This window comes from Micropruina sp. (assembly GCF_047602085.1).
GTDB lineage: Bacteria > Actinomycetota > Actinomycetes > Propionibacteriales > Propionibacteriaceae > Micropruina.
The window spans coordinates 229,500-460,185 of record NZ_JASGID010000002.1 but is presented as its reverse complement, the minus strand read 5'-3'; the positions used below and the strand labels follow the sequence as shown (position 1 = coordinate 460,185).

Below are 230,686 nucleotides of genomic sequence, written 5' to 3'. Positions count from 1 at the left end.
CCTGCACTTTCTGGACGCCATGGCGTTGGTGCTGGCCGAGACCAGGGCCGACCCCGAGGCCGATTTGCTGCTGCCCAAGGCGGTGGACGCCACCTGCGCCCTGATCAACTTTCACGTCACCAAGCGCGCCCAACTATCGCTCGATCTGCAGCAACGCCTGGTGGAACGCTCGATCGAGACCCTGGACGCCATGCCTCAAGACGTGCTCGAACATGTGCTGAGCCAGGGCTCGCCCCGGCGGCGCAGCCTGCTGACCCGCATGCGGCGCAACCCGGCAGCGCTCGCCACGGTGGCCTGATCGCCGGTCGAGCTTGTCGAAACCCCTAGTGAGAGCACTCAATCCGAGGTCTCGACATGCTCGGCCAGCGAAAAATCAGCACGTCCCCAACGGGTTATCCGGTGACCAACAGCACGTGCAGCGTGCGGGGCCCGTGCACGCCCTCGACCCGGGAGAGCTCGATGTCGCTGGTGGCGGACGGCCCGCTGATCCAGGTCAGCGGCAGCCGCTGGTCGATGGACGCCTGCAGCCGCACGACCGCCTCGGGCACGTCTGAGACGACCTGGTCGGCGGTGATCACGCAGACGTGCAGGTCGGGCACCAGCGAGAGCGCACGCCGGCCCTGGTCGGCGGCGTGGTCGAGCACGATCGTGCCGGTCTCGGCGATGCCCACCCGCGAGGCGGTGACCACCGCGCCGGTGGCGTCGAGTTCAGCGTGGCTGAGCACCGGATCGTCGGCGACCACTGTGATTCCGGCCGCCGCCACCGCCCGGCGCCAGTCCTGCGGCACACCCGCGGGCAGCACCGCCGAGGTGACTTGGCTCCCGGTCAGGGCAGCGGCGATGCGGTCGGCAACGTCACCGGCGGCAACCCGCTCGACCACGGCCCGGTAGTCCTCGACCCTTTCGACGAACAGGCCGAGCACATCGTCCGCCGCCCCCGGGGGACGTTGCCCGTAGACCCAGTCCACCGCCACGTCCTCGGCCGGCGCCATCGGCGTGACGTCGGCCAGGCCGGCGCGAATGCGGCCCAGAATCGCCTCCCTGCTGCTCATGATTGCGGCTCCTGATGCTCTTTGACCCACCAGTCGCGGAAGGTCTGCCGGGGTGGTTTGGGCAGGTCGCGGGCATCGGTCCAGCCGGCGGCGGGGCCCGGAATGGGGATCGGGCCGATCACTTGGCCGGGCAGCAGCCGTCCGGCCAGCTTCGAGCCATGCTGCACCAGGGCCAGGTTGCGGCCCTTGGCCATCACCCAACTGCCACCCTTCATCACCATGCCCTCGGCTGTGACCCCGTGCGATTCGACCACCTTGTTGCGCAGATGCACCAGCACCTCGGGAATGTTGATCCGCACCGGGCACACCTCGAAGCAGGCGCCGCACAGCGACGACGCGTACGGCAGGGACTGGTCGACCTCGGAGCCGATGCCCCGCAACTGCGGGGTGAGGATCGCGCCGATCGGCCCCGGGTACACCGACCCGTAGGCGTGGCCACCGACCCGCTCGTAGACGGGGCAGATGTTCAGGCAGGCCGAGCAGCGAATGCAGCGCAGCGCCTGGCGGCCCACCTCGTCGGCGAGCACGTTGGTGCGGCCGTTGTCGACCAGCACCACATGCACCTCTTGCGGCCCGTCGCCGGCGCGCACCCCCGACCACATCGACGTGTACGGGTTCATCCGCTCGGCGGTGGACGACCGCGGCAGCAACTGCAGAAACACCTCGAGATCGGCGAACGTGGGCAAGGTCTTCTCGATGCCGACGATCGAGATCAGGGTCTCGGGCAGGGTCAGGCACATGCGTCCGTTGCCTTCGGATTCGACCACCACCAGGGTGCCGGTCTCGGCGATGGCGAAATTCGCTCCGCTGACCGCCACCTTGGCGCGCAGGAATTTGTCCCGCAGGTGCACCCGGGCCGCACCGGCCAGCATCGCCGGGTCGTCGGTCAGCCCGTCGGGTGGCGGGGTGCCGTAGCGGCCCATCTCTTCGAGAAAGATCTCGCGCACCTCGGAGCGGTTGCGGTGAATCGCCGGCACCAGAATGTGGCTCGGACGATCGTGGCCCAGCTGCACGATCAATTCGGCCAGGTCGGTCTCCCAGGCGGCGATGCCGGCCTCTTCGAGGGCCTCGTTGAGGTCGATCTCTTGGGTAGCCATCGACTTGACCTTGACCACCTCGTCGGCACCCTTGGCCCGGGTGATGTCGATCACGATCTGGTTGGCCTCGGCCGCGTCGCTGGCCCAGTGCACGATCGCACCGTTGCGGGTGAGCGACTCTTCCAACTGCAGCAGGTAGCTGTCGAGATGGCGCAGGGTACGGTTCTTGATCGCCTCGCCGGCCAGCCGCAACTGCTCCCAGTGCGGCAGTTCCTCGACCACGCGGGCCCGCTTATCGCGGATCGTGGTGGTGGCGTGCCGCAGATTGTTGCGCAACTGCTCGTTACCCAACTCTTTCTTGGCGTTCTTGGGGAACTTCGGCATGCCAATCAGCGTGACCGGCGGCGGCGCGGGGGTGCGGCGCTGGTGCGTGGCGGGTGCGGTGCGCTCGGCGGTCATCGGGCCACCACGGCTTCACCCACCGAGCCGGCGTAATCGGCCTCGGTGCGGGCGAGAATCTCGGCTAGATGGATCGGTCTGACCCCCGCCTTCTCACGGCTGAGCACGCCGCCGATGTTCATCAGGCAGGAGTTGTCGCCGGTGACGACGTATTCCGCGCCGGTGTCGAGCACGTTGCGCACCTTGTCGGTGACCATCGCCACCGAGGTGTCGGAGTTTTTCACCGAGAAGGTGCCGCCGAAGCCGCAGCACTGATTCGCGTTCGGCAACTCGATCAGGGTGAGCCCCCGCACCGCCTTCAGCAACTGGTAGGGCCGGTCGCCCACCTTCGTCACCCGTAGCGAATGGCAGGTCGGGTGATAGGTGACGGTATGCGGAAAGTACGCCCCGACGTCGGTCACGCCCAGCACGTCGACCAGAAACTCGCTCAGGTCGTAGGTCTTGGCCACGATCGCGTCCACCCGCCGCTGCAGCGCATGATCGCCGAGGCGGTCGGCCAGCATCGGGTGCTGGTCGCGCACCGAGCCGATGCACGAGCCGGACGGCCCCACCACGTAGTCGTAGCCTTCGAAGGTGTCGACGAAGTTCCGCACCGAGGGCATGGCCTCGCGAAAGTAGCCGGTGTTGGTGAACATCTGGCCGCAGCAGGTCTGCTGCAACGGAAAGTCGACCCGGCAACCGAGCCGTTCCAGCAGCCGCACCACGGCCTTGGGGGTCTCAGGAAACAGCGTGTCGTTGATACACGTGGCGAACAGGGCCACCGTCCCGGTCGGGGCGCTCATCGGTGTGCTCCTCTGCGATCGAACTGCGGCCCGGTCGGGGCGCAGGGTCTTGAGGCCCAGTCTGCCCCTCAACGGCGGGGCTCGTAGCAAATCGGGGTAAACGCCCGCGCGATGACCTATCTGATCTCGGTCAGCGACACGATCCGGCCGCGTGCCGTTCTCGTCGGCATGCGCCTCCAGTGACGCCGACTGATCAGCGTGCCGCCCACTGTGCCCGCATGGCTGAGGCCCGCGACCGGTTCAGCGCCCGTAACTGGTAGCCGCTGAAGAGCACCGCGACCGCGATCGAAACGACCGCCCACCACCAGCTTGTCGACATCGCCTCCCCACCGGGCGCTTTCAGTTGCGACAGGCTCACCGAGCCGGTCAGCAGCATCGCGCCGGTGACCGTCAGGTTCGCCCCCGCCAGACTGGTCAACACGATCAACAGCACGGCCGGCAGATCGCCGATCAGCCCGATCAGCACCAGCACGGCGGCTGCCAGTGCGCCGATCAGCCAGGTCAGCCAGCCGCCCCGAAAGCCCAGTGCGAGCATCAGACCGCTGCCGATGGCGAACCCGAACGACGCCAGGCCGAGCAACACGGCCACCCGGTAGAACGCATAGGCCAGCCAGCCGAACAGCGCGGCGCCGGCCAACCCGCCGATCCAGGTCAGCACGCCGCCGGCCAGGCCGTCCAGCGGTACCGCAAGGGCCAGCTCCGCGCCGATGCCGAACCCCGCCAGCGCTCCCAGCAGGGTGATGACCAGCCGCAGCGCCCGATAGCCCGCCGCCCCGACCACACAGCCACCCGCGACAACCAGCAACCCGACCACCACATCGTCCATGTCACCCAGCGTAGGTGGAGCCACCCACGGCGACGTCCACGACGTTGCGCGCCTTATGGCTCATTGCGCAGGGTGCACCCTGCGCAATGAGGCACACCCTGCGCAACGTCAGCGCTCCCAGCCAAGCCGAGACTTGGTGGCGGGGCGGTGGCGGGGCGCGGCGACCACTGGCAGGCTGAGCCCTGCACCGTCTCGTTCAAAGGAGAACCCATGACCGACCTGCCCTACCGCAACCCGGCGTTGCCGGTGGCCGAACGCGTCGAAGACCTACTGTCTCGGCTGAGTTTGGCCGAGAAGGCGGGTCAGGTCACCCAGTATTTCTACTTCGGCGGCAGCGACGACGAACTCGACGCCGCCGATGCGCCGCCCACGGTCGATCAGATCGTGGCGGCGGGTGGTGCCGGGTCGCTGCTGTTCGTCAGGGAGGTGGCCACGACCAACGAATTGCAGCGCCTGGCGGTGCAGAGCAGCCGGCACGGCATTCCGCTGATCTTCGGGTTCGACGTGATTCACGGTTTCCGCACCATCTTTCCGGTACCGATCGCCCAGGCCGCCTCGTGGGATCCGGCACTGATCGAGGCCGGTGAACGGGTCGCCGCCCGCGAGGCCCGGGCCGTGGGAATCCACTGGTCATTCGCCCCGATGATCGACATCAGCCGCGACCCGCGCTGGGGCCGGATCATCGAGTCTGCGGGCGAGGACCCCACCCTGGCCATGGCGGTCGCGGCCGCGCACGTCCGCGGCTTTCAAGGCGACCTGGGCCCCGAGAACGTTCTCGCCGGGCCCAAGCACCTGGCCGGCTATGGGGCGGCTCGCGGCGGTCGCGACTACGAAGACTCCGAGATCAGCGACTCCGAGTTGTGGAACGTCTACCTGCCGCCGTTCCGCGCGGCGGTCGAGGCCGGCGCGGCCAACATCATGAGTGCCTACATGGATCTGAACGGCGTTCCGGCCAGCGGCAACAAGTGGCTGCTCACCGATGTGCTGCGCGACACCTTCGGCTTCACCGGGTTCGTGGTCAGCGACGCCAACGCCGTCCGCTCCCTGCACACCCAGCATTTCGCCCGCGATCTCACCGACGCCGCCGCGCGGGCGATGAACGCCGGGCTCGACCTGGAGATGGTCATGCGCGACCCCGCCTACGCCCACCTGCCCGAGGCGGTGGAGCTGGGACTGGTCAGCGAGGCCACCGTCGACGAGGCCGTCCGCCGGGTGCTGACCGCCAAATTCGCTTTGGGCATCTTCGACAATCCCTACGCCGACGAGGCTGCGGTCGACGCGGTGCTGAACGATCCCGCACACCGCGACCAGGCCCGGGTGGCGGCCGAGCGCACGGCCGTGCTGCTCAAGAACGACGGCGGTGCGCTGCCACTGCCGGCCGACGCCACCCGGATCGCCGTGATCGGCCAGTTGGCGGCCTCGCAGCGCGACACGCTGGGCCCCTGGGTGTTCGACTACGACGTGTCCGAGACGGTGACGATTCTGGACGGCATCCGCGCCCGCGCCGGCGCGGGCGCGCAGGTGAGCTACGCCGCGGGCGTCGGCATTCCCGAGCGGCGGTACCAGTCGATGTTCGACACGATGGACTCCGTCGTCGAACGTACCGCGCCCGATCATGACGACGAGGCCGCCCTGGCCGCCGCCGTCGAGGCCGCCAGCAACGCCGACGTGGCCGTGGTGGTGATCGGCCAGCGGCAGAACCAGATCGGCGAGAAGGCGTCCAGTGACACCCTCGATCTGCCCGGGCGGCAACTGGAGCAACTGCAGGCCGTGGTCGCCACCGGCACCCCGACCGTCGCGGTGCTGATGTCGGGACGCCCGCTCGACCTGCGCTGGGCGGACGAGAACGTGCCGGCGATTCTGCAGGTGTGGTACCCCGGCACCCGGGGCGGCGACGCGGTGGCGGCGCTGTTGTTCGGTGACGTCTCGCCGGGCGGCAAGCTGCCGGTCACCTGGCCGCGCCATGTGGGCCAGGTGCCGGTGATCCACGCGCACTACCGCACCTTTCAGCCGGCCGAAGCCGGGCAGCGCTACTGGGCCGAGCCGTCCACGCCGTTGTACCCGTTCGGCCACGGGCTGTCGTACGCCAGCTTCTCCTACGACAACCTGCGGCTGTCGGCCGATTCGGTGGCCCTCGGCGGCACCGTGCAGGTGTCGGTGGAGGTCACCAACACCTCCGGCGTCGACGCCGACGAGGTGGCGCAGCTCTACATTCACCAGCGCTGGGGGCTGTCGAGCCGTCCGTTGCGTGAGTTGAAGGGTTTCGAGCGGGTGACCATCGCCGCCGGTGCAACCACCACGATCAGCTTCGACCTCGGCCCCGACCAACTGCGCTACTGGAGCGCGGTGAACCGCGACTGGGTGCAGGACGCCACCGAGATCGAGATCTACGTGGGCGGTGACTCGACCGCCGAGTTGAGCACCGTGCTGACCGTCGGCTGAGCCCGGTCGCCGGGTCGCTTTCCGTCAGGCCTTGGCCACCTCGAAGCTCAGGCCGAGCTCGTCGTCGGTGGCCCAGCTGGGACCCGGCTCACCCTCGGTGACCGACACCGCCAGCACCTCCGACGCGATCAGTTCGGCCTGGGCCCGGATGGCCTGGGCCAACTCGCCCTGCGCCGCCCAGGCCAGCGTGATGCGGTCCGACACCTGCAGCCCGGAGTTCTTGCGCCGCTCCTGCACCAGCCGGACCACCTCGCGGGCCAGCCCCGCCTGCACCAGCTCGGGGGTGAGCTCCAGGTCGAGCGCGACGGTCTCACCCTGCTCGTTGACCACCGACCAGCCCTGGCGCGGACGCTCCGAGACGATCACCTCCTCGGCGCTCACCTCGACGCCGGCCACCTTCGCCTTGCCGGACGCAGCCAACTCGGCGGCCAGCGCCGCCGCGTCGGCGGCAGCGATGGCGGCGGCCACCTTCGGGGTGTCCTTGCCGAACCGCTTGCCCAGCGCGCGGAAATTGCCCTTGGCCACGTAGTCGACCAGGTCACCGGCCGAGGCGAACGATTCCACCCGCTGCACGTTGAGCTCGGCGGCGATCTCGGTGAGCAGCTCGTCGATCAGCTTCGCGAACGAGCCGGACGGCACCAGCACCCGCGACAACGCCTGCCGGGTCTTCACCTTGGCCTCGGCGCGTGCGGAGCGTCCGAGTTCGACCAGTCGCCGGGTCAGCCGCATGGCCTCGTCGAGCCGTTGGTCGGCGAGCGCCTCGTCGGCCACCGGCCACGCCGCCAGGTGCACCGAGGCCGGGGCGGACGGATCGGTGGCCACCACCAGGTCTTGCCAGACCCGTTCGGTGATGAACGGCGCCAGCGGCGCCATCAGCCGGGTGACCACGTTCAGAGTGTCGTGCAGGGTCTGCAGCGCGCCCGGGTCGCCGTCCCAGAACCGGCGCCGGGAGCGCCGCACGTACCAGTTCGACAGATCGTCGACGAAGTCTGCGATCAGGGCTCCGTAGCGCTGGGTATCGAAGTTCTCCAGCGCCGCGGTCACCTCGCGCACCAGCGTGGTGCGGGCCGACACCAGCCAACGGTCCAGCACGTGGGCCCGAGGGGCTTCGCCGCGCTCGTCCGACAAGGCATCGGCTCGTGGCGACCAGCCGTTGCTGCGCGCGTACAGCGCTTGAAAGGCAACCGAGTTCCAGTACGTCAGCAGCACCTTGCGCACCGTCTCGGTGATGGTGGTGTGCCCCACCCGGCGCGACGCCCAGGGCGAGCCGCCGGCGGCCATGAACCAGCGGACGGCGTCGGCCCCATGCTGATCCATCAGCGGGATCGGCTTGAGAATGTTGCCCAGGTGCTTGCTCATCTTGCGGCCGTCCTCGGCCAGAATGTGGCCCAGGCACAACACGTTGCGGTAACTGGACGCGTCGAACACCAGCGTGCCGACCGCCATCAGCGAGTAGAACCAGCCGCGGGTCTGGTCGATCGCCTCGCAGATGAAGTCGGCCGGGTAGGCCCGATCGAACGCCTCCTGCGACCCCGGAGCCCATGGGTAGCCCCACTGTGCGAACGGCATCGACCCCGAGTCGAACCAGGCGTCGATCACCTCGGGCACCCGGTGGCTGGTCTCGCCACAGGTCGGGCAGGCGAACGTGACGTCGTCGACGAATGGACGGTGCGGGTCGAGGGCTGACTGATCGTGGTGGCTGAGTTCGGACAATTCGGCCCGCGAGCCCACACAGTGCAGGTGACCGTTGCCGCAGCGCCAGATCGGCAGTGGCGTGCCCCAGTAGCGCGAGCGGGACAGCGCCCAGTCGATGTTGTTGTTCAGCCAGTCGCCGTAGCGGCCCCATTTGATCGTCTCGGGAAACCAGTTCGTGCCCGCGTTCTCGCGCAGCAGGGCGTCCTTGAGCTGGGTGGTGCGGATGTACCACGACGGCTGCGCGTAGTAGAGCAGCACGGTGTGGCAGCGCCAGCAGTGCGGGTAGCTGTGCTCGTAGTCCAGCACCTGGTACAGCAGCCCGCGTTCGGCCAGGTCGGCCACCAGGGCTTTGTCGGCGGTCTTGAAGAACACCCCGCCGACCAGGTCGATGCCGGGTTCGAAGGTGCCGTCGGCACGCACCGGGTTGACCATCGGCAAGCCGTAGCCACGGCAGACCGCCATGTCTTCCTCGCCGAAGGCCGGCGCCTGATGCACCAGGCCCGAGCCGTCCTCGGTGGTGACGTAGTCGGCCAGCACCACGTAGTGCGTACCACCCACCACGTCGGGGAACTCCACCAGGTCGAAGGGGCGCTGGTAGGTGACGAATTCCAAGTCTTTGCCCGGCATGGTGGCTTCGATCTGCCAGCCATCACCGAGCACCTTCTCAACCAGCGGTTCGGCGACGATCAGCGTCTCGGGGGCGTCGGCGTCGATCTTCGAGGCGACCACGTAGGTGACGTCGGGGTGCACCGCGACAGCGGTGTTGCTGACCAGCGTCCAGGGCGTGGTGGTCCACACCAGCAGCGACGCCTTGCCGGCCCAGGCTCCCGAGGTGACCGGAAAGCGGACGTAGACCGACGGGTCGACCACGTCTTCGTAGCCCTGGGCGAGCTCGTGATCAGACAGCGTGGTGCCGCAGCGCGGGCAGTACGGCGCGACCCGGTAGTCCTCGACCAGCAGCCCGGCGTCGAAGATCTGCTTCAGCGCCCACCAGACCGACTCGACGAAGCTGGCGTCCATCGTCCAGTAGGCATCGTCGAGGTTGACCCAGTAGCCCATCCGGTGGGTGAGCTCGGTGAACTCGTCGACGTGCCGGCTGACCGACTCGCGGCATTTGGCGTTGAACGCCTCGATGCCGTACTGCTCGATGTCGGGCTTGCCGTTGAAGCCGAGTTCGGCCTCGACCGCGAGTTCGACCGGCAGGCCGTGGCAGTCCCAGCCGGCCTTGCGGTCGACATGGAAGCCCTGCATGGTCTTGAACCGCGGGAAGACGTCTTTGAACACCCGGGCCTCGATGTGGTGAGTGCCGGGGGTGCCGTTGGCGGTGGGCGGCCCTTCGTAGAAGGTCCAGGCCGGGCCGCCCTTGGTGGCCTCGAGGGTCTTGGCGAATGTGCCCTGGGCCTGCCAGAGGTCGAGGATCTCGTGCTCCATCGCGGGCAGGTTCACCTGCGGCGGCACGGGGCGATACTCGTTCATCGGGGTCTTCCTTCGTCTGTGCTGTGCCGCACGTGTGCGGCAACCGGACGAAGGGACGAGGCGCACCCCGCGGTACCACCCTTCTTGGCCGTCTCGACCGACGGCCCGCTCTGGCTCGCCGCGGCCGGTTCTAGTGAGCGCTTCGCCCAGAAGCGCCGTTCTTCCGGCAGCTCCGGGGTGATGGCCCCATCAATGCCTTGCGACAGTCGTCCATGGTAGCGGGTCGCTCATCCGATGCCGATTCCGGCGCCGGTCGCGACGGTGAACCCGGCGAACACCAGCCGTGCCGCCAGGCCGGCCCAGGGCACGGGTTTCACCAGCAGCAGCTCTTCGAGCTCGGCGACCTGGCGAACGGAATCGACAGCGGGGCGAACAGGGTCAGCGCCGCCGGGGTGCGCCATGGCGTGTACGTAGCACGAGCACCGCGGCGCTCAGCGTCGGCAGGGGCTCTGCGTCGGCAGGGGTTCAGCCGCGGGCAGCGGCGGGATCGCCCAGCCGGCGCCGGCCCTGAAAGGCCCGGCCGAGCGTGACTTCGTCGGCGTACTCCAGGTCGCCGCCCACCGGCAACCCGGACGCCAGCCGCGACACCGTCACCCCCATCGGCACGATCAACCGCGACAGGTAGGCGGCGGTCGCCTCGCCCTCAAGGTTGGGGTCGGTGGCCAGAATCACCTCCTGCACCACGCCGTCAGCGAGCCGCATGACGAGTTCGCGAATGTGCAGGTCGGCCGGCCCGACGTTGTCGATCGGCGAGATGGCGCCGCCGAGCACGTGGTAGAGCCCACGGAACTCGTTGGTGCGTTCGATCGCCATCACGTCCTTCGACTCCTCCACCACGCAGATGGCGGTCTGGTCGCGGCGCGGGTCGCGGCAGATGCGGCAGTTCTCGGCCTCGGAGATGTTGAAGCACCGGTCGCAGAAACGCACCTTCTCGGCCACGTGACGCAGCGAGTCGGCAAGACGTTCGACGTCGGCCTTCTCGGCGGTGAGAATGTGAAAGGCGATGCGTTGCGCACCCTTGGGCCCGATGCCGGGCAGCCTGGCCAGTTCGTCGATCAGATCTTGGATCGCTCCCTCGAACACCGCTGTCTCGGCTTACTGGCCGGCGAGGCCGCCGAGGTCCGGCAGCTGGGGCATCGTGGTTTCGGCGAGAATCGCCAGCTTTTTGTTGGCGTCGCGGACGGCGGCCACGATCAGGTCGCCGAGAGTGGACGGGTCGTCCTCGTCCCACGCCTCGGGTTTGATGGCGACTGCGAGCAACTCACCGTCGCCGCCCACGGTGACCTCGACCAGGCCACCACCGGCCGAGCCGAGCACCCTCTTGGCGGCCAGCTCTTCTTGAGCCCGCGCCAACTGCGACTGCATGGCCTGGGCCTGCGCCAGCAGCGCGTTCATGTCGAATCCCTGGTCGCCGAACATCAGTTCTCCAATCGATGGGGCATCGACCTAGCCTAACGGGTCGGCTCAATCCTCCTCGGCGATCAGTTCGGCACCCAGATGCTTGGCCAGCAGTTCGTCGTGGTTCACCGACTCGTCTTCGATCGAGACGTCGTCGCGGCTGGGCTCTTCTTCGGGTGCTGCCGATTCGGCCTTGGTGCTGGTGGGCCTGATGTTTTGCCGGGCCTGGGCGGCAGGCGCGCTGCCGGTCGACCCTCCCCCGCTGGTCGACCCACCCCCGCCGGTCGGCCCTCCCGCGCCGGTCGAGCCTCCCCCGCCGGTCGGCCCTCCCCCGCTGGTCGAGCTTGTCGAGACCCCATCGGCACTCGGCGAACCACCGGAGTCGATCACCACCTGAACCTTCACCGACGTGGCCATCACCTGCAGGATCGCCTCGCGCAGCACCTCTTCACTGCCACCACGTCCGAAGCTGTCGCGGGCACCGGGGTTCGACATGCCGAGGCTCAGCACACCGTCCACCACATCGACAACGTGGGCGTTCTGGCTGAGCAGAATCCAGGTGAACCGGCGCCGGTTCTTCACCTCGGTGAGAATGTCGGGCCAGAGCCGGCGAAAATCGACCGTGCTGAGCTGACCACCACCCGGTGCCGGGACGGACGGCTCAGGCCGCTGGGGTGGCGTGGCCGCCTCAGGTTCGGCGGGCGGGGCCGCGACGGCGGCAGGCTGGGCTGCGGCGGGCGCGGGGGCGGCGGGCGCGGAAGTCGCAGTCTGGGGCCGACCAACCTTCTGACGGTGCGCCGCAGCGTTGGACGGCTCGATCCCAGCCGACGCGGACGCCGTCCGCTCGGGCTCGGGCGCCCGGGACCGCTCGCGGGCCGGGCTGGGCGTGCCCTCGGCATCGGCCGCGGTGACGTCACCGGCAGCCCGTGCCGCCGGCGCTCCCTGGGCCTCGGGCGCCGTCATCTGCAACCGGCGCTCCAGCCGGTCGAGCCGAGCATGCACCCCGCGCTGGTCGGCGTCGGCGGCCGGCAGCAACACCCGGGCACACATCAACTCCAGGTGCAGCCGGGGTGCGGTGGTGCCGCGCATCTCGGTGAGCCCGACGGCCAGCACCTCGGCGGCCCGGGTGAGCTCGCCCGGGCCGAGCGCCGTGGCCTGCCCTCGCAGCCGTTCGGCCTGGTCGGCGGCCACATCGACCAAACCGCTGGTCAGGGCGTCCGGCACCGCGGCGACGATGATCAGGTCGCGCAGCCGGCGCAGCAGGTCTTCGGCGAAGCGACGGGGGTCTTGGCCCACCTCGATCACCTTGTCGATGCAGGCGAAAACGCCGTGCGCGTCACCGGCGGCGAACGCGTCGACGATCTCGTCGAGCAGCGCGTCGGGGGTGTAGCCGAGCAGCGCGGCGGCCTGGGGATAGGTCACCCCCTGGTCGCCGGCGCCGCCGAGCAACTGGTCGAGCACCGACAGCGAGTCACGCACCGACCCGGCACCGGCGCGCACCACCAGCGGCAAGGCGGCGGCGTCGACCTCCACCCCCTCGGCCTCACACAGCGACCCCAGGTAGGCCGACAGGGTTTTGGGCGGCACCAGCCGGAACGGGTAGTGGTGGGTGCGCGACCGAATGGTGCCGATCACCTTTTCGGGCTCGGTGGTGGCAAAGATGAACTTGACGTGCGGCGGCGGCTCTTCGACCACCTTGAGCAGGGCGTTGAACCCCGCCGTGGTGACCATGTGCGCCTCGTCGACGATGTAGATCTTGTAGCGGCTGCTGACCGGGGCGAAGAAGGCCCGCTCGCGCAGGTCGCGGGCATCATCGACGCCGCCGTGGCTGGCGGCGTCGATCTCGATCACGTCGATCGAGCCAGGCCCCCCGCGGGCCAGGTCGCGGCACGACCGGCATTCGCCGCAGGGCACCGGCGACGGGCCGTTGGCACAGTTGAGCGCGCGGGCCAGAATGCGGGCCGAGGTGGTCTTGCCGCAGCCGCGCGGCCCCGAGAACAGGTAGGCGTGGTTGACCCGGTTGTTGGCCAGGGCCCGTTGCAGTGGCTCGGTGACGTGCTCTTGGCCGATCACGTCGGCGAAGGTGTCGGGGCGGTAGCGGCGGTACAGCGCCAGCGGCGCCTCGGGACGCCGCATCGCGACCGGGTCGGCCGCGGGCTCACGGATCGCCTGGAGCACCTCGAAGGGGGACTCGCCGGGTTCGTCAGCGGCTGCTGGTGGGCCGGGTGGCTGGTCGCCGAGGGTCGCGAAGACTGAGGGCTCGTCGGCGGTTGTGGCGGCAGCGATCTGGGGCCCGGTGGACTCGTCCGCGGCCATACCGAACAGGTCGGGACCGTCCTGCTCGAACAGTTCCGGCTCGTCGAAGAGGCCCGACTCCTCAATCAGGTCGTCCTCGCGCTCGTCGTCCACGGGTGAACCTTACGTGTTGGGCCGGACACTTTTCGACCGCCCCCCGCCCGTCGCGACCCGGACGCGCAGGGGCCCCCGCGCACCCGGAAGAGCTCACTTACCCTTGCTGACTTTCGACCCTGGGGGAGTTGGGCGAGGTACCGCCGCGCGGGGACCTTGGCCACCAGTGTAGAGGACGCCGCCCCCCGCCGCCGCCCCGGCCCGCCCCGGCCCGCCGCCCGCCGCCCGCCGCCCGCCGCCGCGGGCGCGGGCGCGGGCGCGGGCGCCCTTGCGGGCGCCCCCGCCGGCCCATAGGACGACGTTGCGTAGGTAAAGGCTCATTGCGCGTGTTGCACCCTGCGCAATGAGGCACAACCTGCGCAACGTCAGCGATGCCGGGTGGGGAGGCGGGGCAGGGCATGCGGCGGGTTGGCAACCTATCGGGGGTTGGTTTCGTAGGACAGGGTGAGGAACGGTACGGAAAGGATGCGAATGTTCGGACTGCCTATGCGTGAGCGGGACGCCGAGTTCACCCGGTTCGCCCGTGACTCGGCGGCAACGCTGAAACGGACGGCTTACTTACTCACCAGCGATCGCGACCTGGCGGACGACCTGGTGCAGGAGGCCCTGCTGCGCACCTACCTGGCCTGGCGGCGGGTGCGCGCCGGCGAAGCCACCGCGTATGCCCGGCGCACCCTGGTGAACCTCAACATCGACCGTTGGCGCAAACGCCCCGCCGTGCCGGCCGAGGTGGTCGAACGACCCGACTCGCGCAACGAGCACGCCCGGGTCGACGACCACGACCAGGTGCTGCGCATGCTGGCGTCGCTGCCGGCCCAGCAACGCCGGGTGATTGTGCTGCGCTACTACAACGACCTGTCCGAGGCAGACACCGCCGCCGCGTTGGGCATCAGCACCGGCGCGGTGAAGTCGGCGGCGTCCCGCGGCTTGGCGGCGCTGCGGGCCGCTCAAAGCCCTGCTAGCGAAGGGAGCAACTCGTGAAGACCGAACTCGAGAACCGGCTGCGGGCCGAACTGACGCTGCTGGCGTCCGAGGTGGACGGAGACCTCGATCTGAACGCCCTGATCGACCGCGGGCACCGCGCCTACCGCGAGCGCACCCGCCGCCGCACGCTGGGTGCCGTCGCGGCTGCAGCCGCGATCGCGGTCGCGGCCTGGGCGGGGCTTCTGCCCCGTACTCAGAACGGGGTGCCGGAGCCGATGCAGAGCCCGTCCGTTTCTGCGGTGGAGGAGGCGAAGGCCACCATCGAGCTGGCCAGCCTGAACCAGGAGTTCCCGGCGTTGTACCGAACGATCCAGGTGAGCCTCGTAGGCGGCGTCGCGACGTTCACGGGTCACGGTCGCACCGCGAGCACCGCCTCGACGGCCAGCACCCCGTCACCGGCGCAACTGGCGACCCTGCGCCTGGACGGCTCAAGCGTCATGGTTCAACGCATCGACGCCCATCTGTCGGTGGGGCTGGTGGCCGATCGGGTGGAGTGGCTCAGCGCCGACCCGGGCGAAGACCTCGGCGGCTGGTCGACCCCGTTCGAGCTGATTCCCGGCACGAACCTGACGGCGTTCGGGCTGGTCACCGAAAAGCCCGCCGACGAGAAAGCCGCTCCACTGGCGAACCTGATCTGGCGCTCGCTCGACGGGAGCATGCACGCCTTGGGCAACCAGCAGGTGTCGACGGCCACGCTGAAGCTGAGCGACGACGACTACACCGTCTTCTACGCGCCAGCCACCAAGCACATCGGCTTCTTCACCACGCTGGGCGGGCTCGGGCCGTTCAGCAACAACCTGGTCGACGATTCCCAGGTGGTGAAGGCCGACGGCAGCATCTCGAAGGGCGGCGGCTACCAGAACACCGCCCTCGGCATGCTGCCCAAGGGCGCCTCCGACCCGAAGGTGACCACGACGGTCCAAGGCGCCGAGGTCATGATCGGCACCTTGCAACCCGACGGCCGCCTGGTGTTCGTCGCTCGGTTCGACAGCAAGAAGCAACTCGCCGACGGGCTGGTGGCTAGCGTCACCTACACCGGCGCGGACGGGCGTCGGGTGACCTATCGGAACAAGTAGGTTCGGCAGGCAGGGCCCGGACGCCTTCTGCCCGTCATCGGTCGGTTGGAGTTGGTTGCGGTCGAGCCGGTAACCTAGGCCGCGGAGGATTCGCCTAGAGGCCTATGGCGCTCGCTTGGAAAGCGGGTTGGGTTCACACCCTCACGAGTTCGAATCTCGTATCCTCCGCCACTGCGGTTCCCGCTCCGACTAGGGCGGGAATCGCTGCTCCCGCCGTGAGCATCGGGGCTGCTTGCGTGTCTGTGCGCTAAATGTGCGCTATCTTCTCGGGGCTCATCCACCCGGAGCTCAGCGAGGCCGGCGATACTAGGACGAGGTCAGCTCAGGGTCGGAGATGTCCTGGCTGCTCTGGGTATAGGACATGGGCGCGTCCATGATCTCGAGGACACGCGGCGCAACCCAGAACTCCCTGCCCCCCCTGCCGCGCGTGCCGATGCTCTGGAGCCATCCCCGGGCCTCAGCTGCGTGGATGAGCGTTCGGGCGCCTTGGTTGGTCAGGCCGGTCGCGGCTTGGACGGACTTCACCGCGACCACTGGCGTCCGAGTGATCAGCTCCACTAAGGCCGGCAGGCTTGAGCGCGTCTGAATGGCCTCAGAGAGGTAGGACTCGCGGATGGCGACCAGAGCGCGTGAGCGTTCGACTGCATCGTTGGCCTGCGACTTCACAGCTTCGAGGAAGAACAGGAACCAACCTTCGATGTCGCCTGCTTCGCGGACGGCCTGTAGACGGTCGTAGTACGTCTGGCGATAGCTCTCGAAGTAGCTGGACAGATACAGCAGTGGCATGGGGAGCCGGCCGCGCGCCATGAGGAGCAGATTGATCAGGAGCCTCCCGATGCGTCCGTTGCCGTCCAGGAAGGGATGGATGGTCTCGAACTGGTAGTGCATCAGCGCGGCCTGGATGAGCGCAGGGAGGTGCTTGCCGTCCTCGTTGACGAAGTACTCCCAGTCGCGCATCAGGTCGGGCAGGTGTTCAGGGAGGGGCGGAACGAATGCTGCACTCTCCGGTGTCGCGCCGGCGCGTCCGACCCATACCGGGCTGGTTCGCATCTCGCCGGGGTTCTTCTCCTCGCCTCGGACGCCCCGCAAGAGAACCTCGTGCACCTGCAGTACGAGCCGTTGGGTGATGGGAAGCGACTTGGCCAGCTCATAGGCGAGTCCGGTCGCCTCCAGGTATCGACGGACCTCCTCGGTGTCGTCATCTCCGGTGGTCGAGTCAACCTCGGACTGGAAGACCGCCGACAGCGATGCCTGGGTGCCCTCGATGCGGGAGCTGGCCAGTGCCTCGCGGCGGAGGTAAGGACCGATGAGCAGGCTCGGATCAGTGATGACCATGCCGAGGCCTTGGAGGTGACCCAATGCCGCGTCGGCGTCGGACATCGCCGCGACGACCTCGGCGCTCAGCGGAAGTTGGCGTGGGATGGGCTTCGGGAGGTAGTACGTGAAGGCCCACCTCTTGCCGGGCTCTCGCATCGCGTGGCCGAAGGCGCTGTCGACGAACCTGCTGGCGTCCATCCCTGAACCCTACAACTGAACCACCCACCAACTTGGAAGTTGAGCGATAACTTCCAAGTCTTCAGGGTGTTCAGTTGGAAGTTCGATCGGTGTGTCCAAGTGCACTTGCAACGTCGGTTCCAGCTTCCAGGAACCACGTCGCCAGGTTCGGAAGCGATGCGCATGACCCATCGTCTAGCGGAATCAGGCCCGGCGACGCCGCGTGAACGCGTTGCCGATCGGGATGGCACGGAACAGGCGCTCGGCGTCCGCCCTGCGCACCTGGGCGCTTGCGCCAAAGACCACGAACTATGCGGGCTCTTCCCAGATGAGGGTGTAGTCAGCGTCGGGTGACGGTTCGGGTGTGTCGGTGGGCGGGTGTGGGTCGAGGTCACCGACGCGCCGAAAGGCAAGACAACCTCGGGTACACCCTCAACTGGGAAGAGCCACTTTAGCGGCGACGTCCTTGCAGAAACCGTCGGTGACGTGCTGGTAGATCAGCGTCATTGTGCCGGTGGACCAGCCCATGATGTCGATCACCGCGCGCTCGGAGACTCCGAGCAGGAGCAGCGTGGTTGCTGCGGTGTGGCGGGCGTAGTGGAGGCGCGCGTCACGGACACCGGCGGTGGCGATGAGGGCCTTCCAGCGGGACTGGCCAAACCGGCCTGTGCCAGCCGCAGGTCGATCGCTCCACCACTGCTTGCGTCCGATCCGCTGGGCGACAAGGTCGGGATGCTCAGCCACCTTGGTGGCGTAGCTGACCACACCAGGCACGAGGACCATGTCGTCGGGGATGCCGAGATCGCGCCAGACGGCCCATTCGTGCTCGTGGCGGACGTTGCCAGTGCACGGCCCGGACCGGTAGCCGGCTGCGCCCGCTTTCGGCCGTTCCGCGACTTGAAGGGTGCGCTGGCCGTGCGCCTAGGGCCGGTAGCCTTCGGGTCGCGTCCACCGCGACGGCGGACGTTCGAGACACCGGGGATCGGTTCCCGGCTCGAGTAGGGAAACGTGGTGAGATTCCACACTGTGCCGCAACTGTGATGCGCTCGTCGTAGCGATGAGTCAGGCCGCCTGCTGTCTCGGTCATCCTCGAGCAAGGAGCTCTGGCCGATCAGCCGTCACCTGGCGCACCCGGCTGCCGACTGCCCTTGCCCGACCTCGCGAAGGGGCCGCCGTGGCAGCGCTCAATGTCCTTCCCACACCCAACTGCATCTATGTCGGCCAGCTCGCCGCCCCTGCGGACGCGGGTGTCAGCGTCGGTAGCTGGGTATCCCAGATCGTTGCGCTGTGCGAACCCTCGAGGGTGCGGTGGTGTGAGGAGACCTTCACTGCGGACGGCGCCCACGCCTCGGCGCAACCATCCCCACCACCTCGTCTCCGACAGCAAACCCGCTGCGCAGGATCTCCCGCGATGTCGGCGGCGACGGGCCCGACGGGCCGCCTGGAGGTCCAGCCATGAAGCAACAGGGTTCGCGCGCTGGCCAGGAGGCCACTCTGGCCGAGCAGTCGAACGCGGTGTGCCGGATGGGTTCGATGATGCTCACCGCCGGCACCGGCTCGTACCGGGTCAAGGCGGCGATGGGACGCGTTGCCCAGGCGCTGGGGATCGAGCAGCTCGAGGCGCAGGTCAGCCTCAATGAGATCGTCGCGACCACTCGGGTCGACGGCACCTTCCGGACCCAGGTCGTCGAGGTGCCGGTACCGGTCGTCAACGCTGACCGGATCGCAGCACTGATGCGGGTATCGTTGCGCGCAACCACCGGACTGAGCGCAGCGAAGCTGCAGCGCCAACTGGACCAGGTGGAGGCGAAGGCCCAGCACCACCCCCATTGGGTGATCGTCGCCGGCGCCTCAGTGGCCTGCGCGGCCTTCGCATTCCTGAACAACGGACGCTGGCAGGAATGTCTCGCCGCGGGCATCGCTGCCGGTTGCGGGAAGCTCTTCCAGCTACTCCTGAGGCGGTTCCGGCTCAACCAACTCGGAACGGTCGCGATGGCCTCGACCCTCGCCTGCACGATCTACATGGTCTTCGCGCAGGTTCTGCAGTGGGCGCTGCCGCAGGTCGTCCAGCCACTCCACGCGGCTGCGTTCACCTCGGCAATCCTGTTCTTGATTCCCGGCTTCCCGCTGCTCACTGCCGCCCTGGATCTGGCCCGGTTCGACTTCATCTCGGGGATGTCGCGGCTGCTGTACGCGAGCATGATCACCCTCGCGGCAGCGCTCGGCGCCTGGCTCGTCGCGTGGGCTTTCGGGCTGAGCCCGGGGGAGATCCCGGCTCTCGAGTTGCCCGCCGGTGTGCTGCTCGGGTTGCGCGTCCTGGCCAGTCTCGCCGGCGTCTTCGGGTTCGCACTCACCTTCAACACGCCGCTGCGCCCCGCGCTCGCGGCATCCCTGATCGGCGTGGCCGCGAATGTTCCACGGCTTGCCGCGGTGGACGCCGGAGGCAACCCGCTCCTGTGCGCCATGGCCGCGACGACCCTGGTCGGGCTGCTCGCCGGCATCGCCTCCCAGCGCCTGCCGGCGCCGCGGATCATCCTCTCAGTGCCCGCAGTACTGATCATGATCCCCGGAGTGAGCACCTACCGGGCTCTGGTTGCGATGATCAACCGGGATCCGCTGCAAGCGCTCTCCAACGGTTCGGCGGCCCTCGGCATCGTGGTAGCCCTCTCCGCAGGTCTTGCGGTCGCGCGGATGGTCGCCGACCCCGCCTGGATACAGCCCAACCCGAGTTGGACGCAGATGCCCCTCACCCACGCCCAGCAGGTCCTGCGCAGGCGTGCCGCTGGCGTGGACGGCGAGCCCGACGGACCTCCGCCCAACTCGACCGGCGGTGGGGATTCGTCCCAGGGCCGTGCCTGAGGGCGACCGCCTCGCGAACCAGCCTCGACGCCGCCCGGCACCTCAGCCAGTTCGTCCACGGGCTCACACCGGCGTCAGTTCCCGGCATGCCCGCACGGCGGGCATCGACGCGAGGTGACGCTGAACTCGGTTATGCCCAAGGGCAGTCTCGGCGAATGGCGGACATCCGCCACTAGATTTGAGCCCGACATCAGCGATGCGCGGAGGGTCGGGTGCCTGGCTTCATGCTGAACTGGACGTGGTGGACGTCCGCCCTATTCATAGTCGACATGATCGTGCGCATCGCGGCCGTCATCGTGATTCCCCGCAACCGGCTGCCCACCGCGGGCATGGCGTGGCTGCTGGCGGTGTTCTTCGTGCCCGAGATCGGGCTGCCTCTGTTTCTGCTGATCGGCAACCCGAAACTGTCACGCCAACGCCGTCTCAAACAACAAGCGATCAACGGTCAGATCCGCGAACTCAGCCAGGGCGTCGAATTCGGCACCCCACGCGCCGACCCACCGCCCTGGTTCGGCTCGTTGGTCGAGCTCAACCGCACCCTGGGTGCCATGCCGCTGACCGGCGACAACGCCGCGAAGCTGTACCCCGACTACCTCGACAGCATCGCCGCGATGACGCAGGCCGTCCGCGACGCGCAGCGCTACGTGCACGTGGAGTTCTACATTCTGCAGGCCGACGCCACCACCGAGCCATTCTTCGAAGCCCTCGAGGCAGCGATCGCCCGTGGCGTTGCGGTGCGGGTGCTGATGGACCATTGGGCCAATCACAGCAAGCCGTTCTACCGGCAGACCCGCGAACGACTGGACGCCATGGGCGCCAGTTGGCAGGTGATGCTGCCGGTCAAACCGCTGAGCGGCCACTACCAACGCCCCGACCTGCGCAATCATCGCAAGCTGCTGGTGGTCGACGGCGTGGTGGCCTTCACCGGCTCGCAGAACCTCACCGACGACACCTACAACCTACCGGCCAACCTTCGGCGCGGGCTGCACTGGATCGACCTGATGGTGCGGGTCGAGGGCCCGGTGGTCAGCAGCATCAACGCGGTGTTCCTGAGCGACTGGAACAGCGAGACCGATGAGGTGCTGAGCGGCGAGATCGACGTGCTCAGCACCCGAACCGGCCCCGGCGACCTCGACTGCCAGATCGTGCCGTCCGGGCCCGGCTTCGAGTCTCAGAACAACCTGCGGCTGTTCGTCGGTCTGCTGTACGCCGCGCAGGAGCAGATCATCATCGTGTCGCCCTACTTCGTCCCCAACGAGGCGCTGCTGCTCGCCATGACCACCGCCTGCCAACGCGGGTTGCGAGTCGAGCTGTTCGTGTCAGAAGAGGGCGACCAGGCGATGGTCTTTCACGCCCAGCGCAGCTACTACGAAGCGCTGCTGCGGGGCGGGGTGACGATCTGGCTGTACCGCAAGCCGTTCATTCTGCACACCAAGTGCATGACCATCGACGACGAGGTGGCGGTCATCGGTTCGAGCAATATGGACATGCGCTCGTTCGGCCTGAATCTCGAGATCTCGATGCTGGTGCGAGGCGATGAGTTCGTCACGCAGATGCGCGAGGTCGAGGCCCAATACCGAGCCGCCTCACGCGAGCTGACCCTGGACGAGTGGCTGCAGCAGCCGCTGCACTCCACCGTGCTCGACAACCTGGCCCGGCTCACCTCAGCGCTGCAGTGACCGCCTGTTCGGCGAGCTGCGGGCGGTGGAGGTCGACATTCAGGCCGCATCGACCATCGCGCTAGGCTGACAACGCTGCCCGAACGCCTCGCGCCGGGTTGCGAAGATCGTCAATGAAAGGTCCGAACGCATGCGGCGCGCCCACCGTTCCCTTCGGCAACGGCTCCGGCTCCGCGGCATCGCTGTCGGACGACGGCTTCCCCCGCCTGTGCGCAGAACACTGAGACAACTGGCGAACCGCCCGGTAGACCGGCCCCTGCGCGCCGTCCCCGCCGAGACCGTCGAATCTTTCGACGCCTGGGCGGTGCAGGCCGATCTCGCCACCACGATCGCCGATCTTCTCGAGCAGGCCGGGATCGAGTTCGTCCGGTTGACGCAATCCGGTAACCAATGGCTCGTCGTCAGCGCGGACGACCGGACCGACGCCATCCGCGTACTGCGCGATTCGCCCCGCACCCGACGCTGGGTCGCCGAGGGCGGGGGCTACCGTGGGCCACGGCTGCTGGGCTCGTTCAGCCCAGACACAAGGACGCACTCCATGCGCATCTACCGCTACCTGCGCTCGCCGTCAGGCGCCTACGTCGGCTCGAGGGAGAGCAGCACCTGGCTGCAGTTCTGGCAGCCGACGGCTCCGGAGACCGATCGCCCCGACGGTGGGGTGCACGCACCGAACACCCTGCGTGCCGTCTATCGCAACCGGGTCGCGTCCTACCTGGCACCGGCTGACTGGGCCCGGGCCCAGGCGCGCCCCGATCACCGGCTCGCCGCTCAGGACCGGCCCAACTTGCTGGAACTCAACGAACCGGTCGATGCGGTCTACACCTGGGTCGACGACACCGACCCCGACTGGCGCCGGCGGCGGGCCGAGGTCGCCCCGAGCGGCCAGGGGCTCGCCTCTGATGCCCTCGACGCAGCCCGCACCCGCGATCGGGACGAGTTTCGCCACTCGCTTCGCTCGCTGGCGATGTATGCCGGATGGATCCGCCGGATCTGGATAGTCACCGACGGCCAGGTGCCCGCCTGGCTCGATGTGGACCACCCGCGCATCAGCGTGGTGACCCATCGCGAGATCTTCACCGATCCTGGCGCGCTGCCGGTCTTCAACTCTCACGCCATCGAGTCGCAGTTGCACCACATCCCCGGCCTGGCCGAGCACTTCCTCTACCTGAACGACGACTTCTTCTTCGGCCGGCCGGTGCGACCCGAGCTGTTCTTTCACGGCAACGGACTGCCCAAAATGATGACCTCGACGGTCGCGATCGACCTCGATCTCGACACCGAGACCCGCAACGGGGCCATGCTGGCCGCCCGCCAGGGCAGGGCGTGGATCGAGCGCACCTACAACCGCACGATCACCCATCGCGTACAGCACGTGCCCCATGCCCATCGCAAGAGTGTGGTGTCAGAACTCGAGTCATTGATGCCCGACGATTTCAACCGCATCGCGCATTCCCGGTTTCGTCACCGCGACGATTTGTCGATCGCCTCCGAGCTGGCCCACTACTACGGCTACGCGACGCAACGCACGGTGACCGGCGGGCTGCGCTACCAGTACGTGGACGCCCAATCGTCGCTCGCGTCGGAGCAGATGCACGCGCTGCTCACCGAACGCGTCGTCGACTGCTTCTGCATCAACGATGTCGACGCCAGCCCCGGCAGTTGCCAGGACGACCGGGTGCCCCGCTTTCTCGCCGAGCGTTTTCCGCTGGCCAGCCCGTTCGAGCTGGCGTCATGAGCAGGTTTGACCAACGACTCCGCTCATGGGCGAAGACCACGTCCACGCGGGTCCGGCGCGCCCAGCGCCGGAGCAGTCACTGGGTGCGGGATCGCCTTCCCGACCACCTGCGACGCCCCTACGAGATCGTCGACACCTTCGATGCCCACGCCTACCTCGCCGGCCTGGTCGACGACGTGTCCGCCGTTTTGAAACGCCACGGGGTCGAACACCTGATTCTCGACCAGCGCATGCTCCCCCAGCCGCGCGTCGCCATTCGCCGCCACGACGCGGCCGAAGCAATGCGGGCCCTGGCCGCAGACGAGACCACCCGGCGTTGGTGGGCCGCACGCACCGAGCTGGGCATCGTCGGCGTCCCGATACCGCTCGACTGGTGGGCGGTGCCCCGCGTCGGCGTCTCGGCGATCTTGCTGGGCCGCAATCTGGTCACCCCCTCGGGCGCAGCACTGACCGACAGCGAAACCGGGATCTTGCTCGAGCTCTGGGCTTACGAACCCACGCCCACGCCGGCCAGCGGAGGCGGCATTCACGAGGCCGGCACGGTACACGCCCCCGGCCACAACGGTGTACTCGACTACGCGGGGCCCACGCTGTGGGAGCAGGTTCAGCGCAACGGTCACCGCCTGCCGCAGCAGCCGCACCACCTGCTGCAACTCGCCGAACCGGTCGACCTCGTCTACACCTGGGTCGACGGGAACGACCCGGGCTGGTTGCGGCGCAAGGCGGCAGCCCTCGGCACCCACGACCCCACGGGGGTGAGCATCGATGCCGAGATCGCCGCACGATTCGAGAACCGCGACGAACTTCGCTACTCGCTGCGTTCGGTGCAGATGTTCGCCAACTGGGCCCGCCGCATCTGGATCGTGACCGACCAGCAGGTTCCGGCCTGGCTGCGCGCCGACGAGCGCCTGCGAGTCGTCGACCATCGCGAAATCTTCGCCGACCCGTCCGTGCTGCCGGTGTACAACTCGCATGCGATCGAATCGCAGTTGCACCACATTCCCGGGCTCGCCGAGCATTACCTGTACCTCAACGACGACATGCTCTTCGGCGCACGCGTGCAGCCAGAGGATTTTTTTCACGGCAACGGAATCAGCAAATTCTTCACCTCGCCCGCGCTGCTCGACATCGGCGGTCACCACCCGAGCGACCTCGCGGTGGCTGCGGCGGCGAAGAACAACCGCGACCTGATCGAGGCCGAGTTCGGGCGCACGATCGTCCACAAGCTGCGGCACACCCCCCAGCCGCAGGTGCGCTCGGTGATCGAAGGCTTCGAGGCCGCGCACCCCGACCTGTTCGACTCGGTGATGCGCTCGCGCCTGCGGAACGCGTCGAACTACTCGCTGACGAGTTCGCTGAGCCAGTACTACGCCTTCGCAATCAGCCGGGCCGTGCCGGGCCGGATCAACTACGGCTACGTCGACCTCGCGACCGATCGTCCAGAAACAACCCTGGAACGCTGGCTGGCTCGTCGCCGGCTGCTCACCTTCTGCATCAACGACTCCGGCAAGGACGACGACCCGGGCCGCACCCGCAAGCAGGCTGCCCTGCGGGATTTCTTCGAGGAATACTTTCCGCTGCCGAGCCGCTGGGAGATCGAGACCTGATCCGGCCCGTCACGTGCGCTGCGCGGCCGGGACGGTGCCATCGCACTCGACGAATCCGGGCTCCAAGCGGGCAGGATGGGCTCATCGGGTTCATGCCACCCCAGCTAGGAGGACCCTGTGCCGGCTGTCTCGGTCGTCGTCGCGGTACGCAACGGCGAACACCATCTTCGCCATGCACTGAACAGCATCTGTCACCAGACCCTGCCCGACCTAGAGATCATCGTCGTCGACGACGGGTCGAACGATGCCACGCCGGCGATCATCGATGAGTTCGTCACCGGCGATGATCGGGTGCGAACGATCGTGGGGCCGGCAACCGGCAGTGCGGGTTCGGCACGCAATGCGGGGCTGGCGATCGCGACCGGCGACTACCTGGCCTTTCTGGACGCCGACGACTTCTTCGCCCCCACGTTGCTCGCCCGGTTGCATACCCGCGCCGAGGCCGACCGGGCCGATGTCGCCGCCTGCGGATTCCGGGTGTTCGACGACGGTGACGACGAGCCCGTCGAGGTCAACTGGGGATTGCGTACCCGGTTGCTTCCGTCACGCACCCCGTTCGCCCCGCAGGCGCTCGGCGGCGCGCTGTTCTACGCGTTCGGCCCGGTGGCCTGGAACAAGCTGTTCCGGACCCGCTTCGTGCACCGCCACGGCCTGCGCTTTCAGGAGCTTCGCCGCACGAATGACCTGCACTTCACCTTCTCGGCCTTGGCGCTGGCCGAGAAGGTCACCTACGTCGACCGTCCGCTGGTGGACTACCGCACCGGCAATACCGCCAGCCTGCAGGGCAGCACCCACGAGTCGCCGCTGGAGTTCGCCGCAGCGCTGAGCGCACTGCACGAGACCCTGCGCGTTGCGGGGCTGGCAACGCAAATGGAGGCGGCGTTCGTCAACGAGGCCGTCGAGGTCAGCCTGGCCAACCTCACCCGAGCATCCACCTTTGCCGCCTACCAGAAGATCGACACAGCGCTGCGCGACCAACTGCTGCAGCGCTGGGGTGTGCTCGGCCGGGACCCGGAATATTTCGTGACCCCCGATCTAGCCCGGCGGCTGTCGGCCTACCTGACTGCGACCCCGGCCGAGTACCTGTTCGACCGGGCCGTCACAGCATCGGCCCAGGCGCGGTTTGCGCAGCGCGAGGCCCGCTCGGCGGCGCGTCGGCTGGCCGGCGCACCGGTTGCACCGCGCCCACTCCCTATCGATGTCGGGCCGGACCCAGGCAAGCCCGCACGCCCCGGCGACGTCGACGAGCCGGACGTGTCGGTGGTGGTTCCGGTTCACAACAGCGCGCCCTGGCTGCGTGACTGCCTGGCTGGAATCGCCCGGCAAACCGGCGTCCGGCTGCAGGTGATCTGCGTCGACGACGGCTCCACCGACTCATCGCCCGAGATACTCGACCGGGCCGCGGTGAACGACTCCCGCATATGCGTCGTTCACCAGGCCAACGGCGGGCTCTCCGCGGCCCGCAACCGTGGGCTGGCTGAGGCGACGGGGCGCTACGTGTGCTTTCTCGACAGCGACGACTACTGGGGGCTGGACGGGTTGGCTGACATCGTCCGGGCCGCCGACGACACCGCCTGCGACGTGGTGATGTTCGACGCCGACGTCATCGCCGAGCCGGGCATCGACGCCCGCACCCTGGCCGCCTACCCCCACGACTACTACCACCGCACGAGTGGTTACGGCGAGACCGTCGAGGGACCTGTGCTGATGGCGCACCTGAAGCAGGCGGGGGACTATCGGGTACAGGCCTGCCTGTACGTGATCCGCCGGGCCTTTCTTGAGCGACACCATCTCGGCTTCGTTCCCGGGCTGCCCCACGAAGACAATCTGTTCACCTTCGAGTTGCTGCTGCGGGCTCAACGCGCCACCCACCGCCAGGTGCGGCTGTACAACCGGCGGCTGCGCCCGGGCTCGCTGATCACCGCCGGCAGCCGAGCCGCCGCGGCACGCGGCTACTACGTCAGCTTCTACACGATGCTGCGGCTCACCGCGGGTATGCCGTTCGACGAAGAGACCGGGCGTCAGGTCGGCGCGACAGCGTTCAAGGCGTTCAAACAGGCCAAGAAGCATTTCGTCAGCCTCGAACCTGACATCGGCGACCGGCTCGCTGCGATCGACCACCGTCCCGATGCCCAGGCCGTGTTCCACATTCTTCGATTGGCCAGGAACGAGGCCCGTCAGGCCCGCAGGGACGCGCAGCGGCGGGCGGCACCGGCCCGGACGGCCCCGCCACCCCGGACCACCCCGCCACCCCAACCGCCGTCGCTGCTGCGCCGGGCCCGCCGTCTGGCCGGGCGCGGGTATCGCGCACTGCGCCGGCTGGCACTACCCCGTTGACCATGCCGATCGTGCCCCCGCGCCCGCCCGTGCGGTGGGAATGGACCAGGCCCACGCAACGGCATTGCCCGCGGTGGTGGTCGTCGGGCTTGCCGCCCTGGCCGTCGCCCTGGCCGCATTCGCCCTGCGCACCCCAGACGGACGACTGTACCTGCTGCTGCTGGTGACCGCCGTGGGGGTTCTGCTCGTGACGCCCTCGTGGTACCCCAACTACCCCGCATTCGCCGCCGGGCCGCTCGCGCTGTCGTTGGGCGCCGCACTGGGGGTGCTGACCACCAACCGCAGGGCAGGTGTGGCACGTGCGAGCGCCGGGGTGCTCGCCTTGCTGCTCACCGCCGGTACGGCCGGCCAACTGGCCTCAACCGACGGGTTCTCGTTTCCCAGGGCAGACCTGGCCCGGATTCTCTTCGCCCATCAGGGGTGTGTGACCACCGACCACCCCGTCTCGCTCATTGGCACCAACCGGCTGCGGGCCGATCTGCGCGACGGCTGTCGGCTGGTGGTCGACCTGAGCGGCTACATTCACGTGCTTCCCGGCAGTGACCAGCGCCGCGACAACCCGGCATTCCAAGAGCTCATGATGAGCTACGTCAGCAGCGGTCGAACCACCGTAGTGATGAGCGGCATGTGGCCCGACGACTTCAGCGAACCGAACCGCGCGATCGTGCGGGGCTGGCCCGTGGTCGGCTCGGCCGGACGCATCGACGTCCGCGAGCCGACGCCCTAACCGGGCTGGTTCACTGCGCGCGCTCCAGCAGCACCAGGTTCGTGCGGTAGCGGTCTTTCGCTTGTACCTGGTCGACTTGGCGAAAGCCTTCGATGGCGAACGCTGCCACCGCGTCGTCCACTCGCTCGGCCTGTGACCAGACCCACACCCGCTGCACGTCGCCGAGTCGGTCTGCGAGATTCGCCACCGGCACCGAGGGCGGGAACAGTTCGCGCGAACGCCATTGGTCGGTCAATGGTTCGCTCAGGTTCACCAGCCCACCCACCTGGTCGGGAAACGACCAGGCGAGGGCGTTCACGTCGTGGTCGACGATGTAGAGCCCGTCGCGGGGGTGGGCGAGGGCAGCCAGTTGCTCAGCCGCGGGCCAGGCGCTCAGCTTGGAGTCGATGTCGCGGCTGCGCTGGTAGCCGGGCAGGCTCAGCGCCACCACCACCGTCACCACGATCAGCCGGAGCCACAGGCCAGCGAGCCGGTCGACGAGCACGCCCAGAACCAGCGCGAGCGCAGGAATGCAGATCAGCAGGTACCGGCGGTGAAACAGCGGGGCGACCGGAAGCAAGGCCACGATCACGCCGAGCGGGAGGAGCAGCCAGCCCGCCACGTAGGCAAGAGCCGCGCGCCGCCACCCCCGCACCCAGGCATTCGCGATAACCGCCAGCGCCACCAGCAGCACGGCCGACCCGGCGTACTGCGCGGTGGTCATGGTGCCCCAGAAGACCCCCATGGTGAGGTCTGGGGCCGTGACCGGATAGCTGGCTAGCCAGCGGACCTGACTCGACTGGGAGGCCACGAGCGCAACGAAGGGCAGACATGCCAGGGCCGCGGCGGCACTGGCCACCGTTGCCCGCAAGCGGTGCCTGGCCTGCACCCACGGCAGGCACGCGGCGACCGCGGCGAGCACCAGCAGGTTGTAGACGAAGCCGTGAACGGCCAGCACGACCACGGCGCCGTAGCCGACCCAGCGGGCCCGGCTGTTGCCAGCGTGAGCCCACCAGAAGGCCAGTGCCACCGCGCAGCTCAGCGCAGCCGTCCAGGCATACGATCGCGCCTCGGTCGCCGCCCAGGTCAGCGGCGGCAGAACGCCGTAGACCAAGCCGGCCCCGAGCGCCGCGACCGGCCCGAATATGCGCACCGCCACCAGCATCACCAGCGCCACACCCACGGCCACGCCCAGGGCCGAGAACGCACGAAGACTGATCAGCGAGTCAGAAAACAGCGGCACCCAGCCCCGCAAGGCTAGGTAGTACAACCCGTGAACGGCATCGACCGAACCGAGCATCGAGAGCAACTCGGGCACGCTGCGCCGGGTCGACCACCAGGTCGCGGCCTCGTCCCGCCACGGCTGCGGCGTCTCAGCCCCGAACAGGTTCCAGGCGAAGGCGGCGGCGCCCAACACGACGACCAGAAGGTACCAACGCGCGCCCCGGGCCCAGCCCAGGTTTTGGGTGCCGCCTTCCACCTCAGAGCTCCTGCCAGACCCTCACCCAGTCGACGACGAACGACGCCGGCAGCTTCGACTGGTCGAGCCGGTTCGTCTCGTAATCGGAGGTTTGCAGACTCAGCACCAGAAAATGCGGAACCTTCGATGTCGCCTCGGTGGTGCGGAACGTCTCCACCCCGTCGAGCCGGAAGACGTAGCCCGACGAGGACCACTCCACCGACACCGTGTGGAAGTCGTTCCACCAGTCCTCGTCGCTGACCTCGGGAACATTGCTGACCGACGTGCCCTCGTCGAGACGATCCCCGGCCGCGTTCTTGGGGTGCAGCATGTGCTGGATTCCGAGCTTGCTGCCGAACCCGAACGACTCGACAACATCGATCTCGACGTCTTTGCCGTCGGCAGTCTTCAGCCACACCGCCGCGTGCATTCCCCGCTGAACCGGGAATTTCACCCGGGCGGCCACCACCCCATAGGTGAACAGATACCGCTCGTGGGTGCCCACCATGGCGTTGTCGTAGACGCCGTCAGTGCAGGCTTTCGCGACCGACGTGCCATTGGCTCTCGCCGCATTGGCGCGAACCTGCTTCTGCTTGGCCTGCGACGTGACCTGGTCCACTCCGAGGCTGAGCAGACCGTCGGACAGCGACACCATCGAGGGCACCGAGGCCGCACAGTAGCGGGGAGCCCAGTACTCATTGGCGGCCCGCACCGCGAAAGGCGCGCTCAGTGTCGACCCGACGAAGCCGTCGTTGAACACCCGCTTCCACTGGTCCGACGCGCTGGCCTTCGGGGTGCTCACGGCCGTGTGGGTGGTGGAACCCACGGCGAAGTCGAGCGCGACGGCTCGGTAGCTCACCTGCTCGGCGTCGGGGTGAAACTCGGCGCGGCCATTCTTGTTCTCGTTGTTCTGGGCCACCTCCACCCAGCCGGCGTCGGTCTGCTTCTGCAGCGAGACCGGACGTCCAGGCATCGCCTGTGCGAAGGTGGCGACCACGACCGTCTTGCCGTCGTAGGGCACCGGGCCGACAGCGAGGGTCGCATCGGAGCCCGTGGGAACGTCCCCCAGCGGGACGGTGGTCGAACCGGACGCCGTCGCCGCCGCTGACCGCGGTGGTGACGACGCCGCTCCGCCCGCAGCAGCACCGGTACACCCCGTCATCAGGCTCAACACAGCGGCCGCGGTCAGAGCACCGAGCGATGTGCGGTGGCGCAGCTCAGGCAACGGGCTTCCAGGCCTTGACCCCACCCTTGGTCGGCTTGGTCAGTCGGCCGGTCTCCCAATCGGAGCTCAGCATGCTCATCACGATGTAGTAGTCCTCGATCGGGATGCCCGTCGTCGGCTTCTCGGTCTTGGTGACCTTTCCGTCGAGCCGGAAAGTGACGGCCGTGGCATTCCATTCCATGGAGAAGACATGGTACTTCTTCCACCACGACGACTTCTTGACCGTCGACTGTGCCACCCCTTCGGAAACTTGATCCTCGCGGCCACGATGCCGGGCGTTGCCGACGATGCCATGGGGGCATGGGGGCAGCCGACCACGTCCACCCCCGCCGCCTCCTGAAGAGCCTTGGCGTTGGCACTGATGGCAGCCGTCTCGGTCGAGTCGCTGGCGGGAAAGCCTGCGGTGATCGACCCGCCCGCCCGACAAAGGGATCACTGTGCTTGCCAGTGCGATGCCTACCACACGCGTCCTGAATTTCATGGGGTTCTCCAGATCGCCTGCCACAGCGACTGCCCCCAGCCAACGCCCAGCTGCAGGTTCACAAGCAGCGGAACCGGCCCGTATTGCTGCCAGGGCCATGGGTTCCACGTGCCGACATAGGCAATCGCAGCCGCGATCGCGAAGACTGTGAGAAAGAGCGCCATCGGCTTCCACCCGCGCCCGCGTAACAGCGGGTGCAGAAGAAGATCCACAGCGGCAGCAGCGGCACAAACCATCGGATGCTGTATGAGGCTCCACTGAAGTTGTTCGACCACAGTGCGTAGTAGCCGAAAATCAGCATGCTCGCACCGGTGGTGGCAAGCGCCTCCACGGCGAACCGGCGCCGCTTGCTGAACTCACGCAGCAACAGTGGAATGGCGAGCAGTGCCAACGGGTTGTAGAGCAAGAAGCCCCGGCCGCCGAACAACAGGCTGAAGCTGTAGCCGGCCAGGGCGGCTCCGGAGTTCATCTGGGCTCCGGTGAGCTGCTCCGGCGTCCAGGGCGAACCCGGGAACAGAAAGTACCGTGCGACCAACTGCACCGGAACCAGGCCGCCCGAGATCGCGTAGTTGGTCACCAGCCAGGGCGCCAGCGCCAGCGCCAGCCCGGTCGCATAGGCCCACAACCGGCGTCGCAACCACCGGTCGAACGCCAGGGAACAACCGAAGGCCACGGGTAGGGCGAGCGTGGCGATGTCGGCGCCGCCGGCCAACCCGAAGGCCAGCCCGCCCCCGAAGGCGGACGCCGTAGGGCGCGTCCCAGTGCGGGCACGTAGCAAGAACAGCAGGCCGATGGTCACCCACGATGCCGCCCAGGAGTGGCTGTTGAAGGTCGCCGACCAGGTCAGCGCCAACGTGCCGACCCCGAGCGCCGTGGTGAGCAGCAGCCGGCGTGACTGGGTCAGCCCGGTGTAGCCGAGTGCCTTGTAGAAGGCGATCAGCGACAGCCACCACAGCAGCTTCACCGTGAGCAGCGTGATCAGATAGTAGGCCAGGCTCCAGCCGGTGTGCAGCTCGATGCCCGCCGCCCGCAACGGTGCGTACACCATGGCGCCGGCGAGCTGGGGCGTGGCCGGCTTGTCAGAGAAGAACTGCCCGCCGATGGAGACCTTGTCCATCGTATGGAAGTCGGTGCCGTCGATGGCTAGCGTGCCCCGCTCCACGATGGACTGGATGGTGGCCATCCGGCTGGCGTCGTTCCAGCCCCACGCCCGTGGCGAGATGGTGAGCATGCCGACCAGGGCGAGCAGCACGAACACCCTCACAACCGGTGCGCTGCGGGCGCGAGGCCCCCCGACCGGCCCACCACCTAGGCTCGGACCGCTGCTCACCGGCTCATTATGTCGCCGGGGTGGCGACGTAGGCTCGAATCGAGTTGTCGCCTGCTCCGCCGATCGCCATTGTTGATGCGTGACCATTGACCGCCGCGACGTCACCGTGGTGGTTCCCGCCCACAACGTCGAGCGCTACCTGCCCGCGTGCCTCGACTCTCTGCTGGCCCAGTCGGTGTGGCCGGACTGCCGGGTGATCGTCGTCGATGACGGCAGCACCGACGCAACCGGGGCATTCGCCGACGCCTATGCCGCCCGGCATTCTTCGATCACCGTGGTGCACCAACCCAACGCGGGCCCAGGCGCGGGGGCGGCGCGCAACCGTGGCCTCGACCTGGCCGACACTGAGTTCGTCCTGTTCTTGGACGGTGACGACGAGCTGACCGAGCGGGCCGTCGAGCTGCTTCGTACCGGGCTGCTGCACCAGCGGCTGAATCTCGCGGTGGGCGCCACCGAGCAGTTCCCCGAGCCTCGATCGTGGCTGTGGTCGCACTATTTCGTGCCCGGCACCGCGGCGAGGATCCCCATCGAAGGTCTGCCGCTGCTCGCGCACGACGCGCGCACCTGCAACAAGCTGTACCGCACGAGCTGGCTGCGCGCACTCGGCCTGCGGTTCGCCGAAGGGATTCACCACCAAGACACGGTGGTCAACGTGCCGGCAATGCTGCTGACCGAGCGCCTCTTCGTGGTTGGCGATGTGGTGCACCGCTACCGCAAACGCGCCGAGGGCGGGTCGGTGATGGACGGCCACTTTTCGCGGGTCGACAACTACTGGGACCACCTGCAGGTGATCGAGAGCTTGCATGCGATGCGCCCCGGGTTCAGCCCGGCTCGCGAACCACTGATGCAGGCCTTCATCGCACGGAGCTTTCAGGGTTTCAGCTGGCGGGCGCCGTCGGTCGTGCCAGCACACCGGCTGGAGGAGTTCTTCACCCGCGCCTCCGCGGTGATTCGCACGCTGCAACCGGCCATCATCACCACTGCCACCCGGCACCCGGGCGAACGTGTGGCCTACGTCGCGATGCTCGAGGGTGACTATGTGTCATTTGAAAACCTCGGCCGACTGCGCCGAACGATCGTGGCCCACCAGGGCGACCTGCACGTCGGCGTCCCCGCCTCGCCGGCCCACTTGCCCCTGTTGCGCCTGGGTGCGACGCGGGCGCTGGTGACCGAGGTTGGCTCCGATGCCGCCGGGGTGCGGCTCCGCATCCGGCTGCGCATCCGCGGCTTCGCCCGTCCGGGCCCTGCCCTACCCCGCACGACGCTACGGGCGATGGCCGGTGGGGCCGAGGCGTTCGGCGTCGCCGTGGCCTGGACCGCGGAGGACGGCAGGGAGAGCCTCGGCGAGGTCTTCCTCCCGTGGCCGCTGATCGGGGACGGCGGCGCCTACGAGTTGCGACTGCATTTCCGGACCGCGACCGGGGCGGCGGCCCGCTGGCTGCGGCTGCCCGGCGATGGCCCGGCCGAGCGGCTCGGGCCGCGGCGAGGCACCTACGCCGAGCTCGGCCTGACGGATGGCCATGAGGGGCGGGCCGTGCTCACCATCGAGCCGACCCTCCGCCTGAGAGCCCAGCGGCTGCTGGGGCGGGTGCGCCGAGCCGTGCCCCGCCCGGATCGCTGAGCCCGTGATGCCGAAGGGGACCCCCGTGACTTCTGCACCCACCACTTCACCGACCAGCATCCGCCTCGCGGTCTGCGGTCTGCTGCTCGCGCTCTATGCGGGCTCCGTGCTGTTGGCGACGATGTGGCCGACGCCGCTCGACACGGGCTATCAATCGGCGATCGACCGGGTGCTCGTCATTCTGCACCGGCACGGCGTGCCGATCTGGTTCGGGTATTCCAAGCTGGAGTTCACCGCGAACGTGCTGATGTTTTTGCCGCTGGGATTTCTGCTCGCGCTGACGCTGCCCCAACGGGTGTGGTGGCTGGCCCTGCTGCTCGCGCCCGGCTTCTCGGCAATGATCGAATACACCCAGGGCGCGTTCTTGGCTGCACGGTTCGCCTCGGGTTGGGATGTGATCGCCAACACCATCGGCGGCCTGCTGGGTGCGCTCGTCGCATACGCATTGCGGTCGATCATCCACGCCAGGGATCGACTGGTGATCGCCCGGGCGATGGCGGGCGATCGCAGCCGCGGCTGACGGAGCCGGCAGTAACCTGGGCCCGTGTCTGAACCAGTGGAGAGCCCGAGGGGCGACACAGAACCCGAGGCGGGCCCGTCCCACCGTTCTGCCCGTGGGGTTCGCAGCCGCCGCTGGCCCTGGGTGACCCTTGCTGTGCTGATCGTCGCCCTTCTGGGTGCGGGTGCGTGGCTCGGCATGCGGGTGCTGACGGTCAAGTCCGAACTGGAAGCAGCGCAGGCGACGGTGAACTCGGCGAGATCGGGCACCGGCGACACCGAGGCGGCGATCCGCACCATCGCTTCGCACGCCCAGACCGCAGCGAGGGCTACCGACGATCCGGTGTGGTCCGCGTTCGAGATCCTGCCCTTCGTGGGCGACAACCTGCGCGCGGTGAGGCTGGCATCACAGTCGCTGGACGCCCTCGCCAGTGACCTCGCGGTTCCCGCGCTCGACGCGGTGAACGCTGAAGATTCGACACCGGTGCTGACCCGGCTCATGCAGATTCTCCAACGGGCGACACCCCGGGTCGTGACGCTTTCTGACGAGATTGCCCAGGTGCGGCAGTCCGCGGCCCTGGTGGGCCCGGTGCGCACTGGGGTGAGCCAGGTCACCGATGTGCTCGACACCGCGGTTCCCATTCTGCAGCTGGTTCCCGGAATGCTGGGGGCCGACGGCGCCAGGAACTACCTGATGGTCGCGATGAACAACGCCGAAGTGTCGGGGCTGGGGGGCAGCGCGGCGTCGCAGACCCTGCTGCAGGCCAAGAATGGCAAGCTGTCGATCGTCAAGCAGGCCTCCAGCCAGGACTTCGAAGAAGAGCTGCTCCCCAACGACGTGGGCGTCAGCGACGAGATGCTCGAGATTCTCAACGATGTGATGTTCAAGCGGATCAACGCAACCATGAGCCGCCCCGACTTTCCGACCGCCGCCACGCTGCTCAAGGCGTTCTGGCACCGCGACATCGGCAAGCAGCAGATCGACGGCGTGATCGCGATCGACCCGATTGCACTGTCGTACATTCTACAAGCGACCGGCCCGATCACGGTCGACGGCAAACAGGCAACGAGCGACACCATCGTCCGGCTCCTGCTCAAAGACGCGTACACGCTGCCCGACGTGGCCAACACCAGTGACGCCTTCTTCAAGGTCGTGGCACTGACGGTGTTCGACAAGATCGCCAAGGGCGAGTTCGATCTGAAGAAGATGATCTCGGCGATTCAGTCGGGAATCTCGCGCGGCAGTATCTTGCTCTGGAGCGCCGACCCCGAGGTTCAGAGGGTGGTGGCCACGATGCCCGTCGGCGGCGTACTGCCGACCGACAACACCGACCAGACCACGTTCGGAGTGTTCTTTCGAGACGCGTCAGCCGGCTCCAAGATCGACTACTACATGAAGTCGGCCGTCAACGTTGCCGCGTCGTGCTCCACGAGCAGAACCACGGACTTCACCACGACGGTGAACCTTCACCTCGATATTTCACAGGCCCAGGCCAACCAGTTGCCGAGCTACGTGCGGAGCGGCGAATGGGGCTCGACGAAGTTCGCTACAGAGGTCTTCGTCTACGGCCCTCCCGGAACCACCGCCGGCGCGGTCGAGCTCAGCAAAGGGGCCACCGCCCGCAGGGCACGAGAAGACCTCGGCCGGCCCGTGGTGAAGATGACGGTCTACCTGGCGCCGGGTGAGTCCCGCGCGGTGACAGCGCATTTCACCGGCACCGACGCCGGCTACGGGCCACTGGCTGTGCGGACCACGCCGATGGTGAGAGCCACCACGGTCAGTGTCGAAGGGGTCGGGTGCGCTGCTCGGTGAGCGGCGGGCGGGCGCAGGGATTCTGCCTCACGAGGTCCCCGGTTACACACCGAACCGATGGCCGGATTGCCCTGACGCCAGCCCGGCCGATTCGGTCAATTTCTCCCTATTCCCCGGTAGACCCAACCCGCCGATCGCCACGCCTGTCGGTCTAGACAGTTGCGAGCATCGACAATGATGGGCCGCCGCACCAGCGAAGCCGCCCATGTCGGGTCCAGCTCCGTAAAGGTTTTCCACTCGGTGACGAGAACTGTGGCATGAGCACCGTCTAAAGCCGTCGCGACGTTCTCTGTGAACGTCAGCTGAGGGTGCTTGCGCATCGCATGAGAAATGGCCTGCGGATCAACCGCGACCACATCTGCCCCTAAGCCCTTCAATTGGACGGCCACGTCGAGAGCGGGCGAATCTCGAATATCATCCGAGTCCGGCTTGAACGAGAGACCGAGTATCGCCACTCTCTTCTGATAGATCTCGCCCCCCAGTAGCGCGACGACCAAATCGACGACGCGCTGCCGCTGGCGCACGTTGATTGCATCGACGGCCTTGAGAAACGACACAGACTCCCCGCAACCCAACTCTTCGGCGCGGGCCGTGAAGGCTCGGATGTCCTTGGGTAGGCACCCCCCGCCGAACCCAACGCCCGCGTTGAGAAACTTGCGTCCGATTCTACCGTCATGGCCAATAGCATCGGCGAGCTTTGTCACGTCCGCATCCACCACCTCTGCTATTTCCGCCATCGCGTTTATAAAGCTGATCTTGGTTGCCAAGAAGGCATTCGCCGCGACCTTGGAGAGTTCTGCGGTTTGGTAGTCAGTCACGACAACCGGGGTGCCGTCGTCAACGGCTCGGGCATACACGTCATCGAGATAAGCTCTTGCCACCTCTGCATCGCCTCCCGGCGGCAACCCGTAGACGATTCGATCAGGTGAAATCGTGTCTTTTACAGCCGATCCCTCTTTGAGGAACTCCGGGTTCCAGGCCAGCATCACACCCGGGCACTCGGCAGACAGGCGAGCAGCAAGAGCAGCCGCAGTACCCACGGGAACCGTCGATTTTCCCACCACGAGATCGCCCGGGCGAAGATGTGGAATCAAAGCGCCTACAGCCGCGTCAACCGCCGCGAGATCCGCGGCTTGAGAGTTTGGCCGCTGCGGGGTCCCGACAGCCAAGAAATGAACTCTTGAACCCGCGACGGCAGCGATGTCAGTAGAGAAAGCCACACGTCCTCGAGCAAGGGCGAGAGACAATATCTGTGCCACCTGTGGCTCGTAGAACGGGACCCGGCCAGAGTTCAACTCACTGATCCGGTGCGCATCAACATCGACACCCACCACCTGGTGGCCCAACTCGGCCATTGCCACTGCATGAACAGCCCCGAGGTAGCCACAACCAATCACTGAGATCTTCACATCGGCTCCCCCATGGAAATCAAGTCGACGACACGTTACCGGCTCTTCACACGTGATTGAGTCCGCGATACGCCACGGCTCAGTCCTGCGGTGCGATGGCCGCCTGTTCGGCGAACTGGGTGCGGTAGAGATCGGCGTACAACCCGCCTGCTGCCAGCAGTTCGACGTGGGTGCCCCGCTCGACGATGCGTCCGCCGTCGACGACCAGAATCTGGTCGGCACCGCGCACGGTCGACAGCCGGTGCGCGATCACGATGGACGTGCGGTCGGCCAGTGCGGCATCGAGCGCACCCTGGAGGGCGACCTCGCTCTCGCTGTCGAGGTGTGCGGTGGCCTCGTCGAGCACCACCAGGCCGGGGCCTTTCAGCAGCAGTCGGGCGATCGCGAAGCGCTGCTTCTCGCCGCCCGACAGCCGATGCCCGCGATCGCCGACCACGGTGTCGAGCCCCTCGGGCAGGGACTGCACCAGGTGCCACACCTGGGCCGCGCGCAGGGCAGCCTCGACTTCGGGCAGACTCGCCGACGGCTTGGCGTAGAGCAGGTTGGCTCGAATCGTGTCGTGAAACAGGTGGGCCTCTTGGGTGACGACACCGACCCGCTCGTGCAGCGAACTGAGCGTGGCGTCGCGCAGGTCGACGCCGTTCACCCGGATCGCGCCCTGCGTGGGGTCGTAGAGCCGGGCCAGCAGCGCGGTGATGGTGGTCTTGCCCGCGCCGCTCGGGCCGACCAGCGCCAGCATCGAACCCGGCGCCACCTCGAAACTGATCTCGTGCAACACCTCATCGCTGCCCTGCCGGTCGCCACTGGCCGACCCCTCGAGCGAGGCCAGCGAGATCTCGTCCGCCGAAGGGTAGCGAAAGCTCACCTGGTCGACCTCGACGCCCACCGGTTCGTCCGGTAGCTCGATCGCATGGGGCGCCTGCGCGACCAACGGCTCCAGATCGAGCACCTCGAAGACACGCTCGAACGACACCAGTGCGGTCATCACATCGACCCGCACGTTCGACAACGCGGTCAGTGGGGCGTACAGCCGGGCCAGCAGGGCAGCCAGTGCCAGCAGGGTGCCGACGGTCAGCACGCCGTTGACCGCCATCACGCCGCCGAAACCGTAGACCATCGCGGTTGCCAGCGAGGCCACCAGCCCCAGCGCCACGAAGAACACCGACCGGTTGACGGCCAGCTTGACGCCCACCTCACGCCCGCCCGCAGCGCGCCCCGCGTACTCGGCGTCTTCGCGCCGGGGGTCGCCGAACAGCTTGACCAGCAGTGCGCCAGCCACGTTGAACCGTTCGCTCAACTGCGCGCCCATCTCTGCGTTGACGTTCAACTGCTGACGGGTCAGGGCAGCCAGCCGCTTGCCGATGATGCGGGCGGGCACCAGAAATAGGGGCACCAGCAGCAACGCGCCGGCCGTTAGCTGCCAGGACAACGAGGCCATGGCCCCCACGATCACCACCAGGCTGATCGCATTGCCGACCAGGTTCTGCAGCACCGAGGTGAATGCCTGTTGCGCGCCGATCACGTCACTGTTCAGCCGGGTGACCAGGGCCCCGGTCTGGGCGCGGGTGAAGAACGCGATCGGCTGGCGCAGCACATGGTTGAACACCTGCGTGCGCAGGTCGTAGATCAGCCCTTCACCGATGCGCGAGCTGAACCAGCGCTCCGCCAGGGTGAGGCCCGCGTCGGCCAGTGCGATCAGCGCCACCAGCACCGCCAACCGGACGACCAGCGCCGCGTCACCGGGAATGACGCCGTCGTCAATCAGCCGCTGCAGCATCAGCGGCGAGGCCACCACCAGCATCGAGTCGACCACAGTGAGGCCCAGGAACACCGCAATCAGCCCCTGATAGGCCCTTGCGTACGACAGCACCCGCCGGCGGGTGCCGGGCGCGAGGCGATGCTCGCGCACCGACGCGTCGCGGGTCAGCGAGTTCATCACCTGCCAGCCAGTCATGCTCACAGCGCCACTCAACCACGCGGCGACGACAGCGATTCCCCCGCTGAGTCACTTTCCTGCCCCCACCCGTCGACTGGGCCGATCACACGAGCTACTCTAGTCCATCTGGATTAATCACTTCCAACCATTCAGGGCGGGCTATGACGATCGACTGCGCCGACCGGCTCACGCCGCTGAGCGTGCTGGTGCTGGCCGTGCTGCGCGAGGGCGACATGCACCCCTACGAGATGATCCGGCTGATGCGGCAACGCCATGACGACCGGTTGGCCTCGATCACCAACGGCACCGTGTATCACACCGTCGCCCGGCTGCAGAAGCTCGGGTTGCTGGCCGAACTGGGCGTCGATCGCGAAGGCAACCGGCCCGAGCGCACCACCTACACCCTCACCGGCGACGGCCGTGCGATCGTGTCGGAGTGGGTGCGGCGCGAATTGCCGCGAATCGATCGTCCCGACCAGTTTCGGGTGGCCCTGGCCGAGGCCCACAACCTCGACCGCGCCGAGGTTCTCGAACTGCTCCAACGCCGTCGCCTGGCGCTGCGGCAGCAGCACGATTACCACCAGCTAGGACGGCTCAAGGCCGCCGAACGTGCCGTGCCCGAGCAGTACCTGGTCGAGGTCGAGCGCCAAGCGGCCCTGCTGACGGCCGACCTACACTGGCTCGACTCCCTGATCCACCAACTGGCGGCAGACGAGATCGCCTGGGGCCCACGAGAGGCAGCTCACGCATGAGTGACGACCAAGAAGCCCGCAACCCCTGGCCCGCGTTGTGGGCGATGATCATCGGCTTCTTCATGCTGCTGGTCGACACCACGATCGTGTCGGTGGCCAACCCGGCCATCAAGGCCGCCCTCGACCCGCAGACCAACAACCTCGACAACGTGGTGTGGGTGACCAGCGCCTACCTGCTCGCCTACGCCGTGCCGCTGTTGATCGCCGGACGGCTCGGCGACGCCTTCGGCCCCAAGCACATCTACCTGGCCGGGCTGGCCGTCTTCACCCTGGCCTCGCTCGGCTGCGGGCTGGCGACCACGCTCGACATGCTGGTGGCGATGCGCGCCGTGCAGGGGCTCGGCGCGGCCCTGATGACCCCGCAGAGCATGGCGTTGATCGCGCGCACCTTCGCCCCCGGCAACCGGGGTGCCGCCATGGGCCTGTGGGGCGCCACCGCCGGGGTAGCCACGCTGGTCGGCCCGATCGCCGGTGGTCTGCTGGTCGACGCGTTCGGCTGGGAGGCGATCTTCTTCGTCAACCTTCCCGTCGGCGTCGCCGGCTTCGTGCTGGCGGCCCGGCTGGTCCCCGCGCTCGAGACCCAACGGCATCGCTTCGACCTGGTGGGCGTCGGGCTGAGCGCCGTGGGGCTGTTCCTGCTGGTGTTCGGACTGCAAGAGGGCGAGGCGTTCGACTGGGGCACCATCTGGGGCCCGGTGTCGGTCTCGTCGCTGATCGCGTCCGGCGTGGCCGTGCTCGCGATCTTCGTGTGGCAGCAGGCCCGCACGCGCAACGAGCCGCTGGTTCCACTAGGGCTGTTCGCCGACCGGAACTTCTCGGCGGCGAACCTCGCCATCGCCACGGTGGGCATGGCGGTCACCTCGATGTCGCTGCCGATGATGTTCTACCTGCAACTGGCCCGTGGTCTCACCCCCACCGACGCGGCCCTGCTGACCATTCCGACCGCCGTGCTGTCAGGAGTGCTCTCGCCGCTGGCCGGTCGCCTGCTCGACCGCGCCGACCCGCGGTACCTGCTGGTGCCGGGGCTGTTCCTGGTGGGCGGGGGCATCGCCTGGTACGGCTACCTGATGACCCCGAATACCCCGCTGCCGCTGTTCTTGGCGCCCGCCGCGGTGATCGGCATCGGCAGCGCCGGCATGTGGGGCCCGCTGGCCACCACCGCCACCCGCTACCTGCCGCCGCGTCAAGCCGGGGCCGCGTCGGGCATCTACAACACCACCCGCACCATCGGCTCGGTGATCGGCTCGGCCGCCATCGCGGCGCTGATGCAGTCGCGGCTGGAGGCGAACCTGCCCGGCTCAGTCACCGACGCCGGCTTCAGTTCGGCCATGGCCCAATCGATGGCGCTGCCGGTGGCGGCGATGACGCTGGGGGTGATCACCGTGCTGTTCGCGCGGCGCCATGGTGCCCCCGCGCCCGTCGCGGCCCCAGCGGTGACTGTGGCCTAAAGTCAACAGACTGCGGTCGCCTCGATCAACAGCGCGTGATCGGGGCCGACCGCGGCCGGGGCCAGCCCCACCCGGGCCAGTGCCGCACCGGTCAGCTCGACGCCGGTGCCCCACCATGGCGGGGGCGTGAAGCCGAACGGCACCGAGCCGACCCGAACCGGCTGCACCCGGTAGCGACGTTCGGCGGCCAGGCCCGGCAGCCGCCAGCGGGTGGGCATGACAACCGTCGGCCAGCCCACCGTCGCGAACGAATACACCGCCCGGCTGCGGTCGGGTGCCACCACGCCGAACGCGGTGAGCGTCTCGTCGGGCCAGTCGAGCCGATGCAAGTCCCCGGTGTGCAGCAGGGCGCGACTGGCCTTGTGGTAGGCCACCCACTCGGCCAGCTCGCCCAGTTCGGCGCTGGACGCCTGGCGCAGATCCCACTCGATGCCGAGGTGCCCGAAAATCGCCGTGGCGGCGCGAAAATTCAAGTCGTGGGAGCGTCCGGTGGTGTGCGAGGTACCGGACGCGATGTGCGAGCCGCACAACTCCGGCGGAATCACCTGCTGCGTCCAGCGCATCATCGACTGCCGTTCATGGGGGTCGATACAGTCCGACACCCAGACCCGGTCGGTGCGCTGCACAATGCCCAGATCGACCCGGGCACCGCCCGACGAGCACGACTCGATCTCGAGCCCGGGGTGGGCGGCCTTCAACTCGTCGATCAGCCGGTAGGCGGCCAGGGTCTGGTCGTGCACGCCGGGGCGTCCCGACGGCTGGCTGCCGGCGTCGACCAGGTCGCGATTGTGGTCCCATTTGAGGTAGTCGATGCGGTACTCGGCGATCAGCGCCGAGATGGCGTCGCGCACCTGCGCGAAGCAGGCGGCGATGCCCAGGTTCAGCACCTGCTGGTGTCGCGACGGCACCGGCAGTCGCCCGCCGGCCTGCATGATCCAGTCCGGGTGGGCCCGGGCCAGGTCTGAGTCGGGGTTGACCATCTCGGGTTCGAACCACAGGCCGAACTGCATGCCGAGCTCGCGCACCCGGTTCACCAGCGGGTGCAGCCCCTCGGGCCACACCTCGGCCGACACCGTCCAGTCGCCCAACCCGGCGTGGTCGTCGCGGCGTCGCCCGAACCAGCCGTCGTCGAGCACGTAACGCTCCACGCCCACCGCGGCCGCCCGCTCGGCCAACTGCAGCAGCGGTTCGAGGCTGTGGTCGAAGTACACCGCCTCCCACACGTTGATGGTCACCGGACGCACGGTCGAGGGGTGTTGCGCCCGCCCGCGCAGATAGCGGTGAAAGCGCCGGGCGACCTCGTCGAGACCATCGCCGTGGCTGCCGTACAGCCAGGGCGAGGTGTAGCCCCGGCCCGGTTCGAGCACCACCTCGCCGGGCAGCAGCAGCTCGCCGCCCCCCAGCACCTGCTCACCGGACGAGAGCCGTTCGGCGTAGTGGGTGTGGTTTCCGCTCCACCCCAGGTGCACCCCCCACACCTCACCGCCGGCGAACCCGAACCCTGCGGTGCCGGCGTGCAGCACCGTCGCGGCGTCGGCTCCGGTGCGCCCCTTGCGACCCTCGCGCAGGTGGGCGCCCACGGTGAAGGCGCGGCGTTGCGGTACCCGCTCCAAGCCCCAGCGTCCGGCGAAGTCGAGCAGTTCGGAGGCGACCGGCGGCACCGGCAGGGCCAGCACCAGCTCGTCGAGCTGATAGTCGTCGTCACCGGTGTTGACCAGCGCGGCACGGGTGCGCAGCAGGCCGGACGCGGTGAGTTCGACGGTGATCGTGAGGGCCAGACCAGCGACCTGATCGGTGGCGTCGACCTCGATCACCGATGCACCGGCGCTCACGAAGACCTCGCCGGTGGCCACCCCGTCGAGGCGTAGCGCCGTGGTGCGGAACCGTGGCGTCCAGTCCCTGCCCCGGCGCGACCCGCTCAGCCCGGGACGACCGGTCCAGCCGGTGTGCTGCTCGGGCAGCAGGGCGAGCCGCACCGGCTCGTCCACACCGTTGGGCAGCACCGGACGCACCCCGGAGCGAGCCAGCGTGGCCGCGTCGTCGGCACCCAGGTCGCCCAGATCGGCACCCCAGTGCAGCACCGCCGGCAGCAGCCCGTCGGTCAGGTCGAGCAGCAGGGCCACCCCGCCGGAGCGCAGCAGCACCCAAGAGTTCACGGTCATGAGGTCATTGTGTACGTAAGGGTCACCGGCATGAGTCATCGGCAGCATCCGGCCGGCCCGCAGCCACTAGACTCGCGCCCTGACGCCGGAGGAGGTGCAGGTGCAGAGCGGCTCAGATCGTGCCCGCCGCAGTCTGGCCTTTCTGCGGCAGAAGATCAGTTCTGGTGAATGGCCGATCAACTCCAGGATCCCCACCGAGACCGAACTGATGGGCCTGCTCGGCGTCGGCAAGACCACGGTGCGCGAGGCGGTACGGTCGCTGGCCAGCCTGGGCATGCTCGAGCCGCTGCCGGGCATCGGCACCTTCGTGCGATCCCGCATGCCGGTGAGCAGCCTGCTCACCGACTACATCGCCGAGTTCAGCACCGCCGAGATTCTCGGCTACCGCCGGGCACTCGAGATCGAGGCCGCGCAACAGGCGGCCTTGCATCGTTCGCCGGAACATCTGGCGGCGATGCGCCGGGCGCTTGAGCCCCCTTCCGCCGACCAGGTAGCCCTCGGCCCCGACCCGCGCAGCGCTCCGGGCCAGTTTCACTTTCTGGTGCTCGAAGCCAGCGGCAACACTCTGCTGGTCGGGGTGTATGCGGGGGTGGTCAACGCGTTGCGCCGGGCGATCAACGCCGGCACCGTCGTGCACGCCACCGACGCGGCCGTCCGGCGCACCGATCACCTTGCGGTGTTGCAGGCCATCGAAACCGGTGATCCGGCGGCTGCCGCCCACGCGATGGCGCACCACAGCGACCGTGACCTGGTGCCGTCGAACTGAACGGCCCGCCGAAGCCTCGACCCAGGCTCAGTCGGCGGCCGGGATCACCAACGGACGCCCCGTCTCGGGGTCGGCGATCACCCGGCACGGCAGCCCGTACACCCGCTCGATCAGCTCGGCGGTGACGATGCTGGCCGGGTCGCCCTGGGCGACCACCCGGCCCTCGGCCATCACCAGCAGGTGCGTGGCGTAGCGAAAGGCCAACTGCAGATCGTGCATCACCACCAGCACGGTGTAGCCCTCGCGCTGCAGGCTGCGAGTAAGTCGCAACACCTCGACCTGATGGGCCAGGTCGAGGTAGGTGGTCGGCTCGTCAAGCAGCAGAATCGGGGTCTGCTGGGCCAGTGCCATGGCGATCCACACCCGCTGGCGTTGGCCGCCGGACAGTTCCGCAACCGGACGCTCGGCGAGCTCGGTGACGCCGCAGCGGCTCATCGCGGTCTGCACCGCCGCCGCGTCCGCCTCGCTCCACTGCCGGAAGACGCCCTGGTGCGGGTAACGCCCGCGGGCGACCAGGTCGGCCACGACGATGCCGTCGGGCGCCGCCGAGGTCTGCGGCAGCAGCCCCAGCCGACGAGCCACCGCACGGGTCGGGTAGTCACCGATCGGACGCCCGTCGAGTTCGACGGTGCCGGCCCGCAGCGGCAACATGCGGGCCAGGGCGCGCAGCAGCGTGGACTTGCCGCAGCCGTTGGGGCCCACCACCACGGTCAGCTCGCCGGTCGGAATCTCGACGTCGAGGCCGTCCAGCACCAGCCGATCGCCGTACCCGACCGAAAGGGCCCGGCCGCGCAGCCGCGGGGCCCCGGTCATCGGGCCACCTGCCGAGCCTGCCGGGCCAGCAACCAGACCAGATAGGCCCCGCCCAGCGATCCCGTCACCACGCCGACGGCCAGTTGGGTCGGTGCGAAGAGTCGTTGGGCGACCAGGTCGGCAGCCAGCACCAACGCCGCCCCGACCAGCATTGCCGCGCCGATGCCGACGCCGGCGGTGCGGGTCAGCCGGCGCGCGATCTGTGGGGCCGCCAGCGCGACGAAGGCGATCGGACCGGCGGCTGCCGTGGCCACCGCGACCAGAACGACGCCGACCACCACCAGCAGGGTGCGGACCCGTTCGACCCGAACGCCCAGACCGGCCGCCAACTGGTCGCCCAACACCAGCACGCCCAGTGGCCGAGCCAGCAGCCCAGCGGCCGGCAGCAGTGCGGCCAGCGCCGCCACCAGCAGCCACACCTCGGCCCAACCGGTGGCGTTGAACGATCCGGCCAGCCATTGGGCGGCCGACTGCGCCGCGCTCAGCGAAGCCCCGACCACCAGCAGCCCGTTCAGCCCCTGCAGCGCCGCAGCCACACCGATGCCGACCAGCACCAGGCGTCCTCCGGTCAGGCCGCGCCGCCAGGCCAGGGCGTAGACGGCGGCGGCAGTGACCGCCCCACCGGCCAGCGCCCCAGCCGCGGTCTCGACCGGGCCGGCCCCCAGCAGCACGATGGCGATGAGCGCCCCGGTGGCCGAGCCGGTGGTGAAACCGATGATGTCGGGGCTGCCCAGTGGGTTGCCCGACAACGCCTGAAAGATTGCGCCCGAACTGGCCAGGGCGGCTCCGACCAACACCGCGGCCAGCACCCGTGGCAGCCGTTGGCCACGCACGAAGAACGTCGCCAAGGGGTCAGAGCCGGCCCCGCCCAATGCCTGCAGCACCTGCCCCGGGCTGAGCGGGTAGTCACCGATCAGCAGCCCGGCCAGTGCCAGCAGCACGATCGCCACCAGGACGGCCGCTGCGACCAGCAGCGTGCGGCGTTCGATCAGCAGGGTGCGTGAGCCGAACCCGAGAATGCGGTAGCCGCCCCGCGGCGCCAAGGCGGCCCGGCCGCTCACAACGCCTCGATCCGGGGTTGCCGGACGATCAGCACGAACACCGGCCCACCGAGGATCGCGGCCACCACTCCCACCGGAACCTCGGCGGGCGCCACCACCACGCGTGCCAGCACATCGGCACCGAGCAGCACCACCGGCGCCGCGAGCGCCGAACCCGGCAGCACCAGTCGCTGGTCGGGTCCGAGCCCGGCCCGGGCCAGGTAAGGAACCCCCAGCCCGATGAACATCAACGGCCCCACCGCGGCCGTGGCAGCACCGGCCAGCACGGTCACCGCCAGCACGGCCAGCCCCCGCACCAACCCGACCCGAACGCCCAGGGCCCGGCCGGCATCCTCACCCAGGGCCAACGCGTTGAGCGCGGGCGCAAGGGCACAGGCCAGCACCAGGCCCAACCCGATCGGCGGGGTCGCAGCCGCCAGCACCGCGAGTCCCCGGCCCTCCGCCGACCCGGCCGCCCAGAACCGAAACTCGTTGAAGGCGGCCTGATCGGCCAGAATCACGGTTTGCACCAGCGAACTGATGGTCATGCTGATCGCGACCCCGGCCAGGGCGAGCCGCACCGGTGAGGGCGAGGTTCGTCCGGCCAGCAGGTAGACCGCCAGCGCGGCCAGCGCGGCCCCGGCGAATGCGAACCACTGATAAAAGCCGATCGCGGTCACCCCGGTGACCGCGACGGCCAGGACCACGGCCAGCGAGGCGCCGGCGTTGATGCCGAGCAGGCCGGGGTCGGCCAACGGGTTGCGGGTCAGCGACTGCATCAGGGCCCCGGCCACCCCGAGTGCGGCACCGGTCACGATCAAAACCAGGGTGCGGGGCAGTCGTTGCTGCGACACCACCCCGGCCTCGAAGCTGCCGTCCGGGGTCCAGATCGCCTGCCAGACCCGCGCCGCCGGGATCGGGTTCGAACCCACCGTCAGCGACGCGAGCCCGCCCAGCCCCAACAGCAGCAGCGCCAGCCCGAAGACGGCCGTTGCCCGCAGCCGTCCGCCAGACCGGGGCGGCGCAGCGACCCGCTGGGTGGTGAGGGTCATGGTCGAATCAGTCCGACGACGCGGCGCGCGTGGCGGCCCGGCGGCGCAGCAGCACGATCACCAGGCCCGCGCCGACCACGGTTGTCGCGGCAGCCAGTGCCCAGACGCCGATGCCCACCCCGGACGGCTCCGGGGCCGGTGCCGGTGCGGCCGTCGCCGAGGGCGTGCTGGCCGGCGGGGACGCCCCGGTCAGGTTGATCTGGGCCCAGCCGAGCAGGCCAGCGTCGACGTCTTGGACGGTCAGCCGATGCTCACCGGGCGCCAAGGCGTCGGTGGCCACGGTCACCGTGCCGTCCACCGCGACCTGCTGCCAGCCCAGCGGTGTGGGTTGGGAGAACGCGTAGACGAAGGCCCACTCGCCGGCGTAGTCGGCGCCGACGGTGAGCACCACCCGCCCCTCGGCGAGGTGGGCGCTCACCGTTGCGGCCTTGGCGGTGCTGAGCTCGCTGCCGTCTGCCGCCGGGGCGTCCGGTGCGGTTGCGGGCTCGTTCGCCTGCGCCTGCGCCGTGGGGTTCAGCACGCCGGTGCTGCCCGACGACGTCCCCGTGGTGCTGCTCGACGATGAGGTGCCCGTCGTGGTCGTGGAGCTGGCACCCGATGACCTCGACCCGGCCTTGACGGTGAACCGGGGGCTCCTATTGGTGTAGCCCTTGGTGCCCGCGCCGGGGTTGTCGGCGTCGACATAGGCAGAGGCAAGAAAGCGAAGCGTGTGGCTGCCCTTGCTCAGGTTCGCGGGCAGCCGGAACGACCCGTTCACCACCCCCGAGTTGGGGATCTTCTGGGTGTGATAGACGCAGGCGCCGTGAGAGGTGTCGCTGCACAGCTTGCCGTCGTCGATCTTGACGTAGACGGTCTCTCCCTTGGGGAAACCGCCGACGGTGAAGTGGATCAGACCGCCCGCGGCCAGGCTGCGCGGCGACACCCGCGACCAGGTGCCCGGCGTGTTCGGCCCGGCCCCGCCGGGTGGAATGGCCTGGGCGGGCACCGCGGCCGGCAGCAGGGCCGACAGCAGCGCCAGCACCAGCACTCGGACGGCCCACAGCCGGCTCTGCCGTGCCTTCATGACGTGCCTCCCATGGGACGTGTGGCCAGTGTGCGCAGTCCGAACAGCCCGGCACCCAGCACCAGGACGGCCGCTGCGATCAGCCCCGGCTCCAGCGCACCGGCACCCGGCTGGGTGAGGGTGGCGCCGGCCGGAGCGGGGTCAATGCTCGTGGTGGTGCTGTCGATGACGGTCGACACCGACGTGGCCGCGGGCGTGGCCGCCGAGCCCGTGGCGGCGTCCACCCAGCCGATCGTGTCGCCGTCCTGGTCGAGCGCGACGACCCGATGGCGCCCCGAACCCAGCGCCGACAGGTCGATGGTGAACGTCTTCGTGTCGGTGAGCCGCACCCAACCGGCCTTCGCCACCGAGGCGCCGGTGAAGATGTACACGTACACCCATTGGCCGGCGGTGGCCTTCGGCAGCCGCACGGTCACCTTGCCGCCCCGTTGCACCCCCGTGGCCCCACCGGTGCTCACGTCGCTGAGTTGACTGGCCCGGTCGGCGGGGGCCTTCGGCACCGTGGTGGGAGCGGTCGATGCCGTCGAGCTGGTCACCGTGGCGACCGTGCTCACCGCGGCACGAACGATCGTGGTGGTGGTCGTGGCCGTGGCCTTGACCGTGATCGGTGCCCAGCCGATCAGCTCGCCGAAGCGGCCCTGGTTTCCCGACTGCACCGATAATTTGCTGGTGCCGCTGGGCAGCGTGCTGCCGGCCAGCGGGGCCACGACGCGTCCGGACGCGTCGGCCTGAAACCAGGTCTGCCCCCAGGGCTGGCTCGGCGACCCGCCGGAGTACAGGTTGAGGTAGATCCAGTCGCCCGCTTCGGCCGACGGCACCGTGACCGACAGTGCGCTGGACGTCCGGGCGACGGTGACCCCGTGACGGGCCGATGCGGTGAGATCTTCGGTGGCCTCGACCGGGTCGGGAACGCCGGTCGGCCGGTAGGAGCCGACCACGAACTGGGCGGACTGCAGCGTGCGCGAGGTGTCACCGGTCTTCAGCGAGCCGGTCAGCAACCGCAGCGTGTGGGCTCCGGTACCGAACACTGGCGCCGAACCATTGGCACCCGTCCCGGTGCCGTCGGGCAACTGCAGGTCGATGGCGAACGTGCCATCGCTCGCGGACGCCTCGACGATCGCCCAGACGGTGCGATTCGCGTGCAGTGCGGAGTCGAGCCGGCTGTATGCGCCGTCGTCGATCTTGATCGCGATCAGCGACCCGCCGTCGGTGGGGTGACAGAATCCAGCCCCCGTCACATGCAGGGTTCCCCCCAGGTTCGCCGTGGCGTTCTCGATGGTGACCGAGGGCGTCTGGTCCGGCACACAAACGGTGGCCGTCGCCGTGGCCGTTGCTGTGGGGGTGGCCGTCGCTGTGGGGGTCGCCGTCGCGGTGGGGGTGGCCGTTGACTCCGAGACCGTTGTGCTTGCGGCCGTCGTGCGAATCACGTCGCCGCTCAGCATCGACCCGGTCAGCAGCCGAATCGCGTGGGTCTGACCCGCACTCCACGAGGCGTTGCTGTTCGCGGCGCTCGGGTACGGCAGGCGCAGCGTCCAGTCACCGTCGGCGTCGGCCTGCACGGCGGCCCAGACGGTCTTATTGGCCAGGGTCGCACCGGTCACCGGGTGGTGCACCACAGCGGTGGTCGACACGCCGCCATCGTCGAGTTTGACCGCGATCACCGACCCCGCATCGCCGGCGGCATTGCGCCAGTTCTGGCCGCTGATCACCAGGTCGGTATCGACCGGCCAGGTTGCCGGAACCCAGTAGACCGCCCCGTCGGCGGTCTCGTTCCGGACGCCCGCAACCGACGCCTTCGCCGCGGTCCGGGTCTGGCTCGTGGTCGCCTTCGTCGTGGTCGCTTTCGTCGCAATACTGGCTTTCGTCGCCCGACTCGCTTCGGCGATCGGGCTGGGCTCGGCCTCGGCCGTGGCGGCGTCGGTTGCCTGCACCGTCGGCGACGACGTCGGCGACGGCGTCGGCTCACTGTCGTCGGCCAGCGCAACGCCCGCGGGGGCCAGAGCGACCAGCAGCACCGCCAGCGCGGTGGCCGTAACCCTGCGACACCCGGCACTCATCCGTTGCCTGTTCATGGTTCTCCTCCTGCTCAGCCCAGTGCTGCGCGGACGTCGTCGATCAGCCGGTTCATCAGCAGTGGGCCTCCGGTGGAGGTCCAGGCCGATCCGTCGACCAGAATGATGTGATCGGCCCGGTAGGCCGCCAGGCTGGTGAAGCCCGGTACCTGCACCGCCGCATCGAGCGCCTGCCGGGCGCCATCCAGGCCCGACGACCCGCCGGCGTTGGGGTTGCCGACGCTCGAGCCGCCCAGGGTGCCGAAGAAGATGTAGTCGGCGTCGATCTGCTGCAGGTTCTCCAGCGACACCGGTTCGGAGTGCCCGCGGCCGAACGTGTCCTGCGCGGCGGGACGCCGCAGCCCAAGGTCGTTCAGGGCCTGCCCGCCCGGCAATTCCTTGAGGATCAACGCGGGGGCAGTGCCCTGCCAGCGGACGATCGAGAATGTCTTGTCCTGTAGGCCGGCCAGGGCGGCGCGGGTGCTGGCCACGTTCTCGGCGTAGCCGGCGAGCACCTGCCCCCCACGCTGCTCAAGACCTAGCGCGGCGGCCGCCACAGTGAAATTGGTTCGCCACTCGCCCCCGGCATAGCCGGTGTACACCACGGGCGCGATCTGCCGCAGCGCCTCGAGCACCGGCGGGTTATTGTTCACGCTGGTGCCGTCGACCAGAATCAGATCGGGTTTCGCCGCCCCGATGGCCTCGAAATTCGGTTGCCCGATGCCGCCCAGAACCGGGATCGAACCGGCCCGGTCTGCCAGATAGTTGGGCACCCCCGACTGGCCGCGTCCGCTGACCGTGCCGATCGGCGTGACGCCCAGCGCCAGCACCGCATCGAGGGTGGGCTCGCTCAACGCCACCACCCGCCGAGGCTCGGCAGGCACCTGCACCTGGGCGCCGGTGACGTCGGTCACGGTGCGGGTTGCGGACGCCGGCGACGCGGGCTGCTGCGCCGCACCCGCGCAGCCCGACAGCAGGCAGAGCACCAGCGCGAGCACGGCTGACAGCAGCGGACGAGTCCATCGGCAAAGAGCCGGAGCGTGACTCATCGTGACAACATCCTGATTCGTGGTCGGCGAGATCCTCTGCTGATAGCAAGGTAAGGCTTGCCTAAAATAACACGCTCTGAGCCGGGCTCGACGCCGTCCCAAAGCCGAAGTCGCCCACTCCCCTTAACAACTGCTGAAGCTTAGCCTTACCTAATCTCAGCCACCCAACAAGGAGAGATGATGTCCATCACCACAAGCCCGCCCGGCTCGGGGCAACGCCACCGGCGGGGCCTCAGGGCGATCGCCACCGTGGCGGTCGTAGCCCTGCTCGGCGGCGGGTTCAGCACCCTCGCCGCCACCGACGCCGCGGCAGCCCCGGTCGCCGAACGCGGCGAAGGCACCCTGACCGTCACCACCGCCGCCGTCGAACCCGGCGGAACCATCACCGTGGTCGGCACCGGCTTCGACCAGCGACCCGCCGAGGGCGGCACGCTGGCGTTCAAGCTCAACGACGGCGCCATCGAGATTCCGGACGGCCAGAGCGCCGGCACCGTGACATCCGGCACGCTCTACGTCAGCGAGGCCGACCTGCTGCCCGACGCCGAGGGCAATTTCGAGTTCGAGTTGACCATTCCCGACCTTGAGCCGAGCGAGAGCACCGAGACCTATTGGGTCCGGGCGCTGGCCGGCCTCGACGGCGGCACCGCCGCATCGAAGTTCGCCTACTTCACGGTCGCCCAGAGCGATACCGAAGAGCCGAGCACCGCCAAGGCGAGCGTCACCAAGGTCACCACAGCGAGCAGCGGATCGGTCAGCCTGACCATCGCCGGCTCCGGCCACACGGCCGGCAGCACCGTCGCCCTCAGCTACGCCGGCAACTCGGTCAACTGGAGCGGAAACGCCGCAACCCTGACCGTCGCCGACGACGGCAGCTTCGGTGGCACCGCAACCCTGGCCGCCGGCACCGCACTGGCCGGCACGCACACGATCACCGTCGACGGTTCCGAAGACCCGGCCATCGAGGCCGAGTTCACCACCGTCGCCGCCATCTCGATCAGCGGCAACCCCAGCCCGGGCGCGTCCGTCACGGCCACGGCGGTCAACCTGCCCGCGGGCGCGTCGGTCACCAAGCTCGGCGCGGGCTCCAACTGGCTGACCGCCTCGGTCGAGGCCAGCGCCAGCGGCGCGGCGACGCTGAGCGGCGTCACGGTGCCCAGCGACGCCACCGTCGGTACCGCGATCGTGCTCACCTATGCCGTCGGCGACGCCACCGTCGACGTGTCCACCGGCAAGGTCGTCACCCCCGACGACACCGCGCTCAACACCGACCGCTTCACCGTCACCTCGGCGGCCCTGCACAACGGCCTCTACCAGACCGCCGAGAACCCGACCACGGGCAAGCTCTTCGCCACCGCGGCGGTGGGCCGTCCCCCGGTCACCGACTCGCGGCTGCTGAAGCTCGACTCCACCACCCTGGCCGTCGAAATCGAGGCGACCCCTGCCGTGGCCGACGAAGCCACCGGCGGCCTGTTCGCCGTCTACGGCGTCGGCCTCGACAACAAGCTCGGCCAGGTCTGGGTGACCAACACCCGGCAGAACACGGTGGCGGTGTATTCCCAGGACGACCTGTCGCTGCTGAAGCAGTTCCCGGCCGGCACCACCGACCACAGCCGCGACGTGATCGTCGACGAGACGACGCACAAGGCGTACGTCTCGTCGTCCTCCAAGACCTACGTCGACGTCTTCGACGCCCAGACGCTGACCTACCTGGAGCGGATCAGCCTGGGCACTGACGACGAGCCGTTCCAGACGGTGATGAGCCTCGACCTCGACCAGGCCACCGGCAAGCTGTACACGGTCAGCCTGGGCAGCCCACAGGCGGCCGTGATCGACACCCGCAACGGCAACGCGGTGCGCTACTACGACCTGGGCGACAACGTCTCGTCGGCCTCGGGCGTGGCCTTCGACGCCGATCGCAATCGGCTCTACGTGGCCTCGCAGTCGACCAACAACCTGGTCGTGCTCGATCTGGGCACCGGTACCGTGATCGCCGATATTCCCACCGGCGCGGGAGCCCTGAACGCCAGCTACGACCCGGTCAACGACCTGGTCTTCGTGGCCAACCGAACCGGCGGCACTTTCACGGTGATCAACCCCGCCACGCTGAAGAAGACCGCGAATCTGCCCGGTGGCACCAACCCCAACCATGTCGAGACCGGCGCCAACGGCGTGACCTTCGGGGTGAACAAGGCGCCGCTGGTCGACGGCGCGGCGACCAACGCGGTGTTCCGCATCACCGCCAATGCCGAACCGATCTCGATCGCCCGCCCGGCGGTCACCGGCAAGCTGGCGGTGGGTGGCACCCTCAAGGCCACCACGGGCGGTTGGCTGAACGCCACCGGCGGCACCGTCAGCTACGAGTGGCTGCGCAACGGTGCCGAGATCGAGGGTGCCGACGAGTCCAGCTACAAGGTCACCACCGCCGACGCCGGTTACGCACTGCAGGTGCGGGTCACGGTGAAGGCGGGCGGCTACACCGCCACGGTCACTTCGCCCGAGGTGAAGATCGCGAAGATCTCGTCGAAGACGAAGGTGTCGTTCAACGCGACCACCAAGAAGAAGGGCAAGGCCGGCACCGCGACGGTGACCGTCACCGCGTCCGGAATCAGCAAGCCGACCGGCATCGTGAAGGTGTACGACGGCAGCAAGGTGATCGGCACCGCCACGATCACGGCCGCGAACAAGGGCGTCGCAACAGTCACCCTGAAGGCGCTGAAGAAGGGCACGCACACCCTCAAGGCGAGCTTCCTCGGCAGCACCCAACTGGCCGCAAGCACCTCGAGCAAGACCAAGCTCAAGGTGAAGTGAGCCAAACGGCTGTGCCCCCGTCCTGATGGGCGGGGGCACAGCCGTTTCTGCGCACTGCCGTCAATCGCTGCGCCGGCTGAGGGCATCTCACCGGACAGCGCGTTCGGGAACGCGCCGCCCAGCGCCGCGGTGTGGCGAGACTCGCGGGCAAACAATCCTGGGAAAGCTCGCCCGACCGGCTGACAGGGTCGGCGCGTTCCCTGAGACTGGAGCCATGACCTCTGAAGTGACCGCTGCCGCCGTCAACCTGCGCCTCGCCCTGATCGGGCTCGACGTGCCCTTGCCGGCCGAAGAGGCGACGAGCGCGCAATTGGTGGCGCCGATTCTGGCCCGGCAGCGTGAGCTCAGCCGGCGACTGTCCGACCGGCTGTGCGCGGCGGATCAGCGCATTCAGGCGTTTCTCGACGACTACCTCGCCGACGTGTACCCCGGCGACCTGGCCGACGCGCGCCCGGCTCTGCCCCGTCGCACCCTGGTGCTCGACGAGCCCGGCCTGGCCCGCGCCGTCTCGCTGCCGGTGAACGGTGACTCGTTCAGCTCTCCGCTGCTGTCGAGCTATCGGCTCGCCAACGGCGTGCTGCACAACCCCGCCAACGACCGGCGCACCACGGCCGGGGTCTTTCACATCGCCGAGGGCGGACTGCCGATTCCCGACGACAAGATCGCGGTGCCCAAGGCGGTGTTCGGACGGCTGCTGTCGCTCGCCTTTCAGCCTCCCGCGGTCGATTTGGTGCTGCCCTACCTGTCGCACACCGATCACCCGGCGGCATGCTTCGTCTCGCTGCTGCAGCGTCCGCTGGTGTCGCCGGCGGTGCCCGGCTACGCCACCGAGCGCCGCATGGAGACCCGCTTCATCGTGCCCGGCGGCCTGGTCGCCAACCTCGACTTCGTCGAGGGCATCTTCGGCAACGGCGGCGACCCGTACCTGCCCGAGAACGACGCGTCCCTCGACCCGGGCACCTGGACCGGCACCACCGGCTGCGTGATCCTGGCGCCGCACCTCACCCGGGTGGCCAAGAAAGATCTCGGCCTGCCCCACGTCGACAGCGCCACCGACCGGCAGCGGCGCGACGGCATGTGCTGGTCGAAGCCCGACGAGCGATACAACGGCGGCCAGGCGTTCAAGGTGTGTGCCCGCGATGCTCGCGGCGTGATCGTCACGGTGATCGCCGACAACTACTTCGGCTACTGCAAGAAAGAGGTGAAGACCCAGATCAGCTACACGGCGAACCTGTTCGGCAACGTCGAGGAGGAACACGCCGGCGGCGCCCTGGTCTTTCCCTCCTACAACATCGGCGGCGGCTACACCGACGAGTCGGCCGGCGACGACTACCGGCTCGAGGACGTGCTGGCCCGCGACCCGCAGCGCTTCGTGCGACAGCCCGAGGGCCATGCCCTCGATCTGGAGCACCCCGAGCACGTGCTGGTGCCCAGCCGTCCGACCTATTCGTTGCGCGCCATGACCGTGTCGTGGAACACGCCCTCGGGTGAACGCTCGATCAGGCTGCGCGCCGACAAGACCTACTTCGGGCCCAACGGCTACCGGGTGCAGTTGGCCCAGTCGCCCTCAGACGCCACGCACTGGGACCTGAAGGCGATCGTGCCCACGGTGACCTCGTGCCACAAGCCGTGCACGGTCTCGGGCGGCGGCAAGTCCGAGATCAGCAAGGCGATCACCGATGCGTTCATCTTCGGCAATGCCTACACCGCCGACTTCGACCACGACATGGACGCTGTCGAAGCCATTCTCGCCCGCGATCACTCCGACCGGTTCGCCGACCCGGCGCTGCGCGGTCGCGACACTCGTCCGATCCTGTCCAACAGCCGTTCGATCGGCAGCGTGATCAAGCTGCTGACGCCCTCCAAGGCAGATTTCACCCCCGAATACAACGAGTGGCTCGACAGCATTCCACCGCACGTCAAAGAGCTGGTGTTCGTGGTGAAGCGGTTCTTCCGACCCGAATGGGGCGGTGACTGGCGCAGCCATTTCACCGTCGGCATCATGAACGGCCGGCAGGGCAATGCGTTGCGGCTCGACGGTGAACGCATCAACGTGAATATGCTGCGGGTCGGCTTCGACGGCGACGGCTCGTGGCGCCTGTTCGGCCTGCGGCACGACTTCAACCCGGCGGTGAAGGTGCAGACTGAAGACGACATCACCGCCTCGATCGTGGGCCCGGCCCACCTGACCGCGGTGCCGTCGGGGCCGATCGGGCTGTCGCGCAAGTACGTCCAGAACTGCGAGAACCTGCTGTTTCAGCGGCCCGACGACGCCATTCACCGTGGCTACGACAAGCAGACCGAACTCGACATGTCGGGCCGCGATAATTTTCTGTCGAATTTCGAGCCGATCACCCGTTTCGACGCTCGTGAAATGCGAGACGACGCCGTCGCGTTCAGCGCCTTCACCGCCCCGATGCAGCAATTGCTGGCCGGTTTCGCCGACGAACCCGACGATGCCAGCCCGCGCTACGTGGTGTCGTCGGCGAACCCCCGGCTGGTCGGCGGCAAGCCGTCGAAGAACCCGCGCTATCTGCAGCGGCGTCCCGACCTGACCAACACCGCCGCCACCGCCGCGGCCGACCTGGCCATGCACCTGCAGGCCAAATTGCCCAGCCACGCGCCGCTGCCGGTGCCGGTCGACGTGGTGGCGGCCGGACGCCGCAACAACCCGCCCGAAGGCACGGTGCCGCCGCTGTGCTCGTTCAACCCGTTGCACTATCTGGAACTGCCGGAACTGTTCATGGAGTACATCAGCTCGATGACCGGCAAGTCGCCGTCCACCACGGGAGCAGGCTCGGAGGGCGCCCTGACCAAGGGACCGTTCAACGCCATGCCGGCGATCATCGACCTGAACGCGGCGCTGCTCAGCTACGTGCTCACCGGCTACGACGGCTGGGTCTCGTGCGCGGGCTACGTGGGCCCGAACGTGCGGGTCGACCACGACATCTCGATGCTCATTCCCGAGGTGTTCTCACGCATGACCGACGCCGAGCGGTCGGCGGCGAACCTGATCGCCGAGGGCTGTCTCGAACGGGTGCCGGACGTGGAGAGCGGCCAACGGCTGGTGCGCGCCAGCCGACTCGGCTACCGGATGACCCAGAAGTTCGCCCGCAAGTACTTCGGCCGCATCTTCTTGCACCCGCACGTGGTGTTCACCCCCGAGATGCTGCGCCCAGAACTGCAGGACTTCGACATCTACGTCGCCAGCATGGACGTCATCGTCGAGACCCATCGCCGGGTGGCCCAGGCCTACTTCGACGACGGCACCATCGAGCTGGCGATTCCGCCGCTGCGGGCGCTGCTCGAGATCATGGCCACCGGCGCGACCGGCGACGGCGGCGATCTGGCTTCGCCGACGGTGCGCTCGCTGTTCGACCGCGACACCGTGCTCGGCTCGGACTGGTACGCGGCCCGGCTCGACTCCAAGCAGCAACTGGCCGCCGCCCGGGCGCAGGCTGTGGTCGACCGCCTCGAGGCCTTCGCCGCCTACCCCGAGAACGTCGAGGCCTGCGCGCGCCTCGACGTGCCCAGCCGGGTGAGAGCCGCTCGGGCTGAGCTCGACCGGTTCAGCAGCGACGCCTACCGCGCCGCCCTGGTCGGCACCCTGGGCCGGCAGCCGCTGGAGGGCTGAGCGCGTCTGCTGCCCAAAGATCGGCTGAGAACGGGGCGTGCCGCGACCGAATGCCGGCCTCGGCCCTCTAGATTTCGCCTTGTGAGCTACCAACTGGCGTTCTGGGCCTACGCCGACGGCCGGCGCAGCAATCGCGTGGCCGACCGGCGCACCTATCTGAAGCTGATCAAGGGTCGCCGGGTCGCAGACGTGGGCCCGATCGATACCGAGCGGGTGCTCGACGAGCTGGCCATCGTGTACGGCACCTGGCGACGCAGCGACACCTATCACTTCAGCCACCCCACCCACGGCTGGTTCGACGTGTGGATCTCCGGCGGCACCTTCGTGGTGCTGACCTTTCACAACGTGAAAGACCTGACGGTGATGGATCCGGCCATTCAGGCCCTGGACGCCCTGGGCGTCCCGCTGTACGACCCGCAGGTCGACCGCCGCTTTCCGTGGGTCGCCCGCGCGCAGTAGGTGCGCCCCCGCCCCGCGGTGCTGCATGCTCTGTTCACCGAGCCGGCCGTCGTCGGTTGAGTCCGGGCAGCGCTGGACGAATGTGCCGACCGTAACAATCGTTGGCTACGGTATTGGGCATGTCTGAGAGCACTGCGCCCGCATCCGTTCCTTCTCCGCCGCACCCGGCCGACGAGACCCCGGCCACCGGCATTCACATGCGGGGCGTCGAGTTCCCCCAGACCCACCCGATCGCATTGGCCCCGGTGACGCCCCCGCCGCACACCGTGGACGGCTTCGTGAAGGAGTTCCTGCACGAGCTGAACACCGACCAGGGTGTCGCCCTGTCGCGTTCGTCGATCAACGACCAGTACACGGCGCTGGCTCACACGGTGCGCAACTACCTCACCGCCCGCTGGCTCGAAACCGGCCGCAAGCAGCGTGACGGCTACCCCAAGAGCGTGGCCTACCTGTCGGCGGAGTACCTGCTCGGACGGCAGTTGGGCAACAACCTGTTGGCCGCCGACCTCAACGACGTGGCCAAGAAGGCGCTCGCCGCGTGTGGCCTCAACCTCGACACGCTGCGCTCCCAAGAGGTGGAGCCCGGTCTCGGCAATGGCGGCCTGGGCCGACTCGCCGCCTGCTTCATCGATTCGCTGGCCACCATGAATGTGCCCTGCGTCGGCTACGGCATTCGCTACGAGTACGGCATCTTTCGGCAGACCTTCGTCAACGGCGAGCAGGTCGAACAACCCGACTCGTGGCTGGCCCTGGGCAACCCGTGGGAGATTCCGCACCCCGAGGCGGGGGTTACGGTCAACTTCGGCGGCCACGTCGAGACCGTCACCGACGAAGCCGGCGTCGAGACCAGCACCTGGGTGCCGGCCTGGAACGTGCACGGCATTCCCTACAACATCATGGTGCCGGGCTACCTCAACGGACGGGTGAACACCCTGCGGCTGTGGAGCGCCCAAGCCACCCAGGCCTTCGACCTGAACATCTTCAACGCCGGCGACTACGCCCAGGCGGTGCGCGCCCAGACCTTCGCCGAGAACATCTCCAAGGTGCTCTACCCCGAAGACTCCACCCCCCAGGGCAAGGAGCTGCGGCTGCAGCAGCAGTACTTCTTCGTCGCCTGCTCGCTGCGTGACTTCATCGACAACCAGGGCGAGGATTTCGACCTGCGCGACCTGCCCGAGCGGGTGATCTTCCAGCTCAACGACACCCATCCGGTGATCGCGGTGCCCGAGCTGATGCGCATTCTGATCGACGAGCGCGGCTTCGAGTGGAGCGAGGCCTGGGCGATCACGTCGAAGTGCTTCGCCTACACCTGCCACACCCTGCTGCCCGAGGCGCTGGAGGTGTGGTCGGTCGACCTGCTCGGACGGCTGCTGCCGCGGCATCTCGAGATCATCTACCGAATCAACACCGAGTTTCTCGAGACGGTGCGCGAGACCTGGCCCGACGACTACCTGCGGCTCGGCCGCATGTCGATCATCGCCGAGTACCCCGAACGCGGGGTGCGCATGGCCTACCTGGCCACGGTCGCCGGCATCAAGGTCAACGGCGTCGCCGCGCTGCACAGCCAATTACTGCGCGACAAGGTGCTCAACGACTTCGCCGAGCTCTGGCCCGACGAAATTCACCAACGTCACCAACGGGGTCACCCCGCGCCGGTTCATGAAGCTGGCCAACCCGCACCTGTCCGACCTGATCACCGACGCGATCGGCACCGGCTGGGTGACCGACCTGGAGCGGCTGCAGGAGTTGCAGCCGTACGCCGAAGACCCCGAGTTCCGCGAGCAGTTCCGCGCCGCCAAGATGGCCAACAAGATTCGGTTGCGCGACCGGCTGCGGGCGCGCGACGGCATCGAGCTGCCCACCGATCACATGCTCGACGTGATGGTGAAGCGGCTGCACGAGTACAAGCGGCAGACGCTCAAGCTGCTGCACATCGTCTCGTTGTACGAGCAGATCACCTCGGGCAAGATCGCCGCCGCCGACGTCACCCCGCGCACCTTCGTGTTCGGCGCCAAGGCCGCCCCCGGGTACCGCATGGCCAAGCAGATCATTCATTTGATCAACAACGTGGGTTCGGTGGTGAACAGCGACCCGGCGGTCGAGGGCCGGCTCAAGGTGTTCTTCCCCGCCAACTACAACGTCACCCTGGCCGAACGGCTGATCCCGGCCGCCGACCTGTCGGAGCAGATCTCGCTGGCCGGCATGGAGGCGTCCGGCACCGGCAACATGAAGTTCGCCCTGAACGGCGCCCTGACCATCGGCACCGACGACGGGGCGAACGTCGAGATCCGCCAACTGGTCGGCGACGACAACTTCTTCCTGTTCGGCATGGACGAGCCCCAGGTCGCCGAGTTGGGCGCTCAGGGCTACCACCCGGGCGAGTACTACGAGTCGAACCCGCTGCTGAAGGCCACCCTCGACCTGATCGCGTCCGGACGGTTCTCCGACGGCGACCACATGACCTTCGAACCGGTGGTGTCGAACCTCGTGCACAACGACCGGTTCATGGCGCTGGCCGACTTCGGCTCCTACATCGAGGCACAAACCCGGGTGGACGCCTACTACGCCGACACCGAGGCCTGGACCCGCTCGGCGATTCTGAACGTGGCGCGCAGCGGCTTCTTCTCCTCCGACCGGTCGATGAAGGACTACATCAAGCGCATCTGGGGCACCAACCCCGTGCTCTGAAGCACGCGAAGCAGGCATGATTTCGATGTGCACCACTCCCTAGTCGGGGGTACTGCCGAGGGCACCTGACAGCGCCCGGACAGTGCCGTCGCCCGGCTTACGACGCACCAGGAGGCTTCCCCGTGACCGATCCCGCAGCCCCGCCCGGGCTTCTCGATGAGGCCGGCGACGCCCAGTTGAGGCGCGACATCCGCCGGTTGGGAGAACTGCTCGGCGAGACGCTGGCGCGCCAGGAGTCGCCCGAACTGGTCGATCAGATCGAAGACATCCGCAGGCTGGCTCGCCAGGCGCTGGCGGGCGAGCCCACGGCGCAGCGGGCGCTGACCAAGCGGCTCAGCACGGCCGACCTGCCTACCGCGGTGAACCTGATCCGGGCCTTCCGCACCTATTTTCACCTGGCCAACATCGCCGAGCAGGTGGCCCGGATCAGAGCCCTGGACGACCGTGCTGAGGGCACCGGCTGGCTTGCCCAGGCCGTCGAGAAGGTGGCCGACGAGCTCGGTGCCCCGGCCCTGACCACCGCGTTGGCGAGGCTGCAGATCCGTCCGGTGTTCACCGCGCACCCCACCGAGGCGAGCCGCCGCACCACGTTGACCCAACTGCGCCAGATCGGCGACGTGCTGCTGTCGGCACCCGCCGCCCTGACCCCCCGCGCCGAGCGGGCCCGCGACCGTCAGCTGACCACGGTGATCGAGACGCTGTGGCAGACCGACGAGTTGCGGGTCGACCAGCCGACGGTCGAGGACGAGGCCCGCAACGTCATGTTCTACGCCGGAACCCTGATGGCCGGCACCGTGCCCCAACTGCTCGACGACCTGGCCGACGAGGCCGCCCAGCAGGGCGCTTTCCTGCCGCTGACCGTCGCACCGCTGGCGCTGGGCAACTGGATCGGCGGCGATCGCGACGGCAACCCCAACGTGACCGCCGACACCACGCTGGCCGTGCTGTACCGGCAGCATCTGGTGGGCATCGGGGTGCTGCTGAACGCCCTTGACGAAGTGATCGCCGAGGTTGCCACGTCGAGCCGGCTGCGCGGGGTCACCCCCGAACTGCAGCAGAGTCTCACCGACGACCTGGCGAACCTGCCCGAACTCGACCCGCACGTGCAGCGCATCCACGTCGAGGAGCCCTACCGGCTGAAGCTGCACTGCGTGCGCCAGAAGCTGATCAACACCCGCCGGCGGCTCACCGACCAACTGCCGCACCGTGACGGGCACGACTATCGCGGCAGCGGCCACCTGCTGGCCGATCTCGAAGTGGTGCGCAGCTCGCTGATCGCGAACCGGGCCGAATTGCTGGCCGACGGACGGCTGACCACCCTGATTCGCACCGTCAGCGCGTTCGGGCTGGGAGTGGCCACCATGGACGTGCGCGAGCACTCCGAGAAGCACCACCACGCGCTGGCCCAGCTCTTCGACCGGTTGGGCGAGCTGGGGCGGCCGTATGCCGAGCTGGCCCCCGGCGAGCGGTTCGAGGTGCTCAGCGCCGAACTCGGCAGGCGCCGTCCGCTGGCCCCGTCGCCGCCCCCGCTGGACGCCGACGGCACGCGCACCTTCGCCACTTTCGAGGCAATTCGCACCGCCCACGAGCGGTTCGGACCGGCGGTGATCGAGAGCTACATCGTGTCGATGACCCGCGGTGCCGACGACCTGCTGGCGGCGGTGTTGCTGGCCCGGCAGGCCCGGCTGGTCGACGTCACCGAGGGGCTGGCGACGATCGGGTTCGTTCCCCTGCTGGAGACCGTCGACGAGCTGCGCACGGCCGGCCAGATCGTCGACCGGCTGCTGAGCGATGGGCACTATCGCGAGATCGTGCGGCTGCGCGGCGACGTCCAAGAAGTCATGCTCGGCTACTCCGACAGCAACAAGGACGCCGGCATCGCCACCAGCCAGTGGGAGATCCACCGCGCCCAGCGGGTGCTGCGCGACGTGGCCGCGAAGCACGGCATTCAACTGCGGCTGTTCCACGGCCGCGGCGGCACCGTCGGACGCGGCGGCGGCCCCACCCACGAGGCGATCCTGGCCCAGCCGTTCGGGTCGCTGCGCGGGCAGATCAAGGTCACCGAGCAGGGCGAGGTGATCAGCGACAAGTACACGCTGCCGGCGCTGGCCCGGGAGAACCTCGAGCTGACCGTCGCCGCCGTGCTCGAGGCCAGCACCCTGCACCTCACCTCGCGGCAGCCGCCGGAGCAACTGGCCGAATGGGACGCCACCATGCAGACCATCTCGGACTCCGCCTTCGTCGCCTACCGCGGCCTGGTCGACGATCCTGACCTGCCGGCCTACTTCTGGCAGTCCACCCCGGTGGACCAGTTGGGCGCGCTGAAACTGGGCTCACGGCCGTCCAAGCGGCCCGACAGCGGGGCCGGTCTGGGCGGGCTGCGGGCGATTCCGTGGGTGTTCGGCTGGACCCAGTCGCGGCAGATCGTGCCGGGCTGGTTCGGAGTCGGCAGCGGCCTGGAGGCCGCGGTGGCCGCGGGACACCGCGACGATCTCACCGAGATGTATGCCCAGTGGCACTATTTCCGCACATTCATCAGCAATGTCGAGATGACCCTGACCAAGACCCGGCTCGACGTGGCCCGGCACTACGTCGAGTCGCTGGTCGACGCCAACCTGCACCACATATTCGACACCATCGCCGACGAGTACCGGCGCACCGTCGACGCGGTGCTGGCGATCACCGGTGAGAGCGAGCTGCTCGAGTCGCAACCACTGCTGCAGCGCACGCTGAGCGTGCGTGACGCCTACCTCGACCCGGTCAGCTATCTGCAGGTGGCGATGTTGGCGCGGCTGCGCGCGGGCGACCGCGACCCACAACTGGAGCGAGCCCTGCTGCTGGCTGTGAACGGCGTGGCGGCAGGTCTGCGCAACACCGGCTAGCCGGCCTGTTGCGGCGTTGCCGTCACCGTGACCTCGGCGCAACCGGCCGGGGTGACACAATGCCGGGGGGACGACGCGCGTCGTCTCGCCGTCGCTCACCGAAAGCTGGACACTCTCGCCATGACACCCGAGTCGGACACTCGTGTCGCAGCCGGGCATCGCGGGGGCCCCACCGTCGCCGACGACATCGTCCGGCACATCGAGCAGCGAATCGCCACCGGCATCTTTGCCCCCGGCGAACGACTACCCGCCGAACGTGCGCTGGCCGCCGAGCTGGCGGTCTCGCGGGCAGCACTACGCGAGGCACTCAGCCGGCTGGAGACGTCCGGACTGGTGGTGCGGCGGCACGGCAGCGGCACCCGGGTCGCTCGCGAGGTGCCTCGCGGGGCGTCGCTCGCCGCTCGCCTGGAACATGCCGGCGAGGACTTCACCCATTCGGCCGAGTTTCGCGAACTGGTCGAGCCTCAGTTGGCCAGGCTGGCCGCGCAGCGAATCACCGCCGGCGAGCTGGCCGAGTTGCGCGACCTGCTGGCGGCCTCGGCTCGTGACGTCGACGCCGATGAGTCGCTGCGGCTCGACGTCGCCTTTCACACCCTGATCGCGCACGCCTCGCGCAACCCGTTGCTGGCCTCGCTCGGCGAACTCACCGCGAACTGGACGGTCGAGGCCCGGGTGTTCTCGCACCTGGCCGGCGACGGACGCCGCATCTCGCATGCGGGCCACCTTCGGATTCTCGCCGGGCTGGAGTCTTCCGACCCCGACGAAGCGATGCGGGCCATGGCCACGCACCTGTACGAGATCCATTCCGTCATCGACGATTATCGAGGCTCCGCCGGCCTTATGTGACGATTTCGTTACGCCCACGTTGCGATTGACTTCCGACCCCTTCGGAAACTCCTGAAATTTTGGAAAACTGCCTGCACAGGCTGCTCCGAACCTCGAAACTATGCAGTCCGTCACGTTACGTGACCGTCACACAGACGATACAGAGCGATCAAATAAGCGCACTAACGTAATCCTCGACTCAAGTGGTCAGACCAACATGAGCGAGGAGTCCGATGACGATCGAGGAGTTCAACGGCCTGGACGGCGAGGCTGCGGCCAGCCTGCTGGCCACCTGTGCGGAGGTGGAGACCTGGGTCGCCAACGTCGCGGCGGCGCGTCCCTTCGCCTCCCGCGAAGCGCTCCTGGCACATGCCGCCGAGACCGCCCAGGGCTGGACTCGCGACGACGTGAACACCGCCCTGGCCAGCCACCCGCGCATCGGCGAGAAGCCGAAGGCGAGCAGCATCGGCGCCGCCAACGCGGCCCATTCGGCCACTGAGCAGGCGGGCATGAGCACCGCCGAAGACGCTGTTCGTGACGCCATTGCCAGCGGCAATGCCGCTTATGAAGAGCGCTTTGGCCGGGTCTTCCTGATTCGCGCGGCGGGACGCTCGCCGGAGCAGATTCTGGCCGCGCTGACCGCTCGGCTGGGCAACGACGACGCCGCTGAAGATGTGGTGGTGGCCGGCGAACTGCGTGAGATCGCGTTGCTCCGGCTGGAGCAGGCGGTGGCCGCATGAGCTTCGTCACCACCCACGTGCTGAACGGCTCCACCGGAGTTCCGGCGGCCGGCGTCCCGGTCACGATGACCGACGCCGACCACGTCGTGGTCGCCCAGGGCGTCACCAACGACGACGGCCGGGTGCCCGACTTCGGGCCCGACGCGCTGCCCAGCGGCATCTACCACGTCACCTTCGGCACCGGCGAATACTTCGCCGCTCACCAGGTGGCCACCTTCTACCCGAGCGTCACCATCACCGTCGCCATCGACCAGACCGCCGCTCATTACCACGTGCCCCTATTGCTTTCACCGTTCGCCTATTCCACCTACAGAGGGAGTTGAAAGTTTCATGTCTGTCACCGTCAGCCTTGGCGCCAACAAATACGGCAAGGCCGAGAACCGGGTTGTTCGCATCACCCGGGACACCGCCCGTCACGAGATCGAGGATCTCAACGTCACCAGCCAGTTGCGCGGCGCCGCACTCGTCGATTCGTACCTGGTCGGTGACAACGCGCTCGTGGTCGCCACCGACACCCAGAAGAACACCGTGTTCGCCTTCGCCAAGGAGCACGGCATCGGCTCGCCGGAGGAGTTCCTGCTGAAGCTGGGCGATCACTTCGTGTCGTCGTTCGACTGGATCGAAGGCGGCCTGTGGCAGGCCGAGCAGTACGCCTGGGAGCGCATTCAGGTCGACGGCGCCGGCCACGATCACTCGTTCGTGCGCAAGGGCCAGGCCACCCGGCTGGCCGCCGTGCAGAAGATCGGCGGCAAGACCCACGTGACGGCCGGTCTCAAAGACCTGACCGTGCTGAAGTCGACCGGCAGCGAGTTCGCCGGCTTCCCGCGGGACAAGTACACCACTCTGGTCGAGACCAACGACCGGATCATGGCCACCTCGGTGACCGGCCGCTGGCGCTACCTGCCCGAAGCCGTCGAGGCCGGCATCGACTACAACGCGGTCTACGAGGGCGTCTCGGCGGTCTTCATGGCCACCTTCGCCACCGTGCACTCGCTGGCCCTGCAGCAGACCCTGTGGGAGATGGGCAAGGCCGCCATCGAGGCCTACCCCGAGATCGCCGAGGTGAAGTTCGCGATGCCGAATAAGCACCACTTCGTCTACGACCTCAGCCCCTTCGGCCTGGAGAACCCCAACGAGGTGTTCTGGGCCGCCGATCGCCCCTACGGCCTGATCGAGGGAACCATCATCCGCGACGGCGTCACCGCCGAACCGGACGCCTGGGTCGATCTCCCGACCTTCGTCTGACCCACCCGCACGACCGGGCGACAGCCCGGCCCCATGAAGCCGGCCGGCGTCGGGGCCTCACCAGCCCCGACGCACTGCCAGACGTAACGATTCCCACCCAGAGAGGCTTCTGGCCATGATCGACACAGACTCCCCCATCAAAGAAGTTGAACTACCCGACCTGCCGGTCGGAAACCGTCCCGAGGACGAAAAGCTCGGCATCGGCCCGACCATCGGCTACGGCGTCCAGCACATTCTGGCCATGTTCGGCGGCGTCATCGCGGTGCCGCTCATCGTCGGCGGCGCCGCCGGTCTCGACACTGCCGAGAAGGCCCTGCTGGTTGCCTGCGGCTTGTTCGTCAGCGGCGTCTCCACGCTGCTGCAGACGCTGGGTGTTCGCTTCTTCGGCGCCCAGCTCCCGCTCGTGCAGGGCACCTCGTTCGCGGCGGTCTCGACGATCCTGGCGATCATCGGCGACCGCGCCGGCGTTGGCCTGCAGTCGGCCTACGGCGCGGTCATCGCGGCGGCCGCGATCGGCCTGATCATCACGCCGTTCTTCGCCCGGATCGTCCGGTTCTTCCCCGCTGTGGTGACCGGCTCGATCATCACCGTGATCGGCCTGTCGCTGATGCCGGTGGCCGCCGGTTGGATCACCGGCAACGCCACCATCACCGTCAACGGCCAGAGCGTTGCCAACCCGAACTTCGCTTCGCTGCAGAGCGTCGGCCTGGCGCTGTTCACCTTCGCCGTGGTGATCGTGCTCAGCAAGATCGAGGTGCTGTCGCGGATGGCGGTGCTGCTCGGTCTCGCCATCGGCACCATCGTCGCCTTGTTCACCGGCCAGACCAGCCTGGCACCGGTGGCGAGTGCGGCTCCGTTCGCCTTGCCGCAGCCGTTCGCGTTCGGCGGGCCGATCTTCGAGATCGGCGCCATCATCTCGATGTTCATCGTGATCTTGGTGATCATGGTCGAGACCACCGCCGACCTGCTGGCGGTCGGCGAGGTCGTCGGCACCAAGGTCGACTCCCGCCGGGTCGGCGACGGCCTGCGCGCCGACATGGCGTCGTCGATGATCGCGCCGATCTTCAACTCGTTCCCGGCCACCGCATTCGCCCAGAACGTCGGCCTGGTCGCCCTGTCGGGCATCAAGAGCCGCTTCGCGGTGGCCGCCGGCGGTGTCCTGTTGATCGTCCTCGGCCTGTCGCCGATGGCAGCGGCACTGTTCAGCATCATCCCGGGCGCGGTGCTCGGCGGCGCCGGCATCGTGCTGTTCGGCACCGTGGCAGCCTCCGGCATTCGCACCCTGTCGAAGGTGAACTACGCCGGCAACAACAACCTGGTGATCGTGGCCGCGTCGGTGGGCTTCGGTCTGATCCCGGTGGTGTCGTCCAGCTTCTGGCACAGCTTCCCGGACTGGTTCGTGACCATCTTCCACTCCGGCATCAGCTCCGCCGCAATCATGTCGGTGATCTTGAACCTGTTCTTCAACGTGTTCATGCCGGACACCCCCGACGAGCCCCTCGATCTGGCTGCTGCACCGGCTCTGCAGGTGCAGGCGGCCGAGGCCGAGGTGCTGGCCAGCGGCGGAACCCTGGGCCCGGACTCCTACGAGCCCGACACCAAGACCGAGGGAACCCGCGCCAAGACACCCTCCGAATAGCAATCGCAGCAAGCCGCTTTGGCGGCGAACCGGCGGGCCGTCCCATTCGGGGCGGCCCGCCGGCGTTGCGGGGTCAGTCCCGGCCGGCAGCCAGCCCGACGGCGATCATCGCCGTCAGCACCAGTGCCGCGGTGGGTGCCAGCACGGCCCACGGAGCGCGCTCCAGGTAGCCGATGCCCTCGCTGACCACCAGGCCCCATTCCGGGGTGGGCTGGCGGGGGCCCAGGCCGAGGAAGCCCAGGGACGCCAGCGCCAGCGCGATGCCCGGCAGCCGCACCATGGCGTGCCGGAGGACCGGCCACCAGACGGCCGGCAGCAGGTGCTGCCACAGCATCCGGGTGCGCCCGACCCCCAGCACCGGCAGCAGCGCCACGTAGGGCTTGGCCCGCTCCTCCTGCAGCAGCGCCGAGGTGTGCGCGGCAAGCGGCGCCCAGCTCACCGCGGCGACCGCGATCGCCGCGCCGAATACCGACGGCCCCCACACCGCGGCCACCAGCAGCCCCGCGATCACCGGCGGCGCGGCGTTGGTCACCTCGATCGGCCCGATCGAAAGCCGTGGCACCATGCCGATCACCAGGCCGATCACCAGGCAGGCCAGGGTGACCGCGACCGCCGTCCCGACCGTGGTGAGCGCACCGTGGGCCACCCGGGCCAGCAGGTCGCGTCCGCTGGCGTCCGCGCCGAACGGCAGCCAGGGCGACCACGAGGGGGGCTGCAGCCGGTGGTAGGCGGAACCGTACGGGTCGCGCGGCAAGCCGAGTGCGACCACGGTCAGCACCAGCGCCGAGCCGGCGATCGGCACCCACTTCACGGCCCGCGACGTCGCCGTCGGCGCCGCTGCGACACCCATCGCGCCGGCCCGCAGCGAACCGCCGAGCAGCAGCCGCCGGGCGATCTCGACCACGATGCCGGCCAGCACCGCGACCAGCACCAGGGCCAGCACACCGGCTTGCAGCGCGGGCAGGTCCTGCGAACTGGCCGCGCCCAGGGTGGCCCGGCCCAGACCGGGGATGGCGAAGACCTCTTCGACGGCGACCGCTCCCCCGGTCAGCCCGACCAGCACCAGACCGACCTGACCGAGCACCGAAGGCAGCGCCCGCCGGACGATACCGCCGGCCACCCGCACCCGGCTCAGGCCGGCCAGGGTCCAGGTGGTCACCCAGCGTTCGGCAGCAGCGTCGGCGACGGCGTCCGAGACCAGCCGTCCGATCAGGCCGCCGGCCGGCAGGCCGAGGGCGAACGCCGGCAGCACGGCATACAGCGGGCCGTTCCAGCCGTACGGCGGGAACCAGCCCAGCCAGACCGCGCCGGCCAGCAGCAGCAGCGCGGCCAGCACGAACTCGGGCAGCGCGGTGAGCATGGCCGCCACCGCACCCGCGTCCCGGCGCGGCACCCCACCGACGCCGGCCAGCAGCGCCGGCAGGCTGATCAGCGAGGCGATCACCACCGCCACGGCCAGCGCGAACAGCATCAGGGTGAGCGAGACGCCGAGCGCCGACAACACGCCGGGCAGCACCGGCGTGCCGGTGATCCACGAGTCACCGGCGTCGCCGCGCAGCAGCCCGCCCAGCCAGTCGGCGAAGATCACCACCGGCCCGCGGTCAAGCCCGAGTTCGCCGCGCACCATGGCCAGGTTCTCCGCAGTGGCCTCCAGGTCGGCGTAGCGGGCCCGCAGAATCGTGTACTCCGCACCGTTGCCCGACAGCCACGGCAGCAGGCCGAGGAACACCACCAGCGCCAGGATTGCGGCCACCCGCGACAGGGCGACCGCCCCCGGCCCCGCCAGCCACGAACCCAGCGCCCGCGACACCGGTGCGGCGGTGCGGGGCCGGGCGCGAGTCGTGACCTCGCTCACGCGTCGAGGGTGGATTTCGCGGTGATCAGCGCCCGCTCGCGCGGATCGCGCTCGACCCCCGTGACGCCGGCCGCCTCACCCTGGATCACCCGTTCGTGCAACATCGGGACGGCCGCGTCGTTGCCGAGGACCAGCGCCTCGACCGTGGCGATGGCAGCCCGGCGCTCCTGGCCGGCCGGCGCCTGAGCGGCCACCTTCAGCGCGGCGTCCACCTCCTTGTCGCAGAACTGGGCGATGTTGAACGAGCCCTCGCAGGCGAAGTCCGAGTACAGGTAGGCGACCGGGTCGCCCGAGTCGAGCACGGTCGCCCGAGACAGGATGAACGCGTCGAAGTCGCCGTCGAGGGCGTCGGCCTCGATGTACTGGTACTCGCGGACGTCCTGGGTCACCTCGAAGCCGACCGCCTCCAATTGCTGTTCGAGCAGGACGGCGACCTCGGGCAGTTCGGCCCGGTCGGTGAAGGTGCCGAGGGTGATCTTCACCTTGTCGATCGTGGCCGGCTGCTTGCGGTGCTCGTCGCGCAGCGCGGTGTAGGCGGCGTCTCGCTCACCGGCCATCCAGGGCAGTGCCGGCCCGAGCAAACCCTCGGCGATGTCGGCGCGGCCCTCGTAGACGTCCTGCACCAGCCGGGCCCGGTCGATCGCGGCACGGGCGGCGGCACGCACCGCCGGGTCGGCGAACGGCCCCTTCTTGGTGTTCAGGTAGAGGGTGTTGGTGCGCGGCATCGGCACCTCATGGATCAAGTTCGCCTCGATGCTGGCGGCCTGCCCGACCGGGACGGCCTCGACCACCTGCGCGGTTCCGGTGCGCAAGGCCGCGGCGCGGGCGGCGCCGTCGGGGACGAAGCTGACGTCGACGCCCGAGGCGAGAGCCTTGTCGCCCCAGTAGCCGTCGAAACGCTGCAGGGTGGCGCCGCTGGTGCCGTTGACGGCGGTCAGTTCGAACGGCCCGGTGCCGGTGCCGACCGGCGACACCGCCTTGCCCTGGTAGGCCTTGGCTGCCAAGATCACCAACTGCGGGCTGGACAGGCGCTGCGGCACCAGCGGGTCGGGTTCGGCGGTGCCGATGGTCACCGTGGTCGCGTCATGACTGATCGTCAGCGTGACGCCGTCCAGGATGCGTGGCTTGGGGCTGGCCTTGGTGGCAGCGGTCAGCGAGGCCGCCACCCGCTCGGGGGTCAGGTCGGTGCCGTCGTGGAATTTCACGCCCTGGCGAATGGTGAACACCCAGGTTTTCGGCGAGGCCTGCTCCCATTGGGTGGCCAGCCCTGGCTGCGCCTCGCCGTTGGCGTCCAGCATGATCAGGGTTTCGGCGGTCGCCCAGCGGGAGAGCTTGAAGGCGTCGTCGCTGAGCGGGGTCAGGCCGGAGCGCGGCGGCTGCAGCATAGCGAGCGCGATCCGCTGGCCGGTGCCTTGGCTGGCCGGTTGCGCGGGCGCCGCGGCGAAGCAGCCGCCCAAGAGACTCAGGCAGGCCAGGCCGGTGGCCCCGGCCAGCAGCCGGGTCAGCGGGCGCCGTCGGTTGCGGTGGGCAACGGCGGTTCTGTGGTCGGTCATGACGTCCTTTCAGTGGGTGGCAAGGGCGGACGGCTCGCTGAGCCGGCCGTCGGCGAGAAGCAGGGTGCGGTCACAGAGCCGGGCGACCGCCTCCGGATCGTGCGAGACGAACAGGACGCCCAACGCGTCGGCGCCCAGGCTGAGCTCGTGCAGCAGGTCGAGCACCTGGTCGCGCAGTTCGTGATCCAGCCCGCTGACCGGTTCGTCGGCGAGCACCACCGCGGGCCGCAACGCCAGGGCGCGGGCGACGGCGACGCGTTGCGCCTGCCCGCCGGACAGCTCGTGCGGACGGCGGGCCCAGAACCGCTCGTCGAGCCCGACCCGCTCCAGTGCCCAGCGGGCCGTCTCGAGGCGCGGTTCGGGTGCCCGCAGCCGAACCAGCCCCACCAGCACATTGCGTTCGGCGCTGAGCCGCGGCACCAGCGAGGCGGCCGGATCCTGCGGGATCAACTGGACCTGCCGCCGGTAATCGCGCAGCGAGCGCAACGACCCGGGACGGACCGGCTCGCCGTCGAAGCGGACCTCCCCGGCATCCGGCGCGGCCAGACCGAGCAGAATCCGCAACAGGGTGGACTTCCCGCAGCCCGAGCGTCCGACCAGGCCCACCCGCTCACCGCTGCGCACCCGCAGGCTGACCCCGTCGAATACCCGATGCCCGGACGGCGACCCGGGCCGAGGCGGAAAGGCGAAGGACAGATCATCGGCCAGCAGCTCACTCATACGTCGGCCTCCACGGCCTCGTCGACCAACCGGCCCTGGGCCATCCGGATCGCCCGATCGGTGCGGGTCGCGGCCACCCGGCGGTCGTGGGTGATCAGCATCAGCGCGGTGCCGTGCCGCTGCCGAACCCGTTCGATGGCGTCCAGCACCTGCTCCTGGGTGTCCACGTCGAGGGCGGTGGTGGGTTCGTCGGCGATCAGCAGACGGGGCCGGCCGGCCAGTGCGATCGCGAGGCAGACCCGCTGGCGCTGCCCTCCGGAGAGTTCGGCCGGGTAGCGCCGCAGCAGCGTCTCGGGGTCGTCGAAGCCAACGTCCTGCAGCAGCCCGGTGGCCACCGTGGTGGCCACCGCGGCGCGGGTGCCGTGGGCGCGCAGCACCAAGTCGAGTTGATCGCCGATCCGCACCAGTGGGTTGAGCGCCGTGCTCGGATCCTGGTGCACGGCGGCGACGCCCACGCGTGAGCGGGGCAACCGCCCCGGCCGGACGTCGCAGCCGCACACCCTGATCGAACCGCAGGCATTCAGGGTCACCGGGAGCGTGCCCAGCACCGCGGCCGCCGTCAGCGACTTGCCCGACCCGGACGCCCCGACCAGAGCCACCCGTTCGGCCTCGTGGAGCGTGAACGAAATGTCATCGACCAGCCGCGCTCCGGCCGAGGTGTGCACACTCAGGCCGCGGACGTGTACGGCGTGCCCCATGAGTACCCCCTTCAACGCCAGGAATCCTAATGACACTCATTCTTATTCTCAAATTGCGTCGGGTTCGCCTCCTGGTCGAGACCCCTTTGGCGTGCAGACGCACAGGGGCCCGGCGTCCCCTCGAACGCCGGGCCCCTCTCACTCAGCCAGGATTCACTTCCTGCGCGGCTTCACCGTCGCCTTGCCACCGACCTTCAGCACCCTGACGCTGCCGTCGGCTCGCACCTGAACGGTCGCCGACATGGCCGCGGCCAGGTTGAGCCGCTGCCACGAGCCGGGGGCGGTGCCGATCCGGCTGCTGATCGTGGTGTCCAGCGGGTGCCCGGAGGCGATCTCGGTCTGGGCCAGCACCGACCGGCGCTGCTTATTGGTCAGCGTCGGGAACGTGGTTCGCAGCAGCGCCTCGGCACCCTTCGGCACCGACGGCGACAGCCGGGTCGACGACACCGGGTCGAAACCGTAGGAGAGCCGCTCGGTGTACACCTTCAGCGCCGAGGCACGGTCGGTCACTTTCTGCGCGGTGCCGCCGGGGATCTTCGCGCCGCCGTAGGGGTTGTTCGCATACGGGGTGTCCTTGGCAATGCAGGTGGCGAGGCTGGCACCGCAGGCCGACTCGAGGTAGCTGACCAATTCGTTACGGGCGGGCGCCAGCACCTCTTTGCGGAACCTCGCATCAGACCAGCGGGTCGCCAAGGCCACCTGACCCGAGATCCGGCCTCCGACGATGTCGAGTGCATAGTGCACGCCGAGCACGATCCGGTTGTTGCCCGCCTCCGAGGCGCGGGCCAGAATCTGCGGAGCCAGCTCGGGCAGCAGCGTCGCCAAGGTGATGCCGGCCTGGTAGGCCGTCGCGGTGTGCCCGCTCGGGTACGAACCGCCGGTGCACAGCCCGGCCTCGCCGTAGATCGGGTCGAGGGTGACGTCGGTGGTGGCGAACTCGTGCGTTGTGTCGACGGTGGCAGGCACCCGGGTGATCGTCAGGTTGCCGGTGGCATCGGCCCACTTCTTGCCCTTGCGAATCGCTGCCAGTGACGAGCCGTTCACCTTGCTCGGGGCACAGGCGTCGGTGTCGCCCTCCACCTTCGACGCCGTCGGGTCGACGTTGAGGAACGGACGCGGGTAGCTGAAGGCGGCCTTCGCGCTGGAGGTGCTGATGTAAGCGCCGGTGGTGCCGGTCGAGCTGTTGATCAGCGCGCTGACCTTGGGCAGGGCCCCGTCGATCCGGCCCTTCACGTACAGCGCGCCGAGGCTTCGGCCCAGACCGTCCGCAATCGAGACCGACTGGTCGTAGCCGCTGCCGTCCGAGCTCAGGTAGGCGGCGTTCTGCAGCGCCCGGAACTGCTGGCTCTTGGTGGCGTGCTGGTTGATCCAACTGGTCACCCGGTCGTTCCACTGCAATGTCGGGCCGTCCTTGACGGTGCCGTGCAGGTTGTTCACGCCTGAGGTCTGCCACAGCGAACTGTAGTTACTCAGCGCGGGAACCAGGTCGGGTCGGGTGTCGCTGTCAAACGGGTCGGACGCCTGAGCGGGCGTGGCACCGATCGGAGCGAGCAGTGCGACCGACGCACCCACGACGATGGTCGCGGTGAGGAGTCGTCGCGATCGCGGGTTCCGGGGGGAGGTGATGAGGGCCATGAAGCGCCTTCCTGGTCGAGAATGGCGGGCGTATCCGCTCACCGCACAGCAAGCTAAGCGCGTCAGGTTGCCATCGTCGATCCCTTGGTCGATCACTCGGTGAACGGGCGTCGGCAGCACAGTGAACAGCTCACCGCGAGCACCGCCTCCTTGGGCTCAGTACACGTCCCTGAGGTAGCGCTTGTCACGCTTCAGCGAGGCGACATAGTCGGCCGCGTCGTCGTCGCCTTGGCCCCGCTGCGCCGCGATCAACTCGATCAGCGCCCGGTCGACGTCGCGGGCCATCCGGGACGCGTCGCCGCAGACGTAGACGTACCCGCCGTCCTCAAGCCACGCGTAGAACTCGGCCCCCTGCTGGAGCATCCGGGTCTGCACGTAGATCTTCTGCGCCTGATCGCGCGAGAAGGCCAGATCGAGCCGGGTGAGCACCCCGCGGGCCTGATAGTCCTCGATCTCGTCGGCGTAGATGAAGTCGTCGGCCCGGTGCTGGTCACCGAAGAACAGCCAGTTGCGTCCGGACGCCCCGCGCGCGGCCCGCTCCTGCAGAAAGCCGCGGAACGGCGCGATGCCGGTGCCCGGGCCGATCATGATCACCGGTGCAGAGTCGTCTGCGGGCAGCCGGAACGCCGCGTTCGGCTGCGGGAAGATGCCGAACTCGGCGTCCTCAGCCCGATCGGACAGGAACGTGGAGCACACCCCGTGGTGCACCCGCGGCCCGCCGTGCCGGACGGCCGCCACGGTCAGGTGAATCCGGTCCGGGCTGTGCAGCGGGCTGGACGAGATCGAGTAGGCCCGATGCTGCAACGGCCGGAACACCCGGGCCAAGTCGTCAATGTCGAGCTTCACTTCGGGCAACAGATGCAGCAGGTCGAGGGTGTCCTTGCCCCACAGCCACGAGTCCAGCGCGTCACGATCGGCCCGCACCACCAGCTCGCCGAGTTCGCTGCCCGGTGCCCGCTCGGCCAGCAATGCCAGCAGGTCCTTCGACGGCGTGGCGATCTCCCAACCGCTCGCCAGTTGCGCAGCCAGGGTCGACTCACCGACCGCGGTCTCGGGGTCGAGGCCCAGCTTCTGCAGCAGCAGATCGGCCAGCGCGGCGTCGTTGATCGGGACGACGGCCAGCGCGTCGCCGGCGTGGTACTCGATGCCGCTGTCGGCCAGCGCGATCTCGAAGTGCCGGATCTCCTTGGCGCTGCCCGGCCCCGACAGCAGCCGGTTGGCCACCAGATGGGTCGGGAACGGCGATTTACGGTTCCACCGCGAACGCTCGCGGGCGCGTCCGGCGGCGGGCGTTGCCGGCGCAACCGGTGCCGCGCCGGCACCAGCCACCTCGGCGCCCAACAGGTCGAGCACCTGCGCGGTCCAGGCCGCGGCGGGCTCCTCGTAGTCGGTGTCGCAGTCCACCCGGGGCAGCAGCCGGGCGGCGCCGAGCTGTTCGAAGCGCAGGTCGATCAGCTTGCCGGCCTGGCAGAAGTCGTCGTAGGCGGTGTCGCCCAGCGCCAGCACCGCGAACCGGACGTCCTCCAGCCGGGGTGCGGTCTCGGCCGAGAACTCGTCCCAGAACAGGGCGGCGTTATCGGGCATCTCACCGTCGCCATAGGTCGAGGTGATCACCAGCACGCGCTCCATCTGGGTCAGCTCGTCGACCGAGACGTCGTCCAGCGCTCGCACCGTGGGGGCCATGCCGCGGGCCTGCGCGGCACTCACCAGATCCTCGGCGAGTAGTTCGCCGCACCCGGTCTGGCTGCCGTAGAGCACGTCGAAGGTCACGGTGGCGGCCGCGGGCGAACCGCCCTCGTCGCGTTTCACCGCGAGCAGGCCGGCGAAGAAGCCGTCCAGCCAGGCCCGCTGACCGGGGCTGAACGGGGCGTCGAGGGTGAGTTGGGTCATGATGCCGTCCGCTCCAGGCTGCGGACGGCGTCCGTGGCCAGATCGTCCAGGGCCGCCTCGGCCAGCAGCCGGTCGAACCGGGCCCGGTCGGTGCGGGCCTCGTTGCGGGCCTGCTGGTGCAGGATCCAGCCGTAGGTGCCGGGCGCGTCCATGCCGCGCACGTTGCGCAGCTCCAGCGAGCGGGTGTAATCGGTCAGCCGCCGGGCCGAGATCAAGGTGGCCAGCTCACCATCGCTGAGCGGATCGAGCCGCTCGCGCAGGTACTTCATCACCCTCTGCATCACGAAAAAGTCCTCGGTCAGGATCAGCGTGCGGGCCTCGGCCCCACCGCGCTGCTGGGCGATCCGCTGGGCGATCGAGAACACCGTGTACGACGACAGCAGGCCGAACATGTCGTCGGCCTCACCGGCCGGGACGCGTCCGTTCAGCACCGGGCGCCCGTCGCGAAAGTGCCGCTTGAGCGTGCGCACCTGCTCGGTGGCCACCGAGGTGGCCAGCTCGTCCAGCAGGTGCTTGCGAGACGAGCTGGCCAGAATCGCGTCAGCGTCCTGCGTGAGCAGCAGCGCCCGCGGCATGCCGCAGAAGATCTGCCGCCGGGTGTTCTCCCAGTCGTCCAGCAGGCGCGTGGCCAGCGGCGACCCCGTCGCGTCCCGGTGCCAACCGAGCAGCAGCCGCGCCGCCTCGGCGTGAAAGTCGCCGTGCTCGTGGTCGTTGAGGCCGAAGACCAGCAGCGAGTCTTCGCTGACCCGGCTGCGCACCGTGCCGTCCGGGTCGTACTGGTAGAGGAAGCCGCCGCTCATCCCGTTGCCCAGGCCTTTGCCGGCCGAGCCGAGGTTGAGCACCGCGCCGTTGGTCATGTATTCGCAACCGAAGTCACCGATGCCCTCGACCACCGCGGTGGCGCCCGAGTTGCGGACGGCGAACCGGTCCCCGGCCTCGCCCTGCACGAAGGTGCGGCCGCCGGTGGCGCCGAACAGCGCGAAGTTGCCGATCAGCACGTTGCCGCCCGCCTCGGCGCTGCCGCCGCCCGGCGTACAGACCACGATCCGTCCGCCGCACTGGCTCTTGCCGACCCCGTCGTTGGCGGTGCCGGTGTGCACCAGTTCGACGCCGTCGTTGCAGAAGGCTCCGAACGACTGCCCCGCCGACCCGCTGGTGCGAATTCGGACGGCGCCCTCGTCGAGGTAGCTGCGGCCACGCTCGTCGGTGAACACCGACGGCAGGCCGGCCAGCGTCGCCGCGTCCAGTTCGTGGTTGAGCATCCGCTCGATGTCGATCGAGAGCTGCCCGCCCACCGACTTGTCGCTGTTGCCCAGCCGGCCGGCGTCCAGTTCGACGCTCGGCTCGGCGCGATCGATCAATGCGGCTCTGACCAGGTCAATCAGGGCGTCGTCGACCGCGTAGCTCTTCTCCAGGTAGACCGGGTCGTCGACGGTGCGTTGCGGCACCCGGGCCAGCATGGCGCGCACGTCGAGGCGTCCGACGCTGGCCGGATGGTCGAGCAACTGGGCCAGGTCGGAGCGTCCCCGGGCCTCGCGCAGCGAGCGCAGCCCAAGCCGGGCCAGCAACTCCCGGACGTCGTGGGCGACGTTCAGCAGGTACTGGGCCAGGGCCCGCGGGTCACCGTCGAAGACCTCGGGGTTGGTGGTGAGCCCGGCGGGACATTTGATGTTGCAGTTCTTCGCCATCACGCACTTGAGCATCATCAGCGCGGTGGTGCCGAACTCGAAGCTGTCACCACCCAGCAGCGCCGACATCACCACGTCACGCCCGGTCTGATGCGCGCCGGAACAGCGCAGCACGATCTTGTCCCGCAGCCCGTTGGCGACCAGCGCCTGATGCACCTCGGCGACGCCGATCTCGGCGGACCGGCCGGCGTACTTCAGGCTGGTCACCGCCGCCGCGCCGGTGCCGCCGGTGTTGCCGGCGACGTTGATCACGTCGGCGCCCGCTTTGGCGACCCCGACCGCGATGGTGCCGATGCCTTCGGACGACACCAGCTTGACGATCACCCGCACCCGGGCCGCCTTGCAGTCGTGGATCAGCTGCGCCAGGTCCTCGATCGAGTAGGTGTCGTGATGCGGCGGGGGCGAGATCAGCTCGACGCCCGGCGTGCCGCCCCGTGCCGCAGCGATCTCGACGGTCACCTTGGCCGCCGGCAGCTGACCGCCCTCACCCGGCTTGGCGCCCTGGCCGATCTTGATCTCCAGCTCTTCGAGCATCGGGTCGGCCAGGTAGCCGGCCCAGATGCCGAACCGGCCGGACGCGAACTGCTTGATCCGGGAGCCGCGGATGGTGCCGTAGCGGGACAGGTGCTCGCCGCCCTCACCGCAGTTCGACATGCCGCCCACCATGTTGGTGCCGTGCGCGACCGCCTCGTGCGCGGTGGCGACCAGCGCACCGTGGCTCATCGCACCCGAGGCCAGCGTGCGGGTGATCTGGTGGGCCGGCTGGACGTCGTCCAGCGGAATGCTCACCGGTGCCGGGGCGAGCAGGGCCAGGAAGGCGGCCGTCTCGCCGCGCACCTGAACCTCGAGGCCCTCGGCCCCGATCCGGGAGTCGAGCACACCGTCGGGGTCGTTGCGGGTCAGGAACTCGGCGAACGCGGTGTAGCGCTCGGGATCGCCGCCGGTGACGTCGGTGAACCGGATCAGGTAGCGATCCTCCCCCCATGCTTCGGTAGCCAGCCCGCGCACGAAAATGCTGGCGTTGCCGTCGATCGAGAACCGGGCCAGCTCGTGCTCGAGATCGGCCGCCGTGTGCAGCCCGGCGACGTCGGCCGGCAGGGCCAGCACGTCGCGCAGCGCCGAGGGCCGCCGGGCCCGCTCGGCCCGTGTGGCGGCCACGAACTCGCGGTAGCCGGGGGTGATCCGAAAGCTGTCGATCTGTTCGGCGGTGAGTGCGCCCAGCCCGTTGTTGACGTAGGCCTCGTCGCTGATCCCGAAGGCGCCCTCCAACTGGTCGAGGGTCAGCGTGACGACCGCCGGGTCCGGCTCGGCAGCGTCGTCGAATCGCCGCGGCTCCTCGGTCATGCCGGCGAAGCCGCGCACCGCGGTGGTGCCGAAGGAGTGCCCGGCGCCTTCGGAGCGCTCCTTGAACAGGCCGAGCAGCGGCACCTGCGACTCGGCTCCCACCACGCAGCCGCGGGCGTGCCACTCGGCAGCGGCCTGCGCGATCCGGGTGAAGCCGACCCCGCCGACCGGCGCCGCCATGTGCGGAAAGCACCGGGCCAGCACCTCATCGGTGGTGTCGAGATAGTTGGGTTCGAAGAACTCGCCGCCGATGTAGCTCTCGACGGTGCACAGCCCGACCCGGCCCATGGTCTTGCCGAGCGCCTTCTCGGCGGCCTTGCGAAACCGGGCGAAGGCACGGTCGGTCTCGGTCTGCTCGCCGGCCGGTGCCGACGCCGACGGGTACTTCTCCTCAGCCCGCAGCCGGGCACTGAGGCTGTACACCGCGGACGCACCGAAGCCCAGCGCCGAGGCGATGTGGTGCGACGACGGCAATTGCCCGCTCTCGGCGACCAGCGACACCCGCAGTCGCAGGCCCTCATCGATCAGTCGCTGATTGACTGCCGCGATCCCCAGCAGCAGCGGCAGCGCCGCCCGGGTGGTCGAGATCTCCCGGTCGGTGAGCACCGCGATCCCGCCCTGGTCGCGGGCGAACGCCGCGACCGCGTCGCACAGCTCGTCGAGTGCGGCGACCACGGACGCCGCGTTGCGCTCAGCGTCGGCCGGGTGCGGTTCGAAGAGCAGGTCGAAGCGGCGCAGCGGGACGAGCTGCTGCTCCCGCAACTGCACCATGTCGAGGTGGGCGAGAATCGGCGAGGCCAGCACCAGTTGTTTGCGGCGCTGTTCGCCGCCGTCCGGTTTGGCGCCCAGCGCGACCCGCAGGCTCATGCCGTCGGCCTCGCGCAGCGAGTCGAGCGGCGGGTTGGTGACCTGGGCGAAGCGCTGCGAGAAGTACTTCGCCATGCCGCCCTCCTGGTCAGATAGGGCGTTGATGGCGTTGCCGTAGCCCATCGCGGTGATCCGCTCCGAGGCGTCGGCAAGCATCGGGTCCATCATGAACCGGAAGCTCTCCTGGTTGAGCGAATAGGCGACGTAGCGGCCGGCCAGGCTGAGGTCTCCGGTGTAGCCCAGCGTGGTGTTGCCACGGGCGAAGGCCGGCGCCGGCAGCGCGGCCACGTCGACCCGGGCGTCGTCCAGCAGAGCGGCGTAGTCACGCCCGGCGGCGAGCCGCTCGAGAGCCTCCCGGGTGCGGAACGTCCGGCCCAACCGGTGATCGTGGTAGAGCATGCCGCCGGCTTCGATCCGGCCGCGGTGGGTCACCGCCTCGTCGGCGAAGCGCACCTGCCCGGCCTCCGACGACACCACCAGGTAGTCGTCGGTCTCGGCGGTGCGCAACGGACGCAGCCCCAGCCGGTCGAGCCGGGCGCCGATCACGTCGCCGTCGCTGAAGATGAGCGCCGCCGGTCCGTCGTTCTTCTCTTCGTACAGCGAGAAGTACTCGAACATGTCGCGGACCTCACCGCTGAGGGTGGCGTCGTTCTCCCAGGCCGGCGGCATCAGCGACACCACCGCCTCGACCAGGTCGAGACCGTCGTCGAACACCCGGCTCTGCAGGGTCTGGTCGAGCCGGCCCGAGTCGGACTGCCCGGGCGGCCGGACGATCCGGCGCTGCCGGGTGATCGCCAAAGTCTCGTCCGAGATCCGGTTCTTGCGGTCGGTGTTGAGTTCGCCGTTGTGGGCCATCAGCCGGAACGGCTGCGCCATCGTCGGGTGCGGCTCGGTGTTGGTCGAGAACCTGGTGTGAAAATACAGCGACCGCACGGCCTGGGCGGGGTGACGCAAGTCGGCGAAGTAGGCGATCACCTCGCCGGCGTTGAGCCGGCCCTTGAGCACCTGGGTGCGGGCGCTGAGCGACAGCGGGTACAGCCCGGCCAGCGCCGGGTCGGTGTACGCCTCGGCTTCGATGGCCAGCAGTGCCGCGTTCGCGGCCCGGTCGACGCGCTCCCGCTGGTCGCCGTCGCCGGGGTCGGCGAGCCGGAACACCCACTGCACGATCGGCAACTGGTACCGCAGCGCCCGCGGACGCAGCGCGGTGTCGTCGACCGGCACGTCGCGGACGACCAACGTGGCCAGCCCCGCCTCGGCCAGCGCGGCGCCGATCAACTCCCGCGCCCTACCCCACTGCGCCCGGTCGTCGGGCATGAAGAAGTTGCCGACGCCGAAGTGGCCGCGCTCCAGGCGCTGCCCGGCCAGGACGCTGAAGAAGTCGACCGACAGGTCGATGCTCACCCCGGCCCCGTCGCCGACGCCTTCGGCCGACATGCCGCCGCGGTGCGGGATCGCACACAGCGCCTGCTCGCCGAGCGCGATCACCTCGTGGTTCTGGGTGCCGTCCTTGCGCGTGATGAACCCGACCCCGCACGCACTGTGCTCTGTCGCGGGCTGGTAGAGCCCCATGCGGTCGCCCATAGCGCCCCTCCTGTCTGGTCATCCCGGCTGTGCCGGCGAGACACTGCGACAGTGGAGGACTCGCTGGTTCGTGCCACGCAGCTCGCGGCACCCCTCATGGTAAGGCTCGCCTCAGGGTGCCATGAAGGGTCTTCCCCACTGAACAGTCCGGGGCGCAGCGAAGAAGGCGTCCACCCACCGACGGTTGGACGAAGCCCTGACCGCACTGGGCGGCGAGAGCCGCTCAGCGCTTCCGGCCCGTCCCCATCATTCCCCGCGCGATCTGGCCACCCACGGTGATCACCTTGTTCCAGAACGCCGGTGAACTGAGCACCTTCTCGACCCCGCTCTTGGCCGCCGGACGGCTGGGCGCCTGCCGGTCGCGTTCCTTGGCCGCGGCTGCGTCGGCCTTGGCCTGCTCGGCCCGCTGAGCCTCGGCCTCGGCCGCCGCCCGGCCCTGTTCCAGCTTGCGGGTGAGCATTTCGTAGGCCGAGTCGCGGTTGATGTCGTGGCCGTACTTGCTCATCATCGCCGACTGGGCGATGCCGCCGGCCATCATCGAGGCCTCCATCGGGTCCATCGAGGCCTCGGGTGCCCGCATCCGGGTCCACGCCACCGGGGTGGGTGCGCCGTTCGGGTTGAGCACAGTGACGATCGCCTCGCCGATGCCCAGGCTCTGCAACACCTCGGTGAGGTCGTAGGCCGAGTTCGGGTAGGTCGCCACCGTGGCCTTCAGCGCCTTGGCGTCGTTGGGGGTGTGGGCCCGCAACTGGTGCTGCACCCGCGAGCCGAGCTGGGCCAGCACGTCATCGGGCACGTCCTTGGGGGTCTGGGTCACGAAGAAGATGCCCACCCCCTTGCTCCTGATCAGCCGGACGGTCTGCGCGATCGCCTGCAGAAAGGCCTTGGACGCGTCGGCGAACAGCAGGTGCGCCTCGTCGAAGAAGAACACCAGCTTGGGCTTGTCGACATCGCCGACCTCGGGCAGGTCATGAAACAGGTCGGCGAGCAGCCACATCAAGAAGGTCGAGAAGATCGCCGGACGGTCCTGCAGGTTGGGTAGCTCCAGCAGCGAGATCACGCCTTGGCCGTCGGCGGTGGTGCGAATCAGGTCACGGGTGTCGAACTCGGGCTCGCCGAAGAACTCGTCGGCACCCTGGGTCTGCAGCGTGACCAGCGAACGCAGAATCACCCCCGCGGTGGCCGGTGACACCCCGCCCAGTTGCTTCAGGTCACCCTTGCCCTCGGGTGAGGTCAGGTAGGCGAGTACCGAGCGCAGGTCCTCCAGGTCGAGCAGCGGCAGCCCCTGGGTGTCGCAGAAGTGAAACACCAGGCCCAGCGTCGACTCCTGGGTCTCGTTCAACCCGAGAACCTTGCTGAGCAGAATCGGCCCGAACGAGCTGATGCTGGCCCGCAGGGGCACCCCGTGGCCCTGGCCACCGAGCGCGTAGAACTCCACCGGGCAGCCATGCGGCTGCCACTGCTGGCCGATCGCCGAGGTGCGGGCCAGCAGCTTCTCCGACGACTTGCCGGGCAGGGCCAGCCCCGACAGGTCGCCCTTGATGTCGGCGGCGAACACCGAAACGCCGGCCCGGGCGATCTGTTCGGCCATCAATTGCAGGGTCTTGGTCTTGCCGGTGCCGGTGGCGCCGGCCACCAGCCCGTGCCGGTTCAGCATCGATAACGAGATGCCGATCGTGGCCTGAGGCACCGGCTGCCCGTCGTGAATCAGGACCCCCAACTCGATCGACTCGGTGGCGAAGGTGTAGCCCTTGATGATGTCTGCGGTGTCCGGGGAACCCATGGCCCCAGATCATACGGCGAGGGGCCGCACTAGACTGTGGCGGTGATCTTCAAGCGAGTCGGCGAAGAGCGCCCTTACCCCGAGCACGGCTACCTGCAGCGGCAGTGGGCGGCGATCGCTCCGCAGCAGATCCGGCTCGACCAGCTGGTCACCACCAAGCGCATTCTCGATCTGGAGCAGTTGCTCGAAGACGACTCCACGTTCTACGGCGACCTGTTTGCGCACGTCATCTTGTGGAACGGCGACTACTACCTTGAGGACGGCCTGCACCGCGCGTTGCGCGCCGCACTGCAGCAGCGCCAGACCATGCATGCCCGGGTTCTCGAACTCAAGTAGTCTGGTTCGAGGTTCAGGGAGCAGAGGAGCGGTTCGTTGCGGCAGCTAATTCGGGCGTTCAAGACGCCCGTCACGCTCGTGCTGCTGCTGGCGCTGGTCGCCTTCGGCGGCTGGTGGGGGCTGAAGAACGCCACCGCGGCCCTTCCGGCCCGGCCCGCCGAGCCGTGCGTGATGACCGATGTGGGCGGCAAACTGACCCCGAACCAGGTGACCGTCCGCACTTTGAATGCGGGGCTGCGCGGTGGGCTGGCCAAGCGGGTGAGCACCAACCTGCGCTCGGTCGGCTTCTACATCGTCAAGGTCAACAACAGCGACCAGCGCATGGAACGCACCGTCGTCGTGGGCAATGCCAAGGACTCACCCGAGGTGAGGCTGGTGGCCGGTTTCTTCAAGAACGCCAAAACCGAGGGTGACGGACGCGTCGATCACGTCGTCGACGTGCTGCTGGGCGACGACTACCAGGGATTCCTGCCCACTGCCCCGAAGTACGTGACGGTCGACGGCCCGGTGTGCCTGCCCGCGCTGCCCGCCTCGGAAACCACGGCGACGGCCAGCCCGGTGCCGACGCCGACCACGACGAAGTGAGAGATTGGGCACTCACCGGCGATCCTCGCGCCAGCGCGACAGTCGTCCGCCACGGCTGATCTGCTTGAACCGGTTCTCGACCTTGTAGCGGTGCCGCGACGGCACCACCACCAACAACTCGTCGCCGGCCCGGATCACGTCACGAGAACCCGGCGCGAACGGCGTCCCCCCGCGAATGATCAGCGACACCACGGTGCTGGGCGGCAGCCGCAGCTCGAACACGGTGACGCCGTGCAGCTTCGAGCCGTCCGGCACCTTGATCTGCATGAAGTCGGCCTGAATCTTGTCGAGCGGCGCCACCTCGACCTCGATGTCGACCGCGTCATCGCCGGTGGTCACGCCGAGCCCCCGGGCCACCCAGCCCAGGGTGGGTGCCTGCAGCGTGGTGTAGACCACGACGAACACGAACACCAGGTCGAACAGGTCCTTGGCCTGGGGTAGCGCCGAGGCCAGTGGCACGGTGGCCATGATGATCGGCACCGCACCGCGCAGGCCCGCCCACGACAAGAAGGCCTGCTCGCGCCAGGGCACCTTGAACCAGGCCGCACACAGCCACACCGACAGTGGCCGGGCGATCATGGTGAGAAACAGCCCGGCCAGCACGCCGGTAACCACCACGTCGGCCGCGAACCGCTCCGGGTGGGCGAGCAGGCCCAGCATCACGAACAACCCGATCTGGGCCACCCAGCCCACGCCCTCGGCGAACGACTTGGTGGCGTTGCGGTGCGGCAGGTCGCTGTTGCCCAGCACCACCGCGCAGATGTAGACGGCTGCGAACCCCGACACGTGCAGGTAGGCGCCGGCTCCCTCGGCGAGCAGGGCCCAGCCCATGGCGCCCAATGGGTACAGCCCTGAGGCCGGCAGCGCGATGCGAGTGAGCACCCGGGCACCCACCCACCCGATCGCCAGCCCGACGGCCAGGCCGCCGAACAGTTCGACCACCACCATGCCCAGAATCAGCGCCGGCCCCTCGGTGGTCTCGCCCATCGCCCATGCCGTAGCCGCGGTGACCAGCAGCACCACCGGAGCGTCGTTCAGGCCCGACTCGGCCTCGAGAACTGCGCGAATCCGCCCCGGAATCGGCACCCGGCGCAGCACCGAGAACACCGCGGCCGAGTCGGTCGGCGCGGTGATCGCCCCGAGCAACAGCGAGGTGGCCAGGTCGAGGTGCAGCACGAAATGCCCGAAGACGGTCATGGCCGCGATCGAGGCGCAGATGCCGACGGTGGCCAGCAACCCGGCCAGGCTGAGGATCGGACGCATCTCGCGCCACTTGGTGGTGAAACCGCCTTCGGCGAGAATCAGCACCAGGGCAGCGAAGCCCAGATCGTGAGCCATGGAGTAGTCGTCGAACTCGACCCACAGGCCCACGCCCACGCCGAGAAACAGGAACAACAGCAGCGAGGGCAGGCCGAGCGAACTCGACAGCCGAGCCGCACCCAGTGCCGCCAAGAGCACACCTGCCCCAGCAAGCAGCACCATGTCCAGACTCAAGGCTCACCCCCTCGGGGCTACTCTATTGAGTCGGTGTTACGGGTGAATGCAACGTCCGCACCGTCATCGGCGGTCGAGCGTGACTCGTCTCAGTCCGCAAACAACTCTTTCGCCTGGGCGGCCTTCCGCACCGCGGCCAGGTCGCCACCCACCTGCGCGGTCACCGCGGCAGCCACCGCGCCCTCGACCAACGGCCCCGGGCAGAACTGCACCGCCTCGGTGTCGAACAGTTCGAGCACCGCCTCGACCGTCATGTCGGCCGAGCCCAGGTCGGTGAGCACCGCGACGTGGTGCCCCGAGCCGGTGAGCTCGTCGACGGCGGCATAGATCAGGTCGAACGACGTGCCGATGCCGCCGTCGGCGGTGCCGCCGGCCGCGCGGAACTCGACATCGGTGGCCATCTGCCGCGCCAGTTCGACCACGCCCTGGGCGAGCTTGGCCGAGTGCGACACGATCACGAATGCGATGCTCACCGGCCACGGCTCTCAGCGGCCTCGGCGGCGTCCGCCGCGCAGGCCAGCAGGTAGGCGGTGGAGGTCGACCCCGGGTCTTTGTGACCGATCGACCGCTCCCCCAGGTACGAGGCCCGGCCCTTGGTGGCCCGCAGCGGAATCGTCGCCTCGGCCCCCTCAGCGGCGGCTGCGGCGGCGGCGCGCAGGGTCTGCGCGGGGGAGCGGCCCGCGTCCGCCGCGGCCTTGGCCGCCGCGATCGCGGGCGTCCAGGCGTCGACCATGGTCTTCTCGCCGGTGGTCGCCTTGCCCCTGGCCACGATGCCGTCGAGCGCGGCCTCGCACAGGGTGCCGACCCAGGCCGCGTCGAGGTCGCCCTCGGAGGCCTTGGCGGCCCGCATGAACGCCGTGCCGTACAACGGCCCGGCAGCTCCGCCCACCTTCGCCATCAGGGTCTGGGCCACCAGCTTGAACACTCCGGCGACATCGTCGGGCGGGGTCTCGTCGATACGCTGCGCCACCACCGCGAAGCCGCGCGCCATGTTCTCGCCGTGATCGCCGTCGCCGATGGCCCGGTCGAGATCGATCAACTCCATCCGGTGCTCGGTCAGTGTGGCCGACGACCGGCGCATCCAGTCCTTCGCCCATTCGACATCGAGAGTCCTCATTCAGACGCCCCTGGTGAGCGCCACCGTGTGCACCGGGGCGTCCCACAGCGTGGTGAGCTCATCGTCGAGCTTGAGCACCGTGACCGAGCAGCCCTGCATCTCCAGCGACGTGATGTAGTTGCCGACCAGCGACCGGCTGACCGTCAATCCCGCCGCCTCCAGGCGCGCCCGGGCATGCCCGTAGACGATGTACAACTCAGACTCGGGCGTGCCGCCCATGCCGTTGACGAACAACAACACCTCGCCGCCCTCAAGCTTCAGGTCGGCCAGAATCGCGTCCACCAACTGGTCGGTGATCTCGTTGGCCGACACCAGCGGCTGACGCGAGCGACCCGGCTCGCCGTGAATGCCGACGCCCATCTCGATCTCGTCGTCGCCCAGGTCGAACGACGGCTTGCCGGCATGCGGCACCGTGCAGGCGGTCAGCGCCACGCCCATGGAGCGCACCTGACCGATCACCTTCTCGGCCACGGCGACCACCGCGTCGAGGTCGTCGCCCCGCTCGGCGGCGGCTCCGGCGATCTTCTCCACCAGCACGGTGCCCGCGACGCCGCGACGCCCGGCCGTCCAGGTGGAGTCCTCGACCGCGACGTCGTCGTTGACCACGACCGCCTTGACCGTGATGTCTTCCATCTCGGCCAGCTCGGCGGCGGTCTCGAAGTTCAGCACGTCGCCGGTGTAGTTCTTCACGATGTGCAGCACGCCCGCGCCGCCGTCGACGGCCTTGGTGGCCTCCAGAATCGGGTCGGGGGTGGGCGAGGTGAACACCGCGCCCGGCACCGCCGCGTCGAGCATGCCGACGCCCACGAAACCGGCGTGCAACGGCTCATGGCCCGACCCGCCGCCCGACACCAGCCCGACCTTGCCACGAACTGGCGCATCGGCACGCACCACGTAGTCGGGGTCGAAATGGACGGTCACGAGGTCGGCGTGGGCCGCCGCGAAACCCTTCAGGGTCTCGGGCACCACATCAGCCGGATCATTGATGAGCTTCTTCATTGAGCACTCCCTTTGAACATGGGCGCCGCAGTCCCCCGGCCACGGCCGGCGCCGCCATGGCGCAGGGTCCACTCTGCCGAACAATGGGCGCCCGCGAAAGGGTGCACGGGCGCTTGCACACTCGTTCACGAAACGCCGCCTCCGAAGAACGGAGGCGGCGTTTCGCGGCGGGTGACTACTTGCCCCAGATGGCCTTGTAAGCCTCTTGGTAGCCGGTCGGATCCCAGTAATTCGCGTCCGACGCGTTCTCCTTGGTCGACACGTGAATCTGCGGGACGTAGCCGGAGGCCTTCTCGCCGGCAAAGGCCCGGTTCAACTCGTCGACGATCTGCCAGCCCTCGGAACGCAGCGGGGACGGCACGGTCGCGGACTGGAAGTCACCGTTGCGAATCCGGGTCAGCGCCGCGGCGTCGCCGTCACCGGCACCCACGTTGACCGGCGCGGTTGCCGCCGTGCGACCGGACTGCCGGAAGGCCGCAGTGGCGTTCTCGAAGTAGACGTCGTTGATCGCCACCGAGTAGGTCCACTTATCGCCCAGGCTGCTCAGCAGTGCGCTGGTCTCGGTCGGCATCCGGTTGGCGACGTCGGCGATCGGGATGTTGGCGTATTTCAGCACCTCGACCGACGAACAGGTCTGCAGCTCCTTCTGGATCATCTGGCTCTTGCCTTCGGCAAACGGGATCGACGAGTCGGTGAAGATCACCACCCCGGCGTCCCCGTTGGACTGAGCGATCACGAACTGCGCGCTGATCTTGGCGACGTCCTCGACCTTGGTGGTGACGTTGCTGAACAGCTTCGGCTCGTCGCTGGGCCCGGGGGTGGCGAGCGCCTGCCACCCGACCAGCGGGATCTTTGCCGCGTTGGCCTGGCGAACCTGACTGTCGGTGGTCTTCGGGTCGAAGCCCCCGAGGATGATGCCGTCGGGGTTGAGGGTGAGCGCCTGGTTGAAGGCGTTCTGAATGCCCGACGGGGAGCCTTGGCCGTCGATCACCTTCAGCGTCCAGCCGATCGCGGCGCTGGCGTCGGTCAGGCCGGCGGCCACGCCGGCGACGCCCGGGTTCTGCATCGACTGGGCGACGTAGACGATGGTCTTGCCGGTGGTGGCCTTCGGGCCGGTGCTGGGGCCGTCCCAGGGCTGGTCCTTGGCGGTCGCCTTGTCGACCGCGGCACGAGCCGCGGCAACGACGTCCGGGCAGGCCGATGCCGCGGTGTTGGTGGCCTGGGCCGAGGCCCGCAACGCGTCGGAACCTCGCTCGCAGCCGGCCAGGACGAGCGATGCGCCGACAAGCAAAGCGCAGCCGGCGGCCAGCGGTCGGCGGAATGGTGATGCCATGGTGAACCTTTCAGGCAGGTGGCGAGCGATCAGGAAACGGGCTTGTCGGGGTTGGCCGACGGGTCGGGGGCAGGTGCCGCCGGGGTGGTGTCGACGGCCTTATTGGCCGCGATGCCGGCGAGAATCTTGCGGCGGGCGCTCCAGCCGGCCAGGCCGACCGCGATCAGCAGCGTGATGCCGTTGAACAGCGGGTTCACCCAGAAGTTCGCACCCAACTGACCGATGCCGGCCAGGCCGATGGCCAAGGTGACCACCGCGACGATGGTGCCGCCGGCGTTGGGTCGTCCGGGCTTGATCACGGTCGAGCCGAGCAAAGCTGCGACGAACGCGGGCAGCATGTACTCCGAGCCCACCGACGGGTTGCCGATCTGCTGCTGCGAGGCCAGCAGCACTCCGGCCACCCCGACCAGGAACGAGCAGGAGGCGAAGGCGTAGACCGAGTAGCGCTGGCTGGGCAGGCCGATCAGGTCGGCGGCGCGCTGGTTGGAGCCGAGCACGTAGAAGTAGCGGCCCAACGGAAGCCGCTCGAGCACCAGCCACAGGATCACCGCGATCACCGTGACGTACCAGGCCGCGACCGGGATGCCGATGAATTTCGAGTCGTACAGGTCGGTGAAGCCGTAGGGCAGGCCGTCGCCGGTCGGCACCACCCGGGCACCGTTGGTGATGGCGCCGGTGATCGCATAGAGCACCGACCCGGTGCCCAGCGTGGCGACGAAGGAGTCGATCTTGCCGAGCTCGACCAGCAGCCCGTTGACGATGCCGACCACGGTGAGCAGCACCAGCACGATCAGCGCAGCGAGAATCCACTGCACGCCGCTGACGACCATGGTCATCATCAACACGTGCGCCAGGCCGAGGGCATAGCCGATCGAGACGTCGAATTTGCCGGTGGCGATCGGGATCATCGCGCCCAGGGCGAGGATCGCGGGGATCGAGTTGGCACCCAGGATCGCGTTCAGGTTGTTCCGGGTGAGGAACGTGCCGGGCATCATGATCGCGAACACGACGAACAACAAGACGGCCAGGATGAGCAGGCCGTAGGTGCCGATGAACGAGCCTCCGCCGCGGCGGCGTTTGGCCGGGCGAGCGGGCGCGGCTGATGCTGCTGTGGTCATTGCGTGGACTCCCTCGTCACTTGGTGGTCAGCAGGTTGGCGCCGGAACTGGCGGCGGTGAGTTTGCCGACGGTGAGATCCTCGCCGGCCAGTTCTTCGGTCATCCGTCCTTGGACGAAGACCAGCGCGCGGTGCGCGACACTGGCCACCTCCTCGAAATCGGTACTGACCATGACGACGGCCAGACCAGCGTCCAGCGCGTCCTCGAGTAGGCGGTAGATGTCGGCCTTCGCGCCGACGTCCACCCCCGCAGTGGGCTCTTCCAGCACGATCACCCGACGGTTGGCTGACAGCCACCGCCCGACCATGACCTTCTGCTGGTTGCCGCCCGAGAGCGTCGCGATCGGCGCCTCCGGGTTGTTCGGCAGGACGCCGTAGGTGGCGGTGAGCTCCTCGCCGAGTGCGGCATCCTTGCCCGGGCTGTTCCACGACAGCACGGACATGCCGCGCGGCCGCAGGTTGGCCAGGAAATTCTCCCGGACGCTCATCTCGGGCGCCATCCCCTCCTCCATCCGGTTGGAGGTGACGAAGCCGACGCCGCGGTCGACCGCGGCCGCGGGCGAGGCGGGGGCGTAGGGCTGGCCATCGAGGGTCAGCGTCCCGCCGTGCATCGGGTAGGCGCCGCCGATGGCGCGGCCGAGCTGGACGTGGCCCGCACCGGTCAAGCCGACCATGCTGACCACTTCGCCGGCGTGCACCTGGAAGCTCACCGGGCCGGCCGGGCCGGCCAGCACCCGGTCGCCGGCCAGCACCACCGGCCGGTCCTGGGCGTTGAACCGGGACTGGTAGCTCTTCGGCTTGCTGCCGACGATGTCGACGATCAGATCCTGCGGGGTCTTGTCTTTGATGCCACCGGCGTGAATCAGCCGTCCGTCGCGGAACACGGTCACCGAGTCAGAGATGGCGAACACCTCGTCGAGGCGGTGCGAGACGTAGATCATGCCGCAGCCCCGCTCGCGCAGGTTCTTCAGCACCTCGAACAGCCGCTCCGAGTCGGCCGCCGGCAGCGAGGCGGTCGGCTCGTCGAGCACCAGGATCGGCGCCTCGGCAGACAGCGCCCGGGCGATGGCGACCAGCGACCGGTCGGCCCGGGTCAGGTCGGCGATCAGCGTCTCGGGGTCGACGTCGAGCTCGACCAGCGCCAGCGCCGCCTCGGCGCGACGCCGCACCTCGCGCCAGTTGATCAGCCCACCGTTGCGGGCGTAGGTGGTGCCGAGCGCGACGTTCTCGGCGACGCTCATCGCCTCCACCAGGCCGAGGTCCTGGTGAATGAAGGCCATCGCGCGGGTGGCCTCGGGTGAACCGAGCGGGTGACCCTGCACCCGCACGTCACCCGCCGTGGGCGGATACAGGCCGGACAGCACCTTGATCAGCGTCGACTTGCCTGCGCCGTTCTGCCCGAGCAGAGCGTGGATGCTGTGTGATTGCAGGGTGAAATCGACGCCCTTGAGCGCTTGGGTGGCGCCGAATTGCTTGACCAGGCCCTTGATCTCGATCAGGGGAACATCTGCCATTTGGGTTATTCCTCAACTCTGAGTGAAACCAACATGCTGGACTGTAGCCAAGATTCTGAACCACGCGGGCACCTGGCGCAACCCCGTCGCAGGAATCGTCCGGCAGTGCCGCTCAGAAACTGCGCCCGGCCAGCGGATTGCGGAACAGCCCCGCGAGTTGCTGCAGCTCGGCGACGACCTGGTCGACCGACACCTCGCTGGCACGTTGCCGGGTCATGGTCGAGCTGACCGCCAAGGCGGCCACCTGGTCGGGCACGTTGCGCACCGCGACCGAAAAGCAGACCTGGCCGAGGTTGGTCTCTTCGTCGTCGACGGCGTACCCACGGGCCCGCACCTGCTCCAGGTCGCGCAGCAGGTCGGGCAACGAATGAATGCTGCGCTCGGTGTAGCGGGGCAACAGCTTGCCGCGATAGCGGTCCTCCACTGCCTCGGCCGGCAAGGTCGCCAGCATCGCCTTGCCAGTGGCGGTAATGGACGCGGGAAAACGGTCACCGATGGCTCCGGTCACCCGCCGGGGACGCCCGGCCGCCTCGAAGCGGGCCAGGTAGATCACGTCGGTTCCGTCGAGCAGGCCCAGTCGCGCCGCCTCCCGCGAGATGATCGGCAATTGCCGCACCCGGTCGTAGAACTCCTCCAGGTCGTCCACGGTGGCCAGGTAGTCGGCGGCCAACCCGAGAAAGCGCCGACCCAGCCGGTAGCGGCCGTCATGACGACGAGCCATGCCCTCGCGCTCGAGCACCGAGCACAACAACGCCGTGGTCGACTTGGCGATGCCCGTGCGAGTCGCGATGTCGGCAACCGTGAGACCGGACTGCCCCGCGCCGGCCAGCAGGTCGACGATGGTCATGGCCCTCGTGAGGGCCGGCACGGCGCTGCGGTCCATCACTGCCCTTTCTGGCCAATATGCTGGATCACGATCAGAATAATGGTCTACGGTAATGTCGCCAATACCCAATGAAGGGAGCCCTGACGTGAGTGCCGAGAGCGCCACCAACCCGCTTGCACTGCCTGAGGTGCCGGCCGATGAGTTCGACCGAATCTTCGAACAGCTCAAGAGGTGGGGTCACTATAGCGATCCCTCCCGGGGCGCCTGGAGCACGGTCGGGCCCGAACAGGTGCGGGCTGCCGCAGCACTGGTGCAGACCGGACGCACGGCTCAGATGGCGCTGCCCTGGAACACCGTCAGCGGCGTCGACAACCCGCAGCCCGCCCTGCACATGATGGTCGAACTGGGCGACCGTGAGCCGCCCGAACCGACCTGCAACAAAGACTTCATCGGGGTCGCCTTTCACGGCAAGGCCGTCTCGCACCTCGACGCGCTCAGCCACATCGCCTACCAAGGGCAGCTCTTCGACGGCAACGCCTCCACCGACGTGGTGAACGCCACCGGCACCGACTTCGGCGATGTCGCGGCGCTGCGGCACCTGGTGACCAGCGCGGTGCTGCTCGACTTCGCCGCGATCGACGGGGTGGACTGGATCGAGCCGGGCACCGCCTTTCACGCTGACGACATTCTGCGTGCCGAGCAGGCATTGGGGGTGCGCATCGAGCCCGGCGACGCCGTGCTGATTCGCAGCGGGCACTTCGCCCGCAGGGCAGTGGTCGGCGCCTGGGACGCCGATGTCGAGGGCAGCGCCGGCCTGCACGTGGACGCCATGCCGCTGCTGGCGCAGCGCGGCATCAGCCTGCTCGGCGGCGACGGCGACAGCGATGCCCGGCCGGCCCCCACGCCGGGCATCGGCTCACCGATTCACATTCTGGCCATCACCGCCATGGGGGTACCGCTGCTCGACAACCTCGACCTGGAGGAACTGTCGGTGGCCTGTCGCGAGGAGGGTCGCTACAAATTCATGCTCACCGTGGCCCCGCTGAACGTGCCGCGCGGCACCGGCGGCCCGGTCAACCCGATCGCGGTCTTCTGATGGCGACGTTTCGGGTGGGGGTCTCCCGCGATTTTCTCGACGGCGACCGCAATGTGTGGGGTGACATCGGCCTGGCCAGGCTCGATGCGGCCGGGGTGCCCTGGGAGTACCTGCCCACCGACGTGACGGCCTTCTCGCCCGATGACCTGGCCCCCTACGACGGGGTGCTGTTCGCCGGGCCAGCCGTACCGGCCTCCGCGTTCGCCGACGGCGTGCCCCGACCGCTGCTGCTGGCGCGGTTCGGGGTGGGCTATGACGCCGTCGACCTGAACGCCTGCACCGAACGCGGCGTCGCGGTCACCATCACCCCCGACGGTGCCCGCCGGCCGGTCGCAACGGCCGCCCTGACCATGCTGCTGGCCGTGCTGCACAACCTGGTGGCCAAGCACTCCCTGGTGGTCGAGAACAACTGGGCCGAGCGCACCAACCTGATGGGCACCGGCCTGAACGGCCTGACCATCGGCCTGCTGGGGGTCGGCAACACCGGGGGCGAGTTCGTGCGACTGCTCGCGCCGTTCGACGTGACGCTGATCGGCAACGACCCGTTCTGCCCACCCGAGCGCGCGGCCGCGATGGGCGTTCGGCTGGTCGACCGGGCCGAGTTGGCCGCGACCGCCGATGCCGTGGTGGTCATGGCGGCGCTGACGCCCGACACGTTCCATGCGATCGACGCCGGGTTCCTGGCCGCCATGAAGCCCTCGGCGGTGCTGATCAACGTGGCCCGCGGGCCGCTCGTCGACGAAACGGCGCTGATCGCCGCCCTGCGGTCGGGGAGCATTCGGGCGGCCGGTCTCGACGTGTTCGAGAACGAGCCGCAAACCTCGGGCATCGAACAGTTGCCCAACGTGACGCTGGCGCCGCATTCGATCGCCTGGACATCCGAGATGAGCCTGGGCAACGGCAACAGTTGCGTGGACGCGCTACTAGCGGTGGCCAGCGGCCAGGCGCCACGCTTCGTGGTGAACCGCGCGGTGCTCGACGCGCCGGCCTTTGCCGATCGATTGAAGGAGTGGGCATGAAGATCTGCGTGCTGGGGCTGGGCAATATGGGCCTGCCGGTGGCGGTCAACCTGGCCAAGGCCGGGCACGACGTCACCGGTGCCAACATCGTCGCGGTGCCGGCGGCCAGCGCAGCCGGGGTCACAGTGTCCACCGACGCCACGGTCACCCTGGCCGATCGCGAGTTGACCTTCTGCCTGCTGCCCGACCTGCCCTACCTGGAGCCGATGCTGCCCGCACTGATCGCGGGCGGCACCCGCGACTTGGTGGTGATGAGCACCATTTCGCCCACCCGGGTGCGTGAGCTGGCCGAGCGGCTGGCCGGCCAGGTGAACGTCCTCGACGCCTGCATGTCCGGCGGCGTGGCGAAGGCCCAGGACGGCACCATGTCGATCATGTGCGGCGGCGACGCGGCGGTGTTCGAGCGACTGCGTCCGATCATGGACGTGATCGGCGGCACCGTCGAGCTGATGGGTGAGGTCGGCGCGGGTGCGGTGACCAAGGCCTGCAATCAGATGGTGGTGGCCGGCACCCTGGTGGCGCTGGCCGAGGCCACCTTGGTGGCCAAGCAGAACGGGCTGGACGCCCACCACGTGCTGAAGGTGCTGGGCGCCGGCCTGGCGGCCTCGGAGTTGCTGGAGCAGAAGGCCGACAAGCTGGCCGGCGAGGACTTCAGCCCCAGCGGCCCGGCGAAGTTCCTGGTGAAGGACCTCGACTTCGCGGCCGACTCGGCCGACGGCCTGTCGCTGCCGTCGCTGGCGGTGTCGCGGGAGCTGTTCACGGGGCTGACCGACGCTGGCCTGGGCGACCTCGACAACAGCGTGGTGCTGCAGTACCTGCGCGATCGGGGCTGAGAGTTCAGACAACTACGAGGGCCCGTCCGAGCATTCGGACGGGCCCTCGCGGATTTGGCGGTGGCGGTGGGATTTGAACCCACGGTAGGCAGAACCTACACACGCTTTCGAGGCGTGCTCCTTAGGCCGCTCGGACACGCCACCGTCGGCGATTCTATCGGTTGGCCCGCGCCCGCTGCCAAATCCGCGATCCGTCAGCGCACCGGCCGGTAGCCCGTGCCGCGCAGCAGCACCGCATACACCGCCGTCTGCGTCTTCAGCACCGGGTGCTCGCCGAAGCGGTAGAGCCTGGCGGGGCGTAGTTCGTCGGCGCGTTCGGGGTGCCGCAGTCGCCAGTAGCGCTCACCGCGCCGGGCGTGCAGCGGGTCGCTGACGATGCGCACCACGCCACCCGGCGCGATCAGCGCCGCCGCGTTGCCGACGTTCTGCCAGGTGTTGGTGGCTTCGTTCTCACCCGTCACCCGGGCCGGGTCGATGCCGTGGCGCGCGATCAGGTCGGCCGCCATCACGTCGGCCTCGCCGGCACCGGTGATCACGAACCGGGTGGCCACGCCGGCGTTGCGCGCCGCAAGATCGACGCGCCAGCGCTGCCGCGGCGAGGGGCGTCCCTGCTTATCGGACGGGCAGCCGAGGACGAGCAGGGTCTCGGGAGCCGCGGTATCGACGGGCTCGTGGGGCACGACGCGCCGGCGCTCGGCCGCCCCGTGCACAGCCTCGGCCGCAAGCCAGAGCGCGGTAAGGGAGGCGAGGGCAACGACACCGGGGCCTCGACAAGCCCGACCGGTCAGGTTCACCGCTGGGCCTCGAAGAAGTGCTGCAGCAGGTCGGCACAGGCCTCGGCCTCGATACCGCCGACCACCTCGACCCGGTGGTTCAACCGCGGGTCGCGCACCACGTCGAACACCGACGACACCGCCCCGGCCTTCGGGTCCCACGTGCCCAGGACCAGCCGCCGCACCCGGGCCAGCAGCAGAGCCCCGGCGCACATCGTGCAGGGTTCGAGGGTGACCACCAGCGTGTGCTCGTCGAGCCGCCACGAGCCCGCCGCCTCGGCTGCCCGGCGCAGGGTCAGCACCTCGGCGTGCGCCGTCGGATCGCCGGAGAGTTCGCGTTCGTTGTGCCCCCGCGCCACCACCGCACCGGACGGGCCGAGCAGCACCGCCCCGACCGGCACGTCGCCGTGGCTGGGGGCCTGCGCCGCCTCGTCGAGCGCCAGCCGCATGGCCGGCTGCCAACGGTTCACGAGGGGCGCTCAGAGCCCGAAGGAGGCCTGAACCGTCTTGCGGTACTGCACGCCGAACTTCAGCTTCTTGGCGATCCGCTCGACCAGGGTGTCTGAATCCTCGTCCTCGTCGCACAGCGCCTCGATCTCGAAATCGGGCACGCCCACGTCGGCCAGAATGTCGAGGTCGCCGATCGGCCCGGCATCGTCGTCGTCCTCGGGTAGCTCAGAGCCTAGAAACTCGGCCGCATCGCGAGCGATCGGCCAGTCGGCGGCGGCCAGCTCGTCCGACAGCAACACCTGCACATGCTTGCCGCGTACCCGCACCACGACGAAGAACTCCGAGGCGATCGACACCAATCCCACGGCGCCGCCGTCACCCGGCATGCGGCGCAACTGAGCGATCAGTTCGTCCAGATCGTTGGCGAACTCCAGCCCCAGGGCGACTGCCACCGGCTGCCCGTCCTCGCGGTACAGGGCCACCACCAGGTCGATGTCGTCTTCAGTGGCGTCCTCGGGGTAGTCGTCCTCGTCGTCGTCAACGTCGCCGAGCACCAGTTCCACCGCGGGTTCGAGCTCGTCGAGGCCCGGGCGGTCGTCGCCGGGTTCATCGGTGTACCTGCTCATCACCACTCCTTGTCTGGGTCCCCATCGTTTCATGCTCGCCGAGCACCCGCACAACCGGTCGCTATGGTTCGTCTGTGGAACTGCGCGCTCTCGATCATCCGCTGGTCTCGCACAAGGTGACGCTGCTGCGCAGCGTCGAAACCGGCTCGCCGGTCTTTCGGCAACTCGTCGAAGAGCTGGTCACGTTGCTCGCCTACGAGGCGACCCGTGAGGTGCGGGTGGACGACTGCGAGGTCACCACCCCGATCACGGTTACCACGGGCAAGAGATTGTCGCGCCCGCGCCCGCTGGTGGTGCCGATTCTGCGGGCGGGGCTGGGCATGCTCGAAGGCATGATGCGGCTGATGCCTAGCGCCGAGGTGGGTTTCGTCGGCATGGTGCGCGACGAAGCGACCCTGGAGCCGTTCACCTACGCCGAGCGGCTGCCCCAGGATCTGTCCGGACGGCAGTGCTACGTGCTCGACCCGATGCTGGCCACCGGCGGCTCGCTGGCCGGCTGCGTGAAATTCCTGGTCGACCGGGGCGCCGATCACATCACCTGCATCTGCCTGCTGGCCGCTCCCGAGGGCATTGAGCGCATGCGCGAACTGGTCGATCCGGTCGGCGTTCCGACCACCCTGGTGGTGGCCGCGGTCGACGAGCGGCTGAACGAGCACGGCTACATCGTGCCCGGCCTCGGCGACGCCGGAGATCGCTTGTACGGCCTGGCCCAGTAGCCGGCCCGATACGATAAGACATGACCGGTTCGTGGCTCGTTCTGGTCGCCAATTCGGGCGACGGCAGTATCAGTTCGTTCTCGCTGCAGGACGGGCAGTTGCAGCGCCTCGCGGTCACCGGGGGGGTGCCGGGCTGCTCCACCTTCTGCGTCGACGCCAGCCGTGACCTGGTCTACGCGGCGGTGAAGGGCAACGACCCCGGCATCACCACGCTGGCCCTCGACCACACCTCGGGCCGCCTCTCGCCCCTGTCGCACCTGTCGTTGCCGGACGGCGGCATGAATTACCTGACCCTGACCCGCGGCGGAACGGCCCTGCTGGGCGCCTCGTACGGGGGTGGTTACGGCATCAGTAGCGCCGTGCACGACGGTGCGGTGAGCGAGCCCATCGCACGCATCGAGTTCCCCAACCTGCATGCGGTGCGGGCCAGCAGCGACGGACGCTTCGCCTACTTCGTCTCGCTCGGTGCCGACCTGATTGCCCAGTACGCCATCGACGCCTGGCTGAACCTGCGTCCGCTCAGCCCGGCGACGGTGGCCGCCCCAGCCGGCTCGGGCCCGCGGCACCTGGCGCTGAACGCCACCCAGGACGCCCTGTACGTGCTCACCGAGTTCTCCGGCCAGGTGCTGCGCTATCGCCGCGACAAGCACTTCGGCAACCTGAGTCCGGCCGGGGCGGTGACCGCTCACGACACCTCCAGGGGCCTGCGGCACAGCACGTTCGGGGCCGACCCGCTGGCTCACCACTACATCTGGGGCGCCGACCTGCACTTCTCTGACCCGTCCCACTTGTGGTGCTCCGAGCGAACCGAGAGCACCCTCGGCGCGGTCGGCATCGCCCCCGACGGTTCGCTCAGCGCCCCGAAGTCGTTCGTGGTGACCGAGACCCAGCCGCGCGGTTTCGCGGTCTCGCCCGACGGCCGGTACCTGATCTGCGCCGGGGAGCGTTCGACCAGCATCGCGCTGTATCGGGTGCACGGCGCTGAACTCGAACTGCTCACCCGCGCCGAGACCGGCACCAAGGCCAACTGGGTGTGGGTGCTGGGCCGCTAAAGAGATTCCGGGCAGCCGGCGGTCACGGCCCGACCCCGCGCACGTTCACGGCGGCCGGGCGATCGCCGCGGATGGACGCCACCATGTCGACGACGCGCCGGGTGGCGCGCACGTCGTGGGCGCGGAAGCACACCGTGCCCAGCCAGCCAGCCACGGCGGTCGCAGCCAGGGTGCCCTCGAGCCGCTCCTCGACGGGCAGGTCGAGGGTCTCGCCCACGAAGTCTTTGCGCGAGAGGGCCTGCAGCACCGGGTAGCCGAGGCCGGCGAGCTGAGCGGTAGCGCGCAGCACGCGCAGCGAGTGACGAGTGGTCTTGCCGAAGTCCAAGGTGGGGTCGATCATGATCGCTGCGCGCGGTATTCCGGCTTGCCGCGCCCTGTTCGCCCCATGAGTGAGCACGGTCAGCACATCGGCGACGATGTCGTCCGGTTCATCGCGCGGGCGCCCGTCCGGGCCGGACGGGCCGTAGCGCACGCCGTCGGGATCAGTGCGGGGCGCCGCGCCCCCGGTGTGTGTGACCACATAGCCGGCGCCGAGCGCGGCCGCGACGTGCACCAGCTCGGGGTCGGCGCTTTGCCAGGTGTCGTTGACCAGGTCGATGCCGACACCTGCGCAGGCCCTGGCGACCTCGGCGCGCCAGGTGTCGAGACTGAGCAACAGGTCGGGGTGATCAGCCCTGACTCGCTCGAGCAGCGGAAGCACCCGCTCGACCTCTTGACCGGCCTCGACCCAGTCACCCTGCTGCCCGGCCCGGACGCCGCCGATGTCGATCAGATCGGCGCCGTCGGCGACCAGTTGGTCGACCGCGGCCGCGGCGCGGCCCAGGTCGTCGAACCGGCCAGAGGCATAGAAGGAGTCGGGGGTGCGGTTGACGATGCCCATCACGGCAGGGTTGGCGGCGGTGAAGGTGCGGCCACGCAGGGTCAGCGGAGCCGGCGAGACCAGCGAAACATTGTCGACGATGGGCACCTGGCCAGACTGCCATGCGCGAGGTGACCCGACCACAACATCGGACTCTACTCAGCTCTGCCTTCGGTTCTACCCGTTCGCGAAAGAACCTATTTTGCTGTCATCTTCTCCTGCATTCACCCTTTCAAACCACTGGCTCGGCTGCTATAATCGAACACATGATCCCCTCCGCCGCGCCGCTCCAGGGCACGGCCGCGGAACGCCTACGCCAGGCCGCCGACCTTCGTCGGCGAGCCGACGCCGAAGAGTTGCGCGCGTTGGCCGATCTGGCCGCCGAACACTCCTGGAGCACCACCGACGAATACGACGTGATCGGCGGCGAACGAGCCGTCCGCATCGGCGCCGACGGCAGCCGGCTCATCGGCGAGTTCCTTCCCATGGAAGTCGCCGCCATCAAGAAGATCTCGGTGGCCGCAGCCACCTGGCTGATCCGCGACGTGATCAACCTGGAGGCCCGCCACCCGGGGCTGTGGCGTGCCGTCCGCGCCGGCGACCTCGAACCCTACAAAGCCTTCACGATCGCCCGACTCGCCGCCGGCTACGAGCTCAGCCAGGCCCAAACCCTCGCGATCGACGAAAAACTCGCCACGAAGGTCGGCCGGATCGGCTGGCAACGATTCCTGCGTCTCACCCGCGGGCTGATCGGACAAGTCGCCTCCGACGCGATCGAAGCCGCCGCCAAGAAGGCGCGCGAGAGCCGCTTCGTGAGGTCAGCGCCCACCGACGAAGCCGTGGTGAGCGAATTATGGGCGAGGCTCGACACCACCGACGCCCAACAGTTGGAAGCCACCGTCCAGGCACTCGCCAAGAAGCTCGGCGACGCCGGTGACACCGACGAACTCGACCTGCGCCGGGCCAAGGCGCTCGGCATTCTCGCCACCCCGGGCCGCGCCCAGGCGCTGCTGTCCGGTTCCGGCGATCAGCGGTACCTGCCCCGCACCAAGGCGTACCTTCACCTCACCCCGGGCATGCTGACCGGCGAGGCTCCGGTGGCTCGTTCCGAAACTCTCGGGCCGATCACCAAGAACATGCTCGGCGAGCTGTTCGGCACCCACCGCATCACCGTCACCCCCGTGCTGCACCTTGATGGCGAGCACGCCGTCGACAGCTATGAGATTCCCGATCGAATCCGCGAAGCCGTGGTGGTGCGCGACGTGTGCGAGGTGTTCCCGTACTCGTCCCGCACGGCGCGAAACCTCGACCTCGACCACACCCAGCCCTACGTTCCGGGCGCCGGCAGCCAAACCGCACCCGACAACCTCGGGCCACTCACCCGCCGCGTCCACCGCGCCAAGACCGCCGGCCGCTGGCGACTCAAACAACCCCGAGCCGGAACCTTCTGGTGGAAATCACCCAGAGGCAACGAATACCGAGTCAGCCCAAGCGGCACCGATGACCTTTGCCACTGGTCGTCCCTCGAACGCAAGGTGGCCTGGTTGCTCGACAACAGGTAGCAAGGCCGGACGCCCCGGCTCAGATGGTCGGGTCGAGCCGATCCAGCACCAGCGCAAAGTGGGCGTCGTAGTCGGTGACAGCTCGGTGCAGATGACCGAAAAGCTCCAGGCTGATCGCGCCGAGCAGGCCTCCCCAAGCGGTCACACCGCGCAGGATCGCCTCGTCGGAGGGTTCGGCCCCCATCAGCTCGCGAAAGGTGTCGAGTTGCTGGTGGGCGCCGGAGGGCAGGGGGCTGCGCTCCGGCAGCGGACCGTTGGCGTCGAGGTCGTCGATCAGCGCCATCAGCACGCGGGTGACCCGAGCCGAGGGCCCAACGGTCGTCTCCGGTGCGGCGTAGCCCGGCACGGGGGAGCCGTACAGGTAGGCGTACTCGTGCGGGGCGTCGACCGCCCAGTCGCGCAGCGTAGTGCCGAGCATGTGCCAGCGGCCCCGCAGATCCTCGCGCGGGCAGTTGGCATCGGCGGCCTCCAAAAAGTCCGCGAGTTCGCTGTAGATGATCACCAGCAGTTCGGTGAGGAGATCGTCCCGGCTGGGGAAGTAGCGATAGACCGCGGACGACGCCATGCCCAGGTCGCGGGCCACGGCGCGAACGGACAGCGCGGCCGGCCCGATCTCGGCGAGCTGCCGGCGGGCGCTGGTCACGATCGCCTCGGTCAGTTCGCGGCGGGCGATGGCCCGGGCGGTGTGTCAACCTCAGTCGTAACGAGAGCACTGCTCCGTAGTGAGAACAGGGGACACAGAGATGACCGAGTCGTACGTGATCGTCGGAGCCGGACCGGTTGGCCGACAGACTGCCGAGTTGCTGCGAGACCGTGGGGATCAGGTCGCGGTGGTGACGCGATCGGGTCGCGGGGTGATCGACGGGGTGCGGTCAGTGGCCGCCGACGCGACCGACAGCGCCGCCCTCAGCAAAGTCGCCGACGGCGCCGCAGCGCTGTTCAACTGCGCCAACCCGGGCGACTACACCCGCTGGCAGGAGATGTGGCCGCCGCTGGCCGAGAGCCTGCTGGCCACGGCCGAGCGGACCGGCGCCCTGCTGGCGGTGACCTCCAACCTCTACCCGTACGGCCCAACCACCGCGCCGATGGTCGAGGGCCAACCCGACGCCGCAACCGACCACAAGGGTCGGTTGCGCGCGGACATGTGGACCGAGGCGAAGGCGCGTCACGATGCCGGCCGGATCAGGATGGTCGAGGTCCGGGGATCGGACTACGTGGGCGCCGGGGTCGGGGAGAACGGTCACATCACCCGACATGTTCCGGCTGCCAGCCGCGGCAAGGCGGCCTGGGTGATCGGCAAGGCCGATCAGCCGCATACCTGGACCGACGTGGCCGATGTCGCACGGACCCTGGTGGCCGTCGCCGGACGTCCCGATTGCTGGGGTCGGGTCTGGCACGTGCCCAGCAACGAGCCGCGGAGCCAGCGTCAGGCATTGACCGAGGTGCTGGCCGCCGGGGGCTACGAACCGGTCGCTGTCCGGGCGATCCCCATGCCGGCCCTGCGCGGTCTGGCGATGGTCAATCCGCTGATGCGGGAGATCGCCGAACTCTCCTACATGTGGACGCGGCCGTACGTGCTGGATTCCTCACGCACACAGCAGACGCTGAACCTGCGGCCGACCCCATGGGAAGAGGTGTGCCGACGCACCCTGGCTGGCAACTGACAGGTCGGCGCCGGTCAGTTACGCCGACGGGTGCGTCATGTCGCCCGGAACCACCCAGGCGTCGAACTGCTCGCCGGTCAGGTCGCCGGATGCCAGGGCGGCCTCGCGCAAGGTGATGCCCTGCTTATGCGCCTTCTTGGCCATGGCGGCGGCCTTGTCGTAGCCGATGTGTCGGTTCAGCGCGGTGACCACCATCAGGTTCGAGGCGAGGTTGGCGGAGATCCGCTCCCGGTTCGGCTCGATGCCCTCGGCGCAATGTTCGCGGAAGGAGCGGCAGCCGTCCGCGATCAGCCGAATCGACTCCAGCACCGCGTGCGCCATCACCGGCTTGTACACGTTCAACTGGAAATTCCCCTGGCTGCCGGCGAAACCCACCGTGACGTCGTTGCCGAAGACCCGGGTGGCGACCATGGTGATCGCCTCGCACTGGGTCGGGTTCACCTTGCCCGGCATGATCGACGAGCCGGGCTCGTTCTCGGGAATGATCAGCTCACCGATGCCATTGCGCGGGCCGGAGGCATACCAGCGCACGTCGTTGGCGATCTTCATCAACACCCCTGCCAGCACCCGCAGCGCGCCGCTCACCTCGACCAGGGCATCGTGCGCCGACAGTGCCGCGAACAGGTTGCCGGCCTGGGTGAACTCCAAACCGGTCTCGTCCGAGATCCGCTGGGCGGCCAGCGCCCCGAAGTCGGGGTGGGCGTTCAGCCCGGTGCCCACCGCCGTGCCGCCGATCGCGAGCCCCCGCGCCCGGACGTCCGCGGCACGCACGCCGTCCAGGGCAAAATCGAGCTGGGCGACCCAACTGCCGATCACCTGACCGAGCCGGATCGGGGTGGCGTCCTGCAGGTGGGTGCGGCCCACCATGATCACGTCGTCGAACGCGGACGCCTTTGCGGCCAGCGCGTCGCGCAACTGGGTCACCGGGGCGTAGAGCCGCTCGTTGAGCTCACACACCACCGCGATGTGCATCGCGGTCGGGAAGGTGTCGTTCGAGGACTGGCCGCGGTTCACATGATCATTGGGGTGCACCGGCTTCTTGCTGCCCAGTTCGCCGCCGGCCAGCTCGATGGCCCGGTTGCTGATCACCTCGTTGGCGTTCATGTTCGACTGGGTACCCGAGCCGGTCTGGAACACCACGAGCGGAAAGTGCTCGTCGAGGGTGCCCGCGATCACCTCATCGGCGGCCTGCACGATCAGCTCGGCGATGGGAGCGGGCAGTTGGTTCAGTTCGGCGTTCGCCTCGGCGGCGGCTTTCTTCAGCACCCCCAGGGCCCGGATCATCGGGCGTCCCCACACGAAGGTGTCACGGCCGATGTCGAAGTTGCCCAGGCTGCGCTGCGTCTGAGCCCCCCAGTACCGGTCGGACTGCACCTCGATGGTGCCCATGCTGTCTGATTCGTGGCGCGTGCTCATGGTGTCGAGCCTATTGCCGAGCGCTACCCCGCGGGCCGTAAAACCGCGAGGACCAACGAAGCGCCGGGCTTCGTTGGTCCTCGCGATAATCTCAAACCCTCGGCGCTCCCCCCGTCGCGCACAACCCCCCGGGCTTGGCCAGACCCTATCTCCTCCCGTGCCCCCACACTGAGGTTCCCAAAGAGTGGAGCTGCGCATAATTGCGTAATTGCGCACCCGCCGGTCTCAGCGGTTGAGCGCCCGCAACTCCCCGATGGGGAGCTGCGCCGAGTCGGAGTACGACAGCGGGAAGCTGCCCGAGAACCCGTCGACGCTCCAGTTGACCACCCAGTTCGCGGTAGCCGTGACCGTGTACGAACCCTTGGGCAGGGACGGCTTGGCGTAGGTGTGACCGCAGGTGGGGGACGGCGTGCCGGCCTTCACCGAGTCGGTGTACTCGGTCATCGTCGTGCACGTCACGGTCGAACCGTCACCCATGCTGAAGGTGGTCGAGCGCAGGTCGGCGCTGAGGTTGAAGGTGAGGCCCTGCGCGGACGCGCTGGTCGCCTTATGTCGCGGGCCCTCGGTGGTCAGCCACACCGGAAACCCGACGGCCAGCATCTTCCACTCGTTGTTCATCGGGTCGGGGCTGAAGATTGGCGTCGCATCGGGGAGTTGCAGGCGGACGGCGAGAGTGCGTGCCAGTGCGGATACGTCGACCGTCGCGCTTTGCGCCATGGGCGTTTCTGCGGGGCATTTGACCCAGCGGGCTCCGATGATATTGACGCGGAGGCTGTCTTTCTGGGCCTTCGCAACGTCACCTAGCTGGCACAATCGAGCAGGTTCTGAGGAACTCGACGTCTTCCTTGAACCCAATCCGCTACCACGTGCCCCCTTGCTCGTACTATCTCCACGAGCACACCTCCCAGCACTTTCTCGGTAAATTCCGAGCACCCCCCTGCTCTTACCCTTGACCGTGGAGGACACCCAGTGATAGCCAGTCGGGCAGGGTGCCGCTTCAGCCTTCACCGCCTCTCCAAGTCCAGCGATCACAAGTGCCACGAACAGGCACATTGACGCTACCCTTCGCACGATTCACGCTCCTCTGACTCCATTGCGACCATGCGCAATGATTTCCCCACCTCGCCGAAGAAGACCGTTTCATCGCCAATGATGCCTCGTGATACCACCTTCCCCTTCCGAAGAATTTTGCTCCCTGTCGAGTCAATACAGAAACTCATTGCAACCACAGAACCCGACTTGGTAATCGTGGGCTTGCGCGTGGCGCTCTTGATGGTCGCTCCAGCTCCATCGAGCTCGAGCTGACGAGCCTTGAAGTTCACAAGCTGGTCGAGGATGTCTTGCTCGACTTCCTTGCTTCCAATGACCGCTTGGAGCCCCGGCGTCAGCTTGTCCGCTCCACCAGCGCGAATCACCTTCAAGAACTCAGCCTGGTAGGTCCGGTACACCTGCTCGGCTTCGGCGTACAGCGCGTCCTGGGCCTTCATCGTCTGATAGTCCTGCTCCGAGCACGGTGCCTCGGTTCCACCCGCCTCGGGCGTGCACAAGAACGTCGGCGACGGGCTCGGCGCAGGCGTCACGGGTGCCTGCGGCACGCAGCCCGCCAACAGTGCCATGGCCACCGCCGCCGCCGCCCCGCCACCTCGCATCATCGGCCTGCCACCTCCAGGAGATTCCGGTCAGTGTTACACGGCAAAAGAGCCGATCGCCCTCATCTCGGCACTTATCCACAGCACTCGCAGCAATACTCACCGGCATGATGAACCGCATGGCTGACGACGGCATGCAGCAGAGCCGCAGCGCGCGCCTGCTGACCGTGCTGATCGCCTTCGCCGCGAACCTGTTGATAGCCATCGCCAAGACTGTTGCCGCCGTGGTGACCGGCTCGGCCTCCATGGTGGCCGAGGCGTCGCATTCCTGGGCAGACACCGGTAACGAGATCTTTCTGCTGATCGCCGAGAGCCGTGCGGCCCGTCCCAGCGACGCCGCCCACCCCTTCGGCTACGGACGCGAAGCATACGTCTGGTCGATGTTCGCCGCGTTCGGCCTGTTCGCCGTCGGGGCCGGGGTGTCGATCTGGCACGGCGTCCAGCAACTCAGGACCGCGGACGACAGCGGCGACTACCTGATCGGCTACATCGTGCTGGGCATCGCCTTCGTACTGGAAGGCACCTCGTTTCTGCAGGCGTTGCGCCAGACCAAGAGAGAGGCGAAACGGCTGGGGCTGCGTCCCTTGCGCTACATCGAACGCACCTCGAACCCGACCCTGCGCGCGGTCTTCGTCGAAGACTTCGCAGCCCTGATCGGCCTGACCATCGCCGCCCTGGGCATGGCGCTGCACCAACTCACCGGAAACGCCGTCTACGACGCGCTCGGCTCGATCGTCGTCGGTCTGCTGCTGGTGGTGATCGCGCTGTTCCTGATTCGGCGCAACCGGGAGTTCTTGATCGGGCAAGTGGTGCGGCCGTCGATGCGCAACAGCGTGCTGACCAGCTTGCTGGCCTTTCCCGAGGTCGACACGGTGACCTTTCTGCACCTCGAGTTCGTAGGCGCAGACCGGGTGTTCCTGGTGGCGTCGGTCGACCTGGTCGGCAATCCGAACGAACGCGACCTGGCCCGCCAACACCAAGCCATCGAAGACCGGCTGGAAGCCCACCCGATGATCGAACGGGCCCTGCTCACCCTCTCTGCACCCGCCGCGCCGCCACTGCTGCCGGACGCTACGGCGCGAGACCCGCGATGGCCGGCCTGAACCCCAGCCGACGGTTCTCGCAACAGCCCGGCCGGCACACGTCGTACCACGGTCCGGGCATGGTGACCGCGGCCCGCTGAGCAGCCGGACGCCCCTCGACACGCTCGGCGACCAGGTCGGCCAGGGCGTCCACGAACACCGGGTGGACGCCGGGGGTGGGCGTGCGCCGCACCCACAGCCCCGCCTCGGTTGCGGTGTCGACGGCCTCGGTGTCGAGGTCCCACATCACCTCCATGTGGTCGCTGACGAAGCCGAGCGGCACCAGCACCACCCCCCGGCGCTCGCGCAACGCCACGATCGCATCGTTGACGTCCGGCTCGAGCCAGGGCTGCTGCGGCGGGCCCGAACGGCTCTGGTAGACCAGTTGCCAAGCCACCCCCGGCGCCGCCTGGCTCATCACGTATTCGGCGACGGCCCGATGCTGAGCCGCGTAGGCGCCCCCAGCGCCGAGGCCGAGATCGTGCGGGCCCGACAACGCGGCGTCGGCGTTCGGCACCGAGTGGGTGCAGAACAGCACCTCTACTTCTTCGGCCACGATGCCGTCCGACTCGGCCTGCGCGATGGCCGCCAGCACCCCGTCGATGAACGGCTGAACGAACCCCGGGTGGTTGAAGAACGGTCGCACCTTGTCGATCCGCAACTCGGCCTGCAGACCAACGTCCTGCAACGCGTCCGCCCAGTCTTCGCGGTACTGCCGGCACGACGAGTACGACGAATACGCACTCGTGGGAATCGCGATCAGGCTGCGATGACCATCGGCATATGCCCTGGCCACGGCATCGTTGAGGTAAGGAACCCAGTTGCGGTTGCCCCAGTACACCGGCAGCGGCAGCCCCCGCTCAGCGAGCCGTGCCTCGAGTGCGGCGCGCAGGGCGCGGTTGTGCTGATTGATCGGCGAAACCCCGCCGAAGTGCCGGTAGTGGTGGGCCACCTCTTCGAGCCGCTCGTCGGGGATGCCGCGGCCGCGGGTGACATTGCGCAGAAACGGAATCACGTCGTCTTGGCCCTCGGGCCCGCCGAACCCCGACAGCAGCACCGCGTCATAGCGGGTCGGCACCTCGACGTGCTTCGCCCCGGACGCCGCCCCCGCGGTTGCGCTCGCCACCAACGCCCCCTGGTCGTAGTACACCCCGCTCGCCGCCGGCGGCTTGCTGCCCAGCGGGCTCACGCCAGCACCTCCGCGACCTGATCGAGGGCGATCAGCCGTCCGGTGAAGAACGGCACCTCTTCACGTACGTGCAACCGGGCCTTGGTGGCCCGCAGGTCACGCATCATGTCGACCAGATCGGTGAGTTCATCGGACTCCATCGGCAGCAGCCACTCGTAGTCGTTGAGGGCGAACGCCGAGACGGTGTTGGCGATCACGCTGCGAAAGGCGGCGCCCTTGCGGCCGTGTTCGGCCAGCATCGCGCGGCGCTCGTCGTCGGGCAGCACGTACCAGTCGTAGGAGCGCACGAACGGGTAGACGGTCAGCCAGGTGCGGGCCCGCTCGCCACGCAGAAAGCCCGGCACATGCGCCTTGTTGAATTCCGCCGAGCGATGCACCCCCATCGCCGACCAGGTGAGCGCCAGCCCCGACAACTCGGTGCTGCGTCGCAGCCGCCGCACCGCGGCCTGCAACGCCTCGGCGGTGTCGCCGTGCAGCCACAGCATCAGGTCGGCGTCGGCCCGCAGCACGCTGACGTCGTACAGTCCGCGCACCACGACCCCGCCGGCCTCGACTCCGGCGACGGCCTGGGCCAGCGACTCGGTGCCGAGCGACGCGTTCGCGGCGGTCAGCGGATCGCGTCGCAGCACCGTCCAGACGGCGAACCCTGAGGGGCCCTGCTCACTCATCGATCACTCCTTGTTCTCATGCGTCGTTCTCATGCGTCCCCGAACGCTGCAACAACCGGACGGCCTCCGCCCGAGCCTGGGGGACGACCGCGGCCAACCCGACCCCGGCAACGCCGGCCCCGACCAGCCCGAGCCGAGCGGTTCGCCGCTCAGTCAACCACTGCCGCGCAGGGGCCAGGCCGGGCGTTCCAGCGGTCAGGATCGACCACGACGTGCGGTACACCGCGGCCGGCGGCGGCACCGGACGACCCAGCAGGGCGACCGCGTCGCGGTGGGCCAGCCGGGCCAATTCGGCCTGATCGAGCCCGGCCGTCGCCGGCGCCTGGCCGCGCCGTCCGTACGACAGCCGGAGCACGTCTCGACCCTGCGCGGCCGCGCGCAGCCAGGCCCACTTCGCCGTCGAGTGGGTGAGCGCCTTGGCGACCACGCCGGGCACGCCGGCCCCGACCAGCACCCCGGTGCCGCGGGGCTCGTCGCCCCGCAGCGCGGGAGCGTCCAGCATCAGCGTGATCACCTCGACGCGCGTCGTGGACGGGCTGACCGGCGCGCCGAGCAGCCGGGCGGCCACGTCGAGCGGCACTGCGAGCACCAAGGCCGGGGCGCTGAGCTCTCGCCGAGAGGTACGCACCCGCCACGTCGTGCCCTCATCGACGACCGCCAGTGCGGGTTCGTCGCAGGCCAACTCGAATCGTCCGGTCTGTTCGGCGGCGCTCACCAGAAGGTCGCCCAGCACATGCATGCCGCCACGAATGCCATGCACCGCCGCGCCGCCCGCCGACGCCCCCGCCGCGGCCCTTTGGACGGCTTCGCGCAGCGGTACGCCACCCGCGACCTGATCGGCCAGCCCCGGAGCCAGCTCGGCCAGCGTCACCCGCTGCGGGTCGGTGGAGTAGACGCCCCCGACCAACGGCGTCACCAAATCGTCCAGCACCCGCTGGCCGTACTCGGCGCGCACCAGGTCGGCGAAGGAGCCGGCCCGCTCGGGGCGTCGGGCCGGCGGTACGTCACCCACCACGGCACGGACGTCGGCCGCCTCGATGTCGCTCGGCAGGCCGAAGACCAACCCCTTGGGAATCGGGTGCGCGCCGTCGGTGGCATGCAGCCAGGCCCCGAGCGGGTTGGGGTGTTCGATCAGGTCGGACGCCCCCAACTCGGCCAGCAGCGCCGCGACCGCCCCACCGCGCACCGAGTAGCTTTCGGCGCCCACGTCGAGGGCGAGTCCGTGCAGGTCGGCCCGGCCGAGCAGCCCGCCCGGCCTACGCCAGGCGTCCAGCAGGGTGACGCTCCAGCCCGCCCGGGCAAATTGCCAGGCGGCCACCAGCCCCCCGGCTCCGGCCCCCACCACGATCGCGGCACTCATCGGCTGTGCACGTGGTCGACGATCCGGGTGAGCACCTCGGGGTCGGTGTCGGGTGGAACCCCGTGGCCCAGGTTGAAGACATGCCCAGGCGCTGACTGACCGCGCCGCAGCACCTCGTCGATGGCGTCGCGCAGCACCGGCCACGGCGCACCGAGCAGGGCCGGGTCGAGGTTGCCCTGCACGGCCGGTCCGCCGATCCGGCGGGCGGCCTCGTCGAGCGGCGTTCGCCAGTCGACCCCCACGCAGTCGACGTCGAGGTTCAACTCCCCATAAAGTTCGCCGGCCCCGACGGCGAAATGCACCAGCGGCACCCGCCGCCCCTGCTCGTCGACCAGGTCGCGAACCGCATCGAAGGTGGCCCGCGAGGTCGGTGCCACCTGGGCGGCATAGGTGGCGGCCGGCAGCGACCCCGCCCACGAGTCGAATAACTGCACAGCGGACGCTCCGGCCAGCACCTGGGCGCGCAGGAAGCGTCCGGACAGCTCGGCGCACCAGCCCAGCAGCGCGGCCCAGGCCGCCGGATGCCGGTGCATCATGGCCCTGGCCGCCAACTGGTCTTTGCTCGGACGACCCGCCACCAGGTAGGCAGCCAGGGTGAACGGCGCCCCCGCGAAACCGATCAACGGGTCGCGGCCCCCGTGCAGCAGCCGCAAACCCGCCACCGTCCGCGCCACGGCCTCGGTGATCGGCGCCAGCGCCTCACCGAGGGCCTCGGCGGGGTGTTGCGCCACCAGCGCCTCGACGGCCCCGGGCGAGTCGACCGGCGTTGCGAACACCGGGCCCACGCCCGGCTCGATGTCGACCGGCACCCCGGCGAGCTTGAGCGGCACCACGATGTCTGAGAAGAAGATCGCCGCGTCGACGCCGTGCCGGCGCACCGGCTGCAGGGTGATCTCGCTGGCCAGCTCAGGGTCGAGACAGGCATCCAGCATGCGGGTTCCGACCCGCAGGGCGCGGTACTCGGGCAGCGATCGTCCAGCCTGGCGCATGAACCAGACCGGGGTCACCGCAGGCCGCCCGCCCCGGTAGGCGGTGACCAGCCAAGAATCTTGGGTGTCTGAGTTCAACGGATGGGTGGGGGCCAGGTGGACTACGGACACGCCCATCACCCTATGCCCGGGCATCGACCCGCACCGGCCAACCGCGCAATCAACCGCCGGGCGGCCGGGCAGGTCTATGCTGGCGCGGTGCTGTTGTGCCTGACTGCGAGCCACCGCACGCACGACTTCGCTGTTCTCGAACGGCTGAGCGCGTCGTCTGGAACGGTGCTTGCCGAGAAGCTACTCGCCTGCGACGGTGTCGCCGGCGAGATCGTGCTGAGCACCTGCAACCGCTTCGAGATCTACCTCGACGCCGCCGAAGCGGCTGTGCCTTTGGTTGAGCGGCTGCGCGGCGATCTGCGGTTGCTGCGCGGTGAACAGGCAGCCCGGCATCTGTTCGGGGTGACTACGGGCCTGGAATCGGTGGTGATCGGTGAGCCCGAGATCGCCGGGCAGGTGCGCCGGGCACTCAACCACGCCGAGAGTTCCGGCACCGCCAGCCCGATGCTGCAGCGGGTCTTCGCCGATGCCCTGCAGACCCGGCGCAGCGTACGCAGCCGCACCGGGCTGGGCTCGGCCCGTCCGTCACTGATTCGGCTGGCCCTCGACCTGGCCTCGCACCGGATCACCGACTGGACCGTCGTGCGGGTGCTGCTGGTCGGCACCGGACGCTACGCCACCTCGTGCCTCGAGGCGCTGCGCGATCGCGGCGTCGCCGACATCACGGTGTGGTCGCCGTCCGGGCGCGGTGACGAGTTCGCTCGCAGGCACAGGCTCAGCCAGGCCCGCGGCCACGCCGTCGCCGCGACGGCAGCGCGGGTGAACCTGATCGTTTGCTGCACCACCAGCCCCGACATCGTGGTCGGCCCGGCACTGCTGGACGGCTCATGCCCGGTCACCAGCCACGTCGCCGACCAGTGCCCGGTCGGCCAGGCCGAACAGCACACCCGCCGCCGGCTGATCATCGACCTGGGCCTGCCCCGCAATGTCGACCCGCTGGTGGCGGAGTTGCCCGGCGTCGAACTGCTCGACCTCGAGGCGATCAAGCTGCACGCCCCGCTGCAACACCTGGCCGTGACCGACGACGCCCAGGCGCTGGTCCGCGAGGCGGCCGCCGCCCATGCCGAGGACGCCGGCCCGATCGGCCCCGCCGTTGCCGCGCTCCGCGCCCAGGTCGGCGACGCGCTCGAGGCCGAGATCGCCCGGGTGCGGCGCCGCTACGACCCCGAGACGGCCGAACGCACCGAGGCCGCACTGCGGCATTTCGCCGGCGTACTGCTGCACCGTCCGTCGGTGCGTGCCCGAGAACTGGCCAGTTCGGGCCGCCGCGACGAGTTTCTGGACGGCCTGCACGCCGTATTCGGCATCGAACGCCCGGCCTGATCAGCTTTTCAGCCTGACCAGGCTGCACCCTGCGCGGCGGACGCGGCCCGCCGGGGTCCGCCCCACGTCATAGACTCAGCCAAGTGAGCGCTCAAACTCCCGCTTCGACGCAACCGGCCGAAGGCATCCGTATTCTCTACGCCGGTGCCGCCATCGTGGCGTGCCTGGTGGGCGTCTATTTCATTCGCGACGTGGTGGCACCGGTCTTTCTGGCGATCACCCTGGTGTTGACCGCACGTCCGTTGGTGTTGTGGCTCGACAGCCGTCGCGTGCCCAAGCTGGTCAGCACGCTGATCGGCATGGTCGTGGTCTTTCTGGTGCTGCTGGCCATTCTGTTCGCCGTGGTGGTGGCGATGATCCAGTTCGTGCAGGCCATTCCCAACTATGCCGACCGGTTCAACGTCATGTACCAGCAAGCCACCGAACAATTGCTCGCCCTGGGCGTGAGCCAAGACATGATCAACCAGTGGCTGAGCACCTTCGACTACACCCGGCTGCTCGGCTACCTCACCGGCGTGATGAGTTCGGTGCAGTTCTGGGTGACGTTCCTGGGCTCGCTGTTGCTGTTCGTCGCCTTCGTGGCGGTCGACCTGACCGACACCTCCGAGCAGCGTTCCAAGCTGGCGGCGGTGCGGCCCAACCTCGCCGCGGCCCTGCTCGACTTCTCCTGGCGGGTGCGCAAGTACTGGGTGGTCAACACGATCTTCGGCCTGTGCGTGGCCGTCATCAACATGGGCATTCTCACCTGGCTGCAGATTCCGCTGGTGCTCACTTGGGGCATTCTTGCCTTCGTCACCGCCTACATTCCCAACGTCGGCTTCATCATCGGCATGGTGCCGCCCGCGCTGATGGCGCTGCTGGCCCGCGACCTGCAGACCATGGTGATCATGGTGGCCGCATACCTGGTGGTGAACTTCGTCGCATCGATGGTGATTCAACCCAAGGTGACCGGCGACGCGGTGGGGCTGAACATCACCACCACGTTCATCTCGCTGGTGTTCTGGTCGATCATCATCGGCCCGCTGGGCGCCCTGCTCGCGGTGCCGCTCACCCTGTTCTGCAAGGCGGTGCTTTTCGACGCCGACCCCAAGACCCGCTGGCTGTCGATCTTCATGGGCGGCAACCTCGACAGCATCGGGGTCGAGACCGAGGCGGCGCTACCGGCGCGCACCGAAGCCGAGGAGCAGACCGGGGACAACGCCGGCCTGTCCTGACCCTTCGAGGGCGCTGAGCTCAGTACCGATCAACGCAGCCACCGCTGGTTGAGTTTGTAGAAACCCCCTTGTGCCAGTGGCATGTGTGAGGTCTCGACAAGCTCGACCGGCGGAATACGCGAGGTCTCGACAAGCTCGACCGGCGGAATACGCGAGGTCTCGACAAGCTCGACCGGGGGAATGCGCGGGGTCTCGACAAGCTCGACCGGCGGAATGCGCGAGGTCCCGACAAGCTCGACCGGCGTTTCCTCAGAACTCGCGGAGTTGCTCGATGAGTTCGAGCAGCGCCCGATCTTCCTCGCTGTACACCGGCAAGGGCTCCAAGAGCATTTCGACGTTCAGCGCCTTGAGCACCTGCAGCACCTTGCTGAACTCAGCGCCCGGCGTCCGGCCCTTCTCGAGCGAACTGAGCCAGCGCGCCGAGACGGCCGCCATCTCCGCGAGCTGTAGTTGCGTGAGCCCGGCCGACCTTCGGAAGTGCCGGACGGCCCGGCCCAACTCGTCCATGCTGCGGACAGATTCAACGGTCACGAAGGGTGATCGTATGTGTAGATCGCAAAACCTGCACATACGTTCCTATTTTTGCCTGCTCAGTATGTGCCGGGTCGGTGCAACCGCCCAGGCTTGCGGACGGGTTTGAGGTACCAGCGGCAGATCCGAGTGCACTCAAAGCACCCCGCGGCGGTGGGCCGACTACCCTGGCGGCATGCCTCCGCTCAGACTCGCGGCCGTCGGCCTGCTGCTCGTGCTGGTGACAATCAGCCTGGGCGGGTTCACCTTGTCACTCGACCTCCTGGGCTGGCTGATGATCGTGGGCGGTACCCACACGTTGGCCGAGGTGAACACGTGGTTCACCTGGTCGCGCAACCTGGCCGTGGCAGCGTTGGTGCTCGAGGTGGTGCTGTGGATCTCGCCGCTGCAACTGCTCAGCATCCTGGCCGGAACGCTCAGCCGGGTGGCGGTGCTGGCGTTCGCGGTCTGCCTGTGTAGCGCGTTGTTGCAGCGACTGGGCCGCGGCGACAAGGCGTACGCGGTCACCCTGCAGGTCCTGCGGGTGCTGATCCCCGCGGTCACGCTCGCCGGGGCGGCGGTGGCCGTGCTCGATGTTCCGGTCGGGGTGCCGGTGGGCTTGTTCTACCCGGTGCAGGTGGCCGGCACAGTGGTGCTGGCGGTTCTGATGTGGTTGCTGGGGTCGCGGCACTCGTTTACCCACTGAGCCCCCCCAGACCCGGTCCAACAGGTACGGACGCCGGGCCGAAGACCTCACCGGCCGCCAATCCTGTCCGCGCCGCGTGGCATTGTGGTCGGGTCATGGCAGGCGACGTCCTCGATCGGTTCTCCCCGGCCACCGCGAGTTGGTTCCGGGGCAGCTTCTCCGCGCCCACCGCGGCCCAGGCGGGCGCGTGGGAGTCGATCAGTTCAGGCCAGCACACCCTGGTCGTGGCGCCCACCGGTTCGGGCAAGACTTTGTCGGCGTTCCTCTGGGCGCTCGACCGGCTGGCCAGAGAACCAGCTCCTGACAAGCTGAAACGCTGCCGGGTGCTGTACGTGTCACCGTTGAAGGCGCTGGCCGTCGACGTGCAGCGCAATCTACGCTCGCCGCTGGTCGGCATCGGGCACGAGGCCGCCCGGCTGGGGTTGCCGGCGCCGAGCATCACCGTGGCGGTGCGTTCCGGCGACACCCCGGCCGACCAGCGGCGCACGTTCACGCGCGAGCCGTCCGACATTCTGATCACCACCCCCGAGTCGCTTTTTCTACTACTCACCTCGGCCGCTCGGGAGACCCTCACCAACATCCAGACCGTGATCGTCGACGAGATCCACGCCCTGGCCGGCGGCAAACGGGGCGCCCACCTGGCCCTCTCTCTGGAACGCCTGGACGTCCTGCTGGAACGCCCCGCGCAGCGGGTCGGGTTGTCGGCCACGGTGCGTCCGATCGACGAGGTGGCGCGCTTTCTGGCCGGCGGGCGTCCGGTCACCATCGTCAACCCGCCCAGTGAGAAGCGCTGGGACCTGTCCGTCGTGGTCCCGGTGCCCGACCTGGGCGCGCTCGGCGAACTCACCGACGACCTTTCCGGTCCGGCCGCCGGCGACCCGCGGCGCACCTCGATCTGGCCGCACGTCGAAGAGAAGATCGTCGACCTGATCGCCGCACACCGCTCCACCCTGGTGTTCGCCAACTCGCGAAGACTGGCCGAACGGCTCACCGCCCGGCTGAACGAGATCTGGGCCGAGCGATCCGCCGCTCCGTCGGTTGAGCTCGTCGAAACCCAGCTCGTCGAAACCCAGCTCGTCGAAACCCAGCTCGTCGAAACCCAGCTCGTCGAAACCAATCCGGTCGCAACAAGCCAGGGTCTCGACAAGCTCGACCGGCGAGTCCGGACGCCCGCGGAAGTCATGGCCCAGTCCGGCCAATCCCAGGGCGCCCCGCCACTGCTCGCCCGCGCCCACCACGGCTCGGTGAGCAAGGAGCAGCGGGCCCAGACCGAGGACGACCTGAAGGCCGGCCGGCTGCCCGCCGTGGTGGCCACCTCCTCGTTGGAGCTCGGCATCGACATGGGCGCGGTCGATCTGGTCGTCCAGGTCGAGGCGCCGCCGTCGGTGGCGTCCGGGCTGCAACGGGTCGGACGCGCCGGCCACCAGGTGGGCGCGACCTCCCGCGGGGTGCTGTTCCCGAAGTTCCGCGGCGACCTGGTGCAGACCGCGGTGATCACCGAACGGATGCGGACCGGCGCCATCGAGGCGCTGCGGGTGCCGTCCAACCCGCTCGACGTGCTGGCCCAGCAGATCGTCGCCATCTGCGCCCTCGACTCGATCACCGTCGCCGAACTGGAGGCGCTGGTCCGGCGGGCGGCGCCGTTCGCCGGGCTGACCCGTCCGGTGCTCGAATCGGTGCTCGACATGCTGGCCGGGCGGTACCCGTCCGACGCGTTCGCCGAACTGCGGCCCCGGCTGGTCTGGGACCGCAGCGCCGACACCCTGACCGGACGCCGCGGCGCCCAGCGGCTGGCGGTCACCTCCGGCGGCACCATTCCCGACCGCGGCATGTTCGGCGTCTTCGTCGCCGGCGAGGGGGTCGGACGCCGGGTCGGCGAACTCGACGAGGAGATGGTCTACGAGTCGCGGGTGGGCGACGTGATCACCCTCGGCACCTCCACCTGGCGGATCGAGGACATCACCCACGACCAGGTGCTGGTCAGCCCCGCTCCCGGCGAACCCGGCCGGCTGCCGTTCTGGAAGGGCGACACCCTGGGCCGGCCCGCCGAACTGGGCAGGGCGCTGGGCGCCTTCGTCCGCGAGCTCGGCGGACTCACCCCCGAAGCGGCGAAGCAGCGGGCCAGCGCGGCCGGCCTGGACGCCTGGGCGGCAGACAACCTGATCGGCTACCTGAGCGAGCAGCGCGAGGCGATCCCGCAGCTGCCCAGCGACACCACCATCGTGGTGGAACGGTTCCGCGACGAACTGGGCGACTGGCGGGTGGTGATCCATTCGCCGTTCGGCGCCGGGGTGCACGCCCCGTGGGCGCTGGCCATCGCGGCCCGGCTGCGCGAATCGCACGGCGTCGACGTCCAGGCCATGCACGGCGACGACGGCATCGTGCTGCGGCTGCCCGACGTCGGCTGGGCCGAGGAGGGCTCCCCGGTACCCGACCTGATGGACGCCGTGGTGCTCGACCCCGACGAGGTGTCCGGCCTGGTCACCGAGCAGATCGGCTCGTCGGCGCTGTTCGCCAGCCGGTTCCGGGAGTGCGCCGGGCGGGCGCTGCTGCTGCCGCGACGCCGTCCGGACAAGCGGCAGGCGCTGTGGCAGCAACGGCAGCGGGCCTCGCAGCTGCTCGAGGTGGCCGCCCAGTATCCGAGCTTCCCGATCGTGCTGGAGGCGGTGCGGGAGTGCGTCCAGGACGTGTTCGACGTGCCGGCGCTGGTCGAGTTGATGCGATCGATCGCAGCCCGCCAGGTGCGCACCGTCGAGGTGACCACGCCGCGTCCGTCGCCGTTCGCCGGTTCGTTGCTGTTCGGCTACGTCGCCCAGTTCCTCTACGAGGGCGACTCGCCGCTGGCCGAGCGGCGGGCCGCAGCGCTCACCCTCGACCCCGCCCTGCTGGCAGACCTGCTCGGCACCTCCGACGGTTTGGCGCTGGCCGACCTGCTCGATCCCGACTCGCTGACCCGGACGGAATCCGAGCTGCAGCACCTGGCGGAGGGACGCCGGGCCCGCGACAGCGAAGACCTGGCCGACCTGATCCGGATGCTCGGTCCGCTCGACCTGCCCGGACTGCAGGCCCGCAGCAGCGAACCCGACCAGGTGCCGCATTGGCTGGTCGGGTTGACCGAGCAGCGCCGGGTGATCGAGGTGCGCATCGCCGGCGGCACCCGGTGGGCGGCCGTCGAAGACGCCGGACGGCTGATCGACGCGCTGGGCGTCAGCGTTCCGGTCGGCGTCCCCGAGGTGCACCGGGCTCCGGTGCCCGACCCGCTGGGGGATCTGGTGCTGCGTTGGGCCCGCGGCCACGCCCCGTTCCTGGCCGGCGACGTGGCCGGCTGGCTCGGCCTCGGGCCGGCGGTGGTGCACGACGTGCTGCGCCGGCTGGTCGCTGAGGGACGGCTGGTCGAAGGCGACCTGCGACCACCCGGCTGGCTACCGCCGTCCTCGCTGGTCGAGCGTGTCGAGCTCACGTCGGCCGAGCCTGTCGAGACCCTGGTTTCGACACGCTCAACCAGCAACGGCGGTCTCAGCTACTGCGACCCTGGCGTGCTCCGCGTACTCCGGCGCCGTTCGCTGGCAGCGCTGCGCAACGCGGTCGAACCCGTCCCACCCCGCCAGTTCGCCCGCTTCCTCAGTCAATGGCAGGGGCTGCGAACGCCGCTGTCCGGCACCGCGGGGGTGCTGTCAGCGATCGAGCAACTGGCCGGTTACCCGGTACCGGCCAGCTCACTGGAGTCGCTGGTCCTGCCGGCCCGGGTGCGCGACTACCGGCCGGCGATGCTGGACGAACTGCTCGCCGCGGGCGAGGTGGTCTGGCAGGGCGCCGGTGCGCTGGCCGGGACGGACGGCTGGGTCAGCCTGCACCCGGCCGAGCTGGCGCCGCTGACCCTGCGCCCGCCCGGCGAGGTGCCCGGTGAACTGGCCGGGCGGCTTCTCGAAGCGCTGGCCGGTGGCGGCAGCTATCTGTTCCGCACCCTCGGCGAACGTGTCGAGACCACCGACACCGAACTCAGCGAGGCGCTGTGGCAGTTGGTCTGGGCCGGTCACCTCAGCAACGACACCCTGGCACCGCTACGGGCCCTGTTGAGCGGTGGCCGGGCCAGCCTGAAGGCCCGACCGGCGCCCGCCCGCGCTCGGTTCGGACGCCGGCACCTCCCCCGCGGCCCACTACCGCGGCCGTCAGGCCCGCCCGAGGCGTCCGGACGTTGGGCGCTGCTGCCCGACGTCGAGACTGACCCGACGGTGCTGGCCGCCACCCGCGCCGAGGCGCTGCTCGACCGGTACGGCGTGGTCACCCGCGGCAGCGTCGCCAACGAAGAGGTGACCGGCGGGTTCGCCGGCGCCTACCGGGTGTTCAGCGCGCTGGAGGAAACCGGCCAGGTGCGCCGCGGCTACTTCGTGGAGGGCCTGGGTGCCGCCCAGTTCAGCGACCGGCACGCCATCGACCTGCTGCGCGAGACCCCGTCCGCGCCGGGCGCGATGGTGTTGGCCGCCACCGATCCGGCCAACCCGTACGGCGCCGCCCTGCCCTGGCCCGCGCGGGCCGAGGGCACCAAACATCAGCCCGGACGCAAGGCGGGCGCCCTGGTCGTGCTCGCAGACGGCGACCTCACCCTCTACGTCGAGCGGGGCGGCCAGCACGCTGCTCTCGTTCACCGACGACGCCGACTCGCTCTCTGCGTCCGCGCAGGCGCTCGCCGAAGCAGTGCGCGCCGGTGTGCTCGGCAAGCTGACGGTCGCCAAGATCGACGGCGCCGACGTGCTCGGCTCTGATCATGCACTGGCTGAGGCCCTGGCCGCAGCCGGTTTCCGATTGACCCCGCAGGGTCTGCGGCTGCGCCGGTAGGGCAGAACCTCCGATGTGGTCGAATACCCGACATGACCGCATCGTTGTGGGCGACGGTCGGGGTCTCCGTCGTCGGGATCTGCGCCGGGATCGCGATCTGGCTGATCTCCCGGATTCCGCAACCCGAGGACGCCCGGGGTGAGCTTGACCGCGGCCTGGAGCTCATCGAGATCGCCATGATCAGCGGCGGCACGGCGCGCGCGGTCGACGCCCAGGTGGTCGACCTGGTCGAACGCGGGCTGCTGTGCGCCGACGGCGGCCGATTGTCCGTTTCGGGACTGCCTGCTCCCGAGGGGGACTACGTCAACGCCATCACGCTCAACACTGTGGTTGAGGGTGCCGACAGCCTCGATTCGCTGCGCGGCGGGGTGGGCGAGTTCGGCCGTTTCACCACCCTGCTGCGGCTCACCCGGCGCCGGCTGATCGTCTCACCGGACCGGGTGGAGGTGGCGCCGGCCATGCTGTGGGCGCCGACGATGGCCGTGCTGTTCCTGTGCGCCATCGGCGGGATGCTCGCCCAAGGCACCGAGGTGCCCGAGCTTCCGCGCTGGGTGGCCCCTGTCGTCTCGATCGGGGCGTGCGTCGTCGTCCCCTTGGTCCAGTTGTGGCTGTGGTGCCTGCAGCCCGGCTACCGCGGGCCGGATCCGCGATCGCGGCTGGGCCGCGACGTCATCGACGAACTCGCCGCCGGGGTGGGTCCGGAGACCTCCCAAGCACAGCGGGTGGCGATCGGCGGGTTCGCGGCGATGACCGATCCGGCGCTGCGGCAGGCGATCATGGGTTCGGCGTCCGACAGCAAGTGGGACGCCCGGCCGTGGCGCAAGCGAGTGTTCAGGGCGAACGCCGAGAATCGCTACCTATGGACGCCCTGACCCGCTGCGGAGCTGGGAGAACTGTGATCGACGGCGCCTGCAAACACCGGACCCGACTTTCTGCAAACATCGGCCTAGGATTCCTGCACACATCGGCCTAGAACACCTGCAAACATCGGCATTGCGGTACCGTGGCCCAACCCTCACCACCGATGACGGCACCGTCACCTGTCCGTTCAGCGCGCTCGCACCGTAGTCGCGACCGCCGCATAGAGTGAGGCGATGGTGCAGCCCGTCGGCCGTTGCGTACTCACCACCGGACGTGCCCGATTCGGGAACCGCTATGCCCGAGGGTGACACGGTCTGGCGTTCTGCACAGCGCCTCCATCAGGCGTTCGCGGGCGAGCCGCTGACCCGCAGCGACCTGCGCTGGCCAGGGATCTCCGCCCTCGACTTCACCGGTGCCACCACGCTCGAGGTGGTCAGCCGCGGCAAGCACCTGCTGCATCGGGTCGATTCCGGGCCCGCTGGGCGGCGTCGGGTCAGCGCCTCGGCATGCTGGACGTCGTCCGCACCGAGGATGAACACGCCCTGGTCGGCCATCTCGGCCCGGACGTCCTCGGCCCCGACTGGGACGCCGCACTCGCCGCGACCAAGCTGGCGGCCCGCGCAACTCATCGATCAGGGATTCTTGAGCGTCGAGCAACGCGGAAGGCACCCGGCCAACGCGCTGAAATTTCCTGCCTCGATCCACTGGTTGCGAATCGAAGACGTCCTTCGAGGTGCAGCCGCTTCTGGGCAACTCGCCATCTGGCTGCGGCAACCCGGCTATCACGGCCCAGACCCTGAGGTTGACCCCGTAACCCGGACACCGTCTTGGCGGGTTCCCTTGTCGGAGACCGCCGGAGAGGATGTCCTTGATGGGAACTTCGAAGAAGCGGAAGAGTTACACCCCGGAGTATCGGCGTGAGGCTGCGCATCTGGTGATCGACACCGGCCGCACGATCGCGGCGGTCGCGGCCGAGATCAACGTGGGTGCGCAGCTGTTGGGCCGTTGGGTCCAGGCCGAGCGGGACCGGATCGGTGCGCCGCCGGAGGCGCCGTTGGACGTGTCGGAGCGGGCCGAGCTGGAACGGCTGCGGCACGAGAACACCGAACTGCGGATGGACAACGAGTTCCTGGGAAAAGCCGCAGCCTTCTTCGCGGCGAAGAACACTCCCGGCAGGAGTGCTTCGAGGTGATCGACGCGGAGAAGGCGAACTACACGATCAGCCGGATGTGCCGGCTGCTCGGGGTTGACCGGCGCCGCTACTACGAGTGGTGCAAGCGTCGTCGCGGCGGCCCGACTCGCGCCGAGCAGCGGCGGGCCGAGCTGACCGGCAAGATCGTCGAGTTCCACAAGGCTTCCGATCACACGTATGGGGCGCCGAGGATCCGCGCCGACTTGCAGGAGGCTGGGGAGACGGTGTCGCGCAAGACGGTCGCGAAGCTCATGCGGCAAGCCAAGATAGCCGGGATCAGTCCCGGACCTGGCATCCGCCGACCACGGTGCCCGGCCCGAACCCCGACCCGGCACCGGACCTGGTCAAGCGCCACTTCGACAAGGGACACCGCGATGTCGCCTGGTTCTCCGATATCACCTACCTGTCCACTGGCGAGGGCTGGGCCTACCTGTGCGCGGTCCGTGACGGCCACACCCGCCGGGTCCTGGGCCGTGTCATCGCCGACCACCTGCGGGCCGATCTCGTCGAGGACGCGCTGCGTCAGGCCGTCGCTCTGCGCGGTGAGCTGCCCGGGAAGGTGATCTTCCACGCCGATAGGGGCTGTCAGTACACCAGCCAGCAGATCGCCGAGGTGGCCGGCCAGCTCGACCTGCTGCGCTCGATGGGACGCACCGGGGTGTGCTGGGACAACGCGGCAGCCGAGTCGTTCTGGTCGACGCTGAAGAACGAGTACTACCACCGGCACGTGTTCGCCACGATCGTCGAGGCCCGCCGCGGCGTCTATGCCTGGATCGACGGGTTCTACAACGCCCGCCGGCGCCACTCCAAGACCGGCTACCTCAGCCCACTACAGTACGAACACCACCTGGCCCGACAGACCGACCAGCCGGCCCTCCAGGCCGCCTGACCAAACAACCACCTGTCCGGATTTTGGGGTCAACCTCAACCCGCGGTCGCGGGCCTGGAGGTCATCGACGGACTCGCCGCCAGGATCGTCCCCAATACCACCCAGGCACACAGCCGGTCGCGATCGGCGGCTTTGCCACGATGACCGATCCAGAACTCCGTCGCGCGATCATCGGCAGTGCTTCCAGCAGCGCGTGGGACGCCCGGCCGTGGCGAAAACGGACGTTCAAACAGAACGCCGAAAACCGATATGCGTGCAGCGTCCCGGGAACGCTGATTCTTCACTGGTCCAGCTTGTCGAAGCCTCAGAGGGAGTGCTCCCACTAGGGGTTTCGACGTAGCTCAACCAACGCTGGTCGAGCTTGTCGAGACCTCAGACATGCCGCTATGGCAAGGGTTTCGACGTAGCTCAACCAACGCTGGTCGAGCTTGTCGAGACCTCGGATATGCCGCTGTGGCAAGAGTTTCGACAAGCTCAACCAACGCGGAACTACGAAATCTTGAACTTCACCGACACCGAACCCTCGACCACGCCGGGGCCGGTGAAAACCTTGCGCGAGGTGGTGGTGCTGCTCTTGCGCGAGTAGCTGAATGTCTGCGTCACCCGGTCATTGGGTCGTACCGAGGCGAGTTGGTCGATCAGGTCGTCAAAGCTTGAGGCAGCCGGCACATACAGGTCATCGCAGTCCTCTTCCTCAATGTCGCAGCCGGATTCGTCCGAGGGTGACGAGTAGCGCAGCAAGCCCGTCTTGATGGCCTTGCTCGACAGCGTGACCGACCGGGCCGGCCCAGCCACAGTGACCTTGCCCGCCTTGCCGTTGACGGTGAGCCGGTAGAGCGGACGCACTGCGTACGTGCCGCCGTGCTTCAGCGTCTTGCCCGACAGGCTCACCCAGGTGAAGCCCTTGCGATACTGCACCCCACTGGGCTGGTAGCTCAATGCGTCAGCGCTGACCAGCGTCACTTTCATGGTGATGCCGGTGATCTCAAGATCGGTGAAACCGTTGTACAGCAGGGCATACACGTCATTACCCACGTCGTAGGCCGGGTAGGCCGCCACCACGTCGGTCGCCGCGTAGCTCTGCCGCTTCTTCAGGCTGCCGGTGACCCCGTCCGAGGTGCGGTAGTTGATCGTCCAGGAGAACCGCAGCGTGCCTGCGTACAGGTTGTCGAGGTCTTCGATCACGGCATTGCCCACCAGGTTGGCGGCCACGTCCGGGCCGGCATCGGGCAACACCACCGTTGAACTGCGCTGCTGGACCACCTTGCCGCCGGCGTTGTGCACCGTGAGCGAGACGGGGTAGCCGGTCACCGCGCCAGCCGACCCTTTGATACCCGCGAGCCGATCCTGGGTAAACATGCCCAGTGGGCTGCCGATCGTGGTGACCTGCTTGTACGAACCGATGATGCCGGTGGCGTCCGGCACGATCAGCGCGGCACTGGCGTTGGCCATGGCCAGCGTGGTCTTGCCGGCGAAGTCCATCGGGTGCCCGAAGGCCCACACGTCGCTGCCGCAGATGGCGGTCACCGTACCGATGGCACCCATCAGCCCGTCACCGGTGCTGTATACCGCGGCGACGTTGCCGCCGGCCACCAACGGCCGGCCGACCGCGTCGCCGACCCTCTTCTTGACACCGACCGCGTTGAACGCCTTGGTGCGCAGCCGGGCCGCGGCAGGGCTGCTGTTCTTGGGCACCCGGGCGAGCAGCGCGTTGGTCAGCTTGCTGCCTTGGGCCGAACCGACCGCGACGTTGGCCAGACCCACCTGGCGCAGTGCGGTGGCGCTGCCCAGCGCCTCGGTCTGCGCGCTGGTCTTTCGGCCGGACGCCGGCGTTAGGTTCTGCCGGTTCACCCCGACGGTCAGCGGGGCGTCGGCCAGTGTCGATCCGATCTTCTTCATGTACTCGGCGGGCGTCACCCCGGCCACCGGCAGGTTGTCGTAGTTGAGGCTGTACGACACGGCACCGATCAGCGAGCCGTCGGCGGCATAGACCGGCGAACCCGACATTCCGGCCCAGATGCCAGCCGGCTTCAGGCCGGCGGTGCCGTCGATCACCGGGCTGCTCAACTGGAACAACAGCAGGTCTTTGCCGACACCCAGCCCGTCGGCGATGTAGCCGAGGTAGCTTCCGGAGAAACCGGTCGGCGTGGTGCCCTGGGTCACACTGAGGCCGGTCACCGCCGTGCCCGCGGGGTACGCCTCGACCTTGGCGACGGTGGCCATCGGGGTGCTGCCGTCGGCGCAGAAGGCCGCCGTCGCAGCCCTGGCCTGGGTGGACGCCGCGGCGCTGCCGGTGGCGATCAATGCGGCTGTTGCCGCGAAGCAGACGCCCGCTCGTAAGCAGGATCGTAGGGTCGGTAGCTGCATCGGTGCATCGCTTTCTGCTCGTCGGCCTCAGCCGCAACGGCCGGGTCGAGGGTGCGATTGTCGAAAGCGCTTCCCGGACGTCAACCTGTGCACCTACTGTGCCCGCGGAGGTGCTTCAGGCAACGCCGGTGCCGAATCTTCAGTAACTCTTCAGGTCTCGCCAAACTGGCCGACGATGCTCAGCCGGCGGCTTGCGCGAACCGCGCCAGCAACTGCGGCCACGCGGTGAACGTGCCTCTGGCTTGGGCGTTCAGTTCGTTCCAGCCGTCGTGTTCGAAGGTCACATGAGTGCCCGCATCGGACGGCACGAACGTCACCCGCACCACTGAGGGCACCGTCCGGTCTTGGGCCAGGGTGAAGCTGAACGCCACCTTGGCAGGCGGATCCCAGGCGATCACCTCGCCCCAATCGTGCTCGCTGCCGTCGGTGTGCCGCTCGGTGATCTGACCGCGCATGCGCGGGTCGATCGTCACCGTCTCGTAGGTCTCGGGGCTGCCGGTGTAGGCCGGGTTCCACCACTCGCCGATGCGAGCCGTGAAGACGTCGAAGGCGTGGCCGGGGGTGCAACTCAGGCTGAACTCATGCACGATCGGGCTGGTGTCCATGCCCGATCTTCGCATGCGCCGCCCCACAATGGACCAGTGCCGACCGGTGATCTCTGCTGGCGCACCACCGACTCGGGTGCCGAACTCGCCTTCAGCGACGAGGTGGTGATCAAGCGCCACTCGCCCCGAACACGACCCGACGCCCTCGAACGCCGACTCGCTCTCGCCGCGGCCCACCCCGACTTCGTACCCCCCGTCACGGCCGAGGTACGCACTGATCCGGACGGCCGCGCGGTGACCGTCTGGCCCCGGGTGCGGGTGCTCGACCCCGCCGATTCGCACGTGCCGTGGGCCGAGGCCGGACGGCTGTTGGCCCGCCTGCACCGCAGCCCGGCACCGGACGAGCTCCCCACGCACGGCTGGCCCGACCGGCTGGCCCGCGCCCGCGCAGCGGCCCCGCCCGAACTGGCGGCGCTGGCTGAACGGCTCGGCGCCGAGGCGTCCAGACGCCCCGAACCCGCCGTGCTGGTGCACGGCGACTGGCATCTGGGCCAACTCGGTGCGTGGCGCGACGGGTGGCGCCTGATCGACGTCGACGATGTGGGCCTGGGCGACCCGGCGTGGGATCTGGCTCGTCCGGCCGGCTTCTGGGCCGCCAGGTTGCTGGGCGACGCCGACTGGCTGGACTTTCTCGACGCCTATCGGGCCGCGGACGGTCCGGCGGTGCCGCGGGGCGACCCCTGGCCGGTGCTCGACCTGCCGGCCCGGTGCGCCGTGCTGGTGGCAGCGGTGCGCGCACTGCGCTCGTCCGAGGTGCACAGCGATGGCACAGCGCACGCACTGGTTTCGGCTTGTCGCCGAATGGCACAGTGAACCCATGACCTCGAACCCGAACGACCCGCTGCCCCGCTACGAGCCGTATCAGGCCGGGGGCGCCGCACCGGCCGGCTACACCTGCCCCAAGTGCGGCGGCAGCATGCGCACGGTGGACCGCAACGGCATTCACATCGAGCAGTGCCTGAACTGCCGCGGCGTGTTTCTCGACTTCGGCGAGCTCGAGAACATCACCCAGCTCGAAGCCCGGTTCGTCGCCGCCCCGCCGCCGCAGCCGGGTTACGGCTACGGCCCCGACTGGGGGCACCGCGGCGGCAAGCACTACCGCCGGCAGGGCCTGGCGGGTTTGTTCTTCAGCAGTTGACGCCCGGCCAGCCCAAGGTGGCTCTGCCCCGCCGGCGTGCTCTTCGGCTCGACCCTGACCACGTCGGACGACTGAGACCCATCCGCCCCGTGGAAGACCCGGTGGTGCGCCGATCGGGCCGCGCAGCCCCGCTCCGTTTGGTCGGGCCTGCGTGTTACCGTCGAAAGCATGGGGGCACCGAAGACAACGATCGCGTTGCTGCTGTCCGCCCTGCTGGCCGGCTGCAGCCCCGGCGCCCCCGACTCGCAACAGAGCCCCACGCCCTCGCCGGCCGGAACCACCGCGACGGTGCAACAGGCCACCGTCAAGGGCACCGTGCGCACCAACAAGACCACGCCGCTGTCACTGCGTGCGCAGCCCTCGACGGCGAGCAAGCGGCTCACCCGCATACCGCACAAGACCACGATCTCGCTGGCCTGCAAGACCATCGGCGACACCGTCAGCAACGGCGTCAAGGCCTCGAACGTGTGGAACAAGGTGACCTACAAGAAGCGAACCGGGTACGTGGCATCGGTCTTCGTCGACGGCGGCGACTCGGCCGCGCTGAGCCTGTGCCAAGACAGCACGGGCACGCCGAGCCCCTCGGCCACGGTGCGTCCGCCGAATGTGGAGGCGGCCATCGTCAAGGTGGCCCGCAGCCAGCGCGGCGTCACCGAGAAGAAGAACAACTGCAACCCCTACGGCGGCTGCATGCCGTGGTCGTCGCTGTTCGCCACCTGGGCCTGGAACAAGGCCGGCAACGTGGTGCCGCGGTTCTCGTTCTCGGGCGACCTGTTTGCCTGGGGCGAACTGCACAACCGTTCGCATTCGGGCACTGACGGGGTCGGCCCGGGTGACCTGGTGCTGTTCGGCACCAAGCCCGACAACCCGAAGACCTCGACCCGGGTCGACATCGTCACCGAGGTGCTGGCCGACGGGCGGCTGAAGGTGATCGGCGGCGACTACAAGGGCAAGGTGGTCGAGCGCACGGTGGCGCTCAAGGGCATCTACGGCTGGGTCGACGCCTGAGGTCACGCGGCAGGAGTCGTCTGGGTGGATCGGACTAGTGGAGTGTCGCTCCTAATAGTTTGGTAATGGGTGGGATTGGCTTGTCCTGATTGATGCTTGATCGGGAGGAGTCGTATCGTGCCCAGGCTGAAGGATCATGTCGTCGCGTTGACGGCTGAGGATCGTGTGAAGCTGACGAGGGTCGTGTCGCGGGGGACGCATCCGGCGCGGATGATTGCGCGGGCGAGGGTTCTGCTTGAGCTGGATGAGAACGCGAGGGTCGTGCCGGGTCGGCGGGTTGTCGCGGAGCGTGTCGGGGTGTCCGAGCAGACGGTGTATTTGATCGCGAAGCGGTTCGTCGAGTCCGGTGGGGATGCCGATGAGGTGATTCGCCGCCGCAAACGGGTCACGCCGCCGGTGCCACCGAAGGTGACCGGGGATGTCGAGGCGCGGGTGATCGCGCTGGCGTGCACGAGACCGCCGGAGGGGTTCGACCGGTGGTCGTTGCGGCTGCTGGAGAAACACGTGGCCCTTACCGACGGGCTGCCGCCTCTGGATCACTCCACGATTGGGCGGGCCCTGAAAAAGGGGGGCTTCGTCCTCACTTAAAGAAGTGCTGGACGATCCCGCCGAAAGCCAACGCCGAGTTCGTGGCGCGGATGGAGGATGTTCTGGAGGTCTACCACCGGCCCTTCGACCCGGCAGTGCCGGTGGTGTGCATGGACGAGAAGCCGTACCAGCTGCTCGGCCACGCTCGTGACCCGATCCCGGCGCGCCCCGGCCACGATCTCAAAGAGGACTCGGAGTACGTCCGTCACGGCACCTGCTCGATCTTCGTCTGGGTCGAGCCGCTCGCCGGACACCGCCACGTCGACGCGAAGCCGCGGCGGACCCGGATCGACTGGGCCGCGGGCGTGGACCGGCTGCTGACCATGGACTACCCCGACGCCAAACGCGTCGTCCTCGTCATGGACAACCTCAACACCCATACCCTCGGCTCGCTCTACGAGGCGTTCGAGCCCGCGAAGGCCCGCGCTCTCGCCGAACGGCTCGAGATCCACTACACACCCAAGCACGGCTCCTGGCTCAACATCGCCGAGATCGAGCTGTCCGCCCTCAGCCGGCAATGCCTCACCCGCCGCATCGACGACCTCGACGTCCTCAACGCCGAACTCGCCGCCTGGCAGAAAGCGACCAACGACGACCAACGGCAAGTCGACTGGCAGTTCACGACAAACGACGCCCGCATCAAACTCCGACACCTATACCCAAATATTTAGACACGACACACTACTAGACTCCTGCTGCGGCGGCGAAGCCGTGACCTCCAGCCAAGGAGCCTCCATGCGGTTCGACTTCGTGCCCGGCGGCAACTCGACCATCGGCGTCGAGTGGGAACTCGCCCTGGTGGACGCCCAGTCGCTCGAACTCGTGCCCCGTGCCCAGCGCGTGCTCGACGGTGTGGACGACCCCAAGAGCGGCCCGATCCGGCGCGAGTACCTCACCGACATGATCGAGTTGGTCACCGGCGTGCACCACCGGGTCGACGAGGCGATGGACGAGCTGCGCGGCCACCTGCAGCAGGTGAACGCCCTGGCCGGCGACGACACCCGGCTGCTCGGCGCCGGCGCCCACCCCACCTCGCTGGCCGCCGACCAGGAACATTTCGACTTCTGGCGCTACAACGTGGTGGCCGAGCGCAACGCCTACTGGGGCCGGCAGATGGCGATCTTCGGCACCCACATTCACGTCGGCATCAACCATCGTGACAAGGCCCTGCCGATCACCTACGGCCTGGCCCGGTTCTCGCCCTATTTCATCGCGCTCACCGCGTCGTCGCCGTACTGGGAGGGTGCCGATTCGGGCTATGCGTCCCAGCGCACCATGGTGTTTCAGCAACTGCCGACCAACGGCCTGCCCTACCCGATGGACACCTGGGATCAGTTCGAGCACTACGCCACCGAACTCGAAGCGGCAGGCATGATCACCACCCCGAACGAGATTCGCTGGGACGTGCGGCCATCGACCTTCGGAACGATCGAGAACCGGGTGCTCGACTCGGTGCCGACCTTCGCCGAACTGGCCGCGATGACCGCGCTCACCCAGTGCCTGGCCGAATACATGTCGCGTGAACTCGATGACGGCCGAGCCATCGCCCGGCTGCCGATGTGGTTCATGAAAGAGAACAAGTGGCGGGCCGCCCGCTACGGTCTCGACACCGAAGTGGTGACGCCGCGGGTGGGGCAGAAGCTGCGTCCGATGCGCGAGGGCATTCTCGACTGGCTGAACCGGCTCGAGCCGATCGCTGCCGAACTGCACTGCGCCGACGAGCTGGCCTTCGTCAACGACCTGTTGGAGCACGGCCCCAGCTATCTGCGGCAGCGCGCCGCGGGTGGCCCGGCCCAGGCGCTGCGTCAGTTGGTGGACGAAACCGGAGCGGACCGTCCAGCCTGGGGCTAACCTTCTGGCCGTGAAACCGTTCGTGCTGCTGGCCACCCGCGACCACGACAAGGCCGCCCGCGACGAGTACGAGTCGGTGCGCGGGCACGCCGGCCTGGCCCACCACGAACTGGTGCACCTGCGGGTCGAGGCGGGCCCGTTGCCGCGGCTCCACCTTGAGGACTACTCGGGGGTGTTCCTGGGCGGCAGTCCGTTCAACATCTCCGACGCGGTGAAGTCAGACCTGCAGCTTCGGGTCGAAAGCGACATTCGCACCGTGGTCGATCAGATCGTCGACGCCGATTTCCCGTTTCTGGGCATGTGCTACGGCATCGGCACCGTCACCGCGCACCTGGGCGGCACCGTCGACCGCAGCTACGGCGAGGGGCTGGGCGCCATCGAGGTGCGGCTCACCGACGAAGCCATCGGCGACCCCCTGCTGGACGGCATTCCCCCCTCGTTCTACGCGTTCGTTGGCCACAAGGAAGCCTGCAACGGAGTGCCGCCGGGCACCACCCTGCTGGGCACCGGTGCCGCCTGCCCGGTGCAGATGTACCGGCACGGCCGCAACGTGTACGTCACCCAGTTTCACCCCGAACTCGACATCGAAGCACTCAGCCAGCGAATGGCGATCTACCGCAACGCCGGCTACTTTCACCCCGACGACTACGACATTCTGGTCGAGATGGCCCGCACCTCGGGGGTGGCCGAGCACCCGCACCGGCTGCTGCGCAATTTCGTCACCCGGTACGCGACGGACTGATTCTCGTCGGTCGAGCTTGTTTCGTCGGCCGAACTCGTTTCGTCGGTCGAGCTTGTCGAGACGTCGCTACCTCTGCGCCAACGCGTTCCGACCAGCTCAACCAGCGGTTGGTCGCCTTGATCAGCCCCTCCAGAGCGCCCTACGGCACCACGAGGTCGGCGTACTCGGGGTGCCGTTTGACGAAGCCGACCACGAACGGGCAGGTGGCACGAACCCGCCAACGGCCGTCGGCGCGCACCTGGTCGAGGGCGGCCTTGACCAGGCTGCTGCCCAGGCCTCGTCCGTGGTAATCGGGTGAGACTTCGGTGTGGTCGAAAGTGGCCACCCCGTTCGACAGGTCGTAGTGGGCCACCCCGGCCAGCTTGTCGTCGAGGCGTAGCTCGAAGCGCGACTTGCGCTGGTTGTGCTCGATGGTCTCGCTCACGGCGCCCTCTCATGGGCCGGGTGCGGCGGCCCTCGCCCGGTGGGGTGGAGTGCAGCCGACGATACAATCCCGAGACTTGCTCAGGTGCGGGATCTTCCCGCAACACCCTCAAGGTTGGGGGCTCTTGCCGGAAATCCCCCAGCAATGAGGGCACCAGCGACCGGGCCACCTCGACCACGGACTGGTTACGGATTCAGCAACGCGCAGAACGACTCGTAGTGGTCGGCGGTGTAGAACCACACCGTCGGTTCGGCCCCGAGTCTCGCCTGGCCGCCGGTGATCAGCCGCCGCGGGCCGGGAAAGCGCTGCCCGGGCGCCTCGACGGTGTACTCCCGGTAGAAGCCGTTCGGCTGGGTGGGCAGCAGCCCTTCGCGGTTGCCGAAGATCCCGCCGTCGTTGCGCGGACGCAGGTAGGGCCCGTTGTTGCGCACAGCCGCCACGGCCTGCCCCACCTCGGCTGGCACGCTGCCACAGACCGGCAGCCCGGACGCCGAGCGGCTCACGGCCGGGCCGGCCGACGCCCTGGTCTCGACCGAAGCGGTGCCGCCCGACGGTGCCGCGGTGTCGGCCGGCCGGTTCGACACGAGCTGAGCCAGACCCAACAGCGCCAGCAACACCAGCCCCACCACGATCAGGGTGCGCCGGCGGGCAGTGCTCATGTCGGGCACCCGTCGACGAACACCAGGGTCTCGAACAGTCGGTCGTCGGGGTCGGCGCCCGCGCCGCGCCACAGCCGATCGGACCCGTCGGCCAGCACCTCCACCAGCCGGAACCAGCCGTGCTGGTCGTTCAGCACAAGCCCCTCGGGGTGCGTCCAGGCCAAAACGATGCGCGGGGTGTGTGGCCAGTAACGGGCGAGATCGCCCAGGCTGTCGGCCAGGGCGTCCAGGTTGCGGCCGGCGCTGGGCGGCAGCCGCAGGGCGGACGCGACCGCCGCCTGGGCGGCGCGAAAATCGTCCATCGTCTCGGTGTCGACGCCCACCACGGTGTAACCGGCGTCGCGGCACAGCGCCAGCAGCTCGTCGGCCCGGCCGGCGTCGGCGAACAGCATGCGACTGCCCTCCAGGCCGAGCTCGTCGGCCAGGCAGGTCCAGGGCAGCGCGGCGGGGTCGGTCAACGGTCGAGGAAGCGGTCCAGTTGCACCCGGCGGTCGGGCGAGGCCTCGTCGGTACCCTTGCGCACCACCAGCACGTCGCAGGGCGCATGCTCAACCACCTGGTTCGACACCGACCCCATCAGCAGCCCCTTGAACCCGCCGCTGCCGCGGGTGCCCACCACCAGCAACCGCGCGTTGACAGCAGCCTTGAGCAGCTCCCGTCCGGCCGGGCCGTGCGGGGTCTGCAAGGTCACGGACACGTCGGGGTACTCGGCAACCACCGGCTGCACGTCGCCGGCCAGCCGCTCGCGCACCACCGCCTCGAAGTCGTCGGCCGGCGGCACGTAGCCGGGCGACCAGGTCGACGGACGCGGCGCGGTGCTGATCGACCACGCCCTGATCACGCACACCTCGGCCTTGAGCTGCCGGGCCAGCCACAGTGCCTTCTGCAGTGCCAGCCGGGAGAAATCGGAACCGTCGTTGCCGACGACGATGGGCAGTTGGGCGTCCATGCACCGACTCTAGTGGTGTGTGACCGGCGCAGCCGTGTGCTCGGGGGTGCCTGCCGAAGCCCTGGTCAGCCGAGCAGCCTTCTCGGGCGAGCCAGGCCGAGTTCGGAGCGTCCGGACTGGTGGCGCTGGCTATTCCGCTCCAGTACGCTATTGGTCTACGTTTTTTCTCGCTATTTCTTATCTCTGCCGCAGCAATATGCGCTGATTCTTGATCTGACCGGAGGATTACCATGACGGATCGCACGGGTATCAGCCCGGCCCAGCAAGCCGCCATAGCCCAGGCCGAGACCTGGGGAGCGCACAACTACCTACCGCTGCCCGTGGTGATCGAATCGGGCGCGGGCGCCTGGCTCACCGACATGGACGGCAACCGGTACCTCGACTTTCTCTCGGCCTATTCGGCGGTCAACTTCGGCCACGCCAACCCGGTGCTCACCAAGGCCGTCGCCGACCAGTTGACCAAAGTGACGATCACCTCGCGCGCGGTGTTTTCGGCCAGCTACGGCCCGTTCGTGCAGGCGCTGGCCGAGCTCTGCGGCAAAGACATGGTGCTGCCCATGAACACCGGCGTCGAGGCCGTCGAGTCGGGCATCAAGCTGGCCCGCAAATGGGGGTACGAGGCCAAGGGCGTGCAAGAGCGCCACGCCACCATCATCGTGATGGCCAACAACTTTCACGGCCGCACCACCACCGTGATCTCGTTCAGCAACGACGAGGTCGCCCGGCATAATTTCGGCCCGTACACCCCCGGCTTTCGAATCGTGCCATTCGGCGACCTGGCCGCCGTCGCCGACGCCATCGACCACGACACCGTCGCGGTGCTGGTCGAGCCGATTCAGGGCGAGGCGGGCGTGGTCGTGCCCCCGGATGGCTTTCTGCCCGGGCTGCGCCGGCTGTGCACCGAGCACAACGTGCTGATGATCGCCGACGAGATCCAGTCCGGCCTCGGACGCACCGGGCGCACCTTCGCCTGCGATCACTACGGCGTGGTGCCCGACCTGTACCTGCTGGGGAAGGCGCTCGGCGGCGGCATTCTTCCGGTGTCGGCCGTGGTCGGTAACCGCGACATTCTCGGCCTGCTGCACCCGGGCCAGCACGGCTCCACCTTCGGCGGCAACCCGCTGGCCGCCGTCGTCGGGCTGGCCGCGGTCGAACTGCTGCAGACCGGCGAGCCGCAGCGGCGCTCGGCCGAACTGGGCGAACACCTGCACCGCCGCCTGGGCGCGATGATCGGCAACGGGGTCGAGGCCGTCCGCGGCAAGGGGCTGTGGGCCGGGGTCGACATCGACCCCCACCTGGGCACCGCACGCGGCATCTGCTACAAGCTGCTGCGCCGCGACGTGATCGCAAAGGACACCCACGCCAAGACCATCCGGCTGGCACCCCCGCTGGTCATCACCCGCGCCGAACTCGACCAAGCGATCGACGCCCTGGCCGACGCCCTGGCCGAGGCCCTGGCCGAGGCCCACGCCGGCACGTCCTGACGCCGTCCGCCGGGCGGTCAGACCCGATCGGGGCGCCAACCGTTCTTGAGCAACTCGGGGCGCAGCAGGAGGTCGAGCCGCTGCGGGTTCACTGCCTCGGGCCAGGTCCATCGGACGACCGCCCAGCCCTGTCGCCTGAGCAGGGCCTCGCGCCGCTTCTCGCGCATCACCACGTCGGCCGCGGTCTCACCCGGGGCGAGCAGGTCGCCGTACTTCACCTTGCCGTCGAACTCCCCCAGTACCTGCCACAGCGGCCACCCGAAGTCGGCGCGGTAACGGACGCCGTCGATCTCGACCTCGTACTGCAACTCCGGTTTGGGCAGCCCGAGTTGCCACAGGCTCACCCGGCTGACCGACTCACCGGCCGACTCGCTGCCACCGTCCGCCTGTTCGACCACCACCCGAGCCTGCGCCAGGCCCCGACGACGCGGCGCAGCCGTCAGTTGTGCCATGAGCTGCTCGCGGCTGAGACCCTTTCGCAGGGCAGCATCCGCCGCCGCCACGGCCAGCCCGAGCTCAGGGACGGTTCGGGCCAGGTCGAGTACGGTGCGCGCGAGGGTCGTCCGCCTGATTCGGGCCACGGTCTCGACATCACCGGCGCCCAGCGGCGTTCGGTACTGGTGCACGCTCTGCCCCAGCCGACCCCCGCCCTTGCCCGGACTGGTGTAGGTCACCCTGCCGAGCCAGGCATTGCTGACCGGCAGGCCGTGCAACACTGCGGCCGACAGGTGGCTGATCACGGCCCCCGGCCCGAGTTGCGGCGCCGTGGCCGCGATCAGGTTCCGGTGCCGGGCCAGGCCCTGGTCGGGTTCGGTCAGGTAGGCACCGCGCCGCAGCCGGTGCAGTTTCTCGTCACGCAGCATGCGGCGAATCTGACCCTGGCCGATTCCCTTGGCCTTGAGTTCATGGGTGCGCACCATAACCATCACCCGAGTGCAGCAGTTTCCCGCCCACCACGGGCCACTATCCACAGGCCACAGCAACATTCGCCGGGACAATTTTGACGTTGCGCACCCTGTGGCTCATTGCGCCGGCTGCACCATGCGCAATGAGGCACACCCTGCGCAACGTGCGGGCGGCGTCAGGGGCGGCGTCAGGGGCGGCGGGTTAGCCAGGAGAGCAGGGCGGACATGAGGAGCAGTGCCGCCGCGGTGGCGAGCAGTAGGGGTGCGGCGTCGAAGGGCTGCGGAAGGGCGTCCGCGGGCATGGCTGATGGTGTGGCGGACGGCGTGAGTGCGGGGACGGCCTCGGGGGCACGTCCGGCGCCGAGCTTGCTGCGGTCGAGCTCGATCGGCGCCGAGCACAGGGTGGTGGTGAGCGTGTCGTTGTCACCGTGCGCGAACACCAGCACGTGGCCGCTGAGCTGCAGGCCGCAACTGGACTCGCTGGCCGACGAACGCACCACCAGCTTTGCCGGCAGGTTGCCCTTGTACACCCGGGTGATCGCGATCGTGTAGTCGACCGGATCTGCATAGAACCACCCGGTCGGTTCGCCCGAGGGCGACCCTTGGGCAGACGAGAGCACCTCACCCTCGAAGACCGCCGACGCCGCGGAAACCGCCTGGGCTGTGTCGAGGCCGGCGCACGAGCAGGCACACGCCACCGGGACGGGCGCAGCCACACCCAGCGACACAGTCATGACAACGACCATCACCAGACGCAGCACCGTTTGCATCGGTTCATGATGCCGCTTGGCCGGGCCGGATTGAAACCTCGATCCACCGATGGGCGGCGCAGCCGGCGCACCTGGTTGGGGTCGCGCCGTAGCCGTAGGCGCGGATCGGTGAATCGAGGCTACAACAGCGAAGCGGCCCGATTCCTCCCAGTCGGGCCGCTTCGGTGGACGATCTCAGGCCTGCTTGGTGGCCGAGATCTCGATCTCGAGGGTGACCTTCTCGCTCACCAGCACGCCGCCGGTCTCGAGTGCGGCGTTCCAGGTGAGGTTCCAGTCCTTGCGGTTGACCACGGCGGCGCCTTCGAAGCCGATCCGCTCGTTGCCCCAGGGGTCGGTGACGGCGCCCTGGTATTCGAGCGGAATGGTGACGGGGTGCGTCGTGCCCTTGATGGTCAGGTCGCCGGTCACCTCGACCACGTCACCGTCGATCGCGAACCCGGTGCCGGTGAAGGTGATCTCGGGGAACTGCTCGACATCGAAGAAGTCAGCCCCGCGCAGGTGGCCGTCGCGGCCCTCGCTGCGAGTGTCGATGGAGTCAGCCTTGACGGTCACGTTCAGGCTCGAGGCGGACGGGTTGGCCCCGTCGACAGTCGCGCTGCCCGACACGTCGGTGAAGCTGCCGCGCACCTTGGTCACCATCGCATGGCGGGCGACGAAACCGAGCTGGCTGTGGCTGGGGTCGAGCACATAGGTGCCCTTGAGATCGGCGAGAGTGCTGGGCAATGCGGTTGCAGCCATGTGAAGTGCCTCCTGGAATGGTACGGAGAAGTACTGCTTGAAATCTCAACTACACCTGTAGCGTAGCACGGTTGATTGATTTGTCAACCAAACTGCGCCATCGGCCTGCCCCGGACGCGCACCCTGGTCACAGCGCGGGTATCGCGTACGACTACGTGCCGAAGGACCGGCGCTGACACACTGGTGCCCATGGCCCGCTCACCGATCGCCGGCACTCCACGCCCGCGCCGCGGACGTCCCACAGTGCCGACGGTGCGCGTCGAGCATCCGCACGAACCGGTGGCCGACGGCCGTCCGGCGCCCCGGAGCACGGCGGCCGAGCACGCGTTCTTCGTCGAGGAGTTCCGGGGCGTCACGATCGTGATCGCACTACCCCTGCTGACCGACGACGCGGTGGCCGGCCTGGCCCGCTCGATCGCCGGTTTCGTCGGCGGCGACACCCGGTTCGTGCTGGTCACCCGCGACCACGACGCTGCGCAACGGCTGGCAGCGGCGGTCGGCACCGCCACCGTCGTGGACGCCCCGAGCACCTGGTCGTCCGATGAACTGGCCGCGCTCTGGATCGCCACCACCGACGCCCGGGTACTGGTGGTGGTGGCCGCGGCGACGGCCGTGGCGGCGGCCCGCGTGGCCGCGGGGCTGGGTGCGTCCAAACTGGTGCTCACCGACCCCGAGGGGGGCTGGGGCGACCCGCCGCGCAGCTTCGCCGAACTGCGCGTGCACCGCAGAGCGCTGGAGCGGGTGCTGGCCGACCGGCACGACCCGCTGCTGCTCGAAGCCATCGAGACGGCCCTGCGAGGCGGTGCCTTCTCGGTCAACCTGTGCCGGCCCGAAGACGTCGAGCTCGAGCTGTTCACCTTCGATGGTGCCGGCACCCTGATCACCCTGGCCGGCTACCTGCAGGTGACCGACCTACGCGTCGACGACCTGCCGGCCGCCGAAGAACTGGTCAACCGGGGGGTGGAGGCAGGCATTCTCAAGCCGCGCACCCGGCAGCAGATCGCCCAGATGATGGTCGGCGGGCTGGGCGCCCGGGTGATTCGCACCGGTCACCTGGCCGGCCTGGTCGGCCTGGAGGTCGACGCCTACGGGGCGGTGAGCGTGGGTGAGGTGAGTGGGCTGATCACGGTCAGCGAGTTCTCGGGCGCCGGGGCCGGCGGGCTGCTGATCAGCGCCCTGCTCAAGCGGGCTCTCGACCGCGGGCTCGGCTCGGTCTTCGCCGTCACCGTGTCGGACGACGCCGCGGCCTTCTTTCTGCACCGCGGCTTCACCGAGGTGAGCCGCAGCGAGGTGCCACCGGGCAAGTGGACCGGATACCACCCCGAACGGCTGGCCCGAGCCCGCTGCTTCACCTGGTTCCTCTGACCCCCCACACCCCCGCCCCCCGCCCCCCACCGGCGGACGTCCGCTCGACATTGCGCAGGTTGTGGCTCATTGCGCAGGGTTCACCATGCGCAATGAGCCTCAACGTGCGCAACGTCAACACCGCCCCGGCGCCTGTGGCCGAGGTGCTCACCAGCCGCCGCCACCGCCACCGCCGAAACCGCCGCCGCCGCTGAAGCCGGAGCCGCCGCTGGTGGCCGAGGTGGCCGACTGCATCGAGCTCGACATGGTGTCGGCAAGCCGGTCGAGCGACGAGGTGAATCCGCTGTTGAACATCGTGCCGTAGCCGTAACCGACGTACCAGGAATCGTCGGCCGCGTAGCGTCCCTGCGCCGCAAGCTGTTCGAAGATCCTCGCCCAGCGCTCGGCCACCCCGAAGACGATCGCGTAGGGCAGGTAGCGACTGAAGATGTCGACGCCCTCCTCGAATTTGATCTGCTCGGCCTCGGCGGTGGTCAGGTAAAGCTCGAACCCCTTGGCCTGGGCGAGCACGGCAGACCCGTCGGCGGTGCGCGAGCCGAAGCGGTTGCTCAGCATCAGCATCGCCACCCCGCAGGTCACCAGCGCCAGGCCGATCAACCCGAAGCCCAACAGGCCGAGCCCGAAGCCCAGCCCGCCGCCGAGCACGATCAGCCCGATGCCGCCCAGTGCCGCCAGTCCGCGGATGGTTCTCGGATTGCCGCGAAACCAGTGCAGTTCGTTCGTCACCCGCTGGTAGAGCTGCTCCCGGGTGCCCTCGAGCACCCCGGAATAGTCGCTGTCCTTGAGGTCCTTGGTGCTGACGGTGGGCCCGTTCTGAAACAGTTGCGACAACAGGTGGCCCTCGTAGCCGTTGACCTGATCAGGCCCCGGCAGCTTCACGAACCGCCACGTCTTCTTGCCCTCCTGCTCGATGCGCACGTGACCGCGCACAGCCAGGTCGATCATGGTGGCGGTGATGTCGACGTTGTCGGCCGTCGAGTCGGTCAGCACCCCGATCTCACCCGGACGGGCACCACGCGGCGGCGTGAACTGCACGGCCACCGGGGTGTCGTTGCCGCCGCGTCCGACGGTGACCTGCTGACCGGCGGCGGGTGTGACGCCAGGAGTCAGGCCCAGGTAGACCTCGTCGCGAGCGCCGCGGCGGGTGCGGCGCAGCAGGGCGCCGAGACCGACGGCGGTCAGCACGGCGGTGATGCCGCCGGTGACCGGCGTGACCGGGAACATGTTGCCGACCCACAGCCGCTTCTCGAGGTGGGCTTCGGCCCCGACGAACGTGCCGGCCGGGAAGCCGGCCACGATCTGCACCGGTTCGCCCTTGCTGACCGAGCTCTGGGTGAAGGTGGCCGTGTCGCCATCCGCCTGGTGCGAGGTGCACGGGTTGCTGATCAGGTCGCCCCCGGCGAAGCAGGCGGTCTTGGTGACCGTCGCCGGGCCGGTGAGCGTGACCGAGATGTTGCGAATCGGCACCTCCCAGCCGGTGCCGATCACGTTCCAGTTGAACTCGTCCAGCCCCGAGACTGCCTGCTTGGGTGCGATCAGACCGCGGACGGTGTAGGTGATGCGGTAGGTCTGGGTACCCGCCCAGGTGCGGTTCTCGTCGCCCACCTGAATCAGCAGGTTGCCGTCGTCCTGTTTGGTCTGCACCTTCGCACTCGCCCCGGACGGGCTGGTCACCTGACCGACGGTGACGTCGAGCATGCGCCAGTGGTCGGGGTCGTTGGCGATCTCTTGCCGCAGCGGAAGGGTGATGTAGGGGCCGTGGCCCTGGTCGCTGCCGAAGTTGAAATCGAAGTCGAGCGTGACGGTGGTGGTTCCGTTCTGCTCGGCGTCGGCGGTCACCGCGTAGCGGGTGATGTGGTCGTCGCCGGAGTCGGCGAGCGCCCGTGGCGCCGGCAGCAGGCCGACCAGAAAGATGCCGAGACCGGTGAGAACCACGAACGCGCGTCGCATGGCAGCAACGGTAACAAGGCAAGGGTCGGACGGGCCGCTACCGCGGAAGCCGACCTTTTGCGGTTCGCGCGACGGCAGCCAGCGTGAACGCGCCGGCCGGACGTCCGAGCCGCTCGAACAGTGCCCCGCGCAACCGCTCGCGCAGTTCGTCGCTCTGGGCAACCAAGTAGCTGCCGGCCGGGCCGATTCCGTGCTGCAGCCCCTCCCACAGCTCGGCGTAGTCGCGGTAGGTCGACGTGACCGTCAACGTCGTCTCGACGATGTCGGCGAAGCCGCCGCACGCCAGCCAGCCGGCGATCTCGCCGAGCCGCCCGAACCGCAGCACCCGGGCTTCGTCGGGCGCTTCCGGGTCGAGGGTGAGTGCGGCGTCCCAGAAGGCCCGCAGCAACTCCATGCCCTGATCGAAGTCCCAGACGCAGGCAGCCACCCGGCCACCGGGACGCACCACCCGAGCCAGTTCGGCCGCGGCCGCTGAAGGATCGCCGACGAAGTGCAACACCAACTGGGCGAGCGCCGCGTGCACCGAGTCGTCGTCGAAGGGCAGCCGTTCGGCGCTGCCCGCCCGCACGTCGACGCCGACGTTGCGCTGCGCACAATCGGCCACGAATCGCGGCGACGGGTCACAGGCCATCACGTTCGCGGCACCGACCCGGCGCACCAGCTCAGCAGTCAGCGCCCCCGGCCCGCAGCCCACATCGAGCACCCGATCGGCCGCTCCGCAGCCGACGAAGGCGGCGAACTCGACCGCCAGCGGTTTGGAATACCGGCCCATGTAGTTGTCGTAGGCCTCGCCCGCGACGTTGAACGCGCCAGCACCCGAAGGTTGCATCAGAACCTCCCTGCAAATCTCACTGGCGAAGCTAGACCCGCTGCAGGCTCGGGGCGAGTGAGTAGTTGTGCGTAGCGGGACGATCCCGCGAGGGTGACGACTTCGGGTCGGCGGCTCGGTGAGGGCCGGTGATTGCTCGGTCAGAAGTTCGTGAGCTCGTAGCCGTTGGCCTTGCAGCCGTTGCGAATCAGCGTGCGGCTCTCGGCCGGCACCTGGGCCGGGTCGTTCAGGTAGCTGATGGCCACCTCCAGCCACTGCTTGGAGTCGCCCGTCACCTGGCCGCTGTCGCGCAACTTCTCCAGCCCGGCCAACGCCACCTTGCCGGCCACCGAGCCACCGGCGGCCACCGCGTCCAATGCGGGGCAGCCCACCTTGTAGAGGTCGGCAGCGCTCACGCCGGCCTCGGCGCAACCGGTGAGGGCCAGCGTGCCGGCCGCCAGCACGGCGGCAAGGCGTGGTGCGGGGCGCGTCCGGAGCATGGGGCAAGTGTAGGAGCGGCAAACCAGCCGACGGTTTGCTAGCCGCGACGGGCTACGAAGGCAGTCGAGTGAGTGGCCGAGGGCGAGTGTGAGCCGAATCACAGCCATGTAGTTCTCCACAGGCTTGCGCACACCTGTGGACGGCTGGGGTGGGCAAGCGAGCCACCATCAGCGCGAATCGCTCGGCTTGGGTTTGATGGTCGGCATCTTGATGGTCACCTGCCCCGACTCCAGATCGTGCGGCCTCGGCCCCCACGCACCCTTTTCGTAGTCGACGGTGACCGAATTCTCCAGGTCGCGCTGCTGCCGGGCGTGCCGGACGCCCGGGTTGAACAGCTCGAAGAAGTCGCTCATCGCAACAGTCTACGCGCGGCGACTTGGAGCGTCACCCGTGGCTGCCCGGTCAGCCCGGGTCAATCGGAGCGTGGAAGAACGAGCACCGGCAGGGGCGCGTTCCGGACGATCTTGGAGGCGTGCGACCCGAGCAGCAGGCGACTCACGCCTGACGTGCTGGCACCGACGGCGAGCAGTTCGTTCGGGGCCCACTCCAGCGCGGTGATCGCCTGCTCCCAACTGCCACCGACTCCGACCACGATCGGGACGTCGGCCGGGTCGGCGACGGCCTCGACCAAGGCCGGCTCGATGTCGCCGCGGAGCCCGTCGATCCACTCCTGGACCACCAGATCCTCGGTGTCGGCCTCAATGCTCCCCGTGGCGGCGTTCATCGGACGCACCGCGAAGCACGCTACTCGCAGTTGCACACCGGCTTTCGCCGCCTGCACGGCAGCCGAGGTGAGCAGCCCGCTGTCACGGTCACCGCGGCCGAAGCCGACGCTCACCCGGCGCACTCGGGCGTCCGGTGCCGCGTGGTAGTTCGTCGGCGCGATCAGCACCGGCACGTCCAGGCTGTTCAGCAATCGGGAGGCGACGCCGCCGAGGCTGATCAACCCGTCGACACCTTGCGACGACGACCCCAACACCACGACGCTCGCAGCGCAGTCACGGGCGACCTCGACCAGCCCGGAAGCGACCGAGCGACCCGACTCGACGACATACCGCACGTCGAGGTCGTTCCCGATGCTTGCTCCAGCCTGCTGGAGGGCCGCCTCAGCCTGGGCACGCTGGAGGTCGAGGTATTCCCGGTCGGCGCCGAACACCTCGGGCCAGGGCTTTGCGGTGATCGATGCGACCACCAGGTCGTCGTGCAACGAGCGGGCCGCCATCGCGCCGAGCGCGAGCGCCCCCGCGCCGCGCTCGTTCGGGGTGAGGCCGATCAATACGGTCATCGAGAATCCTTCGCGAGATCAGACGGTGGCCGTGGACGACTGCACGATCACGTGAACCAGTGGGATGGTGGGGTTGGCTTCCCGGGCCCGATCGACCACGTCATAACGCAGCCAGACCGACTGATCGACAGGGAGCGTGCAGATCACCAGGCGATCGGGCTTGAAACTCTCCACAGCCTGCGCCAAGGCGCGGAGCGGACGGTAGTCGCCGGTGTCCCCGGCGGCGGTCAAGCCGTTCTCGTTGAGCAACTCCAGCGTCCGGTCGAGTCGTTCTTTGGCAGCCGCAGCGGTCGCCTCCCACAGGTAAACCGCACCCTGATGCATCGCCTGACCGGTGTCGATCGGGTTGGCCGGCACGCAGACGAAGTATTCGGCCTTGCCAGCGGTGTCGATCTGGCGGAGTTCGGCCAGCAGCTCCGGGCCTTCGACCGTCTCGTTGGCGAGTACCAGCACCCGCTGGGCCGGCGTCTCGGGTGCCGGCACCGGCGGCTCCACCGGGCCACGTTCGCGAATCCGCTTGGTCGCGAAGAAGAGCAGCACGACGACCGCCCAGGCCGCCAGGCTCAAGATGAGCTGAATGCGCGTGTCCTCCATCACGCCCATCTGGACCAGCACCGCCACGATGCCCAGCACGACCAGCACCGACAGCCCGGGGAACAGCCACATCTTGACGACCAGCTTGTCGCCGCCGGTCCGGCGCCGCAGCACGATCTGCGACAGCGCGATGAGCAGGTAGACGAACAGGATCACCGCACCCGACGAGTTCAGCAGGAACAGAAAGACCGTGTCTTCAGAGACAGCGGCGGCGATCACGCACAGGAAGCCGATCACCGAGGAGGTCAGGATCGCGGCCCGCGGGACGCCGCCCTTGCCGACGGTCATCAGACCGATCGGCGCCTCACGACGGGCGGCGAGCACGAACAGCATCCGGGACGCCGTGTACAGGCCGGAGTTCAAGCACGACAGCACCGCGGTGAGCACGACCATATTCATGATGTGGTCGGCGTAGGGAATGCCCATCAGCTTGAAGGCGGCCACGTAGGGCGAGGCGGCCAGTTCGGCCGAGTTCCACGGCATCATGACGGCCAGCAGGAAGATCGAGAACACGAAGAAGACCGCGATCCGCATGATGATCGAATTGGTCGCCTTGGCGATCGCCTTGCCCGGATCAGGTGACTCCGCGGCCGCGATGGTGGCGATCTCGGCGCCGACCATGGAGAAGATCACCACCACGATCGCCGCGAAGATCGCGCCCTGGCCGTTGGGGAAGAAGCCGCCGTGCACGACCAGATTGCTGAAGTCCATCGTCCGCCCCGGCCACAAGCCGGTCACGAACAGGGTTCCCAATACGAGGAAGATGACGATCGCGGCGACCTTGATGCCGGCGAACCAGAACTCGAACTCGCCGAACGACGACACCGAGAAGAGGTTGGTGAGCGTCATCAATGTCATCAAGATCAGCGAGAGCAGCCACAGCGGCACGTCCGGAAGCCAGTACTGCATCACCTTCGCGCCCGCGACGGCTTCGAAGCCGACCACGATGACCCAGAAGTACCAGTAGAGCCAGGCGACGGAGAACCCGGCCCAGCCACCCAGCGCATTGCGGGCATAGTCGGCGAACGATCCGGTGGACGGATTGGCTGTTGCCATCTCGCCCAGCATGCGCATGACCATGATGATCAGCAGGCCGGACAGCGCATAGGCGAGAAATGCCCCCGGCCCGGCCTTGCCGATCACGACTCCCGAACCCACGAACAAACCGGCGCCGATGACGCCGCCCATCGCGATCATGGTCAGGTGCCGCTGTTTCAGGCCCTTCTTCAGTTCAGTCGGCGGTGCGCCCATGATGCCCCCTGCTGGTCGGATCGGGCGTTCAAGGCCCGAGGGTAGGTGGGTCGAAGACCGCTCACCGGTTGGCAACAGGCGGTCGGCTGCTGACATTCTTGTCGTGACAGTGCGCCAGGTCGAGCCACATTCGTCACAGCTAATACCCGTGGGTTGTCGACGATTGCACAAGATCGACCCCTGCGAGAGGACGTGCCATGCGGCCCGAGCTGCAAGAGATCGTCGATGAATCCGCCCGCCTGCTGCAGTCGGCCACGGTTTTGGAGGACCGCCACTTCAATCTGCTGGCCTATGCCGAGCAGCCGGCCGAAGTGGACGCCGTTCGGCGAAACTCCATTTTGCAACGCCGCTCCGCACCCGCCGTTCGGGCCTGGTTCGAAAGCTTCGGGATCTCTGACAGCCCGCACCCGCTGCGCATTCCGGCCGACCCGGACTCGGGCCTGCAGGCACGAATCTGTTTTCCGGCGCGTTGGCACGACACCACCTATGGCTACCTGTGGGCGCTCAACAACGACACGCCACTGACGGATCCCGCCGTCACGGATGTTGCCCGGCTGGTCACCGACGCCGCGGTCTATCTGGCTCGGCTCGGCCGTCAGCGCTCTGAGGTCGCACTGGCCGTCGCCGACCTGGTCGGAGCGGACGCCGACAACGCCCAGGCCGCAGCCGAGCGGCTGATCGGCCGCGGGCTGCTCAGCCGCCAGGCGCCCCTGACCGTTATGGTCATCACCGAGTCGGAAGGGACACCGGCGGCGGTAACACCGAGCCTGTGGGCCAAACCTGGCCAGATGCTCGTGGACGTGGGGCCCGGCGGCGCGGTCGTGGTGCTGCCGTTACGCTCCGTGGACTCGCGTGATCAGGTCCGTGACGCCGCTGTGGCCGTGCGCGACCAATACGCCGCCGCGCTACCCGCCGATTGGCAGGGATTCCTGGCGGTCGGCGTCGGACGTCCGCGCGAGTCGGTCACCCTCCTGCATCACTGCTGGCTGGAGGCCAGGACGGCGGCCCGGATCGCAAGCACCGGCCAACGCGATCCGGTCGCTCTGTGGGATGACCTGGGCCCCTATCGGCTGCTGGAGGCGGTGCCGACGGCCCAGTTGTCTGCAATCGTGCTGGACCTGCCGCTGCAGCGGCTGCTGGCCACCGGGGACGCCGAACTGATTCGCACCGTCGAGGTCTTCTTGGACCGGGCCGGCAATGTTGCCGAGACCGCCGCCGCCCTGCACGTGCATCGGCAGACGCTCTACTACCGGCTGGGAAAGGTGGAGACCGTCACCGGGTTGCAGTTCAGCAGCGGGGCCGACCGGCTCAGGCTTCAACTGGGCCTGATGCTGGCGCCCTTTCTGAACGACTGAGCGGTTTGCCCGCTCGGCCTGGCGATTACGGCCTGCCGACCAGCGATCGGAGAAAGAAGACCAGGTTCGCCGGTCGTTCCGCGAGCCTGCGCATGAAGTAGCCGAACCAGTCGTCACCAAATGGCACGTAGGTGCGCAGCCGGAACCCCGCATCGACGAGCCGGGCCTGCTCGGCGTCACGAATGCCGTAGAGCATCTGGAACTCGAACCGGTCGGCCGGTCGGCCGGCCCGATCGGCCAGCCGCTGGGCACCGTCGATCATCGCCGGATCGTGCGAGGCGACCATCGGGTAACCCTCGCCCTGGATCAACACCTCCAGGCAGCGCAAATAGGACGCGTCGACCTCGGCCGGTGTCTGAAAGGCGACCTCTGCGGGCTCCGAGTACGCGCCCTTGCAGAGCCGGATCCGCGAACGCGGCCCGGAAAGCTCCCGGCAGTCCTGCTCGGTGCGGTGCAGGTAGGCCTGCAGCACGGTGGCGACGTCCGGGAACTCCTTGCGGAGCTTGCGGACGATCCGCAGCGTGGAGTCGGTGGTGGTGTGGTCCTCGGCGTCCACGTTCACCCAGCAGCCGACCGCCTCGGCCTCGCGGCAGATGGTCAGCGCGTGCTCCAGGGCGAGCGCCTCACCGCCGCCCGGCAGCGACTGGCCCAGCGCCGACAGCTTGATCGACACCTCGAGCCGGCGGCCGCCCGCCGCGTCCAGCGGCTCGACGCTGAGCGTGCTGAACTCGCTCAGCAGCGCCAGGTAGGCCTCGACGGTGTGCTGTGCCTCGGCCGCCGTCGTGATGCCTTCGCCGAGGTAGTCGACCGAGATCATCCGTCCCTCGGCGAGCAGCCGGCGCACCGTCTCGACCACCGCGACCTGGTCGGTTCCCGGAACGAACCTGGTGACCAACGAACGAGTCAGCGGAAGCCGGGTGACCAAGCGTTCGACCCAGGCGCGACGCCCGGCCGCGAGCAAGATCGGGCGCAATGGGTTGGTCAGGGTGAACCTCGCCATTACGGGATCTCCGGCAACTGATGCGGGTAGCCGTGGTGCCGCGGCGGAACGAAGGTCTCCTTGATGGTGCGAGCCGAGACCCAGCGCAGCAGGTTCAGCGCCGAGCCCGCCTTGTCGTTGGTGCCTGAGGCCCGTCCACCGCCGAACGGCTGCTGCCCGACCACGGCACCGGTCGACTTGTCGTTGATGTAGAAGTTGCCGGCGGCAAAGCGCAGTTCCTCGTCGGCCTCAACGATCGCCTGCCGATCGGTGGCGATGATCGAACCGGTGAGCGCGTAGTCGGAGCCGCCGTCGACGAGCCGCAGCACGTCGGTGAAGGCCCCCGGTGCGCTGTCGTCGTAGACATGGACCGAAAGGATCGGCCCGAAGTACTCGGTGCGGAACGCCTCGTCGGACGGATCGGTGCCGAGCAGCACGGTCGGGTCGATGAAGAAGCCCTCGGTGTCGTCGGTGCCGCCACCGGCGGCGATGGTCAGCGAGTCGACGCCCCGGGCTCGTTCGATGGCGGCCCGGTTGCGGTCAAAGGCCCTCTGGTCGATCACGGCGCCGCCGAAGTTGCTGAAATCGGTGACGTCGCCATAGTGCAGCCGGCTCACCTCGTGCAGGAAGGTGTCGCCCATGGCCGACCAGACCGAGCGGGGAATGAACGCCCGTGAGGTCGCGGAACACTTCTGACCCTGGTAGTCGAACGACCCGCGGATCAGTGCCGTGGTCAGCACCTCGGGGTCGGCGGAGGCATGGGCGACCAGGAAGTCCTTGCCGCCGGTCTCGCCGACCAGCCGCGGGTAGCCGCGGTAATTCGGCAGGTTGTCGGCGACCTGGCGCCACAGCGTCTGGAACAGCGCCGTCGAACCGGTGAAGTGGATGCCGGCCAGATCGGGGGCCTGCAACGCGACGCTCGAGACGGTCGGGCCGTCACCGAAGACCAGGTTGATCACACCCTTCGGCAGCCCGGCTGCTTCCAGCAATTGCATGGTCAGGTAGGCGGCGGCGGCCTGGGTCGCGGACGGCTTCCACAGCACGGTGTTGCCCATCAGGGCGGGCGCCGCAGGAAGGTTGCCGGCGATCGCCGAGAAGTTGAACGGGGTGATCGCGTACACGAACCCCTCCAGCGGACGGTAGTCGCTGCGGTTCCACACGCCGCTTCCCGAGATCGGCTGGTCGGCGAGCAACCGCCGGGCGAAGCCGACGTTGAACCTCCAGAAGTCGACCAGTTCGCAGGGGGTGTCGATCTCGGCCTGATAGGCGGTCTTGGACTGGCCGAGCATGGTGGCCGCGGCCACCCGCTCGCGCCAGGGGCCGGCGAGCAGATCGGCGGCGCGCAGAAACACTGCGGCCCGGTCATCGAAAGACATCGCCCGCCAACCGGGTGCCGCGGCACGTGAGGCGCCGATGGCGTCGGCTATGTCGGCGGGCTGGGCCTCCTGGAAGGTGCCGATCACTGAGGAGTGCCGGTGCGGTTGGACGACGTCGTAACGGGGCCCGGCGGCATTACGGTGCTCACCGCCGATCACGTGGCGGATGTCGAGAGGGTTCGCGCACAGCCGATCGATCTCGGCGCGCAGCCGCGCCCGTTCGGGCGAGCCGGGCGCATACTCGTGCACGGGTTCGTTGATCGGGTTGGGGACGACGGTTATCGCATCCACGGCTGAGCCTCCGGGAAGTGAGCTGAATGGGTCACCTCAGTCAATCGGACGGGTTCGAGGGGGCCTATAGGCGTTTGGCGAAACCCTGGCAGGAGGCGTTGTGCGATCGCCCAATCGAGCGCCGGGTCAGCCGCTGACCGATGATCGCCGCAGGGTGCCGCGGGCGTAGTCTCTTCTGCATGCCTGCACTGCGTTCTCGAACCACCACCCACGGCCGCAACATGGCCGGTGCCCGGGCGCTGTGGCGCGCCACGGGCATGGGCGAATCGGACTTCGGCAAGCCGATCGTCGCGATCGCCAACAGCTTCACCCAGTTCGTTCCCGGGCACGTGCACCTGCGCGATATGGGCAAGTTGGTTGCCGACGCGGTGGCCGAGGCGGGCGGCGTGGGCCGCGAGTTCAACACCATCGCCGTCGACGACGGCATCGCGATGGGCCACCACGGCATGCTCTACTCGCTGCCCAGCCGCGAGATCATCGCCGACTCGGTGGAGTACATGGTGAATGCGCACTGTGCCGACGCGCTGGTCTGCATCAGCAACTGCGACAAGATCACCCCCGGCATGTTGCTGGCCGCGTTGCGGCTGAACATTCCGACGGTGTTCGTGTCGGGCGGGCCGATGGAGGCCGGGCGCATTCCGAACAACCCGCTGGCCGGTGGCGCCCCCGACGAGCACAACGTGGCGCCCCGCCTCGACCTGGTGGACGCGATGGTGAAGGCCGTCGACCCCAGCATCGAAGACGACCACCTGCGCGACATCGAACAGAACGCCTGCCCCACCTGCGGTTCGTGCTCGGGCATGTTCACCGCCAACTCGATGAACTGCCTCACCGAGGCGCTCGGGCTGTCGTTGCCCGGCAACGGCTCCACGTTGGCCACCGCCGCGCAACGCCGCGACCTGTTCGTCGCCGCCGGAAAGCTGGTGGTCGACCTGGCCCGGCGCTGGTACGGCGACGACGACGCCTCGGTGCTGCCGCTGTCGATCGCCACCAAGCAGGCCTTCAACAACGCCATGCGGGTCGACATCGCGATGGGCGGCTCGACCAACACCGTGCTGCACCTGCTGGCCGCCGCGCACGAGGCCGGGGTCGACTTCGACCAGCACGACATCGACGCCCTGTCGCGGGTCACCCCGTGCATCTGCAAGGTGGCGCCCAACTCGACGAAGTACTACATGGAGGACGTCCATCGCGCCGGCGGCATCGCCGCGATCATGGGCGAACTCGACCGCGGGGGGCTGCTCGACCGTGACGTGCACGCCGTCCACGCCCCCGATCTGGACAGTTGGCTGGACGACTGGGACATCAGGGGCGGCAAGGCCAAATCGGAGCACGAGGACCTGTTCTACGCCGCCCCCGGCGGCGTGCGCACCACCCAGGCGTTCTCGTCGACCACCCGCTTCGCGACCCTCGACAAAGACTCCCGAAACGGCTGCATTCGCGCGGTGGCTACGCCGTACACCACCGACGGCGGGTTGGGCGTGTTGTATGGCAACCTGGCCGAGGATGGCTGCATCGTGAAGACCGCCGGCGTTCCCGAAGAGCAATGGGAGTTCAGCGGCCCGGCCGTGGTCGCCGAGTCGCAGGACGAGGCGGTGGAGAAGATCCTGGGTGGCCAGGTGAAGCCCGGCGACGTGGTGGTGGTGCGCTTCGAGGGCCCCAAGGGCGGCCCCGGCATGCAAGAGATGCTGTACCCCACCTCGTACCTCAAGGGCGTCGGCCTGGGCCCCAAATGCGCCCTGATCACCGACGGACGGTTCTCGGGCGGCTCGTCGGGGCTGTCGGTGGGCCACGTGTCGCCGGAGGCCGCCTCGGGCGGCACCATCGCCCTGGTCGAGGACGGCGACATCATTCGGTTCTCGATTCCGAACCGCAGCGTCACCCTCGACGTCGACGACGACGTGCTCGCCCGGCGCCGGGCCGCCGCCGAAGCGCGCGGCTGGAAGCCCCGGGAGCGGGTGCGCACGGTGTCGCCGGCACTGAAGATCTTCGCGCTGCTGGCCCAATCGGCCGACAAGGGCGCCGCGCGCAAGGATCCGGACGAGCTCTGAGCTGAGGAAGCCCTGAGCAAGGCAACCACCGCCGGTTGCGCTTGTCGAAACCCCTTACCAGGGCAGCATGTCCACGGTCTCGACAGGCTCGACCAGCGAAAACTCACCATTTCCTGAGCTGGGGCCGAGTTCAGGCGCTCGGCACTTTCCAGGGCTCGTCGTGCAGGTCCTCGTCCTCGACGGGGGCTCGGGTGGCCAGGTAGGTGCCCAGCGCCATCAGCACCGGCGCGGGCACGAACAGCAGCCCCGACGACAGGGCCAGAAGCAGGCAGATCGCGCTCAGCAGGCCGACGCAGACCCAGCCGACCCTGATCGCGTGGCGGCGGGCCAGCAGCGGGATCACGGTCAACGCCAGCGGCAGCAGCAACGGCAAGAACACCTGCCAGCCGAGCATCCGATAGGGCGACACCCACACCGTGGCGTCGCCGGACCGCACGGCGAGCAGCGGCATGAACGTGAAGAAGATCGAGGCGGCCACGACGTACGCCACGGCCCCCCACTGCCAGAGTTTCGCCTGCCGTGCCACGCTCACCCGCCCAGTATCGGGCACGCGCGGACCCCCGCGACAGCCGCGCGCGGGCACCCGCCACAATGACCCCATGATCGCTTTCACCCTGGCCGAACAGGTGCGCGCGCCCGATCGCGCCTGGGCCGAACTCGTGGCACACCCCGAACTGCTGTTCGGGTACGGCGCGCCCGACCTGGTGGCGGGCCAGCGCTACCGGGCCACCAGCCAGCTCGGCAGCGGCGGTTCAGGCGTCATCGAGTCGGTTGAGCCGGCGCGGGTCGCGTTCACCTGGGGCGGACCGCACTGGCCCCGTCCGGGCCGGTTCGTCGCCTCCGCCGGCACCGAACTGGTCATCGACGCCAGGGACCTGCCCGAGACCGAAGCCAGCGCCGCCCGCGCGCACTGGCAGCACATGGTGAGCGGAGCCGTCCGCTATCTCGACAGCAGCAACCCGGCCTTGACCGGCCCGGTCGAGGCCGTGCTGTTCGATGCCGACGGGGTGCTGCAGCAGCCCCGGCGCGGCTGGCTGGACGACTTCGTGCGGCTGGGCGGCCCCGATTTCGTGCCCGCCGCGTTCGCCGCCGAGGTGCAGTGCCTGACCGGTGCGGGCGACCTGCGCGCGAAGCTGACCAGCTTGCTGCGCCAGGCCGGCACCGGCGCCGAGGTCGATCGGGTGCTGGCCGTCTGGCACGACATCGTGGTCGACCACCAGGCGCTCGCCGTGGTCAACCGGGTGCGCAGGCAGGGTCTGGTGGTGGGGCTGGCCACCAACCAGCAGAGCTACCGCGGCGCCCACATGCGCGACGTGCTGGGCCTCGACCGACACTTCGACCGGACTTTCTACAGCTACGAGGTGGGCCACGCCAAGCCGTCCGTGGCCTACTTCGCGCACATCGCCGAGGCACTGCGGCTGCCGCCTGAGCGGATCGCCTTCGCCGACGACACCGGCCCCAACGTGGTCGGCGCCCGCACGGCTGGGCTGCGATCCGTGCTGCATCGCAGCGTCACCGGCGCGGACGGTCTGGCGGCCGGGCTGCGCTCGCTCGGCGTGCCGATCTGAGCGGGGCCACGCTGGGCCGGGACTGGGCACCGACCAGGGCATTCACTAGGGTGTATCGCGCTGAGAGGAGCATCCATGCAGTTCAGCCACACCGTCTTGGCCAGCACCGACAGCCACGCGTTCGCGTCGGTGCGGGCGACCACCACCACCCGTGAGGAACGGTTCGCGCTGGGCCGCTCGCTGCGCGAGAAGGTGCCGATCTCGGCGCTCGGGGTGTGGAACGCCACCCAGGCCCGCCCCGACCCGATCGCCCTGATCAACGAGTCGCACCAGGGTCGGGTCGACGACCTGGTGCCGATTCGGGTCGGACGCATGGTCAGCTCGCCCTACGGCTTCTACCGCGGCACCGCGGTGGTGATGGCCTCCGACGTCGCGGCCCTGCCGATCACGGGCATCATGCCGGTGATCTGCGGCGACTCACACCTGGGCAATTTCGGCTTCTACCGCTCGCCCGAGGGCGAACAGGTGATCGACCTGAACGACTTCGACGAGGCGCACCCGGGTGCCTGGGAGTGGGACCTGCGCCGGCTGGCCGCCGCGGTGTGGGTGGCCGGACGTGAGAACGGCTACAGCGAGATCGACATCGCCGAAGCGGTGCACGCCTGCGTGATGGCCTACCGCGACGAGGTGGCGCTGCTGGCCTCGATGCCGCTGCTGGCCCGCTCGTACAACCGGCTCGACATCGAGCGGCTGCACGAGACCGCGACCGAGAAGGAGCTGCGCGACGAGATCAAGCGGGCCGGCAAGGTGGCCCGCAAGCGCACCTCCGACCGGGCGCTGCCCAGGTTCACCGACGAAGCCGGCGACGGCAGGCGCCGCATCGTCGAAGACCCGCCGCTGATTCGCTGCGTCACCGGCGAGGAATACGAGCAGTTGGCCGCGGGCCTGGATTCGTATCTCGACACCCTGGCGCCGCACTGGCGCCGCGTGGTGGCCGGCTACACGCTGGTCGACATCGCCCACAAGGTGGTGGGTGTCGGTTCGGTCGGGTTGCGGGCCTACGTGGCGCTGCTGGAGGGCAGCTCGCCCGACGACGTGCTGTTCTTGCAGCTCAAGCAGGCCCGCCGCTCGGTGCTGGCCCGCTACGTGCACGGCGACAATGCCTGGCACGCCCACCAGGGGCAGCGGGTGGTGGAGTATCAGCAAGCGCTGCAGACCGTGTCAGACCCCCTGTTGGGCTGGACCGAGGTGGACGGCCGGCAGTATTACGTGCGCCAATTCCGCAATATGAAGGGCACCATTCCGCTGGACGGGCTGACCGCCACCGCCCTGGCCGACTACGCCGGCATCGTCGGGCACCTGCTGGCCAAGGGCCACGCCCGGACGTCCGGGGCGTCGATGATCGCCGGCTACCTGGGTGGCGGCGAGAAGGCGTGCAAGGCGTTCTCGCGGTTCGCCCGGCTCTACGCCGACCAGACCGAGGCCGACCACGCCGCACTGGTGCAGGCGGCCCGCGACGGACGGGTGCCGATCGCCGACGGCGCGCTGGCCTCGATGGGTTCTGCCTTCCGCCCCGGCGGCTAGCCACACGCGCCCCGAACGAGCGTTCACAGCGAGCGCATAGGGTGGCGGCATGACCGTGACTCAGCCCGCCCCCGCCCCCGACGTCATCGCCCGCGCCGTGGGCCTGACCAAGACCTACGGCACCGGCGACGCTGCCGTGCATGCCCTGGCCGGCGTCGACCTCGAACTGCGCCGCGGGTCGTTCACCGCGATCATGGGGCCGTCGGGCTCGGGCAAGTCGACGCTGATGCACTGCCTGGCCGGGCTGGACGCCTCGACGTCGGGGCAGATCTGGCTGGGCGGCACCGAGATCACCGGGCTGGACGACCGGCGGCTCACCCAACTGCGCCGCGACTCGGTCGGCTTCGTCTTTCAGGCGTTCAACCTGCTGCCGACGCTGACCGCCAAAGAGAACATCCTGCTGCCGCTCGACCTGGCCGGACGCCGGGTCGAGGCGTCCGAGTTCGACGCGATCGTGGCCTCGCTGAAGCTGACCGACCGGCTACGTCACCTGCCCTCCCAGTTGTCCGGCGGCCAGCAGCAGCGGGTAGCGATCGCCCGCGCGCTGATCACCAAACCGCGGGTGCTGTTCGCCGACGAACCGACCGGCGCCCTCGACTCGCGCACCGGCCACGAACTGCTCGACCAGCTACGCTCGGCCAGCCGTGAGCTGGGCCAGACCATCGTGATGGTCACCCACGACCCGAACGCCGCCGCCTACGCCGACCGGGCGGTCATCCTCTCCGACGGCCGGATCGTCGACGACCTGGACGCCCCGAACTCCGACACCGTGCTCGACGCCATGCGGAAGCTGGGTGCCTGATGCTGCGCCAAGTACTGCGGGAGTTGCGATTCCACCCCTCCCGCTTCGTCGCCACGGTGATCGCCATCGCGATCAGCGTGGCCTTCATGGCCGGCTCGTCGATCCTGGTCGCCACCGAGACCAACGGCTTCCAGCGCCTCCAGTCGCTCCCCACCTCGACCGCGGACGTGGTGGTCACCCTCGGCCCGGACGCCGACCGCGGCGCCGTCGCCAAGGCGTTGACCGGCATCGCCGGGGCCGAAGCGGCCGAGCCCAGCCTGAGCCTGACCACCCCACTGCGTAACGGCCGTGCGACGGCATTGACCAACCTGATCGTGTTGCCGTCCGAACCGCTGCGCTGGTCGCGAATCATGGAAGGACGCTGGCCGCAGGCCGCCGGTGAACTGGCGCTGAGCCGGGACGCCGCCAACGGCCTGCAGGCGCGGATCGACGACCGGCTGGAGACCGGCTACGCCGACGTCACCTTCACGGTGGTCGGCCTCACCGACGAGCCGAAGTCGCTGTTCGTGCAGACCGGCTACGTGGCAGCGGCCACCTTCGCCGCCTCCGGGGACGACCCGGCTCAAAGCGCCGAAACCTGGATCGTCAAAGCCTCCCCCGGCACCGATCCCGCCGCGCTGACCCAGAGCGTCCACTCCGCGCTCGGCACGGTCGCCGACGTCACGGTGCAACCGGCCGAGCAGGTGCGCGCCGAGTCGCTGAAGCAGCTGACCGGTGAGTTCGACGCGTTCCGCAACCTGCTCTGGGCGTTCGCCGCGATCGCCGCCGTGGTCGGCATGATCACCATCGCCAATACCTTCACCATTCTGCTGGCGCAGCGCCGCCGGCAGATCGGGCTGCTCCGCGCGGTCGGGGCCAGCGGTGCCCAGATCCGGCGGCGCTACCTGCTCGAAGCCCTCACCCTGGGCGTGATCGGCTCGGCGCTGGGCTTGCTGGCCGGTGCCGCACTGGCGGCGATCGGATCATCGCTGACCGGCTCGCTGTTCTGGGGGCTCGCCCTGCCTGCCGTCGACCTCTCGGTGGCCTTCGGCGTGGGCGTGGCGATCACGGTGCTGGCCGCCGTCCTGCCGGTGCTGCGCGGCACCCGGGTGCGGCCGCTGGAGGCGCTGCAGCCCGAGCCGGCCTCCGACGAGAAGCGCCGGGCGGGCATCGTCCGCGGCGTGATCTGCGGGCTCCTGGTGGTCGGCGGGGTCGTCGCCGGTGTGCTCGGCCTGAGCACCGGCGCCGCGCTGCAGATCGCGATCGCGGGCAGTGCGCTGGTGGCGATCGGCGTCCTGTTCGGTGCCCCGCTGTTCGTGCCGGGTCTGTTGCGGCTGGTCGGCCTGCTCGTGCGCGGTTTCGGGGTTACCCCGCGACTGGCGGCGCAGAACGCCGTCCGGAATCCGCGGCGGGCCTCCACCACGGCCACCGCGCTGATGCTGGCCGTCGGGCTGATCGTCACCCTGCAGGTCGGCACGGCGAGCGCCCGTGCCACCATGCTCGACCAGATCGACCGGCAACGGCCGGTGGACATCTCGGTCAGCAACAACGGGGCCACGGAGTCGCTGCCGGGTGAACTGGTCGGCCAGTTGCGGCGGGTCTCCGGGGTGGACGGCGCCGCCGTCCTGCCGTCCGCGCCCGCCGACCTCAAGGGTGGCGCCGACGTCTACGGCGTGGCCGTGCTCGGCTACGGCCCGGACGCCGCCGCGGTCGCGGCCGACGCCCCGGCCGCGATCGCCGACGACGAGATCTACGTCTCGGACAACTGGGACGAGTTGAAGAACGGCCAGCAGGTCGGCCTGAAGGGTCATGCCGGCAGCCTGCGGCTGACGGTGGTGAAATCGCCGATCGTGCCGCTCGGCCAGGCGATGGTGTCGACGGCGAACCTCAACCGGCTCGGCTCCGTGGTTCCGGACGCCATGGTGTGGCTGTCGGTGCCGAACCGGGCTGACGCCGTGGCGGCCGCCACGGCGGTCTCGGAGCTGACCGCCGGCGGGCAGTACGAGGTGACCGGCGCGATCATCGAGGCGGTCGCGATGGAGTCGGTGCTGAACGTGCTGCTGGCCATCACCACCGCGCTGCTCGGGGTGGCCGTGCTGATCGCCCTGATCGGGGTGAGCAACACCCTCGGGCTGTCGGTTCTGGAACGCACCCGCGAGTCGGCGCTGATTCGAGCACTCGGGCTGCAGGCCCGTTCACTACGGCTGATGTTGCTGATCGAAGCCCTGCTGCTGGCCGTGGCCGGGGTCGCCGTCGGAGTCGTCGCCGGCATCTACTTCGGCTGGCTGGGCGCCACCGCACTGGCCCAGCAGGTCGCCGCCGACGTCCATCTGGTGGTGGACCTGCCGCTCACCCTGGGCATGGTGGCGATCGCCATCGCGGCCGCCGCGCTGGCGTCCGTGCTGCCCGGACGCCGGGCCGCGAAGGCGTCCCCGACCGCAGCGTTGGCCGACATCTGAACCGGCTGGCCGAAATCGACAGTGTGCGGACTCGCTCACCTAGGCATCTGCTGAAGGTTAGGCTTACCTAAGGAGCGCTGATTCGCGGCCCTCAGGCAAGGAGACGACGAGATGACGACCGACACTGTGACCCGGGCCGGCCTCGGCCGATGGGCGACGCGGCTGGTGGCGACCGGGGCGGCCATCGCGCTGCTCGGCGGCGGCCTGCTGCCGCAGCACAGGGCGGTGGCCGCACCCCGGCCCGAAACCGGCAACGGCACCCTGACCATCGCGACGGTCGAGGTGACCCCCGGCGGCACGATCACGCTGATCGGAACCGGCTTCGACCAGCGTCCCTCCGGCGGGTTCCTGGCCTACAAGCTGAACGACGGTGCATTGAGGTTCACCTCGGGCAAGCCGGACGGCACCGTCGACGCCGCCGGCACGGTGACCACCACCAAGGCGGCGAACGTGCCCGACGCGTCCGGCTCGTTCTCGGTGCAGCTCACCATTCCGGCGACCCTTGCACCCAATGACGACCCCAGCGCATATTGGGTGCGGCTGCTGGCCGGCAACGACGGTGGCACCCTGGCATCGAAGTACCTCCACTTCACGGTGGTGAAGTTCAGCTCGAAGGTGAAGGCGTCGTTCAGCGCCAAGACCAAGAACAAGAAGAAGAAGGGCACCGCCAAGGTCACGGTGAGCACCTCGGCCACCTCGAAGCCGACCGGAACCGTCACCGTGGTGGACGGCAGCACGACCATCGCCACGGGCAAGCTGACCAGCAAGAAGAAGGGCGTGATCTCGATCACGCTGCCCAAGCTGAAGAAGGGCAAGCACACCCTGACGGTCAACTACGCCGGCACCGACCTGGTCAAGGCCAGTACGAAGTCCTACACGCTGAGCGTCAAGTAGCCAGCACGGCACTCACGCAACGACCAGCCGGCGCACCGCTGCTCGCAGCACAGTTTCGGCTCTGGCCGGCTCGACCCGTCCGAGCAGCACATGCACGGTGAGCCCGTCCAGCAGCGCCTGCAATTCGCACGCCACGGCCTCCGGGCCGCCGTCCACGACGTAACCGATCGTGATCAGGGCGGTCAGCAGGTCGACCAGCAGCCGGTTCAGGTCGCGGTACACGATGCCCTGGGCGTCGGCGATCGCCCGGTCGCTGACCGCCTGGCCGACGAACGCCAGCCACACCTCGGACGCCCGGCGACTCGGCTGGTCGGTGGGCAGCACGGCGATCAGCACCTCGGCCAGCAGCTCCAGCGGCGATCCTTCGGCTCCCACGGCCCGGACCCGCTGTTCGATCACCTCGCCGACCCGTTGGGCCGCGGCGTCCAGGATCGCCTCACGGGTGGGCAGGTAGTGCCGAACCGCCCCACTCGACCAGCCGCTGCGCTCGGCCACAGCCCGGATCGTGATGCCCGGCAGCCCCTGCTCGATGATCAACTGCCAGACCGCGTCGACCAGCTCGTCGCGACGCTGCCGATGATCCACCACCCGAGGCATGAGGCAGTTGTAGCACAGCCGTGCGAAGTTGGCAGATATCGCACGACCGTGCTAGAAAAGCCGTGTCAGCACGTCCGTGCGAAATAGAGAGGTGGGGATCATGGACCCCTGGGTCACCCTGGCAGCGGCCGGAGTTTTCGAGGTGGGCTTCACCACCTGCCTCAAGCTCGAAGAACGCAGCAAATGGTTCGTCGTGCCGTTCCTGGTCTGTGCCGCGATCAGCTTCACCCTGCTCTCGCAGGCCATGCAGACCATTCCGCTCGGCACCGCCTACGCAGTCTGGACGGGCATCGGCGCGGTCGGCACCGTGATCGTGGGTGCGCTGGCCTTCGGCGAACGGCTGCGGCCGGCCGCGCTGGCTCTGCTGGGGGTTGTCGTGGCGATGATCATCGGGCTGAAGGTGCTGGCATGAACGCCTGGCTGTGGCTGCTAGCCGCGGGCGGCTTCGAGATCGGCATGACCACCGCCCTGAAGCTCGAGCAGCACGACGCCCGGTTTCTCTGGGTCTTCCTGGCCTGCGCGATCGCCGGCTTCGAATGCCTGGCCAAGGCGATCAAGACCATCAGTTTGGGCCTGGCCTACGCGATCTGGACCGGCATCGGAGCGGTCGGCACCGTGATCGTCGGAGTGCTGGCCTTCGGCGACCCACTGGGGCCCGTTCGAGGGCTGCTGCTGTTCGGCCTGGTCGCGGCCATGATCGGGCTCAAGCTGGTCGGCGGGTCAAAGACCGCCCCCACGCCGCAGTGATCAGGCCGCGGCGGGAGCGTTGAGCTCGGCCAGCAGCTCGACCACCTTGCTTCTGATCGCGTCGCGAATCGGCCGGACGGCCGGCAGCCGGCTGTCGGCGGGGTCGGGAAAGTCCCACTCGACGTAGCGGCCGGCGGGAACCACCCCGACCAGGTCGACACCGATCGCGACCACCAGGTCAGCGCCCTGCAGCATCTCGGCCGAGAGCAATTGGGGCTCTTCTTCGCGCAGGTCGACACCCACCTCAAGCATGGCCGCCACCACGGATGGGTTCAGCGCGTCGGCGGGTGCGGTTCCGGCCGATTCGACCCGCACCGTGCCCGCAGCGAGCTGGCCGAGGAAACCCGCCGCGAGTTGCGAGCGGCCGGCGTTGTGCGTACAGACAAAGAGGACGGACTGTGGCGCCATTGCGGACCTCCTTCGGGGTTGCTCTCGCAGCGTGGCACGCGAACGTTACGTCCGCGTGACATCGGGCTGTGCTTCACCCGTGCTTGTTCAGCGATTCACCGTCTGCACTCAGCTCAGATGACCTCGATCAACCGCTGCACACCAGGTCGAACCCGGTCGAGTGGAATCGCGCTAAGCCCGAGTCGTAGCTGGTTGGTCGGCGCCGGCGTGTCGAGAAAGAACAGCCCTCCAGGCTGAAAGAGCACGCCCCGCTGCCGCGCCCGGTCGAGCAGGGCCGTGGTGTCATAGCCGGGCGGTCCGGTCAGCCACAGTCCGGCGCCACCGCTCGGCAGCGCCTGGTCGGGCCACGGGAAGTCCTGACCCAGAACCTCGGCGGCGACCTCCCATTTGGCGCGCAGTGCGGCGCGTTGCCGAGACGCCTGCCGGGCGAAGTCACCCGAGGCGATGAACAGCGCCAAAGTGCGTTGCTCCACACCCGAAGGGTGTTTGCTGCTTAGATAGCGAGCGTGTCGCAGCTGCGTGATCAGTGCGGCGTCCGCCACCACGTAGCCGAGCCGCAAGGCGGGGGCGAGCACCTTCGAGAAGGTGCCGACGTGAATCACCCGGCCGCTGCCGTCCAGTGCCCGCAGCGGCGGCTGCGGCTCACCCCGGAACCGGATCTCGGAGTCGAAATCGTCCTCGATCACGATCAGGTCGTGCGCCGACGCCGCATCGACGATCGCCTGCCGCCGACTCGCCGGCATCGTCACATTGGTCGGATGCTGGTGGCTCGGGGTCAGATACAGCAGGCTGAAATCCGGACGATCAGACAGCCGCACACCCTGGCGTCCGACCGGGAGCAGCGACAGCTCCGCCCCCGCGTTGCGGAAGATCCTGGCTGCATCGACATAGCCGGGGTTCTCCATGCCGACCCGGGTTCCGGCGCCGATCAGGGTTCGGGCGATCAGGGTCAGCGCCTGCTGGGCTCCATTGGTGATCAGCACCTCGTCGGGTCGGGCCGCGATCCCGCGCGGCAGCAGCACCTCCTCGACGATCGCCCGGCACAACCCCGCGTCGTCACCGTCGCCAGCGTCCAGCGTGGCCCGTCCGCCCTGGTCACCGTCGAAGGCGCGGGCCGCCGCGCGCAGCCAGGCCCGCACCGGGAACGATCCGTGCTCCGGCTGTCCGGGAAGAAACGGAAAGGGATAGCTCTGATAGTCGGGCACCTGAACGGCCCGATCGATCCACGGGTCGGGGCGCACCACCAAGTGGTCCGCCCACAGCACCCGGTCTGGTGCGGTCCGATCATCGGCTGGTTCGGCGACCGTCACCGCGACTGGGAAGAAGCCCCGTCGGGGACGGCTGACCAACTGCCCCCGTGCCACCAGTTGCTGCAGCGCGGTGTCGATGGTCGTCCGGGATACCTCGAACCGTTCGGCGAGCCTCCGGCTGGGCGGCAGTGGCCGGGCCGGCGGGAACCGGCCGTCGCTGAGCTCCCGCTCCAGCACCTGCCGCACCCATTCGTGCTTCGGCGCACCACCGGTTTCCACGTCCGTCCCCTTCCGCCCCTCATCGCCCGCGGTCACAGCTGGCGGCCGCCTTGAGGATCAGCGCAACACCGGCCAACGCGGCCAGCGTGAGCCCGGCCGGCCGAAGCTGCCGGCCGGGAACCAACCCGGCCAGCCAGGCGCCGAGCGGCCAGCCGGCCACCACCCCCGGCAGCAGGCGGGCCGTGGCCGCCAGGGCGTCCGGCCCGATCCCGCGCAGCCCCTGGATGAAACTGATCGACGCCACCGTGATCACCAGATAGTAGACGGCGAGGTTGGCCCGGTACGCGGCCGGGGCCGGGTTGCGGTACACGACCAGGACCGGCAGTCCAGGGGTGGCAACCAGCGCCGCCAACGCCCCACTCGCCAGCCCGGCGGCCGGGGCGACGACCGGGACGTCGGCGCATCGCCAGCCGGTCAGCGCTGCACCTGCCACCACCACCTCCAAGACGCCGAGCGCCAGCACCGTTGCCGGCGCCAGCACCTGTGGCGCGACCGCAGCAGTCAGCACCGCCGCCGGTACCGCGGTTGCGACCACCCGGCCCAGCTCGAAGCCACCGGCCAACCCGGACCGGTCCTGCCAGGCTGCGACCAGCATCACCGGCACAGTCACCAACAGCAGCGGCACGGGCACCGCGTCCGGTTCGACGAGCAACAGCAGGGGTGCCGCCAGCAGCCCGAACCCGGATCCGCTGGCCAACTGAATCGCCACCGCCACCGCGACCGCCACCGCGGCGAGCAGTGCTGAGGTCACTGCGCGGAGGGTTCCGCCCGGCGGTGCACCACCTGCGCCGAACTCTGGTCGCGCGCCAGCATCACGATCTGGTCGAAGTTCACCCGGCTCGGCCTGGTGGCAACGAAGGCGACGGTCTCGGCGACGTCCTGAGCGGTGAGTGGCTCCACCCCGGCGTAGACGGCGTCGGCGGCGTCCGCGTCACCACGGAACCGGACCAGGCTGAACTCGGTCTGCACCATGCCCGGGTCGATCTCACAGACCCGGATCGGTTGGCCGAGCAACTCGATCCGCAGCACCCGGGTGAGCGCCGCGACGCCGTGCTTGGCCACGTTGTAGCCGGCTCCGCCCCGGTACGGCTCGCGGGCGGCGATCGAGCCGATGGTGATCACCTGGCCGTCACCCGAGGCCAGCAGGGCAGGCAGCAGGGCCCGGGTCATCCGCAGCGTGCCGAGCACGTTGACGTCGTACATCCACTGCCAGTCCTCGATGCGTGCGGATGCCACCGGATCGGTGCCCAGTGCACCCCCGGCGTTGTTGACCAGCACCGAGCAGCGCGGCACGGCGGCCGCGAACGCGTCCACCGACGCCTGGTCGGTCACGTCCAAGGGCAATGCCAGGCCACCACAGCGCGCGGCCACCTCGGCCAACCGGTCGAGCCGGCGGGCACCGAGCACCACCCGGAAACCGGCGTCGGCCAGCGCGACCGCGCAGGCCGCACCGATTCCGCTGCTGGCGCCGGTGACGACCGCCACCCGGGCCTCGCCAGCACTCACTTGGTCGTCCCGTCCTGGGCCCGGTAGATGGCCTCGGTGACCTGGTCGCGTAGCTGGACGAAGTTGGCCTGGGAACGCAGCTCGGGGCCGGGGACGCCGTCGGCCAGGTGCACCGGCAGGTCCATCAGCACCCGGCCGGGACGGGCGGTCATCACCAGCACCCGGCTGCCGAGGAAGATCGCCTCCTCGACGTCGTGGGTGATGAACACCACCGTCTTGCGGCGCTCCCGCCAGATCTGCAGCAGCTCGACCTGCATCCGCTCCCTGGTCAGGGCGTCCAGTGCGCCGAACGGCTCGTCCATCAGGATCACCTTCGGGTCGTTGGCCAGCACCCGGGCGATCTGCGCCCGCTGCTGCATGCCGCCGGAGAGCTCATAGGGCTTGCGGTCGGCGAACTTCGCCAGCCCGACCATGTCCAGGTAGTAGTCGGCGCATTGCTTGCGTTCGACGCGTCCGACCCCGCTCAGCCGCGGGCCCAACTCGACGTTCTGCCGGGTGGTCAGCCAGGGGTACAGGTTCGCCTGCTGAAACACCACGCCACGGTTGCGGTCGGGTTTGGTCACCGGCACGCCGTCCACCAGCACCCGGCCGGTGGTCGGGTGGTGGAAGCCGGCCAGCATCTGCATCAGCGTGCTCTTGCCGCAGCCGGACGGCCCGACGATGCAGATGAACTCGCCCTCGGTGACGGTCAGGCTGGTCTCGGCCAGGGCCACCACCTGGTCGCCGGAGTCCGTCCGGTAGACCTTGGTGACCCGGTCGAATTCGATCTTGGGCTGGGTCAGGCCGGCCTCACCGGCCGGGGAACTCATGGTTGCGGTCATCTCAGGCCACCTTCTTGATCGCGTCGGTGTACACCCCGTCGGTGTACGTCTTCAAAGGGCTGACCGCGTCGACGTCGCCCTGTGACTTGAGGAACTCGGCAGTCGCCGCCAGTTGCCTGGGCAGCGCCGCGGTGAGTTCGAGTTGCTTGTGGGCGTCGGGAAACAGATAGCCGCTGAGCTGGGCGGTGACCGCCTCCGGCGTCGAGCCTAGCTGCACCGCGATCGACTGGGCTGCTGCCTGCGGGTTGGCGGCGAGCTCCTGCACGGCGTGGTTCTGCACCGCCGTCCAGGTCTCCAGGAAGGCCGGGTTGGCGGCCACGAAGGCACCGGTGGCGCCCTCCAGGTCGAAGGTCGGGTGGCCCTTCTCGGCGGTGACGTCGCTACCGGTGATCACCTTGCCGTGCTGCGCCAGCTCGCTGAGCACCGGGTCCCAGACCCAGGCGGCGTCCACCTGGTCGCCCTGCCAGGCGGCCAGCATCTTGTCCGGGCTGAGGTTGACCAGCTTGACGTCGGTGCCCGGGTTGAGGCCGGCGTCGGCGAGTGCCTGCAGCAGGCTGTAATGCGAGGTGGAGCTGAACGGGGTGGTGATGGTCTTGCCCTTCAGCCCGGCGATGGTGGTGATCGAGGTGTCCTTGACCACCAGCGACTCGGCCTTGCCGATCACGTCGTCGATCCAGACCACCCGCATGTCGACGTTGAGCGGCGCCGACAGCGCTTTGGTGGCCGGGCTGGAGCCGAGGGTGGCCAGGTCGACCGAGCCCGAGCCGAAACCCTGCACCACGTCGGCCCCGGAGTCGAACTTGATCCAGGTGATGGTCGCGTTCGGCAGGCAGGCCTCCAGCCAGCGCTGATCGCGGACGAGCAGGTTGGCATTCGGGATCGCCTGGTAGCCGATCCGGACGGCGCCCTTCACGTCCGGGTTGCCGGTCACCGGGCAGGTGGTGGTGGTGCCGGCGTTCGCCATGGCCTCGGCCTCGCGGGCCGTGGTGCAGCCGCTGAGCGCAGCCGCGGCGGCCAGCATCGCGGCCACACCCAAACCGGTCAGGCGGTGGAGTGCGGGTCGGTGGGCAGCAAGTCGTGTCACGTCAGTACCGTCCTTTCTCAGGCCTTGCCCTGCCAGGGCACCAGCAACTGCGTGATCCGCTTGATCCCGAAGTCGAGGGTGATGGCGGCCAGGCCGATGATGATGATGCAGGCGATGGTCAGTGGGGTCTGTAGCTGGGTGCCGGAGAGGTAGGCCAGCCCACCGATGCCGGGGATGCCGTTGTTCAGCTCGGCGGCCACCACCGTCGTCCAGGCGAATCCGACGGCGATCCGGACGCCGCTCAGGATCGACGGCAGGCTGCCGGGCAGCACGACGTGGCGCATCACCTGAACGGGGCTGGCTCCCAGGCTCTGCGCGGCCTGCAGCCGATCGGTGCGAATGCTGCGGACGCCGTCGATGGTGGCCATCGCGATCGGCGGGAAGGCCGCCAGGAAGAGCAGCCACACCTTGGAGGTGTCGCCGATGCCGAACCAGACGATCAGCAGGCCGATGTAGCCCAGCGGCGGCAGCGAGCGCAGAAAGTTGAGGTAGGGCTCCGAGAGCCTGCCGAAGGTGGGGATCAGGGCCATCGCGAAGCCCAGCACGACACCGACCACGATGCCGCCGGCGACACCCATGCCGATGCGTTGCAGGCTGGCCAGCAGATGCTCCCAGAGGAAATAGCCCTGTTCGCCGCAGACGATCCGGGCGCTGCCCTCGGCGACCGGACGGCAGCTGGAGGCGTCGCCGAAGGCCGCCACGACCGATCCGGGGCTGGGCAGGAACAGCGGTTGGATCAGGCCGGTGGCGGTGATCGCCCACCACACCAGCAGGACGCCGGCGAAGACTGCGGCGTTGACGCCCCAGTGCCGCAGCCGAGCCTGGCTCAGCCAGGCGTCCTTCGTCGGGATGGTCGGCGCGGGACCGACGGGTTCGGTGGTCGTGCCGCCGGATTCGGTCGTGGTTTGGGTTTCAGTGGCAGACATGGTGCTCCGTTCGCAGTCAGGCGATCCTGGCGGTGGGGGTCGGGCGGGTATGCCGGTCGGCACGGTCGAGGACGCCGTCCAACAGGTCGATGCCCTCGGCGATCTCGGCCTCGGTGCAGGTCAGCGGCGGGGCGAGGTGGACCCGGTGCATGCTGGTGAAGATCAGCAGCCCCGCGTCGCGGGCGGCGGCGGCGATCTCGGCCATCGCCGGGTTGACCGTGCCGTAGGGGGTCAGCGGCTCCCGGGTTTCCCGGTCGACGACGAGCTCCAGCGCCCAGAAGCAGCCCAGGCCGCGGACGTCGCCGACGCTGGGATGCTTCGCCTGCAGCCGGCGCAGCGCCGGGCCCAGCACGTCCCGGCCCAGCTGGGCGGCCCGTTCGACGATGCCCTCCTCGGCCATGGTGGTGATGGCGGCCACCGCGGCGGCACAGGCCAGCGGGTGGCCCGAGTAAGTCAGGCCGCCCGGGTAGGGACGGTGCGCGAAGGTGGCGGCGATCTCGTCGCTGATCGCCACCCCGCCGAGCGGCACATAGCCGGAGTTCACGCCCTTGGCGAAGGTCAGCAGGTCAGGCACCACCCCGTAGTGGTCGGCGGCGAACCAGGCGCCGGTGCGGCCGAAGCCGACCATCACCTCGTCCAGGATCAGCACGATGCCGTACCTGTCGCACAGTTCGCGGACGCCGTCGAGGTAGCCGGGCGGCGGAGGCATCACACCGGCTGTTCCCGGGATCGTCTCCAGGATCAGCGCAGCGAAAGCCTCCGGGCCTTCCATCGCGATTAGCTGTTCGAGGTGGTCGAGCGCCCGCCGGCACTCCTCCGCCTCGGTGGCTGCCCCGAACGCCGAGCGGTAGAGGAACGGCCCGAAGAAGTGCACCGCGCCGGAGTTGCCGTAGTCGGTGGCCCAGCGGCGAGGGTCGCCGGAGACGTTGAGTGAGGTCTGGGTGCCGCCGTGGTAACTGCGGAACTGGGCCAGCACCTTGTACCGGCCGGTGTGCAGCCGGGCCATCCGGATGGCGTGCTCGTTGGCGTCGGTGCCGCCGTTGGTGAAGAACACCTTGTTCAGCCCGGCAGGCGTCCGTTGCGCGATCAGCGCGGCGGCCCGCGAGCGGGCCTCCACAGCGTGCTGCGGGGCGATGGTGCCCAGCCGGCCGGCCTGCTCCTGGACGGCTGCCACGATCGCCGGGTGCTGGTGCCCGAGGTTGGTGTAGATCAGCTGCCCGGAGAAGTCGAGGTAGGTTTTGCCGTCGGCGTCGGTGACGCGACTGCCGGACGCACCGCTGATCACCATGGGGTCAAGGGCGGCCTGGGCGCTCCACGAGTGGAACACGTGCGCCCGGTCCAGGAGATAGGTCTCCCGTCCTGCGGGATCGGCCGGAATCGGCACCGGGGACTCCTCTCTCTCCCCGGTCGACGATGTCGTCCGAGGACGACATTGGCTCGGCTGCCGGACGCCCCTGGCGTCCGCGGCTCACCCCCGAGACGACGGTTGGTGAACTGCTCCCATTCGACCAGCGATACCCCGGGGCGGCCAGCACCACAGCGGGCGGCGTTCACCGGGCCACGCGTTACCTGCGCGCAACATCGTGTTCACGGCGCGCCCGCCGGGACGACGAAGCGACCCGCGGGGCGACGGAGAATTCCGCCGGACGACGGCGGAGTCGGTGCCCTTAGCCGATCACCACGAGGAGATCCCCGCCTTCGACGGCCTGGGCCGGACCGATGGCGAGCCGCTGGACGGTGCCGCCGAGCGGCGCGGTGATCGCGGCCTCCATCTTCATCGCCTCAATGGTGGCCACGCTCTGGCCCGCTGCGACGGTGTCGCCGACTGCGACGGTCAGCGTCACCACGCCTGAGAACGGGGCCGCCACGTGGCCCGGGTTGCCGGCGTCGGCCTTCTCGGCGACGGCGACCTCGGACTTCACCGACTGGTCGCGCACCGACACCACCCGGATCTGGCCGTTGATGGTGCAGACCACCTGGCGGAAGCCGCGGGCGTCCGGTTCACCGATCGCCTCCAGCCCGAGCAGCAGCTTCTTGCCGCGCTCCAGCTCGACCTCGTGCTCCTGGTGCACGGCCAGGCCGTGCAGGAACTCGCGGGTGGAGAGCACCGACAGCTCGGAGAACTCGTCCACGGCGTCCTCGTAGTCGCGGGTCGGGCCCGGGAAGAGCAGCCGGTTCAGCGTCCGCCGCGGTTCGCGCTCCAACGCCTCGGCCTCGGACGCGGACAGCTCGGTCTCGACCGGCTTCGCGGTGCGTCCGGCCAGCGCCTTGCTGCGGAACGGCTCCGGCCAGCCTCCCGGCGGGTCGCCCAGGTCGCCGTTCAGGAAGCCGATCACGGAATCGGGGATGTCGTACGTGCCCGGGTTGGCCTCGAAGTCGTCCGGGTCGGCGTTGGCCCCGACCAGCGCGAGCGCCAGGTCGCCGACCACCTTGGACGACGGGGTCACCTTCACCAGGTTGCCCAGGATCCGGTTGGCCGCGGCATACATGTTCTCGATGTCCTCGAACCGGTGCCCCAGCCCGAGCGCGATCGCCTGCTGGCGCAGGTTCGACAACTGCCCGCCGGGGATCTCGTGGGTGTAGACGCGGCCGGTCGGGCCGGGCAGCCCCGACTCGAACGGCGTGTAGAGCAGCCGGACGGCCTCGAAGTACGGCTCCAGGTCGGTGACCGCCGCCAGCGACAGCCCGGTGGCCCGTTCGGTGTCGTCGGTGGCCGCCACCAGCGCCGACATCGACACCTGCGAGGTGGTGCCAGCCCAGGCCGCGCAGGCCACGTCCACGGCGTCCACCCCGGCTTCGATCGCGGCCAGCAGGGTGGCCAGCTGGCCGCCGGCAGTGTCGTGGGTGTGCAGGTGCACCGGCAGATCGAACCGCTCCCGCAGTGCGCGCACCAGTTTGGCCGCGGCGGGCGCCCGGAGCAGACCGGCCATGTCCTTGACCGCCAGAATGTGCGCCCCGGCCTCGACCAGCTGTTCGGCGAACCGCAGGTAGTAGTCGAGGGTGTAGAGGGTCTCGCCGGGCGAGGTCATATTGCCCGTGTAGCACAGCGCCGCCTCGGCGACGCCGTGGTCGGTCTCCCGCACCGCCTCGATCGCCGGCCGGATCTGGTCGATGTTGTTCAGCGCGTCGAAGATCCGGAAGATGTCGCACCCCGTCCGGGCCGCCTCGGCGACGAAGGCGCTGGTCACCTTCAGCGGGTACGGGGTGTAGCCGACGGTGTTCTTTCCGCGCAGCAGCATCTGCTGCGGGATGTTCGGCATCGCCTCGGCGAACTTCGCCAGCCGCTGCCACGGATCCTCCTTGAGGAAGCGCAGCGTGACGTCGTAGGTGGCGCCGCCCCAGGACTCCATCGAGAACAGCTGCGGCAGCATCCGGGCGATGTGCGGCGCGACGTGCAGCAAGTCGCGGGTGCGCACCCGGGTCGCCAGCAGGCTCTGGTGGGCGTCGCGGAAGGTGGTGTCGGTGACCGCGACGGCGGTCTGGTCGCGCAACGCCTGGGCGAACCGCTCCGGTCCCTCGGCGAGCAGCAACTGCTTCGACCCGGCCGGTGGCGGCGTCTGGAGTTCCTGCTTGCTGAGCGCGGGCAGCTTGTCGCGGGCGATCAGCGTGGTGCGGCACTCGCCGTTCGGCTTGTTGACCGCGACACCGGCCAGATAGGTGAGCAGCTTGGTGCCGCGGTCGGCCGGGATCCGCTGGGTGAGCAGCTGCGGACGTTCGTCGATGAAGGACGTGGTGGCGCGTCCGGCCAGGAAATCGGGATCGGAGATCACCGCCTCGAGGAAGCCGATGTTGGTGGAGATGCCGCGGATCCGGAACTCGTTCAGCGCCCGGTTGGCCCGCCGGGCGGCGGCGACCAGGTCGCGGCCGCGGCAGGTGAGCTTGACCAGCATCGAGTCGAAGTGGGCACCGACCTCGGAGCCGCCGAACACCACCCCGCCGTCCAGCCGGACGCCGGCGCCGCCCGGGCTGCGATACACCGAGATCCGGCCGGTGTCCGGACGGAAGCCGTTGGCCGGATCCTCGGTGGTCACCCGGCACTGCAGGGCCTGGCCGCGGACTGAGATGTCCTCCTGCCGCAGCCCCAGGCCGGCCAGCGATTCGCCGCCGGCGATCCGCATCTGGGATGACACCAGGTCGACGTCGGTGACCTCTTCGGTGACGGTGTGCTCGACCTGGATGCGCGGGTTCATCTCGATGAACACGTAGCGGCCGTCGGCGCCCAGCAGGAACTCGACGGTGCCGGCGTTGGTGTAGCCGATGTGCCGGCAGAACTTCACCGCGTCGGCGCAGATCGCGTCGCGCAGCGCCGGGTCGAGATTGGGCGCGGGCGCCAACTCGACCACCTTCTGGTGCCGGCGCTGCACCGAGCAGTCCCTCTCGAACAGGTGGATCACGCCGCCCTGGGTGTCGGCCAGGATCTGCACCTCGATGTGCCGCGGGCCGATCACCCCCTCCTCCAGGTACATCCGGGCGTCGCCGAATGCCGCCTTGGCTTCGCGCATCGCCTCGATCAGGGCGGGCTCCAGGCTCTCCCGGTCGTCGACCCGGCGCATGCCGCGTCCGCCACCGCCGGAAACCGCCTTGACGAATACCGGGTAGCCGATCTCGTCGGCGGCGGCCAGCAGGGTGGGGACGTCGTCGGAGGCGTCCGCGCCGCGCAGCGTCGGCAACCCGGCCTCACGGGCGGCGGCGATGGCCTTGGCCTTGTCACCGGTCAATTCCAGGATCGGGCGTCCGGGGCCGACGAAGGTGATGCCGTTGTCGGCGCAGGCCTGGGCGAAGCCGGCGTTCTCGCTGAGGAATCCGTAGCCCGGGTAGATCGCGTCGGCGCCGGCGTCCAGTGCGGCGGCGATGATGCCGTCGACGTCCAGGTAGGCCCGGACGGGGTGTCCCACCTCGCCGATCTGGTAGCTCTCGTCGGCCTTCAGCCGGTACTCGGCAAACCTGTCCTCGTAGGGGAACACGGCCACGGTGCCGATGCCCAGTTCGGTCGCGGCCCGGAACGCCCGGACGGCGATCTCGCCCCGGTTGGCCACCAGGATCTTGCGAAACATGTCGGCTCCTCACAGGTTGCGGAGGTCGGCGACCGCGTTCCGGCGACCCTGCCGATCGCGACACCCACTGCCGCACAGCCTGACACAATCCCTCGCCAGGCGGGAGTTCCCCGAGCACCACTGACCGGTTGGGCATTGTGGTCAGGGGCCCGACCTCCGACCGCCGAGGAAGCTCTGGCCTGCATGGTCGAGGCCGCTGTCGACCTCACCTTCACGGCGCAGATCGAGTAGGGCAACACGTCCGTCGGAGCCGTCCATACACCCGGGGTATACCCGCGCCAGGCACGTAGAAGCCACGAACTTCAGGCCCCCGTATGCGACCACGAGAGTGTCGCGAGCACCCGTGGAGGTGTGGCGACCCTACGGTCGCACTGCCAGACTTGCTCGGTGCGCCCCCCTTTCCCGTCCGAACCCGAACGCAGCATCGGGGCTCGCGACCTCACCCTCTGGCGGACGCCCGCCGGCCGCTGGCTGCAGCGAGGCTTCGACGCCCTGGCGCGGCGGCTGCGCAACGCCGAGCTGGCCGCGCTGCTGCTGATCGTCCTCGCCGGGGGGCTGGCGGTCGGGGCAACCTGGCTGGCCGGTGAGATCTATGAGGCGGTGCTGACCGACACCGGGGTGGCGCAGGTCGACCAACCGGTGCTGGATTGGATGGTCGGCGTCCGGACGCCGGAACTGACCGCGGCAACCGCCGCCTTCAGCGCCACCGGCGGGACGCTGTGGATGGTGCCGATCACGGCGGTGGTGGTCGGCGCGATCTGCCTGCGCTGGCGCCGCTGGACGCCGCTGGTGCTGATGGCGATCGCGGTGGCCGGATCGCTGCCGATGACCGTGGTCGGCAAGCGGCTGGTCGGCCGGACCCGCCCGCCGCTGGAGCTGTCCATCCCGCCGCCGGAGACGTCGCCGTCCTTTCCGTCCGGGCATTCGCTGAACTCGCTGGTGATCACCGGCATCGTCGTCTACCTGCTACTGGCCCACCTCGCCCGCCGCCTGGCCCGGGTGGCGACAGTGACGATCGGCGTCCTGTACGCCGGCGCGATGGGCATGTCGCGGGTCTACCTGGGCCATCACTGGCTGACCGACGTGCTCGCCGCCTGGTGCCTGGGCATCGCCTGGCTGACCGTGGTGATCACCTGTCACCGGTTGTGGCTGACCCAGCATCGTGACCACGAGCTCGGCCGGCCGCGTTCGGCACTGGTCTAGCGAAGCGCTGACCGACGCACCCCTCGCTGGTTGAGCCTGTCGAAACCCCTAGTGAGGGCACGCTATGCGAGGTCTCGACAAGCTCGAACAGCAAAGATCAGCGCTTCCCTGGCGTCCTGTCACCAGCCCCACAGCTCTCGGACCTCGGCGGCGGACGCCCGCCCGGCCCGCCGGCCGCGTTCCCGGGCCGCTGGCAGGCCGTTCACCGCCATGCTGTGGGCCGGGAAGGACTCGTCCTGCACCAGCACCACCTCGGCCCCGCCGGCGCGCAGCCGCTGCGCTTGATGCCCCGGACGGCGCAGGCTGCGCACCGAGCGCGGCTGCGGCGCCAGCACCAGCGTCCGGTCGCACCCGGTGGCCAGATCGGCGTTCGCGGGAGTGCGCAAACCGCCGTCGAGGTAGGGGCGGCTCTCGATGTGCACCGCGGGGAATACCCCCGGTACCGCGCAACTGGCCGCCACCGCCGGGGCCAGCGGCACCCCTGAGCGCCGGGTGAAGTAGGCCGGACGTCCGCTGTGGCCGTCCACCGCGACCACGATCAGCGACGCCGGCCACGCCGTGCGGCCGATCGCCCGGCCGACCAGGTCGACAAATGCCGCCTCGCCGAGCGCCACGGGCCGTACCGCACGGCAGCCGAGCCACTGCAGGGCGTGCCGGCGGCTCGGTGCCACCTGGGCCGCGAGCAGTCTCGACGCAGCGGCCAGGCTGACCCGCACCCCGGCCAGTTCGTTCACCAGGAGTCGCAGATCGTCGGCATCGCCGCCCCCGAGCAATCGTGCGGCCAGCAATGCGCCAGCCGACGTGCCGACCACCCGGTCGGCGGTGTGCAGCACGTCCGGCAGTTCGTCGAGCACGCCCCGCAGCCAGCCGATTCCACTGAGCCCGCCCCCGCCCAGCACAACGCAGCGGCGCGGCGAGGGGTCGGTCTCGGCGTCAGCCGACCCGCTGCCAGACAACGGCCGACTCGTGATCGGTCACCGTCAGCAGGTAGCGCATGTCGACGGAATTGGTCTGGTCGACGGTGTACTTCTCACCGTTCTGGGTGAGCGTGCAGCGAAACCGGAACGTCAAGGTGGTGGCACCCCGGGCCTGGGTCGGGTCGGTCACGTCGAGGGTGTAGGTGGCGTTCTTCCAGGGGTTGCCAACCAGGTTCCATTTGATGGTCTTGGTGTCGATCTTCTGCCCCTGCGCCACCGTGACGCTGTTGGGGCAGTCCTTCGGCTCAGGCTTGCGCTGCTCCATGCACTCGTCGACGGCGCGAGCCGCGAGCGCATTGGCCACCTTCTCGCCCTTGCTGGTCAGCGTGGGCTGCAGCCCGGCCCGGACGTCCTCGCCGACGGCCGCCACCAGCACCGGGTTGCCTTCCAGGGCGATCTCGGGCACCTTCTCGCTGAACGTGTACAGGCCGGGGAACACCTCCAGGTGTGAGGTGCCGCTCAGCGGCTGCCCGTTCAGGCTCGCGATCAGGTCGGACGGCAGCGGGCCGGGGTCGATGGTCGAGGTGACCTGGCCGAGGCGCCAGCCGGCCTCGGTCGGCGTCACCGAGAAGGTGATCGTGGCCCGGTGCTCGCCGAAGCTGACCTCGGCCGGCACCTGCACGGTGCCCGCTCCGGTCACCTCGGGCACGTTCACCACGGTGAGCGCCCCGGTCTGGTGCGACGACTCAAGCACGGCGCGGGTGAGCAGCGTGGTGTCGGTGGGCCGGTTCAGCGCATACTGCAGGGCCTGGTCGGCGTCATCGGCGGCCAGCGCGTCGAGAAAGCCGCGCACCGCCTGTTGCGCGGTGCTTGCCGCGACGCCGTTCTGGTTCGGTTGCGGACGCAAGGCCCACGCGAAGCTGCCGACCAGCGCCAGCACCACGAACACGGCGGCGGCGATCCACAGCACCCTGGGCCGTCGCACGCGCCGGGTCGCGGACGGCACCCAGTCGTCGGGGACGACGGGTGCGTCCGTAACGGCCGGCGCCTCGGCCTGGGTGGGATCCTTCGAAGTCATCCGACCAGGCTACCGATCTTTCTCGGCTGCGTTTCAGTGACATTTCGGTACCGGTGGGCCTGGTGTCCGGCCGGGCATCGGCCCACTACATTCACTCTGGTGACGATCCGGGTAGCGCTCGAACACCGTACGACCTACACCTTCGCCGAACCGGTGGAGGTGTTTCCCCATACGGTGCGGCTGCGGCCGGCACCGCACTCGCGCACGCCGATCGCTGCGTACTCGCTCAACGTGTCACCCCGCAACCACTTCATCAACTGGCAGCAGGACCCGTTCGGCAACTACCTGGCCCGGCTGGTCTTCCCCGAGCCGGTCAAAGAGCTCGACATCACCGTCGACGTGGTGGCCGACATGACCGTGATCAACCCGTTCGACTTTTTTCTCGAGCCCTACGCCGAGCGGTTCGGCTTCGCCTACCCCGACGCGTTGCGGGCCGACCTCGAGCCGTATCTGCGCCGCGTCGGCGAGGGTGCCGCGCCCGGCCCCGGCCCTCTGGTGCTGGCCTGGGTGCAACGCCACATCACCGACCGCTACGCGGGGCTGAGCGGTGACGAGCTGCCCCGCATGGTCGACTTCCTGGTGGGGGTGAACACCGCGCTGCAGCACGACATCGCCTACACGGTGCGCATGGAGCCCGGCGTGCAGACCCCCGACACCACCCTGGGCAATGCCCTGGGCTCGTGCCGTGACAGCGCCTGGCTGCTGGTGTCGGTGCTGCGCGAGGCCGGGCTGGCGGCCCGCTTCGTATCGGGCTACCTGGTGCAGTTGACCTCCGACGTCGAGGCGCTGGACGGCCCCAGCGGCCCGGCCGAAGACTTCACCGACCTGCACGCCTGGGCCGAGGTGTTCGTGCCCGGCGCCGGCTGGATCGGCCTCGACCCCACCTCGGGGCTGTTCGCCGGCGAGGGCCACATTCCGCTCTCAGCCACCCCGCACCCGTCGTCGGCCGCCCCGATCACCGGGGCCACCGCCCCGGTCGCGGTCACCATGAACTTCAGCAACACGGTGCGCCGGGTGCACGAGGACCCGCGGGTCACCAAGCCCTACACCGACGACCAGTGGGCTGCCGTCGACGCCCTCGGCGAGCGGGTGGACGCCCTGCTGGCCGGCGGCGACGTGCGGCTGACCATGGGCGGCGAACCCACCTTCGTCTCAGCCGACGACACCGCGACGCCGCAATGGGAGAGTGCCGCGGACGGCTCCGAGAAGCGGGCCCTGGCCCAGGCCCTGGCCACCCGGCTCGAACAGCGCTGGGCGCCCGGCGGCGTGGTGCACCACGGCCAGGGCAAGTGGTACCCGGGCGAAGACCTGCCGCGCTGGAACATCGCGATCACCTGGCGTCCCGACGGCGTGCCGATCTGGGAGGACCGCACACTGCTGGCCAACCCCTGGGACGAGCCGGTGGTCGAACCCGGATCCCGAGCGGCCCAGACCGCGGCCCGCGACCTGGCGGTCTACATCGCCGGCGGTCTGGGGGTGCCGATGAGCCACGTGCTGCCCGCCTACGAAGACCCGCTGGTCGAGCTGATGAACGAGGCGCAGCGCCCGGACGGAGCCCGTCCCGACGACCCCGACCCCGACGACCCGGCCCTGGCCGACGAGGCGTCCCGGGCCGCGAAAGTGGCCGAGATCGACACCGGCCGGGGTGCTGCGCGCGGCTGGGTGGTGCCGGTGTTCCGGCTCGCCGACGAGGGCCAGTGGGCAACGGCACGCTGGCGGCCGCGACGCAAGCAATTATTCCTCACCCCCGGCACCTCCCCGCTGGGCTATCGCTTGCCGCTGTCGTCGCTGGCCTGGAACACCGCACCCGACGACATCGAACGCTCCCCGCTGGAGATGACCGGGCTGCTGCCGATCATCGTCGAGGGCGAGGCGCCGGCCGCGGTCGTCCGAGACATCGAGGAGTCGCCGCGCACCGCGCTGTGCGTCGAGGAGCGGGAAGGCCGGTTGTATGTGTTCCTGCCCCCGGTAACCAGGCTCGAGGACGCCCTCGAACTGCTCAGCGTGGTCGAGGGCGCGGCCGCGGCGATCGAGTTGCCGGTGGTGCTCGAGGGCTACCCGCTGCCCTTCGACCTGCGCGCCAAGACCCTCTCGGTCACCCCCGACCCGGGCGTCATCGAGGTGAACACCCAGCCGACGAGCAGCTGGGCCGAACAACGCGACCTCACCGTGAGCCTGTACGAAGACGCCCGGCAGACCCGGCTGGCGACCGAAAAGTTCGACCTGGACGGCACCCACACCGGCACCGGCGGCGGTAACCACTTCACTTTGGGCGGGGCCACCCCGAGCGACTCGCCGCTGCTTAGGCGGCCCGACCTGCTGCGCTCGCTGCTCACCTACTGGCAGCATCATCCGGCCTTGTCGTACGTCTTTTCCGGACGGTTCATCGGCCCCACGTCGCAGGCCCCCCGGTTCGACGAGGGCCGGTTCGAAACCCTGTACGAGATGGAGATCGCTTTCGCCGAACTCGACCGGGTGACCGCCGACGCGGAGAGGTTCGCGCCACCGTGGGGCGGGCCGCCGCTGCCCTGGAACACCGACCGGCTGCTGCGCCACCTGCTCACCGACCTGACCGGAAACACCCACCGCTCGGAGTTCTGCATCGACAAGTTGTACTCGCCCGACTCGCAGCGCGGACGCCTGGGCCTGCTCGAACTGCGCGGCTTCGAGATGCCGCCGCACGCCCAGATGGCACTGGTGCAGGCGCTGCTGGTGCGCTGCCTGGTGGCGATGTTCTGGGATCGGCCCTATCGCAGCCGGCTGATTCGCTGGGGCACCCGGCTGCACGACCGGTTTCTGCTGCCCGCGTTCGCCGCCGCCGACCTGCGTGAGGTGGTGGCCGACGTCAACGACTGGCTGGCCGAGACCGCACCGGGCAGCCGATTCGACCCGGCCTGGCTCGACCCGTTTCTGGAATTCCGTTTTCCGCGGCTGGGTGAAACCCGGGTGGCGGGCGTCCACCTCGAACTGCGGCAGGCGATCGAGCCGTGGCACGTGCTGGGTGAAGAGGCCACCTCGGGCGGTACGGCGCGTTACGTCGACTCGTCGGTCGAACGGGTGCAGGTGGCGGTCGCGGGCCTGGTCGAGGGCCGCCACGTGGTCACCTGCAACGGCGTGCCGGTGCCGCTGACCACCGTCGAGAACGGCGGCTGGGGTACCGCGGTGGGTGCGGACGACGCGCCGGCCGCCACCGGCATGTTCGTCGGCGGCGTGCGGTACCGGGCGTGGGCGCCCTGGTCAGCGCTGCACCCCACCATGGGCGTGCACGCACCGCTGGTCTTCGACGTGGTCGACACCTGGAACAACCGGTCGCTGGGCGGCTTCACCTATCACGTGGTACACCCCGGCGGGCGAAGTTACGACACCTACCCGGTCAACGCGGTCGAAGCCGAGTCGCGTCGGGCCTCACGGTTCAGCGAGCAGGGCCACACGCCCGGGCCGATCGACACCGCGGCCTGGCCTGCGGCCGAAGCGATTTTCGGGCCGATGGGCACCGAGTACCCCTGCACCCTCGACTTGCGCCGCTACTCACCCGGCCATGTCGGCTAGCCCGGCCATTTGGGCTAGTCCGGCCATTTGGGCTAGTCCGGCCATTTGGGCTAGTCCGGCCATTTGGGCTAGTGATGGGGCATCAGCCGCAAACCCGTAAGGTGGCGGCATGTCTGCGGCGATGAGCATCGAGGGTGGCGTACTCGACGAGTATCGCGACCGCCTGGGTGCCGGCGCTGTCGACGAGGTCGTCACCGACACCGGACTGCGCAGCGATCAGGCCACCCTGGGGGCGGCGATCAACGCCATGGGAATGGCGGGGTTGCAGGCGGCTCGGGCTGAGGCGCGCGCATTCGCGTCCGACGAGGGCATCACCTACGGCACCGAACGCAGCGGCAGCCGTCACTGGGCGGTCGACCCGATTCCGGTGGTGATCGGTGCGGGTGAGTGGCAACACCTCGAAGCCGGGCTGCGGCAGCGTGCGAACCTGCTCGACCTGGTGCTCAGCGACGTGTACGGCGAACGCACGCTGCTGCGCCGGCGGGTGGTCCCGCCCGAGGTGATCCTGGCCCATGACGGCTACATCAGGCAGACCGACAACATCGGGGCACCAGGACGACGCCAGCTCGTCGTGGCAGCCACCGACCTGGGGCGCGCCACCGACGGCCACTGGACGGTGATCTCAGATCGCACCCAGGCGCCGTCCGGCCCCGGGTACGCCATGGCCACCAGGCGGATCATCTCCAGGGTCATGGCCGGCCTGCACCGCTCGACCCCGCTGGCCCGGCTGCGCGGCTTCTTCCAGACCTTCACCGCCGCGCTGCAAGACGCCTCGCCCTCGGCGACCGAGCCCCCACGGGTGGTGCTGCTCACCCCCGGGCCGGGCAGCGAGACCGCGTTCGAGCAGTCCTACCTGGCCACCTTGCTGGGCTTTCCGTTGGTCGAGGCCGACGACCTGGTGATGCACCAGGGCAAGGCCTGGCTGCGGGCCGGCGACCGGCTGGAACAGGTGGACGTGATTCTGCGCCGGGTGGATGCCGCCTACTCCGATCCGCTCGAACTGCGCGGCGACTCACAGCTCGGGCTGCCCGGTCTGATCGAGGCGGCCCGGGAGCGCACCGTCGCGGTGGTCAACCCGGTCGGGGCCGGCGTGCTCGAGAACCCCGGGCTGATCACGCACCTGAATGCAGCCGCTCGCGCGCTGCTCGGCGAAGACCTGCTGCTGCCCATGCCGGCCACCTGGTGGTGCGGTGACGACGCGTCCCGCTCGCACGTGCTGGCCAACCTGTCCCGGCTGGTGATCAAGCCGATCTCGCGCCACACCGGCTCGCTGCGCTACGGCTGGCAACTCACCGCGGACGAGCGTGACGACCTGGCCTCCGCCATCACCGCACAGCCGTGGGCCTGGTGCGGCCAGGAGCCGATGCAACTGTCGACCGCGCCGGTGGTGAGCCGAGGCGGGCTCGAGCCGCGACGGTTCGTGCTGCGCACCTTCGGGGTGGCCCGCGATGACGACTACCACTTTCTGCCCGGGGGCCTGGGCCGGGTGGCGGCCACGATGGACGAGTACACCGTGTCGAACTACACCGGAGCGATGGCCAAGGACGTCTGGGTGATCGGCTCCGAGGCCGAGCAGCCGAGCGTGGCGCGCAACCGCCGGCTCGGGCTGCCGCCGATCGCCCGGGCCAACGGATTGCCGCCGCGGGTAGCCGACAATCTGTACTGGATGGGTCGCTATGCCGAGCGGGCCGAGGGAACCGCCCGGTTGCTCAAGGTGGTCGACGACTTCGCCGAAGACAACAGCAGTCTGCGTGGCACCCCCGGTTCCCGCGCCACCGACGTATTGCTCGACGCCGTCGCCTGGGTGACCGTCACCGGGGCGATCCGGGTGGGCGAGTCGTCCCTGTCGTACCTGCGCCGGGCCGTGCTCGACGCGGCGCGTTCGGGCACCGTGCGGCACTGCGCCATTCAGGTCACCAACGCGGCTCAGCACGTCCGCGACCTATTGAGCGTCGACACCTGGTCAGTGATCGGACGACTGCAGCAGACCCTGGCCGAAACCCCGGACGACGACGACCAACTGCAGCCCTTGCTGGCCGACGTGCTCGAATCGCTGCTCGCACTGGCCGGCATCATGGCGCAGAGCATGGTGCGCGACGAGTCGTGGGCTTTTCTCGATGCCGGCTGCCGCATGGAACGGGCCCAGATGACGCTGGCCCTGCTCTGCCGAACGGTCACGGCGGCGCGCGGCCGCGCGGTCGACGAGCTGGTGGTCGAGGGCGTGCTGCGGGCCGGCGAGTCGATCATCACCCACCGCCGCCGGGCCGCCGCCGGCACCGGCCCCACGATGGCGCTGGAGTCGGCGGTCGATCTGTTGCTGCTCGATCGGGTGAACCCCCGCTCGGTGATCTATCAGGCCGAGTCGCTGGCCGCCGATCTGTCCCTGCTGGGCGACGAGGCCTCGGCCGCCCTGGCACTGCGATTGGCAGGTGAGTTGGGCGCGGTCGACATCGAACAGTTGCTGCACCCCGAACGGCTCGCCGTGCAACTCGCCGCACTCGAGATCGAGTTCCGCCGGCTCTCCGACACCCTGACGGCCCGGCACTTCGTGCGCCAGGCACCGCGCCGGGCGCAGGCTTCCGGCTGGGGCAACCCGTGGCAGGTGACCGATGACCAGTGACACCCTTCCCGACCATTACGCACCGCGCCGCTACCGGGTGCGGCATTCGACCATCTACCGTTACGACGACGTCGTCGAGGCCTGCTACGAGCGGGGCTTTCTGCGGCCGCTGGAGACCTGGTCGCAGCAGGTGGTCGACAACGAAGTGCTGGTGTCGCCCGAGCCGGAGGTGATCACGCCGCACGTCGACCACTTCGGCAATCACAGCTACTACGTCGAGATTCGCGAACCGCACCGCGAGCTGGTGGTGAGCAAGATCGCCTTCGTCGACGTGGCGTGGCCGCGTCCGGTGCTCGAATCGCTGAACGCCTTCACGGTCGCCGAAGCGGCGGCCCGGGTCGAGCAAGAGGCCGACGCAGTGGTGCACGCCGAGTTTCTGCTGCCGTCCGAACTGGTCGAGCTGGGGCCGGAGGTGCTGGAGTACGCCCGCGCGATCCTGTGGCCGCAGCGTCCACTGGGTGACGCCCTGGTCGGGCTGTACTCAACCATCTACCGCGATTTCACGTACGAGCTGGGCGCCACCTCGGTTCGAACCACCCTGCCCGAACTACTGAGGCTGCGCCGCGGGGTCTGCCAGGACTTCGCGCACCTGGCGGTCGGCTGCCTGCGATCGGTGGGTCTGCCGGCCCGCTACGTGTCTGGCTATGTCGAGACCTCCCCGCCACCGGGTCAGCCCAAGCTCGAGGGTGCGGACGCCTCGCACGCCTGGACCTCGGTGCTGGTGCCGGGCGGCGAGTGGATCGACCTCGACCCCACCAACGACCACTTCGCCGACTCGCGCTACATCGTCACCGCCTGGGGCCGGGATTTTCGCGACGTGTCACCGCTCAAGGGCGTGATCTACACCGAGTCGAAGAAATCGAAACTCGAGGTGAAGGTCGACGTGTTCCGGGTGAACCCCGACGGTTCGCTGAGCTGACCGAGCGCGAGCCCGAGTCGCCGGCGAATCTGCCCAGCGGGCTGACCATGCGCGAGTCCGCCTGAGGCCGCCCCTCAGCGTGTCAGGGGCAACCCGCTCGATGGCCGAAGGGACCGCTCAGTTGCCGAACGGATCGCGAGCGGCCATCGACACCTCCAGCGGGGGCCACGGCTCGGTGAGATCCTCGTCAGCCCACACCGTGAGTCGGCGCAACCATGGCATACCCCAGGTGGTGACCATCGCCAGGTCTGCGGCGTCGCGACCCCGTCCGATCGTCACGTGGCCCTTGCGCCGGGCGTTATGGCGCGGGTCGAAAGTCCACCAACGATCACCGAGGTACACCTCCACCCAGGCATGAAAGTCCATCGCCGTGGGCAGCGGGGGCACGTCCATGTCGGGCAGGTAGCCGCTGCAGTAGCGCGCCGGAATGCTGATCGCGCGGCACAAGGTGACCAGCAGGTGCGCGAAGTCGCGGCATACCCCGAACCCGTTGTCGAAGGAGTCCTTCGCGGTCCACAACGACCCGGTGCTGCCACTGCGGTACTCCAGATGGTTCCACACCCAGTCCTGCATGTGCGCGACCAGTTCGTAGCTGGGCTGCTGCGTTCCGAACAGCCGCCAGGCGTCCGTGGCGAGCAGGTCCGACTGGCAGTAGCGACTGGGCAGCGTGTAGATCAGCACCTCGTCCGGCAACTCCTGCACCGGCCGGGCGGGAGCGCTGAAATCGGCCGGGTCGACCTCGTCCGGCACCTCGACCACCGCGTAGTGCGACACCAGCGACTCGCCGGGTGGCAGCATCAAGCGGCAGATCTCGTTGCCGTACACATCGTGGTATCGAGCGGTTTCGATCACCGGATCGGTGGTCCAGAGCTCGCGCACGATGCGCGTTTCAGCACTGGGCCGAATCAGGAACGCGGCCGGGGTGGCCAACTGCGCGACATGATTGAACTCGCAGCCGATGCGCAGCGTTCGCACGGCGGGCACGACCTGATCCACGAGGGTTCCCCTCTCATCGAGAGCGACAACCTACCCCACCCCAGACACCCTGCCCGACCGTGCCCGAAGAGCCTCACCCCTGGCGCTGAACCGGCCAATGACGGCATCATTGATTGGCTCGTCTGGCGAACTATCACTCCCTCTAGCACTGGTGCTAGACATAGCTCGAAAACGCGAGAGAGCCGGGTCATGCCGCCGCCAGCGTGACCGCGTGCGGAGCGAGCCGGCGAAGAGCGCGGGCATTGCGCCAGCGCACCACGTGGGCTGTCGTGTTCAAGCTCCTGGCCGCCTCGTGACTGGGCAGACCCAGGTAGTACACGGCAATCAGGCAGGCCGCTGAGGCGCCGTCGATGAGGCCCAGCTTGAGCGCCGTCCTGATCACGGCAGCGCCGTCAGGCTGACGCTCGTGGGCGAGTTGGTCCAAGGCCACCGGGTCAACGCTTGGCAGCGGCGAGTCACCGGCCCACAGGGCGCGCCGAGTGTCGAGCACCAGGTTCGCCGCGATGCGTACCGGGCGGCGCTGCAGCGGGTAGCGGCACAACTGCAGCCAGCATTCGGCCACATAGTCGGCCACCCCGTGGCGGGGGTCGCGAGCGGCCAGCAGCACCAATTTGCCCAACACGGCCTGGAGCACCACCCGTCCCGCCAGCAGGTCACCGTCGGCGTGCCGTGTGATCAGAGTGCCGAGCGCTCCGTCCGGTTCGTCGCCGATGCGTGCAAACACCTCTGCGACGGTGCCGCCCTCGATCCAATGCGAGGGAACCTCGCGGTGCCGCAGCACGGCCCATTCACGGTTCAATCGGTTGACGCAGTTGTCCGGTGCACGAGTCATGCCCCAACGCTGTCGCGCGGGTGTTGTCAGGGGTGTTGTCTCGTTGGTCGCCGGTGTTGGCGGCGACTGGCCCACCTCTCACCAACACTTCGGCACACCACACTTCGGCACACCACACTTCGGCACACCTCGCCGTGCGCCTTGAGTTCTGCGCCCACCCGGGTCATATGATTGACGTGTCACTATCGGGGTGTTTGGTTGCCACCTCAACCATCGAATTCGCCCAGGGGGCTGCGTGGACGGTCCAGCAGCCCCCTGGAGCCCTCACCGGGCGGGCAGCGGCGAGACGACCACCGGTCGCCGCCGGCATCACCGCGTGTAGGCGTCCAGCGTTCGGGCCAGAAAGTCCTGTAGGTCGCCGGTCTCACCGTCGCGTCCACCCCGTCCGACCACCAGCGGCGGCGGGGTGGCGGCCAGCTTCACACCGGTGAACCGGGCCAGTCGCCCACCCGTGATGAGCAACTGAAAGAAGCGCCCGTCGGGAGCGATCGCCAGCGTGCGCGCCTTGTTGATGTACCAACCCACCTGATCGCTCTTCACCCGCGTGCCGTCGAGCAGTTGGGCACGCAACGGCTCGGGTGACAGCCCCAGGCTCTTCGCGGTGGCGACGAACTCGTCGACCAGCACCTGCGCTGCGATCGACTCGTTGCGCAGGGCGGCGGCGGCCAATTGTTCGCGCCGCCGGGCGTCTTCGGCCCTGCTGTTGGACGACATGGTCACACCCTACGCCGCAGTGCTGAGACCCTGGCTCACTACACTGTGTGCGCATGCGCCGAATCCATGCACTCGCCCTGATGCCCTTCTTCGCCCTGGCCGCCTGCTCATCGCCGGCGGCAACCAGCACCTCGGCTGCGCCGGCCAGCTCATCCGCCGAGGCCAGTCTGCCGGCCAGCACGGGCGCAGCCAGCACCGCGCCCGCCGGCAATGGGGAAGTGCTGAAGGGTAACGGGTACACCCTCACCCTGCCGGACGGCTGGAAGGACGCCACCGAGGCCTTCCAGAAGCTCCAGTCCCAGGTCGACACCGGCGGCAAAGACCCCAAAGACACCGAAGACGGCTTCAACGACAACGTCAGCGTGATCGCCCAGACCTCGCCCGAGATTGCCTTCGACACTCTGAAGGACGCCCTCGAGTCGCAACTCCAGACGGCCGGCTCGACGAACATCGAGTTCAAAGACAACGTCCAGCTCGACGGCGCCAAGGCCCTGCAGGTGTGGTCCACCACCAAGGGCGCTGAGGACGGCCACACGATCCAGTTCATGGCCTTCAACGACAGCAAGATCTTCGTGATCACCGTGTCGACCAACCGCAGTGACGCGAAGGCTGCCGACCTCGCCGCGCAGGTGCTCAGCGGCTGGAAGTGGGCCGCCTGACCCCACACCAGATGATCCGAAGCGGGGCGGCTGCAGCATGGGCTGCCCCGCCCGGCGAATCGCCTCTGACTCATCGCTCTGGAACCGGACGCCCGCCCTTGCGACACTTCTCTCATGGACGACTTCGCCCAAGCCCGCGATCTACTGCGGCAAGCTGGCCGTGTCGCCGTGCTCACCGGCGCAGGAATTTCGACAGCCTCGGGCATCGGTGACTTTCGCGGGCCACAGGGCAGGTGGACCCTCGACCCGGACGCCGAGAAGGTGTCGACGCTGTCGTGGTACCTCAGCGATCCGCAGGTGCGCGCCAAGGCCTGGCGATTGCGGGCCGAGTCGCCGGTCTACCACGCACAACCCAATCCGGCGCACCGTGCGCTGGTCGGCCTCGAGCAGGGTGCCCGGCTCACCGGCCTGGTCACCCAGAACACCGATGGCCTGCACCAGTTGGCCGGCTCGAACCCCGAACTGGTGATCGAACTGCACGGCAATAGCCGCACCTGGCGCTGTGAGAGCTGCCGCGCCACCGGGCCGATGGACGAGATGGTGCGCCGGGTGCGCTCGGGCGAGGTCGACCCGCGGTGTCGGTTCGACGGTGGCATCGTGCGGGCCACCACGATCCTTTTCGAGGAGGGTTTACATCCCAACGACATCGACGCCGCCGTCGCGTCGGTCGACGAGGCCGACGTGTTGTTGGTGATCGGCACCTCGCTGAGGGTGCACCCGGCGGCCGGACTGCTGCCCTACGCCCGCCGCCGCGGAGTGTTGGTGGTGATTGTGAACGCCCAGCCGACCGACTACGACAGGCTCGCCGACACCGTGCTGCGCGATCCGATCGTCGAGGTGGTGCCGGCCTTACTCCGCCCCGATGACGAACAGATATCGACGGTCGCTGACTGAGAACTGTGCCGAATCTCTGGTGCCGGTGACCGGTTGCCGCTTAAATGCACCGAAACAACGGCGGCGACGCCTTCACGGTGCGCAACGTTGCAGCAAGGTCACAATCGACCAACGATCGACCGAAGTTGCTTCGCATGCCCGCGGCGGCCCGCAATAGTTCACACATCGTCGCGACGGCGGGTCGCGGGCTATAAGGAGGAATCGTGCGTAACAAGAAGCTGTTGGGTGGCGCTGCCGCCCTGCTGAGCGCGTCACTGTTGTTCGCGGGTTGCGGCAGTCGCAGCGAGCCGGCTGCCAGCGGCTCGGCCGCTGCCACCAAGGTTGCCAAGATCGGTGTGATCGCACCGCTGTCGGGCGACCTGTCGGCTCTGGGCCTCGGCATCAAGAACTCCGTCGACCTTGCCATCCGGCAGGCCAACCAGAGCAACGCGATTCCCGGCTGGACCCTTGAGTTGGCAGCCGAAGACGACCAGGCCTCAGCTGACGTCGGCAAGAACGCCGCCACCAAGTTGTCATCCGACAACGAGGTTGTCGGCGTTGTGGGTGCACTCAACTCGTCGGTGAGCAAGCAGGTGATCCCCGTTCTGCAGCCGGCTCGCATTGTCCAGGTGTCGCCCGCGAACACCGGGCCCACGCTGACGATGGGCGATGACTTCGCCACCTCGCCCAAGCGGGTCTACGACAATTTCTTCCGCACCTGCACCACTGATTTGGTGCAGGGCAAGGTGGCGGCCCAGTACCTGTTGGACTCGGGCATCAAGAAGCTGGCCACCATTCACGACAAGAAGATCTACGGCCAGGGCTTGGTCGGCGCGGTCACCGAGAACTTCAAGGCCGGTGGCGGAACCATCGTCGCAGCCGAGACGATCAACCCCGATGACAAAGAATTCACCGCGGTGATCACCAAGGTCAAGGGCACCGCCCCGGAAGCCGTCTTCTACGGCGGCGAATACCCGCAGGCCGGCCCGTTGTCGAAGCAGATGAAGGCCGCCGGTCTGGACGTGCCGCTGATGGGCGGCGACGGCATCTTCGACCCGACCTACATCGAGTTGGCCGGCAGCGCCTCCAATGGCGACCTGGCCACGTCGGTGGGCGAGCCGGCCGATACCGCCAAGTCGGCGCAAGAGTTCATCGCTGCGTACAACGCGGCCGGCTTCGCCGAGCCCTACGCCGCCTACGGCGCCCAGTCCTACGACGCTGCAAAGGCGATTATCGAGGCACTCAAGGTCAGCCTGCCTTCGGCATCCGACCCCAAGTCGGCTCGTGAGGCCACGATCAAGGCCATGGCGAACGTCACCTTCACCGGCGCCACGGGCACGGTCGCCTTCGATGAGTTCGGCGACACCAAGTCGAAGGTGATCACCGTGTACAAGGTCGAATCCGGCAAGTGGGCCACGGTCAAGACCTTCGACGTTTCGAACGGCTAACTGACCGGGTTGACGCCCTTCCTGTGGGAAGGGCGTCAACCGACCCCAGCCCCGCGGCACAACCAAGGAGACGGCGTGGATTACTTTCTACAGCAGTTGATCAACGGGCTGTCCCTCGGGTCGCTGTATGCCTTGATCGCGGTGGGCTACACGGTCGTCTACGGCATCGTGCAACTGATCAACTTCGCCCACGGCGAGATCTTCATGATCGGCGCATTCGGTTCGTACGCAACCTGGCTGATCATGGGGCAACCCACCGACTGGAGCCCGGCCATGTCGCTGCTCGTCATGGTGCCGGCGATGCTGATCGGCGGCATCGTGGCGTCGGTTGCGGTGGCGCTACTCACCGAACGATTCGCCTACCGCCCGCTGCGCAACGCTCCCCGGTTGGCCCCGCTGATCACAGCCATTGGCGTGTCGGTCTTCCTGCAAGAAGTCGTCCGGCTCTTCTACGGCTCCATTCCCGGCTTCCCCGACGCCAAGCGTGCGATTCCGTTCCCCTCCGTTCCCGGCATCTCCGACGAGATCCTGCACTTCGGCAATGTGACGATCCAGATGTCGGCACTCTTCACCATCGTCGCGCTGGCCGTCTGCACCGTTGTGCTGTGGTTCTTCGTCAACCGCAGCCAGACCGGGCGCGCCATGGTCGCCACGTCGCAAGATCCGGACACTGCCCGGTTGATGGGAATCAATGTGGACCGCGTGATCATGGCTGCTTTCGCCGTCGGGGCGACTCTGGCTGCGGTCGCCGGACTTGCCCACGGAATGTGGGTCGGCAACATCGACTTCCGAATGGGTTTTCTTGCCGGCCTCAAGGCGTTCACCGCCGCGGTATTGGGTGGCATCGGCAACATCAACGGTGCCGTGGTCGGTGGTCTCGTACTGGGCGTGGCCGAGGCGATGGCCACGTCATTCATTCCTGGACAGTTCGGCAGTTCGGCCTGGAAGGACGTGTGGGCCTTCGCGCTGCTGATCCTGGTGCTGGTCTTCCGCCCCCAGGGCCTGATGGGCACGAAGGTGGTGGACCGGGCATGACGTCGATCATCTCTGACGACCTCAAGGCGCGGTTCCGTGTTCCGGCTCGCTTCGCGGGCATCATCGGCTCCGTCGTGATGATCTCTTCTATCTTCTTGTCGTGGTCGTACGGCCATGGTGCCCTCGACGACGTGGGCTACTACGGGGCTCCCTCTCCCCTGCAATTATTCTTCGCCGTGCTGCCGCTGCTCAGCCTGACGCTGCTGGCGGTGCCGCTGCTCGGCAAACAGCGGCTGGGTCGCTGGGCCAGCGTGCTGGCCTGGAACACCACCGCCAAGACGGCGACCACGTGGTCGCTGGTGGCGGCCGGCGTGATGGTCGCGTCCATCGGCTTCAACCTCGGCGGGCTGGTCAACGTCGATCCAGGCGGCTGGCTGGCCATCGCGGGGGGAGTCATCGCCACCACGGCCGCGCTTTTTCTACCCGAGTCACCCGAGCCGTCCCTGTACCTGGTGAAGAGTCCCCAATGGCTCCAGATTCTGGCCATCGTGGTGCTGATGGCACTGTTCATGTTCGGAGCCGCTTATATTTTGGGGTTCGACGACGCTGGCGGTTTCATGACCTTCGCCACCTTCGTGGTCGGCTTGGCGCTGACCCTGCGAAAGTTCGGGGTGCTCGGCTGGCTGGGCATGGCAGCCGCTGCCAACAACCGGGTGCTGGTGCTGTCGGCCTTCGTGGTCGCCTTCGCCTTTCCGTTCACCCAGAACGGCTCGGACGCCAACATGTCGATCGCCTCCCAAGTGCTGATCTTCTCGGCGACCGCGCTGGGGCTGAACATCGTGGTCGGCCTGGTCGGCCTGCTCGACCTCGGCTACATCGCCTTCTTGGGTGCCGGCGCTTTCACCGCGGCGATACTGTCGGACTCGGCGTTCTCGACCGTCGATTGGTCGCCTCCGTTCTGGCTGACTGTGCTGATCGCGGGGACGGTCTCGAGCCTGCTCGGCCTGCTGATCGGAGCCCCGACGCTGCGGGTCTCCGGCGACTACCTGGCCATCGTCACCCTCGCGTTCGGCGAGATCTTCCGGATCACGATGAACAACCTGGACGGCAACGACGGCCCGAACCTCACCAACGGTTCGAACGGCATCTCCGACATTCCGAACTTGAACTTCTTCGGCTTCGACTTCGGCAAGGCACACGTCATGTTCGGCATCGACATCGGCCGGTTCGCCAACTACTACTGGCTGATGCTGGTGGTGATCGCCGTGATCATTGCCGTGTTCATGAACCTCAACTACTCGCGCATCGGTCGCGGCTGGGTGGCGATCCGTGAAGACGAATTGGCAGCCGAGGCGATGGGCGTCAATACCTTCGGGCTGAAGTTGCTCGCCTTTGCCGGTGGCGCCTTTCTGGCCGGCGTGGCAGGAGCGGTCAAGGCCCACTACGACGTGTCGGTGACCCCAGACCAATACGTGTTTCTCGAATCCGCGTTTCTGCTGGCAGCCGTGGTGCTCGGCGGCATGGGTACGGTGATGGGCGTTCTGATCGGTGCCACGATCCTCAAATTGCTGCCCGAGAAGCTCCGCTTCTTCTCCGAATACCGCCTGCTGCTGTTCGGGCTACTGATGGTGGTGATGATGCGGTTCCGGCCGGAGGGCATCGTTGCCGACGAGCGCCGGCAGTTGGAGTTTCACGACAGCGATAGCGACCTGGCCGACGAGGTCGAACAAGACCTGACCACACACCGCGCACATCTCAATCCAGAGCCGAAAGGATGGGCCCTGTGACCCAGGCGATCGGCAGCGACGGCCAGCACGTCGACACCGAGCAGGTGCTGCTCAGCGCATCCAAGGTCACCATGCGCTTCGGTGGCCTGACCGCGGTGAACAACGTGACCCTGGAGGTGCATCCGGGCGAGATCGTCGGACTGATCGGCCCTAACGGGGCGGGCAAGACGACCTTCTTCAACTGCCTCACCGGCCAGTACCGGCCCACCTCGGGCGAAGTGCGCTTCGACGGCGAGCTGTTGCCGCCCAAGCCACGCCTGGTCGTGCGCCGCGGAATGGCCCGCACCTTTCAGAACATTCGGTTGTTCCACAACATGACGGCGCTCGAGAACGTGATGGTCGGCATGTACAGCCGGACCAGCGCGAATGCCCTCGACGCCGTCTTCCGGCTGCCCCGGCATCGTCGCGAAGAGGTGGCCAGCACCACCCGGGCCAAGGAGCTACTGGCCTTCGTCGGTTTGACCAAGGCGGCCGACTCACTGTCACGCAACCTGCCCTACGGCGACCAGCGACGGCTCGAGATCGCCCGGGCACTGGCCACCGAACCCCGGCTGCTCCTGCTGGACGAGCCGACAGCGGGCATGAACCCGCAAGAGACCCGGCAGGCCGAGGAGCTGATCTTCAAGATTCGTGATCTGGGGCTCGCCGTGCTGGTGATCGAGCACGACATGCGGTTCATCTTCAATTTGTGCGAGCGGGTCTGCTGCCTGGTGCGAGGGGAGGTGCTCGTCGAGGGGCCTGGCCCGGTGGTGCAGAGCGACCCACGCGTGATCGAGGCCTACATCGGCACGTCCGACACCGATGACGACGAAGCGGCAGGTCCGGGCGAGACCTCAGACAAGGATGGTTTTGATGCTTGAGGTGAAGCAGTTGGTGGTGGCCTACGGCCGGGTCAATGCCGTCAAGGGCATCGACTTCACCGTGGAGCAGGGACAGGTCGTCACCCTGCTCGGAACCAACGGGGCGGGCAAGTCCACCACGCTGCGGGCGATCTCGGGGCTGCTCAAGCAGGTCAGCGGCGAGATTTGGTTTCAAGGTGAACGACTCGACCGGCAACCGGCTCACCGCATCGTCGAGCGCGGCGTCGCCCAGTCGCCCGAGGGACGCCGCCTGTTCCGGCAGATGACGGTCGAAGACAACCTCAAATTGGGCGCCTACTCGCGCTCACGCCGGGAATCGGCGGCGGTGCGCGCCGACATGGACCGAATCTACGACCTGTTCCCGGTGCTCGGGGAACGCCGCAACGAGCGGGCGGGCCTGTTCTCGGGCGGTGAACAACAGATGCTGGCAATCGGCCGCGCGATGATGAGCCGGCCCAAACTACTGATGCTCGACGAACCATCCATGGGGTTGTCACCGCTCATGACGCAGCGGATCATGGCGACCATCAAGGCGCTGCAGTCCGAGGGCGTCACGATTTTGCTGGTCGAGCAGAACGCGGCGGCGGCACTCAAGCTCTCCGACCGGGCTTACGTGCTCGAGGTCGGCCACATCACTCTGGACGGCACCGGCCAGCAGTTGCTCGGCGACGACCGGGTGAAGCGGGCCTACCTCGGCGAGAACTGAGCGCACCTGCCGCCCGTCCGCCCTCCTCGGCGCGTTGGCCGCTGAACGAACGTCCGGCCCCGCAAGAATGGCGGCATGGTGCCGTTGACGATCGAATTCAACTGGCCGGAGACCCCGATCGCGATCGCCATCACCTTGGTGGTGGCCATCGGCGGGCGCTGGTTGCTGGTGCGTGCCATCAAGCGCGGCGCCGAGGTGGCCGTCAGCCGGGCCAAGCAGCGCAGACTGGCCCAGGGTGGCGATGACGCCGCCGACTACACCGTGCGACACGCGGCCCGGGCCGCCACCATGGGCTCACTGCTGCGCAGCGTCACCAACGTCAGCATCGCCCTACTGGCCGCGCTCACCGTGATGGCCATTCTGAACATTCCACTCACGCCGATTCTCGCCTCAGCCGGGGTGGGCGGCGTGGCGCTCGGCTTCGGGGCCCAGAGCCTGGTCAAGGACTACCTGTCGGGAATCTTCATGATCGTCGAGGACCAGTACGGGGTCGGCGACCTGGTCGACCTGGGTGAGGCCAGCGGAACCATCGAGGACGTCGGCCTGCGGGTCACCCGGCTACGGGACGGCAACGGCCAGGTCTGGTACATCCGCAATGGCGAGATCGTGCGGGTGGGCAATCAGTCGCAGGGGTGGTCGACCGCCATCGTCGACATTCCGGTCTCGTCGAGCGAAGACTCGGCTCGGGTGATCGACATACTTCAGGGCGTCTGCGCCGAAATTCACGCCAACCCCGACTACGCCAAGGTGCTGCTCGAACAGCCCCGCGTGGTGGGGGTGCAGTCGGTCGATGCGGGCCGCATGACCCTTCGGGTCGTCGCCAAGACTCAGCCCAACCAGCAGGCCGGCGTGGAACGCGCCATTCTCGACCGCGACCTGCAGGCGCTCAAGGATGCCGGCATCAAGGGTCCGCGGGTGCTGCCCGCTCCCCCAGCGCTGGAGTGAATCAAGCGGTGTGATCCCCCCGGGCACTCACGGTGCACCGGTATTCACCACGGTCAGACCGGCGCTGAGCCTGTGGTCGCGAGCCACACCCGGCCGGTGCCGCTGATCTGCACGTCCTTCTCACTAGCCGGAACGAACACCGCACAGCCCTTCGCAAGCGGCGCTGAACCGTCCCGGCCGTTGACGGCGATCGAGCCCGATTCGACCAGCACGATCGCCGGGCCGCTACCGATTCGCTGCTCCTGGTCGGCCAACTCGCAGACGGTGAGCGCGAAGGGTGCCGGCGGTGCGTAGACCGTCAGATGAGCAGCCGGCCGGCGGGGGGCCAGCAATGACGGATCGCCCTGCTCGAACGACAACACCCGGAGCAGCTCCTGGTTGTCGACATGTTTGGGGGTCAAACCACCGCGCAGCACGTTGTCGCTGGCGGTCATCAGCTCGATTCCGACACCCCGCAGATACGCATGCAGCGTGCCGGCCGGCGCGTACAAACACTCCCCGCGCCGCAGGGTAACCCGGTTGAGCAGCGCGGCGATCACCACCCCCGGATCGTCGGGGTAATGCGCGTTCAGCTCGGCGACGGTGGCGAAGGTGGTTGCGCTGCGCAACCCGGCGACGGCACCGTCGCGGGCGACCGCGGTGACCGCCGCCACACAATCGGCGGCGTCGGGCCGGCCAGACAACAACCAGTCCACCACGGGTTCCACCGCAGTGGGGACGTCCCGCAACCGCAGCAACGGCGCCGTTGCGGTGGTGGACGCAGCCAAGACGCTGGCCAGGTCTTCGGCGAAGACAGCAACCTCGTCGGCCGGCCGGAAGCCGCACAGCGCTTCGAAGGTCTCACTGACCGCGACGATGATCTCGGGCTTCGGGTGGGGATCTTTGTAGCTGCGGCTGAAGGCTTCGGCGGCAACACCGCGCGCCACCTCGTCGGCGTAACCCTGTTGCGCCTGCTCGGCGCTCGGGTGCACCTGCAGCGACAGCGGCGTGCGAGCGGCCAGCACCTTGAGCAGAATGGGCAACTCGGCCGCTTCGGCCGATCCGAGCAACCCTTCGGGGTCGGCGGCCACCCAGTCGCGCAGGTTCGCGTGGGCGCTCGCCGATGACGGGAAGGTGCGCGGGGTGTGACTGGGCGACCCCGGGTGGGTGCCGAACCACAACTCAGCCTCAGGAGCGCCACTGGCCGGACGTCCGGTGAACGCAGCGATTCCGTCGAAAGCCCCCCACGCGTAGTCGCGCGGCGTATTCGTAAGTTCAATAAACATCGGGTACAACTTACTCAATTCGGTGATGTAGCCCGTCAGTCGATCAAAGCCGGCTCACACGCCCGGCGCGAGCAGGTCGCGCCCACACTGGCCACCACCACGCACGCCATGGCGAAAATCTCGATCAGCCTCAACCCCTCGCCCAGCACCAGGAGCGCGAACAGCGCGGCGGCAGCCGGCTCCAGGCTCATCAGAATGCCGAACAGCCCGGGCGCGATGCGCCGCAGTGCCACCATCTCGAGCCCGTAGGGAATCACCGACGACAACAATCCGACCGCCAGCGCCACCCCGAACACCTGCGGATTAAACGCCGGAGACCCCAGCAGCAGGGCCGGCCCCGACAGCAGCACCGCCCCGATCAGGCTGGCCACGGTGACCCCCGACACCCCTTCGAAGACCCGGCCGGTGGGCCCGGCCAACAGAATGTAGCCGGCCCACAGGGCACCGGCCAGCAGCGCCAGGCCGAGACCGATCCAGTCCGGGTCGATCGGCTGCAGGCCGAGCAGCACCACCCCCACCGCGGCCAGGCTCACCCAGAGCAGATCGCGAAACCGACGTGAACCGAACACTGCCACGACTAGCGGCCCCAGAAACTCCACCGTGACGGCCACTCCGATCGGAATGCGCGCGAAACTCTCATAGATCGCCCAGTTCATTCCCGCGAGCGCCACCCCGTAGGCGCCCACCGTCCACCACTCCCGAGCCCGGCGCCCCCGCACCCGCGGCCGGGCGAAGGTGAGAAAGATCAGCGCGGCGAAGCAGAGCCGCAGCCAGGCCGTCGCGGTGGGCGTGGTGCTGGCGAACAGATCCTTGGCGAAGGCCGCGCCCAGTTGCACCGAGGCGATGCCGATCAACACCATCCACACCGGATCGATCCGAGCAAGAACGGCACGCACGGGTGGACTATGCCACATGCGATCCGAACGGGCCGCGCCGGGCTTCACGCACAGGTCAAAGACGTGCCGTTCCATGTTGCCGCCGCGAGTTCACCGGCGAGCCATCCCTTGTGAAAAGCACCAACCAGCACAACCACCGCCCGGTTGAACCACTCAGAAACCCCTTGCCAAAAGGGTATATCGGGGGCGTCGACGAGCTCGACCAGCGAAAGATCAGCGCCTCTCTAGAACGCTGTCTCGACAACCGTTATAGTCAACCAGCGTTATAGTCAACCAGACTAATGAAGTTTCTCAGCCCGACGTCGAGAAGAGCGAACAGATGGCCAACCCCGGTTCACTGGTGTCGGTGGACGTGATCGCACTGCGCTACAACCCGCGACTGCGCCGGGTCGAGATGGCCACCAAGCCACGCACCAGCGAACCGTTCCTCGGCAAACCGGCCCTGCCCGGCGTGCTGTTGCAAGAGGGCGAGCGCCTGGCTGCTGCCGCCCACCGCGCCGTCACCACCAAGGTGGGCTTCGACGTGTCCGCCCTGGGTCAGTTGACGGTCTTCGACGAGCCCAACCGCGACCCACGCGGCTACTCCCTTTCGGTCGCCATGTGGGCGGTCGGTGACGGTGACGCCGACTGGTACGGCTTCGACGACGTCGTCAACCTCGCCTTCGACCACAACGTGATGCTGTTCGAGTGCCGTCCGCTATTGGTCGACATGCTGTGGCGCGACCTGGAGTTCACCCGCGCCCTGACCGGCCCGGCGTTCCCCGTTTCTGCGGCCGTCGGCATCACCCACACGCTCAGCGGAATAGCGCCCGACCGTGGCAACCTGAACCGCCGGCTGGCCGCGCTGCGCGGCTTGACCGTCAGCAACAAACGAGTCGTGCTGGGCCGTGGCCGCCCCGGCACCGTGTGGGAGTGGCAGGCATCGGCTGCCTGAGCCGTTCACGAACCCTGCGTCGGTAGGGCAGTGCTTCAGGCTCCGGTCACCTCCTTGAACTTCACCTTGGCAACCCCGGTCTTCAGGCACGCCGCTTCGAACTTCCAGGTTCCGTTGGCGTCGATGCTGTTGGTGTTGGCAAGACAGTCGCCGAGGTTGTTGCCCTTCTTGTCATACGACTTGAAGGTGACTTGCGCATAGGTCTCAATGGCATCGCCGTGGTTCTTGACGATGCCCACGACCTTGGCGTAACCGTAGCTGCGCTGCACCTTCCAGCCCTTCTGCAGAACCAGGCCCTTTTGCTCGACCTCCTGCTCGGCAGGTGACGAGGCCGTCGACTTGGTACTGGACGCACTGCTGGCCGACTGTGGCGCACCCGAGGTGCCCGCAGAACAACCGACGAGAAGGGCAGCGCCCGATAGAGCGGCAACCAAAGCCTTCATGTTTTAGAACTCCTTCGATGAGAGATGGCCACCTAACCATATCTGAAAGGCCTGATATAAAGGGTGTTGTATTACAGGCCGTCTCTGCACGATGGCTGGGTGCCCTGGTCCGAGCCGAGCGCGAAACAGCTCGGCGCAACGCTGAGGCGGTTGCGCGAAGAGCGAGGGCTGTCACAAGAGTCCCTCGCGTTTCGCGCGGGCATCACCAAGAATCAGCTTCAGTTGATCGAGGCCGGCCGCTCGTCAGGACGGCGCGACGCCACCGGATCGTCGAACCCGCGATTGTCCACTCTGGTCGGGCTGGCCGAGGTACTTGGTCTGTCGGTGTCACGTATGCTCGCCGACGCCGACCTCTAGGGTCGCGCTGGTTTCGCCGATCGAGCTTGTCGAGACCGCGAATATGTTCCCCCGGCAAGGGGTTTCGATCATCCAATAGCAGCCCAGCAATCAATCGGGCCGACGACCCGACAGGCCTGAGTGAACCTCAGTCTTCGGGGCGCAGCTCAGGCTTGGGCCGGTCGCGCAGTGGACGGTTCAGCGGGAGCAGCCGTCCGGTGTGGTGCTCGGCCTCGATCTCGGACAGGCTCAACCGCACCGTGTGGGGAATGTCGTGCCAGGTGGAATCGCGATACACCAGGGCCACCAGCATCAGCACCCACCAGATGCCCAGATGAAGCGGGAACAGCACCACGGTCTTCCACATGCCCGGCCAGCGGGCGTCTTCGAGCAGCACGGTGACCCAGCCGAACAGGCCGGTGAACACGTACGAGAACAGGCCGAAAGCTCCTGCCGTCAACACCATCAGATCCCACCGCCCGGTGCGAGCCGCCAGCAGCAGACCGAATGCCATGCCCGACCAGCCGGCAATCGCCGAAACCAGCAAGCCGACGCTGTAGATCAGGCCGTCGATGGCGCGACGATCCCCGGAACGAACCCGACGCCACAGCCGGGGGGTACAGATCGGCACTATCTGCACCCCGCCCAGGGCCCACCGGTAGCGCTGTTTGATGGACGTCCACAGCCCCTGCGGCTGCTCGTCGAAGAACACCGCCCGGGGTTCGAGAACGGCGCGATGACCGTCCGCGATCGCGTTGAGGGTGAACTCGATGTCTTCGCACTGGGTCAGGGTGTTCCACCCCTTGCCGTCGAGAACAGACAGCAGAAAGCCGAAGCCGGTGCCGCTGACCGAGAACAGCGACCAGCCGAACCGGTTGCGGGGCAGGTGAAAGAAGCGGGTCTGCAACAGCCAGTACAAGGTGCTGCAGCCGGCCACCCACGAGGACGACGGGTTCTTCCCGGTGCGGTACCCCACCACGATGGTCTCGCCGGCGTTGAACCGGGTGTTGAGCGCGGTCAGAAAGCCGACCTCGACCACGTTGTCGGCGTCGAACACCACGCACGCGTCGTAGGCCCCGGCATGTTCGACCAGGAAGCGCTCGAAGAACCACTTCATCGCGAAGCCCTTGCCCTTGCGCTTGGCGTCGGTGCGCTCGTAGACGTAGGCGCCGGCCTTGCGGCAGATCTCGGCGGTGTCGTCGGTGCAGTTGTCGGCCACCACGAACACGTCGTAGAGCTCGCGGGGGTAATCGAGGTTCTCCACGGTGATCAACAACTGGTCGATCACACTGGACTCGTTCTTGGCGCACACCAGAATCGCGAAGCGATGCTGCGGCTCACCGGGCTTGGGTTCGGGCAGCTTCAACTCGCCGAACGCGTTGAGCCCCACGATCACGTGGTACAGCCCGTAGACGCCGCCGATCACCATGATCGTCTGGAGAGTCCAGGCGATCACGTCGAACCAGGGCACCGGCACGCTCCTTGCTGCTGGGGGCACCGGAGATCCGGTGTTGGAGTTGCCAGTCTAGGGTGCCGCCGCCGGAGTCGGGTATGGCGGGCCGCGGCGCACGCTGCGCGAACGTTTCGGCACTCCACACTCGCTCCCCGACCGGTCAGCGCCGCAGCCAGGGAGGGCGTGAGAAGGTGAACGTGCCCGGACGGCACGGCGCGCCACCGGGTGGCCCCCACAAGCGCCGTCACTCACGAGAGGAGTGAGTGTCATGGAACTGACGAGGCGCTCGTCCACCACGCTGATCGGGTTCGGCGCCGGCTTCCAGCTATGCAGGGCCGCCAAGGCCGTGGCACCCGTTCCTGGTCAGGTTGCCTAACATGCTCCAGTTCGGGGTCGTCGGCACCAATGTGATCAGCGAGTGGTTCGCGGGGGCATGCCGCGCCACCGGCGGACGAGCCGAAGCCGTCGCGGTGTGCTCGCGCGAGCTGACCCGCGCCAGGGATTTCGCAGACCGCATCGGCGCCCCGCGGGCGTTCGACGACCTGGCCGCGATGGCGCAGGCCGTCGACGCGGTGTACATCGCCAGCCCCAACGCACTGCACCGCGAGCAGGCGGTGCTGGCCGCCGAGGCCGGCCGGCATGTGCTGGTGGAGAAGACCATGGGCACCTCGCTGCCGCAGGTGCAGAGCATCTTCGCAGCCGCTGAACGCGCCGGCGTGGTGGCGATGGAGGCCATGCGCAACGTGCACACCCCGGCCCACCGCCTGCTGCGCGAGGCACTCCCCCGGCTCGGCACACTGCGGCACGCCCGCTTCGAGAAGCTGCAGTACTCCTCGCGTTACGACCGGTTCAGGGCGGGCGTGACGCTGAACGCGTTCGACCCGGCCCTGGGCAACTCGGCGCTGGCCGACATCGGCGTCTACTGCCTGCAACCCGCACTCGACCTGTTCGGCGCACCGCTGCGCACGGTCGGCGCGAGCCTGTGGCTGAGCAACGGCTTCGAGGCCGGCGGCAGCCTCTTGCTCGACTACCGCACCCTGGTCGTCGATCTCGCGTACTCGAAGGTCGCCTCGGGGCTGGGCCCCTCGACAATCACCGGCGAGGACGCCTCGCTGAGCTTCGACGACCCGGGAGAACTGTCACGCGTGGTGCTGCACGAGCGCGGTGGCCGCGAGACCGTGCTGCTGGACGGCCCGCCGGTGGGCCCGGCCGACACCATGGTGCACGAGGTGCTCGCCTTCGCCGACCAGGTGGACGCCGGTGCCACCGACCCGCACTGGCGCGAGCTCAGCCTGCTGGCCCGGCGGGTGATGGACGAGCAACTCGGTCGCCGGACGTCCTGACGCTGGTCGACTCACACCGAACCGTTGGCGTCGGTGTTGAGTACCAGGCCCCCTCGGGTCAAGTATTCCCTCACCGACCTCGGCAGTTCGCTCACGGTGCCGCTGCGGTCGGTGGCTGAATGGGCCCAAGCCAATCGTGCACAGATCACGGCGAACCGTCGCGAGTGGGATGCCACCATCTGACAGCCTGCTCCGCCAGCGTGCTGCTACGCCCACTCGTGGATGACAACCTTCCCGACCGTCCGTCCGCTCTCGACCAGTTCGTGCGCTTCGCGCAGCGTGGCGGCAGAGATCGGGGTGAGCCTCGTCGTGGTCGTCGGCCGAATCCGGCCCTGATCCACGAGGTCAGCGACCGCGTTCAAGAGATGGCGCTGCTCGATCAGGTCGGGGGTCTGCCGCAGCGGGCGGGTGAACATGAGTTCCCAGTGCCAGGCGATGCTCTTGCCCTTGAGCGGGAACACGTCGCGCGGCCCGTCGTCGATCGCCACGATGTGCCCGAACGGCCGCACGATCTGCGCATAGCTCTCGACCTGGCCTTCGGAATGCGCGGTGAACAGCCAGTCCACCCCGTCCGGCGCGACCGCGAACACGTGCGCGGCCAGAGCGTCGCGGTGGTTCACAACGTGCTCCGCCCCGAGACTGCGCACCCACGCGGCGCGCTCAGCATCGGAAGCCGTGGCGATCACCGTGACGTGCGGCAGGAGCACTTCGGCCAGTGCGAGCATGATCGACCCGACCCCGCCCGTCGCGCCGATCACCAGCAACGTTCCGGTCGATTCCTCGGTGAGGGCGAACCGGTCAAACAACGTCTCCCAAGCGGTGATCGCAGTCAACGGCAGGGCCGCGGCGTCGGCCATCGAGAGCGTCTGCGGCTTGCGGCCGGTGATCCTCTCGTCCACGACATGCAGACGCTGGTTCGTGCCGGGCCGGTCGATGCTGCCCGCGTAGAACACCTCGTCACCCGGCGCGAACAGCGACACCGCCGACCCAACCTCACGAACCGTGCCCGCGGCATCAAAACCGAGCACCCTGAACCCGCCAGAGGGAGCACCGGCCCGCAGTTTGACATCGACCGGGTTCACCGACACCGCCTCGACCTCGACCAACAGGTCGTGCGGTCCGAGTGTGGGCACCTCGACCTCGCGGGTGAGGAACGCCTCGGGGTCGGTGGCGGGCAGGTTCTTGTCGTATCCAATAGCAGTCGTCGTCGTCATGAGATCAATGGTTCCTTGCGCATACTGGTTACCGTCAAGAACATCTAGTACCTATCGGGTACCATTAAGGTGTGAGTCAGATCGTGGACGAGTGCAAACGCAACGACGTGTATGCGGCCATGTGCCCGTGCCGCGACATGCTCGACCTACTGGCCAACAAATGGAGTGCCCTGGCCATCGGCGCACTCGCGGACGGGCCACAACGCAACGGGCAACTCAAACGACGCCTGGAGGGCATCAGCCCCAAAATGCTCTCGCAGACGCTCAAACGCCTCGAAGACCACGGGCTGCTCACGCGCACCGTCTACCCCGAGGTTCCCGCCCGTGTGGAGTACGAACTCACCGACCTCGGGCACAGCGCCGCTGCACCGTTGAAGCAGCTACGCGACTGGGTCGAACGCAACACCGGAACCGACAAGTAGCGACCTGCCTTCGGCGCTACTCCGAGGCAGGCACCCGCGCAGCGCGGCCCCATTAGCGTGCTCGAATGCTGACCGACGAACCGTTGAGTCTCCCACGTCGCGAGACCTCAAACAGAATGCTCTCACTAGGGGTTTCGACGAACTCAACCAGCGAGGGGTTGCCTTGATCAGCGCCGCGCCATTGCGAGGCCGGGGCGCTACTCGTTGTCTCTGAGCGTATGGGTTGCGCGATCGAGGAGGTCGCGCAGCAGGTGGCGTTCGTGCTCGGTGTAGGTGTTGGCGAGGCGCTGTTCGATGCTGCGTGTTTCCACATCGGCGCGGAGGGCGAGTTCTTCGCCTGCGGGGGTGAGCGTGGTGACGAGCACTTTGTTGTGCAGCTTGGACGGTACGCGCTCGATGAGCTGTTTCTGTTCGAGTTTGCCGAGTACCTGCGCCATGGTTTGCGGGGTCACTGCCGCGTTGCGGGCGAGCTGGGCCGACGACTGGCCGGGCACGTAGTACAGCGCGACGAGCGCGGCGTATTGCGCAACGGTGAGGTCGAAGGCTCGGAGCGCATCGGACTTCGCGGCCATGAGGGCTTGTTCTGCCGTTTTGATGTGCGAGCCGATCCGCGCGTCGAGGTCGGCGGCGAACTCGTCCTCACCGCGACGCGGGGCAGGCAGGCGGAACGGTTCGGGAACAGTGTCAGGCACCTCATTAGGATAACGAGCCTGTGATTCAGACCCCTGGCACTCTCGCCGGACGGGCATGGTCAGTAGCGGCTGCCGCTCGGCGCGGGAAGCGTGTCGAGGGTCTGTCGTTCATCGTCTGTGAGGAGCAGCTCGAGCGCACCGAGGTTGTCGCGCAGGTGCGCGCTTTTGCGGGTGCCGGGGATGGGGATGATGTGCTCGCCCAGCCCGAGAAGCCAGGAGAGTGCAACCTGGGCCGACGTGGCACAGTGCGCCTCAGCGATCCCGGCCACGGTGTCACTGATCGTCTGATTGTGCGCGAAGGCTTCAGCGGTGAACCGAGGGCTCGCGGTGCGGAAGTCGCTCGCTTCGAACGTTCCGGGGTCGAGGGTGCCTGTGAGGTAGCCGCGCCCGAGTGGGGCGAACGGCACGAACGCAACGTCGTGCTCGCGTGTCCAGTGAAGCAGGTTGCCACCCGCGCTGCTGCCGCCTCCGGCGAAGTCGCCACCTGCTGCGGTGCCGCCGGTGATCGGGTCGCGCGTCCAGACCGAGAGTTCGGACTGGATCGCAGCGACGGGGTGGATCGCGTGCGCAGTCTCGGCCTGGCCGATGGTCACTTCGGAGAGTCCGAGGGATCCAAGTTTGCCCTCGGCAACGAGGTTGGCGAGGGCTCCCCAGCTCTCGGCGAGTGGCACGTTCGGGTCGATGCGGTGGAGGTAGTAGAGGTCGATCCGGTCGACACCGAGATGGGTCAGTCCGTCTTCGACATGCTGACGTAGCGCTTCCGGACGGCCGTCGCGACGCATCCGCCTGCTGGCGAGGTCGACGGTCATGCCACCCTTGGACGCGATCACAACGTCGCCGCGACGCCCTCGGATCGCGTCGCCGACGAGGCGTTCGTTGTGGCCGTCGCCGTAGACGCGAGCGGTGTCGATGAGCTGCACGCCCGCATCGAGCGCTTCCCGGATCACCCGGATCGACGCGGCGTCATCACGCCCTGATTCCGCGTATCCCCAGCTCATACCCATGCAGCCCAGCCCCAGCGGGGATACCCGCGTGCCTGTGGTTCCGATCGTCCGCGCTTCCATATCAACCTCCGAATGTCTATCAGTTCCCTGCTACTATACAGGACACTGATCATAGATGTGGAGGAACATCATGAAGGCGATTCAGATCACGAGCTACGACGGAGCAGGTGGGCTCAGCTACGGCGACTTCCCCGAACCCGTGCCCGGCGCCGGCCAGGTGGCACTGACGGTGGAGTTCGCGGGCGCGAACTACGTCGAGGCGCTGTTCGCCGACGGGCTCGTGCCGAACCCGCTCCCGTGGGTGCCGGGCATCGAGGCGGTGGGGCGGATCAAGGCGCTCGGCGCGGGCGCTACCGGTGTCGCGGTCGGTGATCGGGTCGCGGCGCTCACGATCAACGGCGGGGGCGGATACGGGCAGGTCGCGGTCACGAACGCTGCACTCGTCACCCCACTCCCGCTCGGGATGGATGCCGGGTATGCGTCGGTGGTGCCGTCGAATACGACGACCGCGCTGCTCGTGCTCGAACGCCTCGCCAGGCTCCAGCCCGGCGAGCAGATCCTCGTGCACGCGGCAGCGGGCGGCCTCGGATCGCAGTTCGGGCAGATCGCGAAGCTTCTCGGCGCGGCCCGCGTGGTCGGCGTCGTCGGCAGCGAGGCGAAGCGGCACGCCGCGCTCGACCTCGGCTACGACGAGGTCTGGCTGCGCGACGACCTCGCCACGGCTAAGGGCGGGCAGTTCGACGTGATCGCCGACCCGGTGTCCGGCCCCGGACGACTCACCAGCATCGGCCTCCTCGCACTCGGCGGCAGGCTGCTCGCGGTCGGCGATGCGGCTCAGGCGGGCGATCAGCAGATCAGCAGCAACACGCTCTGGTTCACCGGCACCAGCATCCTCGGCTTCAACCTCGGAGCCCTCGCCGCCGAGAACCCCGAACTCGTCGGCACCTACCTGCGCCGCGCCCTCACGCTCGTCGCCTCCGGTGACGTGCGCGTGCATGTCGGCGAACGGGCTCCGATCCAGGAGGCACCCCGCATCATCGCCGCGCTCCGTGAAGGGCGCACGGTCGGCAAGACCGTTTTCATCCACGAACCCGCCTGAACCACACGCTGCCCGCTCGACCGAAAGCATGACCACCCATGACTGATGCCGTATCCACCACACTGACGACGAGTGAACGCTGGAAACTCATCGTTCTCCTGTCCGCGAGCTTCACCCTCGCCGTCGATTTCTCCGTCCTGAACATCGCCCTCCCGCAGATCGGACGCGACGTCGGCCTCGACACGACCGCCCTGCAATGGGTCATCACCGCGTTCGCGCTCCCTGCCGCCGGGTTCGGGCTTCTGTTCGGCAGGCTTGGCGACCTCATCGGACGCCGCCGCCTGTTCATGATCGGAATCTCGCTGCTCGGCATCGGTTCCATCATCGGCGGCGTCGCCCCGACCGCCGCCGTGCTCCTCACCGGCCGAGTCGTGCAGGGCTTCGGCGCGGCAGCGGTCGCGCCGACCGCACTGTCGCTGCTGACGACCTCGTTCGAGGAAGGCCCACGCCGCACGCGAGCCCTGGGCATCAACGGCGCGCTCATCGCCGCGGGATTCACCGTCGGCGCACTCCTCGGCGGCATCCTCACCACCGGCATCAGCTGGCGAGCCGCGTTCTGGATCAACCTGCCCATCACGCTCGTCGTTCTCATCGTCACGCCGACCCTGTTCCCCGCAAACCGCCCCGACACGAAGCCACGCCTGGACTGGCCCGGCGCGATCCTCATCAGCATCGCGCTCACCGCACTCGTGTTCGGCCTCACCGTCGCAGGCGACCACGGACTCGGCACCTGGCAGCCCTACCCGTGGCTCGCTGCCGCCGTGATCCTTGGGGCACTCTTCGCCTGGCGTGAGCTACACGCCGCACATCCCCTCGTCACACTCAGTATCCTGCGCCGCCGCACCATCGCAGTCGGCAACCTCACCGGCCTCACCACGTTCTCGATGATGTCCTCCGCGACTTACCTCCTCACCCTCTACTTGCAGGATGTCCTGTCGCTGAACGCCCTGCTCAGCGGGATCGTCATCGCTGTCGTCGGAGTTGTGTCGATCACCGTCGCGAACTTCATCCCGAAACTCATCGGCATCTTCGGGCTGCGCACCCTCGTCATCGCGGCGCTCACCCTGCAAGGCATCGGAATGATCGTGATCGCCTTCGCCGGGGCCAGTGCCTGGGCCGTCGCGATCATCATCGCTGGACGCATCATCGCGGGCCTCGGACACATCGGCAGCATCATCGGCTACACCGCCATGTCTAGCTCCGGCCTTCCCGACAACGAACAAGGCCTCGCTACCGGACTGGCCACGACCAGCCAGCAAGTCGGCATCGCCCTCGGCACCCCGCTCATGGCCTCGATCCTCGCGCTGACGCTCACTGTCACCAGCACCGACTCCGCCTCAACAGCGGCACTCCGCACCGGGCTGGCCACGACGATAGCCGTCAACGGCCTCATCCTCATCGCGGTCGCACTCCTCGTCGTGCTCCTCTTGCTGCGTAGTGGAAGCCCAGACAGGCTCGCCAACCATGACCCTGCCGCTCAGCCTGCACGTTGACTGCGCCAGCTTCTACCCTCCGAACCGAGGCACGCGACTCGCACATCAAACCCTGACCCACGGCATCGACAAGAGCCAAGACGAAAGAGCACCGATCCGGCTCCGCGAGCCGTTCGCCACTGGGCGCCAGGTACCGGCGCGTCCCGACCACCGCCAAACATCGCAGCCACATCCGAGGCCTCGAAGCCCTCGGCTACACAGTCACCATCCAACCCGCCGCACCAGACCCTCTCGGCTCCGCCGGGGCTGCCGCGCCTGGCCGGGATCCATTCTCGGACTAGCGTTGAGTGCCCTGATGCCACTTGCACGTCTGTATCCCTTCAGGTGGCAGCCCGCAAGCGTTGCCCGAGTGGAAGGCGACCGCCAGCGAACCGTCGGCGCGAACCTGCGCCGTTACCGTCACCAGAGGACGATTTGGAGGGCGACGAAGGTGTAGAACAAGCTCACCGACAGGATGAAAACACGTTCCGAGATGCCGAACGCCCAGCTTCGGAGTGGTCGGATGACCAATGCGGCAACGAGTGCGATGAGCGAGATGAGACTGACCCACGAAAGGATCGAGAGAAGGGTTCCGACGAACCCCTGGTGCATGAGACGAACGAAGTTGCCCATGCATGCATAGCTGAGCGCGAACCAGAGGATGGCGGCCAGGAGATGGAGCCGACCGATCCTCGTGGCTGGCGTGCCCTCCAGATCGGTTGGCAGCAGGGGCATGACGAGGAAGACCAGGGCAAGCACTGTCAGACAGACGACGACGAACGTGGTGTCCTCCCATTCGGGCAAACCGATGCCGACGGCAAGGGCGAGTGCGGCCCACATCCCAGCGGACGTCCACGTCATGGCGGAACTCAGTGCACGGGTCTTACCGACGGCGTAGTCGCTGACAGCATGTCTGACCGGGTTGTACCCACTGCGAGAGAAGTGGACTGCGATGAACATCGCAAGGCGGGCGACACTCAGCGCAAACGTGATGGCCGCTATGGCGGCAGTCATGGTTCTCTCTTTTCGCTGTCGGTGCTCCTGTGCGTGGAGCGGAGTTCGTCGTGCAGCGAACGGATCGTTCGGGCGAGCGCTGCCGGATCGATCTGAATTGCGCGGGCGTTGTTGTCGAGCGATGAACCGAGGAGTGTCGCGCATCGCTGGCGGAGCGTCTCGCCTTGCGCGGTGATGCGCAGGTGACGCACGTTGCCGGTTCCAGCCTCGGCGACGTTGTCAACACTGCCATCCCGGATCAGGGCACGGACAATGCCGCTGACGGCCGCCTCCGTCACGCCGAGAGCGCCTGAGAGCTGACGACCGGTCACGCCAGGGTGCTCCGCGATGACGATCAGCGCGACGTAGCGGTGGTAGCTGAGCCCCTCGGGTCGAAGGATTCGTTCTGCCTCTCGGTCGAGAGTGCGAACGAGGTCGTGCAGTTCGTAGGCCAGATCCACGGCACGTATCTTAACTCATTAACTTACTTGCCGTGGGTGCTCGACTCCCACGCAGAAGACGTGAAGATCTGATGGTGCGGGGTGCCCTGGTGATCGGTTGCGACAGTTCTTCGGCTTGTCCACTGTCAGCGGTTCGAGTAGGTCTGAAATGGTGGGGTCTAGGAGAAGACGCGATGAGAACGTTCAGGCTGGGACGAGTGCCGTCCATCGTTCGAGCTGATCGGTAACGTTGGGCGCGTCGCGAACGAGCGTAGTTTTCCAGGACAGCAGGCCATCGTTCTGAAGCCTGCCGATCAGCGTGATCGGATGCACACCCAAGGCGTCCGCCTCCGTCTGCGCCCAGGTCACACTCGGCCGTTCGGGAACAACGGGGAGCGGTCCCGAGATAGCCAGTTCTCCAGCAAGCTGATCGGCTTCCGTTTCCTCGTCCCCGCTCTCTTCAGATAGGTCATCAATGATGACTCCCCCGTCCTCTGAGACGTGGCCCAGCAGAACATGGGCGGCTTCGTGGAGGATTGTGAAGAGCACTTTGTCTAGCCGCTTCCATCGGCCCGAGATGCCGATCACCGGGGTCTCATCGACGATCAGCGCACACCCATCGAGCTTCCCTCCGGGGAACGCTTCAACGTAGATCAGCTTCACCCCAACCTCCGCGAAAAACGCTTGGAAGGCAGCGAACTCCTCCGGGTTGCGCGCCCGTTCCGAGAGTTGCTCAGCCAACCCTCGAAGACGATCACGAGAGTACGGCGCAACCTGCAGCTCACGCGCACTGGCCTTGACGCACGCGACCCAGGCTTGCTGAAGCACCGTCACGGACTCGTCTGTGTTGCTTCGCCTGGCGGCGAATCTGACCGTCAGCTCTTCATCAAGGCTCTGCATCCCAAAGAGGCGAAGGACCTCTTTCGATTGCCCATCTGGATCAGAGGCGGTGATGAAACCACGCTTTCTCAGCAAGGTGACCGGTACTAACTCACGCAACCTGGCGCGGGTCTTTACGGCGTCAAGGCTTTCCCTGGTGCGCGAGTCCTGTGCTTGCTTCCAGAGGAGGTAAGAGTCCTGAAGCTTGAGCCAGAACTCTGCGCTCGTTCCGAGCGCGGCCGCGATCTGCGCGGCGGACTCGCGAGTGATCTCCTTCTTGCCGGAGATGATCTCGGAGACGAACTGTGCCGGTCGTCCCAAAATCTCCGCAAAGTCGGCCTGAGTCCAGCCGCGCGCGTCGAGTTCGTCAGCCAGGTGTTCCCCGGCCGGGAACACCTCGGCAGCCATCGGCGTACTCATGATCGTCACTCTCCTTCAGTGGTAATCAACCATCTCGATGACGATGACCATCCGGCCGTCGTCATCCGTTTCGAACTTGATGATGAGCCTGAACTGGTCGTTCAGGCGGATGGATGAGGTTCCGGCCCGGTTGCCCTTGAGTTGCTCCGACCGGAGGGAACGCATCGCATATAGGTCTCGTTCATCAGTGGCCGCAAGCAGTACCTGGATCTTCTTCCGGTACGCCTTGATGATGTCTGCACCCCAGCGCCGTGGCGCATAGGACGCATCTTCGGCCAGACGCCGAAGATCATCATCTTCGAAGACGACACGCAAACGCTCCACCTCACCCAGAACAACATGGCCAAGTTTACGCTATCGCATCCACTTATCTAGTCATCATGGGTTAATCACCCCTTGCATGAATCATGCTATCCTACTACCATCGGTCTCGCAAGCGCGGCGGCGCCGAGGACCGAGCGCCCCCAGTGGCGGCAACGTGAACCACGAGGAGGTTCAGATGCCCGGCTATGCAAAGACCCCTAGCTTCATCAACGACTTGGTTGATCGTTGCTCGACGGACACCTTCTATGTGAGCAAGGCGCGGACATACCCGCTCTCGGACCTTGGGTCCCGCTGTCGGGGTGATTTTGTGGTGAGCGTTCAGAGGTCTTGGAGGCGGCTTCGCCAGTACCCCGGACGGCGCTTCTCGTGGGCATAAGCGACGACGATCACCTCGTCATCGCGTACGAAGTAGACGATCCCATAGGGGGAAGCCCTCGACGCTCTTGCGTCGAATGAGCGGGTGCCGTTGGCGGCCGCGGTATGGAGGCGCGGCGTCCGGCCACACGCGGGCGAACGCGAGGTGTTCCATGCGCTCATCATTGAACCGCTCACCAAGGCCAGGTTGCCGTCCCTCATACCACTCAACGGCGTCGATCAATTCCGCACGAGCAGCCGGGTGCTCGCGCCAAGAAAGCATCGTCACCGCTTGCGCCGCTCCACGAGCATCTCGCGGACCATGCGCTGTGTCTCCTCGCCGTCGACCAACTCGACCTTGCCGGTGAGGATTTCCTCGGCGCGGCTGTCGATCTCGTCGTCCCAGGCGGCGTCGATCTCCGCCTGCTGATCGTCGTCGACGTGCTGGAGCGCGAGCGCGGCGATCTCGCGCTCATCGGCAGACAGGCGCTTGCCTTCTGCGATGTAGTCCGCGAGCGTCGGGGTCATGAGGAAATTCTACGGCGCGGGGCGCGCGATGGGGGAAGTCCCGGCATCGAGGAGTCAGGGCTGCTCGACGCGGTGTTTCTGTGACGATGACCCGCACGACCTCTGATCGTCAAGGATCACCTCAGCCATACCCCGAGGGTCCCCGCCTACCGCCTGTGCCATGGCTCGGCGGCGTTGGGCTGCCCTGGTTGGGGTGGCGGGTGACGTACTTTCCGATATCAGCGGTTCTAGTACGTCTGAAATGGTGGGCCTAACTGGACTTGAACCAGTGACCTCCGCCTTATCAGGGCGGCGCTCTAACCATCTGAGCTATAGGCCCGCGTTGGCGGGAACACCGAGAAGTAACACTACCTACTCACCCGGCACCCGCTCAACTCGACCGGCGATCTGGTTCGGGCCACCTGGGTGCGGCGGCCCGAACCACCGCCGTTACGGCTTCTCGCCGCTGACCGTCCAGGTACCGTCGTCCGACAGGGTGCCGTAGACCCGCACCAGCGAGGCATACCCACGGTACTTACCCTTGCTACCGCTCATCGTGCAGGTCCAGCTAATGCTGAGCGACGCCGAGACCGTCATGTCGGACGTGTCCAAGGTCGGCTTCAGGCGGTTGATCGAGTTCGTTCCCGAAGCTTTGCAGGCGATGGTGCTGATCTTGGCCTTGTCACCGGTCGGCTGACGGAACCGGATGCCGCAGTCGTCCCTGGTCAAGCTGCCCGGCTTCTTGCACGAGTTCACCAGCTCGGTGGTCGCCGCCTTGAAGTCCTTGAGCGAAGCGTCGCTCAGCCCAACCTTGATGTCGTAGATGTCGGAACTCGACGACAGTGATTCCACCACGATCTTGTCGTCGCTCAGCGCGAAGACCTTGCTGGTGGTGCCCAGCGTGTAACCGCCAGGAAAGACATCGATGGAGTCGACGTCCGGCACCGCGACGCCATTGACGGTGAGTCCGATGTCGGCCGGGCTCAGCGACTTCACGTACAGCGATTCGGTGATCGTGGTCAGGTACCACGCATTGTCGCGCGAACTCACATGGAACTTCTGCGTCTGACTGCGCCCGCTGATGGTGTAGCTGGCGCTGACCTCAGAGCTGTACGTCGACGCCTTGGTCTCGGTGAGCTGCACATCAGTGATCGGCGCGCTCTGGCTGGCCGCCGTCATCACCTCTTTGGTCAAGAAGGTGCGGTCAGGCAGGTCGCCACGCGTGAGCGCGAAGATCGCCTCGGGGTCAGATGCGGCGAGCCCGTCGAAGTACTTCTGCACCACCTCCATGGCCGTACCGGCACCGACGCCGCTGCCCTGCGAGGCGGTCGCCCCGTCGCTGGGAGTCGTGCCGGCGGACGTACCCTGTCGGTTGAACATCTGCATCAAACCCACGATCAGGGCGATCACGAGAATCACGGCACCGCCGATGAGCAGCGGCATCTTGTTGCCCGACTTGGCCGCTGGTTGCCCTGGCGGCACCGGCGCCTGACCCCAGCCGGACGGCGGCGGCGCGCCAGCGCCGGCACCGGGAGCCTGGATCGGTGTCGTCGGCTGCCCGTACCCGGGCTGCCCGTACCCCGGCTGACCTGCAGGTTGTTGGCCAAAACCAGCCTGCGGCCCATAACCGGGCGAGCCTTGAATCGGCTGCTCTCCGAACCCGGGCTGACCGTACGGCTGTTGTCCGGGTGCCGGGTAGCTTCCCGGCGCAGCATACGGGCTCCCCGCAGATGGCACCTGCGGGTTGTTGGGCTGGCCGGGATCTTGCGGACGATTCGGGTCAGTCATGACTCCACACCTTCGGTCACAGAGTTAGGGGGACCCCGCTACCTTACGCGCTGAGGCGGTCACCGTGCGGGCCGTGGATAGCGCTCCCCGGCCCGGGCCTGTGCGGCCCCGGAAGCGGCGGCCAACGCAAACCGATCACCACCGGTCGATCGGTGCATCGAACCGACGTCGTCAGTCCTCGGCGAGAGTCAGTTCGAGGCCGCCCAGAATGTTGGCCGACAGGTTGTACAGAAACGCGGTCAAGGTGCCGATGGCGGTGAGCAGCACCACGTTGATCACCGCGATCAGGGCCGCGATGCCCAGCACCTTGTTGGTGTTGACGAAGTCTTCGATGCGAATCTGCGTCTGGTCGTTGGGGTTGCTGAGCAGGTTCTGCAGAATGCTGTTCACCGCGTCGAACAGCCCCGAGGCGCCGATCACCGACCACACCACGTAGGTGGCGAACCAGAACATGATGCCGAAGGCGATCGAGAACAGAAATGACGTCTTCATCACCGACCACGGGTCGATGCGCGACAACCGCAACCGGGCCTTGCGGGTGCGCCGGCTCACCGAACGCGGGCCCGACGACACCACAGCCGGACGGGCGGGGGTCGGTGCTGGCTGCTGGTCGGTGACCGCCGGTTGCACCCGCGTCTCGTCGGCCGCCTCGAAATCGGGGGTGGCGTGGCGCTCATCCGAACGGTAGAGATCCGATGCGCCCCCACCGGCTGGTGCAGAACCCCACACATTGCCCGGTGAGGACGTGCGGGTCTTGCCCTGCTGGTCGCTCATAGTTCTCCTCGACCTCGATCAGTCGGTGGCTTGCGGTGCGTCGGACGCGTTCGGCCCAACCGTATCCGACCCCGTCGTGGAATCCGACACCACCACCTGGGTCGATTCTTCCTCATCGGCGCCCGATTCGGGGTAGAGCGCGATCACCGAGACCGAGTCGTCGCCGCTCACCGCGACGAATTTGACCCCCATGGTGTCGCGTCCCTTTGCCGGAACCTCGCTCACCGACGACCGGATGATCTGCCCCGAAACCTTGATCGCCATGATCTCGTCGTTCTCTTGAACGACCAGGCCTCCGACCAGTGAACCGCGGTCTTCGTTGAGCTTCATCGCCTTGATGCCCAGCCCGTTACGGCTTTGCGGACGATATTGCGACACCGTGGTGCGTTTGGCGTAGCCACCGTCGGTGACAGTGAACACGAACCGGTCGTCCTCGGGCATATCGGCGTCGATCACCGCCATGCTGAGCAGCGAATCGCCCGAGCGGAATTTCATGCCTCCGACGCCCGAGGTGGCCCGGCCCATCGGACGCAGCGACTCGTCGCTGGCCGGAAACCGGATCGCCTGGCCCTTGCGTGAGATCAGCAACACGTCGTCGGCCCACGAGCACAGCTCGGCGCCGATCAGTTCGTCGTCGTCGTCGCGGAAGGCCACCGCGATCACACCGGCCTGGCGCGGTGAGTCGTAGGCGGTCAGCGATGTCTTCTTCACCAGGCCGCGTCGGGTGGCCAGCAACAGGTACGGCGCATCGGTGTAGCTGCGCAGGGTGAGCACCTGCGCGATGTGCTCATCAGGCAGGAACGACAACAAGCCGGCGACATGGCCGCCCTTGGCGTCGCGACCGGCCTCCGGCAACTGCCACACCTTGGCCCGGTACACCCTCCCCAGGTTGGTGAAGAACAGGATCCAGTGGTGGTTGGTGGTAGCGAACAGGTGCTCCACCTCGTCGTCAGCCCGCAGCGATGCCCCGCGAACACCCTTGCCACCGCGCTTTTGCGCCCGGTAGGCATCGGTGCGGGTGCGCTTGGCGTAGCCGCCGTGAGTGATCGTGACGATCATGTCTTCGTCGGGGATCAGGTCTTCGTTCGACAGGTCGCCGTCTGCCGAGATGATCCGGGTGCGGCGGTCGGTGCCGTACTTCTCGACGATCTCGGCGAGCTCTTCGCTGATGATCCTGCGCTGCCGCTCGGGCCGATCGAGAATGTCTTGCAGATCGGCGATGGTGCGCTCCAGCTCGGCCAGCCGGTCGATGATCTTCTGACGCTCCAGCGCCGCCAGCCGGCGCAACTGCATTTCGAGAATCGCGTTGGCCTGCGCCTCGTCGATCGCCAGCAGCTCCATCAGGCCGGTGCGCGCCGTCTCGGCGTCGCTGGACGCCCGGATCAGTGCGATCACGTCGTCGAGGGCGTCCAGGGCCTTCACCAGGCCCCGGTAGATGTGCGCCATCTTCTCGGCCTCGGCCAGCCGGAACGCGGTGCGCCGCCGAATCACTTGAAGCTGATGCTTGATCCAGTAGCTGATGAACTGGTCGAGTCGCAGGGTGCGCGGCACCTCGTCGACCAGGGCCAGCATGTTGCAGCCGAAGGTGTCTTGCAACTGCGTGTGCTTGTACAGGTTGTTCATCACCACCCGCGGCTGGGCGTCGCGCTTGAGCACGATCACCAGCCGCTGGCCGGTGCGGGCCGATGAGTCGTCGCGAATGTCGCTGATGCCGCTGAGTTTTCCGGCGTTGACCAGCTCAGCGATCTTGGTGGCCAGGTTGTCGGGGTTGCACATGTAGGGCAGCTCGGTGATCACCAGCAGCGTGCGGCCCTGCTTGTCTTCCTCGATGTCGATCACGGCCCGCATGATCACCGACCCGCGCCCGGTGCGATACGCGTCCTCGATGCCCTTGCGGCCCACGATCAGCGCACCGAGCGGAAAGTCCGGGCCCTTGATCCGCTCGATGGCGGCCTCAAGCAGTTCTTCTTTGGACGCCTCGGGGTTCTCCAGCGACCACTGGACGGCCTCGGCCACCTCACGCAGATTGTGCGTGGGAATGTTGGTGGCCATGCCGACCGCGATGCCGGTGGAGCCGTTGACCAGCAGGTTCGGAAAACGCGCCGGCAGCACTGTGGGCTCGGTGTCGCGGTTGTCGTAGTTGGGCCTGAAGTCGACGGTGTCTTCGGTGATGTCACGCACCATCTCCATGGCCAGCGGTGCCATCCGGCATTCGGTGTACCGCATGGCCGCGGCCGGGTCGTTGCCGGGCGAGCCGAAGTTGCCCTGGCCGGCCACCAGCGGGGCCCGCATCACCCACGGCTGGGCCAGCCGCACCAAGGTGTCGTAGATCGCCGAATCGCCGTGCGGGTGGTACAGGCCCATCACCTCGCCGACCACGCGGGAGCACTTGTTCCAGCCCCGGTCGGGGCGGTAGCCACCGTCGTACATGGCGTACAGCACCCGGCGGTGCACCGGCTTGAGGCCATCGCGCACGTCGGGCAGGGCTCGTCCGACGATCACGCTCATCGCGTAGTCGAGGTAGGAGCGCTGAATCTCGACGTTCAGGTCGATCTCGTCGGTGCGGGCCTGGGTGGGCACGGTGCCGGCCTCGGCGTTGCCTTCGACCGGCTCGTCGGGGACGTCGCCGGTGGGACCGTCAGTCATCGGTCAGTCTCCATTCGTCGGGGCATCAGATGTCGAGGAAGCGGACGTCCTTGGCGTTGCGCTGAATGAAGTGCCGCCGGGGCTCCACCTCCTCACCCATCAGGATCGAGAACATGTTGTCGGCGGTCGCCGCGTCTTCGAGAGTGACCTGCAGCAGCGACCGCTTGCTCGGGTCCATCGTGGTGTCCCACAGATCGTCGGCGTTCATCTCGCCCAGGCCCTTGTAGCGCTGGATCGGGTTGTTGTTCGGCGCCGGCAGCTTCTTGCCCGCCTCGAAGCCGGCGTCGCGCAGGGCGTCGCGTTCGGCATCGGAGTAGGCCAGTTCGTGCGGCGCGTTGGTCCAGCGCAGCCGGTACAGCGGAGGTTGCGCCAGGTACACGTAGCCGTGGTCGATCAACGGCTTCATGAACCGGAACAACAGGGTGAGCAACAGGGTGCGAATGTGGGCACCATCGACGTCGGCGTCGGCCATCAGCACGATCTTGTGGTAGCGCAGCTTCTGCACGTCGAAGTCGTCCTGCACACCGGTGCCGAGCACGTTGATGATGGCCTCGACCTCTCTGTTCTGCAGGATTTTGTCGAGCCGTGCCTTCTCGACGTTCAAAATTTTGCCGCGAATCGGCAAAATGGCCTGAATGCGCGGGTCGCGGCCGCCCTTGGCCGAACCCCCGGCCGAATCGCCCTCGACGATGAACACCTCACACTCGGCCGGTTCGGTCGACTGACAGTCGCTCAGCTTGCCGTACTGCCCGGTCTTGAGAAGCCCCTTGCGGCTACGAGCGATATCGCGGGCCTTACGGGCCGCGAGCCGGGCGGACGCCGCAGCCTGGGCCTTGCGGACGATGTCGCGGCCCTCGGCCGGGTTCTTCTCGAACCAGTCGCCGAGCAGATCATTGACCACCTTCTGCACGAACGAGCGAGCCTCGGTGTTGCCGAGCTTGGTCTTGGTCTGGCCCTCGAACTGCGGCTCGGCCAGCTTGATGCTGATGATCGCGGTGAGCCCCTCGCGGATGTCGTCGCCCGAGACCCGGTCTTCGCGCTTCTTGATCAGCCCCCAGGTTTCGCCCCAGCGGTTCACCGTGTTGGTCAGCGCAGCCCGGAAGCCCTCTTCGTGGGTGCCCCCCTCGTGGGTGTTGATGGTGTTGGCGAAGGTGTGCACGCTCTCGATGAACGAACCGTTCCATTGCATCGCCACCTCGACGCTGAGCCGGTCGTCATCACTGGTCGCGTCGATGGCAATCACCGAGGGGTGAATCGTCTCTTTGCTGCCGGTGAGGAATTTCACGAAGTCGATCAGGCCGTCGTCGAACCGGAACGTGTCACTGTGCGGCTCGTCCTCGTCGTCGGTACGGCGATCCGACCGCTCGTCGACGATGCTGATGGTCAGACCCTTGTTGAGAAACGCCATCTCGCGAAACCGGGTGGCCAGGGTCTCGTAGCTGTAGGTGGTGGTCTCGAAAATGTCGGGGCTGGCGTAAAAGGTGATCGTGGTGCCGGTTCCGTCGGCCGGCTCAAGCCGCTGCAGCGGGGCGTCCGGGTCGCCCAGCGAGAACGACTGCGCCCAGTGGTAACCATCGCGGCGCACCTCGGCGGTCAGATGGGTCGACAGGGCGTTCACCACCGACACCCCGACGCCGTGCAGGCCGCCGGACACCTTGTAGCCGCCATCGCCGAATTTGCCGCCGGCGTGCAGCACGGTGAGGGCCAGGGTGAGCGCCGAGATCTTCTCCTTCGGATGCTCGGCCACCGGAATGCCGCGGCCGTTGTCGATCACCTGCACCCCGCCCTCGTCGAGCAGCCGCACCACGATGGTGTCGCAGTAGCCGGCCAGCGCCTCGTCGACGGAGTTGTCGACGACCTCCTGCACCAGATGGTGCAGGCCCCGCTCGCCGGTGGAGCCGATATACATGCCGGGCCGCTTGCGCACCGCCTCCAGGCCCTCGAGAACGGTGATCGCGCTGGCGTCGTAGCTTCCGGCGTCGACGGCATGCGCCGCCGAACCGACCGCGCGGCCGCCGGTGGTGGGTTCACTCACTGGGTTTCCCTTTGCTGATCGGGTCTCAGTCACACAAACACCGCCGCGACCCGGATCGGCAGCGGGCGGTGTTCTCAACCTCGTCCAGTCTACCGCGCGGGTGTGGTCGAACCCCAATCCTGAGGGCGGACGGCGACCGATTTGTGGACAGATGGCCCCTGAATGGCCCTCTGAGCGGCGTTGCACCCGTTGACGCCCCCCCATACCCCGGACAGCGACCGTTGGCCCAACGGGTCGCTGGCCGGGCCACGGCTCGACGCGGCTCAGCCGTAGGTGTCCCGGGGGCCACGGCCGTCGCGCACGCTGCGCAGACCGTGCTTCCAACTCGGCGCGTCCGGACCCTTCACCACGATGCGCAGCACCGTGCCCTCACCGAGTTGGTCGTTCAGCCGCGCCACGATGGACGGCGCCAGCAGGCGCAGATTGGTCGCCCACGCGGTGGAGTCGGCCCGCACGTGCAGCACCCGCTGCTCGAAACCCTCGGGCACCGAATGCTCGGCGTTGGTCGGTCCGACCAGATCGGCCCACCGTCCGAGCAGGTGGTGCAGGTTCACCTCAGTCGACCAGCCGGCGTCGGCGATCAGATCGTCCAACGCTTCGCTGAGCGGCTGCGGGTCGCCGGGCTGTCGCTGCTGCTTGCCGGGCTTCGGCGCGCGAGAGGGACGCGTCGGTTTCGGCGCGGCCGGGGGGACGCCGCCCTGCGCACTGCGGGCAATCAACCGGGCGAGTTCGATACCGGCCGGGTCATGATCGGGCACCATGCACCTCGCTCCCCTGGGGCAGTTCGGTCTGATCGCTCACCACAGACTCGGCCCGCACCTCGCCCCCGCCGACGCTGAACCGGCGTCCGCCCAGCTCGCTGGGCACGTCGTCGGGCACGGCGGCGGTGATCAGCACCTGTTCGGCGCCGGCGATCATGCCCGCCAGCCGCTGCCGGCGCAGTTGGTCGAGTTCGGCAAACACGTCGTCGAGAATCAGCACCGGCTGGACGCCCTCGTCGCGCAGCAGCCCGAACGCGCCGAGTTTGAGCGAGAGGGCGAACGACCACGACTCGCCGTGCGACGCGTAGCCCTTGGCCGGCAATTCACCCAGGCCGAGCAGCACGTCGTCGCGGTGCGGCCCGACCAGGCAGACGCCGCGCTGGATCTCGTCACCGCGACGCTCCCCCATCGCCACGATCAATCTGGCCTCGATTTCGTCCTGCGACATGGTCGCGTCGGCCCCGATCGCGCAGCGGTACTCCAACCTGGCGGCGTTGTTGGTGGGTGCGATCGCGGTGTAGGCCGCGGCAGCGTGCGGAGCCAGCGCGGCCAGGGTGTCGAGCCGGGCGTGCATCAGTTCGGCACCGAATCGGGCCAGCGATTCGTCCCACACCGCCAGGGACGCATCGGCCCCGTCGCGCTGTCCGCGGCCGCGCACGCCCAGCGACTTCAACAGCGTGGAGCGTTGCCGCAGCACCCGGTCGTAGTCGGCGCGCACACCGGCCAGCCGTGGCCAGCGGGTGGTGATCAGCTCGTCCAGAAAGCGCCGGCGCTCACTTGGATCGCCCTTGACCAGGGCCAAATCCTCAGGTGAGAACACCACGGTGCGCAGCGCGCCGAGCAGTTCTCGCGGCCGACGCAACGGCGCCCGGTTGAGGCTGGCCCGATTCTGCCGGCCGGGCAGGAGCTCGATCTCGAGCACCAGTTGCCGACCGTCGTGCAGCCCGGCCTGCACCCTGGCCCGCACGATCGCCCGCTCGGCACCGTGCCGCACCAGCGGTTGTTCGGACGACACCCGGTGCGAGCCCAGCGTGGCCAGGTAGTCGATCGCCTCGACGAGGTTCGTCTTGCCCTGCCCGTTGGCCCCGGTGAACGTCGTAACCCCGGGTTCGAGAGCCACCTCGGCCACCGGGTACGACCGAAAATCGGCCAGCGACAAATGGGTGACGAACACGCCGCCAACCCTACTGGGCAGCCCGGCGCTGGCTGAGCGGGTCGAAATCCCTACCAGAAGCAGCACAGCTAAGGCCGCGACAAGCTTTCAGGTCTCGACAAGCTCGGGTCTCGACAAGCTCGACCAACGATTGCTCAGGCCGGCAGGCGCATCAGCATGATGACGTGCCGGTAGTCGGTCAGCGGCTCGCCGTCCAACTCGTTCAGCGCGGTGAGCAGGCAGGGCTTGCCCGGTGCGGTGAACGCGAAGTGCACGTAGGGGGCGTCCAGGGCCGACAGGGCATCAGAGAGGTAGTGCGGGTTGAACCCCGCCGCCGTCATGACCAGGCCGTTGCCGGTCTCGTCGGTGACCACCGCCTCGAGCGCTTCGACCGCCTGCGCCTGGTCGCCGGTGGCGGCCTCAAGGGTGATCGCCTGGTCACCGATGATCATCCGCAGCGAGGTGTTGCGTTCGGCGACCAACCCCACCCGCTTCACCGCAGCGATCACCTCGGCGGTATTGGCCCGAACGGTCAGGCTGGCCTGCACATTCATCAGGTGCCGCACCTTGGGGAACTCCCCATCGAGCAGCCGGGTGGTGATCTCGCGGACCCCGGCCGCGCCGTCGCCCTCGAAACCGATCAGCCCGTCGCCGCTACCGGTGCTGGACAGGCTCAGCGTGACCACGTCACCCGACGTCATCGACTTGGCCGTCTCGCCCAGCACCCGGGCCGGCACCAGCGCCGCCCCGTCGGTGCGCGCGCTGCCCGGGTTCCAGGTGATCTCTTTGAGCGCCATCCGGTAGCGGTCGGTGGCCAGCAACGACAGCGTGTCGCCGTCGATCTCCATGCGGACGCCGGTGAACACCGGCAGCAACTCGTCACGGCCGGCAGCCACCACGACCTGCGACACGGCGCGCGCAAAATCGTCGCTGGCGACGGTGCCGCTGGCCTCGGGCATGGTGGGCAGCGCCGGGTAGTCGTCCACCGGCAGCGTCTGCAAGGTGAACCGGGCGCTGCCGCAGACCAGTTCCATATGGGAGGCGTCCGCGGTGATATCGACCGGCTTATTGGGCAACGAGCGGGCGATGTCGGCCAGCAGCCGTCCGGACACCAGGGCCACACCGTCGGCGGCGACGTCCGCCTTCACGCTGATCTGAGCCGAGGTCTCATAGTCGAAGCTCGACATGACCACCTGGCCGTCGGCAGCCTTGACCAGCAGTCCGGCAAGAATCGGCACGCTCGGCCTGGTCGGCAGGCTGCGGGCCGTCCAGGCGACTGCTTCGGCGAGAACATCGCGGTCGAGGCGGATCTTCACAGGGCTCCCTTGCTCGTACTCCGGGGGGTCGATCATATCGGCAGCGGCTGGGCTGCGATCGTCTTCCACACCTTGGGGATCGGGTTACTTTGATGATTCTTTGACGAGTATCAATTCTTCGTAGTCATAGCTGCTGTGAATCCTGTGCAAAACCCACGAAACCCCTGACCAGAGCGTAGTCATGGTTGTGGATGAGAAGGGGTGCAAGTCGAAACTACACGGGGAGTAGTTGCGGACGGCCGCACACCCCGTCGGGTTTTCCACAGGGATGCGGGGCTACCACGTGTAGTTCTGCACCGACGAGTGCACGGGCGTCGACGCCTGGGTAGGAGCCGCAGAGAGGGATGTGGGGAACGCCAATTTTCGCTGGTCGCGCTTGTCGAGACCTCAGCGATGGTGCTGTGGCAGGGAGTTGCGACAGGCTCGACCGGTGGTGGTTGCGTTGAACAGGTGGGTATCGACCAATCGGTGCGAGACCGGCGACTATCGCTTGGCTGCCCGCTGCTTGACTCGGTTGGTCAGCTCGGCGACCTGGTTGTAGACCTTGCGATCCTCGCCCATCAGGTGACGGATCTTCTTGTTGGCGTGCATCACCGTGGTGTGATCGCGGCCGCCGAACGACTGCCCGATCTTGGGCAGTGACAGGTCGGTCATCTCGCGGCACAGGTACATCGCCATCTGCCGGGCCATCACGACGCCCTGGGTGCGGCTCGCCCCACACAGGTCGTCGGTGCTGATCGAAAAGTAAGCGGCGGTCTCGGACTGAATGAGGGTGGCTGTGATCGGGGTGTCGTCACCGTGCGGAATGAGGTCGCGCAGCACCACCTCGGCCAGGGTCATGTCGACCTCCTGCCGGTTCAGGCTGGCGAAGGCCGTCACCCGAATCAGGGCGCCCTCGAGTTCGCGGATGTTGGCCTGGATCTTGGTGGCGATGAACTCGAGCACGTCCGGGCCGGCGGTCAACCGCTCGGCGGCGGCCTTCTTACGCAGAATCGCGATGCGGGTTTCGAGGTCGGGCGGCTGAATGTCGGTCATCAGCCCCCACTCGAAGCGGCTGCGTAGCCGTGGCTCGAGCGCCTCCAGCGACTTGGGCGGACGATCGGAGGTGATCACGATCTGCTTCTGCGCGGTGTGCAGCGTGTTGAACGTGTGGAAGAACTCCTCCTGGGTCTGGATTTTGCTCTCCAGGAACTGGATGTCGTCGATCAGCAGCACGTCGACGTCGCGGTAGGTGCGGCGGAAGTCGGCGGTGCGGTTGTCACTGATCGCGTTGATGAAGTCGTTGGTCAACTCTTCGGTCGACACGTACTTGACCCGCCGGTTGGCGTGGTAGTTGCGCACGTAGTGGCCCAGAGCGTGCAGCAGGTGGGTCTTGCCCAGGCCGGATTCGCCGTAGATCATCAGCGGGTTGTACGCCTTGCCCGGAGCCTCAGCCACGGCGACGGCGGCCGCGTGGGCGAACCGGTTCGAACTGCCGATGACGAACGACTCGAAGGTGTACTTGGGGTTGAGCCGTCCGCCCGGGCGATCGTCGACCTGGGCGGTCGTGGTGGCCAGCGCCGGTGCCGGGGCGGAGGCTATCGGGTCGAAATCGTCATCGTCGACGTCTTCGGCTCCGGGCGCGAGCACCAACGCGATGCCGATCGGACGACCGAAGTAGCTGGTCAGTTGCCGTTCCACCCAGGTCCGCAGCCGCGACTCGACCCTTGAGCGGGTGAAGTCGTTCGGCACGCTGATGGTGAACGTGCTGTCGTGCATCGCCTCGGCCCGCGTGCTGCGCAACCAGGCACGGGAGGGGGCATCGGCCTCTGACCAGACGAACCGCCAGGCATCGTCCAGATCGTCCGACGGGCTGGCAGAGGGGGTTGCCTGGTGGTCGGGCACCTGCTCTCCCTTCCCTGCACGTTCACGGTCGACTGGTTTGTCCACACACGTTATCCACAGGGTGTGAACAAGGGTGCCTGTCAGTGGGGTGGGGCGTACCAAGGTCAACGGACGGCAACGCTAGCCCGCTGCGGGGCCATCTGCAAACCAGTTCGTGAGAAAAGTTCACCCTCTTCGGCGTGTCGTCTCGACGCGCCGTGAAAAGCCACCGGTTTGCCGAATCGGAGCACCCCCGCGTAACCTTGGTTGGTCGCCGCCAGCGATCCACCTGCGTGCGCCCGGAGTGGGCGTATCGGTTCCGCAAGACATTGAAACGGGGAGCATTTCCGTGAGCAAGCGCACTTTCCAGCCGAGCAACCGGCGTCGCAGCCGCACCCATGGGTTTCGCCTGCGCATGCGCACCCGCGCTGGGCGCGCCATCATTTCGGCTCGTCGTAGCCGGGGCCGCGCCCGTCTCGCCGGCTGACCGATTCCTGACGAGCCGTCAGGTGCTGGCCAAGGCCGAGCGGCTGCGCACCGCCGAGGAGTTCCGCACCACCGTGCGGCGGGGCGTCCGCGCAGGCCGTCCCACTGTGGTGCTGCACATGGTGCGCACCGAAAACCCGCCGTCACGGGCGGGTTTTGTGGTGTCCAAAGCGGTCGGCAATGCCGTGCGGCGCAATCGGGTGAAGCGGCAGTTGCGGCACCTGGTGGCGGCCCGCATCGACGACACACCGTTCTCCCTCGACGTGGTGGTGCGCGCGCTGCCGCAGCACGGACATCTGGCCGACGACCTGAACACGGCTTGGACGGCAACCGCGGCGAAGCTGGCGCGCACGTGAGAGCCGTTCTGATCGGCCTGCTGAAGGCCTACCGCACCTTGATCAGCCCGCTGTATGGGCCGGTCTGCAAGTACTACCCGTCGTGCTCGGCCTACGCTCTGGAGGCGGTCAGCGTGCACGGCACCTGGCGCGGGTCGGGGTTGGCCCTGCGCCGGCTGGGCCACTGCCACCCGTGGTCGCTCGGCGGGTATGACCCCGTTCCGGGCACCCCCGCCGCCGCCGACTGGGCCCGGGAACAAGCCGCGTCCGAACCCCGACTTCGAGGAGCAACGTGATTCGAATACCGCAGATCGTGCCGCTTGACCTGTGGAGCGACGTGCTCGGTGGGTTGAACACCATGATGCAACCGCTGTACTTGGCGGTCTCATGGGTGATGACGACCTTTCACTCGATGTTCGCCGCCTTTCTGGGCGCCGACAGCGGGTGGGCCTGGGCGCTGGCGATCATCTCGCTGACCGTGGTGATTCGCACCGCGCTGATTCCGCTATTCGTGCGGCAGATTCGCAGTTCGCGCAACATGCAGTTGCTGCAGCCGCAGATGAAGGTGCTGCAGGAGAAGTACGGCCACGACCGGGAGCGGCTCGGCCAAGAGACCATGAAGTTGTACAAGGACGAGGGCGTGAACCCGATGGCGTCCTGTCTGCCGCTGCTGCTGCAGATGCCGATTTTCATCGCGCTGTACCAAGTGCTGTGGAACGCGTCGCAGGGGCACGCGATCGGTGTGATGACTGTCGAACAGTCCGAATCTCTGCGCAACGCGACGATTTTCGGGGCGAAGCTGTCGGGCATCTTCTGGCCGATCACCGACGGCATCGGGGCGACTCAGATCCTGTGCGCGGTGCTGGTGATCAGCATGACGGCCGTCCTGTTCGTCACTCAACTGCAGTTGATGCGCAAGAACATGCCCCCGGAGGCGTTGACCGGGCAGTTCGCGCAGCAGCAGAAGATCATGCTGTATCTCTTTCCGGTCATGTACCTGTTCATGGGCGTGAACATTCCGGTCGGTGTGCTGCTCTACTGGCTGGTTTCGAACACCTGGACGATGGCCCAGCAGTACATTCTCATTCACAACAACCCGGCCCCCAACACTCCGGCCTACATCGACTGGGAGGAGCGCATGCGGGCCAAGGGCAAAGACCCCGACGAACTCGCCCGAAAGCGTGCCGGCAAGGGGCGAAAGACCGCGGCGCCGGCCACCCAGACCGACACCGCGACGGTCGCGAGGCAGAGCCCCGGCGGCGGGAAGCCGGGCTCGTCCAGCTCGAAGAACGGGCAGGCGTCCGGCACCGAGACGGCGTCCGGGCAGGCGGCTGTGCAGCGTCAGCAGGTGCAGCGGCAACAGCCGCAGCGTTCCAGCCGCTCGGCCCGCAAGACGGCGCAACCCAAGCCCAAGACCACCACCGGCGATGCCTGAGCCGGCTATAGGAGTGACTCAGATGACTGATCTGCAGACTGACGAAGCAACGGTCGTGACCGAGGAGCCCACCCGCTCCAAGCGTGACCAGGCGCTCGACAACGAGGGCGAGATCGCCGCCGACTACCTCGAGGAACTGCTCGACATCGCCGATCTGGACGGTGACATCGACACCTACAGCGAGGGTGGGCGTGCCCACGTGTCGATCGTCACCGAGGCCGATGTGCTGGTGGGTCGCAACGGTGAGGTACTCGAGGCCCTGCAGGAGTTGGCCCGACTGGCGGTGATGACCGAGACAGGCCATCGCTCGCGGCTGATGCTCGACGTGGCCGGACACCGCGACAAGCGCCGCAAAGAGGTTGAGGCCCTGGCCAAAGATGCGATTGCCGAGGTGCTCCAGGACGGTGACCCGGTGCGGCTGGCACCGATGAATCCCTTCGAGCGCAAGATCGTGCACGACGTGGTGGCTGCAGCCGGGCTGATCAGCGAATCCGAGGGCGAGGAGCCTCGCCGACGGGTGGTCGTGCTGCCGAAGGGCTGACCGGGCGTCGTTGGCCGAGCGCATTCGATACCCACTGTGCGCTGCCTAGACTCGTGATGATCGCGTAGTGCCCACGCCCCAGGGTTCGGCTGACGCCTGAGCTGAAGAGACGCCGGTTTTCGTTGGTCGAGCTTGTCGTTGGTCGAGCTTGTCGAGACCTGAAAGTTTGTCGTGACCTCAGTGGTGCCGCTGTGGCAGGGGTTTCGAGAGGCTCAACCGTCGGTGTGTTGTGTTGATCGGTTCGTCGCTGAGGAAGCGTGGTTTTCGTTGGTCGAGCTTATCGAGACCTGAAAGTTTGTCGAGACCCCAGTGATGCCGCTGTGGCAGGGGGTTTCGACAGGCTCAACCCGCGTTCGACCAGCGTTTTTGCAACCCCCACCACTCTCTGCTCGGCGATTGGCTCGTCTTGTGCCGGTGCAGTAGACAGGTGGTCGTGCAGATGGAACATGAGGTCTTCGGAGACTCCTACGAACAAGGACGGCAATATGTCGATATATTGGCAAGTAGAGGTGTCGACTGGGGGTTGATCGGCCCTCGTGAGGTTGATCGGCTGTGGTCACGCCATGTGCTGAACTCCGTAGCCATCGAGCAGTTGATCAACCATGGATCGTCCGTTCTCGATGTGGGCTCGGGTGCCGGGCTGCCGGGCATTCCGCTGGCGATTCTTCGGCCAGACCTCACAGTGACGCTGCTGGAGCCTTTGCTGCGGCGAGCCAATTTTCTTACCGAAGTGGTGGACGAACTCGGCCTGGCCGAGCGGGTTAGCGTGGTGCGTGGACGCGCCGAGGACCAGGACCAGACCTATCAGGTGGTGACCTGCCGTGCGGTGGCCGCGTTGCCGAAGTTGCTCACGTGGTGCCTGCCGCTCGTGGCGCCACACGGTCAGTTGCTGGCAATCAAGGGCGAGAGCGCCGAGCAGGAATTGATCGACGTGCAGGGCACGCTGCGCAAGCGCCGACTGACCGGACAGGTGCTTTCGGTGGCGGCACATACCGATGCGGAGCCCACCTGGGTCGTGCGGATTCGCTAGAGGAATGCGCTGACTTTCGTTGGTCGAGCGTGTCGAGACCGCGAGCGGTGTGCTCTCGCCATGGGTTTCGACAAGCTCAACCAGCGTTGGTTGAGCGTGTCGAGACTGCGAGCGGTGTGCTCTCACTATGGGTTTCGACAGACTCAACCAGCGTTGGTCGAGTGTGTCGAGACCGCTAACGGAGTGCTCTCACTAAAGGTTTCGACAGGCTCAACCAGCGTTGGTTGAGCCTGTCGAGACCGCGAGCGGTGTGCTCTCGCCATGGGTTTCGACAGGCTCAACCAGCGAGGGGTGGGCCGTTGATGAATGGATGAAGTGCTGGCCGTCGTGGGCTGGGCGAATGCAGAAGAAGCCTCGGCGCGGCGGAGACCCGGTGCTCGCCCGTCCTCTGTATTCACGGGGCGCGCCATCGACGGTCTCGGGGAGGTCTTGCGTGACGCGCACGGTATGAACCACACCATGGGTGCGGCCGCGGATAGGCTGAGAAGTCGAAATCGCTCAACATCACGAGAGGACTGCGCGTGACCATTGGTCCATCGGTTTCACGTGAAACAGCGGCTGGTCGAAGGACGGCGCCATGACCCAATCAGCGGTTCCCCGACGCATCGCGTACGACGAACCGGAGTTCACTCCCCCGCCGGTCGAACTACCGGACGCCTCGGTTCCACGTGAAACAGGCCCACTACCGGCTCCGGACGTGACGCGGACGATGGTGATCGCCAACCAGAAGGGCGGCGTAGGTAAGACCACCACGGCAGTCAACGTGGCTGCGGCTCTCGCACATGGTGGACTACGGGTGCTGGTCATTGACCTCGACCCGCAGGGCAATGCGTCCACCGCTCTCGGTGTTGACCATAACGCGGGAACCCCTGGAACGTACGAGGTCTTGATCGAGGGCGACGCCATCGATCAACACGTGCAGCAGTCGCCGGAAGCGAACAACTTATGGGTGTTGCCAGCCACGATCGACCTGGCTGGGGCCGAGATCGGCCTGGTCGACATCGCCGGTCGTGAAAGTCGATTGCTGCGTGCCGTCGAACAACTACTGCAGCGGCGCCGACTCGACTACATCTTGATCGACTGCCCTCCTTCGCTGGGTCTGCTCACCCTCAACGCTCTGGTGGCGGCCGAAGAACTCCTGGTGCCCATTCAGTGCGAGTACTACGCGCTCGAAGGCGTCTCGCAGTTGCTGCGCACCATCGACCTGGTCAAAGGCTCAATGAACGATCGGCTGCGGCTCTCGACCATCGTGTTGACCATGTACGACGCTCGCACCCGACTGTCGGCTCAAGTAGCGGCCGAGGTGCGCACTCATTTCAGCGCCGAGACCCTGCGCACCGCTATCCCCCGCTCGGTGCGGGTATCTGAAGCCCCCAGCTACGCACGAACCGTCATCACCTACGACCAGGCATCGGCCGGCTCACGGGCCTACCAGGCGGCTGCCGAAGAGATCGCCCAACGGGGTGCGCCACCGAAAGGACAGTCATGACCGTCACCAAACCACGCCCAGGGCTGGGCAGAGGGCTCGGAGACCTGATTCACCGCACTGACCCTGCGCTGGAGCCCAAGCGCACCGAACCGTTGGCGGTGGAGCCGCCGCAGGGTTCGCACTACGCCGAGTTGCCGGTGAGCAGTATTCGGCCGAACCCCAAGCAGCCGAGGCAGGTCTTCGACGAGGACGCCCTGGCCGAGCTGGTGGCGTCGATCAGTGAAGTGGGGCTGCTGCAGCCGGTGGTCGTGCGGCCGCTCGGCGACGAGCAGTACGAGCTGGTGATGGGCGAGCGGCGGCTGCGCGCCACCCAGGCGGCGGGGCTGGATACGATTCCGGCGATCGTGCGGCCGACTCAGGAGCACGACCTGTTGCGGGACGCCCTGCTGGAGAACCTGCATCGGGCACAGCTCAATCCGCTCGAAGAGGCGGCCGCGTACCAGCAGCTCCTCACCGACTTCGGCTGCACGCAAGAAGAGCTGTCGGTGCGCATCAAGCGCAGTCGTCCTCACATCAGCAACACGATTCGGTTGCTCCAACTACCGGCTCCGGTGCAACGCCGGGTTGCGGCCGGGGTGCTCAGCGCGGGGCACGCCCGGGCGATTTTGGCGCTGGGCGATCCGCTGGCCATGGAACGCCTCGCGCAACGGGTGGTCGCTGAGAATCTGTCGGTGCGGGCGGTGGAAGAGATCGTGGCGTTGGCAGACCAGGGCACCGACGCGCGACCCCGCACGCGGATCGTCCGTGATCCCAGTGAGCGGGCTACCACGCTGGTCGAGCGGCTGGTCGAGCGGCTGGACACCCGGGTCAGCGTCGTGATGGGCGCCAAGGGCAAGGGACGCATCGTGATCGACTTCGCGGGCGACGACGACCTGGACCGGCTGACCGGGCTACTGGCGGTAGAGAACTCGATCTAACCATTCGGATACTTGTGTCTTTATCGACAAATAATCGTGATCGTCGATTGGATCGTGCCGCCACCGATGCCACGTCGCAGGTAGCCTCGGCTGCGTGATGACCGCCGATGACGTTCCCGCCGTCCGAACAGCGCTGCTGCGCTACCGCATCATGGCGTGGGTGGTCGGAGTGCTGCTGGTGGTGTTGGTGTGTGTCGGCGTGCCGCTGAAGTACCTGGGCAATAACGACACGGTCGTGGTGTGGACGGGCGTGCCGCACGGGTGGCTCTACATGATTCTGCTGATCACCGCCTACGACCTCGGACGCCGAGTGAACTGGCCCTGGCTACGGTTGATACTGATCGCCCTGGCCGGAACAGTGCCGTTCTTGTCGTTCATCGCCGAGCGCTACGCCACGAGGGACGTGCAGGCTCGACTGGCCGCTGTGGAGCAGCTCCCCTCGGCGTGATTCGTCGGGAGTCGATCGTCACTGGCTCGGGGTGCTCTTCGTGGCCATGCTTTGGGCGATCCGGATGCTCATGCCCAGGCCGAACAGGGCGAATACCCACCATTGCAGGGCGTACCCGCTGTTGCGCCACGAGCCCTCACCGGTGGGCAGCGTCACCGCTGCCGGCTGCAACCCCTGAGCCGTAGCTGCGCTGGCGTCGAGGGTGATGAAGCCCGGCATCAACGGCTTCGGCCAGAGCTGGGCGAGTTGGGCCAGGCGCACCGAACCCAGATCGTAACCCGTAGTCAATGGATGGTCGGCAGCGGCCTCCGAAGGCAGGAACAACCCGGTCTCGGTGCGTTCGCCGGTGGGCACCGGGGGAGCGGAGGCACCCTGGGCGACAGTTCCCCGGACAATCGGCAGCACCCGGCCGTCCGACAGTTGAAAACCAGAAAGCACCCGCACCACACCGTCTTCACCCAGCACCAGCACCTGCTCGCCGGCCAGGTAATGGCCCTGCACGGTGACCGGCTTGCCATAGATGTCGCCCACCGTGCCGTCGGCCCCGACCTGGCCGAGCAGCGGTACCGGTGACTGCTGCGTCCGGGCCTGCACCGACGCATTGCCCTGGTCGGTGAACACCTGCAACTGCCAGAAGCCGAGCCAAGTCATCACCGCCGCGGCGACCACTCCGACGGCGATGACCAGTGCCTGCCTGGCGCGCAGCGACATGTCAACCAGGGCCTTCGCCTGCCAGGCAGGCCTTGGCGTGCAGCACCGGACGGGAGCACGGGTCGCCGAAGTCCATTCCGGAAGCCTCGAGGTCCAGCGGCACCAACGACGTCTCGGTCATGCCCGGGGCCACGACGGCCTCGCCTATCGCCGCGCGGGGCAGGTCGGCGATGTTCGGCATGCCGCCGGCCAGCGACACCACCTCGGGCCGGTTGGCCACCGAAAACAGAGCGCGCACGGCCGACACGGTGAGCGCGTGAGTATGTTCGGCGTCGTTGTCGAGCCACGGGTCGAACACCGTGTCACGAAGCACGACGGGTTGCGGCTGGCTCACCCGCCCAGCTTAAGAGATTCCGCACGTAGGGCTGTCGAGTTGGGCGCCCAGTCGTGGATCAAGTCATAGCCAGCCACCTGAGGCAAACTTCTGGGGAGGCGCTGGTCGATCTGGTCGATACCTCGGTCATTACGCTGTGGCTAGGGGTTTCGACCAGCTCAACCGGCGGTGGGCGCATTGATTCAGCATTTCCCTAGGATGACCTTGTCTGCGTCTAACGGCAGGAGGCCTGGCGATGGTCGGTCTTGAGTTGGTCACCCCGGCGATGGTGCGTGCTCTGGCCTGCCCCTACTGCACCCGGGTTCAGCCCCACGACCTGGCCGGTCAGCGGGCCGCGCAGGCGGCTTGGGGCTGGAGCGGCGCTCTGGCGACCGAGGGCGAACGGGTGGTGGGCCTGCTGCTCGTGCACCCCGACGGCTCGGGCTCGCGACCCGCCGCGCTGATCTCGGCCCTGTGGGTGGCGCCGGGCCATGTCGGCGCAGGGGTCGGACGGGCACTCGTGGGCACCGCAGCCGCCGGGCTGATCAGGGCGCGGGTGGGTGTGCTGCAAGCCCGCTCGGGGGTGCCCGCAACTTGCACCGCGCCGCCGGCCGGGTTTCT

General features: G+C 68.3%; 195 protein-coding genes, 3 tRNA genes, 1 other RNA gene and 4 pseudogenes (2 of these 203 only partly in view). 91 read left to right on the top strand and 112 right to left on the bottom strand.

Annotation, left to right across the window (positions count from 1 at the left end):
* On the top strand, positions 1 to 298 hold the end of the coding sequence (locus QM721_RS02870) for a glycosyltransferase family 2 protein (protein ID WP_415118789.1). The gene continues 677 nt to the left of window position 1, outside the view; only the last 298 of its 975 coding nucleotides appear in the window; its start codon lies beyond the left edge, outside the window; its stop codon occupies positions 296 to 298.
* A 94-nt stretch (positions 299 to 392) separates the two neighbouring features.
* On the opposite strand, the gene QM721_RS02865 is transcribed toward QM721_RS02870, so the two are convergent.
* The 4 genes from QM721_RS02865 to QM721_RS02850 all read right to left on the bottom strand — a co-directional run bounded on the left by QM721_RS02865 (position 393) and on the right by QM721_RS02850 (position 4,156).
* Positions 393 to 1,052, bottom strand: a complete 660-nt coding sequence (locus QM721_RS02865; RefSeq protein ID WP_415118787.1) for a LutC/YkgG family protein — start codon at positions 1,050 to 1,052, stop codon at positions 393 to 395.
* Positions 1,049 to 2,548: a LutB/LldF family L-lactate oxidation iron-sulfur protein gene (locus tag QM721_RS02860; RefSeq protein WP_415118785.1), complete on the bottom strand. Its 1,500-nt coding sequence runs from the start codon at positions 2,546 to 2,548 to the stop codon at positions 1,049 to 1,051. The genes QM721_RS02865 and QM721_RS02860 overlap by 4 nt, the downstream gene beginning before the upstream one ends.
* Positions 2,545 to 3,330 (bottom strand): (Fe-S)-binding protein, encoded by a 786-nt coding sequence (locus tag QM721_RS02855; RefSeq protein WP_415118782.1) that lies wholly within the window; start codon positions 3,328 to 3,330, stop codon positions 2,545 to 2,547. Before QM721_RS02855 ends, QM721_RS02860 begins: the two co-directional genes overlap by 4 nt.
* A gap of 193 nt (positions 3,331 to 3,523) precedes the next feature.
* Positions 3,524 to 4,156 (bottom strand): DUF4203 domain-containing protein, encoded by a 633-nt coding sequence (locus QM721_RS02850; RefSeq protein WP_415118780.1) that lies wholly within the window; start codon positions 4,154 to 4,156, stop codon positions 3,524 to 3,526.
* 210 nt (positions 4,157 to 4,366) lie between these two features.
* Here QM721_RS02850 and QM721_RS02845 point away from each other — a divergent pair, with 210 nt between their 5' ends.
* Positions 4,367 to 6,598, top strand: a complete 2,232-nt coding sequence (locus tag QM721_RS02845) for a glycoside hydrolase family 3 N-terminal domain-containing protein (protein WP_415118778.1) — start codon at positions 4,367 to 4,369, stop codon at positions 6,596 to 6,598.
* A gap of 24 nt (positions 6,599 to 6,622) precedes the next feature.
* Here the strand turns inward: QM721_RS02845 and ileS are convergent, their stop codons facing one another.
* The 6 genes from ileS to ffs all read right to left on the bottom strand — a co-directional run bounded on the left by ileS (position 6,623) and on the right by ffs (position 13,735).
* Positions 6,623 to 9,769 (bottom strand): isoleucine--tRNA ligase, encoded by a 3,147-nt coding sequence (gene ileS / locus QM721_RS02840; protein WP_415118776.1) that lies wholly within the window; start codon positions 9,767 to 9,769, stop codon positions 6,623 to 6,625.
* Positions 9,770 to 9,996: 227 nt separating this feature from the next.
* Positions 9,997 to 10,170, bottom strand: a complete 174-nt coding sequence (locus QM721_RS02835; RefSeq protein WP_415118774.1) for a hypothetical protein — start codon at positions 10,168 to 10,170, stop codon at positions 9,997 to 9,999.
* A 64-nt stretch (positions 10,171 to 10,234) separates the two neighbouring features.
* Positions 10,235 to 10,852, bottom strand: a complete 618-nt coding sequence (gene recR / locus QM721_RS02830) for a recombination mediator RecR (RefSeq protein ID WP_415118772.1) — start codon at positions 10,850 to 10,852, stop codon at positions 10,235 to 10,237.
* Positions 10,853 to 10,864: 12 nt separating this feature from the next.
* Positions 10,865 to 11,188: a YbaB/EbfC family nucleoid-associated protein gene (locus QM721_RS02825; protein ID WP_415118770.1), complete on the bottom strand. Its 324-nt coding sequence runs from the start codon at positions 11,186 to 11,188 to the stop codon at positions 10,865 to 10,867.
* A gap of 45 nt (positions 11,189 to 11,233) precedes the next feature.
* Positions 11,234 to 13,483 carry a DNA polymerase III subunit gamma and tau gene (locus QM721_RS02820; protein WP_415120096.1) on the bottom strand — a complete coding sequence of 750 codons (2,250 nt, stop codon included), beginning with the start codon at positions 13,481 to 13,483 and terminating at the stop codon, positions 11,234 to 11,236.
* A gap of 157 nt (positions 13,484 to 13,640) precedes the next feature.
* Positions 13,641 to 13,735, bottom strand: an RNA gene (ffs, locus tag QM721_RS02815) — signal recognition particle sRNA small type.
* Positions 13,736 to 14,047: 312 nt separating this feature from the next.
* Here ffs and QM721_RS02810 point away from each other — a divergent pair.
* The 3 genes from QM721_RS02810 (at position 14,048) to QM721_RS02800 (ending at position 15,807) form a co-directional block, all read left to right on the top strand.
* Positions 14,048 to 14,557 carry a SigE family RNA polymerase sigma factor gene (locus QM721_RS02810; RefSeq protein WP_415118768.1) on the top strand — a complete coding sequence of 170 codons (510 nt, stop codon included), beginning with the start codon at positions 14,048 to 14,050 and terminating at the stop codon, positions 14,555 to 14,557.
* On the top strand, positions 14,554 to 15,636 hold the full coding sequence (locus tag QM721_RS02805) for a hypothetical protein (protein WP_415118766.1): 1,083 nt from the start codon (positions 14,554 to 14,556) through the stop codon (positions 15,634 to 15,636). Before QM721_RS02810 ends, QM721_RS02805 begins: the two co-directional genes overlap by 4 nt.
* Positions 15,637 to 15,719: 83 nt before the next feature.
* A tRNA-Ser gene (locus QM721_RS02800) sits at positions 15,720 to 15,807 on the top strand.
* A gap of 135 nt (positions 15,808 to 15,942) precedes the next feature.
* On the opposite strand, the gene QM721_RS02795 is transcribed toward QM721_RS02800, so the two are convergent.
* Positions 15,943 to 17,151, bottom strand: a complete 1,209-nt coding sequence (locus tag QM721_RS02795; protein ID WP_415118764.1) for a Fic family protein — start codon at positions 17,149 to 17,151, stop codon at positions 15,943 to 15,945.
* Positions 17,152 to 17,562: 411 nt separating this feature from the next.
* Positions 17,563 to 17,895, bottom strand: a complete 333-nt coding sequence (locus QM721_RS02790) for a tyrosine-type recombinase/integrase (RefSeq protein WP_415118762.1) — start codon at positions 17,893 to 17,895, stop codon at positions 17,563 to 17,565.
* A 690-nt stretch (positions 17,896 to 18,585) separates the two neighbouring features.
* On the opposite strand from QM721_RS02790, the gene QM721_RS02785 reads away from it, so the two are divergent.
* The 6 genes from QM721_RS02785 to QM721_RS02760 all read left to right on the top strand — a co-directional run bounded on the left by QM721_RS02785 (position 18,586) and on the right by QM721_RS02760 (position 28,074).
* Positions 18,586 to 19,989 (top strand): threonine/serine ThrE exporter family protein, encoded by a 1,404-nt coding sequence (locus QM721_RS02785; RefSeq protein WP_415118760.1) that lies wholly within the window; start codon positions 18,586 to 18,588, stop codon positions 19,987 to 19,989.
* Between the two features lie 212 nt (positions 19,990 to 20,201).
* Positions 20,202 to 21,668 (top strand): cardiolipin synthase, encoded by a 1,467-nt coding sequence (gene cls / locus QM721_RS02780; RefSeq protein ID WP_415118758.1) that lies wholly within the window; start codon positions 20,202 to 20,204, stop codon positions 21,666 to 21,668.
* 304 nt (positions 21,669 to 21,972) lie between these two features.
* Positions 21,973 to 23,403, top strand: coding sequence for a stealth conserved region 3 domain-containing protein (locus QM721_RS02775; protein WP_415118756.1), 1,431 nt, complete (start codon positions 21,973 to 21,975; stop codon positions 23,401 to 23,403).
* Positions 23,400 to 25,010, top strand: a complete 1,611-nt coding sequence (locus QM721_RS02770) for a stealth family protein (RefSeq protein ID WP_415118754.1) — start codon at positions 23,400 to 23,402, stop codon at positions 25,008 to 25,010. The genes QM721_RS02775 and QM721_RS02770 overlap by 4 nt, the downstream gene beginning before the upstream one ends.
* A gap of 117 nt (positions 25,011 to 25,127) precedes the next feature.
* Entirely contained in the window at positions 25,128 to 27,347 is a 2,220-nt protein-coding gene (locus QM721_RS02765) for a glycosyltransferase (protein ID WP_415118752.1), read from the top strand.
* Between the two features lie 40 nt (positions 27,348 to 27,387).
* On the top strand, positions 27,388 to 28,074 hold the full coding sequence (locus tag QM721_RS02760; protein ID WP_415118750.1) for a hypothetical protein: 687 nt from the start codon (positions 27,388 to 27,390) through the stop codon (positions 28,072 to 28,074).
* A 10-nt stretch (positions 28,075 to 28,084) separates the two neighbouring features.
* Here QM721_RS02760 and QM721_RS02755 read toward each other — a convergent pair whose 3' ends face one another.
* The 4 genes from QM721_RS02755 to QM721_RS02740 form a co-directional block, all read right to left on the bottom strand.
* Entirely contained in the window at positions 28,085 to 29,533 is a 1,449-nt protein-coding gene (locus QM721_RS02755; protein ID WP_415118748.1) for a glycosyltransferase family 39 protein, read from the bottom strand.
* 1 nt (position 29,534) lies between these two features.
* Positions 29,535 to 30,737, bottom strand: a complete 1,203-nt coding sequence (locus QM721_RS02750) for a family 16 glycosylhydrolase (RefSeq protein ID WP_415118746.1) — start codon at positions 30,735 to 30,737, stop codon at positions 29,535 to 29,537.
* Entirely contained in the window at positions 30,730 to 30,975 is a 246-nt protein-coding gene (locus tag QM721_RS02745; protein ID WP_415118744.1) for a family 16 glycosylhydrolase, read from the bottom strand. Before QM721_RS02745 ends, QM721_RS02750 begins: the two co-directional genes overlap by 8 nt.
* A gap of 301 nt (positions 30,976 to 31,276) precedes the next feature.
* Positions 31,277 to 32,482 (bottom strand): hypothetical protein, encoded by a 1,206-nt coding sequence (locus QM721_RS02740; RefSeq protein WP_415118742.1) that lies wholly within the window; start codon positions 32,480 to 32,482, stop codon positions 31,277 to 31,279.
* 145 nt (positions 32,483 to 32,627) lie between these two features.
* Here QM721_RS02740 and QM721_RS02735 point away from each other — a divergent pair, with 145 nt between their 5' ends.
* The 3 genes from QM721_RS02735 to QM721_RS02725 all read left to right on the top strand — a co-directional run bounded on the left by QM721_RS02735 (position 32,628) and on the right by QM721_RS02725 (position 36,480).
* On the top strand, positions 32,628 to 34,169 hold the full coding sequence (locus QM721_RS02735) for a glycosyltransferase family 2 protein (RefSeq protein WP_415118740.1): 1,542 nt from the start codon (positions 32,628 to 32,630) through the stop codon (positions 34,167 to 34,169).
* 25 nt (positions 34,170 to 34,194) lie between these two features.
* Positions 34,195 to 34,689 (top strand): VanZ family protein, encoded by a 495-nt coding sequence (locus tag QM721_RS02730; RefSeq protein WP_415118738.1) that lies wholly within the window; start codon positions 34,195 to 34,197, stop codon positions 34,687 to 34,689.
* Between the two features lie 123 nt (positions 34,690 to 34,812).
* Positions 34,813 to 36,480, top strand: a complete 1,668-nt coding sequence (locus tag QM721_RS02725; RefSeq protein ID WP_415118736.1) for a DUF4012 domain-containing protein — start codon at positions 34,813 to 34,815, stop codon at positions 36,478 to 36,480.
* A gap of 95 nt (positions 36,481 to 36,575) precedes the next feature.
* On the opposite strand, the gene QM721_RS02720 is transcribed toward QM721_RS02725, so the two are convergent.
* Positions 36,576 to 37,889, bottom strand: coding sequence for a UDP-glucose dehydrogenase family protein (locus tag QM721_RS02720; RefSeq protein WP_415118734.1), 1,314 nt, complete (start codon positions 37,887 to 37,889; stop codon positions 36,576 to 36,578).
* Between the two features lie 79 nt (positions 37,890 to 37,968).
* A complete protein-coding gene (locus QM721_RS02715) occupies positions 37,969 to 39,843 on the bottom strand; it encodes an ABC transporter ATP-binding protein (RefSeq protein ID WP_415120094.1) in 1,875 nt (624 codons plus the stop codon).
* 143 nt (positions 39,844 to 39,986) lie between these two features.
* Here QM721_RS02715 and QM721_RS02710 point away from each other — a divergent pair, with 143 nt between their 5' ends.
* Together QM721_RS02710 and QM721_RS02705 are read left to right on the top strand one after the other, a co-directional pair.
* Positions 39,987 to 40,577: a PadR family transcriptional regulator gene (locus tag QM721_RS02710; RefSeq protein ID WP_415118732.1), complete on the top strand. Its 591-nt coding sequence runs from the start codon at positions 39,987 to 39,989 to the stop codon at positions 40,575 to 40,577.
* The gene (locus tag QM721_RS02705) at positions 40,574 to 42,025 is read left to right on the top strand and encodes a DHA2 family efflux MFS transporter permease subunit (protein WP_415118730.1); all 1,452 of its coding nucleotides are present in this window, start codon (positions 40,574 to 40,576) and stop codon (positions 42,023 to 42,025) included. Before QM721_RS02710 ends, QM721_RS02705 begins: the two co-directional genes overlap by 4 nt.
* Before the next feature lie 2 nt (positions 42,026 to 42,027).
* On the opposite strand, the gene QM721_RS02700 is transcribed toward QM721_RS02705, so the two are convergent.
* A complete protein-coding gene (locus QM721_RS02700) occupies positions 42,028 to 44,187 on the bottom strand; it encodes an alpha-galactosidase (protein ID WP_415118728.1) in 2,160 nt (719 codons plus the stop codon).
* 100 nt (positions 44,188 to 44,287) lie between these two features.
* Here QM721_RS02700 and QM721_RS02695 point away from each other — a divergent pair, with 100 nt between their 5' ends.
* The gene (locus QM721_RS02695; RefSeq protein ID WP_415118726.1) at positions 44,288 to 44,953 is read left to right on the top strand and encodes a FadR/GntR family transcriptional regulator; all 666 of its coding nucleotides are present in this window, start codon (positions 44,288 to 44,290) and stop codon (positions 44,951 to 44,953) included.
* A 27-nt stretch (positions 44,954 to 44,980) separates the two neighbouring features.
* Here the strand turns inward: QM721_RS02695 and QM721_RS02690 are convergent, their stop codons facing one another.
* The 6 genes from QM721_RS02690 to QM721_RS02665 are packed head-to-tail and all read right to left on the bottom strand — an operon-like array spanning position 44,981 to position 52,021.
* Positions 44,981 to 45,766 carry an ABC transporter ATP-binding protein gene (locus QM721_RS02690; protein ID WP_415118724.1) on the bottom strand — a complete coding sequence of 262 codons (786 nt, stop codon included), beginning with the start codon at positions 45,764 to 45,766 and terminating at the stop codon, positions 44,981 to 44,983.
* Positions 45,763 to 46,827 (bottom strand): FecCD family ABC transporter permease, encoded by a 1,065-nt coding sequence (locus QM721_RS02685; RefSeq protein ID WP_415118722.1) that lies wholly within the window; start codon positions 46,825 to 46,827, stop codon positions 45,763 to 45,765. Before QM721_RS02685 ends, QM721_RS02690 begins: the two co-directional genes overlap by 4 nt.
* Entirely contained in the window at positions 46,824 to 47,858 is a 1,035-nt protein-coding gene (locus tag QM721_RS02680; protein WP_415118720.1) for a FecCD family ABC transporter permease, read from the bottom strand. Before QM721_RS02680 ends, QM721_RS02685 begins: the two co-directional genes overlap by 4 nt.
* Before the next feature lie 7 nt (positions 47,859 to 47,865).
* A complete protein-coding gene (locus QM721_RS02675) occupies positions 47,866 to 48,921 on the bottom strand; it encodes a hypothetical protein (protein ID WP_415118718.1) in 1,056 nt (351 codons plus the stop codon).
* Complete coding sequence (locus QM721_RS02670; RefSeq protein WP_415118716.1) at positions 48,918 to 50,993, bottom strand: hypothetical protein; 2,076 nt, start codon at positions 50,991 to 50,993, stop codon at positions 48,918 to 48,920. The genes QM721_RS02675 and QM721_RS02670 overlap by 4 nt, the downstream gene beginning before the upstream one ends.
* Before the next feature lie 14 nt (positions 50,994 to 51,007).
* Entirely contained in the window at positions 51,008 to 52,021 is a 1,014-nt protein-coding gene (locus QM721_RS02665) for an ABC transporter substrate-binding protein (protein WP_415118714.1), read from the bottom strand.
* A 180-nt stretch (positions 52,022 to 52,201) separates the two neighbouring features.
* Here QM721_RS02665 and QM721_RS02660 point away from each other — a divergent pair, with 180 nt between their 5' ends.
* The 11 genes and pseudogenes from QM721_RS02660 (at position 52,202) to QM721_RS02610 (ending at position 68,941) form a co-directional block, all read left to right on the top strand.
* Entirely contained in the window at positions 52,202 to 54,829 is a 2,628-nt protein-coding gene (locus tag QM721_RS02660; RefSeq protein ID WP_415118712.1) for an Ig-like domain repeat protein, read from the top strand.
* A 214-nt stretch (positions 54,830 to 55,043) separates the two neighbouring features.
* The gene (locus tag QM721_RS02655) at positions 55,044 to 58,463 is read left to right on the top strand and encodes a hypothetical protein (protein WP_415118710.1); all 3,420 of its coding nucleotides are present in this window, start codon (positions 55,044 to 55,046) and stop codon (positions 58,461 to 58,463) included.
* Between the two features lie 81 nt (positions 58,464 to 58,544).
* Positions 58,545 to 58,922 carry a hypothetical protein gene (locus QM721_RS02650; RefSeq protein WP_415118708.1) on the top strand — a complete coding sequence of 126 codons (378 nt, stop codon included), beginning with the start codon at positions 58,545 to 58,547 and terminating at the stop codon, positions 58,920 to 58,922.
* A gap of 119 nt (positions 58,923 to 59,041) precedes the next feature.
* A pseudogene (gene glgP, locus QM721_RS02645) lies at positions 59,042 to 60,490 on the top strand (glycogen/starch/alpha-glucan family phosphorylase); the annotation flags it as partial.
* A gap of 91 nt (positions 60,491 to 60,581) precedes the next feature.
* A complete protein-coding gene (locus tag QM721_RS02640; protein ID WP_415118706.1) occupies positions 60,582 to 61,610 on the top strand; it encodes a glycogen/starch/alpha-glucan phosphorylase in 1,029 nt (342 codons plus the stop codon).
* A gap of 122 nt (positions 61,611 to 61,732) precedes the next feature.
* Positions 61,733 to 64,492, top strand: coding sequence for a phosphoenolpyruvate carboxylase (ppc, locus tag QM721_RS02635; protein WP_415118704.1), 2,760 nt, complete (start codon positions 61,733 to 61,735; stop codon positions 64,490 to 64,492).
* 120 nt (positions 64,493 to 64,612) lie between these two features.
* Complete coding sequence (locus QM721_RS02630) at positions 64,613 to 65,338, top strand: FadR/GntR family transcriptional regulator (RefSeq protein WP_415118702.1); 726 nt, start codon at positions 64,613 to 64,615, stop codon at positions 65,336 to 65,338.
* A 212-nt stretch (positions 65,339 to 65,550) separates the two neighbouring features.
* Positions 65,551 to 66,057, top strand: a complete 507-nt coding sequence (gene uraD, locus QM721_RS02625; RefSeq protein WP_415118700.1) for a 2-oxo-4-hydroxy-4-carboxy-5-ureidoimidazoline decarboxylase — start codon at positions 65,551 to 65,553, stop codon at positions 66,055 to 66,057.
* Complete coding sequence (gene uraH / locus QM721_RS02620) at positions 66,054 to 66,380, top strand: hydroxyisourate hydrolase (RefSeq protein WP_415118698.1); 327 nt, start codon at positions 66,054 to 66,056, stop codon at positions 66,378 to 66,380. The genes uraD and uraH overlap by 4 nt, the downstream gene beginning before the upstream one ends.
* A gap of 7 nt (positions 66,381 to 66,387) precedes the next feature.
* On the top strand, positions 66,388 to 67,302 hold the full coding sequence (gene pucL / locus QM721_RS02615; RefSeq protein ID WP_415118696.1) for a factor-independent urate hydroxylase: 915 nt from the start codon (positions 66,388 to 66,390) through the stop codon (positions 67,300 to 67,302).
* A 115-nt stretch (positions 67,303 to 67,417) separates the two neighbouring features.
* Positions 67,418 to 68,941, top strand: coding sequence for a nucleobase:cation symporter-2 family protein (locus QM721_RS02610; protein ID WP_415118694.1), 1,524 nt, complete (start codon positions 67,418 to 67,420; stop codon positions 68,939 to 68,941).
* Positions 68,942 to 69,014: 73 nt separating this feature from the next.
* On the opposite strand, the gene QM721_RS02605 is transcribed toward QM721_RS02610, so the two are convergent.
* From QM721_RS02605 to QM721_RS02570, 8 genes are all read right to left on the bottom strand, one after another.
* A complete protein-coding gene (locus QM721_RS02605; RefSeq protein WP_415118692.1) occupies positions 69,015 to 70,796 on the bottom strand; it encodes an ABC transporter permease subunit in 1,782 nt (593 codons plus the stop codon).
* A complete protein-coding gene (locus QM721_RS02600; RefSeq protein ID WP_415118690.1) occupies positions 70,793 to 72,349 on the bottom strand; it encodes an ABC transporter substrate-binding protein in 1,557 nt (518 codons plus the stop codon). The genes QM721_RS02605 and QM721_RS02600 overlap by 4 nt, the downstream gene beginning before the upstream one ends.
* Positions 72,350 to 72,358: 9 nt before the next feature.
* A complete protein-coding gene (locus QM721_RS02595; protein WP_415118688.1) occupies positions 72,359 to 73,069 on the bottom strand; it encodes an ABC transporter ATP-binding protein in 711 nt (236 codons plus the stop codon).
* Complete coding sequence (locus QM721_RS02590) at positions 73,066 to 73,767, bottom strand: dipeptide/oligopeptide/nickel ABC transporter ATP-binding protein (protein WP_415118686.1); 702 nt, start codon at positions 73,765 to 73,767, stop codon at positions 73,066 to 73,068. The genes QM721_RS02595 and QM721_RS02590 overlap by 4 nt, the downstream gene beginning before the upstream one ends.
* A 153-nt stretch (positions 73,768 to 73,920) precedes the next feature.
* Positions 73,921 to 75,402 (bottom strand): phosphatase PAP2 family protein, encoded by a 1,482-nt coding sequence (locus QM721_RS02585; RefSeq protein WP_415118684.1) that lies wholly within the window; start codon positions 75,400 to 75,402, stop codon positions 73,921 to 73,923.
* 156 nt (positions 75,403 to 75,558) lie between these two features.
* Positions 75,559 to 77,292, bottom strand: coding sequence for a sulfite reductase flavoprotein subunit alpha (locus QM721_RS02580; RefSeq protein WP_415118682.1), 1,734 nt, complete (start codon positions 77,290 to 77,292; stop codon positions 75,559 to 75,561).
* Positions 77,289 to 82,772 (bottom strand): glutamate synthase-related protein, encoded by a 5,484-nt coding sequence (locus QM721_RS02575; RefSeq protein WP_415118680.1) that lies wholly within the window; start codon positions 82,770 to 82,772, stop codon positions 77,289 to 77,291. The genes QM721_RS02580 and QM721_RS02575 overlap by 4 nt, the downstream gene beginning before the upstream one ends.
* Positions 82,773 to 82,995: 223 nt before the next feature.
* On the bottom strand, positions 82,996 to 84,555 hold the full coding sequence (locus QM721_RS02570) for a helicase HerA-like domain-containing protein (protein WP_415118679.1): 1,560 nt from the start codon (positions 84,553 to 84,555) through the stop codon (positions 82,996 to 82,998).
* Positions 84,556 to 84,597: 42 nt separating this feature from the next.
* On the opposite strand from QM721_RS02570, the gene QM721_RS02565 reads away from it, so the two are divergent.
* A complete protein-coding gene (locus QM721_RS02565) occupies positions 84,598 to 84,891 on the top strand; it encodes a type II toxin-antitoxin system VapB family antitoxin (protein ID WP_415118678.1) in 294 nt (97 codons plus the stop codon).
* A 36-nt stretch (positions 84,892 to 84,927) separates the two neighbouring features.
* On the top strand, positions 84,928 to 85,476 hold the full coding sequence (locus tag QM721_RS02560) for a LytR C-terminal domain-containing protein (protein ID WP_415118676.1): 549 nt from the start codon (positions 84,928 to 84,930) through the stop codon (positions 85,474 to 85,476).
* 12 nt (positions 85,477 to 85,488) lie between these two features.
* On the opposite strand, the gene QM721_RS02555 is transcribed toward QM721_RS02560, so the two are convergent.
* The 8 genes from QM721_RS02555 to QM721_RS02520 all read right to left on the bottom strand — a co-directional run bounded on the left by QM721_RS02555 (position 85,489) and on the right by QM721_RS02520 (position 93,933).
* Entirely contained in the window at positions 85,489 to 86,958 is a 1,470-nt protein-coding gene (locus tag QM721_RS02555) for a potassium/proton antiporter (protein ID WP_415120092.1), read from the bottom strand.
* A 101-nt stretch (positions 86,959 to 87,059) separates the two neighbouring features.
* Positions 87,060 to 87,443: a dihydroxyacetone kinase phosphoryl donor subunit DhaM gene (gene dhaM / locus QM721_RS02550; protein ID WP_415118674.1), complete on the bottom strand. Its 384-nt coding sequence runs from the start codon at positions 87,441 to 87,443 to the stop codon at positions 87,060 to 87,062.
* Positions 87,440 to 88,087: a dihydroxyacetone kinase subunit DhaL gene (dhaL, locus tag QM721_RS02545; protein WP_415118672.1), complete on the bottom strand. Its 648-nt coding sequence runs from the start codon at positions 88,085 to 88,087 to the stop codon at positions 87,440 to 87,442. The genes dhaM and dhaL overlap by 4 nt, the downstream gene beginning before the upstream one ends.
* The gene (dhaK, locus tag QM721_RS02540; RefSeq protein WP_415118670.1) at positions 88,088 to 89,086 is read right to left on the bottom strand and encodes a dihydroxyacetone kinase subunit DhaK; all 999 of its coding nucleotides are present in this window, start codon (positions 89,084 to 89,086) and stop codon (positions 88,088 to 88,090) included. It lies immediately after the preceding gene.
* A gap of 175 nt (positions 89,087 to 89,261) precedes the next feature.
* Complete coding sequence (locus QM721_RS02535; RefSeq protein WP_415118668.1) at positions 89,262 to 90,419, bottom strand: substrate-binding domain-containing protein; 1,158 nt, start codon at positions 90,417 to 90,419, stop codon at positions 89,262 to 89,264.
* A 29-nt stretch (positions 90,420 to 90,448) separates the two neighbouring features.
* On the bottom strand, positions 90,449 to 91,537 hold the full coding sequence (locus QM721_RS02530; protein WP_415118666.1) for an ABC transporter permease: 1,089 nt from the start codon (positions 91,535 to 91,537) through the stop codon (positions 90,449 to 90,451).
* Positions 91,538 to 91,553: 16 nt separating this feature from the next.
* Positions 91,554 to 93,050, bottom strand: a complete 1,497-nt coding sequence (locus QM721_RS02525; RefSeq protein ID WP_415118664.1) for a sugar ABC transporter ATP-binding protein — start codon at positions 93,048 to 93,050, stop codon at positions 91,554 to 91,556.
* 112 nt (positions 93,051 to 93,162) lie between these two features.
* Complete coding sequence (locus QM721_RS02520) at positions 93,163 to 93,933, bottom strand: IclR family transcriptional regulator (protein ID WP_415118662.1); 771 nt, start codon at positions 93,931 to 93,933, stop codon at positions 93,163 to 93,165.
* 88 nt (positions 93,934 to 94,021) lie between these two features.
* Here QM721_RS02520 and QM721_RS02515 point away from each other — a divergent pair, with 88 nt between their 5' ends.
* From QM721_RS02515 to QM721_RS02505, 3 genes are read left to right on the top strand one after another with little or no spacing between them, the layout of a single operon-like run.
* Positions 94,022 to 94,972, top strand: coding sequence for a cyclase family protein (locus tag QM721_RS02515; RefSeq protein WP_415118660.1), 951 nt, complete (start codon positions 94,022 to 94,024; stop codon positions 94,970 to 94,972).
* Positions 94,972 to 95,991, top strand: coding sequence for a 2-hydroxyacid dehydrogenase (locus QM721_RS02510; protein ID WP_415118658.1), 1,020 nt, complete (start codon positions 94,972 to 94,974; stop codon positions 95,989 to 95,991). The genes QM721_RS02515 and QM721_RS02510 overlap by 1 nt, the downstream gene beginning before the upstream one ends.
* The gene (locus QM721_RS02505; protein WP_415118656.1) at positions 95,988 to 96,824 is read left to right on the top strand and encodes an NAD(P)-dependent oxidoreductase; all 837 of its coding nucleotides are present in this window, start codon (positions 95,988 to 95,990) and stop codon (positions 96,822 to 96,824) included. Before QM721_RS02510 ends, QM721_RS02505 begins: the two co-directional genes overlap by 4 nt.
* A gap of 55 nt (positions 96,825 to 96,879) precedes the next feature.
* Here the strand turns inward: QM721_RS02505 and QM721_RS02500 are convergent.
* From QM721_RS02500 to QM721_RS02485, 4 genes are all read right to left on the bottom strand, one after another.
* Positions 96,880 to 96,968 (bottom strand) — tRNA-Ser (locus tag QM721_RS02500).
* 50 nt (positions 96,969 to 97,018) lie between these two features.
* On the bottom strand, positions 97,019 to 97,618 hold the full coding sequence (locus QM721_RS02495; protein WP_415118654.1) for a YdcF family protein: 600 nt from the start codon (positions 97,616 to 97,618) through the stop codon (positions 97,019 to 97,021).
* The gene (locus tag QM721_RS02490) at positions 97,615 to 98,046 is read right to left on the bottom strand and encodes a nucleoside deaminase (protein WP_415120090.1); all 432 of its coding nucleotides are present in this window, start codon (positions 98,044 to 98,046) and stop codon (positions 97,615 to 97,617) included. Before QM721_RS02490 ends, QM721_RS02495 begins: the two co-directional genes overlap by 4 nt.
* Positions 98,047 to 98,076: 30 nt before the next feature.
* Positions 98,077 to 98,673, bottom strand: a complete 597-nt coding sequence (locus QM721_RS02485) for a tRNA adenosine deaminase-associated protein (RefSeq protein ID WP_415118652.1) — start codon at positions 98,671 to 98,673, stop codon at positions 98,077 to 98,079.
* Positions 98,674 to 98,747: 74 nt separating this feature from the next.
* Between QM721_RS02485 and upp the strand changes: the two genes are divergently transcribed.
* Together upp and QM721_RS02475 are read left to right on the top strand one after the other, a co-directional pair.
* On the top strand, positions 98,748 to 99,389 hold the full coding sequence (gene upp, locus QM721_RS02480; protein WP_415118650.1) for a uracil phosphoribosyltransferase: 642 nt from the start codon (positions 98,748 to 98,750) through the stop codon (positions 99,387 to 99,389).
* Positions 99,390 to 99,409: 20 nt separating this feature from the next.
* Positions 99,410 to 100,441 carry a lactonase family protein gene (locus tag QM721_RS02475; protein WP_415118648.1) on the top strand — a complete coding sequence of 344 codons (1,032 nt, stop codon included), beginning with the start codon at positions 99,410 to 99,412 and terminating at the stop codon, positions 100,439 to 100,441.
* A gap of 22 nt (positions 100,442 to 100,463) precedes the next feature.
* On the opposite strand, the gene folP is transcribed toward QM721_RS02475, so the two are convergent.
* Complete coding sequence (gene folP, locus QM721_RS02470; RefSeq protein WP_415118646.1) at positions 100,464 to 101,408, bottom strand: dihydropteroate synthase; 945 nt, start codon at positions 101,406 to 101,408, stop codon at positions 100,464 to 100,466.
* A gap of 158 nt (positions 101,409 to 101,566) precedes the next feature.
* Between folP and QM721_RS02465 the strand changes: the two genes are divergently transcribed.
* The gene (locus QM721_RS02465; RefSeq protein WP_415118644.1) at positions 101,567 to 102,862 is read left to right on the top strand and encodes a DUF222 domain-containing protein; all 1,296 of its coding nucleotides are present in this window, start codon (positions 101,567 to 101,569) and stop codon (positions 102,860 to 102,862) included.
* A 19-nt stretch (positions 102,863 to 102,881) separates the two neighbouring features.
* Here QM721_RS02465 and QM721_RS02460 read toward each other — a convergent pair whose 3' ends face one another.
* The gene (locus tag QM721_RS02460) at positions 102,882 to 103,505 is read right to left on the bottom strand and encodes a TetR/AcrR family transcriptional regulator (RefSeq protein WP_415118642.1); all 624 of its coding nucleotides are present in this window, start codon (positions 103,503 to 103,505) and stop codon (positions 102,882 to 102,884) included.
* A 100-nt stretch (positions 103,506 to 103,605) separates the two neighbouring features.
* Here QM721_RS02460 and QM721_RS02455 point away from each other — a divergent pair, with 100 nt between their 5' ends.
* On the top strand, positions 103,606 to 104,526 hold the full coding sequence (locus QM721_RS02455; RefSeq protein ID WP_415118640.1) for an NAD-dependent epimerase/dehydratase family protein: 921 nt from the start codon (positions 103,606 to 103,608) through the stop codon (positions 104,524 to 104,526).
* Between the two features lie 18 nt (positions 104,527 to 104,544).
* On the opposite strand, the gene fumC is transcribed toward QM721_RS02455, so the two are convergent.
* From fumC to QM721_RS02440, 3 genes are all read right to left on the bottom strand, one after another.
* Positions 104,545 to 105,942: a class II fumarate hydratase gene (fumC, locus tag QM721_RS02450; RefSeq protein WP_415118639.1), complete on the bottom strand. Its 1,398-nt coding sequence runs from the start codon at positions 105,940 to 105,942 to the stop codon at positions 104,545 to 104,547.
* Positions 105,943 to 106,167: 225 nt separating this feature from the next.
* Entirely contained in the window at positions 106,168 to 106,659 is a 492-nt protein-coding gene (locus QM721_RS02445; RefSeq protein WP_415118637.1) for a hypothetical protein, read from the bottom strand.
* Positions 106,660 to 107,000: 341 nt separating this feature from the next.
* On the bottom strand, positions 107,001 to 107,429 hold the full coding sequence (locus QM721_RS02440) for a hypothetical protein (RefSeq protein ID WP_415118635.1): 429 nt from the start codon (positions 107,427 to 107,429) through the stop codon (positions 107,001 to 107,003).
* Between the two features lie 269 nt (positions 107,430 to 107,698).
* Here QM721_RS02440 and QM721_RS02435 point away from each other — a divergent pair, with 269 nt between their 5' ends.
* Positions 107,699 to 108,694 (top strand): cation diffusion facilitator family transporter, encoded by a 996-nt coding sequence (locus tag QM721_RS02435; protein WP_415118633.1) that lies wholly within the window; start codon positions 107,699 to 107,701, stop codon positions 108,692 to 108,694.
* Here QM721_RS02435 and QM721_RS02430 read toward each other — a convergent pair.
* Genes QM721_RS02430 through hemE form a run of 4 tightly spaced genes read right to left on the bottom strand, consistent with a single transcriptional unit; the run spans position 108,663 to position 112,996 of the window.
* Positions 108,663 to 109,862 (bottom strand): ferrochelatase, encoded by a 1,200-nt coding sequence (locus QM721_RS02430; RefSeq protein WP_415118631.1) that lies wholly within the window; start codon positions 109,860 to 109,862, stop codon positions 108,663 to 108,665. The two genes, QM721_RS02435 and QM721_RS02430, sit on opposite strands and share 32 nt — an antisense overlap.
* A complete protein-coding gene (gene hemQ / locus QM721_RS02425; protein ID WP_415118629.1) occupies positions 109,859 to 110,530 on the bottom strand; it encodes a hydrogen peroxide-dependent heme synthase in 672 nt (223 codons plus the stop codon). The genes QM721_RS02430 and hemQ overlap by 4 nt, the downstream gene beginning before the upstream one ends.
* A gap of 16 nt (positions 110,531 to 110,546) precedes the next feature.
* Positions 110,547 to 111,890 (bottom strand): protoporphyrinogen/coproporphyrinogen oxidase, encoded by a 1,344-nt coding sequence (locus QM721_RS02420; protein ID WP_415118627.1) that lies wholly within the window; start codon positions 111,888 to 111,890, stop codon positions 110,547 to 110,549.
* The gene (gene hemE / locus QM721_RS02415; RefSeq protein WP_415118625.1) at positions 111,887 to 112,996 is read right to left on the bottom strand and encodes a uroporphyrinogen decarboxylase; all 1,110 of its coding nucleotides are present in this window, start codon (positions 112,994 to 112,996) and stop codon (positions 111,887 to 111,889) included. The genes QM721_RS02420 and hemE overlap by 4 nt, the downstream gene beginning before the upstream one ends.
* On the opposite strand from hemE, the gene QM721_RS02410 reads away from it, so the two are divergent.
* Both QM721_RS02410 and QM721_RS02405 read left to right on the top strand, forming a co-directional pair.
* On the top strand, positions 112,976 to 114,313 hold the full coding sequence (locus QM721_RS02410) for a glutamyl-tRNA reductase (RefSeq protein ID WP_415118623.1): 1,338 nt from the start codon (positions 112,976 to 112,978) through the stop codon (positions 114,311 to 114,313). The two genes, hemE and QM721_RS02410, sit on opposite strands and share 21 nt — an antisense overlap.
* 83 nt (positions 114,314 to 114,396) lie before the next feature.
* On the top strand, positions 114,397 to 115,527 hold the full coding sequence (locus tag QM721_RS02405) for an AI-2E family transporter (protein ID WP_415118621.1): 1,131 nt from the start codon (positions 114,397 to 114,399) through the stop codon (positions 115,525 to 115,527).
* 249 nt (positions 115,528 to 115,776) lie between these two features.
* Here QM721_RS02405 and QM721_RS02400 read toward each other — a convergent pair whose 3' ends face one another.
* Complete coding sequence (locus tag QM721_RS02400) at positions 115,777 to 116,058, bottom strand: helix-turn-helix domain-containing protein (protein WP_415118618.1); 282 nt, start codon at positions 116,056 to 116,058, stop codon at positions 115,777 to 115,779.
* 175 nt (positions 116,059 to 116,233) lie between these two features.
* Here QM721_RS02400 and QM721_RS02395 point away from each other — a divergent pair, with 175 nt between their 5' ends.
* The 3 genes from QM721_RS02395 to QM721_RS02385 all read left to right on the top strand — a co-directional run bounded on the left by QM721_RS02395 (position 116,234) and on the right by QM721_RS02385 (position 122,451).
* Entirely contained in the window at positions 116,234 to 116,743 is a 510-nt protein-coding gene (locus QM721_RS02395; protein ID WP_415118616.1) for a hypothetical protein, read from the top strand.
* Positions 116,744 to 116,838: 95 nt separating this feature from the next.
* Positions 116,839 to 121,506 (top strand): ATP-dependent helicase, encoded by a 4,668-nt coding sequence (locus QM721_RS02390; RefSeq protein WP_415118614.1) that lies wholly within the window; start codon positions 116,839 to 116,841, stop codon positions 121,504 to 121,506.
* A 105-nt stretch (positions 121,507 to 121,611) separates the two neighbouring features.
* Positions 121,612 to 122,451 carry a TIGR04222 domain-containing membrane protein gene (locus QM721_RS02385; RefSeq protein ID WP_415118612.1) on the top strand — a complete coding sequence of 280 codons (840 nt, stop codon included), beginning with the start codon at positions 121,612 to 121,614 and terminating at the stop codon, positions 122,449 to 122,451.
* 327 nt (positions 122,452 to 122,778) lie between these two features.
* Here the strand turns inward: QM721_RS02385 and QM721_RS02380 are convergent, their stop codons facing one another.
* Complete coding sequence (locus QM721_RS02380; RefSeq protein WP_415118610.1) at positions 122,779 to 123,069, bottom strand: hypothetical protein; 291 nt, start codon at positions 123,067 to 123,069, stop codon at positions 122,779 to 122,781.
* Positions 123,070 to 123,308: 239 nt separating this feature from the next.
* On the opposite strand from QM721_RS02380, the pseudogene QM721_RS02375 reads away from it, so the two are divergent.
* A pseudogene (locus tag QM721_RS02375) lies at positions 123,309 to 124,521 on the top strand (IS3 family transposase).
* Between the two features lie 489 nt (positions 124,522 to 125,010).
* Here QM721_RS02375 and QM721_RS02370 read toward each other — a convergent pair.
* Positions 125,011 to 126,888: a hypothetical protein gene (locus QM721_RS02370; protein ID WP_415118608.1), complete on the bottom strand. Its 1,878-nt coding sequence runs from the start codon at positions 126,886 to 126,888 to the stop codon at positions 125,011 to 125,013.
* Positions 126,889 to 127,067: 179 nt separating this feature from the next.
* Complete coding sequence (locus QM721_RS02365; RefSeq protein ID WP_415118606.1) at positions 127,068 to 127,493, bottom strand: SRPBCC domain-containing protein; 426 nt, start codon at positions 127,491 to 127,493, stop codon at positions 127,068 to 127,070.
* A 36-nt stretch (positions 127,494 to 127,529) separates the two neighbouring features.
* Here QM721_RS02365 and QM721_RS02360 point away from each other — a divergent pair, with 36 nt between their 5' ends.
* From QM721_RS02360 to QM721_RS02330, 7 genes are all read left to right on the top strand, one after another.
* Positions 127,530 to 128,306 (top strand): phosphotransferase family protein, encoded by a 777-nt coding sequence (locus QM721_RS02360; protein ID WP_415118604.1) that lies wholly within the window; start codon positions 127,530 to 127,532, stop codon positions 128,304 to 128,306.
* A 4-nt stretch (positions 128,307 to 128,310) separates the two neighbouring features.
* On the top strand, positions 128,311 to 128,631 hold the full coding sequence (locus QM721_RS02355) for a zf-TFIIB domain-containing protein (RefSeq protein WP_415118602.1): 321 nt from the start codon (positions 128,311 to 128,313) through the stop codon (positions 128,629 to 128,631).
* Between the two features lie 168 nt (positions 128,632 to 128,799).
* A complete protein-coding gene (locus tag QM721_RS02350) occupies positions 128,800 to 129,639 on the top strand; it encodes an SH3 domain-containing protein (protein WP_415118600.1) in 840 nt (279 codons plus the stop codon).
* Between the two features lie 297 nt (positions 129,640 to 129,936).
* Positions 129,937 to 130,227 carry a helix-turn-helix domain-containing protein gene (locus tag QM721_RS02345; RefSeq protein ID WP_415117914.1) on the top strand — a complete coding sequence of 97 codons (291 nt, stop codon included), beginning with the start codon at positions 129,937 to 129,939 and terminating at the stop codon, positions 130,225 to 130,227.
* Positions 130,116 to 130,898 carry an IS630 family transposase gene (locus QM721_RS02340; protein WP_415118598.1) on the top strand — a complete coding sequence of 261 codons (783 nt, stop codon included), beginning with the start codon at positions 130,116 to 130,118 and terminating at the stop codon, positions 130,896 to 130,898. Before QM721_RS02345 ends, QM721_RS02340 begins: the two co-directional genes overlap by 112 nt.
* Before the next feature lie 64 nt (positions 130,899 to 130,962).
* Positions 130,963 to 132,078, top strand: coding sequence for a carboxylate-amine ligase (locus QM721_RS02335; RefSeq protein ID WP_415118596.1), 1,116 nt, complete (start codon positions 130,963 to 130,965; stop codon positions 132,076 to 132,078).
* Positions 132,079 to 132,088: 10 nt separating this feature from the next.
* The gene (locus QM721_RS02330; protein WP_415118594.1) at positions 132,089 to 132,820 is read left to right on the top strand and encodes a glutamine amidotransferase; all 732 of its coding nucleotides are present in this window, start codon (positions 132,089 to 132,091) and stop codon (positions 132,818 to 132,820) included.
* A 139-nt stretch (positions 132,821 to 132,959) separates the two neighbouring features.
* Here the strand turns inward: QM721_RS02330 and QM721_RS02325 are convergent, their stop codons facing one another.
* From QM721_RS02325 to QM721_RS02310, 4 genes are all read right to left on the bottom strand, one after another.
* The gene (locus QM721_RS02325; protein WP_415118592.1) at positions 132,960 to 133,244 is read right to left on the bottom strand and encodes a GNAT family N-acetyltransferase; all 285 of its coding nucleotides are present in this window, start codon (positions 133,242 to 133,244) and stop codon (positions 132,960 to 132,962) included.
* A gap of 185 nt (positions 133,245 to 133,429) precedes the next feature.
* Positions 133,430 to 133,903 (bottom strand): ribonuclease domain-containing protein, encoded by a 474-nt coding sequence (locus QM721_RS02320; RefSeq protein WP_415118590.1) that lies wholly within the window; start codon positions 133,901 to 133,903, stop codon positions 133,430 to 133,432.
* Positions 133,900 to 134,361, bottom strand: coding sequence for a barstar family protein (locus QM721_RS02315; RefSeq protein ID WP_415118588.1), 462 nt, complete (start codon positions 134,359 to 134,361; stop codon positions 133,900 to 133,902). The genes QM721_RS02320 and QM721_RS02315 overlap by 4 nt, the downstream gene beginning before the upstream one ends.
* The gene (locus QM721_RS02310) at positions 134,358 to 134,852 is read right to left on the bottom strand and encodes a universal stress protein (protein ID WP_415118585.1); all 495 of its coding nucleotides are present in this window, start codon (positions 134,850 to 134,852) and stop codon (positions 134,358 to 134,360) included. The genes QM721_RS02315 and QM721_RS02310 overlap by 4 nt, the downstream gene beginning before the upstream one ends.
* A gap of 230 nt (positions 134,853 to 135,082) precedes the next feature.
* Between QM721_RS02310 and rocD the strand changes: the two genes are divergently transcribed.
* Complete coding sequence (gene rocD, locus QM721_RS02305) at positions 135,083 to 136,336, top strand: ornithine--oxo-acid transaminase (RefSeq protein ID WP_415118583.1); 1,254 nt, start codon at positions 135,083 to 135,085, stop codon at positions 136,334 to 136,336.
* Between the two features lie 17 nt (positions 136,337 to 136,353).
* Here the strand turns inward: rocD and QM721_RS02300 are convergent, their stop codons facing one another.
* The 3 genes from QM721_RS02300 to QM721_RS02290 form a co-directional block, all read right to left on the bottom strand.
* The gene (locus QM721_RS02300) at positions 136,354 to 137,262 is read right to left on the bottom strand and encodes a type IV toxin-antitoxin system AbiEi family antitoxin domain-containing protein (RefSeq protein WP_415118581.1); all 909 of its coding nucleotides are present in this window, start codon (positions 137,260 to 137,262) and stop codon (positions 136,354 to 136,356) included.
* Between the two features lie 167 nt (positions 137,263 to 137,429).
* Complete coding sequence (locus tag QM721_RS02295) at positions 137,430 to 138,011, bottom strand: hypothetical protein (protein WP_415118579.1); 582 nt, start codon at positions 138,009 to 138,011, stop codon at positions 137,430 to 137,432.
* A gap of 174 nt (positions 138,012 to 138,185) precedes the next feature.
* Positions 138,186 to 138,749 (bottom strand): YceI family protein, encoded by a 564-nt coding sequence (locus tag QM721_RS02290; RefSeq protein WP_415118577.1) that lies wholly within the window; start codon positions 138,747 to 138,749, stop codon positions 138,186 to 138,188.
* Positions 138,750 to 138,938: 189 nt separating this feature from the next.
* On the opposite strand from QM721_RS02290, the gene QM721_RS02285 reads away from it, so the two are divergent.
* Positions 138,939 to 140,114 (top strand): GNAT family N-acetyltransferase, encoded by a 1,176-nt coding sequence (locus tag QM721_RS02285; RefSeq protein WP_415118574.1) that lies wholly within the window; start codon positions 138,939 to 138,941, stop codon positions 140,112 to 140,114.
* A 147-nt stretch (positions 140,115 to 140,261) separates the two neighbouring features.
* Here the strand turns inward: QM721_RS02285 and QM721_RS02280 are convergent, their stop codons facing one another.
* The 6 genes from QM721_RS02280 to QM721_RS02255 form a co-directional block, all read right to left on the bottom strand.
* Complete coding sequence (locus tag QM721_RS02280) at positions 140,262 to 142,064, bottom strand: DUF2207 domain-containing protein (protein WP_415118572.1); 1,803 nt, start codon at positions 142,062 to 142,064, stop codon at positions 140,262 to 140,264.
* 37 nt (positions 142,065 to 142,101) lie between these two features.
* Positions 142,102 to 142,893 carry a class I SAM-dependent methyltransferase gene (locus QM721_RS02275; RefSeq protein WP_415118570.1) on the bottom strand — a complete coding sequence of 264 codons (792 nt, stop codon included), beginning with the start codon at positions 142,891 to 142,893 and terminating at the stop codon, positions 142,102 to 142,104.
* Positions 142,894 to 143,033: 140 nt separating this feature from the next.
* Positions 143,034 to 143,372 carry a hypothetical protein gene (locus QM721_RS02270; protein ID WP_415118568.1) on the bottom strand — a complete coding sequence of 113 codons (339 nt, stop codon included), beginning with the start codon at positions 143,370 to 143,372 and terminating at the stop codon, positions 143,034 to 143,036.
* 168 nt (positions 143,373 to 143,540) lie between these two features.
* A complete protein-coding gene (locus tag QM721_RS02265) occupies positions 143,541 to 143,726 on the bottom strand; it encodes a hypothetical protein (RefSeq protein ID WP_415118566.1) in 186 nt (61 codons plus the stop codon).
* 59 nt (positions 143,727 to 143,785) lie between these two features.
* Positions 143,786 to 144,658, bottom strand: coding sequence for a universal stress protein (locus QM721_RS02260; protein ID WP_415118564.1), 873 nt, complete (start codon positions 144,656 to 144,658; stop codon positions 143,786 to 143,788).
* An 18-nt stretch (positions 144,659 to 144,676) separates the two neighbouring features.
* On the bottom strand, positions 144,677 to 146,503 hold the full coding sequence (locus QM721_RS02255) for an amino acid permease (protein WP_415118562.1): 1,827 nt from the start codon (positions 146,501 to 146,503) through the stop codon (positions 144,677 to 144,679).
* Between the two features lie 197 nt (positions 146,504 to 146,700).
* On the opposite strand from QM721_RS02255, the gene QM721_RS02250 reads away from it, so the two are divergent.
* Complete coding sequence (locus tag QM721_RS02250) at positions 146,701 to 147,858, top strand: PucR family transcriptional regulator (RefSeq protein ID WP_415118560.1); 1,158 nt, start codon at positions 146,701 to 146,703, stop codon at positions 147,856 to 147,858.
* A 25-nt stretch (positions 147,859 to 147,883) separates the two neighbouring features.
* On the opposite strand, the gene QM721_RS02245 is transcribed toward QM721_RS02250, so the two are convergent.
* Both QM721_RS02245 and pruA read right to left on the bottom strand, forming a co-directional pair.
* Positions 147,884 to 148,858 (bottom strand): proline dehydrogenase family protein, encoded by a 975-nt coding sequence (locus tag QM721_RS02245; RefSeq protein WP_415118558.1) that lies wholly within the window; start codon positions 148,856 to 148,858, stop codon positions 147,884 to 147,886.
* Positions 148,858 to 150,504: an L-glutamate gamma-semialdehyde dehydrogenase gene (gene pruA / locus QM721_RS02240; RefSeq protein ID WP_415118556.1), complete on the bottom strand. Its 1,647-nt coding sequence runs from the start codon at positions 150,502 to 150,504 to the stop codon at positions 148,858 to 148,860. Before pruA ends, QM721_RS02245 begins: the two co-directional genes overlap by 1 nt.
* 179 nt (positions 150,505 to 150,683) lie before the next feature.
* Between pruA and ilvD the strand changes: the two genes are divergently transcribed.
* Positions 150,684 to 152,555, top strand: a complete 1,872-nt coding sequence (gene ilvD, locus QM721_RS02235) for a dihydroxy-acid dehydratase (protein WP_415118554.1) — start codon at positions 150,684 to 150,686, stop codon at positions 152,553 to 152,555.
* A gap of 130 nt (positions 152,556 to 152,685) precedes the next feature.
* On the opposite strand, the gene QM721_RS02230 is transcribed toward ilvD, so the two are convergent.
* On the bottom strand, positions 152,686 to 153,087 hold the full coding sequence (locus tag QM721_RS02230) for a hypothetical protein (RefSeq protein ID WP_415118552.1): 402 nt from the start codon (positions 153,085 to 153,087) through the stop codon (positions 152,686 to 152,688).
* Positions 153,088 to 153,154: 67 nt separating this feature from the next.
* Here QM721_RS02230 and QM721_RS02225 point away from each other — a divergent pair, with 67 nt between their 5' ends.
* The 5 genes from QM721_RS02225 (at position 153,155) to QM721_RS02205 (ending at position 159,781) form a co-directional block, all read left to right on the top strand.
* Positions 153,155 to 154,123 carry an HAD family hydrolase gene (locus tag QM721_RS02225; protein WP_415118550.1) on the top strand — a complete coding sequence of 323 codons (969 nt, stop codon included), beginning with the start codon at positions 153,155 to 153,157 and terminating at the stop codon, positions 154,121 to 154,123.
* A gap of 75 nt (positions 154,124 to 154,198) precedes the next feature.
* Positions 154,199 to 155,647 (top strand): DUF2252 domain-containing protein, encoded by a 1,449-nt coding sequence (locus tag QM721_RS02220; RefSeq protein ID WP_415118548.1) that lies wholly within the window; start codon positions 154,199 to 154,201, stop codon positions 155,645 to 155,647.
* 49 nt (positions 155,648 to 155,696) lie between these two features.
* Positions 155,697 to 156,449, top strand: a complete 753-nt coding sequence (locus QM721_RS02215) for an ABC transporter ATP-binding protein (RefSeq protein WP_415118546.1) — start codon at positions 155,697 to 155,699, stop codon at positions 156,447 to 156,449.
* Positions 156,449 to 158,887, top strand: a complete 2,439-nt coding sequence (locus QM721_RS02210) for an FtsX-like permease family protein (RefSeq protein WP_415118544.1) — start codon at positions 156,449 to 156,451, stop codon at positions 158,885 to 158,887. Before QM721_RS02215 ends, QM721_RS02210 begins: the two co-directional genes overlap by 1 nt.
* Positions 158,888 to 158,998: 111 nt before the next feature.
* Positions 158,999 to 159,781 carry an Ig-like domain-containing protein gene (locus QM721_RS02205; RefSeq protein ID WP_415118542.1) on the top strand — a complete coding sequence of 261 codons (783 nt, stop codon included), beginning with the start codon at positions 158,999 to 159,001 and terminating at the stop codon, positions 159,779 to 159,781.
* 12 nt (positions 159,782 to 159,793) lie between these two features.
* Here the strand turns inward: QM721_RS02205 and QM721_RS02200 are convergent, their stop codons facing one another.
* Complete coding sequence (locus QM721_RS02200) at positions 159,794 to 160,378, bottom strand: TetR/AcrR family transcriptional regulator (RefSeq protein WP_415118540.1); 585 nt, start codon at positions 160,376 to 160,378, stop codon at positions 159,794 to 159,796.
* 100 nt (positions 160,379 to 160,478) lie between these two features.
* Here QM721_RS02200 and QM721_RS02195 point away from each other — a divergent pair, with 100 nt between their 5' ends.
* Complete coding sequence (locus tag QM721_RS02195) at positions 160,479 to 160,790, top strand: DMT family transporter (protein WP_415118538.1); 312 nt, start codon at positions 160,479 to 160,481, stop codon at positions 160,788 to 160,790.
* Positions 160,787 to 161,125 carry a DMT family transporter gene (locus tag QM721_RS02190; RefSeq protein ID WP_415118536.1) on the top strand — a complete coding sequence of 113 codons (339 nt, stop codon included), beginning with the start codon at positions 160,787 to 160,789 and terminating at the stop codon, positions 161,123 to 161,125. The genes QM721_RS02195 and QM721_RS02190 overlap by 4 nt, the downstream gene beginning before the upstream one ends.
* Here the strand turns inward: QM721_RS02190 and QM721_RS02185 are convergent, their stop codons facing one another.
* The 9 genes from QM721_RS02185 to QM721_RS02145 all read right to left on the bottom strand — a co-directional run bounded on the left by QM721_RS02185 (position 161,126) and on the right by QM721_RS02145 (position 172,453).
* Positions 161,126 to 161,533 carry a low molecular weight phosphatase family protein gene (locus QM721_RS02185; RefSeq protein WP_415118534.1) on the bottom strand — a complete coding sequence of 136 codons (408 nt, stop codon included), beginning with the start codon at positions 161,531 to 161,533 and terminating at the stop codon, positions 161,126 to 161,128.
* Positions 161,534 to 161,646: 113 nt separating this feature from the next.
* A complete protein-coding gene (locus QM721_RS02180) occupies positions 161,647 to 163,062 on the bottom strand; it encodes a PLP-dependent aminotransferase family protein (protein WP_415118532.1) in 1,416 nt (471 codons plus the stop codon).
* Positions 163,063 to 163,081: 19 nt separating this feature from the next.
* Entirely contained in the window at positions 163,082 to 163,813 is a 732-nt protein-coding gene (locus tag QM721_RS02175; protein WP_415118530.1) for a TSUP family transporter, read from the bottom strand.
* Positions 163,810 to 164,568 (bottom strand): SDR family NAD(P)-dependent oxidoreductase, encoded by a 759-nt coding sequence (locus QM721_RS02170; protein WP_415118528.1) that lies wholly within the window; start codon positions 164,566 to 164,568, stop codon positions 163,810 to 163,812. Before QM721_RS02170 ends, QM721_RS02175 begins: the two co-directional genes overlap by 4 nt.
* Positions 164,565 to 165,389 (bottom strand): ABC transporter ATP-binding protein, encoded by an 825-nt coding sequence (locus QM721_RS02165; RefSeq protein ID WP_415118526.1) that lies wholly within the window; start codon positions 165,387 to 165,389, stop codon positions 164,565 to 164,567. The genes QM721_RS02170 and QM721_RS02165 overlap by 4 nt, the downstream gene beginning before the upstream one ends.
* Position 165,390: 1 nt before the next feature.
* Positions 165,391 to 166,473 carry an ABC transporter substrate-binding protein gene (locus QM721_RS02160; RefSeq protein WP_415118524.1) on the bottom strand — a complete coding sequence of 361 codons (1,083 nt, stop codon included), beginning with the start codon at positions 166,471 to 166,473 and terminating at the stop codon, positions 165,391 to 165,393.
* 17 nt (positions 166,474 to 166,490) lie between these two features.
* Complete coding sequence (locus QM721_RS02155) at positions 166,491 to 167,399, bottom strand: ABC transporter permease (protein WP_415118522.1); 909 nt, start codon at positions 167,397 to 167,399, stop codon at positions 166,491 to 166,493.
* 16 nt (positions 167,400 to 167,415) lie between these two features.
* Positions 167,416 to 168,783 carry an aspartate aminotransferase family protein gene (locus tag QM721_RS02150; RefSeq protein WP_415118520.1) on the bottom strand — a complete coding sequence of 456 codons (1,368 nt, stop codon included), beginning with the start codon at positions 168,781 to 168,783 and terminating at the stop codon, positions 167,416 to 167,418.
* 283 nt (positions 168,784 to 169,066) lie between these two features.
* The gene (locus tag QM721_RS02145) at positions 169,067 to 172,453 is read right to left on the bottom strand and encodes a pyruvate carboxylase (protein ID WP_415118518.1); all 3,387 of its coding nucleotides are present in this window, start codon (positions 172,451 to 172,453) and stop codon (positions 169,067 to 169,069) included.
* A 387-nt stretch (positions 172,454 to 172,840) separates the two neighbouring features.
* On the opposite strand from QM721_RS02145, the gene QM721_RS02140 reads away from it, so the two are divergent.
* A complete protein-coding gene (locus QM721_RS02140; protein ID WP_415118516.1) occupies positions 172,841 to 173,656 on the top strand; it encodes a phosphatase PAP2 family protein in 816 nt (271 codons plus the stop codon).
* 119 nt (positions 173,657 to 173,775) lie between these two features.
* On the opposite strand, the gene QM721_RS02135 is transcribed toward QM721_RS02140, so the two are convergent.
* Complete coding sequence (locus QM721_RS02135; RefSeq protein WP_415118514.1) at positions 173,776 to 174,612, bottom strand: patatin-like phospholipase family protein; 837 nt, start codon at positions 174,610 to 174,612, stop codon at positions 173,776 to 173,778.
* Positions 174,590 to 175,651, bottom strand: a complete 1,062-nt coding sequence (locus QM721_RS02130) for a hypothetical protein (RefSeq protein ID WP_415118512.1) — start codon at positions 175,649 to 175,651, stop codon at positions 174,590 to 174,592. Before QM721_RS02130 ends, QM721_RS02135 begins: the two co-directional genes overlap by 23 nt.
* A gap of 99 nt (positions 175,652 to 175,750) precedes the next feature.
* Between QM721_RS02130 and QM721_RS02125 the strand changes: the two genes are divergently transcribed.
* From QM721_RS02125 to QM721_RS02115, 3 genes are all read left to right on the top strand, one after another.
* Positions 175,751 to 179,200, top strand: a complete 3,450-nt coding sequence (locus tag QM721_RS02125) for a DUF2126 domain-containing protein (protein ID WP_415118510.1) — start codon at positions 175,751 to 175,753, stop codon at positions 179,198 to 179,200.
* A 109-nt stretch (positions 179,201 to 179,309) separates the two neighbouring features.
* Complete coding sequence (locus QM721_RS02120; RefSeq protein WP_415118508.1) at positions 179,310 to 181,820, top strand: circularly permuted type 2 ATP-grasp protein; 2,511 nt, start codon at positions 179,310 to 179,312, stop codon at positions 181,818 to 181,820.
* Positions 181,810 to 182,739 (top strand): transglutaminase family protein, encoded by a 930-nt coding sequence (locus tag QM721_RS02115; protein WP_415118506.1) that lies wholly within the window; start codon positions 181,810 to 181,812, stop codon positions 182,737 to 182,739. Before QM721_RS02120 ends, QM721_RS02115 begins: the two co-directional genes overlap by 11 nt.
* 117 nt (positions 182,740 to 182,856) lie before the next feature.
* On the opposite strand, the gene QM721_RS02110 is transcribed toward QM721_RS02115, so the two are convergent.
* The 3 genes from QM721_RS02110 to QM721_RS02100 all read right to left on the bottom strand — a co-directional run bounded on the left by QM721_RS02110 (position 182,857) and on the right by QM721_RS02100 (position 185,281).
* Entirely contained in the window at positions 182,857 to 183,723 is an 867-nt protein-coding gene (locus QM721_RS02110; protein WP_415118504.1) for a transglutaminase-like domain-containing protein, read from the bottom strand.
* Between the two features lie 199 nt (positions 183,724 to 183,922).
* A complete protein-coding gene (locus tag QM721_RS02105) occupies positions 183,923 to 184,567 on the bottom strand; it encodes an RNA polymerase sigma factor (protein ID WP_415118502.1) in 645 nt (214 codons plus the stop codon).
* A gap of 309 nt (positions 184,568 to 184,876) precedes the next feature.
* Positions 184,877 to 185,281, bottom strand: coding sequence for a hypothetical protein (locus tag QM721_RS02100; protein WP_415118500.1), 405 nt, complete (start codon positions 185,279 to 185,281; stop codon positions 184,877 to 184,879).
* Positions 185,282 to 185,334: 53 nt separating this feature from the next.
* On the opposite strand from QM721_RS02100, the gene QM721_RS02095 reads away from it, so the two are divergent.
* The 8 genes from QM721_RS02095 to QM721_RS02060 all read left to right on the top strand — a co-directional run bounded on the left by QM721_RS02095 (position 185,335) and on the right by QM721_RS02060 (position 193,534).
* Positions 185,335 to 185,940 (top strand): hypothetical protein, encoded by a 606-nt coding sequence (locus QM721_RS02095; RefSeq protein ID WP_415118498.1) that lies wholly within the window; start codon positions 185,335 to 185,337, stop codon positions 185,938 to 185,940.
* 114 nt (positions 185,941 to 186,054) lie between these two features.
* On the top strand, positions 186,055 to 186,834 hold the full coding sequence (locus tag QM721_RS02090; protein WP_415118496.1) for an SIR2 family NAD-dependent protein deacylase: 780 nt from the start codon (positions 186,055 to 186,057) through the stop codon (positions 186,832 to 186,834).
* A 203-nt stretch (positions 186,835 to 187,037) separates the two neighbouring features.
* A complete protein-coding gene (locus QM721_RS02085) occupies positions 187,038 to 188,261 on the top strand; it encodes a branched-chain amino acid ABC transporter substrate-binding protein (RefSeq protein ID WP_415118494.1) in 1,224 nt (407 codons plus the stop codon).
* Between the two features lie 75 nt (positions 188,262 to 188,336).
* A complete protein-coding gene (locus QM721_RS02080; RefSeq protein WP_415118492.1) occupies positions 188,337 to 189,296 on the top strand; it encodes a branched-chain amino acid ABC transporter permease in 960 nt (319 codons plus the stop codon).
* Entirely contained in the window at positions 189,293 to 191,023 is a 1,731-nt protein-coding gene (locus QM721_RS02075; RefSeq protein ID WP_415118490.1) for a branched-chain amino acid ABC transporter permease, read from the top strand. Before QM721_RS02080 ends, QM721_RS02075 begins: the two co-directional genes overlap by 4 nt.
* Before the next feature lie 71 nt (positions 191,024 to 191,094).
* Positions 191,095 to 191,883: an ABC transporter ATP-binding protein gene (locus QM721_RS02070; protein ID WP_415120088.1), complete on the top strand. Its 789-nt coding sequence runs from the start codon at positions 191,095 to 191,097 to the stop codon at positions 191,881 to 191,883.
* Positions 191,867 to 192,589 (top strand): ABC transporter ATP-binding protein, encoded by a 723-nt coding sequence (locus QM721_RS02065; RefSeq protein ID WP_415118488.1) that lies wholly within the window; start codon positions 191,867 to 191,869, stop codon positions 192,587 to 192,589. Before QM721_RS02070 ends, QM721_RS02065 begins: the two co-directional genes overlap by 17 nt.
* A 75-nt stretch (positions 192,590 to 192,664) precedes the next feature.
* The gene (locus tag QM721_RS02060) at positions 192,665 to 193,534 is read left to right on the top strand and encodes a mechanosensitive ion channel family protein (RefSeq protein ID WP_415118486.1); all 870 of its coding nucleotides are present in this window, start codon (positions 192,665 to 192,667) and stop codon (positions 193,532 to 193,534) included.
* 53 nt (positions 193,535 to 193,587) lie between these two features.
* Here QM721_RS02060 and manA read toward each other — a convergent pair whose 3' ends face one another.
* Both manA and QM721_RS02050 read right to left on the bottom strand, forming a co-directional pair.
* Positions 193,588 to 194,799 (bottom strand): mannose-6-phosphate isomerase, class I, encoded by a 1,212-nt coding sequence (gene manA, locus QM721_RS02055; RefSeq protein ID WP_415118484.1) that lies wholly within the window; start codon positions 194,797 to 194,799, stop codon positions 193,588 to 193,590.
* A gap of 35 nt (positions 194,800 to 194,834) precedes the next feature.
* Positions 194,835 to 195,695, bottom strand: coding sequence for an EamA family transporter (locus tag QM721_RS02050; protein ID WP_415118482.1), 861 nt, complete (start codon positions 195,693 to 195,695; stop codon positions 194,835 to 194,837).
* Between the two features lie 319 nt (positions 195,696 to 196,014).
* Here QM721_RS02050 and QM721_RS02045 point away from each other — a divergent pair, with 319 nt between their 5' ends.
* Complete coding sequence (locus QM721_RS02045; protein WP_415118480.1) at positions 196,015 to 196,629, top strand: NUDIX hydrolase; 615 nt, start codon at positions 196,015 to 196,017, stop codon at positions 196,627 to 196,629.
* Between the two features lie 35 nt (positions 196,630 to 196,664).
* On the opposite strand, the gene QM721_RS02040 is transcribed toward QM721_RS02045, so the two are convergent.
* A complete protein-coding gene (locus QM721_RS02040; RefSeq protein ID WP_415118478.1) occupies positions 196,665 to 197,072 on the bottom strand; it encodes an FxLYD domain-containing protein in 408 nt (135 codons plus the stop codon).
* A gap of 99 nt (positions 197,073 to 197,171) precedes the next feature.
* Between QM721_RS02040 and QM721_RS02035 the strand changes: the two genes are divergently transcribed.
* Positions 197,172 to 197,429, top strand: coding sequence for a helix-turn-helix domain-containing protein (locus tag QM721_RS02035; RefSeq protein WP_415118476.1), 258 nt, complete (start codon positions 197,172 to 197,174; stop codon positions 197,427 to 197,429).
* A gap of 127 nt (positions 197,430 to 197,556) precedes the next feature.
* On the opposite strand, the gene QM721_RS02030 is transcribed toward QM721_RS02035, so the two are convergent.
* Positions 197,557 to 198,879 (bottom strand): glycosyltransferase family 2 protein, encoded by a 1,323-nt coding sequence (locus QM721_RS02030; protein ID WP_415118474.1) that lies wholly within the window; start codon positions 198,877 to 198,879, stop codon positions 197,557 to 197,559.
* A 359-nt stretch (positions 198,880 to 199,238) separates the two neighbouring features.
* Between QM721_RS02030 and QM721_RS02025 the strand changes: the two genes are divergently transcribed.
* On the top strand, positions 199,239 to 200,204 hold the full coding sequence (locus tag QM721_RS02025) for a Gfo/Idh/MocA family protein (protein ID WP_415118472.1): 966 nt from the start codon (positions 199,239 to 199,241) through the stop codon (positions 200,202 to 200,204).
* Between the two features lie 33 nt (positions 200,205 to 200,237).
* Positions 200,238 to 200,387: a winged helix-turn-helix transcriptional regulator gene (locus QM721_RS02020; RefSeq protein ID WP_415118470.1), complete on the top strand. Its 150-nt coding sequence runs from the start codon at positions 200,238 to 200,240 to the stop codon at positions 200,385 to 200,387.
* A gap of 23 nt (positions 200,388 to 200,410) precedes the next feature.
* On the opposite strand, the gene QM721_RS02015 is transcribed toward QM721_RS02020, so the two are convergent.
* Entirely contained in the window at positions 200,411 to 201,418 is a 1,008-nt protein-coding gene (locus tag QM721_RS02015) for a zinc-binding alcohol dehydrogenase family protein (protein WP_415118468.1), read from the bottom strand.
* A gap of 71 nt (positions 201,419 to 201,489) precedes the next feature.
* Between QM721_RS02015 and QM721_RS02010 the strand changes: the two genes are divergently transcribed.
* Positions 201,490 to 201,840, top strand: a complete 351-nt coding sequence (locus QM721_RS02010; RefSeq protein WP_415118466.1) for a winged helix-turn-helix transcriptional regulator — start codon at positions 201,490 to 201,492, stop codon at positions 201,838 to 201,840.
* A 197-nt stretch (positions 201,841 to 202,037) separates the two neighbouring features.
* Here the strand turns inward: QM721_RS02010 and QM721_RS02005 are convergent, their stop codons facing one another.
* Complete coding sequence (locus QM721_RS02005) at positions 202,038 to 202,532, bottom strand: MarR family winged helix-turn-helix transcriptional regulator (protein ID WP_415118464.1); 495 nt, start codon at positions 202,530 to 202,532, stop codon at positions 202,038 to 202,040.
* A 59-nt stretch (positions 202,533 to 202,591) separates the two neighbouring features.
* Complete coding sequence (locus tag QM721_RS02000; RefSeq protein WP_415118462.1) at positions 202,592 to 203,596, bottom strand: aldo/keto reductase; 1,005 nt, start codon at positions 203,594 to 203,596, stop codon at positions 202,592 to 202,594.
* A 70-nt stretch (positions 203,597 to 203,666) separates the two neighbouring features.
* Here QM721_RS02000 and QM721_RS01995 point away from each other — a divergent pair, with 70 nt between their 5' ends.
* Complete coding sequence (locus tag QM721_RS01995; RefSeq protein ID WP_415118460.1) at positions 203,667 to 204,635, top strand: quinone oxidoreductase family protein; 969 nt, start codon at positions 203,667 to 203,669, stop codon at positions 204,633 to 204,635.
* 38 nt (positions 204,636 to 204,673) lie between these two features.
* Entirely contained in the window at positions 204,674 to 206,128 is a 1,455-nt protein-coding gene (locus QM721_RS01990; protein WP_415118458.1) for an MFS transporter, read from the top strand.
* A 399-nt stretch (positions 206,129 to 206,527) separates the two neighbouring features.
* On the opposite strand, the gene QM721_RS01985 is transcribed toward QM721_RS01990, so the two are convergent.
* The 14 genes from QM721_RS01985 to dnaA all read right to left on the bottom strand — a co-directional run bounded on the left by QM721_RS01985 (position 206,528) and on the right by dnaA (position 222,381).
* Positions 206,528 to 207,121 carry a DUF998 domain-containing protein gene (locus QM721_RS01985; RefSeq protein WP_415118456.1) on the bottom strand — a complete coding sequence of 198 codons (594 nt, stop codon included), beginning with the start codon at positions 207,119 to 207,121 and terminating at the stop codon, positions 206,528 to 206,530.
* A complete protein-coding gene (locus QM721_RS01980; RefSeq protein WP_415118454.1) occupies positions 207,118 to 207,561 on the bottom strand; it encodes a MarR family winged helix-turn-helix transcriptional regulator in 444 nt (147 codons plus the stop codon). Before QM721_RS01980 ends, QM721_RS01985 begins: the two co-directional genes overlap by 4 nt.
* A 183-nt stretch (positions 207,562 to 207,744) precedes the next feature.
* Positions 207,745 to 208,839 (bottom strand): HigA family addiction module antitoxin, encoded by a 1,095-nt coding sequence (locus QM721_RS01975; RefSeq protein ID WP_415118452.1) that lies wholly within the window; start codon positions 208,837 to 208,839, stop codon positions 207,745 to 207,747.
* A gap of 15 nt (positions 208,840 to 208,854) precedes the next feature.
* The gene (locus QM721_RS01970) at positions 208,855 to 209,163 is read right to left on the bottom strand and encodes a type II toxin-antitoxin system RelE/ParE family toxin (protein WP_415118450.1); all 309 of its coding nucleotides are present in this window, start codon (positions 209,161 to 209,163) and stop codon (positions 208,855 to 208,857) included.
* A gap of 639 nt (positions 209,164 to 209,802) precedes the next feature.
* The gene (locus tag QM721_RS01965; protein ID WP_415118448.1) at positions 209,803 to 210,045 is read right to left on the bottom strand and encodes an addiction module protein; all 243 of its coding nucleotides are present in this window, start codon (positions 210,043 to 210,045) and stop codon (positions 209,803 to 209,805) included.
* Positions 210,046 to 210,287: 242 nt separating this feature from the next.
* Positions 210,288 to 210,364: transfer RNA gene (locus tag QM721_RS01960), tRNA-Ile, on the bottom strand.
* 110 nt (positions 210,365 to 210,474) lie between these two features.
* Positions 210,475 to 211,812: a hypothetical protein gene (locus tag QM721_RS01955; protein ID WP_415118446.1), complete on the bottom strand. Its 1,338-nt coding sequence runs from the start codon at positions 211,810 to 211,812 to the stop codon at positions 210,475 to 210,477.
* A 171-nt stretch (positions 211,813 to 211,983) separates the two neighbouring features.
* Entirely contained in the window at positions 211,984 to 212,586 is a 603-nt protein-coding gene (locus tag QM721_RS01950; RefSeq protein WP_415118444.1) for a DUF3566 domain-containing protein, read from the bottom strand.
* Between the two features lie 18 nt (positions 212,587 to 212,604).
* Positions 212,605 to 215,232, bottom strand: a complete 2,628-nt coding sequence (gene gyrA / locus QM721_RS01945) for a DNA gyrase subunit A (protein ID WP_415118443.1) — start codon at positions 215,230 to 215,232, stop codon at positions 212,605 to 212,607.
* A gap of 25 nt (positions 215,233 to 215,257) precedes the next feature.
* Positions 215,258 to 217,267, bottom strand: a complete 2,010-nt coding sequence (gene gyrB, locus QM721_RS01940; protein WP_415118441.1) for a DNA topoisomerase (ATP-hydrolyzing) subunit B — start codon at positions 217,265 to 217,267, stop codon at positions 215,258 to 215,260.
* Positions 217,268 to 217,530: 263 nt separating this feature from the next.
* On the bottom strand, positions 217,531 to 218,028 hold the full coding sequence (locus QM721_RS01935) for a DUF721 domain-containing protein (protein WP_415118439.1): 498 nt from the start codon (positions 218,026 to 218,028) through the stop codon (positions 217,531 to 217,533).
* Positions 218,012 to 219,202 carry a DNA replication/repair protein RecF gene (gene recF / locus QM721_RS01930; protein WP_415118437.1) on the bottom strand — a complete coding sequence of 397 codons (1,191 nt, stop codon included), beginning with the start codon at positions 219,200 to 219,202 and terminating at the stop codon, positions 218,012 to 218,014. The genes QM721_RS01935 and recF overlap by 17 nt, the downstream gene beginning before the upstream one ends.
* A 134-nt stretch (positions 219,203 to 219,336) precedes the next feature.
* Entirely contained in the window at positions 219,337 to 220,497 is a 1,161-nt protein-coding gene (dnaN, locus tag QM721_RS01925) for a DNA polymerase III subunit beta (RefSeq protein ID WP_415118435.1), read from the bottom strand.
* A 483-nt stretch (positions 220,498 to 220,980) separates the two neighbouring features.
* Complete coding sequence (gene dnaA, locus QM721_RS01920; protein WP_415118433.1) at positions 220,981 to 222,381, bottom strand: chromosomal replication initiator protein DnaA; 1,401 nt, start codon at positions 222,379 to 222,381, stop codon at positions 220,981 to 220,983.
* A 328-nt stretch (positions 222,382 to 222,709) separates the two neighbouring features.
* Between dnaA and rpmH the strand changes: the two genes are divergently transcribed.
* The 9 genes and pseudogenes from rpmH to QM721_RS01875 all read left to right on the top strand — a co-directional run.
* A complete protein-coding gene (gene rpmH / locus QM721_RS01915; RefSeq protein WP_105186735.1) occupies positions 222,710 to 222,847 on the top strand; it encodes a 50S ribosomal protein L34 in 138 nt (45 codons plus the stop codon).
* Positions 222,848 to 222,869: 22 nt separating this feature from the next.
* Positions 222,870 to 223,202 (top strand): ribonuclease P protein component, encoded by a 333-nt coding sequence (gene rnpA / locus QM721_RS01910; RefSeq protein ID WP_415118431.1) that lies wholly within the window; start codon positions 222,870 to 222,872, stop codon positions 223,200 to 223,202.
* Positions 223,199 to 223,477: a membrane protein insertion efficiency factor YidD gene (gene yidD / locus QM721_RS01905; RefSeq protein ID WP_415118429.1), complete on the top strand. Its 279-nt coding sequence runs from the start codon at positions 223,199 to 223,201 to the stop codon at positions 223,475 to 223,477. The genes rnpA and yidD overlap by 4 nt, the downstream gene beginning before the upstream one ends.
* A gap of 62 nt (positions 223,478 to 223,539) precedes the next feature.
* Complete coding sequence (gene yidC / locus QM721_RS01900) at positions 223,540 to 224,616, top strand: membrane protein insertase YidC (RefSeq protein ID WP_415120086.1); 1,077 nt, start codon at positions 223,540 to 223,542, stop codon at positions 224,614 to 224,616.
* A gap of 22 nt (positions 224,617 to 224,638) precedes the next feature.
* Positions 224,639 to 225,157 carry a protein jag gene (locus tag QM721_RS01895; protein WP_415118427.1) on the top strand — a complete coding sequence of 173 codons (519 nt, stop codon included), beginning with the start codon at positions 224,639 to 224,641 and terminating at the stop codon, positions 225,155 to 225,157.
* Between the two features lie 439 nt (positions 225,158 to 225,596).
* Positions 225,597 to 226,187, top strand: coding sequence for a 16S rRNA (guanine(527)-N(7))-methyltransferase RsmG (gene rsmG, locus QM721_RS01890; RefSeq protein ID WP_415120084.1), 591 nt, complete (start codon positions 225,597 to 225,599; stop codon positions 226,185 to 226,187).
* 577 nt (positions 226,188 to 226,764) lie between these two features.
* Positions 226,765 to 227,676, top strand: a complete 912-nt coding sequence (locus QM721_RS01885) for a ParA family protein (protein ID WP_415118425.1) — start codon at positions 226,765 to 226,767, stop codon at positions 227,674 to 227,676.
* Entirely contained in the window at positions 227,673 to 228,593 is a 921-nt protein-coding gene (locus QM721_RS01880; RefSeq protein WP_415118423.1) for a ParB/RepB/Spo0J family partition protein, read from the top strand. The genes QM721_RS01885 and QM721_RS01880 overlap by 4 nt, the downstream gene beginning before the upstream one ends.
* A 106-nt stretch (positions 228,594 to 228,699) precedes the next feature.
* Positions 228,700 to 229,041: pseudogene (locus QM721_RS01875) on the top strand (DUF3817 domain-containing protein); the annotation flags it as partial.
* Between the two features lie 18 nt (positions 229,042 to 229,059).
* Here the strand turns inward: QM721_RS01875 and QM721_RS01870 are convergent.
* Positions 229,060 to 229,752, bottom strand: a complete 693-nt coding sequence (locus QM721_RS01870; RefSeq protein ID WP_415118421.1) for an SURF1 family protein — start codon at positions 229,750 to 229,752, stop codon at positions 229,060 to 229,062.
* Between the two features lie 153 nt (positions 229,753 to 229,905).
* Positions 229,906 to 230,050: pseudogene (locus QM721_RS01865) on the bottom strand (PLP-dependent aminotransferase family protein); the annotation flags it as partial.
* A gap of 271 nt (positions 230,051 to 230,321) precedes the next feature.
* Here QM721_RS01865 and QM721_RS01860 point away from each other — a divergent pair.
* On the top strand, positions 230,322 to 230,686 hold the 5' portion of the coding sequence (locus QM721_RS01860) for a GNAT family N-acetyltransferase (protein WP_415118419.1). 166 nt of this gene lie beyond the right edge of the window; only the first 365 of its 531 coding nucleotides appear in the window; the start codon lies at positions 230,322 to 230,324; its stop codon lies off the right edge, out of view.

Bases quoted from the DNA above. Each gene is read 5' to 3' on its own strand.
- QM721_RS02865 (WP_415118787.1), bottom strand. From the start codon at position 1,052: ATGAGCAGCAGGGAGGCGATTCTGGGCCGCATTCGCGCCGGCCTGGCC.
- QM721_RS02860 (WP_415118785.1), bottom strand. From the start codon at position 2,548: ATGACCGCCGAGCGCACCGCACCCGCCACGCACCAGCGCCGCACCCCC.
- QM721_RS02855 (WP_415118782.1), bottom strand. From the start codon at position 3,330: ATGAGCGCCCCGACCGGGACGGTGGCCCTGTTCGCCACGTGTATCAAC.
- QM721_RS02850 (WP_415118780.1), bottom strand. From the start codon at position 4,156: ATGGACGATGTGGTGGTCGGGTTGCTGGTTGTCGCGGGTGGCTGTGTG.
- QM721_RS02845 (WP_415118778.1), top strand. From the start codon at position 4,367: ATGACCGACCTGCCCTACCGCAACCCGGCGTTGCCGGTGGCCGAACGC.
- ileS (WP_415118776.1), bottom strand. From the start codon at position 9,769: ATGAACGAGTATCGCCCCGTGCCGCCGCAGGTGAACCTGCCCGCGATG.
- QM721_RS02835 (WP_415118774.1), bottom strand. From the start codon at position 10,170: ATGGCGCACCCCGGCGGCGCTGACCCTGTTCGCCCCGCTGTCGATTCC.
- QM721_RS02825 (WP_415118770.1), bottom strand. From the start codon at position 11,188: ATGTTCGGCGACCAGGGATTCGACATGAACGCGCTGCTGGCGCAGGCC.
- QM721_RS02820 (WP_415120096.1), bottom strand. From the start codon at position 13,483: ATGGCCGCGGACGAGTCCACCGGGCCCCAGATCGCTGCCGCCACAACC.
- QM721_RS02810 (WP_415118768.1), top strand. From the start codon at position 14,048: ATGTTCGGACTGCCTATGCGTGAGCGGGACGCCGAGTTCACCCGGTTC.
- QM721_RS02795 (WP_415118764.1), bottom strand. From the start codon at position 17,151: ATGGACGCCAGCAGGTTCGTCGACAGCGCCTTCGGCCACGCGATGCGA.
- QM721_RS02785 (WP_415118760.1), top strand. From the start codon at position 18,586: ATGAAGCAACAGGGTTCGCGCGCTGGCCAGGAGGCCACTCTGGCCGAG.
- QM721_RS02770 (WP_415118754.1), top strand. From the start codon at position 23,400: ATGAGCAGGTTTGACCAACGACTCCGCTCATGGGCGAAGACCACGTCC.
- QM721_RS02760 (WP_415118750.1), top strand. From the start codon at position 27,388: ATGGACCAGGCCCACGCAACGGCATTGCCCGCGGTGGTGGTCGTCGGG.
- QM721_RS02715 (WP_415120094.1), bottom strand. From the start codon at position 39,843: ATGACTGGCTGGCAGGTGATGAACTCGCTGACCCGCGACGCGTCGGTG.
- QM721_RS02710 (WP_415118732.1), top strand. From the start codon at position 39,987: ATGACGATCGACTGCGCCGACCGGCTCACGCCGCTGAGCGTGCTGGTG.
- QM721_RS02705 (WP_415118730.1), top strand. From the start codon at position 40,574: ATGAGTGACGACCAAGAAGCCCGCAACCCCTGGCCCGCGTTGTGGGCG.
- QM721_RS02700 (WP_415118728.1), bottom strand. From the start codon at position 44,187: ATGACCGTGAACTCTTGGGTGCTGCTGCGCTCCGGCGGGGTGGCCCTG.
- QM721_RS02690 (WP_415118724.1), bottom strand. From the start codon at position 45,766: ATGACCGGGGCCCCGCGGCTGCGCGGCCGGGCCCTTTCGGTCGGGTAC.
- QM721_RS02680 (WP_415118720.1), bottom strand. From the start codon at position 47,858: ATGACCCTCACCACCCAGCGGGTCGCTGCGCCGCCCCGGTCTGGCGGA.
- QM721_RS02675 (WP_415118718.1), bottom strand. From the start codon at position 48,921: ATGAAGGCACGGCAGAGCCGGCTGTGGGCCGTCCGAGTGCTGGTGCTG.
- QM721_RS02670 (WP_415118716.1), bottom strand. From the start codon at position 50,993: ATGAACAGGCAACGGATGAGTGCCGGGTGTCGCAGGGTTACGGCCACC.
- QM721_RS02665 (WP_415118714.1), bottom strand. From the start codon at position 52,021: ATGAGTCACGCTCCGGCTCTTTGCCGATGGACTCGTCCGCTGCTGTCA.
- QM721_RS02660 (WP_415118712.1), top strand. From the start codon at position 52,202: ATGTCCATCACCACAAGCCCGCCCGGCTCGGGGCAACGCCACCGGCGG.
- QM721_RS02655 (WP_415118710.1), top strand. From the start codon at position 55,044: ATGACCTCTGAAGTGACCGCTGCCGCCGTCAACCTGCGCCTCGCCCTG.
- QM721_RS02640 (WP_415118706.1), top strand. From the start codon at position 60,582: ATGAAGCTGGCCAACCCGCACCTGTCCGACCTGATCACCGACGCGATC.
- QM721_RS02630 (WP_415118702.1), top strand. From the start codon at position 64,613: ATGACACCCGAGTCGGACACTCGTGTCGCAGCCGGGCATCGCGGGGGC.
- uraD (WP_415118700.1), top strand. From the start codon at position 65,551: ATGACGATCGAGGAGTTCAACGGCCTGGACGGCGAGGCTGCGGCCAGC.
- uraH (WP_415118698.1), top strand. From the start codon at position 66,054: ATGAGCTTCGTCACCACCCACGTGCTGAACGGCTCCACCGGAGTTCCG.
- pucL (WP_415118696.1), top strand. From the start codon at position 66,388: ATGTCTGTCACCGTCAGCCTTGGCGCCAACAAATACGGCAAGGCCGAG.
- QM721_RS02610 (WP_415118694.1), top strand. From the start codon at position 67,418: ATGATCGACACAGACTCCCCCATCAAAGAAGTTGAACTACCCGACCTG.
- QM721_RS02600 (WP_415118690.1), bottom strand. From the start codon at position 72,349: ATGACCGACCACAGAACCGCCGTTGCCCACCGCAACCGACGGCGCCCG.
- QM721_RS02595 (WP_415118688.1), bottom strand. From the start codon at position 73,069: ATGAGTGAGCTGCTGGCCGATGATCTGTCCTTCGCCTTTCCGCCTCGG.
- QM721_RS02590 (WP_415118686.1), bottom strand. From the start codon at position 73,767: ATGGGGCACGCCGTACACGTCCGCGGCCTGAGTGTGCACACCTCGGCC.
- QM721_RS02585 (WP_415118684.1), bottom strand. From the start codon at position 75,402: ATGGCCCTCATCACCTCCCCCCGGAACCCGCGATCGCGACGACTCCTC.
- QM721_RS02580 (WP_415118682.1), bottom strand. From the start codon at position 77,292: ATGACCCAACTCACCCTCGACGCCCCGTTCAGCCCCGGTCAGCGGGCC.
- QM721_RS02575 (WP_415118680.1), bottom strand. From the start codon at position 82,772: ATGGGCGACCGCATGGGGCTCTACCAGCCCGCGACAGAGCACAGTGCG.
- QM721_RS02570 (WP_415118679.1), bottom strand. From the start codon at position 84,555: ATGGGTTCCCCGGACACCGCAGACATCATCAAGGGCTACACCTTCGCC.
- QM721_RS02555 (WP_415120092.1), bottom strand. From the start codon at position 86,958: ATGGTGCTGCTTGCTGGGGCAGGTGTGCTCTTGGCGGCACTGGGTGCG.
- dhaL (WP_415118672.1), bottom strand. From the start codon at position 88,087: ATGAGGACTCTCGATGTCGAATGGGCGAAGGACTGGATGCGCCGGTCG.
- dhaK (WP_415118670.1), bottom strand. From the start codon at position 89,086: ATGAAGAAGCTCATCAATGATCCGGCTGATGTGGTGCCCGAGACCCTG.
- QM721_RS02535 (WP_415118668.1), bottom strand. From the start codon at position 90,419: ATGGCATCACCATTCCGCCGACCGCTGGCCGCCGGCTGCGCTTTGCTT.
- QM721_RS02530 (WP_415118666.1), bottom strand. From the start codon at position 91,537: ATGACCACAGCAGCATCAGCCGCGCCCGCTCGCCCGGCCAAACGCCGC.
- QM721_RS02525 (WP_415118664.1), bottom strand. From the start codon at position 93,050: ATGGCAGATGTTCCCCTGATCGAGATCAAGGGCCTGGTCAAGCAATTC.
- QM721_RS02520 (WP_415118662.1), bottom strand. From the start codon at position 93,933: ATGGACCGCAGCGCCGTGCCGGCCCTCACGAGGGCCATGACCATCGTC.
- QM721_RS02510 (WP_415118658.1), top strand. From the start codon at position 94,972: ATGGCGACGTTTCGGGTGGGGGTCTCCCGCGATTTTCTCGACGGCGAC.
- QM721_RS02505 (WP_415118656.1), top strand. From the start codon at position 95,988: ATGAAGATCTGCGTGCTGGGGCTGGGCAATATGGGCCTGCCGGTGGCG.
- QM721_RS02490 (WP_415120090.1), bottom strand. From the start codon at position 98,046: ATGCGGCTGGCGCTCGACGAGGCGGCGCAGGCCCCCAGCCACGGCGAC.
- QM721_RS02485 (WP_415118652.1), bottom strand. From the start codon at position 98,673: ATGAGCAGGTACACCGATGAACCCGGCGACGACCGCCCGGGCCTCGAC.
- QM721_RS02475 (WP_415118648.1), top strand. From the start codon at position 99,410: ATGACCGGTTCGTGGCTCGTTCTGGTCGCCAATTCGGGCGACGGCAGT.
- QM721_RS02465 (WP_415118644.1), top strand. From the start codon at position 101,567: ATGATCCCCTCCGCCGCGCCGCTCCAGGGCACGGCCGCGGAACGCCTA.
- QM721_RS02455 (WP_415118640.1), top strand. From the start codon at position 103,606: ATGACCGAGTCGTACGTGATCGTCGGAGCCGGACCGGTTGGCCGACAG.
- fumC (WP_415118639.1), bottom strand. From the start codon at position 105,942: ATGAGCACGCGCCACGAATCAGACAGCATGGGCACCATCGAGGTGCAG.
- QM721_RS02445 (WP_415118637.1), bottom strand. From the start codon at position 106,659: ATGGCGCAAAGCGCGACGGTCGACGTATCCGCACTGGCACGCACTCTC.
- QM721_RS02440 (WP_415118635.1), bottom strand. From the start codon at position 107,429: ATGAAGGCCCAGGACGCGCTGTACGCCGAAGCCGAGCAGGTGTACCGG.
- QM721_RS02435 (WP_415118633.1), top strand. From the start codon at position 107,699: ATGATGAACCGCATGGCTGACGACGGCATGCAGCAGAGCCGCAGCGCG.
- hemQ (WP_415118629.1), bottom strand. From the start codon at position 110,530: ATGAGTGAGCAGGGCCCCTCAGGGTTCGCCGTCTGGACGGTGCTGCGA.
- QM721_RS02420 (WP_415118627.1), bottom strand. From the start codon at position 111,890: ATGAGTGCCGCGATCGTGGTGGGGGCCGGAGCCGGGGGGCTGGTGGCC.
- hemE (WP_415118625.1), bottom strand. From the start codon at position 112,996: ATGGGCGTGTCCGTAGTCCACCTGGCCCCCACCCATCCGTTGAACTCA.
- QM721_RS02395 (WP_415118616.1), top strand. From the start codon at position 116,234: ATGCCTCCGCTCAGACTCGCGGCCGTCGGCCTGCTGCTCGTGCTGGTG.
- QM721_RS02390 (WP_415118614.1), top strand. From the start codon at position 116,839: ATGGCAGGCGACGTCCTCGATCGGTTCTCCCCGGCCACCGCGAGTTGG.
- QM721_RS02385 (WP_415118612.1), top strand. From the start codon at position 121,612: ATGACCGCATCGTTGTGGGCGACGGTCGGGGTCTCCGTCGTCGGGATC.
- QM721_RS02380 (WP_415118610.1), bottom strand. From the start codon at position 123,069: ATGAGTTGCGCGGGCCGCCAGCTTGGTCGCGGCGAGTGCGGCGTCCCA.
- QM721_RS02370 (WP_415118608.1), bottom strand. From the start codon at position 126,888: ATGCAGCTACCGACCCTACGATCCTGCTTACGAGCGGGCGTCTGCTTC.
- QM721_RS02365 (WP_415118606.1), bottom strand. From the start codon at position 127,493: ATGGACACCAGCCCGATCGTGCATGAGTTCAGCCTGAGTTGCACCCCC.
- QM721_RS02355 (WP_415118602.1), top strand. From the start codon at position 128,311: ATGACCTCGAACCCGAACGACCCGCTGCCCCGCTACGAGCCGTATCAG.
- QM721_RS02350 (WP_415118600.1), top strand. From the start codon at position 128,800: ATGGGGGCACCGAAGACAACGATCGCGTTGCTGCTGTCCGCCCTGCTG.
- QM721_RS02335 (WP_415118596.1), top strand. From the start codon at position 130,963: ATGCGGTTCGACTTCGTGCCCGGCGGCAACTCGACCATCGGCGTCGAG.
- QM721_RS02320 (WP_415118590.1), bottom strand. From the start codon at position 133,903: ATGAGCACTGCCCGCCGGCGCACCCTGATCGTGGTGGGGCTGGTGTTG.
- QM721_RS02310 (WP_415118585.1), bottom strand. From the start codon at position 134,852: ATGGACGCCCAACTGCCCATCGTCGTCGGCAACGACGGTTCCGATTTC.
- rocD (WP_415118583.1), top strand. From the start codon at position 135,083: ATGACGGATCGCACGGGTATCAGCCCGGCCCAGCAAGCCGCCATAGCC.
- QM721_RS02300 (WP_415118581.1), bottom strand. From the start codon at position 137,262: ATGGTTATGGTGCGCACCCATGAACTCAAGGCCAAGGGAATCGGCCAG.
- QM721_RS02295 (WP_415118579.1), bottom strand. From the start codon at position 138,011: ATGCAAACGGTGCTGCGTCTGGTGATGGTCGTTGTCATGACTGTGTCG.
- QM721_RS02290 (WP_415118577.1), bottom strand. From the start codon at position 138,749: ATGGCTGCAACCGCATTGCCCAGCACTCTCGCCGATCTCAAGGGCACC.
- QM721_RS02285 (WP_415118574.1), top strand. From the start codon at position 138,939: ATGGCCCGCTCACCGATCGCCGGCACTCCACGCCCGCGCCGCGGACGT.
- QM721_RS02280 (WP_415118572.1), bottom strand. From the start codon at position 142,064: ATGCGACGCGCGTTCGTGGTTCTCACCGGTCTCGGCATCTTTCTGGTC.
- QM721_RS02275 (WP_415118570.1), bottom strand. From the start codon at position 142,893: ATGCAACCTTCGGGTGCTGGCGCGTTCAACGTCGCGGGCGAGGCCTAC.
- QM721_RS02270 (WP_415118568.1), bottom strand. From the start codon at position 143,372: ATGCTCCGGACGCGCCCCGCACCACGCCTTGCCGCCGTGCTGGCGGCC.
- QM721_RS02265 (WP_415118566.1), bottom strand. From the start codon at position 143,726: ATGAGCGACTTCTTCGAGCTGTTCAACCCGGGCGTCCGGCACGCCCGG.
- QM721_RS02260 (WP_415118564.1), bottom strand. From the start codon at position 144,658: ATGACCGTATTGATCGGCCTCACCCCGAACGAGCGCGGCGCGGGGGCG.
- QM721_RS02255 (WP_415118562.1), bottom strand. From the start codon at position 146,503: ATGGGCGCACCGCCGACTGAACTGAAGAAGGGCCTGAAACAGCGGCAC.
- QM721_RS02250 (WP_415118560.1), top strand. From the start codon at position 146,701: ATGCGGCCCGAGCTGCAAGAGATCGTCGATGAATCCGCCCGCCTGCTG.
- QM721_RS02245 (WP_415118558.1), bottom strand. From the start codon at position 148,858: ATGGCGAGGTTCACCCTGACCAACCCATTGCGCCCGATCTTGCTCGCG.
- ilvD (WP_415118554.1), top strand. From the start codon at position 150,684: ATGCCTGCACTGCGTTCTCGAACCACCACCCACGGCCGCAACATGGCC.
- QM721_RS02225 (WP_415118550.1), top strand. From the start codon at position 153,155: ATGATCGCTTTCACCCTGGCCGAACAGGTGCGCGCGCCCGATCGCGCC.
- QM721_RS02220 (WP_415118548.1), top strand. From the start codon at position 154,199: ATGCAGTTCAGCCACACCGTCTTGGCCAGCACCGACAGCCACGCGTTC.
- QM721_RS02215 (WP_415118546.1), top strand. From the start codon at position 155,697: ATGACCGTGACTCAGCCCGCCCCCGCCCCCGACGTCATCGCCCGCGCC.
- QM721_RS02210 (WP_415118544.1), top strand. From the start codon at position 156,449: ATGCTGCGCCAAGTACTGCGGGAGTTGCGATTCCACCCCTCCCGCTTC.
- QM721_RS02205 (WP_415118542.1), top strand. From the start codon at position 158,999: ATGACGACCGACACTGTGACCCGGGCCGGCCTCGGCCGATGGGCGACG.
- QM721_RS02200 (WP_415118540.1), bottom strand. From the start codon at position 160,378: ATGCCTCGGGTGGTGGATCATCGGCAGCGTCGCGACGAGCTGGTCGAC.
- QM721_RS02195 (WP_415118538.1), top strand. From the start codon at position 160,479: ATGGACCCCTGGGTCACCCTGGCAGCGGCCGGAGTTTTCGAGGTGGGC.
- QM721_RS02190 (WP_415118536.1), top strand. From the start codon at position 160,787: ATGAACGCCTGGCTGTGGCTGCTAGCCGCGGGCGGCTTCGAGATCGGC.
- QM721_RS02185 (WP_415118534.1), bottom strand. From the start codon at position 161,533: ATGGCGCCACAGTCCGTCCTCTTTGTCTGTACGCACAACGCCGGCCGC.
- QM721_RS02165 (WP_415118526.1), bottom strand. From the start codon at position 165,389: ATGACCGCAACCATGAGTTCCCCGGCCGGTGAGGCCGGCCTGACCCAG.
- QM721_RS02155 (WP_415118522.1), bottom strand. From the start codon at position 167,399: ATGTCTGCCACTGAAACCCAAACCACGACCGAATCCGGCGGCACGACC.
- QM721_RS02145 (WP_415118518.1), bottom strand. From the start codon at position 172,453: ATGTTTCGCAAGATCCTGGTGGCCAACCGGGGCGAGATCGCCGTCCGG.
- QM721_RS02130 (WP_415118512.1), bottom strand. From the start codon at position 175,651: ATGACTTCGAAGGATCCCACCCAGGCCGAGGCGCCGGCCGTTACGGAC.
- QM721_RS02120 (WP_415118508.1), top strand. From the start codon at position 179,310: ATGTCTGCGGCGATGAGCATCGAGGGTGGCGTACTCGACGAGTATCGC.
- QM721_RS02115 (WP_415118506.1), top strand. From the start codon at position 181,810: ATGACCAGTGACACCCTTCCCGACCATTACGCACCGCGCCGCTACCGG.
- QM721_RS02105 (WP_415118502.1), bottom strand. From the start codon at position 184,567: ATGACTCGTGCACCGGACAACTGCGTCAACCGATTGAACCGTGAATGG.
- QM721_RS02100 (WP_415118500.1), bottom strand. From the start codon at position 185,281: ATGTCGTCCAACAGCAGGGCCGAAGACGCCCGGCGGCGCGAACAATTG.
- QM721_RS02095 (WP_415118498.1), top strand. From the start codon at position 185,335: ATGCGCCGAATCCATGCACTCGCCCTGATGCCCTTCTTCGCCCTGGCC.
- QM721_RS02090 (WP_415118496.1), top strand. From the start codon at position 186,055: ATGGACGACTTCGCCCAAGCCCGCGATCTACTGCGGCAAGCTGGCCGT.
- QM721_RS02075 (WP_415118490.1), top strand. From the start codon at position 189,293: ATGACGTCGATCATCTCTGACGACCTCAAGGCGCGGTTCCGTGTTCCG.
- QM721_RS02070 (WP_415120088.1), top strand. From the start codon at position 191,095: ATGCGCTTCGGTGGCCTGACCGCGGTGAACAACGTGACCCTGGAGGTG.
- QM721_RS02065 (WP_415118488.1), top strand. From the start codon at position 191,867: ATGGTTTTGATGCTTGAGGTGAAGCAGTTGGTGGTGGCCTACGGCCGG.
- QM721_RS02060 (WP_415118486.1), top strand. From the start codon at position 192,665: ATGGTGCCGTTGACGATCGAATTCAACTGGCCGGAGACCCCGATCGCG.
- manA (WP_415118484.1), bottom strand. From the start codon at position 194,799: ATGTTTATTGAACTTACGAATACGCCGCGCGACTACGCGTGGGGGGCT.
- QM721_RS02045 (WP_415118480.1), top strand. From the start codon at position 196,015: ATGGCCAACCCCGGTTCACTGGTGTCGGTGGACGTGATCGCACTGCGC.
- QM721_RS02040 (WP_415118478.1), bottom strand. From the start codon at position 197,072: ATGAAGGCTTTGGTTGCCGCTCTATCGGGCGCTGCCCTTCTCGTCGGT.
- QM721_RS02025 (WP_415118472.1), top strand. From the start codon at position 199,239: ATGCTCCAGTTCGGGGTCGTCGGCACCAATGTGATCAGCGAGTGGTTC.
- QM721_RS02015 (WP_415118468.1), bottom strand. From the start codon at position 201,418: ATGACGACGACGACTGCTATTGGATACGACAAGAACCTGCCCGCCACC.
- QM721_RS02000 (WP_415118462.1), bottom strand. From the start codon at position 203,596: ATGGAAGCGCGGACGATCGGAACCACAGGCACGCGGGTATCCCCGCTG.
- QM721_RS01995 (WP_415118460.1), top strand. From the start codon at position 203,667: ATGAAGGCGATTCAGATCACGAGCTACGACGGAGCAGGTGGGCTCAGC.
- QM721_RS01990 (WP_415118458.1), top strand. From the start codon at position 204,674: ATGACTGATGCCGTATCCACCACACTGACGACGAGTGAACGCTGGAAA.
- QM721_RS01985 (WP_415118456.1), bottom strand. From the start codon at position 207,121: ATGACTGCCGCCATAGCGGCCATCACGTTTGCGCTGAGTGTCGCCCGC.
- QM721_RS01975 (WP_415118452.1), bottom strand. From the start codon at position 208,839: ATGAGTACGCCGATGGCTGCCGAGGTGTTCCCGGCCGGGGAACACCTG.
- QM721_RS01965 (WP_415118448.1), bottom strand. From the start codon at position 210,045: ATGACCCCGACGCTCGCGGACTACATCGCAGAAGGCAAGCGCCTGTCT.
- QM721_RS01955 (WP_415118446.1), bottom strand. From the start codon at position 211,812: ATGACTGACCCGAATCGTCCGCAAGATCCCGGCCAGCCCAACAACCCG.
- QM721_RS01950 (WP_415118444.1), bottom strand. From the start codon at position 212,586: ATGAGCGACCAGCAGGGCAAGACCCGCACGTCCTCACCGGGCAATGTG.
- gyrA (WP_415118443.1), bottom strand. From the start codon at position 215,232: ATGACTGACGGTCCCACCGGCGACGTCCCCGACGAGCCGGTCGAAGGC.
- QM721_RS01935 (WP_415118439.1), bottom strand. From the start codon at position 218,028: ATGGTGCCCGATCATGACCCGGCCGGTATCGAACTCGCCCGGTTGATT.
- yidC (WP_415120086.1), top strand. From the start codon at position 223,540: ATGATGCAACCGCTGTACTTGGCGGTCTCATGGGTGATGACGACCTTT.
- QM721_RS01895 (WP_415118427.1), top strand. From the start codon at position 224,639: ATGACTGATCTGCAGACTGACGAAGCAACGGTCGTGACCGAGGAGCCC.
- rsmG (WP_415120084.1), top strand. From the start codon at position 225,597: ATGGAACATGAGGTCTTCGGAGACTCCTACGAACAAGGACGGCAATAT.
- QM721_RS01885 (WP_415118425.1), top strand. From the start codon at position 226,765: ATGACCCAATCAGCGGTTCCCCGACGCATCGCGTACGACGAACCGGAG.
- QM721_RS01880 (WP_415118423.1), top strand. From the start codon at position 227,673: ATGACCGTCACCAAACCACGCCCAGGGCTGGGCAGAGGGCTCGGAGAC.
- QM721_RS01870 (WP_415118421.1), bottom strand. From the start codon at position 229,752: ATGTCGCTGCGCGCCAGGCAGGCACTGGTCATCGCCGTCGGAGTGGTC.